The organism is Rhizobium quercicola (assembly GCF_021168455.1).
GTDB lineage: Bacteria > Pseudomonadota > Alphaproteobacteria > Rhizobiales > Rhizobiaceae > Ferranicluibacter > Ferranicluibacter quercicola.
On the sequence record NZ_JAJOZR010000003.1, the window covers coordinates 170,005 to 356,647 of the forward strand.

The 186,643-nt window shown below is 64.9% G+C and carries 178 protein-coding genes, 2 tRNA genes and 1 pseudogene (1 of these 181 cut by a window edge); 68 read left to right on the forward strand and 113 right to left on the reverse strand.

Annotation, left to right across the window (positions count from 1 at the left end; genetic code table 11):
- Positions 1-1,186 carry the 3' portion of an O-succinylhomoserine sulfhydrylase gene (locus LRX75_RS05960; RefSeq protein ID WP_231812720.1) on the forward strand. It extends 8 nt beyond the left edge of the window, so only the last 1,186 of its 1,194 coding nucleotides appear in the window; its start codon lies off the left edge, out of view; its stop codon occupies positions 1,184-1,186.
- A gap of 154 nt (positions 1,187-1,340) precedes the next feature.
- On the forward strand, positions 1,341-1,733 hold the full coding sequence (apaG, locus tag LRX75_RS05965; protein ID WP_113149254.1) for a Co2+/Mg2+ efflux protein ApaG: 393 nt from the start codon (positions 1,341-1,343) through the stop codon (positions 1,731-1,733).
- Between the two features lie 54 nt (positions 1,734-1,787).
- Here the strand turns inward: apaG and LRX75_RS05970 are convergent, their stop codons facing one another.
- From LRX75_RS05970 to LRX75_RS05980, 3 genes are all read right to left on the reverse strand, one after another.
- Complete coding sequence (locus LRX75_RS05970) at positions 1,788-2,774, reverse strand: Hsp33 family molecular chaperone (protein ID WP_113149255.1); 987 nt, start codon at positions 2,772-2,774, stop codon at positions 1,788-1,790.
- A 207-nt stretch (positions 2,775-2,981) separates the two neighbouring features.
- Positions 2,982-3,899, reverse strand: a complete 918-nt coding sequence (gene argF / locus LRX75_RS05975; RefSeq protein ID WP_231812722.1) for an ornithine carbamoyltransferase — start codon at positions 3,897-3,899, stop codon at positions 2,982-2,984.
- Positions 3,900-3,995: 96 nt separating this feature from the next.
- A complete protein-coding gene (locus LRX75_RS05980) occupies positions 3,996-5,195 on the reverse strand; it encodes an aspartate aminotransferase family protein (protein WP_231812724.1) in 1,200 nt (399 codons plus the stop codon).
- A gap of 542 nt (positions 5,196-5,737) precedes the next feature.
- Between LRX75_RS05980 and LRX75_RS05985 the strand changes: the two genes are divergently transcribed.
- Positions 5,738-6,310, forward strand: a complete 573-nt coding sequence (locus LRX75_RS05985; protein ID WP_231812726.1) for a GcrA family cell cycle regulator — start codon at positions 5,738-5,740, stop codon at positions 6,308-6,310.
- A 160-nt stretch (positions 6,311-6,470) separates the two neighbouring features.
- Here the strand turns inward: LRX75_RS05985 and phoB are convergent, their stop codons facing one another.
- From phoB to phoR, 7 genes are all read right to left on the reverse strand, one after another.
- Positions 6,471-7,154, reverse strand: a complete 684-nt coding sequence (phoB, locus tag LRX75_RS05990; protein ID WP_062595195.1) for a phosphate regulon transcriptional regulator PhoB — start codon at positions 7,152-7,154, stop codon at positions 6,471-6,473.
- Positions 7,155-7,347: 193 nt separating this feature from the next.
- On the reverse strand, positions 7,348-8,058 hold the full coding sequence (gene phoU / locus LRX75_RS05995; protein WP_113149259.1) for a phosphate signaling complex protein PhoU: 711 nt from the start codon (positions 8,056-8,058) through the stop codon (positions 7,348-7,350).
- Positions 8,059-8,113: 55 nt separating this feature from the next.
- Positions 8,114-8,929, reverse strand: a complete 816-nt coding sequence (gene pstB, locus LRX75_RS06000) for a phosphate ABC transporter ATP-binding protein PstB (protein ID WP_113149260.1) — start codon at positions 8,927-8,929, stop codon at positions 8,114-8,116.
- A gap of 14 nt (positions 8,930-8,943) precedes the next feature.
- A complete protein-coding gene (gene pstA, locus LRX75_RS06005; RefSeq protein WP_231812728.1) occupies positions 8,944-10,266 on the reverse strand; it encodes a phosphate ABC transporter permease PstA in 1,323 nt (440 codons plus the stop codon).
- Positions 10,263-11,747, reverse strand: coding sequence for a phosphate ABC transporter permease subunit PstC (gene pstC, locus LRX75_RS06010; RefSeq protein WP_113149262.1), 1,485 nt, complete (start codon positions 11,745-11,747; stop codon positions 10,263-10,265). Before pstC ends, pstA begins: the two co-directional genes overlap by 4 nt.
- 140 nt (positions 11,748-11,887) lie before the next feature.
- Positions 11,888-12,922 (reverse strand): substrate-binding domain-containing protein, encoded by a 1,035-nt coding sequence (locus tag LRX75_RS06015; RefSeq protein WP_231812730.1) that lies wholly within the window; start codon positions 12,920-12,922, stop codon positions 11,888-11,890.
- A gap of 196 nt (positions 12,923-13,118) precedes the next feature.
- A complete protein-coding gene (gene phoR, locus LRX75_RS06020) occupies positions 13,119-14,357 on the reverse strand; it encodes a phosphate regulon sensor histidine kinase PhoR (RefSeq protein WP_231812988.1) in 1,239 nt (412 codons plus the stop codon).
- 241 nt (positions 14,358-14,598) lie between these two features.
- On the opposite strand from phoR, the gene ppk2 reads away from it, so the two are divergent.
- Positions 14,599-15,483 (forward strand): polyphosphate kinase 2, encoded by an 885-nt coding sequence (gene ppk2, locus LRX75_RS06025; protein ID WP_231812989.1) that lies wholly within the window; start codon positions 14,599-14,601, stop codon positions 15,481-15,483.
- A gap of 51 nt (positions 15,484-15,534) precedes the next feature.
- On the opposite strand, the gene LRX75_RS06030 is transcribed toward ppk2, so the two are convergent.
- Entirely contained in the window at positions 15,535-16,821 is a 1,287-nt protein-coding gene (locus tag LRX75_RS06030; protein ID WP_231812732.1) for a biotin transporter BioY, read from the reverse strand.
- A gap of 375 nt (positions 16,822-17,196) precedes the next feature.
- Here LRX75_RS06030 and LRX75_RS06035 point away from each other — a divergent pair, with 375 nt between their 5' ends.
- Both LRX75_RS06035 and LRX75_RS06040 read left to right on the forward strand, forming a co-directional pair.
- Complete coding sequence (locus tag LRX75_RS06035; protein WP_231812734.1) at positions 17,197-18,156, forward strand: NAD(P)H-dependent flavin oxidoreductase; 960 nt, start codon at positions 17,197-17,199, stop codon at positions 18,154-18,156.
- Between the two features lie 141 nt (positions 18,157-18,297).
- Positions 18,298-18,373, forward strand: a tRNA-Thr gene (locus LRX75_RS06040).
- 205 nt (positions 18,374-18,578) lie between these two features.
- Here LRX75_RS06040 and LRX75_RS06045 read toward each other — a convergent pair.
- Together LRX75_RS06045 and LRX75_RS06050 are read right to left on the reverse strand one after the other, a co-directional pair.
- Entirely contained in the window at positions 18,579-18,983 is a 405-nt protein-coding gene (locus tag LRX75_RS06045) for a host attachment family protein (RefSeq protein ID WP_231812736.1), read from the reverse strand.
- 276 nt (positions 18,984-19,259) lie between these two features.
- On the reverse strand, positions 19,260-19,496 hold the full coding sequence (locus LRX75_RS06050; protein WP_231812738.1) for a DUF6894 family protein: 237 nt from the start codon (positions 19,494-19,496) through the stop codon (positions 19,260-19,262).
- A 253-nt stretch (positions 19,497-19,749) separates the two neighbouring features.
- Here LRX75_RS06050 and LRX75_RS06055 point away from each other — a divergent pair, with 253 nt between their 5' ends.
- Complete coding sequence (locus LRX75_RS06055) at positions 19,750-20,469, forward strand: Crp/Fnr family transcriptional regulator (protein ID WP_231812740.1); 720 nt, start codon at positions 19,750-19,752, stop codon at positions 20,467-20,469.
- On the opposite strand, the gene LRX75_RS06060 is transcribed toward LRX75_RS06055, so the two are convergent.
- The 4 genes from LRX75_RS06060 to LRX75_RS06075 form a co-directional block, all read right to left on the reverse strand.
- Positions 20,439-20,735 (reverse strand): hypothetical protein, encoded by a 297-nt coding sequence (locus LRX75_RS06060; protein ID WP_231812742.1) that lies wholly within the window; start codon positions 20,733-20,735, stop codon positions 20,439-20,441. The genes LRX75_RS06055 and LRX75_RS06060 overlap by 31 nt on opposite strands.
- 106 nt (positions 20,736-20,841) lie before the next feature.
- Entirely contained in the window at positions 20,842-22,896 is a 2,055-nt protein-coding gene (locus tag LRX75_RS06065) for an NAD(+) synthase (protein ID WP_231812743.1), read from the reverse strand.
- 91 nt (positions 22,897-22,987) lie between these two features.
- The gene (locus LRX75_RS06070; protein WP_113149270.1) at positions 22,988-24,145 is read right to left on the reverse strand and encodes an AI-2E family transporter; all 1,158 of its coding nucleotides are present in this window, start codon (positions 24,143-24,145) and stop codon (positions 22,988-22,990) included.
- A 138-nt stretch (positions 24,146-24,283) separates the two neighbouring features.
- Positions 24,284-25,486 (reverse strand): MFS transporter, encoded by a 1,203-nt coding sequence (locus LRX75_RS06075; protein ID WP_420851157.1) that lies wholly within the window; start codon positions 25,484-25,486, stop codon positions 24,284-24,286.
- A gap of 327 nt (positions 25,487-25,813) precedes the next feature.
- Between LRX75_RS06075 and LRX75_RS06080 the strand changes: the two genes are divergently transcribed.
- From LRX75_RS06080 to LRX75_RS06090, 3 genes are all read left to right on the forward strand, one after another.
- The gene (locus tag LRX75_RS06080) at positions 25,814-27,514 is read left to right on the forward strand and encodes a long-chain-fatty-acid--CoA ligase (RefSeq protein ID WP_269456082.1); all 1,701 of its coding nucleotides are present in this window, start codon (positions 25,814-25,816) and stop codon (positions 27,512-27,514) included.
- A gap of 175 nt (positions 27,515-27,689) precedes the next feature.
- Positions 27,690-29,315 carry a glucose-6-phosphate isomerase gene (gene pgi / locus LRX75_RS06085; protein WP_231812992.1) on the forward strand — a complete coding sequence of 542 codons (1,626 nt, stop codon included), beginning with the start codon at positions 27,690-27,692 and terminating at the stop codon, positions 29,313-29,315.
- A gap of 243 nt (positions 29,316-29,558) precedes the next feature.
- The gene (locus LRX75_RS06090) at positions 29,559-30,269 is read left to right on the forward strand and encodes a L,D-transpeptidase family protein (protein ID WP_231812746.1); all 711 of its coding nucleotides are present in this window, start codon (positions 29,559-29,561) and stop codon (positions 30,267-30,269) included.
- Positions 30,270-30,316: 47 nt separating this feature from the next.
- Here LRX75_RS06090 and LRX75_RS06095 read toward each other — a convergent pair whose 3' ends face one another.
- The 8 genes and pseudogenes from LRX75_RS06095 to LRX75_RS06130 form a co-directional block, all read right to left on the reverse strand.
- Positions 30,317-31,243 carry a carbohydrate kinase family protein gene (locus tag LRX75_RS06095; RefSeq protein ID WP_231812748.1) on the reverse strand — a complete coding sequence of 309 codons (927 nt, stop codon included), beginning with the start codon at positions 31,241-31,243 and terminating at the stop codon, positions 30,317-30,319.
- Between the two features lie 68 nt (positions 31,244-31,311).
- On the reverse strand, positions 31,312-32,007 hold the full coding sequence (locus LRX75_RS06100; RefSeq protein ID WP_231812750.1) for an orotate phosphoribosyltransferase: 696 nt from the start codon (positions 32,005-32,007) through the stop codon (positions 31,312-31,314).
- A gap of 60 nt (positions 32,008-32,067) precedes the next feature.
- Positions 32,068-32,427: pseudogene (locus LRX75_RS06105) on the reverse strand (glyoxalase superfamily protein); the annotation flags it as partial.
- Positions 32,428-32,443: 16 nt separating this feature from the next.
- Positions 32,444-33,508 carry a dihydroorotase gene (gene pyrC, locus LRX75_RS06110; protein ID WP_231812752.1) on the reverse strand — a complete coding sequence of 355 codons (1,065 nt, stop codon included), beginning with the start codon at positions 33,506-33,508 and terminating at the stop codon, positions 32,444-32,446.
- Between the two features lie 160 nt (positions 33,509-33,668).
- Positions 33,669-34,304, reverse strand: coding sequence for a nucleoside triphosphate hydrolase (locus tag LRX75_RS06115; RefSeq protein ID WP_113149277.1), 636 nt, complete (start codon positions 34,302-34,304; stop codon positions 33,669-33,671).
- Entirely contained in the window at positions 34,301-35,098 is a 798-nt protein-coding gene (locus LRX75_RS06120) for an ATP-binding cassette domain-containing protein (protein WP_062692620.1), read from the reverse strand. The genes LRX75_RS06115 and LRX75_RS06120 overlap by 4 nt, the downstream gene beginning before the upstream one ends.
- Complete coding sequence (locus LRX75_RS06125) at positions 35,098-36,180, reverse strand: ABC transporter permease (protein WP_231812754.1); 1,083 nt, start codon at positions 36,178-36,180, stop codon at positions 35,098-35,100. The genes LRX75_RS06120 and LRX75_RS06125 overlap by 1 nt, the downstream gene beginning before the upstream one ends.
- A 154-nt stretch (positions 36,181-36,334) precedes the next feature.
- Positions 36,335-37,357, reverse strand: a complete 1,023-nt coding sequence (locus tag LRX75_RS06130) for a sugar ABC transporter substrate-binding protein (RefSeq protein WP_113149278.1) — start codon at positions 37,355-37,357, stop codon at positions 36,335-36,337.
- 259 nt (positions 37,358-37,616) lie between these two features.
- Here LRX75_RS06130 and LRX75_RS06135 point away from each other — a divergent pair, with 259 nt between their 5' ends.
- Positions 37,617-38,849, forward strand: coding sequence for an ROK family transcriptional regulator (locus LRX75_RS06135; RefSeq protein ID WP_231812756.1), 1,233 nt, complete (start codon positions 37,617-37,619; stop codon positions 38,847-38,849).
- Positions 38,849-39,283 (forward strand): RbsD/FucU family protein, encoded by a 435-nt coding sequence (locus LRX75_RS06140; protein ID WP_231812758.1) that lies wholly within the window; start codon positions 38,849-38,851, stop codon positions 39,281-39,283. The genes LRX75_RS06135 and LRX75_RS06140 overlap by 1 nt, the downstream gene beginning before the upstream one ends.
- A gap of 78 nt (positions 39,284-39,361) precedes the next feature.
- Here LRX75_RS06140 and LRX75_RS06145 read toward each other — a convergent pair whose 3' ends face one another.
- Both LRX75_RS06145 and LRX75_RS06150 read right to left on the reverse strand, forming a co-directional pair.
- Positions 39,362-39,745 (reverse strand): DoxX family protein, encoded by a 384-nt coding sequence (locus tag LRX75_RS06145; RefSeq protein WP_231812760.1) that lies wholly within the window; start codon positions 39,743-39,745, stop codon positions 39,362-39,364.
- Positions 39,746-39,898: 153 nt separating this feature from the next.
- Positions 39,899-40,933 (reverse strand): proline racemase family protein, encoded by a 1,035-nt coding sequence (locus tag LRX75_RS06150; protein WP_231812762.1) that lies wholly within the window; start codon positions 40,931-40,933, stop codon positions 39,899-39,901.
- Positions 40,934-41,104: 171 nt separating this feature from the next.
- Between LRX75_RS06150 and LRX75_RS06155 the strand changes: the two genes are divergently transcribed.
- The 4 genes from LRX75_RS06155 (at position 41,105) to LRX75_RS06170 (ending at position 46,568) form a co-directional block, all read left to right on the forward strand.
- Positions 41,105-41,419, forward strand: coding sequence for a YkgJ family cysteine cluster protein (locus LRX75_RS06155; RefSeq protein WP_231812763.1), 315 nt, complete (start codon positions 41,105-41,107; stop codon positions 41,417-41,419).
- A gap of 182 nt (positions 41,420-41,601) precedes the next feature.
- Complete coding sequence (gene putA, locus LRX75_RS06160; RefSeq protein ID WP_231812765.1) at positions 41,602-45,297, forward strand: trifunctional transcriptional regulator/proline dehydrogenase/L-glutamate gamma-semialdehyde dehydrogenase; 3,696 nt, start codon at positions 41,602-41,604, stop codon at positions 45,295-45,297.
- Between the two features lie 104 nt (positions 45,298-45,401).
- Complete coding sequence (locus LRX75_RS06165; RefSeq protein ID WP_231812767.1) at positions 45,402-46,007, forward strand: IMPACT family protein; 606 nt, start codon at positions 45,402-45,404, stop codon at positions 46,005-46,007.
- A 75-nt stretch (positions 46,008-46,082) separates the two neighbouring features.
- Complete coding sequence (locus tag LRX75_RS06170; RefSeq protein WP_231812769.1) at positions 46,083-46,568, forward strand: DUF1810 domain-containing protein; 486 nt, start codon at positions 46,083-46,085, stop codon at positions 46,566-46,568.
- Positions 46,569-46,665: 97 nt separating this feature from the next.
- Here the strand turns inward: LRX75_RS06170 and LRX75_RS06175 are convergent.
- The 3 genes from LRX75_RS06175 to LRX75_RS06185 form a co-directional block, all read right to left on the reverse strand.
- Positions 46,666-46,742 (reverse strand) — tRNA-Arg (locus LRX75_RS06175).
- Between the two features lie 161 nt (positions 46,743-46,903).
- A complete protein-coding gene (locus LRX75_RS06180; protein WP_113149285.1) occupies positions 46,904-48,385 on the reverse strand; it encodes a sensor histidine kinase in 1,482 nt (493 codons plus the stop codon).
- A 119-nt stretch (positions 48,386-48,504) separates the two neighbouring features.
- Positions 48,505-50,613 (reverse strand): methyl-accepting chemotaxis protein, encoded by a 2,109-nt coding sequence (locus LRX75_RS06185; protein WP_231812770.1) that lies wholly within the window; start codon positions 50,611-50,613, stop codon positions 48,505-48,507.
- A 371-nt stretch (positions 50,614-50,984) separates the two neighbouring features.
- Between LRX75_RS06185 and rpmH the strand changes: the two genes are divergently transcribed.
- The 4 genes from rpmH (at position 50,985) to yihA (ending at position 54,122) form a co-directional block, all read left to right on the forward strand.
- A complete protein-coding gene (gene rpmH, locus LRX75_RS06190) occupies positions 50,985-51,122 on the forward strand; it encodes a 50S ribosomal protein L34 (RefSeq protein WP_037104763.1) in 138 nt (45 codons plus the stop codon).
- A gap of 81 nt (positions 51,123-51,203) precedes the next feature.
- Positions 51,204-51,602: a ribonuclease P protein component gene (gene rnpA / locus LRX75_RS06195; RefSeq protein ID WP_092931868.1), complete on the forward strand. Its 399-nt coding sequence runs from the start codon at positions 51,204-51,206 to the stop codon at positions 51,600-51,602.
- Positions 51,602-53,401, forward strand: coding sequence for a membrane protein insertase YidC (gene yidC / locus LRX75_RS06200; RefSeq protein WP_231812996.1), 1,800 nt, complete (start codon positions 51,602-51,604; stop codon positions 53,399-53,401). Before rnpA ends, yidC begins: the two co-directional genes overlap by 1 nt.
- Before the next feature lie 67 nt (positions 53,402-53,468).
- Positions 53,469-54,122 (forward strand): ribosome biogenesis GTP-binding protein YihA/YsxC, encoded by a 654-nt coding sequence (gene yihA, locus LRX75_RS06205; protein WP_231812771.1) that lies wholly within the window; start codon positions 53,469-53,471, stop codon positions 54,120-54,122.
- Between the two features lie 60 nt (positions 54,123-54,182).
- On the opposite strand, the gene msrB is transcribed toward yihA, so the two are convergent.
- Positions 54,183-54,677, reverse strand: a complete 495-nt coding sequence (msrB, locus tag LRX75_RS06210) for a peptide-methionine (R)-S-oxide reductase MsrB (RefSeq protein WP_231812772.1) — start codon at positions 54,675-54,677, stop codon at positions 54,183-54,185.
- A 117-nt stretch (positions 54,678-54,794) separates the two neighbouring features.
- Positions 54,795-55,535 carry an anti-sigma factor gene (locus LRX75_RS06215; protein ID WP_231812773.1) on the reverse strand — a complete coding sequence of 247 codons (741 nt, stop codon included), beginning with the start codon at positions 55,533-55,535 and terminating at the stop codon, positions 54,795-54,797.
- Positions 55,536-55,772: 237 nt separating this feature from the next.
- On the opposite strand from LRX75_RS06215, the gene argB reads away from it, so the two are divergent.
- Positions 55,773-56,660, forward strand: coding sequence for an acetylglutamate kinase (gene argB, locus LRX75_RS06220; RefSeq protein ID WP_092931858.1), 888 nt, complete (start codon positions 55,773-55,775; stop codon positions 56,658-56,660).
- A gap of 13 nt (positions 56,661-56,673) precedes the next feature.
- Here argB and LRX75_RS06225 read toward each other — a convergent pair whose 3' ends face one another.
- Positions 56,674-57,297 carry a histidine phosphatase family protein gene (locus tag LRX75_RS06225; protein ID WP_231812774.1) on the reverse strand — a complete coding sequence of 208 codons (624 nt, stop codon included), beginning with the start codon at positions 57,295-57,297 and terminating at the stop codon, positions 56,674-56,676.
- Positions 57,298-57,401: 104 nt separating this feature from the next.
- On the opposite strand from LRX75_RS06225, the gene LRX75_RS06230 reads away from it, so the two are divergent.
- Positions 57,402-58,115, forward strand: a complete 714-nt coding sequence (locus tag LRX75_RS06230; protein ID WP_231812775.1) for a pyrimidine 5'-nucleotidase — start codon at positions 57,402-57,404, stop codon at positions 58,113-58,115.
- A gap of 178 nt (positions 58,116-58,293) precedes the next feature.
- The gene (locus tag LRX75_RS06235) at positions 58,294-58,812 is read left to right on the forward strand and encodes an EF-hand domain-containing protein (RefSeq protein WP_231812776.1); all 519 of its coding nucleotides are present in this window, start codon (positions 58,294-58,296) and stop codon (positions 58,810-58,812) included.
- Positions 58,813-58,897: 85 nt separating this feature from the next.
- On the opposite strand, the gene LRX75_RS06240 is transcribed toward LRX75_RS06235, so the two are convergent.
- Both LRX75_RS06240 and LRX75_RS06245 read right to left on the reverse strand, forming a co-directional pair.
- Positions 58,898-59,314, reverse strand: coding sequence for a pyridoxamine 5'-phosphate oxidase family protein (locus tag LRX75_RS06240; protein ID WP_231812778.1), 417 nt, complete (start codon positions 59,312-59,314; stop codon positions 58,898-58,900).
- Between the two features lie 81 nt (positions 59,315-59,395).
- Positions 59,396-60,295, reverse strand: coding sequence for an LOG family protein (locus LRX75_RS06245; RefSeq protein ID WP_231812780.1), 900 nt, complete (start codon positions 60,293-60,295; stop codon positions 59,396-59,398).
- Between the two features lie 167 nt (positions 60,296-60,462).
- On the opposite strand from LRX75_RS06245, the gene dapD reads away from it, so the two are divergent.
- Positions 60,463-61,320 carry a 2,3,4,5-tetrahydropyridine-2,6-dicarboxylate N-succinyltransferase gene (gene dapD / locus LRX75_RS06250; RefSeq protein ID WP_231812782.1) on the forward strand — a complete coding sequence of 286 codons (858 nt, stop codon included), beginning with the start codon at positions 60,463-60,465 and terminating at the stop codon, positions 61,318-61,320.
- A gap of 21 nt (positions 61,321-61,341) precedes the next feature.
- On the opposite strand, the gene LRX75_RS06255 is transcribed toward dapD, so the two are convergent.
- The 4 genes from LRX75_RS06255 to LRX75_RS06270 form a co-directional block, all read right to left on the reverse strand.
- A complete protein-coding gene (locus tag LRX75_RS06255) occupies positions 61,342-62,493 on the reverse strand; it encodes a GAF domain-containing sensor histidine kinase (RefSeq protein ID WP_231812783.1) in 1,152 nt (383 codons plus the stop codon).
- Positions 62,494-62,613: 120 nt separating this feature from the next.
- Positions 62,614-63,654, reverse strand: coding sequence for an aldo/keto reductase (locus tag LRX75_RS06260; protein ID WP_231812785.1), 1,041 nt, complete (start codon positions 63,652-63,654; stop codon positions 62,614-62,616).
- 103 nt (positions 63,655-63,757) lie between these two features.
- Positions 63,758-64,777, reverse strand: a complete 1,020-nt coding sequence (dmeF, locus tag LRX75_RS06265; protein WP_231812787.1) for a CDF family Co(II)/Ni(II) efflux transporter DmeF — start codon at positions 64,775-64,777, stop codon at positions 63,758-63,760.
- On the reverse strand, positions 64,774-65,052 hold the full coding sequence (locus LRX75_RS06270) for a metal/formaldehyde-sensitive transcriptional repressor (RefSeq protein ID WP_113149300.1): 279 nt from the start codon (positions 65,050-65,052) through the stop codon (positions 64,774-64,776). The genes dmeF and LRX75_RS06270 overlap by 4 nt, the downstream gene beginning before the upstream one ends.
- A 116-nt stretch (positions 65,053-65,168) precedes the next feature.
- Here LRX75_RS06270 and dapE point away from each other — a divergent pair, with 116 nt between their 5' ends.
- On the forward strand, positions 65,169-66,419 hold the full coding sequence (gene dapE, locus LRX75_RS06275) for a succinyl-diaminopimelate desuccinylase (protein ID WP_231812789.1): 1,251 nt from the start codon (positions 65,169-65,171) through the stop codon (positions 66,417-66,419).
- Positions 66,406-67,005, forward strand: coding sequence for a hypothetical protein (locus tag LRX75_RS06280; protein ID WP_113149302.1), 600 nt, complete (start codon positions 66,406-66,408; stop codon positions 67,003-67,005). Before dapE ends, LRX75_RS06280 begins: the two co-directional genes overlap by 14 nt.
- 6 nt (positions 67,006-67,011) lie before the next feature.
- Here the strand turns inward: LRX75_RS06280 and truA are convergent, their stop codons facing one another.
- Genes truA through def form a run of 3 tightly spaced genes read right to left on the reverse strand, consistent with a single transcriptional unit; the run spans position 67,012 to position 69,270 of the window.
- Positions 67,012-67,755, reverse strand: a complete 744-nt coding sequence (gene truA / locus LRX75_RS06285) for a tRNA pseudouridine(38-40) synthase TruA (RefSeq protein ID WP_231812791.1) — start codon at positions 67,753-67,755, stop codon at positions 67,012-67,014.
- A complete protein-coding gene (gene fmt, locus LRX75_RS06290) occupies positions 67,756-68,691 on the reverse strand; it encodes a methionyl-tRNA formyltransferase (RefSeq protein WP_231812793.1) in 936 nt (311 codons plus the stop codon).
- A gap of 54 nt (positions 68,692-68,745) precedes the next feature.
- Positions 68,746-69,270, reverse strand: coding sequence for a peptide deformylase (gene def, locus LRX75_RS06295; RefSeq protein WP_231812795.1), 525 nt, complete (start codon positions 69,268-69,270; stop codon positions 68,746-68,748).
- A gap of 143 nt (positions 69,271-69,413) precedes the next feature.
- On the opposite strand from def, the gene LRX75_RS06300 reads away from it, so the two are divergent.
- The 3 genes from LRX75_RS06300 (at position 69,414) to LRX75_RS06310 (ending at position 72,030) form a co-directional block, all read left to right on the forward strand.
- Positions 69,414-70,649 (forward strand): DNA recombination protein RmuC, encoded by a 1,236-nt coding sequence (locus tag LRX75_RS06300; protein ID WP_231812797.1) that lies wholly within the window; start codon positions 69,414-69,416, stop codon positions 70,647-70,649.
- A gap of 62 nt (positions 70,650-70,711) precedes the next feature.
- Positions 70,712-71,611: a ribokinase gene (locus LRX75_RS06305; protein WP_231812799.1), complete on the forward strand. Its 900-nt coding sequence runs from the start codon at positions 70,712-70,714 to the stop codon at positions 71,609-71,611.
- Between the two features lie 98 nt (positions 71,612-71,709).
- Positions 71,710-72,030 (forward strand): hypothetical protein, encoded by a 321-nt coding sequence (locus LRX75_RS06310; RefSeq protein ID WP_113149307.1) that lies wholly within the window; start codon positions 71,710-71,712, stop codon positions 72,028-72,030.
- Between the two features lie 75 nt (positions 72,031-72,105).
- On the opposite strand, the gene LRX75_RS06315 is transcribed toward LRX75_RS06310, so the two are convergent.
- The gene (locus tag LRX75_RS06315; RefSeq protein WP_231812801.1) at positions 72,106-73,050 is read right to left on the reverse strand and encodes a nucleoside hydrolase; all 945 of its coding nucleotides are present in this window, start codon (positions 73,048-73,050) and stop codon (positions 72,106-72,108) included.
- Between the two features lie 205 nt (positions 73,051-73,255).
- Between LRX75_RS06315 and LRX75_RS06320 the strand changes: the two genes are divergently transcribed.
- From LRX75_RS06320 to LRX75_RS06330, 3 genes are all read left to right on the forward strand, one after another.
- Positions 73,256-73,684 (forward strand): Hsp20 family protein, encoded by a 429-nt coding sequence (locus LRX75_RS06320; RefSeq protein ID WP_231812803.1) that lies wholly within the window; start codon positions 73,256-73,258, stop codon positions 73,682-73,684.
- A 140-nt stretch (positions 73,685-73,824) separates the two neighbouring features.
- Entirely contained in the window at positions 73,825-74,082 is a 258-nt protein-coding gene (locus LRX75_RS06325) for a BQ00720 family protein (protein ID WP_062595250.1), read from the forward strand.
- A gap of 113 nt (positions 74,083-74,195) precedes the next feature.
- Positions 74,196-75,089, forward strand: coding sequence for a DMT family transporter (locus tag LRX75_RS06330; RefSeq protein WP_231812998.1), 894 nt, complete (start codon positions 74,196-74,198; stop codon positions 75,087-75,089).
- A 12-nt stretch (positions 75,090-75,101) separates the two neighbouring features.
- On the opposite strand, the gene trmB is transcribed toward LRX75_RS06330, so the two are convergent.
- From trmB to mutS, 18 genes are all read right to left on the reverse strand, one after another.
- Positions 75,102-75,818 (reverse strand): tRNA (guanine(46)-N(7))-methyltransferase TrmB, encoded by a 717-nt coding sequence (trmB, locus tag LRX75_RS06335; RefSeq protein WP_231812805.1) that lies wholly within the window; start codon positions 75,816-75,818, stop codon positions 75,102-75,104.
- 82 nt (positions 75,819-75,900) lie between these two features.
- Entirely contained in the window at positions 75,901-77,142 is a 1,242-nt protein-coding gene (gene metK / locus LRX75_RS06340; RefSeq protein WP_113149311.1) for a methionine adenosyltransferase, read from the reverse strand.
- A gap of 220 nt (positions 77,143-77,362) precedes the next feature.
- Complete coding sequence (locus tag LRX75_RS06345; RefSeq protein ID WP_113149312.1) at positions 77,363-77,788, reverse strand: helix-turn-helix domain-containing protein; 426 nt, start codon at positions 77,786-77,788, stop codon at positions 77,363-77,365.
- 151 nt (positions 77,789-77,939) lie between these two features.
- Complete coding sequence (gene lnt, locus LRX75_RS06350; RefSeq protein WP_231812807.1) at positions 77,940-79,535, reverse strand: apolipoprotein N-acyltransferase; 1,596 nt, start codon at positions 79,533-79,535, stop codon at positions 77,940-77,942.
- Between the two features lie 164 nt (positions 79,536-79,699).
- Positions 79,700-80,923, reverse strand: a complete 1,224-nt coding sequence (locus LRX75_RS06355) for a hemolysin family protein (protein WP_231812809.1) — start codon at positions 80,921-80,923, stop codon at positions 79,700-79,702.
- Positions 80,924-80,935: 12 nt separating this feature from the next.
- Positions 80,936-81,451 carry an rRNA maturation RNase YbeY gene (ybeY, locus tag LRX75_RS06360; RefSeq protein ID WP_231812811.1) on the reverse strand — a complete coding sequence of 172 codons (516 nt, stop codon included), beginning with the start codon at positions 81,449-81,451 and terminating at the stop codon, positions 80,936-80,938.
- A 3-nt stretch (positions 81,452-81,454) separates the two neighbouring features.
- Entirely contained in the window at positions 81,455-82,501 is a 1,047-nt protein-coding gene (locus LRX75_RS06365; protein WP_231812813.1) for a PhoH family protein, read from the reverse strand.
- A 40-nt stretch (positions 82,502-82,541) separates the two neighbouring features.
- Positions 82,542-83,933 carry a tRNA (N6-isopentenyl adenosine(37)-C2)-methylthiotransferase MiaB gene (gene miaB, locus LRX75_RS06370; RefSeq protein WP_231812815.1) on the reverse strand — a complete coding sequence of 464 codons (1,392 nt, stop codon included), beginning with the start codon at positions 83,931-83,933 and terminating at the stop codon, positions 82,542-82,544.
- An 86-nt stretch (positions 83,934-84,019) separates the two neighbouring features.
- Positions 84,020-84,808: a lyso-ornithine lipid O-acyltransferase gene (olsA, locus tag LRX75_RS06375; protein ID WP_231812817.1), complete on the reverse strand. Its 789-nt coding sequence runs from the start codon at positions 84,806-84,808 to the stop codon at positions 84,020-84,022.
- Between the two features lie 8 nt (positions 84,809-84,816).
- Positions 84,817-85,317 carry a GNAT family N-acetyltransferase gene (locus LRX75_RS06380; RefSeq protein ID WP_231812819.1) on the reverse strand — a complete coding sequence of 167 codons (501 nt, stop codon included), beginning with the start codon at positions 85,315-85,317 and terminating at the stop codon, positions 84,817-84,819.
- A gap of 1 nt (position 85,318) precedes the next feature.
- Entirely contained in the window at positions 85,319-85,990 is a 672-nt protein-coding gene (gene tsaB / locus LRX75_RS06385) for a tRNA (adenosine(37)-N6)-threonylcarbamoyltransferase complex dimerization subunit type 1 TsaB (RefSeq protein WP_231812821.1), read from the reverse strand.
- A 112-nt stretch (positions 85,991-86,102) separates the two neighbouring features.
- Positions 86,103-86,669 carry a NifU family protein gene (locus tag LRX75_RS06390; protein ID WP_231812823.1) on the reverse strand — a complete coding sequence of 189 codons (567 nt, stop codon included), beginning with the start codon at positions 86,667-86,669 and terminating at the stop codon, positions 86,103-86,105.
- A gap of 175 nt (positions 86,670-86,844) precedes the next feature.
- Complete coding sequence (locus LRX75_RS06395) at positions 86,845-87,336, reverse strand: universal stress protein (RefSeq protein ID WP_231812825.1); 492 nt, start codon at positions 87,334-87,336, stop codon at positions 86,845-86,847.
- 75 nt (positions 87,337-87,411) lie between these two features.
- Entirely contained in the window at positions 87,412-88,476 is a 1,065-nt protein-coding gene (trpS, locus tag LRX75_RS06400; protein WP_231812827.1) for a tryptophan--tRNA ligase, read from the reverse strand.
- 118 nt (positions 88,477-88,594) lie between these two features.
- A complete protein-coding gene (locus tag LRX75_RS06405) occupies positions 88,595-88,987 on the reverse strand; it encodes a VOC family protein (protein ID WP_231812829.1) in 393 nt (130 codons plus the stop codon).
- Positions 88,988-89,002: 15 nt separating this feature from the next.
- Positions 89,003-90,622: a murein biosynthesis integral membrane protein MurJ gene (gene murJ / locus LRX75_RS06410; protein WP_231812831.1), complete on the reverse strand. Its 1,620-nt coding sequence runs from the start codon at positions 90,620-90,622 to the stop codon at positions 89,003-89,005.
- Positions 90,619-93,576, reverse strand: a complete 2,958-nt coding sequence (locus LRX75_RS06415; protein ID WP_231812833.1) for a [protein-PII] uridylyltransferase — start codon at positions 93,574-93,576, stop codon at positions 90,619-90,621. Before LRX75_RS06415 ends, murJ begins: the two co-directional genes overlap by 4 nt.
- Before the next feature lie 267 nt (positions 93,577-93,843).
- Entirely contained in the window at positions 93,844-96,552 is a 2,709-nt protein-coding gene (gene mutS, locus LRX75_RS06420; RefSeq protein ID WP_231812835.1) for a DNA mismatch repair protein MutS, read from the reverse strand.
- Between the two features lie 165 nt (positions 96,553-96,717).
- Here mutS and LRX75_RS06425 point away from each other — a divergent pair, with 165 nt between their 5' ends.
- Positions 96,718-99,000, forward strand: coding sequence for an NADP-dependent malic enzyme (locus LRX75_RS06425; protein WP_231812837.1), 2,283 nt, complete (start codon positions 96,718-96,720; stop codon positions 98,998-99,000).
- A 151-nt stretch (positions 99,001-99,151) separates the two neighbouring features.
- Here the strand turns inward: LRX75_RS06425 and olsB are convergent, their stop codons facing one another.
- The 5 genes from olsB to LRX75_RS06450 form a co-directional block, all read right to left on the reverse strand.
- The gene (gene olsB / locus LRX75_RS06430) at positions 99,152-100,060 is read right to left on the reverse strand and encodes a l-ornithine N(alpha)-acyltransferase (RefSeq protein WP_231812839.1); all 909 of its coding nucleotides are present in this window, start codon (positions 100,058-100,060) and stop codon (positions 99,152-99,154) included.
- 181 nt (positions 100,061-100,241) lie between these two features.
- Positions 100,242-102,536 carry a hybrid sensor histidine kinase/response regulator gene (locus LRX75_RS06435; RefSeq protein WP_231812841.1) on the reverse strand — a complete coding sequence of 765 codons (2,295 nt, stop codon included), beginning with the start codon at positions 102,534-102,536 and terminating at the stop codon, positions 100,242-100,244.
- A 54-nt stretch (positions 102,537-102,590) separates the two neighbouring features.
- Complete coding sequence (gene lspA / locus LRX75_RS06440) at positions 102,591-103,118, reverse strand: signal peptidase II (RefSeq protein WP_231812843.1); 528 nt, start codon at positions 103,116-103,118, stop codon at positions 102,591-102,593.
- Positions 103,115-103,999, reverse strand: a complete 885-nt coding sequence (locus LRX75_RS06445) for a TrmH family RNA methyltransferase (protein WP_132445935.1) — start codon at positions 103,997-103,999, stop codon at positions 103,115-103,117. Before LRX75_RS06445 ends, lspA begins: the two co-directional genes overlap by 4 nt.
- Complete coding sequence (locus tag LRX75_RS06450) at positions 103,996-105,177, reverse strand: class I SAM-dependent methyltransferase (protein WP_231812845.1); 1,182 nt, start codon at positions 105,175-105,177, stop codon at positions 103,996-103,998. Before LRX75_RS06450 ends, LRX75_RS06445 begins: the two co-directional genes overlap by 4 nt.
- Positions 105,178-105,327: 150 nt before the next feature.
- Here LRX75_RS06450 and LRX75_RS06455 point away from each other — a divergent pair, with 150 nt between their 5' ends.
- Positions 105,328-105,783: an SRPBCC family protein gene (locus tag LRX75_RS06455; protein WP_231812847.1), complete on the forward strand. Its 456-nt coding sequence runs from the start codon at positions 105,328-105,330 to the stop codon at positions 105,781-105,783.
- A gap of 3 nt (positions 105,784-105,786) precedes the next feature.
- On the opposite strand, the gene LRX75_RS06460 is transcribed toward LRX75_RS06455, so the two are convergent.
- The 4 genes from LRX75_RS06460 to LRX75_RS06475 form a co-directional block, all read right to left on the reverse strand.
- Complete coding sequence (locus LRX75_RS06460) at positions 105,787-106,182, reverse strand: DUF1049 domain-containing protein (protein ID WP_231812848.1); 396 nt, start codon at positions 106,180-106,182, stop codon at positions 105,787-105,789.
- 101 nt (positions 106,183-106,283) lie between these two features.
- The gene (locus tag LRX75_RS06465; protein WP_092931772.1) at positions 106,284-106,598 is read right to left on the reverse strand and encodes an integration host factor subunit beta; all 315 of its coding nucleotides are present in this window, start codon (positions 106,596-106,598) and stop codon (positions 106,284-106,286) included.
- A 118-nt stretch (positions 106,599-106,716) separates the two neighbouring features.
- Positions 106,717-107,667 carry a signal peptide peptidase SppA gene (sppA, locus tag LRX75_RS06470; RefSeq protein ID WP_231812850.1) on the reverse strand — a complete coding sequence of 317 codons (951 nt, stop codon included), beginning with the start codon at positions 107,665-107,667 and terminating at the stop codon, positions 106,717-106,719.
- 63 nt (positions 107,668-107,730) lie between these two features.
- The gene (locus LRX75_RS06475) at positions 107,731-107,889 is read right to left on the reverse strand and encodes a hypothetical protein (RefSeq protein WP_231812852.1); all 159 of its coding nucleotides are present in this window, start codon (positions 107,887-107,889) and stop codon (positions 107,731-107,733) included.
- A 79-nt stretch (positions 107,890-107,968) separates the two neighbouring features.
- Between LRX75_RS06475 and lptC the strand changes: the two genes are divergently transcribed.
- The 8 genes from lptC (at position 107,969) to LRX75_RS06515 (ending at position 115,816) form a co-directional block, all read left to right on the forward strand.
- A complete protein-coding gene (gene lptC, locus LRX75_RS06480; RefSeq protein WP_231812854.1) occupies positions 107,969-108,637 on the forward strand; it encodes an LPS export ABC transporter periplasmic protein LptC in 669 nt (222 codons plus the stop codon).
- Between the two features lie 15 nt (positions 108,638-108,652).
- On the forward strand, positions 108,653-109,222 hold the full coding sequence (locus LRX75_RS06485; protein ID WP_420851158.1) for an LptA/OstA family protein: 570 nt from the start codon (positions 108,653-108,655) through the stop codon (positions 109,220-109,222).
- Positions 109,223-109,281: 59 nt separating this feature from the next.
- Positions 109,282-110,073: an LPS export ABC transporter ATP-binding protein gene (gene lptB, locus LRX75_RS06490; RefSeq protein WP_231813000.1), complete on the forward strand. Its 792-nt coding sequence runs from the start codon at positions 109,282-109,284 to the stop codon at positions 110,071-110,073.
- A 500-nt stretch (positions 110,074-110,573) separates the two neighbouring features.
- Positions 110,574-112,115, forward strand: a complete 1,542-nt coding sequence (gene rpoN, locus LRX75_RS06495) for an RNA polymerase factor sigma-54 (RefSeq protein ID WP_231812856.1) — start codon at positions 110,574-110,576, stop codon at positions 112,113-112,115.
- A 241-nt stretch (positions 112,116-112,356) separates the two neighbouring features.
- The gene (gene hpf, locus LRX75_RS06500; RefSeq protein WP_113149337.1) at positions 112,357-112,929 is read left to right on the forward strand and encodes a ribosome hibernation-promoting factor, HPF/YfiA family; all 573 of its coding nucleotides are present in this window, start codon (positions 112,357-112,359) and stop codon (positions 112,927-112,929) included.
- A gap of 262 nt (positions 112,930-113,191) precedes the next feature.
- On the forward strand, positions 113,192-113,656 hold the full coding sequence (gene ptsN, locus LRX75_RS06505) for a PTS IIA-like nitrogen regulatory protein PtsN (RefSeq protein WP_062595280.1): 465 nt from the start codon (positions 113,192-113,194) through the stop codon (positions 113,654-113,656).
- 108 nt (positions 113,657-113,764) lie between these two features.
- Positions 113,765-114,544 (forward strand): SDR family NAD(P)-dependent oxidoreductase, encoded by a 780-nt coding sequence (locus LRX75_RS06510; protein WP_231812858.1) that lies wholly within the window; start codon positions 113,765-113,767, stop codon positions 114,542-114,544.
- Between the two features lie 36 nt (positions 114,545-114,580).
- Entirely contained in the window at positions 114,581-115,816 is a 1,236-nt protein-coding gene (locus tag LRX75_RS06515; RefSeq protein ID WP_231812860.1) for a D-arabinono-1,4-lactone oxidase, read from the forward strand.
- Between the two features lie 69 nt (positions 115,817-115,885).
- Here LRX75_RS06515 and grpE read toward each other — a convergent pair whose 3' ends face one another.
- The gene (gene grpE, locus LRX75_RS06520; protein ID WP_420851159.1) at positions 115,886-116,626 is read right to left on the reverse strand and encodes a nucleotide exchange factor GrpE; all 741 of its coding nucleotides are present in this window, start codon (positions 116,624-116,626) and stop codon (positions 115,886-115,888) included.
- Positions 116,627-116,638: 12 nt separating this feature from the next.
- Positions 116,639-117,721 carry a heat-inducible transcriptional repressor HrcA gene (gene hrcA / locus LRX75_RS06525; protein WP_231812864.1) on the reverse strand — a complete coding sequence of 361 codons (1,083 nt, stop codon included), beginning with the start codon at positions 117,719-117,721 and terminating at the stop codon, positions 116,639-116,641.
- 183 nt (positions 117,722-117,904) lie between these two features.
- Here hrcA and rph point away from each other — a divergent pair, with 183 nt between their 5' ends.
- From rph to hemW, 4 genes are all read left to right on the forward strand, one after another.
- Complete coding sequence (gene rph, locus LRX75_RS06530) at positions 117,905-118,621, forward strand: ribonuclease PH (protein ID WP_231812866.1); 717 nt, start codon at positions 117,905-117,907, stop codon at positions 118,619-118,621.
- A 16-nt stretch (positions 118,622-118,637) separates the two neighbouring features.
- Positions 118,638-119,063 (forward strand): VOC family protein, encoded by a 426-nt coding sequence (locus LRX75_RS06535; protein WP_231812868.1) that lies wholly within the window; start codon positions 118,638-118,640, stop codon positions 119,061-119,063.
- A gap of 120 nt (positions 119,064-119,183) precedes the next feature.
- The gene (gene rdgB / locus LRX75_RS06540; protein WP_231812870.1) at positions 119,184-119,831 is read left to right on the forward strand and encodes an RdgB/HAM1 family non-canonical purine NTP pyrophosphatase; all 648 of its coding nucleotides are present in this window, start codon (positions 119,184-119,186) and stop codon (positions 119,829-119,831) included.
- A gap of 5 nt (positions 119,832-119,836) precedes the next feature.
- Positions 119,837-121,012 (forward strand): radical SAM family heme chaperone HemW, encoded by a 1,176-nt coding sequence (gene hemW / locus LRX75_RS06545; RefSeq protein WP_231812872.1) that lies wholly within the window; start codon positions 119,837-119,839, stop codon positions 121,010-121,012.
- Positions 121,013-121,106: 94 nt separating this feature from the next.
- On the opposite strand, the gene LRX75_RS06550 is transcribed toward hemW, so the two are convergent.
- The 6 genes from LRX75_RS06550 to LRX75_RS06575 all read right to left on the reverse strand — a co-directional run bounded on the left by LRX75_RS06550 (position 121,107) and on the right by LRX75_RS06575 (position 128,193).
- Positions 121,107-122,360, reverse strand: coding sequence for an aminopeptidase (locus LRX75_RS06550; protein WP_231812874.1), 1,254 nt, complete (start codon positions 122,358-122,360; stop codon positions 121,107-121,109).
- A gap of 77 nt (positions 122,361-122,437) precedes the next feature.
- Positions 122,438-123,232: an ABC transporter permease gene (locus LRX75_RS06555; RefSeq protein WP_231812876.1), complete on the reverse strand. Its 795-nt coding sequence runs from the start codon at positions 123,230-123,232 to the stop codon at positions 122,438-122,440.
- 24 nt (positions 123,233-123,256) lie between these two features.
- The gene (locus tag LRX75_RS06560; RefSeq protein WP_231812878.1) at positions 123,257-124,564 is read right to left on the reverse strand and encodes a KpsE/RkpR family capsule polysaccharide export protein; all 1,308 of its coding nucleotides are present in this window, start codon (positions 124,562-124,564) and stop codon (positions 123,257-123,259) included.
- Positions 124,565-124,727: 163 nt separating this feature from the next.
- Positions 124,728-125,882, reverse strand: a complete 1,155-nt coding sequence (locus LRX75_RS06565; RefSeq protein ID WP_113149346.1) for a polysaccharide biosynthesis/export family protein — start codon at positions 125,880-125,882, stop codon at positions 124,728-124,730.
- 159 nt (positions 125,883-126,041) lie between these two features.
- Positions 126,042-127,022: a polysaccharide pyruvyl transferase family protein gene (locus LRX75_RS06570; protein WP_231812880.1), complete on the reverse strand. Its 981-nt coding sequence runs from the start codon at positions 127,020-127,022 to the stop codon at positions 126,042-126,044.
- A 76-nt stretch (positions 127,023-127,098) separates the two neighbouring features.
- Entirely contained in the window at positions 127,099-128,193 is a 1,095-nt protein-coding gene (locus LRX75_RS06575) for a polysaccharide pyruvyl transferase family protein (RefSeq protein ID WP_231812882.1), read from the reverse strand.
- A gap of 197 nt (positions 128,194-128,390) precedes the next feature.
- On the opposite strand from LRX75_RS06575, the gene LRX75_RS06580 reads away from it, so the two are divergent.
- From LRX75_RS06580 to LRX75_RS06600, 5 genes are all read left to right on the forward strand, one after another.
- Positions 128,391-129,572, forward strand: a complete 1,182-nt coding sequence (locus tag LRX75_RS06580) for a glycosyltransferase family 4 protein (protein ID WP_231812883.1) — start codon at positions 128,391-128,393, stop codon at positions 129,570-129,572.
- Complete coding sequence (locus LRX75_RS06585) at positions 129,569-130,294, forward strand: P-loop NTPase family protein (RefSeq protein ID WP_231812885.1); 726 nt, start codon at positions 129,569-129,571, stop codon at positions 130,292-130,294. Before LRX75_RS06580 ends, LRX75_RS06585 begins: the two co-directional genes overlap by 4 nt.
- The gene (locus tag LRX75_RS06590; protein WP_231812887.1) at positions 130,291-131,637 is read left to right on the forward strand and encodes a capsular polysaccharide export protein, LipB/KpsS family; all 1,347 of its coding nucleotides are present in this window, start codon (positions 130,291-130,293) and stop codon (positions 131,635-131,637) included. Before LRX75_RS06585 ends, LRX75_RS06590 begins: the two co-directional genes overlap by 4 nt.
- A 120-nt stretch (positions 131,638-131,757) precedes the next feature.
- Positions 131,758-133,077 (forward strand): glycosyltransferase family 4 protein, encoded by a 1,320-nt coding sequence (locus LRX75_RS06595; protein WP_231812889.1) that lies wholly within the window; start codon positions 131,758-131,760, stop codon positions 133,075-133,077.
- A gap of 32 nt (positions 133,078-133,109) precedes the next feature.
- Complete coding sequence (locus LRX75_RS06600; RefSeq protein WP_231812891.1) at positions 133,110-133,784, forward strand: hypothetical protein; 675 nt, start codon at positions 133,110-133,112, stop codon at positions 133,782-133,784.
- Between the two features lie 37 nt (positions 133,785-133,821).
- On the opposite strand, the gene LRX75_RS06605 is transcribed toward LRX75_RS06600, so the two are convergent.
- From LRX75_RS06605 to LRX75_RS06615, 3 genes are all read right to left on the reverse strand, one after another.
- Positions 133,822-134,883, reverse strand: a complete 1,062-nt coding sequence (locus LRX75_RS06605) for a polysaccharide pyruvyl transferase family protein (protein WP_231812893.1) — start codon at positions 134,881-134,883, stop codon at positions 133,822-133,824.
- A 130-nt stretch (positions 134,884-135,013) separates the two neighbouring features.
- Complete coding sequence (locus LRX75_RS06610; protein ID WP_231812895.1) at positions 135,014-136,234, reverse strand: adenylate/guanylate cyclase domain-containing protein; 1,221 nt, start codon at positions 136,232-136,234, stop codon at positions 135,014-135,016.
- Positions 136,235-136,379: 145 nt separating this feature from the next.
- On the reverse strand, positions 136,380-137,105 hold the full coding sequence (locus tag LRX75_RS06615) for a transcriptional regulator NanR (protein ID WP_231812897.1): 726 nt from the start codon (positions 137,103-137,105) through the stop codon (positions 136,380-136,382).
- 211 nt (positions 137,106-137,316) lie between these two features.
- Between LRX75_RS06615 and oiaX the strand changes: the two genes are divergently transcribed.
- The 5 genes from oiaX (at position 137,317) to ggt (ending at position 144,799) form a co-directional block, all read left to right on the forward strand.
- Complete coding sequence (oiaX, locus tag LRX75_RS06620) at positions 137,317-138,573, forward strand: 3-oxo-isoapionate-4-phosphate decarboxylase OiaX (protein WP_231813002.1); 1,257 nt, start codon at positions 137,317-137,319, stop codon at positions 138,571-138,573.
- 1 nt (position 138,574) lies between these two features.
- Positions 138,575-139,915 (forward strand): four-carbon acid sugar kinase family protein, encoded by a 1,341-nt coding sequence (locus LRX75_RS06625; RefSeq protein ID WP_231812899.1) that lies wholly within the window; start codon positions 138,575-138,577, stop codon positions 139,913-139,915.
- 83 nt (positions 139,916-139,998) lie between these two features.
- Complete coding sequence (locus tag LRX75_RS06630; protein WP_231812901.1) at positions 139,999-141,033, forward strand: Gfo/Idh/MocA family protein; 1,035 nt, start codon at positions 139,999-140,001, stop codon at positions 141,031-141,033.
- Complete coding sequence (gene apnL / locus LRX75_RS06635; RefSeq protein WP_231812903.1) at positions 141,030-142,973, forward strand: D-apionate lactonase; 1,944 nt, start codon at positions 141,030-141,032, stop codon at positions 142,971-142,973. The genes LRX75_RS06630 and apnL overlap by 4 nt, the downstream gene beginning before the upstream one ends.
- A gap of 86 nt (positions 142,974-143,059) precedes the next feature.
- On the forward strand, positions 143,060-144,799 hold the full coding sequence (gene ggt / locus LRX75_RS06640; protein WP_231812905.1) for a gamma-glutamyltransferase: 1,740 nt from the start codon (positions 143,060-143,062) through the stop codon (positions 144,797-144,799).
- A 4-nt stretch (positions 144,800-144,803) separates the two neighbouring features.
- On the opposite strand, the gene LRX75_RS06645 is transcribed toward ggt, so the two are convergent.
- The 3 genes from LRX75_RS06645 to treZ all read right to left on the reverse strand — a co-directional run bounded on the left by LRX75_RS06645 (position 144,804) and on the right by treZ (position 148,407).
- Positions 144,804-145,406 carry an alpha/beta hydrolase gene (locus LRX75_RS06645; RefSeq protein WP_231812907.1) on the reverse strand — a complete coding sequence of 201 codons (603 nt, stop codon included), beginning with the start codon at positions 145,404-145,406 and terminating at the stop codon, positions 144,804-144,806.
- Positions 145,407-145,488: 82 nt separating this feature from the next.
- A complete protein-coding gene (locus tag LRX75_RS06650) occupies positions 145,489-146,418 on the reverse strand; it encodes a VOC family protein (RefSeq protein ID WP_231812909.1) in 930 nt (309 codons plus the stop codon).
- 198 nt (positions 146,419-146,616) lie between these two features.
- Positions 146,617-148,407 (reverse strand): malto-oligosyltrehalose trehalohydrolase, encoded by a 1,791-nt coding sequence (treZ, locus tag LRX75_RS06655; protein ID WP_231812911.1) that lies wholly within the window; start codon positions 148,405-148,407, stop codon positions 146,617-146,619.
- Positions 148,408-148,789: 382 nt separating this feature from the next.
- On the opposite strand from treZ, the gene glgX reads away from it, so the two are divergent.
- Positions 148,790-150,880, forward strand: a complete 2,091-nt coding sequence (gene glgX / locus LRX75_RS06660) for a glycogen debranching protein GlgX (protein WP_231812913.1) — start codon at positions 148,790-148,792, stop codon at positions 150,878-150,880.
- Between the two features lie 112 nt (positions 150,881-150,992).
- On the opposite strand, the gene glgA is transcribed toward glgX, so the two are convergent.
- Entirely contained in the window at positions 150,993-152,450 is a 1,458-nt protein-coding gene (gene glgA, locus LRX75_RS06665) for a glycogen synthase GlgA (protein ID WP_231812915.1), read from the reverse strand.
- Between the two features lie 243 nt (positions 152,451-152,693).
- Positions 152,694-152,966 (reverse strand): DUF2934 domain-containing protein, encoded by a 273-nt coding sequence (locus LRX75_RS06670; RefSeq protein WP_231812917.1) that lies wholly within the window; start codon positions 152,964-152,966, stop codon positions 152,694-152,696.
- 287 nt (positions 152,967-153,253) lie between these two features.
- Here LRX75_RS06670 and LRX75_RS06675 point away from each other — a divergent pair, with 287 nt between their 5' ends.
- The gene (locus tag LRX75_RS06675) at positions 153,254-153,640 is read left to right on the forward strand and encodes a hypothetical protein (protein WP_231812919.1); all 387 of its coding nucleotides are present in this window, start codon (positions 153,254-153,256) and stop codon (positions 153,638-153,640) included.
- A 71-nt stretch (positions 153,641-153,711) separates the two neighbouring features.
- On the opposite strand, the gene LRX75_RS06680 is transcribed toward LRX75_RS06675, so the two are convergent.
- Positions 153,712-154,371, reverse strand: coding sequence for a TetR/AcrR family transcriptional regulator (locus LRX75_RS06680; protein WP_420851160.1), 660 nt, complete (start codon positions 154,369-154,371; stop codon positions 153,712-153,714).
- 121 nt (positions 154,372-154,492) lie between these two features.
- On the opposite strand from LRX75_RS06680, the gene LRX75_RS06685 reads away from it, so the two are divergent.
- On the forward strand, positions 154,493-154,759 hold the full coding sequence (locus LRX75_RS06685; protein WP_132439966.1) for a hypothetical protein: 267 nt from the start codon (positions 154,493-154,495) through the stop codon (positions 154,757-154,759).
- Between the two features lie 136 nt (positions 154,760-154,895).
- Here the strand turns inward: LRX75_RS06685 and pncB are convergent, their stop codons facing one another.
- Positions 154,896-156,200 (reverse strand): nicotinate phosphoribosyltransferase, encoded by a 1,305-nt coding sequence (gene pncB / locus LRX75_RS06690; protein ID WP_231812923.1) that lies wholly within the window; start codon positions 156,198-156,200, stop codon positions 154,896-154,898.
- A gap of 238 nt (positions 156,201-156,438) precedes the next feature.
- Between pncB and LRX75_RS06695 the strand changes: the two genes are divergently transcribed.
- Genes LRX75_RS06695 through derI form a run of 3 tightly spaced genes read left to right on the forward strand, consistent with a single transcriptional unit; the run spans position 156,439 to position 158,469 of the window.
- Positions 156,439-157,197, forward strand: a complete 759-nt coding sequence (locus LRX75_RS06695) for a DeoR/GlpR family DNA-binding transcription regulator (RefSeq protein ID WP_231813004.1) — start codon at positions 156,439-156,441, stop codon at positions 157,195-157,197.
- 30 nt (positions 157,198-157,227) lie between these two features.
- Positions 157,228-157,995 carry a triose-phosphate isomerase gene (locus LRX75_RS06700; protein ID WP_231812925.1) on the forward strand — a complete coding sequence of 256 codons (768 nt, stop codon included), beginning with the start codon at positions 157,228-157,230 and terminating at the stop codon, positions 157,993-157,995.
- A 36-nt stretch (positions 157,996-158,031) separates the two neighbouring features.
- On the forward strand, positions 158,032-158,469 hold the full coding sequence (gene derI / locus LRX75_RS06705; protein WP_231812927.1) for a D-erythrulose-4-phosphate isomerase: 438 nt from the start codon (positions 158,032-158,034) through the stop codon (positions 158,467-158,469).
- A gap of 93 nt (positions 158,470-158,562) precedes the next feature.
- On the opposite strand, the gene LRX75_RS06710 is transcribed toward derI, so the two are convergent.
- Positions 158,563-160,815 carry a heavy metal translocating P-type ATPase gene (locus LRX75_RS06710; RefSeq protein WP_231812928.1) on the reverse strand — a complete coding sequence of 751 codons (2,253 nt, stop codon included), beginning with the start codon at positions 160,813-160,815 and terminating at the stop codon, positions 158,563-158,565.
- A 141-nt stretch (positions 160,816-160,956) separates the two neighbouring features.
- On the opposite strand from LRX75_RS06710, the gene LRX75_RS06715 reads away from it, so the two are divergent.
- The gene (locus LRX75_RS06715) at positions 160,957-161,511 is read left to right on the forward strand and encodes a 2'-5' RNA ligase family protein (protein WP_231812930.1); all 555 of its coding nucleotides are present in this window, start codon (positions 160,957-160,959) and stop codon (positions 161,509-161,511) included.
- A gap of 5 nt (positions 161,512-161,516) precedes the next feature.
- Here the strand turns inward: LRX75_RS06715 and LRX75_RS06720 are convergent, their stop codons facing one another.
- The 17 genes from LRX75_RS06720 to LRX75_RS06800 form a co-directional block, all read right to left on the reverse strand.
- Positions 161,517-161,834, reverse strand: a complete 318-nt coding sequence (locus LRX75_RS06720; RefSeq protein WP_231813005.1) for a DUF6074 family protein — start codon at positions 161,832-161,834, stop codon at positions 161,517-161,519.
- Between the two features lie 83 nt (positions 161,835-161,917).
- A complete protein-coding gene (gene ybaK, locus LRX75_RS06725; RefSeq protein WP_231812932.1) occupies positions 161,918-162,391 on the reverse strand; it encodes a Cys-tRNA(Pro) deacylase in 474 nt (157 codons plus the stop codon).
- A 3-nt stretch (positions 162,392-162,394) separates the two neighbouring features.
- The gene (locus LRX75_RS06730) at positions 162,395-162,745 is read right to left on the reverse strand and encodes an ArsC family reductase (protein WP_231812934.1); all 351 of its coding nucleotides are present in this window, start codon (positions 162,743-162,745) and stop codon (positions 162,395-162,397) included.
- A gap of 3 nt (positions 162,746-162,748) precedes the next feature.
- Complete coding sequence (locus LRX75_RS06735; RefSeq protein ID WP_231812936.1) at positions 162,749-163,810, reverse strand: succinylglutamate desuccinylase/aspartoacylase domain-containing protein; 1,062 nt, start codon at positions 163,808-163,810, stop codon at positions 162,749-162,751.
- Between the two features lie 215 nt (positions 163,811-164,025).
- Positions 164,026-165,603 carry a glutamine-hydrolyzing GMP synthase gene (gene guaA, locus LRX75_RS06740; RefSeq protein WP_231812938.1) on the reverse strand — a complete coding sequence of 526 codons (1,578 nt, stop codon included), beginning with the start codon at positions 165,601-165,603 and terminating at the stop codon, positions 164,026-164,028.
- A gap of 85 nt (positions 165,604-165,688) precedes the next feature.
- Positions 165,689-166,330 carry a 5'-methylthioadenosine/S-adenosylhomocysteine nucleosidase gene (locus LRX75_RS06745; protein WP_231813007.1) on the reverse strand — a complete coding sequence of 214 codons (642 nt, stop codon included), beginning with the start codon at positions 166,328-166,330 and terminating at the stop codon, positions 165,689-165,691.
- 17 nt (positions 166,331-166,347) lie between these two features.
- Entirely contained in the window at positions 166,348-166,800 is a 453-nt protein-coding gene (locus tag LRX75_RS06750) for a PaaI family thioesterase (RefSeq protein WP_231812940.1), read from the reverse strand.
- 123 nt (positions 166,801-166,923) lie between these two features.
- Positions 166,924-167,376 carry a TspO/MBR family protein gene (locus LRX75_RS06755; RefSeq protein ID WP_231812942.1) on the reverse strand — a complete coding sequence of 151 codons (453 nt, stop codon included), beginning with the start codon at positions 167,374-167,376 and terminating at the stop codon, positions 166,924-166,926.
- 156 nt (positions 167,377-167,532) lie between these two features.
- Positions 167,533-168,642 (reverse strand): DUF1513 domain-containing protein, encoded by a 1,110-nt coding sequence (locus LRX75_RS06760; RefSeq protein ID WP_231812944.1) that lies wholly within the window; start codon positions 168,640-168,642, stop codon positions 167,533-167,535.
- A gap of 12 nt (positions 168,643-168,654) precedes the next feature.
- A complete protein-coding gene (locus LRX75_RS06765) occupies positions 168,655-169,788 on the reverse strand; it encodes an imelysin family protein (RefSeq protein ID WP_231812946.1) in 1,134 nt (377 codons plus the stop codon).
- The gene (locus tag LRX75_RS06770) at positions 169,788-171,374 is read right to left on the reverse strand and encodes a di-heme oxidoreductase family protein (RefSeq protein ID WP_231812948.1); all 1,587 of its coding nucleotides are present in this window, start codon (positions 171,372-171,374) and stop codon (positions 169,788-169,790) included. Before LRX75_RS06770 ends, LRX75_RS06765 begins: the two co-directional genes overlap by 1 nt.
- A gap of 35 nt (positions 171,375-171,409) precedes the next feature.
- Positions 171,410-172,690: an imelysin family protein gene (locus tag LRX75_RS06775; RefSeq protein WP_231812950.1), complete on the reverse strand. Its 1,281-nt coding sequence runs from the start codon at positions 172,688-172,690 to the stop codon at positions 171,410-171,412.
- Positions 172,691-172,851: 161 nt separating this feature from the next.
- Positions 172,852-174,144: an RsmB/NOP family class I SAM-dependent RNA methyltransferase gene (locus LRX75_RS06780; RefSeq protein ID WP_231812952.1), complete on the reverse strand. Its 1,293-nt coding sequence runs from the start codon at positions 174,142-174,144 to the stop codon at positions 172,852-172,854.
- A 186-nt stretch (positions 174,145-174,330) separates the two neighbouring features.
- The gene (locus LRX75_RS06785; protein WP_231812954.1) at positions 174,331-174,693 is read right to left on the reverse strand and encodes a septal ring lytic transglycosylase RlpA family protein; all 363 of its coding nucleotides are present in this window, start codon (positions 174,691-174,693) and stop codon (positions 174,331-174,333) included.
- Between the two features lie 358 nt (positions 174,694-175,051).
- Positions 175,052-175,924: an SDR family oxidoreductase gene (locus LRX75_RS06790; RefSeq protein ID WP_231813009.1), complete on the reverse strand. Its 873-nt coding sequence runs from the start codon at positions 175,922-175,924 to the stop codon at positions 175,052-175,054.
- The gene (gene queG, locus LRX75_RS06795; protein WP_231812956.1) at positions 175,924-177,099 is read right to left on the reverse strand and encodes a tRNA epoxyqueuosine(34) reductase QueG; all 1,176 of its coding nucleotides are present in this window, start codon (positions 177,097-177,099) and stop codon (positions 175,924-175,926) included. The genes LRX75_RS06790 and queG overlap by 1 nt, the downstream gene beginning before the upstream one ends.
- A complete protein-coding gene (locus tag LRX75_RS06800) occupies positions 177,080-177,772 on the reverse strand; it encodes a glutathione S-transferase family protein (RefSeq protein ID WP_113149383.1) in 693 nt (230 codons plus the stop codon). The genes queG and LRX75_RS06800 overlap by 20 nt, the downstream gene beginning before the upstream one ends.
- A gap of 195 nt (positions 177,773-177,967) precedes the next feature.
- On the opposite strand from LRX75_RS06800, the gene LRX75_RS06805 reads away from it, so the two are divergent.
- Positions 177,968-178,774: an undecaprenyl-diphosphate phosphatase gene (locus LRX75_RS06805; protein WP_231812958.1), complete on the forward strand. Its 807-nt coding sequence runs from the start codon at positions 177,968-177,970 to the stop codon at positions 178,772-178,774.
- A 123-nt stretch (positions 178,775-178,897) separates the two neighbouring features.
- Here the strand turns inward: LRX75_RS06805 and LRX75_RS06810 are convergent, their stop codons facing one another.
- The 6 genes from LRX75_RS06810 to pmtA form a co-directional block, all read right to left on the reverse strand.
- A complete protein-coding gene (locus tag LRX75_RS06810; protein WP_092931659.1) occupies positions 178,898-179,062 on the reverse strand; it encodes a hypothetical protein in 165 nt (54 codons plus the stop codon).
- 233 nt (positions 179,063-179,295) lie between these two features.
- The gene (locus LRX75_RS06815; protein WP_231812960.1) at positions 179,296-180,276 is read right to left on the reverse strand and encodes a complex I NDUFA9 subunit family protein; all 981 of its coding nucleotides are present in this window, start codon (positions 180,274-180,276) and stop codon (positions 179,296-179,298) included.
- A gap of 111 nt (positions 180,277-180,387) precedes the next feature.
- Positions 180,388-180,675: a DUF1330 domain-containing protein gene (locus LRX75_RS06820; RefSeq protein WP_231812962.1), complete on the reverse strand. Its 288-nt coding sequence runs from the start codon at positions 180,673-180,675 to the stop codon at positions 180,388-180,390.
- A 37-nt stretch (positions 180,676-180,712) separates the two neighbouring features.
- Entirely contained in the window at positions 180,713-181,426 is a 714-nt protein-coding gene (gene pyrF, locus LRX75_RS06825; RefSeq protein ID WP_231812964.1) for an orotidine-5'-phosphate decarboxylase, read from the reverse strand.
- Positions 181,419-182,012 carry a histidine phosphatase family protein gene (locus LRX75_RS06830; RefSeq protein ID WP_231812966.1) on the reverse strand — a complete coding sequence of 198 codons (594 nt, stop codon included), beginning with the start codon at positions 182,010-182,012 and terminating at the stop codon, positions 181,419-181,421. Before LRX75_RS06830 ends, pyrF begins: the two co-directional genes overlap by 8 nt.
- 6 nt (positions 182,013-182,018) lie before the next feature.
- Positions 182,019-182,615 carry a phospholipid N-methyltransferase PmtA gene (pmtA, locus tag LRX75_RS06835; RefSeq protein ID WP_231812968.1) on the reverse strand — a complete coding sequence of 199 codons (597 nt, stop codon included), beginning with the start codon at positions 182,613-182,615 and terminating at the stop codon, positions 182,019-182,021.
- Between the two features lie 201 nt (positions 182,616-182,816).
- Between pmtA and LRX75_RS06840 the strand changes: the two genes are divergently transcribed.
- Positions 182,817-183,728 carry an arginase family protein gene (locus LRX75_RS06840; protein ID WP_231812970.1) on the forward strand — a complete coding sequence of 304 codons (912 nt, stop codon included), beginning with the start codon at positions 182,817-182,819 and terminating at the stop codon, positions 183,726-183,728.
- 45 nt (positions 183,729-183,773) lie between these two features.
- Here LRX75_RS06840 and dnaN read toward each other — a convergent pair whose 3' ends face one another.
- A complete protein-coding gene (gene dnaN / locus LRX75_RS06845) occupies positions 183,774-184,892 on the reverse strand; it encodes a DNA polymerase III subunit beta (protein ID WP_113149392.1) in 1,119 nt (372 codons plus the stop codon).
- A 231-nt stretch (positions 184,893-185,123) separates the two neighbouring features.
- Between dnaN and rsmI the strand changes: the two genes are divergently transcribed.
- The 3 genes from rsmI to LRX75_RS23390 all read left to right on the forward strand — a co-directional run.
- A complete protein-coding gene (gene rsmI, locus LRX75_RS06850; protein ID WP_231812972.1) occupies positions 185,124-186,056 on the forward strand; it encodes a 16S rRNA (cytidine(1402)-2'-O)-methyltransferase in 933 nt (310 codons plus the stop codon).
- A complete protein-coding gene (locus tag LRX75_RS06855) occupies positions 186,053-186,418 on the forward strand; it encodes a YraN family protein (protein ID WP_231812973.1) in 366 nt (121 codons plus the stop codon). Before rsmI ends, LRX75_RS06855 begins: the two co-directional genes overlap by 4 nt.
- 86 nt (positions 186,419-186,504) lie before the next feature.
- A partial coding sequence (locus LRX75_RS23390; protein ID WP_420851161.1) for a helix-turn-helix domain-containing protein occupies positions 186,505-186,643 on the forward strand: 139 nt, incomplete at its 3' end.

Genomic DNA, 186,643 nt, shown 5'->3' on the forward strand with positions numbered 1-186,643 from the left:
GGCAAACAACACCTGGCGCCCGGCGACACAGCTCGTTCACGGCGGCACCACCCGCTCCAACCATGGCGAGACGTCCGAGGCGATCTTCCTCACGCAGGGCTTCCTCTACGACACCTCGGAGGCCGCGGAAGCGCGCTTCAAGGGCGAGACGGACGGCTTCATCTATGCCCGCTACGGCAGCCCGACCAACGACATGTTCGAAAAGCGCATGTGCCTGCTGGAAGGCGCCGAGGATGCGCGCGCCACGGCCTCGGGCATGGCAGCCGTGTCCGCAGCCATTCTCTGCCAGCTGAAGGCCGGCGATCATATCGTTGCCGCCCGTGCGCTCTTCGGCTCGTGCCGCTGGGTCGTGGAAACGCTGGCGCCGACCTACGGCATCGAATGCACGCTGGTCGATGGCCGCTTCATCGAGAACTGGGAAAAGGCGATCCGCCCGAACACCAAGGTCTTCTTCCTCGAAAGCCCGACCAACCCGACGCTGGAAGTGGTCGATATCGCCGCCGTGGCCAAGCTTGCCGATGCGGCGGGTGCCAAGCTTGTGGTGGACAACGTCTTTGCGACGCCGCTGCTGCAGAAGCCGCTCGACCTCGGCGCGCATGTCGTCGTCTATTCCGCCACCAAGCATATCGACGGCCAGGGCCGGTGCCTCGGCGGCGTCATCCTGTCGTCGAAGGACTGGATCGACGAGCATCTGCACGACTACTTCCGCCACACGGGCCCGGCCCTGTCGCCGTTCAATGCCTGGACGCTGCTGAAGGGCATCGAAACCCTGCCGCTGCGCGTGCGCCAGCAGAGCGAGAATGCGGCGAAGGTTGCCGATTTCCTGGCCGAGCAGAACCAGATCGCCCGCGTCATCTATCCCGGCCGGAAGGATCACCCGCAGGCCGACATCATCGCGCGGCAGATGAAGGGTGGCTCCACGCTGGTCTGCTTCGAGATGAAGGGCGGCAAGGAGGCGGCGTTCGCGCTGCAGAACGCTCTGGAGATCGTCAAGATCTCCAACAATCTCGGCGATGCCAAGAGCCTGATCACGCATCCCGCGACCACGACGCACAAGAACCTCGCCGAAGACGCCCGCGCCGAACTCGGCATTTCTGACGGTACCGTGCGCCTCTCCGCCGGGATCGAGGACAGTGACGACCTGATCGAGGATTTCGCCCGGGCGCTCAAGGCCGTCTCGGCCTGAGCCAACCCGTCCGCGATCGCCGTAAACCCTGAAATCGCGCCGCACCGGCGCGATTTTTCTTTGTCCCGCGCTGCAACACACTTTTCGCGCGCGTTATTCTTCGGGAAACCATCTGGCCGTAGACTGAGTTCAGCGACTGGAAAGGTTTTGCATCATGTATCGCGCGCTGACACGGGACATCGAAGTCACCGTAGAGCCCTACTATCTCGAGGATCAGTCCGATCCCGAAGATGGGCGCTACGTCTGGGGCTACCGGATCCTGATCTCCAACCGCTCCGTCAAGACGGTGCGGCTGATGACGCGCTACTGGCATATCACCGACGAGAACGGACAGGTGGACGAGGTGAACGGCCCCGGCGTGATCGGCGAGCAGCCCATCCTGAACCCGGGCGATACGTTCGAATATTCCTCCGGCTGTCCGCTCGACACGCCCTCCGGCGTCATGTTCGGCCATTACGCGATGGAGACGCCGGACGGCGAGACCTTCACGGTGGACATTCCCGCCTTCTCGCTGGACCTGCCGGGTCTGAGCCGCACGCTGAACTGACTCCCGGCGGGAAGAGCCGGGAACCTGTCTCTGGGCGAGCGTTTGGCGAGCCGATTACTGCGGACGGACTTCCGTCGCCTCGAAGGTGTAGGTGGTCGAGCAGAACTCGCAGGTCACCGAGATGACGCCATCCTCCACCGTGCTGTCGATTTCCTCCTGGCTGAAGCTGGCGAGGACGTCGCGCAGCTTCTCACGCGAGCAGGCGCACTGGTCGTAGACGGCCTGCGGCGGATAGACCCGCACGCCGCGCTCATGGAACAGGCGAAAGAGCAGCCGTTCCGTGCCGACCATGGGGTCCGTCAGTTCGTCCGCGTCGATCGTTTCCACCATCACGCGGGCCTCGTCCCAGAGGTCGTCCACGCTGCCGTCGAAGCTCTCGGCACCGTCGCCGCCATGCAGGTCCGGCTGGCGCATCCGGTCGGGTGCTTCCGGCAGGAACTGCGCGACCATGCCGCCGGCCCGCCAGCGATGACGCGGCTTGCCGTTCTCGTCGCGATCCAGAAGCTCGGCAACGCCGAGGCGCACCTTGGTCGGGATCTGCTCCGACTGGCGGAAGTAGACGCCAGCGATCTCTTCCAGCGAGGCGCCGTCGAGCGGCACGATGCCCTGATAGCGCTGGGTGAACTCGCCCTGGTCGATGGTGAAGGCGAGGACACCTTCGCCAAGCAGAGCCTGCGGATCGGTTTCACCCTTCTCGATGGCGCTGGCCAAGGCCTCCTCGTCGTAGCGGGCATAGGCGCGCACACGGTCCGGGGTCGAGAAATCGGCAACGACGAGATCCACCGGACCATCGCTCTTCGTCTGGATGATCAGCTTGCCGTCGAACTTCAGCGAGGTGCCAAGCAGCACTGTGAGCACCACCGTTTCGGCCACGAGACGCGCGACCGGCAGCGGGTAATTGTGACGTTCGAGAATCGCATCCAGCATCGGCCCGAGCTGGACGGCGCGACCGCGCACGTCGAGGCCTTCCACCTGGAAAGGCACGACACGATCGTCGCCCGCATAGCCGAATTCGCCGAGATCTGGTCCCTTGTCCACCATGTCCAACCTCCTGATGCAAGACCCGCCGCGGCGAGCCCGAACGCAGATGACAGCGCCCCGGACAGGTCCGGGAATCGCACGCCGCAACTCCATTCTATTGGATTGATATGAAATGCCAGCAGAAAACCGTGGCATCCGCTTGCCCCTAAATCGGGAGCCGGATGCCGCTTTTCAAGGTTTCAGCCATGCAAGGCTCGGGGCGTGTGCTCAGAGAGCGCCCAGGCACCAGGCGAGGATCGACTTCTGGGCATGCAGGCGGTTCTCTGCCTCGTCGAACACGACGGACTGGCGACCGTCGATCACGTCGTCGGTGACTTCCTCACCACGATGCGCGGGCAGGCAGTGCATGAACAGCGCGTTCTCGTCCGCCCGCGCCATCAGGGCGGCATTGACCTGATACGGCTGGAAGACATTGTGACCGCGCGCGCGGTGCTCCTGGTTCATCGAGACCCAGGTATCGGTCACCACGCAGTCGGCACCGGCCACCGTCTTTTCCGGATCGTGCGACAGCACGACATTGCCGCCATTGTTGCGCGCCCAGTTGAGAATCTTGTCGTCGGGCTCGGAGCCGAGCGGTACGGCCATCTTCATCGTGTAGCCGAACCGCGCCGAGCCCTCGATGAAGGAGTGCAGCACATTGTTGCCGTCGCCGGTCCAGGCGATGGTTTTGCCCTTCACGGGGCCGTTATGCTCCTCGAAGGTCATGATGTCGGCCATGATCTGGCAGGGATGCGTCGTATCCGTCAGCGCGTTGATGACGGGCACGGTGGCATGGTCTGCCAGCTCCAGAAGGCGGCTGTGATCCGTGGTGCGGATCATGATCGCATCGACATAGCGCGAGAGGACCTTGGCAGTATCGCCGATGGTTTCGGCGCGCCCGAGCTGCATTTCCGTGCCCGACAGGAACAGCGTCTCGCCACCCAGCTGCCGCATGCCGACATCGAAGGACACACGGGTGCGGGTGGAAGGCTTTTCGAAGATCATGGCGAGCATCTTGCCGGCCAGCGGCTTCTCGGCGGTTCCGGCCTTGGTCGCTGCCTTTCGCACCCGCGCATCATCGATGATGGAGCGTAGGTTCTCCGCCGACATGGCGGAGAGATCGAGGAAGTGCCGGGTATCAGCCATGGAAATGCGGTGTCCTGTCCTTGTCCCATCGGGGCTTCAGCCTCCGTGTGCGGGCATGGGTGTCGGTAATCCTGGGTTTCGGTATCCGTCTCGGCCTCAAGCCGTGGCGCGCTGCTTGACCGCCGTCAGGGTCTCGCTGGCGCGCTCGATGCGGGCAAGGCCCTCGCGGGCTTCCTCTGCGGTCGTGATCAGCGGCGGCAGCAGGCGGATGACGTTTTCGCCGGCGGGAACGGCCAGCATCTTTTCCGCCCGGATCGCCTTCAGCAACTCCGCCGAGGGAACCGCCGCCTTGATACCGAGCATGAGGCCTTCGCCGCGGATCTCCTCGATCACATCGGGAAAGCGATCGGCAAGCGAGGCCAATCCCTGACGGAAGACGAGCGCGACGTCGCGGACATGCTCCAAGAAGCCCTCGCCCAGAACCACGTCGAGCACGGCGTTGCCGACGGCCATGGCCAGCGGGTTGCCGCCATAGGTGGAGCCATGCGTGCCGGCGACCATGCCGGAGGCGGCCTCTTCCGTCGCGAGGCAAGCGCCGAGCGGAAAGCCGCCGCCGATTCCCTTTGCAGCTGCTAGGATGTCCGGCGAAATGCCCGACCATTCATAGGCGAAGAGCTTGCCGGTCCGGCCGACGCCGCACTGGACTTCATCGAAGATCAGCATCAGGCCGTGTTCGTCGCAGAGATCGCGCAGGGCCTGCAGGAAGGCCTTGGGTGCCGGGCGGATGCCGCCCTCGCCCTGGATCGGCTCGATCAGGATTGCGGCCGTCTCCTCGGTGATCGCCGCCTTGACGGCATCGAGGTCGCCGAAGGGAACCTGGACGAAGCCCGGCGCCTTCGGGCCGAAGCCCTCAAGATATTTCGCCTGCCCGCCGGCTGCGATGGTCGCAAGCGTGCGGCCGTGGAAAGCACCTTCGAAGGTGATGACGTGAAAGCGCTCCGGCCGGCCCTTGGCGAACTGGTAGCGGCGGGCGGTCTTGATGGCGCACTCCAGCGCTTCCGCGCCGGAATTGGTGAAGAAGACCTTGTCGGCGAAGGTGTTGTCCGTCAGGCGCGTGGCGAGCTTTTCCTGGCCGGGGATCTCGTAGAGATTCGACAGGTGCCAGACCTTGTCGGCCTGGTCCTTCAGCGCCGCCACCAGATGGGGATGGGCGTGACCGAGCGAATTGACGGCCACGCCGGCGGCAAAATCGAGATAGCGCGTGCCATCTTCCGCCACCAGCCAGACACCTTCGCCGCGCTCGAAGCGCAGCGGCGCGCGCATGTAGGTTTCGTAAAGCGGGGTTGCCTCGGCCATCGTGCCAATCTCCTCGTCCTGTCCGCGCGGGCTGCGGGGAAGGTTCGACCTGTTCTGCAGAGACCGGCAGCGCCGGCCCGACACTAGAGCGCCGCGCGTCGTCCATGACGCGTCAAGGTCGCTCTAACACGTTAGAGTTGCTGCGAAATCCTGCCCGGAAACCGATCCCGACGTCAGGAATTCTGCAGTAAAAATACCGCCCAGAGGGCGGCGAGCGCACTATCGGTACTTCACGTGCCGCTGTCAACAAAAGTCCCGGAACGACAGGCTTTTTGCGCGTTTTTCAGCCGCGATGCTTTCCGGCGAAAAGACCTTGCAAATATATCACGCGGTGACAGCAAGTTGGGGAAAACCCAAAAATCGATTCGGGTCGATTCATGGGACTCTTGTCACGGAGTCACCCCGTCTCTAGGTTAGTAAATAATTGCTAGACGCATGCGGCGGACCTAGTCACCAAAAGAGTCAAGGCGTTGCAGTCTCGGAGCCATCCGGGACGCGGTGAGGGATTCGTCCTTTGTGAACGGCCTGGAACGGAGACGACAATGAACTGGACTGACGAGCGGGTGGAGAGACTGAAGAAGCTCTGGGCCGAGGGGTTGAGCGCGAGCCAGATCGCGGCACAGCTCGGCGGCGTCAGCCGCAATGCCGTCATCGGCAAGGTTCACCGTCTGTCGCTTCCCGGTCGCGCCAAGGCCGGTGGTGCCGCGCCGAGCGCAACCCGCCCGAAGCGTCCCGTCGCCGTCGCACGTCCGGCCGCTCCCGAAGCGGTCGTCGCCAACGCGGCGCCGCGCTCCGCACCGTTGCGTCCGACGGCACGCCCGGTCAGCACGATGAACGTCATCGAGGACTCCGAAAGCGCCTTCGCACCGGAGACCGCACTGACGGTGACCGGCAGCGGAGCGAGCGGCGCCACCGGCAGCAATGTCGTCGTGCCGATGTCGCGCAAGCTCGTTCTGACGCAGCTCACCGACCGCACCTGCAAGTGGCCGATCGGCGACCCGATGAAGGACGAGTTTCACTTCTGCGGCAACGATTCGCCCGACAGCTCGCCCTATTGCACCTTCCACGCCAAGCTGGCCTACCAGCCCTCGGCCGAGCGTCGCCGCGCGCGATAGGCGCTCCAGAGACCCACGACGTGAAAGGCCTTTTTCGGAGCACGAAGAAGGCCTTTTTTTCGTTCTGGATAATGGAGGGGTTGCGCCTGTCCCGAAGATGCGCCCGATCGACCGGCCTGACGCCCCTGGAAACGTTGCGCTTCTGGTGGTCGGCGCGGGCTCAGCTTTCCAGCGAGTAACCCGCCCCGCGGACCGTGCGGATGACATCCTGCATGTTGGAGAAGTTCAGGGCCTTGCGCAGGCGGCCGACATGGACGTCGACGGTGCGCTCGTCCACGTAGATATCGTGCCCCCAGACGCCGTCGAGAAGCTGCGAGCGCGAGAAGACGCGGCCGGGCGAGGCCATGAAGAATTCGAGCAGGCGGAACTCCGTCGGCCCGAGGCGGACTTCGCGGGTCTTGCGGTGGACGCGGTGGGTTTCGCGATCGAGCTCGATATCGCCGCATTTCAGAAGCGAGGAAAGAACCTCCGGGCGCGCGCGGCGCAGCATGGCTTTCACCCGCGCGATCAGCTCGGGCGTCGAGAAGGGCTTGACCACATAATCGTCGGCGCCGGTGGCAAGGCCGCGGACCCGCTCGCTCTCCTCGCCGCGCGCCGTCAGCATGATGATCGGCAGGCGCTCCGTTTCGCTGCGCTGGCGCAGACGGCGGCAGAGCTCGATGCCGGAAACGCCGGGCAGCATCCAGTCGAGGATCAGAAGATCGGGCAGCCGTTCCTGCAGCCGCACCTCCGCCTCGTCGCCCCGGTTGATGGTGTCGACATCGAAGCCCTCGGCCTCGAGATTGTAACGCAGGAGAACGCTCAGGGCTTCTTCATCTTCCACGACGGCAATTTTCGGCTGCATTTCTGGACTCCGTAGTGTCCTTGTCACGCGACAAGGCTTTCGCCAGAACCCGAGGGCGGCGATCATCGTTGACAGTTTTCATGCGTGGCGGCGAGAGACCGCCGGATGGCTGCATACCTCCAGCCGAACGTCTGCCGGCTCCAAGACCGGCGGCGATGGCGCGGGAGCGGACCGGCTCCCGCGCGCCCCGCGCTTAGGTGGCGAGTGCGCCGACCGTGTTCGACGAGTCGTCTTTCGGACGTTCGCCGAGCGGCTGCGCGCCGGTCGTCATGTAGTAGATCGTCTCGGCGATATTGGTCGCGTGGTCGCCGATGCGTTCAATATTCTTGGCGCAGAAGAGAAGATGCGTGCAGGGCGTGATGTTGCGCGGATCTTCCATCATGTAGGTCAGGAGTTCGCGGAACAGCGAGGTGTAGATCGCGTCGATCTCACCGTCGCGCTCGCGAATGGCCTTTGCCTTTTCGGCCGAGCGGGAAGCGTAGACGTCCAGCACTTCCTTCAACTGCATCAGCGTCAGTTCGGCCAGATGCTCGATGCCGCGGGCCAGCTGCCGCGGCAGGCTGGCGCTGGAGACGGCAATGACGCGCTTGGCCGTGTTCTTGCCGAGGTCGCCCACACGCTCGAGATCGGCCGCGATGCGGATCGATCCCATGATCTCGCGCAGATCGGCCGCCATCGGCTGGCGCTTGGCAATCGTCACGATCGCCTTCTCGCCGATCTGGCGCTCGGCATCGTCGAGCACGACGTCGTCGGAGATGACCTTCTGGGCGAGGCCCAGATCGGCATTGACGAGGGCGCGAACGGATTCGGCCACCATCTGCTCGGCAAGGCCACCCATTTCGGAGATGCGGCGGCTGAGATATTTCAGGTCTTCGTCATAGACGGATGCGATATGGGTTGCCATGGATCCTGTCCTTGGAGTTCGGTCACGGGCGCAAGGCTGTCGGTCGGTCGACCGATCAGCCGAAGCGGCCCATGATGTAATCCTGGGTGCGCTGGTCATCCGGATTGGTGAACATCTTGTCGGTGTCGTTCTCCTCGACGAGATTGCCGAGGTGGAACATGGCGGTGCGCTGCGAGACGCGGGCGGCCTGCTGCATGGAGTGCGTGACGATCACGATCGTATAGTTGGCGCGCAGCTCGTGGATCAGTTCCTCGACCTTGGCGGTGGCGATCGGGTCGAGCGCCGAACAGGGCTCGTCCATGAGGATGACCTCGGGGCTGACGGCAACGGCGCGCGCGATGCAGAGACGCTGCTGCTGGCCACCGGAAAGGCCGGTGCCGGACTCGTGCAGGCGATCCTTCACCTCGTTCCAGAGACCGGCCTTCTGCAGGCTCTGCTCGACGATGGCGTCGAGCTCGGCCTTGCTGCGGGCGAGACCGTGGATCTTCGGGCCGTAGGTCACGTTTTCGTAGATGGACTTCGGAAACGGGTTCGGCTTCTGGAAGACCATGCCGACACGGGCCCGCAATTCGACGACGTCGATCGAGGGATCGTAGATATCGCCGCCGTCGAGCGTGATCTTGCCCGTGACCTTGCAGTGGTCGATCGTGTCGTTCATGCGGTTGAGCGTCCGCAGGAAGGTGGACTTGCCGCAGCCCGAGGGGCCGATCAGCGCCGTGACCGTGTTTTCCCGGATGTTGAGGTTCACGTCGAAGAGCGCGCGCTTTTCGCCGTAGTAGACCGACACATCCTTGCCGATCATCTTGTGAGGGACAGCATTCATCTTCTGATCGACCGCCTTTTCGAGAGTCGCTTCTGACATCATGTTCATTGTTTTCTACCTCACTACCAGCGTCGTTCAAAGCGGCGCCGCAACAGGATTGCGCCAAGGTTCATGACCACCAGGAAGATCAGGAGCACGATGATCGCGCCGGAGGTCCGTTCGACAAATGCACGTTCGGCTTCGTTGGCCCACATGTAGATCTGGACCGGGAGTGCCGTGGACGGTTCGAGCGGCGAGCCCGGAAAGTCGACCACGAAGGCCACCATGCCGATGAGAAGCAGCGGCGCGGTTTCACCCAGCGCATGGGCCAGGCCGATGATGGTGCCCGTGAGGATACCCGGCATGGCAAGCGGCAGGACGTGGTGGAAGATGGTCTGCATCTTCGAGGCGCCGAGGCCGAGGGCCGCAGCCCGGATGGACGGCGGCACGGCCTTCAGGGCCGCACGCGTGGCGATGATGATGGTGGGAAGCGTCATCAGCGTGAGGACGAGACCACCGACGAGGGCTGCCGAGCGCGGCATGCCCGCGAAGTTGATGAAGATCGACAGGCCGAGCAGACCGTAGACGATGGAGGGAACGGCCGCGAGATTGTTGATGTTGACCTCGATGAGGTCGGTCAGCTTGTTCTTCGGCGCGAACTCTTCGAGGTAGATCGAGGCGGAGACCCCAATCGGGAGCGACAGCACCAGCACGATCAGCATCATGTAGAGAGAGCCGAGCGCGGCGACGCCAATGCCGGCGGCTTCGGGACGCGAGGAGGCGCCAGAGGTGAAGAGCCCCGTGTTGAACGACTTCGTCATCGCGCCGTCCTGCGACAGCGTCTGCATCCAGCCGAGCTGCTTGTCCTTCACCTTGCGGTTGGCCTCGTCCACCGTCACGTCGATCTGGCCCTTGTTGGCCGAGTCGATGTTGCCCTCGGCCAGCAAGGCCACCGGCACCGTCTGGCCGATGATGGCCGGGTTGGCGACGACGACGTCGCGAAGCTGCGTGCGGGCGCTCGCCGAAACCATGTCGGTCGCCAGCTTGACGTCCGCCCGGTTGGCCGGGTCCAGGCCCAGCTTCTGCACCAGTGCATCGCGCACCAGCAGCGGATAGTTCGCCGTCATCAGCTTGGCAGGATTGGTCGCCCGTTCGTTCTTCGGGTCGATGACCTGTTCGCTGAAGGTGATCGGCAGGACGATCTCGGTCTGCAGGAAGGCCGTGTAGCCCTTGGACACGACGGTCCAGAGCAGGAGACCGAGGAAGAAGATGCCGATGGAGATCGCGCCGATGCCATAGGCCCGGAAGCGGCGTTCTGCGGCGTAGCGGCGCTTGATGCCGATATCGCGACGGGTGGATGCGGGACGCTGCGACGCACCGGCGAGCGATGAAGTCATGTCGGTCATTCGTACTGTTCCCGGTATTTGCGCACGATGTAGAGCGCGTAAATGTTGAGGCAGAGCGTGATGGCAAAGAGCGTGATGCCGAGTGCGAAGGCGACGAGGGTCTGGGGAGAGGTGAACTCCAGGTCGCCCGTCAGCTGGTTGACGATCTTCACCGTGACGGTCGTCATCGGCTCGAAGGGGTTGATCTGCATGCGCGCGGCGACACCGGCCGCGAGCACCACGATCATGGTTTCGCCGACGGCACGGGAGGCCGTGAGCAGAAGGGCGCCGACGATACCGGGAAGCGCTGCCGGCAGAACGACACGCTTGATGGTTTCCGATCGCGTTGCGCCGAGGCCGAGCGAACCGTCGCGCAGCGAGCCGGGGACCTGCGTGATGATGTCGTCGGACAGCGAGGACACGAAGGGGATCAGCATAATACCCATAACGATGCCGGCCGTGAGAACGCTCTGCGCCTGGATGAAGCTGGCATAGTTGCCGGTGACGAGGCCGTTCAGCTGGCCCGAGATATCGCGCAGGAACGGGCCGACCGTGACGAGGGCGAAGAAGCCGTAGACGATGGTCGGGATGCCGGCGAGGATCTCGAGCAGCGGCTTGGCGATCGAGCGCACCGTGTTGCTGGCATATTCCGCCATGTAGATGGCGGCGAAGAGGCCGATCGGCACGGCGAAGAGCATGGCGACGAAGGCGATGTAGAGCGTGCCGGCGAGAAGCGGCAGGAGGCCGAACTGTCCGGCCTGCCCGGCCTGGCCGGCGGCGGCGAAGCGCGGATCCCAGACCGTGCCGAAGAAGAACTCCATCGGCGACACGGAGGCGAAGAAGCGCAGGGCCTCCGACAGCATGGAGCCGATGATGCCGACGGTGGTGAGGATGGCGATGGAGGAAGCGAGGATCAGGCCGCCGAGAATGACCTGCTCCACACGGTTGCGGGCCCGGAAGCGCTGCGAGATGCCGCGGAGCGCCAGGAGCGTTCCGCCGATGGCCAGCAGCAGCACGACCCCGGCCATGGCGAGATGGCTGTTTGCCGTCATCCTGTTGAAGGTCGTGGCGGACTCGATCATCCAGGGCTCGCCGGCGCCAGCCAGCGGAATGCCCTTGGCCCCCATGGCGTCGCGAAGATTGATGGAGCCGCTGTCGAGCGCACTGCGCTCGGCGTCCGAGAGAAGGGCGAGACCGCGGGCAACCGACTTGACCTGGCCGAGCGCAAGCTGGGCAGGAGCGTTGCCCTGGTTCAGGACCTCTGTCGGAAGATGGAAGAGCACGCTGCGATCGATCATCGGCGGTGCGGCGACGAGCCAGACGGCGAGCACGACGAGCGACGGAAGCAGAGCCCAGATGGCGGCGTAGCTGCCGTGGTAGCCGGGCAGAGAATGCAGCGAGGATAGCTTGCCGCCGGCCGTGGCCATGGCCCGCGAACGCCCCATGACGAAGGCGGATGCGCCGACGAGCAGGACGAGGAGAAAGAGGAGAGAAGCGCTCATGGTCTGGGTCCCCCGGTCGTTTCACGACATCGCATGCTGCAAGATCGGACGCCGGCCATTCGAACGTTGGGGCTCCCGCACGGCGCTCAGGCGCCGTGCGGGGTGATCCTTAAGAGACCGGGTCTCCGGATCGGCTCCTATTACAGCAGCGTGCCGTCGGTAAAGGCCTTGCGGTCGGCTTCGCGCTCTGCGTCCGGTGCGGACACGAGACCATAGGCCGACAGCGGGCTTTCCGGGCCGACCATCTGGTCGTCGAGGAAGAATTCGACGAATTCCTTCAGGCCGGGGATAACGCCGAGATGCGCCTTCTTGACGTAGAAGAACAGCGGGCGCGAGACCGGGTATTCGCCCGAAGCGATCGTTTCCGTGGAGGGAACGACGCCGTTGACGGTCGCAACCTTCAGCTTGTCGGCATTGTTTTCATAGAAAGCGAGACCGAAGACGCCGATGCCGTTCTTGTTGGCAGCGATGCGGGCCAGGGTTTCCGTGTAGTCGCCATCGATGTCGACAGCCTTGCCATCCTTGCGAACGGCGACGCAGGTGCGGGCCTGTTCCTTGGCATCGGCAACGGCCGCCTTGATGACGTCTTCGGCGCCGGAAGCCTTGCAGCCTGCATGAAGGATCTTCTCTTCGAAGACTTCGCGCGTGCCGTGCTTTTCGCCCGGGATGTAGGCGGCAATGTCGGCGTCCGGCAGGTTCTTGTTGACCTCGGACCACTTCGTGTAGGGGTTCGCAACGAGCTTGCCGTCGACGACGACCTGGGCTGCGAGGCCGAGATAGAGGTCCTTCGGCTCGAGCTTCAGGTCGGCATTGCCGCTGTCGGTGGCGAACACGATGCCGTCATAGCCGATCTTGACTTCCTGCACTTCGATCACGCCGGCCGACTTGCATTCCGCTAGTTCGCTGTCCTTGATCTTGCGCGAAGCATTGGCGATGTCGATGGTGTCGGGGCCGACGCCCTTGCAGAATTCCTTGAGGCCGGCGCCCGTGCCGCCGGATTCGACGACCGGCGTCTTGAAGTCGGGGAAGGTCTCGCCGAAGGTTTCGGCAACGATCTTGGCATAGGGAAGAACGGTGGACGAACCAGCGATCTGGATCTGGTCGCGGGCAGCAGCAGCGCCAGCAAAGGCGACGGAAGCCACCAAGGCTGCAGCAGTCAGTTTCAGGGCGTTCATGGAATTCTCCCGGATGGGCTTGTGTGGGTGCGCTAGAGTGTCAGCGCTCGCTTTCGCCGTTTATTCGCATCGGCCGTCCTTCATTAGCGGCCGATGCCACCAGCTTTTATGTCAAGTTGACGAAAGATTTATGACAGACCATCTTATTGAATATTCTTGATTTTTCTTCCACGAGCCGGATTCGTGCGATATTCCGTCAGAAACGGACGGTGAAAACGGTTCCCTCGCCCAGAACCGAGCGGACGATCAGCCGCGCGCGATGCCGGGTGAGGATGTGTTTGACGATCGCAAGCCCCAGACCGGTGCCTTTCTTCGAGCGGCTGGCCTCCACATTCACCCGGTAGAAACGTTCGGTGATGCGCGGGACATGCTCGGCAGGAATGCCCGGCCCGTGATCGCGCACCGAGACCTCGACCGGGTCTCCCCCGCCGCCCGACACGGTCACCTCGACGGTCTTGCCCTCCTGCCCGTACTTGCAGGCATTTTCCACCAGGTTTTCGAACACCTCGATCAGCTCGTCGCGATCCCCCTGAACCACGACGGGCGATGACGGAACATCGAGCGAGATGGTGATGCCCAAGTCCTGAGCGAGCGGACCCAGCGTGTCGCAGACATGGCTGAGCAGCGGTCCGATCGCCACCTCCTGCTCGGGCGCGATGTGGGATTTCAGCTCAAGGCGGGAGAGCGACAGCAGGTCGTCGACCAGGCGGCTCATCCGCGTCGCCTGCTCCAGCATGATGCCGAGAAACCGCTCATGCGCCTTCACATCGTTGCGCGCCGGCCCCTGCAGCGTCTCGATGAAGCCGCGCAGGGAGGCGAGCGGCGTGCGCAGTTCGTGACTGGCATTGGCGACGAAGTCGGAGCGCATGCGATCGATGCGGCGCGCCTGCGAGATATCGCGATAGGAGACGACATAGACGGTATCGCGGTTTTCCGGCGTGGATGCCGGCCCGGGCTGGACAGCCGACAGCGCGGTCGGCGCGACGCGCACGATATAGACGGCTTCGGACGGCAGGCGCTCGGAATGCTCGATCTGGTTGATACGGCCCGTGGCGATGGTTTCGCGCACCATATCGAGGATGCCCGGCGAGCGAACCCGGCCGGACAAGTCGGAATTGGCAGGAATGACGCCGAAGGCCTTCTCGGCGGCCTGGTTCTGGAAGAGCACGCGCTCATCCGGTCCGATGACGAGCACCGGCATATCTAGGGCGTCGAAGCCGGCTTCGAGCGTCGCCAGTTCGGCCTCGCCGGTCGAGGGCAGCGGCTCGATGGATGCGGGCGGTGCGGGGGCTGCCGGTTGCCTCAGGAGTGCGGCGACGAGGATGATCCAGAAGGCGCCGGCAAGCACGGCGTGGCCGCTGGTCGCGCTCAGCCCGGCGCAGCCGGCAAGCGTCAGGCCGATCAGCCATTTCTCCGCCCAGATGCGGGTGGCCATCGTCCGCCAATATGTCGTTTCCTGCACGCGTCCTCCCGACTGTCGCTGCCTGCCGGAACGGGCCGGAGCCGACAGGCCCGTCCCATCACACCTGTTGGCCGGTGCGGCGACATGCAGCATGTAACCCGGCTTCATGACATGATTTTCACGGTGCGCTTGAAATCGCAATGGACTTATGGCCTGCTCCCCAGCCACGGCGGCGACCGGCCTTTCCGGCTTGGCCCCGCCCGCCACACGGGAGATGAGCAGCATGGACGACATCAAGCCGGTCGAGATCGTCATCAACGGGAAGACGCGCCTGTTCGACGTCGACACGCCGGAGCTGCCGGACTGGATCACGAAATCCGCCATGGCCTCCGGCGGCTACCCCTATGACAAGAAGCTGAACAAGGACGTCTTCAAGGCCGAGCTGGAAAAGCTGCAGATCGAGCTGGTGAAGGTGCAGACCTGGCAGCAGGGGAGCGGCAAGCGCGTGATCGTGCTGTTCGAGGGCCGCGATGCGGCCGGCAAGGGGGGCGCGATCCACGAGACCCGCGCCTATATGAACCCGCGCACCGCACGGATCGTCGCGCTGACCAAGCCGACCGAGACGGAAAGCGGGCAATGGTATTTCCAGCGCTACATCTCGCATTTTCCGACCAAGGGCGAGTTCGTGCTGTTCGACCGGTCCTGGTACAATCGTGCCGGCGTCGAGCCGGTCATGGGCTTCTGCACGCCGGCGGAGTACGAGCATTTTCTCAAGCAGGTCCCGCCCTTCGAGAAGCTGATCGTCGACGAGGGCATCGTGCTCTTCAAGATCTGGCTGGAAATCGGGCAGGAAATGCAGCTGATGCAGTTCCACCAGCGCCGCCACGATCCGCTGAAGGTGTGGAAGCTCTCACCCATGGACATCGAGGCCCTGTCCCGCTGGGACGACTATACCGAGAAGCGCGACCGGATGCTGACGGAAACCCACAAGGGCAAGGCGCCCTGGACCGTGATCCTCGGCAACGACCGCCGTCGCGCCCGCCTGAACCTCATCCGCCATATCCTGACCCAACTCGACTATACCGGGAAAGACGAGAAGGCGATCGGCGAGATCGACGGCAAGATCCTCAAATCGGAACACCATTTTCTCAAGTCGTGATGTGCCGACGTCATCGCAAGGCGGCGCCGGGATCCGGGGCCGCCGCTCCCGTCACTGTCCGGGCAAGAGCCGGATGGCGTAGAGATCGAGGCTGCCGCCATTGGCGGTGACGTCGCTGTTGATCAGGATCCGGCCGGGGGCGTTTGGCGACATCGTCCGGTCGAAGCTGATCTTGAACAGCATGTCGCTCTTCTCGTCGTTGACCGTAAACCGATGGCGGCCGCAATCGCCGAGGGTCGCGAAGTCGCACTCCACGGAAAACTGGGTCGGCTTGCCGTTTGCCGACTGCACGCTGAGGGCAAGGGTCGAGGTCTGTCCCGACATGCGCTGCAGCGCCGACGCCGGCACGTCGATGGCGACGTTGCCGCTGACGTCGCCGGCACCCGATGTGATGCGCAACCGGGCTCCGCCCTCGTCGCGCACGATCTCCGTCCGGACGCGCGCCCCCGGCGCTACGCCGCTCGTGGCGGTCGGCAGGTAGAGATCGATCCAGTCCGCCGTGAAACCCGCCTGGGCGCCGAGCGTTCGCAGGCCCGCGCCGCCATCGAAATCTTCCGCGGCCACGGTCGGCGGCAGCGCCGGCTGCCCCTGCGGCCGCTCGAGCAGACCCGTGCTCATCACCCACCAGGTTGCACTGCCGACGGCTGCCACGAGCACGGCCACGACCATGAGAATGGAGGCGATCCGCCCGCCGCGGCCGCGGCGTCTGCGCGGCACCAGCGGCTCCGCCCCGGATAGGCCGAGATCGTTGACGGCATCGCGCGCCTGCGCGCCCGGCCGCTTGGCATCGCGCACCGGCGCCACCATCGGCGTCGGCGCTTCCGTGAAGGGGCCGTCCGCGCGATCGCGGTGCTGCTCTTCGCGTTGGGACCGGACATCTGCACGCGGCCCATCGACAGACGGGGCATCGAACGAAGGACCATCGCCGCGAGACGACGGACGCTCGGGGATTACGTCCGCAAATCCGGGCTCCTGGCGCTCCGCCTCGCGCCCGCGCATCTCGGCACGGGCAACGCCGACATTCGTCGCGGCGGGCTCGGCGGCAAAGGCGGGATCTTGCGAAGCCGCCGCGGCGGGAGAGATCGGGGCCGGAGAAACGGAAGAGGGAACGACCGAGAGATCGCGAAGCGCCGCCCGCTCCTGCTGTTCGATGGCGTGGATGGTGACTTCCAGCCGGTGACGCTGCTGGGCGACGACAGTTTCGTCATGGACGTTCTGCTTGCGCAAGCCGGCTTCGAGGGCATTCCGCGCCGACTGGTAGATCCGCGCGCGGGTCTCCGCACTTGCCCGATCGGAGCGCTCCAGCGCCTGCTTGATGGCCGTTTCCAGTCCGCTCACGGTAACCCCTTGCCACCTTGGGCCTGCGTATCGGACATCCGTGAGAAGGTCGGGCGCCGGAAGCAGGAAAGCACGTTCACTTTTCGGTAACGATTGCCGTCCCGTTACGCAAGTCCGTGAAAGGCACATAGGCGGGTATGAGCGCCTTTCCAGCCTTTTCCGCCACGATACGCCGGGCAAAGCCGGCTTCAACCATCTGAAATGCAACGCATCTAGGGGATCGTGGCTCAGCCGTTGCCGGATGTCGCGCGCGCGGAAAGAGGATGCCGGCAACGCCCGGGCCTTGACACCTGCGGCCATGAACATCCCCCTTGTCAGACCTGCCATCCCGCGGCTATCTTCCGTTTACGCAAACGTCAATCAAGAGAGAGCACCATGGCCCTGCCGCCGATCCTGTCCCGCCTTCGCATTCCCGTCGTGTCGGCGCCGTTGTTCATCGTCTCGCATCCGGCGCTGACGATCGCCCAGTGCAAGGCCGGCGTCGTCGGCTCCTTCCCGGCGCTGAATGCCCGACCGGAAGCGCAGCTCGACGAGTGGCTGGCCATGATCACGGAGGAACTCGCCGCGCATGACAAGGCGAATCCGGACCGCCCCTCCGCCCCCTTCGCCGTCAACCAGATCGTCCACCGCTCCAACCGCCGGCTGGAACACGACCTGATGCTCTGTGCGAAGTACAAGGTGCCGATCGTCATTTCCTCGCTCGGCGCCGTGCCGGAGGTGAACGCGGCCGTTCACGGCTATGGCGGGATCGTCCTGCACGACGTGATCCACGATCGCCATGCGCGCTCCGCCATCAACAAGGGTGCGGACGGGCTGATCGCCGTTGCCGCCGGCGCCGGCGGCCACACCGGGGCGCTGTCGCCCTTCGCGCTCATCCAGGAAATCCGCAGCTGGTTTTCCGGCCCGCTTCTGCTGTCCGGCGCGATCGCCAATGGCGGCGCGGTGCTGGCGGCGCAGGCCATGGGCGCGGACCTCGCCTATATCGGCTCGGCCTTCATCGCCACCGAAGAAGCGCGGGCAAGCGACGGCTACAAGCAGATGATCGTCGACAGCCACGCGAAAGACATCGTGGAAACGCCGCACTTCACCGGCGTCAACGGCAACTATCTCCGCCCCTCCATCGCCGCCGCCGGACTGGACGCCGACAACCTGCCCGTGGCGGACGCTGCCACCATGGACCTCGAGGCCGCCGTCGGCACCGGAGCGAAAGCCTGGCGCGATATCTGGGGCTCAGGCCAAGGCATCGGCGCCATCACCGCCGTCACACCGGTCGCCAAACTCGTGGAGCGTCTGGAAACGGAGTACAACGCCGCCCGCGCCCGCCTCTCGCTGTAACGGCTCCCCCCTCTTCACGCGGGCAGCCACCCTGCCCGCGTCAGTTTTTCCCCCGACAGACGAAGAGACCGCTTGAATTCCCCGAACTTTGCAGGTATCAGCCCTCACAACACAGGCTGAACCCTCTGGTTCGCCCGGTGAGCCGCTTTAGCTCAGGTGGTAGAGCACATCATTCGTAATGATGGGGTCGCAGGTTCGAGTCCTGCAAGCGGCACCATTTTTCTTCATCACATTTCAACAGCAACTTGGCATCTTCGGCTGCGTCTCATCGTGCTGTCGCAGCACGTCCCGGCCGATCTGCCTATTGGCCTTTGCAAGCGACCGTCTGCCTGAAACAGGCGGGCCTCCCCGTTCCAAAAACAAAGGCAGAGCCGCGCGGGTGCGGCTCTGCCTTTGTGGGCGGTTCTGTCGCTCGGGTGCCGTCAGGCAGCGGCGATGGCTTTTTCGATGTCCTGGATCGAATGCCCGGTGAGATCCTTATCCAGTTCTCCCACAAGCGCGTCGGAGAGAGCCTTGTGGTAGCCCTTTCTCAGTTCACCGAGCGTGCGGGGTGCCGCGATGATCACGATCTTCTTGATCTTGCCGTCGAGGACCCGCTTGTTCAGGAGATCGACCACGCCGGCCGTGAAACCATCCTCGTCCTGCTGACCATCGCTCGGGTTGGCCGCACTGCTGGAATGGCGGCCGCCCGAAGGGATCTTCGAGTCATCGACTTCGGCGTCGGGCAAAGCTTTGAGCTGGATGTCGGAGGCCTGGCCCTCGTTCTTGAAAAGAGCGAGCTTCTTGCCATCGGCAACGGCGACGACGGCGTTCTGGGGAAGGTCCATGATAAACTCCATTGGCATGGCGCAGAGGCATGGCGGGTTTGCCGTGTGCTGCGCGTACCCGATAGAAGCACCCCACCCTGCTTTTCGTTCCGCTGCGCGTCGAACGAAACGATGGCTCGTCTTCCATCTGCGCCTTTTCCGTACTTGCCAGAGCAGGCCGGTAGGCGCTGCTGAAAGAAGGACACTTGGTCGTGCAAGGATCCCCCTGGCTTCGCTCATCGGGCAGCCGGCAGCGCAAGGCGCCAGCGTAAAAACCGGATCGCCTTCGCGCCGTGTTTACTCGACCCACTCGTTGCTGAAGGTCAAGCGCGCGACGGTGATGGTTCGACCCGTTTCGTCGCGCACGGTCAGTGCGATGGTGCCATTGCGGGTTTCCGGCATCTCGTCGCGGGCGATATCGCCGAGAATACGGGCGACCTCCATGGCGACGGATTCGCGGGTGGCCATTTCCTGGCCGTCTTCGTCCAGCACCGGGCCATCTCCATTGTGAAGATCGAAGAAGTAGCGGCTCATCACATCTCTCGACGTTCTCTCTGCATTTGCGCCACGCTAAGCCCGGGATGACCCTTTTGTTCCGGCGCGATCGGACGGCCGGCGGTAAAACATGCGTCAGGCGGTGCTGTCCTGCTTTTTGCGCTTGCCGTCCTTCCAGCGCCGCTGTTTAAAATGCGCCGCGGCCCCGGCCTGAAACTTTATCCTGTTTCATCTGTTGCTTTTTCCGGGTCGCGCGGCTTGTCTCTGCGGGTTCATTCTTGAAGGCCTTATCGTGATCGACATTCTCATTCAGAACCTCGCCAACCACGACATCGTGTCGGAGGATGAACGGAGCCTTCTGAGATCCCTTGCCGCGCGCGAGCGGTCGTACGAGATCGATGAGGACCTGGTGTCGGAGAATACGCGGCCCTCCTACAGCACGCTGCTGACCGCGGGCTTTGCGGCACGCTACAAGCTGACGCCGGATGGCACGCGGCAGATCACGGCGCTGCACGTCCCCGGCGATTTCGTCGATCTGCACGCTTTCCTCCTGAAGACGATGGACCACGGGATCATCGCGCTTTCGCCCTGCCGCGTCATGCAGATCGATCATGACGAACTGGAGACCGTGACGCAGAAGGCACCGCACCTGACGCGCCTGCTCTGGCTGAAGACGATCATCGACGGGGCCATTCACCGCGAGTGGATCGTCGCCATGGGGCGCCGGTCGAAGCGCGCGCATCTGGCCCATCTTCTCTGCGAGCTGCACATGCGGCTGCAGGCGATGGGGCTGACGCAGGATCTAAGCTTCCACTTCCCCCTCTCGCAAGGGGAGATGGCGGACGTGCTCGGACTGTCGCTCGTCCACATGAACCGCACGATCCAGAACTTGCGCAAGGACGGGCTGATCAGCTGGATCAACCATACGGTGACAATCCTCGAATGGGACGTCCTTCGGGAGATCGCGGATTTCGATCCGACCTATCTCAGCCTGACCGTGGAGCCGCGCTGAGCCGGATCAACCGGCCAGTAGACATCCGAGCGATAATCGTCGGGGATGCTGTCGAGGCTCGACAACGCCAGCGCGATCGCCATGATCTGCAGATGCTGGATATGGACCTCGCGCGGCATCTCGATACCGGTTGCGAGAGACCGCGCGCGATGACGCTCGTAGCCGAGCAGGGACAGGCGCCGGCGCGCCTCCGCCTCGACATCGCGGACACCGACCGGTGCCGCACCGCGGTCGGCATCATTCCTTCCGACAAGTCTCAGTCCCATTCTCTGCCCCAGGAAACGAACCCGTTCCCATGATGGCGGAAACGGTGCCGTTCTCAAGTCGCAGAAATGAGGAGCGAAACCTTGGATCGGGATGAGGTCCCGGCGCTCAGGCTTGCTCGTTTTCCGGAACGTTGCGCCGCAGTTCATCCAGCCACAGGCGCGCATTGCCGTCGGAGGGCGCGCGCCAGTCGCCGCGCGGCGAAAGCGATCCGCCGGAGGTGACCTTCGGGCCATTCGGCGAGGCGGAGCGCTTGAACTGGCTGGTCGTGAAGAAACGGAACAGGAAAGCGTCCAGCCATTTGCGAATGGTGGCGAGATCGTAGGCGCTGCGGCTTTCCTCGGGGAAGCCCGTGGGCCAGGCGCCGGCCCTTGCGTCATGCCAGGCATGCCAGGCGAGAAACGCAACCTTGGAGGGCTTCAGGCCGAAACGGGTGATGTAGTAGAGCGCGAAATCGTGCAGCGCATAAGGCCCGATCTTGTCCTCCGTGCTCTGGATCGCGCCCGTCTCGTCGGCCGGCACGAGCTCGGGCGAGATGACAGTGTCGAGAACGTCGGCGAGCGTCGCGTTCGTGTCGGGATCGAAGAGATCCTTGGCGATGATCCAGCGAATCAGGTGCTGGATCAGCGTCTTCGGCACGGAGGCGTTGACGTTGTAATGGCTCATGTGATCGCCCACGCCATAGGTGGACCAGCCGAGCGCGATCTCCGAGAGATCGCCGGTGCCGAGCACCAGCGCGTCGTAGCGGTTGGCCGCGCGAAACAGGAAATCCGTGCGCAGGCCTGCCTGCACGTTTTCGAAGGTGATGTCGTAGACCGGCTTTCCCTCGGCGTAAGGATGCTTCAGGTCCTTCAGCAGCTGTTCCGCCAGCGGCTTGATGTCGATCTCGTCGGCGGTGATGCCGAGCGACCGCATCAGCTTCCAGGCGTTCGTCTTCGTCACGTCGCCGGTGGCGAAGCCCGGCATGGTGAAGCCGAGAATGCCGGAGCGCGGGAGGCCCAGCTGGTCGAAGGCGCGTGCGGCGACCACGAGGGCATGCGTGCTGTCGAGGCCGCCCGAGACGCCGATGCAGATCTTCTTGATGCCGGTCGCCTGCAGCCGCTTCATGAGGCCCTGAACCTGGATATTGTAGGTCTCGTAGCAATCCTGATCGAGCCGGGCGGGATCGGTCGGCACGAAGGGATAGCGCGAGATGGCGCGCTCGAGCCCGATATCGCCCCGATCCGGTTCGAATGAGAAATCGACCGTGCGGAAGGTCCGATCCGCGCGGTGCTGGTGGTTGGCGGCGTCGTTGAAAGTGCCGGTGCGCAGGCGTTCGAGCAGCAGGCGATCGACGTCTATGTCGGCGACGCACATTTGCGGGCCGCTCGGGAAGCGCTCGGTCTCGGCCAGAAAATTGCCGAGTTCGTAGATGCAGGCCTGGCCGTCCCAGGCGAGATCGGTGGTGGATTCGCCCGGACCGGCCGCGGCATAGACATAGGCGGCAAAGCAGCGGCTGGACTGGGAGCCCGCAAGCTGGCGGCGCGTCTCGGCCTTGCCGACGGTGATGTTGCTGGCCGAGAGATTGGTGAGGATCAGAGCGCCGGCCAGCGCCCCGAAATCGCTGGGCGACGCGGCGATCCAGACATCCTCGCAGATTTCGATGTGGAACACGAAGCCGCGCACGTCGGCGGCCGAAAACAGGAGATCCACGCCGAACGGGGCCACCTGCCCGGCCACCGCGATGGTCTCGCCGCGAATGTCGCGGCCGGCCGCGCACCAGCGCTTCTCGTAGAACTCGCGATAGTTCGGCAGATAGCTCTTCGGCACGACGCCGAGGATGCGGCCGCGATGGATGGCAAGGGCGCAATTGTAAAGCCGCCCGTTCTTCGGGATCGGCGCGCCGACGAGGAGGACGGGCGAGAGCGTACGGCTTTCCTCGACCACACGGGCGAGCGCCATGTCCACCGCCTCGTGCAGCGCCGCCTGCCCCAGCAGGTCATCGAGCGTGTAGCTGGAAATGCAGAGCTCGGGGAACACCATCAGCCCCACGGAGCGGGCATGGCCGTCCCTTGCCAGTGCGATCACCTGCTCGGCGTTGAACGCGGGGTCCGCGACCTCGCAATGCGGGGTGCAGGCCGCCACGCGAACAAAACCCTGATCATAGGCTGAAAAGAAATTCACCGGCACGCATCCCGTCTTCATCGCTGTCGCCGCCAACCTTACGGCAGCCGGCGGCCCGGGAAAAGGCTCTGCGCCCTGCTTTGCAGACCTATCAGACCTGCTTGATCAGCTTGGCGGTCTGCTCGGGTGCGGGCGTCGTCACCTCGTGCAGCCATTCGCGCCAGATGGCGACGATCAGGGCCATCAGTACGGGACCGACGAAGAGACCGAGGAAACCCATCGTCTTCACGCCACCGACGAGACCGAAGAAGGTCGGCAGAAACGGAAGCTTGATCGGCCCGCCCACAAGGCGCGGACGGAGCGTCTTGTCGACGATGAAGAGCTCGATCGTGCCCCAGGCAAAGAGCGCGAAACCGGCAACCGGCGCACCGCTGGCCAGGAGATAGACGGAGACGAGCGTGAAGCAGAGCGGCGCGCCGCCGGGGATGAGCGCCATGAAGCCGGTGATGATGCCGAGGGTGACCGGCGACGGCACGCCGGCGATCCAGTAGGCGACACCGAGCACGAGGCCCTCGCCGATGGCGATGAGGCCCATGCCGGTGACGGTGGAGGAGATGGTGAGCGGCACGATGCGCGACACGCGCTCCCAGCGCATGGGGAGAATGCGCTCACCGAGCTTGTCGAGCTGCGCCACGAATTTCTCGCCGTCGCGATAGACGAAGAAGAGGGTGATGAGCATGAACAGCAGCGTGAGCAGCGAGCGGGCTGCCCCCGCCCCGACCACGAGCGCACCGCGATAGATGCTGCCGATGTTGGAGCCGCTGACCAGCTGCACGAGCTCACCGAGCGCGCCGGGATGCCCGACATATTTGGCCCATTGCACACCGAGCCAGGCACCGCCGAACGGCAGCTGCAGCACCCAGGCGGGCACGTCCGCACCGACGGAATTGGCCTCGACGGCCCACCCGACCCAACCGCGGAACTCATCGACCGCATAGATGGCGGCGAAGGTCACGGGCGTCACGATGAAGGCGACGACGAGGATGATGGCGATCGTGGCGCCGACGGTGCGATTGCCGTTCACCGCCACCAGCAGGCGGCGATAGAGCGGCCAGCTGGCAAAGCCGATGACGACGGCCGCCAGAACGGGCACGAGAAAACCGTGAAAGAAATAGGCGCCGGCAAGAAGAATGAAGACGAGCAGCCAGCGTGCCGCCGATGCGGGACCGACCAGGGCCGAACGATCATAGGCTGGACGCCCGAACAGCCGTGGCTCTGCAGGCTGGTTTTCCAATTCGCGATGGCGCACCCGGTACCTCCGTCAGGCTTTCGCCTGCAATTGCCTCGTCCACTCTCTATAACAGCCGAATGGCAAGCGCGGGATGACAATTCCACAAACAGAGCCAAAATATGGCGACACCGGGAATGGGCGTCCGCGCGACATGGCTCAGATGCGGCGCGATCCACGCTCGACGGCGACGGAAACCGCGAAGATCCCGATGCCGAACACGGCCATGACGGCACCGACGAGGCCGGTGGAGGTCCAGCCGTAACCAGCTGCAATCGCCACGCCGCCGAGCCAGGCACCGAGCGCGTTGGCGAGATTGAAGGCCGAATGCATCAGGGCTGCGGCGAGCGTCTGCGCGTCGCCGGCCACATCCATTAGGCGGGTCTGCATGGCCGGAACCATCAGGAAGCCGAAGCCGATGGAGAGGATGTTGAACATCGCCATCGCGGGCGACTGCATCGTGGCGTAGAACAGCAGCAGCGCCGCGAGATTGAAGACGAGGCCGATGCCGATCGCCTTGAGGAGCGACCAGTCGGCGAGCCGCGCGCCGATGATGTTGCCGAGGATCATGCCGGCACCGAAGACGGACAGCATCAGCGGCACGCTGGACAGCGACAGGCCCGCCACCTCCGTCAGGGCCGGCGTGATGTAGCTGAAGGTCGCGAACATGCCGCCGCAGCCGATCGCGCAGATGCCGAGCGTCAGCCAGACCTGCAGCTTCTTCAGCGCGCCGAGCTCGCGCAGCGGCGAGGATGCGGCATTGCCCCGGTCTTTGGGCACGAAGCCCATGACGAGCCCGATGGTCAGCAGGCTGATGCCGCCGACGATGGCGAACGCCGCGCGCCAGCCGAGCGCCTGGCCGAACCATGCGGCGAGCGGGGTGCCGAGCAGCGTGGCGATGGTGAGGCCCATCATCACGCGGCCGATGGCGCGAGCCCGCTGGTGCGGCGCCACCATGCCGGCGGCCACGAGGGCGGCAACGCCGAAATAGGCGCCGTGCGGCAGGCCGGCCAGGAACCGGGCCGTGACCAGCAGGCCGAAGGACGGCACGAGCGCGCTGGCGATATTGCCGAGTGCGAACAGCGCCATGAGCGTCAGGAGCACGGTGTGGCGGGCGTATCGCGCCGCGACGACGGCGATGAGCGGAGCACCGACGACGACGCCGAGCGCATAGGCGCTGATGACGATGCCGGCCCGCGGCACGGATACGCCGAGATCTTGGGCGACCTGGGGCAGCAGCCCCATGATGGCGAACTCGCCCGTGCCGATGCCGAAACCGCCGACCGCCAGGGCGACCTCCGCCATGGAGACGCCGCCGAAGCGGGCGACGGGGTGAGACGGAAGCGCGGTGGTATCGGACATGGCGTTGACCTTGCGTCGAGACCCGCAGCGGGTCCCAGGGAAGAGGGCGGCAGCCGGCGCGGGGACGCAGCCGGTCATATGCCGTCGTGACTGGCGTAAACCTTATCCGCCGCCGCCGCAAAGACTTGGTGCTTAGCCATGCGCTTACCGAAAGGGACCTATGCTTTTCCGACATGACTTATTGACGCTTACGTGTAGGTCATATAATCCTGAAGACACTTGAAGACGCTGCTGAAGAGCATAGACTTCGAAAACCGGCCCACTCGGGAGACGTGGGCATCTGGAGGATTGCCGCGCGACACGAACGCCGGCGCAGGGAGGACGAACATGCCCGATACGGCCAGCCGGACACAATCGATGTTGCCTGACAGGCCCTGGCTTGCGTCCTATCCCGTCGGCATGCCGACGGAGATCGCGGCCAGCCCCTACACATCCCTGGGTCATATGTTCGAGACGTCGTGTGCCAAATACGCGGATCGTCCGGCCTATACCTGTATGGGCACGACGATCACGTTCGGCGCCCTTTCAAAAACCGTCGACGCGTTTGCCGCCTATCTGCAATCGACGGGACTGAAACAGGGCGACCGCGTCGCGGTGATGATGCCGAACGTGTTGCAGAACCCGGTGACGATCTTCGCGATCCTGCGGGCAGGCCTCGTGGTCGTCAACGTCAACCCGCTCTACACGCCCCGCGAACTGGAGCACCAGCTGAAGGACAGCGGCGCGAAGGCGATCGTCGTGCTCGAAAACTTCGCCCACACCGTGGAACAGGTCGCCTCCCGGACCGCACTCCAGCACATCGTCGTCGCGTCGATGGGCGACCTGCTCGGCGCCAAGGGACTTCTCGTCAACCTCATCGTCCGCCGGGTGAAGAAGCTGGTGCCGGCCTGGTCGCTGCGCGGCCATGTGAGGTTCAACACGGCCATCGCCAAGGGCAAGCGGCTGACGCTCGCCAAACCCGCGGTCAAGGCCGGCGACATCGCGTTCCTGCAATATACCGGCGGCACGACGGGCGTTTCCAAGGGCGCGGTGCTGACCCATGCCAACCTTCTGGCGAATGCGGCGCAGATGAGCCTCTGGATCGAGACGGCCTTCGCCAACAAGCCGAAGCCCGAAACCCTCGTCTTTCTCTGTGCGCTGCCGCTCTATCACATCTTCGCGCTGACGGTGAACGGGCTGATGGGGCTGGTGCTGGGCGGTCACAATATCCTCATTCCCAATCCGCGCGACATCCCGTCGCTGGTCAAGGAATTCGGCAGCCACAAGATCACGATCTTCCCCGGCCTCAACACGCTGTTCAACGCGCTGCTGAACAATGGTCCGTTCCGCGCCCTCGACTTCTCGTCGCTGGTGCTCACCTTCGGCGGCGGCATGGCCGTCCAGCGGCCGGTGGCGGAGCGATGGGAAAAGGTGACGGGCTGCCCGATCAAGGAAGGCTACGGTCTGTCGGAGACCTCGCCGGTCGCCACCGCCAACCGTCTCGACCTGCCGGACTTTACCGGAACGATCGGCCTGCCTTTGCCCTCGACCGAGATCGAGATCCGCAACGAGGCCGACGAGAACGTGCCGATCGGTGAGGTGGGCGAGATCTGCATCCGCGGACCGCAGGTCATGCCGGGCTACTGGAACAAGCCGGAGGAGACCGCGCAGGCGATTTCCCGCGACGACTTCTTCCGCACCGGCGATATCGGCCGCATGAGCGCCGACGGGCTTATCAAGATCGTGGACCGCAAGAAGGACATGATCCTCGTCTCCGGCTTCAACGTCTTCCCGAACGAGATCGAGGAAGTGGTGATGTCCTATCCCGGCGTGCTGGAATGTGCGGCGATCGGCATTCCCGATGCGCATTCCGGCGAGGCCGTGAAGCTGTTCGTCGTCCGCCGCAATCCCGACGTGACCGAGGCCGAGATCCGCGCGCATTGCAACGACAGCCTGACCAACTACAAACGCCCGCGCATCATCGAATTCCGCGACGACCTGCCGAAATCCAATGTCGGCAAGATCCTGCGCAAGGAATTGCGCAGCTGAAAAAGATATGCGGGCATGGCACTCTCGACGAATATCCGGCGCCCGCGAAAATCGGGCGCCGAGGCTTGATTTGCGGTGACCAAACGCACTAGCTATCGCGGCTGATAAAAACCATTGAAAGCATGTCCGGACAAACGGCCCGAGGGCTCTGCCGGAACTGCCCGAGGAGCCGATGATGAAAGCGCTGGTCGAAGAGCTGAAGAGCACCGCCACCGAAACAGACGCAACCGATATCCGTGCAGCGTTTGCTGCCGATCCGCAGCGCTTCCAGCGCTTCTCCGTCACGCTCGACGACATCCTGTTCGATTATTCGAAATGCGCCGTGAACGATCGGGTGCTCGATGGCCTCGAGGCCATCGCCAAGGCCGCACGCGTGGCTGAAAAGCGCGACGAGATGTTTGCCGGCAAACCGATCAACTTCACGGAAGGTCGCGCCGTTCTGCATACCGCGCTGCGCAACCGGTCCAACACGCCGGTCATGGTCGATGGCCGCGACGTGATGCCGGACGTCAATGCCGTGCTCGACGCGATGGGCGCGTTCTCCGACAAGGTCCGCAGCGGCGAACTGACGGGGGCGACCGGCAAGAAGATCACCGACATCGTCAATATCGGCATCGGCGGCTCGGATCTCGGCCCCGTCATGGCGACGCTGGCGCTGGCGCCGGAACATGACGGCCCGCGCACCCATTTCGTCTCCAATATCGACGGCGCCCATATTGCCGACACGCTGAAGCTGCTCGATCCGGAAACATCCCTGTTCATCGTCGCATCGAAGACCTTCACGACGATCGAGACGATGACCAACGCCCAGACGGCGCGCGCCTTCATCGCCAAGGCGCTCGGCGAAGACGCCGTCGGCCACCATTTCTGCGCCGTCTCCACCGCGCTCGACAAGGTCGCCGCCTTCGGCATTTCCAGCGACCGTATCTTCGGCTTCTGGGACTGGGTCGGCGGACGCTACTCCATCTGGTCGGCGATCGGCCTGCCGCTGATGATCGCCATCGGCAAGGAGAAGTTCGGGGAGTTCCTCGCCGGCGCCCATGCGATCGACGAGCATTTCAGAACCGCGCCGCTGCGTCAGAACCTGCCCATGCTGCTCGGGCTCATCGGCTACTACCACCGCAACGTGCTCGGCTATCCCTCGCGCGCCATCCTGCCCTACGACCAGCGCCTGTCGCGCTTCCCCGCCTATCTGCAGCAGCTCGACATGGAATCGAACGGCAAGGGCGTGACGCTTGACGGCACGCCGGTCGAGGGCAATTCCGGGCCGGTCGTCTGGGGCGAGCCGGGCACCAACGGGCAGCACGCGTTCTACCAGCTGATCCACCAGGGCACGACGGTCATTCCGGCCGAGTTCATGATCGCGGCCAATGCGCACGAGCCGACGCTGCGCCACCAGCACGACCTGCTGATCGCCAATTGCCTCGCCCAATCGGAAGCCCTGATGAAGGGCCGCGCGCTGGAGGAGGCAAAGGCCCAGCTGACGGACAAGGGCATGGACGACGCCAAGGCCGACCATATCGCGCCGCACCGCGTCTTCACCGGCAATCGCCCGTCGCTGACCATCGTCTACGACAAGCTGACGCCGTTTGCGCTCGGCCGGCTGATCGCGCTCTACGAGCATCGCGTCTTCGTCGAAGGTGCCCTGTTCAACATCAACTCCTTCGACCAGTGGGGCGTGGAGCTGGGCAAGGAGCTGGCGACGGGGTTGCTTCCCGTGGTGGAGGGCAAGGAAAGCGCCGAAGGCCATGACTCGTCGACCGTCGGCCTGGTGAAGGCGCTGCTCGCAGCGAAGAACTAGGCCCCCGCCTTCGCATTCGGCCCATCCGACAACGATCTTCCCCTGCGGGGGAGGATCTCTTTGCTGAACGCTTGCCCGCAAACCCTCTTCTTCGGCGCCACCGACAAGGGCAAAACTGTTGCCGCTCGGCGACACCGGCGGGGTTTCCGCTGACTTACCATTGTTTCCGGGAAACGTGATCGGATCATGCCTTGTGCCTGTGCGAACGGGGGATAGAGATCAGGTCTCACCGGGGCACTGCTTATGACACCGACCGATATCGCCGATCCATTCTCGCGCCGCACCTTCCTGCTCGGCGCGCTGTCCGCGGCCGCCACGGTTGCGGGTTGCACGACCTCGACGGGCGTGCGCAGCCCGCCGGTCCCGCCCGTGATCAGCCGCCCGATCCTGCCGCCGACGGAGGCAGAGCTCGCCGTGATGTATGGCCCGGTGGAGGATGACGGCATTCTCATCCCGGCCATCCCCTATCGCGAGATCGATCCGCGCTTCTACCGCCAGCGTGTCGCCAACACGACCGGCGAGCCGGACAACACCGTGGTCGTGGATACGCCCGGCCGGTTCCTCTACATCACCGAGCCCGGCGGCACGGCCATGCGCTATGGTGTCGGCATCGGGCGCGAGGGTTTCGCGTGGCAGGGCGAAGGTATCATCCACTGGCGCCAGCACTGGCCGCGCTGGAAGCCACCAAACGAGATGGTCGCCCGCCAGCCGGAGCTGGCCCGCTTCTCGATCGAAAACGGCGGCATGGAGCCGGGCCTGAAGAACCCGCTCGGCGCACGCGCCCTCTATATCTTCCAGAATGGACAGGACACGCTTTACCGGCTGCATGGCAGCCCGGAATGGCGCTCGATCGGCAAGGCCGTGTCCTCCGGCTGCGTGCGCCTGATGAACCAGGACATCATCGATCTCTACACGCGCGTTCCCTATCACGCGCGCATCGTCGTCCATCAGTAGGATTGTCGGCCGCGCGCCGGAGAACCGGCGCGCCGCACCTCTAAACCTTAAAGGCCGATTTCGTAGGCCCAGGGCGGATTGGCACCGGCACGCGACACCGTGACGGACGCCGTCTTCGCGCCGAGCGCCAAGGCTGCCTGAATGGCCTCGTCGCTGAGGGTCGCGATGGCGTTCTTCGTGAGCAGGTTGTTCATCTTCAGCGAGGCGAGGATGCCGGCATCGAACGTGTCGCCGGCGCCCACCGTATCGACCACCGTCACCTTTTCGCCGGGTACGGACACCTTGCCGCGCACCGTGTAGGCATCGGCGCCGTCGGCGCCCTTGGTGATGACGACGAGCTTGGGGCCGCGGGCGAGCCAATGCCCGACCAGCGTTTCGTGATCCCCCTCCTCGCCGAACCAGTCGAGATCCTCGTCCGAAAACTTGACGATGTCCGACATGGCGGCCATGCGCAGCATGCGCGCCTTATGAGCCTCGGCATCCTTGATGAAGCCGGGGCGGATGTTCGGGTCGAAGGAGATGACACGTTTGGTGTGCTCGCGCGTCATCAGCGCCTCGTAGGTCGAGCCGCAGGGCTCCGGGATGAGGCTGATGGCGCCGAAATGCAGAGCCTCGCAGAAATCGCCAAGCGCCGGCAGATCGGCCTCCGTGATCATGCGGCCGGCGCTGTTCTCGTCGAAGAAGGCGTAGCTGGCCGAGCCGTTGACGAGCTTGACCACGGCGAGCGTCGTGTGCAGATCGGACGTCGCCGACGGAGCGAAATCCACATTGCTGTTCTTCAGCGTGTCGCGGAGAATATCGCCGAACATATCGCTCGACAGGCCCGTGAAAAAGCCTGTGGGAATGCCGAGGCGCCCGAGCGCGATCGCCGTATTGAAGATCGCGCCGCCGGCATAGGGCGCAAAAGCGGGTTCGCCGAGCGTGGATTCGCGCGGCAACATATCGATCAGGGCTTCGCCGCAGCAGATGATCATGGGTTTTCCTTTGGGGCATTAAGCGTTGCGGTCAATGGACGTGTCGGGCGACCGGCCTTGCGGCGGATTCAGCCCGCCAGAGCGGAGATACCGCCGTGACGGCCCGACCATTCGAGCGGCGCATCGAGGAAAGCCTCGACGCTTGCCAGCGTTTCCGGATCGAAGAGCTTGTCGTCACGGGCGACGGCCAGCACGTTGCGCCATGTGGCGATGTTGTGGAGCGTAATGCCCTTCCTGGCCATGTTGGCGCGGCCTTCGGGAAAGATATCGTAGTAAAACAGCGCCATGCCGTGATCGACCACGCCGCCGGCCGCACGGATGGCGTCGATGAAGGTGAACATGGAGACGCCGGCCGTCGTCAGATCCTCGATGACGAGGACGCGGGCGCCTTCGGGCATGTGACCCTCGATCTGGTTCGTGCGGCCATGGCCCTTCGGCGCCTTGCGCACATAGATCATCGGCAGCGCCAGGCGCTCGGCCAGCATTGCCGCGAAGGGAATGCCCGCCGTCTCGCCGCCGGCGATCACGTCGAATGTCTCGAAGCCCGCCTCGCGCATGACGGTGGCGGCCGCGAAATCCATGACGGCGGAGCGGATGCGCGGATAGGAGATCAGCTTGCGGCAGTCGATATAGACCGGGCTCGCCATGCCGGAAGCCAGCTTGTAGGGCTGGTCGGCCCGGAAGTGCACCGCCTTGATCTCCCACAGCATTTTCGCCAGCAGCTCGGCCATTACGGCCTTGTCGGGGAAGGAAGTGGGGATCATGGTGCGGTTCCTCTCGATCGAAGGCTCAAAGCGTGGCGGCAGGCGGCGGCGGTTCCCGCGTCAGGACCTCTGCTCGCAGAAGGTGATGCGGTTGGCGAAGGGATCGGTGACGGTGACTTCCAGCCCCCAAGGCACTGTGTCGAGACCCGGCTTCATATAGGCATAGTTGCGGCCGGAAAGCTCGGTCTGCAGCGCCGTCGCATCCGCAACGGGCACGAAGATGCGGGTGCCCGGCGTCGTGTCGCCGGCATGTTCGCTCAGATGCAGCCTCAGCGCATCCCGCGAGATCTGCGCATAGAGCGGCATGTTCTCAGCAAAACGATGCTCCCAATCCAGCGTGAAGCCGAGAAAGCCGATATAGAACTCCATCGCCTTCTCCACCGAGAAGATGCGGAAGATCGGGATGGCCGGCTTGATCCCGGCCTCGGCGCGCGCGTCAGTCATGCGCTTGCTCCACGGCCCAGTGCAGCGGGAACATCGGGTCGAATACGGTCACGGGGCCGGCGCCCGTCTCGATCTTTGCCGGATATTCCACCGGCACGCTGCGGCGGGTGAGCGTGATCGTCTCTTCGTTGACCGGTAGACCGTACCAGGCAGGGCCGTTGCGGGAGGCGAAGGCTTCGAGCGCAGGCAGCGCGGCTTCCTGCTCGAACACATGGGCAAGGCAGCTCATCGTGTTGATCGAGGTATAGATGCCCGCACAGCCGCAGGCGCATTCCTTCAGCGGATCGACATGCGGGGCGCTGTCGGTACCGAGGAAGAACCGCGCGTCCCCGGAGGTCGCGGCCTTGCGCAGCGCCTGCCGGTGGACCTCGCGCTTGGCGACGGGCAGGCAGTAATAATGCGGGCGGATGCCGCCGACGAGGAGCGCGTTGCGATTGATGATCAGATGGTGCGTGGTGATCGAGCCGGCGAGGTTCTTTGCGGCGCCCTTGATGTAATCGACACCGTCCTGCGTCGTCACGTGCTCCATCGTCACCTTCAGCTCCGGCAGGCGGCGGCGGAGCGGATCGAGCACGGTCTCGATGAAGACGGCCTCGCGGTCGAAGATATCGACCTCGGGCGTGGTCACCTCGCCATGAACGCAGAGCGGCAGGCCGATTTCGGCCATGGTCTCAAGCACAGGCATGACCTTTTCGAGATCGCGAACGCCGCCATGCGAGTTGGTCGTGGCACCTGCGGGGTAGAGCTTGACCGCATGGATGAGCCCGCTGGCCTTTCCCTTGGCGACATCCGCAGCCTCCGTGTGCTCCGTGAGATAGAGCGTCATCAGGGGCGCGAAACGGTCGCCGGCCGGCAGTGCGGCGAGAATGCGCGCACGATAGGCCTCGGCATCTGCGGTGGTCACCACGGGCGGCACCAGATTGGGCATGATGATGGCGCGGGCGAAATCGCGGCTGGTGTCGGGCAGCACGCCCTTCATCATGTCGCCGTCGCGCAGGTGCAGGTGCCAATCGTCGGGCCGGCGGATGGTGAGGGTGGTCGTCTCGTGGTCGCTCATCGTCTGCCTTTCCTCCTGCGGACATCCCCGGACCCGGAGAGGTCCGAGCGCATCCGCATCGATCGCCTGCCAGGTCGCGCGCCCTGCTCCAGGGCCCGGGCCGTCCGTTCCCGTTTGCCTCATCGGGCCCCGGATGACAATGGCCTGATGGCGTTCGCGATCACGGCTGCTCGAAAACCTCCAGCGTGACATCGGCCGGCCGGGAGCCGTTGCAGATGCGCTCGCCGTTGGGCAAGTCGTTGCCATAGAGTTTCCAGCGGATGGCCTCTTCGTCCAGCCCGTAATGGATCCAGCGCTGGCGCAGGCGTTCCTCGAGCACGGCATAGGCCGGTCCGACGAAGATCGTGAGGTCGAAGAGCGGCGCGAGCCGGGTCCACGGGGCCTCGTCGAGCAGCAGGTAATTGCCCTCGGCGAGAATGAAGCGCGTCTCCGGCGCAATGGGACGGGCGGAGGCGATGGCGATCTCGCGGGAGCGGTCGAAGACCGGCACCAGCACCTCCTCGTCGCCGCGGCGCACTGCCGTGACGATATCGAGGAAACCGCGCACATCGAAGGTTTCCGGCGCGCCCTTGCGCTTCAGAAGACCGCGTTCCTCCAGAATGCCGTTGTCCATATGGAAGCCGTCCATGGGCAGCACCCCGGACGTCTCGCCACGGGCGGAAAGCTCGGCATGCAGCGCATCGGCCAGCGTCGACTTGCCGGCGCCCGGCGGACCGGCGATGGCGACGATGAAACGGGCGGCACCGGCCGCCCGGTCGAGAACGAGATCGGCGATCTCGCCAATGGTCCGCGTCATGCCGCCAGTGCCTCGCGCGGGGGCTCCTTGGCACCGGTCATGAAGGCCACGGCATCCGACATCGTGTAGTCCTTCGGATTGATGACGCAAAGGCGTTTGCCGAGGCGGTGGATGTGGATGCGGTCGGCCACTTCGAAGACATGCGGCATGTTGTGCGAGATGAGCACGATCGGCATGCCGCGCGAGCGCACGTCGAGGATCAGCTCCAGCACGCGCCGGCTTTCCTTGACGCCGAGAGCCGCAGTCGGCTCATCGAGAATAACGAGCTTGGAGCCGAAGGCCGCGGCGCGAGCCACGGCCACGCCCTGACGCTGGCCGCCGGAAAGCGTTTCCACCGCCTGGTTGATGTTCTGGATGGTCATCAGGCCGAGCTCGGAGAGCTTGTCGCGGGCAAACTTTTCCATGGCGCTCTTGTCGAGCATGCGGAACACGGAGCCGAGGACACCGGGTTTGCGGATCTCGCGGCCGAGGAACATGTTGTCGGCGATCGACAGCGCCGGAGACACCGCGAGGTTCTGGTAGACGGTCTCGATGCCGGCCTTCTGCGCCTCGATCGGCGATTTGAAGCTGATCAGCTGACCGTCGAGGCGGATCTCGCCTTCATCGGGCCTGATCGCGCCGGAGATCGCCTTGATCAGCGAGGACTTGCCGGCACCGTTGTCGCCGATGACGGCGAGGATCTCACCCTTGTGCAGATCGAAATCCGCGTGATCGAGGGCGGTGACGCGGCCATAGCGCTTGACGAGGCCGCGGCCGGTGAGGATGGGAGCTTCGGAATAGGAGGGCGCGTTCATCAGCCGGCTACCTTTCTGATCCACTGGTCGATTGCGACGGCGGCGATGATGAGAACGCCGATCATGAGATAGGTCCACTGCGGATCGGTGCCGACAAGGCGCAGGCCGAGCTGGAAGACGCCGACGATGAGGGCGCCGAACAGCATGCCCATGATGGAGCCGCGTCCGCCGAAGAGCGAGATGCCGCCGATCACGACCGCGGTGATGGATTCGATGTTGGCGAACTGGCCGGCCGTGGGCGAGACGGAGCCGATGCGGCCGATGAGCGCCCAGCCGCCGAGCGCACAGATGACGCCGGAGATCGTGTAGACCGAAAGCAGCATGCGCTTGACGTTGACGCCCGCGAGTTCGGCGGCCACCGGATCGTCGCCGACGGCGTAGAGATGCCGGCCCCAGGCGGTCTTGTTCAGCACGTACCAGAGCAGGATGACGAGCAGGATCATGGCGAAGACGCCATAGGTAAAAACGGCGCCGCCGAGACGAACGGGTTCGGCGAAGAACTTTAGGAGCGGAGCGGTCGCCTCGATGTCCTGGCTGCGGATGGTCTCGTTGGCCGAATAGAGGAAGTTGGAGGCCAGAATGATCTGCCACATGCCGAGCGTGACGATGAAGGGCGGCAGCTTCATGCGGGCGACCAGCCAGCCGTTGATCGCGCCGCAGGCGGCACCGACGGCAAAACCGCAGAGAATGGCGAGTTCCGCCGGAAGACCGTAGCGGAACACGAACTGCCCCATGACGACGGATGACAGAACCATGATGGCGCCGACCGAGAGGTCGATGCCGGCCGTCATGATGATCAGCGTCTGGGCCGCACCGATGATGCCGGTGATGGCGACCTGCTGCAGGATCAGCGTCAGGGAGAAGGCGGAAAAGAACTTGGATCCGAGGATCGAGCCGAAGACCACCAGCGACAGCACCAGCACGATCAAGGGCACGGCCGAGGGCCGTGAGTGCAGGAAATGCTGGAAGTGCTGGACGGGTGTCTTACGGTCGGTGTCGAACGACGCGACCGTCTTGGAACTGCCGGACAGGACGGACTCGAAGTCCTGCGAGGGCCGCGCAGCGGCTGTTGGCTCGCTCATCAATATATCCTCCGCTTGGCGGCCTGTGCAGATGACCTCGAAGGTGAGGTCACGCCGGGCCGGGCGCTTCGTCGGGATGACGGGTCAAGATGGACTTATTTTGAAAAAAGGGCGGCCGAAGCCGCCCCTCGCATGTCGCAGCGAAATGCGCGGCTCAGCCCCAGCACTTGTCCGTGCCGGCCTTGACGTCGATCGATTCGACGCCGGCGGCAGGCTTGCCGGTGACGAGCGAGACGCCCGTGTCGAAGAAGGCCTTGCCGGGGGTCGGCTGCGGCTTTTCGCCGGTGTCGGCGAACTTCTTGATGGCCTCGACGCCCAGCGCCGCCATCTGCAGCGGATACTGCTGCGAGGTCGCGCCGATGACGCCGTCCGCGACGTTCTTGATACCCGGGCAACCGCCGTCGACGGACACGATCAGCACGTCCTTCTCGCGGCCGACGGCCTTGAGCGCTTCGTAGGCGCCGGCTGCTGCCGGCTCGTTGATCGTGTGGACGACGTTGATGGTCGGATCCTTCTGGAGAAGGTTTTCCATGGCGGTACGGCCGCCTTCCTCGTTGCCGTTGGTGATGTCGTGGCCGACGATGCGGGCGTCGTCCTCGTCACCGATCTTGTTCGGGTCCTTCGGGTCGATGCCGAAGCCCATCATGAAGCCCTGGTCGCGCATGACGTCAACGGAAGGCTGCGAGGGGGTGAGATCGAGGAAGGCGACCTTGGCATCCTTGGCGGCATCGCCGAGGGTAGCCGCGGCCCACTGGCCGATCAGCTTGCCGGCGAGAAGGTTGTCGGTCGCAAACGTCGCATCGGCGCTGTCGGCCGGTTCCAGCGGGGTGTCGAGCGCGATGACGAGAAGGCCGGCGTCGCGGGCCTGCTTGACCGTTGGCACGATGCCCTTGGTGTCGGATGCGGCGATCAGGATACCCTTGGCACCATCGGCGATGCAGGTTTCGATGGCGGCAACCTGGCTTTCGCTATCGCCGTCGATCTTGCCGGCATAGGCCTTGAGCGTCACGCCCAGTTCCTTGGCCTTGGCTTCGGCGCCTTCCTTCATCTTGACGAAGAAGGGGTTCGTATCCGTCTTGGTGATGAGGCAAGCGGTCACGTCGGCAGCCTGTGCCGAGCCCGCGAAAACGACGCCAAGCGCCAGCGCGCCGAGACCGGCGGTTACGAGATTCTTCATGGATATCCTCCCAAGGATCAAAATGGTGAGCCGGGTTCCCGGCCCGTCAGGCATCGCGATCGTTACGTCCTCCGCAATGAAACCGCGCTTCCGTTAGCGAGGAAACACTAAACGTTTTTGCCTGTCAATAACTAAATCAAATTGATTTATTAAAAACCTGTGGCATTCTCTGCCTGTCGATTGTGCAGCCGCATGCCTAACATGCAGAGAAAAAGCGCAGGGACGGTTCCGGCATCGCGCCGGAACGGGAGGACTTGGAATGACGGACTTTACCGACCCGGAGACGCTGCCTGTCATGCCCGACGTCGTGGATCCAGCGGGCGGGGCAAACCAGACGCGCGTGCGCGCGCACAACGAGCGCCTCGTCATGTCGCTCGTGCGCCGCCACGACGGCCTGTCGAAGGCGGATATCGCGCGCCGGTCTGGTCTTTCGGCGCAGACCGTGTCGGTGATCATGCGCGCGCTGGAGAAGGACGGGCTTCTCGTTCGCGGCGCGCCGACGCGCGGGCGCGTCGGCCAGCCATCGGTGCCGATGCATCTCAATCCGTCGGCGGTCTACTCCTTCGGCGTCAAGATCGGTCGCCGCAGCGCCGACCTCATCCTGATGGACTTCGTCGGCACGATCCGCCTCAATCTGCACCAGCCCTACCCCTACCCCATGCCCGACGACATTCTCGCCTTCATCACCGAGGGGGTGGCGAAGCTGGAGCGGATGCTGAGCGCCGACGAACGCTCGCGCATTGCCGGCATCGGCATCGCCACGCCGTTCGAGCTGTGGAACTGGGCGCCCGAGGTCGGCGCGCCGAGCGAGGCCATGGAACACTGGCGGCATTTCGACCTGCAGGCCGCGGTCTCGGCGCGCACGTCCTACCCGGTCTATCTGCAGAACGACGCGACGAGCGCCTGCGGCGCGGAGCTCGTGTTCGGCGTAGGAGCGAATTATCCGGATTTCATCTATTTCTACATCGGCTCCTTCATCGGCGGCGGCATCGTGCTGAATTCCGCGCTGTTTTCCGGCCGCACGGGCACAGCGGGGGCGCTCGGCCCCCTGCAGGTGCCGGGACCGGACGGGCGCACGCAGCCGCTTCTCAAGGTGGCGTCGATCTTCGTGCTGGAAAACATGCTGCGGGACCGCGGCATCGATGCGCGGCCGCTCTGGTACACCGCCGAGGAGTGGATCGATTTCGGCGAAGCCCTGGAGGACTGGATCGTGCAGACGGCCGAGGCACTTGCCCGCGCCATCATCTCCGCCGCCTCGATCATCGATTTTGCCGCGGCCGTCATCGATGGCGGCTTTCCCGGCTGGGTGCGCGCGCGCATCGTCGCCGCCACGCGCACGGCCGTCCAGGACCTCGACCTGCAGGGCGTCATCGTGCCCGATATCATCGAGGGTGCCGTCGGCTCGGAGGCGCGCGCCATCGGCGGGGCGAGCCTGCCGCTCTTCTCGCGCTATCTTCTCGACACCAATGTCCTCTTCAAGGAACCTGCCTGATGCTGAAAGGTCTTTCGCCCCTCCTGAGCCCCGACCTGCTCGCAACGCTCCGTGCCATGGGCCATGGCGACGAGATTGCCATCGTCGATGGCAATTACCCGGCGCTCGAACATGCGCGCCGCCTGATCCGTCTCGATGGCCATGGCGTGGTGCCGGTGGTCGATGCCATCCTCAGCGTCATGCCGATCGACGATTTCGTGGAGGAGGCGATCTTTCGCGCGACGGTGAAGCAGAACCGGGATCTTCTTGATCCCGTCCACGCGGAACTGATCGCCTGCTGCGCGCGGCACGAGCCGGACAGAGCCGTGGTGCCGCTGCTCGGGCCCGATTTCTATCCGCGGGTGAAGGCGGCGCATACGGTGGTGCAGACCAGCGAGCCACGCCTCTATGGCAACATGATCCTGCGCAAGGGCGTCATCTACCCCGCAGCGTGATGCGCCATCCAGAAACGCAAAACCCGCCGGACGTCGATCCGGCGGGTTTTTTTTGAAGCGAGAGAGAGAGAGAGCCGATTAGGCGCGGCGTGCGTCCACCGAAAGGGCGCCGGGGCCGAAGGCTGCGAGCACGAGGAAGCCGCCCGCCATCGCGAAGTTCTTCTGGAAATTGATCATCTGGTTCATGTCGGCAAAGTTGAAATGCGCGATGAACGCCGTGGCAATGCAGAAGGCGGCGAGAACATAGGCCGTCGGGCGCGTGAAGAAGCCGACGAGAATGAAGATGCCGCCGACGAGCTCGACCAGCGATACGACGACCGCGGTGACCATCGGCACCGGCAGGCCCGTGCCGGCGAAGTAGCCGGCGGTGCCGGAGAGGTTGGTGATCTTGCCGTAACCGGCGAGGATGAAGATGATGGAGAGAAGAATGCGTCCGACGAGGACGATGGCACTGGTGGACATAGGGCAGGCTCCGTTGAGGGCGACGATGGTACAGCTTTAGCAGCCCTGCATGACGAATATAGCCCGTTGCACGACGACACATCGTTCACAACAGTTGAACGATCCCGGCGGATCGTCAACGCCGCTACCGGCCCGCCCCAGAGATCGATCGGCCTACCGGATCTCGCCCGCCTGCGGACCCCAGGTATCGGTCAGCGCGAACCCATCGGCCAGCGGGTCGAACGGATCGAGGGCGACCTGATGGAGGCCGAACGTCCAGCCCCGGCCGGAGATGGTGGGAATGATGGCCGGGCGACCGGCGACCTCGGTGACGCTTTCGAGCCCGACCTCGAACTCCGAACCGATGATCGAGCGGGACTTGAACACATCACCGGGTTTGGCGAGACCGCGGGCATGCAGCGTGGCCAGGTTGGCGGAGCTGCCGGTGCCGCAGGGAGACCGATCGACCCGGCCGGGCCACATCGTCGTGCAGGTGCGCACCGTGCCGTCGGCCTCCGTGCTGCGGAACATGACATAGGCGACACCGGAAATTTCCGGGATTTCGGGATGGACGGTCGGGATGGTGCGGTTGACGATATCCTTGATGATCATGCCGGCCTCTACGATCGCGCGGGCATTGGCCTTCTCGATCGTCGTGCCGATCTGGTGCACGTCCACCAGCGCATAGAAGATGCCGCCATAGCAGAGATCGACCTTGATCGTGCCCCATTGCGGCGTTTCCACCTCCACATCCAGCGCCTGGACGAAGGACGGGGTCATCGTCAGCTTGACGCGCTCGCAACGGCCGTCGCGGCAGGTCGCCGTCGCCTTGACGAGGCCGGCGGCGGTATCGAGCACGACGACCGTTTCCGGCTCCTTCATCTCGACGATGCCGGATTCGAGCAGGGCCGTGGTGACGCAGATGGAATTGGAGCCGGACATGGCATGCGCCTGATCGGCTTGGAGGATGATGAAGCCGGCATCGGCTTCCGGGCGCTTGGCCGGCACCAGCAGATTGACCGAGCCGATGGAGGCCGCGCGCGGCTCCAGGCAGAGGAACCGGCGAAGGCTGTCATCCACCGTATTGATGTGGTGAAGCTGCTCGGCAATCGTGTTGCCCGGAATTTTCGGCACGCCGCCGATGGCGACCTTGCCAATTTCGCCCTCGCAATGAACATCCAGCAGCTGGATCGTGCGCTTCCATCTCATCGGTCGAACTCCTCTTATGCCGTTGCGCCGCACCGGCTGGCGACAAAATGTGTACAATGGCATTTACGCCTGTTCGCAGCGTTTGCCTAGGGACCTCGTTCGATCCTCCCGGTGTTTGCGACACCTGCGACCGGCATGGCGCGACATGGCTTTGCGTGATAGGTTTCGCCCATGATACCTGCCGTCCCCACAGATGATTTCGACTGCCAGAGCTGTGGCGCCTGCTGCGCCTATTCCGCCGACTGGCCGCGCTTTTCGATGGAGAGCGAGGAGGATCTGGCACGGATCCCCGAAGCGATGGTGTCCGCCGATCTGGGTGGCATGCGATGCGAGAACGACCGGTGCGTGGCATTGTCCGGCGTGCTGGGGCAGCATGTCGGCTGCGGCATCTACGCTGTCAGGCCGATCGTCTGTCGCACCTGCATGCCGGGCGACGACGAATGCCTGACGGCCCGGCAGGCCTTGTCGGTACACGTCCTGCTCTAGCCGATCCGACGGGGCATCGTTGGATGCACCGCATGAAACGCGGCATCGAGCGTGTCCAGGCGTGAATCGTAAGGCGTTTCGTTGATTTTTCCGGATGGAGATGCGGCGCGCTTGGCCGTATCCTGCGCATCGTGTCCGACACGAAGCATCCCCCCTCTTTGCGCACCTGAAAAGGCCTCCCGATGAGCCAGACGTCGCTGAAGTCCACTCCCGACACGATGCCGCTGCCCTTCGAGGCCTTTGCCCCGCCGCTCGCCGCCCCGACACCGCTTCGGACTGCGGTCACGCGCGCTTATCGCCAGCCGGAGGCAGCCTGCGTCGCCGCTCTTCTCGAACAGGCGACGCTGCCGGAGGACGTCCGGACACAGGCCGCAACGACGGCGCGCGGGCTCATCACCGCGCTGCGCGCTAAGCACAAGGGCTCGGGCGTCGAGGGTCTGGTGCATGAGTACTCGCTGTCGAGCCAGGAGGGCGTGGCGCTGATGTGCCTTGCCGAGGCCCTGCTGCGCATTCCCGATACCGCGACGCGCGACGCGCTGATCCGCGACAAGATCGCCACCGGCGACTGGCGCTCGCATGTCGGCGGCGGACGCTCGCTCTTCGTCAACGCCGCGACCTGGGGCCTCGTCGTCACCGGCAAGTTGACCGCGACCGTCAATGACCGCGGGCTTTCGGCAGCGCTCACACGCCTGATCGCGCGGGCCGGCGAGCCGGTCATCCGCCGCGGCGTCGATATGGCCATGCGGATGATGGGCGAGCAGTTCGTCACCGGCGAAACCATCGAGGAAGCGCTGAAGCGTGCCCGCCCGCTGGAAGCCCGCGGGTTTCGCTATTCCTACGATATGCTCGGCGAGGCCGCCACGACGGCCGCCGATGCCACGCGCTATTACGCCGACTACGAAAACGCCATCCATGCCATCGGCAAGGCCGCGGCCGGCCGGGGGATCTATGAGGGTCCCGGCATTTCCATCAAGCTCTCGGCGCTGCATCCCCGTTATGTCAGGGCGCAGGCGGCGCGCGTCATGCGCGAGCTTCTGCCGCGCGTGAAGGCGCTGGCGCTGATCGCCAAGAGCTACGATATCGGGCTCAACATCGACGCCGAGGAGGCCGACCGGCTGGAACTGTCGCTCGATCTCCTCGAGGCCCTGCGGCTCGATCCGGATCTGGCCGGCTGGCACGGCGTCGGCTTCGTCGTTCAGGCCTATGGCAAGCGCTGCCCCATGGTGCTCGATGTCGTCATCGATCTTGCCCGCCGCTCCGGCCACCGCATGATGGTGCGCCTCGTCAAGGGCGCCTACTGGGATGCCGAGATCAAGCGGGCGCAGGTGGACGGGCTCGAAGACTTCCCGGTCTTCACGCGCAAGATCCACACCGACGTGTCCTACATCGCTTGCGCCCGCAAGCTGCTGGCGGCCAAGGATGTCATCTTCCCGCAGTTCGCCACGCACAATGCGCAAAGCCTCGCCACCATCCACGCGATGGCCGGCCCGGATTTCACCGTCGGCGACTACGAATTCCAGTGCCTGCACGGCATGGGCGAGCCGCTATACGACGAGGTCGTCGGTGCAGACAAACTGAACCGGCCCTGCCGCATCTATGCGCCCGTGGGCACGCATGAGACGCTGCTCGCCTATCTCGTGCGCCGTCTGCTGGAGAATGGCGCCAACTCGTCCTTCGTCAACCGCATCGCCGATCCCACTGTCTCCGTGGACGACCTGATCGCCGACCCGGTGGCGAGCGTGCGCGGCATGCCCTCCCCCGGCGCCCCCCACGACAAGATCCGCCTGCCCGCAGCGCTCTATCCCGGCCGCAGCAATTCGGCGGGCCTCGACCTCTCCTCGGAAACGACGCTCTCGATGCTGTCGGAAAGCTTTTCCAAGGGGGCGACCGCCGACTGGACCGCTGCCCCCATGCTCGCGGGCGACCTGCCGGCCGGGCCCTCGCGGCCTGTCGAGAATCCCGGCGACCGGCGCGACCGCGTCGGCACCGTGCGCGAGGCGTCGGACGCCGATGGCGTGCGGGCCGTGGCGCTCGCCGCCGAGGCCAGCGCCCGGTGGAGCGCGACGGCGCCGGCCGAGCGTGCCGCCTGCCTGTCGCGAGCCGCCGACCTGATGCAGGCGCGCATGCCGGACCTGCTCGGGCTCATCATCCGCGAGGCCGGCAAATCGGTGGCCAACGCGATTGCCGAGGTGCGCGAGGCGATCGACTTCCTGCGCTATTATGCGGAGCAGGCCGGCCGGACGCTCGGGCCCGCGCATGGCGCCCTCGGGCCGATCGTCTGCATCAGCCCGTGGAACTTCCCGCTCGCCATCTTCACCGGGCAGATCGCCGCCGCGCTTGTCGCGGCAAATCCGGTGCTCGCCAAGCCGGCCGAGGAAACGCCGCTGATCGCCGCCGAAGGCGTGCGCCTGCTGCATGAGGCCGGCATCCCCCGGGACGTGCTGCAATTCCTGCCCGGCGACGGGCGCGTGGGTGCGGCTCTCGTCGGGGCGCATGGCGTTGCCGGCGTGATGTTCACCGGTTCGACCGACGTGGCACGGCTCATCCAAGCCCAGCTGGCCGGGCGGCTCTCGCCCGAGGGCAAGCCGATCCCGCTGATTGCCGAAACGGGCGGACAGAACGCCATGATCGTCGACAGCTCGGCGCTCGCCGAACAGGTGGTGGCCGACGTCATCGCTTCCGCCTTCGACAGCGCCGGACAGCGCTGCTCGGCGCTGCGCGTCCTCTGCCTGCAGACGGATGTGGCCGACCGCGTGCTGACCATGCTGAAAGGCGCCCTGCACGAACTCGACATCGGCCGCACCGACCGGCTGTCCGTCGATGTCGGGCCGGTGATTTCGGCCGAGGCGAAGGACACAATCGACCGCCACATCGCCGCCATGCGCGGCATCGGCGCGCGCGTCGAGCAGATCGCCATGCCGGAGGCCACGGCGCACGGCACGTTCGTCGCGCCCACCATCATCGAGATCACCAAGCTTTCGGACCTTGCCCGCGAGGTGTTCGGCCCCGTGCTGCATGTGCTGCGCTACGAGCGGGACGATCTCGACCGGCTCATCGACGACATCAACGCCACCGGCTACGGCCTGACCTTCGGCCTGCACACGCGCCTCGACGAGACCATCGCGCATGTCACCAGCCGGGTGAAGGCCGGCAATCTCTACGTCAACCGCAACATCATCGGTGCGGTCGTCGGCGTGCAGCCCTTTGGCGGACGCGGGCTTTCGGGCACGGGGCCGAAAGCCGGCGGTCCGCTCTATCTCGGCCGCCTCGTCCGTGTCGCCCCGGTTCCGCCGCAGGTCAGCTCCGTCCACACCGATCCGGCGCTGCACGATTTCGCCAAATGGCTCGATGGCCGCGGCCTGAAGACGCAGGCATCTGCGACCCGCGACACCGGCAGCCAGTCGCCGCTCGGCCTCGTCAGCGAGATGCCGGGGCCCGTCGGCGAGCGCAATCTCTACGCGCTGCATCCGCGCGGCCAGATCCTTCTGGTGCCGCAGACGATGGAGGGCCTGATCCGGCAGATGTCCGCCGTGCTCGCGACCGGCAACACGGCCGTTATCGATTCCGCCTCAGGGCTCGAGAGTGAGCTCGCCGCGCTGCCGACCAGCGTTGCGGCGCGTCTGTCCTTTGCCAGCGACTGGGCGTCCAGCGGTCCGTTCTCCGGCGCTTTGATCGAAGGCGATACAGACCGGGTGAAGGCGGCCAGCCAGACCATCGCCGGCCTGCCGGGCCCGCTCGTCCTCGTGCAGGCGGCAACGACCGAAGACCTTGCGACCAACCCGGACGCCTACGGCCTCAACTGGCTGCTGGAAGAGGTTTCGACCAGCGTCAACACGGCTGCAGCCGGCGGCAATGCGAGCCTGATGTCGATCGGCTGACGCGTGGCGTCTTCGTGAGCCGGGACGACTTCGCGTCGTTCCGGCTCTTGAAACGCGCCTCGATGCGGGATTTCAACGATCCGGAATTTGCCGTATGAGACGGCATGCTCACGCTTGCCCGCCCGCACAGTTTTCCCCAGGAGATCCGGAAGAGCCGGTTTCTGGCGCATTGCGCGCCGGTGACCGACGAGGCGGAGGCGCGCGCCTTTCTCGCCGCCCACGCGGATCCGACGGCCACGCACAATTGCTGGGCTTGGCGGGTCGGGCAGACCTATCGCTTCAGCGACGACGGCGAGCCGGGCGGCACGGCCGGCAAACCTATCCTGCAGGCGATCGACGGGCAAGGGCTCGATCATGTCGGCGTCCTCGTCATCCGCTGGTTCGGCGGCATCCTGCTCGGCAGCGGCGGGCTGATGCGGGCCTATGGCGGCACGGCGGCCATGGCACTGCACGGCGCGGAGCGCATCGAGCATATCGCGATGGCGCGCGGCACCGTGCGTGTCGCATTCGCCGATCTGGCACTGCTGCGAGCGCGCCTCGCGGGCCTTGGTGCCCTCGTCGTCGAGGAGGCCTTCATCGACACGGGCGCCGATCTCACGATCGATGTGCCGGAAGGCTTGCGCGATCCGGCGCGGCTGCTGGCCAGCGATGTGACCAGCGGACGCTCCATGCTGCGGTTCGAGGGCGACCTTCCGGCTTCATTTCCATAGAGCCTGCGCAGCTGGAACGCGCCGAACAAACAGGGCGCGAGTTGGTTTGGCCTACCTGACATTCAGGAGACGGCCATGAAAGACACCTTCCACCTCACCCGGTTTATCGACGCGCAGTCGCGTGTCTATTCGCAGGCGCTGGGCGAGCTGACGGCCGGGGAAAAGCGGACGCACTGGATGTGGTTCGTCTTTCCGCAGATCGAGGGCCTGGGGTCATCGCCCACCGCCCGACACTTCGCGATCTCCGGACTGACGGAAGCGCAGGCCTATCTCCGGCACCCGCTTCTCGGAAAAAGGCTGCTCGCGTGCACGACGACGGTGAACGGACTGGACGATGCACTGACGGCCCGCGCAATCTTCTCCAGCCCCGACGACCTGAAGTTCCGCTCGTCCATGACGCTCTTCGCGCATGCAGCCACCCACTCGGGAAGCGACGCCATACCGTTCCAGACGGCCTTGAAGCGCTATTTCGGCGGCAAGCCGGATCTTCGCACCCTCGACCTGCTCAAGCCTGCCCTTGCCCGTCCCGCAGCCCTGCAGGCCGCGACAGGCGGGCGATGAAGACGCAGGAGGAAGAGACCGGACGACAGCGTCGGACATCTCTGCGGCAAGGGACAGAAAAGCTTCTGTATCGTCATGTTTTACAAGGGAAGAGAAATGGCGCACCCGGAACGATTCGAACGTCCGACCCTCAGATTCGTAGTCTGATGCTCTATCCAGCTGAGCTACGGGTGCGTGCAACAGCGTCTGCTGTGTGCGTGGCGATCCTCTAAAGCCTGGGAGAAATGAATGCAAGCCAAATTCGGGAAATTTCCTGATTTTTGCGACTTGGATTTTCTATCTCTCTGAATCGATTGTTATTTTCCATGACGAAGAGATGACGTCGATTTTTGGGTTCAGGTTCGTCCCTGCGTCCGGAACGCGTCGAGCGGGACCGGACGGTCGGGCAGTTCGATGCGGAAGAGCGTGCCGGGCGTCGCCTTCTCCACCAGCGCGATGGTGCCGCCATGGGCGAGCACCAGTTCGCGGGCGATCGCCAGGCCGAGGCCGGTGCCGCCCGAGCGGGCGGAGCCGCGGAAGGCGGCAAACAGGTTCTCCCGCGCCTTGCGCGGCATGCCGGGGCCGGTATCGTCGACGGTGATGCTGACGACGCTGCCGGTGCGCATGGCGGAGACCGTCACGTTGCGCGCGGGGTTGCCGGGATCGTTCTCGTTCATCAGCGCCTGTACGGCGTTACGGCAGATGTTGTGCACCACGCGGAACAGCTGCTCGCCATCCGCATCGACCTCCAGATCGTCGGGCACCGCAATGACGAAGCCGATGCCGGACTTCGGATCGATCGCCAGCACGTCGCCCACATCCTCCACCACCGGTCGCAGGGCGATGAAGCGGCGGCGCGGCTCCGGCTCGGTCGTGCGGCCATATTCCAGCACCTCGCTGGTATAGCCGACCGCACGGTCGATGGTGCGCAGCAAAGTCGGCGCGAATCGCTTGACCACGGGGTCGTCCACATCGGCCAGGCGGTCGGAGAGCAGCTGCGCGGACGACAGGATGTTGCGCATATCGTGGTTGATCTTGGACACGGCGAGACCGAGATCGGCAAGGTTCTTTTGCTGCTTCAGGGTCTTTTGCAGCTGGGTCTGCATGGCAGCAAGGTGCCGGCCGGCCATGGCGAGCTCGTCGTGACCCGGCAGAGGATCCATCACGCGGCGGGGATCGGCCGGGTCGGCGGCAAAATCCCGCATGCTCGCCGTCATGCGGCGGATGGGGGCGATCATCACGCGGTTGATGACGAGAAAGATCAGGGTGGCGGTGAACAGCGAAATGCCGATGGAGACGAGGAAGACCGAGCGGGCGTAGACGAGCATCGCCTTGCGGAGGCTGCGTTCGTCCATCACCAGCTCGATCAGCGTATCGCTCTCGCCGATCGGCCCGTAGAAGCGGATGGTGCGATCGCCGCCGAAGAGCAGCGTGTCGAAGGCATCGCGAATGGCACCGGCCGCGCCCGTATTGGCAACGTCGAACTTGGCATCCACTTCGGGCGGCATCTCGGTGGCGGCGATCAGGCGTGATTCCTCGGCGCGGCGAAGGGCGATCGCCTTCGTTCCCGTCGCCATCAGCGTATCCTCCCGCACCGGGCCGGAGAGCTGCATGTTCTGGAGGCCATCCACCACGACGGCGGCGGCGGCGGCGGTATTCAGCCTGTCCTGCATCCAGCGCAGCCGCATATTGGCGACCGACGGCACGAAGATCAGGATTTCGGCGATCATGACGAATAGGATCGTCAGCAGCAGGAGCTTGCCGGAAAGGCCGCGCAGGAACCCCGAGCGCAGCTGCGGCTCGTCCAGAGCCGTCTCGTTCATGGCGTCCATCGACATTCAGCGTTCCCATGGCGCCGACCTGCCGGACACAACCGGCCGTTCACCGGCGCATGCCGCCAATTATAGGTCACACCTGCCGAATGTCCAAGCCGGGGCCCGGAGGCTCCAGGGTCGCCTCAGAACTCCTCCCAATTGTCCTGCGAGGCGGCGGGCGCCGGTGTCGCGTGGGTGGCCGGACCGGCGGAGAAGGCGCGGGCGACGGAGCCCATCATCTTGCGGGCCGGCGAGGCGACGGGACGGGCCGCGGCCGAGACGGGTCTGGGTGCGCCTGCACGCGGCGCCGGCGCTTTCGCAGACGTCGGGCGGACCGGGAGGACGGTGGCGCCGGGGCGCGTGTTCGACGTGGCATAGGTCGCGGCGGGCTTGGCCTGATCCAGCCGGAAATGGCCGATCATCTGGGCCAGGTTTTCCGCTTCCGTGGAAAGCCGGTGGGTGGCGGCATTCGCCTCTTCCACCATGGCGGCGTTCTGCTGCGTCACCTTGTCCATCTGGTTGACGGCCGTGGACACCTCGCCGAGACCGGTGGCCTGCTCGCGCGCCGCCGTGGCGATCGAGTGGATGTGATCGGTGATCGAGAGGACCCGGCTTTCGATTTCGCCGAGCACCTGCCCGGTTTCCTGCACGAGCTGCACGCCGGTGGAGACTTCGGCGCCGGACTTGGCGATAAGCACCTTGATGTCCTTGGCGGCGCGCGCCGCGCGCTGGGCGAGTTCGCGCACTTCCTGGGCAACGACCGCAAAGCCTTTGCCCGCCTCGCCCGCACGTGCGGCCTCGACGCCGGCGTTCAGAGCGAGAAGGTTGGTCTGGAAAGCGATCTCGTCGATGACGTTGGTGATCTTGCCGATTTCGCTCGAGGCCTGCTCGATGCGGCCCATGGCATCGACCGCGCTGCGCACGACGGTGCCGGACTGGGCGGCCGCTTCCTTGGCCTGCGTCACGATGACGGTGGCCTCCTGGGCACGCTCCGTCGATGTCTGGACGGCAACCGTGATCTGGCCGAGCGAGGCGGAGGTCTGCTCGAGAGACGCGGCCTGCTGTTCCGTGCGCTTGGCGAGATCATCCGTGGCGGAGCGCAGTTCGCTGGAATTGCCCGTGATCTCGAGCGTCGTCGAGCGGACCTCGCCGAGCGTCTTCTGAAGGACCGAAAGCGTCTCGTTCACATTGCGCTGAAGGTCGGCGAAGGCCCCCTGGAACGTGCCCGTCATCGGCTGCGTCAGGTCGCCCTGGGCAAGGCTCGCAATGACGCGGCCGGTCTCCCCGATGCCGCGATCGACGCCGGCGACGAGTTCGTTGACGTTTCCGGCGAAGCGATCGAGGCTCGGTTCGCCATAGGTCCGGGTGATGCGGCGGGAGAAATCGCCGGCGGCGGCCGCTTCCACGACATGTGCCATGCTGACCTGCAGGTCGTCGGTCTTTTCGCGCAGAACGCCGTCCTCGCTGCTCGTCCGACGGGCCGTCAGGCCATTGCTTCTGAAGATCTCGACGGCGCGCGCCATCTCGCCGATCTCGTCGGAGCGCTTGGCCTGGGGAAGTTCGACGTCGAGATCGCCACCGGCCAGCGCCGTCATCGAGCGGGTCAGATCGGAGATCGGACGGCTGAGTTCGCGGCGGGCGATGGACACGGCCACCAGCAGGCCCGCGGCAAGGCCGACGAGCGCGGTCGCGGCGATCATGATGGTCATCTGCGATCCGATGCCGTCGATTTCCGTCTGGATCGCCGCGAGATCGGCCTTGTCCTTGGTGACGACAGCGTCGATCTCGGCCTGGAAGGCCTTGCGGTTGGCGCGGTTCTGGTCGGTATTGCCCTGCTCATTGGCCGCCTGCACCGAGACGGAGCGGGCCAGGCGGGCGGTTTCCGTGCGGAAGGTGCGGAACTCGGCGGCACGGGCGACGACAGCGTCGAACGCCGGCAGATCCGCCTGCGGCACCAGCGGGCGCCATTCGGCGGTGAGCGCATCGATCTTGTCGAGGGTCTTGAGCAGCCCGTCGGCGAAGGGCTCGGCCTTTTCCGGCGTGGGCGCGGCGTAGATGCCGCGGGCATCCATGACGACGGCGGTCACGAGGCGGTTGAGCTTCTCCCCGTTATAGGCACGCTCGGACGCGCCCTCGTAGGCGGCGAGCCGGCTGTCGTAGCGGGCGACGACGGCGAACGCCATCCCGGCCACGACGAGCGTGACCACGCTCATGACGATGACGATCAACGAAATCTTACCGCGTATGCGCATGGCCCGCGTTCCCTCCAACGGCTTTCCCCCGCAGGAGATTTTCCCCGCCTCCCGCGTCTGTCCCGGCAAATTATCGGTAACTGGTTAATAACGTTCTAGCGCGGGCCGGGAAATTCGCGGGGGTCGTGGGTCTGCGCCCTGTCGCGGCGATGGCGGACGTGGGCTCGGGAAAGCGCCGTCATCGCGTGAAAAACGCCCTGAAACGGGGCTGGCGATTGACTTTGGCACTTTTATTCTTATAAGCCGCCGCACGTCTGGGAACCGAATGGCGGGTGAGCTCCGTGCTTGCCGGCTCTGCCGTGCCTTGACAGAAACGCTGCTTGCTTAAGGAAGCAACCCAAGAAGGGCCGCACACCGCGGTATTAAAATAAATGACAAAGCGTACCTACCAACCCTCTAAGCTTGTTCGCAAGCGTCGCCACGGTTTCCGTGCACGTATTGCTACCAAGGGCGGCCGCAAGGTCATCGTTGCCCGTCGCGCCCGCGGCCGCAAGCGTCTTTCGGCCTAATGGCACACGGCGCCCGCGCCGTCGCCATAGCCGGCCCTCCTGCCCTGCAGGAGGCTGCCGGTGACAAGAGATCCCAGACGCATGACGTCAGGTAATCCCAAACCAACTGTCGGGCGGCTGAAAAGCCGGCCGCAGTTTCTTGCCGTGCGCGCAGGCGAGAAGCGGAAGGGCTCCGTTTTCCTGCTCGAAGTGCTCGACAGACAGGCGGCGGACGAGCCCGCCCGCGTCGGTTTCACGGTGACGAAGAAGCATGGCAATGCGGTGGAACGGAACCGCATGCGCCGCCGCTTGCGCGAGGCCGTCAGGCTCCAGGCCGCGTTTGCAATGAAACCCGGCCACGATTATGTGATTGTCGCCCGCCGCGAGGTGCTTGGCGTCCCCTTCGACAGGCTGGCAAAAATGCTCGGTGCCCGAATCGAAGGCCCTCTCGAAGGCAGGCAGAAACAGGCTCGGCCGCCGGCCGGCTCCAGGAAAGAATGATGGACAAGAACCGCAACTATTTCATCGCGATCGGCCTGTCGGTGCTGATCCTCATCGCCTGGCAGTTTCTCTATATCAATCCGAAGATGGAGCGCGAGCGCATCGCGCAGGAGGCCGTTCAGGCCCAGCAGGCCCAGACGCCGGCCGATGCGACCGGCGCCGCCATCCCCGGCGCCGTTCCCGGTGCTGCGACGACCGCCGTTCCCGGCGCCGTGCCGCAGGGCGCCTCGCGCGACGAGGCCATTGCCCGCTCCGCCCGCGTCGTCATCGACACGCAGGCCCTCTCCGGCTCGATCAACCTCACCGGCGCCCGTCTCGACGACCTGAAGCTGCGCGAGTATCACGAGACCGTCGACGACAAGAGCCCGATCATCACGCTTTTCAGCCCGGCCGAAACGCCGGAAGGCTACTTCACGGAAATCGGCTATGTGGGCGATGCCTCTACCGGTGCGGTTCCCGGCCCGTCCACCGTCTGGACGGCGCCCGAAGGCGCGAAGCTGACGACGGCGACACCCGTCACCCTGACCTTCACCAACGAGAAGGGCGTGGTCTTCACGCGCGTCATCTCGATCGACGAGCATTTCATGTTCAAGATCGACGACACGATCCAGAACACGACCGGCGAACCGATCGCCCTGTCCACCTATGGCCGCGTGACCCGCTTCAACAAGCCGGCGACGCCCAGCGTCTACGTTCTGCATGAAGGCTTCATCGGCGTCATCGGCGAGCACGGCCTCGAAGAGGTCAGCTACAGCAAGGTCGAGGACAATGCGCCGGCGCAGCCCGGCAAGACGACCGGCGGCTGGCTCGGCATCACCGACAAGTACTGGGCGGCGACCATCGTTCCGCCGCAGGCGACGCCCTACGAGACGCGCTTTGCGCATTTCACGGACGGCCGCCCGCGCTACCAGGCCGACTACAAGCAGGATGCCATCACCGTGGCCCCCGGCCAGACGACGACGCTCAACAACCTCGTCTTTGCCGGCGCCAAGCAGGTTCCGCTCGTCGATGGTTACGAGGCGAGCTACAATATTCCGAAGTTCGACCTTCTGATCGACTGGGGCTGGTTCTATTTCATCACCAAGCCGATGTTCAAGCTGATGGACTTCTTCTTCCGCTTCTTCGGCAATTTCGGCGTCGCCATTCTTCTGACCACCATCGTCGTCAAGGCGCTCTTCTTCCCGCTTGCCAGCAAGCAGTACGCTTCCATGGCGAACATGAAGAAGATCCAGCCGAAGATGGAGGAGATGAAGAAGAAGTTCGGCGACGACCGGATGGGCATGCAGCAGGCCATGATGGCGCTGTACAAGGAAGAGAAGATCAACCCGATCGCGGGTTGCTGGCCGATCCTCCTGCAGATCCCGGTATTCTTCGCGCTTTACAAGGTCATCTACGTCACGATCGAAATGCGGCATGCGCCGTTCTTCGGCTGGATCCAGGATCTGTCCGCACCGGACCCGACCTCGCTGTTCAACCTGTTCGGCCTCCTGCCCTACAGCGTTCCGCATGCGCTGATGATCGGCGTCTGGCCGCTGATCATGGGCGTCACCATGTTCCTGCAGATGCGCATGAACCCGACGCCGCCCGATCCGACGCAGGCCATGCTCTTCACCTGGATGCCGGTGGTCTTCACCTTCATGCTGTCGAGCTTCCCGGCCGGTCTGGTGATCTACTGGGCCTGGAACAACACGCTTTCGGTCATCCAGCAGGCCTTCATCATGAAGCGCCACGGCGTCAAGATCGAGCTGTTCGACAACATCAAGAGTCTGTTCTCGCGAAAACCGAAGCCCGCGGAATAGCGACCGACCTTCCCGCCCCGGGCCGCAAGCCCGGGGCTTTCTTTTTCAGCCCTCAAGGGATCTGCCGATGACCGACACCGCCCTGAACGACGAAAAGCCGATGTTCGGCAATCCGTGGATCTTCATTCGCGGCGTCCCCTCCATGGAGTTCCTGCCGCCCGAGGGACCGACGGAAATCGCCTTTGCCGGACGCTCGAACGTCGGCAAGTCGTCGCTGATCAATGCGCTCGTCGGGCAGAAGGGGCTGGCGCGCACGTCCAATACGCCGGGGCGCACGCAGGAGCTCAACTACTTCGTACCGGACGGATATACGGGTGCGGCCGGCGACCTGCCGCCGATGGCGCTGATCGACATGCCCGGCTACGGCTATGCGCAGGCACCGAAGGCGCATGTGGATGCCTGGACGAAGCTGGTGTTCGACTATCTGCGCGGCCGCGCCACGCTGAAGCGGGTCTACGTGCTGATCGACAGCCGCCACGGTATCAAAAAGAACGACGACGACGTGCTGTCGCTCCTCGACAAGGCCGCCGTATCCTATCAGGTGGTGTTGACGAAGACGGACAAGATCAAGGCGGGCGCGGTGCCGCATTTGATGGCGGAGACGCTGGAAAAGATCCGCAAGCGTCCCGCCGCCTTCCCGGAAATCGTGGCGACATCGTCCGAAAAGGGCGAAGGCATCGAGGAACTGCGTTCAGCGATCCTCACCGCGATCCGGAACTGAGATCTCTCCGGAGACACCCGGCGCGGCCGCTGGCCGCGCCCCGGGTCGTGCCGCGTGGGATCAGGCGGGGGCCGCACCCGGCACGAAGGTCATCGACAGGCCGTTGATGCAGTGACGCTTGCCGGTCGGCTTCGGGCCGTCGTCGAAGATGTGCCCGAGATGCCCGCCGCAGCGGCTGCAATGACATTCGGTCCGCACCATCAGGAACGAGGTGTCGGTGCGCGTTCCCACGGCATCGGGCAGCGCCTGCCAGAAGCTCGGCCAGCCGGTGCCGCTGTCGAATTTCGTGTCCGAGGAATAGACCGGGAGCGCGCAGCCGGCGCACTGGAAGGTGCCCTTGCGCTTCTCCTCGTTGAGCGCGCTCGTGAAGGGGCGCTCCGTGTCTTCGTGCCGCAGGATGCGATACGCCTCGTCACCGAGCATCGCCTTCCATTCGGCATCCGTCTTCGTCACCGCGAATGTTTCGGCAGCGGCGAAGGGGGCGATCTGGTTCTTCAAAGCAAAAGCGGCAAGACCGGCCGTGCCGGTCAGGAGAAAGAAGCGGCGGCTGAGCATGGGACCTCCTTGCGGGCGATAGCAAGCCCGCGCCGGTGTTCTACGCCTGTCCGGCCCGTTCAGAAAGCAGCCTGCCGATCAATCCCGCGTGAGCACCGACGGCCGCGGAAAGCCCGCTCAGCGACCGGCGATGCCGCTGCTGAGGATCTTGCCTGTCGGGGCTCCCGTCGGCGAGCCGCCTGCAGGCTCGAGGCTGACCGTGATCGGCGCGCCGTCGCGCAGGCGGGTTCGCACCGCCTTGGGCACGACGATCTCGCCATGGCTGTTCGCGTTGACGACGCCGAGCGACACGGGGGCGGCACCTTCCGGCGTCAGCCAGACTTCGAGCGACTTCGCATCCGACACGCCCGGGGCGCTGGCCGCCGCCGCGACGGGGGCGAGCCGGAGACGGCCGCTCTCGCTCTCGTAGCGGGCCGTCAGCGCCAGATCGGAGCCGGCGAGGTCGAGGCTCGTCGTCAGGCCACGCGTCGGGGCGGTAGCGAAGAGGCCGGACTGGGAGAGGCCGGTTGCGAGGAGGCCGATGGTCGCGACGCAGGCGACGCCGCGCCAGAAGGCGGCGGAGTTCCAGATGGCGACGTTGAAGACCGGCACGCGTTCGCGCTGGGGACGTGCCCGCGCCGCCATCGGCTCGGCAAAGGGCGAGGCACGGCGCGGCGCGCGGCGGGTCGGCCGCGGCGTCTGATCGACGGTCAGCATGTTGCTGCGCCAGTGATCGACCATGGCTGCGAAGTTCCGGTCGAGCGTCATGCGCGCCTCGACCTTCTGCCGGTCTTCCGGGGAGAGAACGCCGAGGACGTACTCTCCGGCAATGACCTGATCGAGGCGGGAATCGCCACTCTTCGCGTTTTCTGTCGTCATGATGTCAATGTGCTCGCCTATAACCGCGGACATGCCAAGCGGATGATGGACGGGATCATACGCATGGTTTCGCACATTTTCCACGGCTTTTACGCCAAAGATCTTATGTTCGACCCGAGGCGGCGCGGCGCGCTGCCATTTGCGGCTGTCATCATGCCGTTATATTCCCTTCCGATCATTCCCCCGAGAAAAAACTTGCGCTAAACAGCATCCGCATCGATCCCGAAGGTTTCCGACATGTCCCCATCCGAAAGCGAAATTCAGGCCCGTCTTCTCGCACAGGCCCTGCCCTACATGCAGCGTTACGAGAACAAGACGATCGTCGTGAAATATGGCGGGCATGCCATGGGCGACCCAGAACTCGGCAAGGCGTTCGCCGCCGATATCGCGCTTCTCAAGCAGTCCGGCGTCAACCCGATCGTGGTCCACGGCGGCGGCCCGCAGATCGGCGCCATGCTGACCAAGATGGGCATCGAATCGAAGTTCGAGGGCGGCCTGCGCGTCACGGATGCCAAGACCGTCGAGATCGTCGAAATGGTTCTGGCCGGCTCGATCAACAAGGAGATCGTCGCGCTCATCAACCAGACCGGCGAATGGGCGATCGGCCTTTGCGGCAAGGACGGCAACATGGTCTTCGCGGAAAAGGCCCGCAAGACCGTTATCGATCCCGACAGCAATATCGAGCGCGTGCTCGATCTCGGCTTCGTCGGCGAGGTAATCGAGGTGGATCGTACACTTCTCGATCTTCTGGCGAAGTCGGAAATGATCCCCGTCATCGCCCCGGTCGCCCCCGGCCGCGACGGCGCGACCTACAACATCAATGCCGATACGTTCGCAGGCGCCATCGCCGGCGCCCTCAATGCCACGCGTCTCCTGTTCCTCACCGACGTTCCCGGCGTGCTCGACAAGAACAAGGAACTCATCAAGGAGCTGTCCGTGGCGGAAGCCCTGGCGCTGATCGCCGACGGCACGATTTCCGGCGGCATGATCCCCAAGGTCGAAACCTGCATCGAGGCCATCAAGGCCGGCGTTCAGGGCGTCGTCATCCTCAACGGCAAGACGGCCCATTCGGTACTGCTCGAGATCTTCACCGAGCACGGTGCGGGAACGCTGATCGTTCCGTAAGCGGTCAGTCCGCTCAGACCTCGAGGTGGGTGGTATCGCCGAGCGACACCACCGCCCGGCTCTGCCACAGGTCGTCCTGCTCGAGATGGGTGATGCTGCCCGACGCCGCCCTGAAGGCGACCCAGCCGGCAGCAGGGATCGGCATCCCGATCCACTTCGCCACGACGAAGGTCAGGGCGAAGCCATGGGTCACGACGATCTGGCAGTCGCAGGGGCGGGCCATGATCGCATCCATCGCCCCGTAGATCCGCGTCGCCAGTTCCCGCCGTGTCTCGCCGCCGGTCAGGCTGTTGCGATAGTCGAGGCGGTCGTCGTCGGGAATCGATTCGTGCCGCAGGTCCAGCCATTCCTGCGGCCGCCCTTCGGCGGCACCGTAGCTCATTTCCCGCAGATCGCGATTGACGGTGATCCCCGTTCGGAACAGATCGGCGATCGTATCGGCCGTTTCGGAGGCGCGCAGCAGATCGGAGCTGACGATCTCGACCGGCCGGCTGCCGATCCGCGCAAAGAGCGCCTGCGCGATGGCGCCTGCCTGCGCCTGGCCCCGTTTCGTCAAGCCGGTATCGAACCACCCGCCGACGCGCTTCTCGACATGGTGGGCGGATTCCGGGTGCGTGACGACGAAAATCGTTCTCATGGCTGTTTCCTTATCGCAGCACACTTATAGTTTGTCAGCTGGGTATCATTCTTCTCCGCCGCTCTTCTCCGTCGCCCGACTTCGCATTCCTGGAACAGGCCCTCATGACCTTGATCGACCGACTGCCGACCCACGACGATTTCGCCCATGTCACCGAATGGGTGTTCGACATGGACAACACGCTCTATCCGCATCGCGTCAACCTGTTCTCGCAGATCGACCGCAACATGACGGCCTTCGTGGCCGACCTGCTGCAGATGGAGCCGGCGGACGCCAAGCTGCTGCAGAAGCAGTATTACCGCGATCACGGCACGACGCTGAAGGGCCTGATGGTCCATCACGGGATCGACCCCAACGACTTCCTGCAGAAGGCGCATGCGATCGACTACAACGTCATTCCGCCGGATCCCGCGCTGGGCGATGCAATCAAGGCGTTGCCGGGGCGCAAGTTCATCTTCACCAACGGCACGGTGGTGCATGCGCAGATGGCGGCGCGCGCGCTCGGCATTCTCGATCATTTCGACGACATCTTCGATATCGTCGCGGCCGACTATGTGCCGAAGCCGGCGGGCGCGACCTATGACAAGTTCGCAAGCCTCAACCGCATCGACACCCGCCATGCCGCCATGTTCGAGGACCTGCCGCGCAACCTGACGGTGCCAAAGGCGCTCGGCATGAAGACGGTTCTGCTGGTGCCGCAGAATTTCGAATACGAGTTCGCGGAGGCCTGGGAGCAGAGCGAGGACGGAAACGCGGATATCGACTTCGTGACGGAAGACCTTGCCGCCTTCCTGCGGCGGCTCGTGCCGTCGGCCTGAGCCGCGCCTTCATTACCGAAGTTTAACTGGTGCCCGGCGGCGTCTTCTCTATCCTTGTTCTCAGGGACGAACATGCTGCGGTCAGCCCTGCAAAAAAGCGGCACCGCATCCCCAAGCCAGCATGCAGCACCTCGTGTCTTTCGGGACGAAGGCGCATGCTTCTCGACAAGGACGACTCATGACCAAGAAAACCCTCATCCTCGGCCTTTCCGCCGTCGCCATCGCTGCCTCGGCCCTGGCAACACCATCCTTTGCCGCCAAGCACGACGGCCCGACGCGCGAGCAGCGCGCCGCGTGGACGATCAAACAGCTGGATACGGACAAGGACGGCAAGGTTTCCCGTAGCGAGGCCGAGGCCGCGGCATCGCGCGCCTTCGCGGCATTCGATGCCGACAAGAACGGGCAGGTGACACGCGACGAGGTGAAGGCCAAGCGTGAGGCCTTCAAGGCGGCCCGTGCGGACATGCGCAAGGCGGACAAGGGTCCGGCGCGTCAGGAAGCCCGTGCCAAACTGCAGGAGCTGCGCCCGGCCATGATCCCCGCCATGGGCCCCCGCATGTTCAAGCAGGCCGATACCGACAAGAACGGCTCGCTGTCGCTGGCCGAGGTGACGGCGGCCGCCGGCGAACGCTTCCAGAAGCGGGACACGAACGGCGACGGCTTCATCGACGCGGCCGACCTGACCCGGAAGATCTGACCCCGGAAACGAAGCCTGCACATCACATGCAAATGCCCCGGGAACGGGGCATTTTTCGTTTCGACAGGGCTCTGCTTTCAGAGCGTCACATGGTGACTTCGCCTTCGTCCTCGCCGTCCCAGTAATGCGCGCGCTCGGCAACGACCTTGATCATCACGAGACCTTCGGTGTCGATGCCATCGGCAAACCACTTGTCGATATCGGGGGACCAGTGTTCCCTGAAGGCTTGCCTGTCACGGATAAGGTCGGCTTTGCCTTCCACGGCCACCAGAAAGGCCTTCGCCCCCTGAAAGGCGAGAGCGACCTTGGGATCGGCCTTGATGTCGTCCACCATACGGGTGTCGTCGAGCGTGAAATAGTAGGAACTGCCGTCGTAATCGACGTTGCGGTTGTTGCTCATCGGCCGGCCGGCAATCGCGCCGCCATCGGTGTGCGTCGAGAGCATGCAGATGTCGATCTCGCGCATCTTCTCGGCGAGATCGGCAAGGCTCTTGTTGGTCATCGTCTCGGTCTCCTCTTCGTGACCGAGGAGAACGCAGGCCGGACCAACTTGTTGCCTGAAGCTTTCGGGCGAGCGGAGGTTCTAGCGCTCGCCCGACGCGAGCGGCAGGGATGCGGGATCGACGTTGCCGTAGAAGCGGGCGATGATGTCCCAGGCCTCGTCGGCGGTGTCCACGAACTGGATCAGATCGACATCGCTGGGCGCGATCGTGCCGAAGGCGGCGAGCGCGTCGAAATCGACGATGGAGCGCCAGAATGCTTCGCCGAACAGGATGAGCGGCACCAGCGCCATGCGCCCCGTCTGCATCAGCGTGATCGTCTCGAACAGCTCGTCCAGCGTGCCGAAGCCACCGGGAAAGACCGTCACGGCCTTGGCACGCACGAGGAAATGCATCTTGCGGATGGCGAAATAATGGAAGTTGAAGCTGAGGTCCGGCGTGACGTAAGGATTTGGCGCCTGCTCGTGCGGCAGCACGATGTTGAGCCCGATCGACGGCGCGCCGACATCGGCCGCGCCGCGATTGCCCGCCTCCATGACGCCCGGCCCGCCACCGGTGACGACGACGAACTCCTTGTAGCCGGATTGCGCCGAATGCTCCGCGCAGAGCCGTGCGAACTTGCGGGCCTCGTCGTAGTAGACCGACGCCGCCGTCAGGTTCTCGCGCTGGGTTTCGTTCTTCGCCGCCCAGGCGTCCTTGCCGGGCTCGGGAATGCGGGCGCCGCCGAACATGACGACGGTGGAGGTGATGCCGCGTTCGGCCAGCGCCATTTCGGTCTTCAGCAGTTCGAGCTGCAGGCGGATCGGCCGCAGCTCCTCGCGGCAGAGGAAATCCTCGTCGGCATAAGCCAGGCGATAGGACGGCGAGAGAGACTGCGGCGTCTTTTCGACACTGGCGGCACGCGTCCGCGCCTGCGCACTGTCGGCGAGGGGATCCCAGACCCCGTCCTTGCGCCGCAAATTCCGCTTCTTCATCCGTGTCATGGGGTCTCGTCTCCAACGCCTGCCGCGGCAACGGCGGGCGAATCTCATCACTTACGCTCTCGTGACATAGACCGCGCCTCCCGGTGCGCTGCAACCGAAAAACGCTTCAAATCTCGGGCATCATGCTCTACAGCGTTGGAAATCAGCCCGGACTTTTAGGATTTGCGATGACCTCCCACGATCTTGCCTTTCTCGCTTCCACGATCGAGACCGCCTTCGACAACCGCGATGCGGTGACGACGGGCACGAAAGGCGAGGTGCGCGATGCCGTGGAAACGGCGCTGAATCTTCTGGACAGCGGCAAGGTCCGCGTGGCCGAACGCGCGTCCGATGGCAACTGGATGGTCAACCAGTGGCTCAAGAAGGCCGTTCTCCTTTCCTTCCGCCTGAACCCGATGGAGATCATCAAGGGCGGCCCGGGCGGCTCGACCTGGTGGGACAAGGTGCCCTCCAAGTTCGACGGCTGGGGCGCGAACGAATTCGAGAATGCCGGCTTCCGCGCCGTACCGAACTGCGTCGTGCGCCGCTCGGCCTATATCGCGCCGAACGCCATCCTGATGCCGTCCTTCGTCAATCTCGGCGCCTATGTCGGCGAGGGCACGATGGTGGATACCTGGGCCACCGTCGGCTCCTGCGCCCAGATCGGCGCGCATGTGCACCTGTCGGGCGGCGTCGGCATCGGCGGCGTGCTGGAGCCCATGCAGGCCGGCCCGACCATCATCGAGGACAATTGCTTCATCGGCGCGCGGTCGGAAGTGGTGGAAGGCTGCATTATCCGAGAAGGCTCCGTGCTCGGCATGGGCGTCTTCATCGGAAAATCCACCCGCATCGTGGACCGCGCCACCGGCGAGATCACCTATGGCGAAGTCCCCCCCTACTCCGTCGTCGTCGCCGGTTCGCTGGCATCCGACAAGGTGATGGGCAACGGCCAGCCGGCGCCGGCCCTCTACTGCGCCGTGATCGTCAAGCGCGTGGACGAAAAGACCCGGTCGAAGACCGGCATCAACGAGCTGCTGCGCGACTGAGGTCACAGCCGACGACACGCTTCAGCGGAGCGGAATCCGGCAGGTAAAGCAGGTTTCCGCTTCGTTCGAGGTGACGTCGATCGTGCCGCCATGCGCCTTGACGATCTCCGAGGCGATGTAGAGCCCGAGGCCCAATCCTTCGCGGCCATGCTCGACCGTGGCGCGTACGAAGGGCTTGAACAGGTCGCGCTGCACGGCCTGGGGGATCGGCTTACCCGAATTGGTGACGCTGACGATGAACTCGCGTCCGACCTCCGCCGTCCGCACCCGGATGGGGCTGTCGTCGTTGCCATGCGTCAGGGCATTGGCGACGAGGTTGGAGACGAGCTGGCCCATGCGGCCTTCGTCGCACCGCACGAGGCAATCGCTGAAATCCGTCTCGATCGGCCGGCCGGGATTGGCGATGCTGAGTTCGGCGACCACATGCTCGAGAACCGGGCGCAGCGGCACGCGCTCGGCCTGCTCCACCGCCAGCCCGCCGCCGAGCCTGCCGCGCGCGAAATCCAGCACATTGTCGATGAGGCCCGACATGCGAACGACACTGGCGCGCATGAGCTCCACCACGGTCTTCGACTTGTCGCTGAGGTCGGTGCGCGCCAGCATGCGCGTGCCCGCGTCGATCGAGGCCAGGGGATTGCGCAGATCATGGCCGAGAACCGCGATGAACTGTTCGCGCAGTTCGTTCGCATGGCGGTCCTGCTCCATCTGGCGACGGGCATCGACGTGAAAACCGATCAGCTCGGCGAACAGTCGGAACATCTCGACGATGGCGGGCGTGTCGATCTTGTTGGGCGCGGGATCGATGGCGCAGAGCGTGCCGAAGAAGGAGCCGTCCGAGAGAAGGATCGGCGCCGAGATATAGCTCTGGAAGCCATATTGCAAAGGCGTGTGATGGGCGCGGAATTTCGGGTCTTCGGCCACGTTTTCGACGATGACGAGCTCGCGATGATCACGGATTTCGTTGCAGATGGTCGTCTCGATGGCCAGTTCTCCGCCCGGAACGAGGCCGAAGTTGATCTTGTCGAGAACGCCGCAGGCGATCCACCGGCTTTCCGTGACGCGGGCCACGGCTGCAAAGCCCATACCGGTGACCCGGCAGACGACATCGAGCACTTTCGGTACGGCATCGATTCTGGAGACGATATCGACGGATTCGGCGGCCAGATCGGGCAACGGTACACTCTCGGAACAGGACATTGGATGCGTCGGAGAGGGTAACCTTTCGCACACCCACAAGCAATGGGCGCAACGGAGCATCATGCCCGGATGACGCTCCGTTTCTCTTCGCAGCGTCTAGGGTTTGAACGACTCCGGACGGCGGTTGGCGCCCTGCCGCTCCAGCATCCAGCCGGGATACTCCGGAGCAAGCGCGCTGACGCTGTCGAGCCTGTCGAGATCCGCGGCATCCAGCCGCACCTCGGTGGCCTTCAGGTTCTGTTCCAGCTGTTCCAGCCGCTTGGCGCCGATGATGACGGTGCTGACGAAGGGCTTGGCGAGGATATAGGCGAGCGCGATCTCGGCGACGCTCACGCTGTGCTTTTCAGCCACGTCGCGCATGGCGGCGACGCAGGCCCAGGCCCGGTCCTTGTCGACGGGCGGAAAGTCGAAGGTGGCACGGCGGCCTTCGCCGTTTCCGGGGGCGCCGGGTCCATACTTGCCCGACAGGAGCCCGCCGGCCAGCGGCGACCAGACCATGAGACCGAGCTTTTCTTCCAGAAGAAGGGGCGCAAGCTCGCGCTCCAGATCGCGCCCGGCGATCGAGTAGTAGGCCTGCAGACTGTCGAAGCGGGCGTACCCCCTGCGCTCGGAGATGCCGAGGGCCTTGGCAATCCGCCAGGCCTGCCAGTTCGAGACGCCGATATAGCGCACGAGCCCGCGGGAGACGAGATCGTCCAGTGCGCGCAGCGTCTCGTCGATCGGCGTGACGGGATCGGTCGCATGGATCTGGTAGAGATCGATATGGTCGGTCTGCAGACGCTCGAGGCTCGCCTCGACCGAGTCCATGATATGGCCGCGGGAGGCGCCCCGGTCGTTGGGCTTGCCGCTCATCACGCCATAGACCTTGGTGGCGATAATCACATCCTTGCGGGGGACCGCATTGTTCTTCAAAGCCTGTCCCAGAAGCCGCTCCGACTGACCGAAGGAGTAGACGTCGGCCGTATCGATGAAATTGATGCCGGCCGCAAGCGAGCGCTCGACGATGCGGTCGGCGGCGTCCTGATCGACATCGGCGATGGGGCCCCAGCGCGGATCGTCCGACGGGCCGAAGGTCATCGTTCCCAAGCAGAGTTCGGAGACGAAGAGGCCGGTATTGCCGAGCTGGTTGTAGCGCATGATCTGTTCCCATCCCTGTCGATATGATCGTCTTGGGTCCGTAATACCCCACTAGCTAGCGTCGGGCACGCGCAGGTCCAGCGCACCGTCCCTCCGCTCAGGCTCAGGCCGCCGCGGTTTCCGCCGCCTCGACCTCGATCGTGACATGCGACAGCTCGGCGATATGCGCGAGCTGCGCGCGGTAGAAGGCCGGCGGCTTCGGGCTTGCCGCCGTCAGCGCGACGATGGCGCCGTGATGGCCGGGACCCAGCTGCCAGACGTGCAGATCGGTGATCCTGACATCGCCATCCTCGACGGCGTGGCGGATTTCGTCCGGCAGGTCCTCGCCTGCCGGAACATAATCCAGCAGGACGCCGCCGCTGTCGCGCAGGAGGCCGAAGGACCAGCGGGCGATGACCAGCGCCCCGACGATGCCGATGGCGGGGTCGAGCCAGAGCCAGCCGTACAGGCTGCCGAGAACCAGCGCGGCGATGGCCAGCACCGAGGTCAGCGCATCGGCGAGCACATGCAGGTAGGCACCCCGCAGGTTGTTGTCGGTCTGACGCGCCGCCTGAGGCGGATGGTCGTGGTGGGCGTGATCGTCACCGTGATCATGCGTGTGGTCATGATGGTGCGCATCATGGCCATGGCTATGATGGCCGTGGCCATGCCCGCCATGTCCGTGATGATGATCGCCGCCCAGCAGCCAGGCGCAGACGAGATTGACCGCAAGGCCAAGCGCCGCGACGGCGATCGCCTGATGAAAATCGATCGACACCGGCGACCACAGCCGGAGCGCGCTTTCCCAGGCGATGAACAGCGCGACCAGCGCCAGAACGATGGCGCTGGCAAAGCCCGCGAGATCGCCGAGCTTGCCCGTGCCGAAGGTGAAGCGCGGGTTGTGGGCGTTGCGTCGCGCATAGACATAGGCCAGCGCCGTGATCAGCATGGCGGCGGCATGGGTGGACATATGCCAGCCATCCGCCACCAGCGCCATGGAGCCGAAGGCGGTGCCGGCCACGATTTCCGCCACCATCATGGCGGTGGTCAGCGCGATGACGATCCATGTGCGGCGCTCGTTGCGCGCGTGGTCGCGGCCGAGGAAGACGTGGTCGTGCGGGCTCGAAAGGCGGCTTTCGGTCATTTCAGATAGGTCCTCATCACCTCGATCAGATCTGCAGCACCCCTCGCCCGCTCGGGATCGGCATCCGTATCCGGATCGGCCACATGGTTGCGGATGTGATCCTCGATCAGCTCGGCCGTCAGCCCGGTGACCGCGCCCCGCACGGAGGCGACCTGGTTGAGAATGGCGCCACAGGGCTCATCCGCTTCCAGCGCGCGTTCGATCGCCTCCAGCTGCCCCCTGAGGCGGCGGACGCGGGCGATCAGCTTGGTCTTGGTTTTCGACAGATGCGACATAGGATAGGGGGATACCCTATATTGCCCGCTTGGGCAATCCGTTGCTGCAGACGCGAACTGCCGTGACAGCTGGGAAGCGATCGGCTACATCTTTGCGGACTCAACAGGCTGCCTTCATGTCCCTTGCCGATCCCGCCTCCTCCGCCCATCCCTCCTCTGCGCCCTTGTGCAGCGACCCGGTGGCCAATCTTGCCGCCCTCATCCGCTGCCCGTCCGTGACGCCTGCCGAAGGCGGTGCGCTCGGGGTGCTCCATGCCATGCTGGCGCCGCTCGGCTTTGCGGTGGACCGCGTGCTCGCGCAGGAAGAGGGGACACCGGATATCGAGAACCTCTATGCCCGGCTTAGCAGTTCCGGCGATGCCCCCGGCCCGCATCTGCTGTTTGCCGGCCACACCGACGTCGTGCCGGTCGGCGACGCGGCGGCGTGGACGCACCCGCCCTTTTCCGCTGCCGTCGAGAACGGCATGATGTACGGTCGCGGCGCGGTCGACATGAAGGGCGGCATCGCCTGCTTCATTGCCGCGGTCGCCCGGTACATCGAACGGCATGGTTCGCCCAAGGGGGCGATCTCGCTGCTGATCACCGGCGACGAGGAAGGCCCCGCCATCAACGGCACCACCAAGCTGCTCGACTGGGCCAAGGCCCGCGGCGAGTGCTGGGATGCCTGCATCGTCGGCGAGCCGACCAATCCCGACCGGCTCGGCGACATGATCAAGATCGGCCGCCGCGGTTCGCTCTCCGGCACCGTGATGGTCCATGGCGTGCAGGGCCATGCCGCCTATCCGCATCTGGCCGACAGCCCCGTGCGCGGTGCGCTGCAGCTTGCAACCGCGCTCATGGATCCGCCTTTCGACGCGGGCACCGAGAATTTCCAGCCGTCGAACCTCGAAGTCACCAGCCTCGATGTCGGCAATCCCGCCGTTAACGTCATCCCGGCGCGCGCGATCTTCCGCTTCAACATCCGCTTCAACGATACGTGGGAGGCCGACGGCCTCAAGGCGGAGATCATCGCGCGGCTCGACCGCGCAGCCGCCGACGGCCCGCTTCGGCCGGGTCGCGATCCCGTTCGTTACGATCTCGTGTGGAACGAGCGGCCGAGCCATGTCTTTCTCACGCGCAGCAACCAGCTCATCTCCTCGCTCTCGTCCGCCGTCGAGGCCGTGACCGGCCGCCAGCCGGCGCTTTCCACCACGGGCGGCACCTCGGATGCGCGCTTCATCAAGGATCATTGCCCGGTGGTGGAATTCGGCCTCGTCGGCCAGACGATGCATATGGTCGACGAGCGTGTGTCCGTTGCCGATCTGGAGACGCTGACCGGCATCTATCTCGCCTTTCTCGAACGCTGGTTCGACGATGCCGCAGCTTGACGAGATCGGCATCTATCTCCGGGGCGTCTGGATGCTGGTGCTCGGCAAGCCGGAGGGCTTCGACTGGCTGGATCTGAGCGCTTCCGGCGTCTGGCGCTCCTTTGCCGCCATTCTCTGGTGCCTGCCGGCCATGGCTGTCAGCTGGTCGGCCTGGCGCATGTTCTACCTTGCCAACATGCCCGACGGCTCGACGGCGGGTCTCGCCTTCATCGCCAAGCTCTTCATCGTGGATGTCGCGACCTGGATCCTGCCGATCCTGCTGATCGTCCTGCTTGCACGGCCGCTCGGCTACGGGCAGGCGCTGGGCGCCATCATCGTCGTCACCAACTGGCTGTCGATCCCGACCTTCTACGGCATGGCGTTTCCGGCAGCCATCCGGCTGGTCGTTCCTGGCAGCGAGGGGCTGACCGGCATGCTCTCACTGATCGCCCTCGTTGCCATCATCATCGCGATCTTCCGGGTGCTGAAGGTCATCACGGGCGGCGATCAGACGCTGCTGGCCGCAACCCTTTCCGCCCTGTTCATCCTGCCCTCGCTGATGATCGGCGAGATGCTGCAGCGCAGTTTCGGTCTGCTGCCGGCATAAGCGCGATCAGTAATCGACCTGCATGAAATAGAGCCCCTCCGGCGGGGCGACGGGACCGCAGGCCTTGCGGTCTCGGGCGTCAAGCGCGGCGCGCACCCGCTCGACCGGCCACTTTCCCTCGCCCACCATCTTCAGCGTGCCCGCCAGCGAGCGGATCTGATTGTGGAGGAAACTCTGGGCCGTCGCCCGGATCTCGATCACGTCGCCATCCTGCGCCACATCCAGACGATCGAGCGTGCGCACCGGACTGTTGGCTTGGCAGTGCACCGAGCGGAAGGTGGTGAAATCGTGCCGGCCGACCAGCGTTTGCGCAGCCGCGTGCATCAGCGCCGCATCGAGCGGCTTCACAACCCACCAGGCCCGTTTGGCCTCCAGTGCCAGGGGCGAGCGGCGGCAGATGATGCGATAGAGGTAATGCCGGCGAAGGGCCGAGAAGCGCGCGTCGAACGTCTCCGGCACGCTTTCGGCGTCGAGGATCGCGACGCGCTCGCCATGCTGGCCGAGATGGGCGTTCAGTGCATTGCGCAGCGTTTCCGTCGGCCAGTCGCGCGTGAGATCCGTGTGGGCCACCTGCCCGCGCGCATGCACGCCGGAATCCGTGCGGCCGGCGCCGCGAACCGATACGGTCTCGCCCGTCAGCCGCAGAATGGCGCCTTCGATGGCGCCCTGTACGGAGCGGCCGTTGTCCTGGCGCTGCCAGCCGACATAGGACGTTCCGTCATATTCCACCAGAAGCCGGAAGCGCGGCATTCAGAACAGCCTCGTGCCGGCGGGAACGGGCGTGCCGCGCCGGAATTCCTCGGCCGCCAGCACCTTGCAGCCGGCCTTCTGCAGCCGCGTCAGGCGGATCGAGCCGTCACCGCAGGCAATCGTCAGGTCGTCGAAGAGGGCCGTGCCCGTCTCGCCGCCGGCCGCCTCGACCGTGGAGGCGAGAACCTTGACCCGCTCCCGCTTGCCGGCGATGTCGAGCTCGAACCAGGCACCCGGAAAGGGAGACAGGCCGCGAATGTGATCGTGGACTTCCTGCGCCGGACGGGCGAAGTCGATATGGGTTTCGCCCTTGGCGATCTTGGCGGCGTAGAGAACGCCCTCCTCGCGCTGCGGGGTCAGCGGCAGATCGTCCGCCTCCAGCTTTTCCATGGCCTCGCGCATCAGAGCCGCGCCCCGCACCATGAGCCTGTCGTGGAGCACGCCCGCCGTCATGTCGGGCGCGATGGTGACGAGGCTGGTGAGAGCCACGGGCCCGGTGTCGAGCCCCTTCTCCATCTTCATGACCATCATGCCGGTTTCCCGGTCGCCCGCCATGATCGCCCGCTGGATGGGGGCGGCTCCGCGCCAGCGCGGCAGCAGGGACGCATGACCATTGTAGCAGCCGAGCCGCGTCCCCGACAGGATCGCTTCCGGCAGGAGCAGGCCGTAGGCCACGACCACGGCCACATCGGCATCGAGCGCGCGAAAGGCCTCGCGGTCGTCGTCGGCCTTGAAATTCGCTGGCGTGCGGACCTCGATGCCGAGCAGTTCGGCCGCCTGATGCACGGGAGACTTCTGCAGGTCGAGCCCGCGCCGGCCGCCGGGGCGCGGCGGCTGGGTGTAGACGGCGACGATCGTGTGGCCGGCCTGCGCCAGCGCGGCGAGCGTCGGCACGGAGAACTCCGGCGTTCCCATGAAAATGATGCGCAGCGGCATGATGGCCTCCCTCGATAGTGCGGTCGCGCCGGCAGCCTGCGGCGGCCGCCCCGATCAGATCGCCTTCGAACCGCGGGTCTTGGCGGCCTTGGTGAATTTGCGCACGACCATTTCGCGCTTCAGCTTGGAGATATGGTCGATGAACAGCACACCGTTCAAGTGGTCGATCTCGTGCTGCAGACAGGTCGCGAGCAGGCCATCGGCGGCGATTTCCTGCTGACGGCCCTCGCGATCGAGGTAGCGCAGGGTGATGCCGGCGGGGCGCTCGACCTCGGCATAATAGTCGGGGATCGACAGGCAACCTTCCTCATAGACCGAACGTTCGTCCGTCGAGGTGAGAATCTCGGGATTGATGAAGACCTGCGGCGCCGCGTCCTCACCCTCCTTCGCAAGGTCGATCACCAGCAAACGGCGAGGCAGGCCGATCTGGATCGCCGCCAGCCCGATGCCCGGCGCGTCGTACATGGTTTCCAGCATGTCGTCGGCGATCCGGCGCACGTCGTCATCGACACGCTCGACGGGCGCGGAGATCTGGCGAAGCAGGGGATCGGGGAGGATGATGAGAGGCTTGATCGTCATGGCGTCGTGATAGCCGATCTTTTCTGGCGATGGAATTCGGGCATGGAGAATTTGCGCCGATTTTCACGCGGAAATTGCCGAGGATCAAGGGTATGTTCACGATTTGATCTGGCCTTGGCGATAAATTTCGATACAGTCCGGCCATGAACGCTCCCTGCCCCACCGATATCGTGCTTGCCGTCGCCAACGCGACCGGCCTTTCCGTGTCCGGTCTCGCCTGGCTTTTTGCGGGCGCCGCGGGTCTCGTCGCCCTTGCGATCCTTGTCGCCTTTCGTCGCCGGAGCGGCGCCAAAGCCGATACGGCACAGGAGCAGATGGCCGCGCTGATCCAGTCGCAGACGGAGATGCAGGGCCGGATCGCGGCCATCGCCGACATCTTCGGCACGCGACAATACGAACTCAACCAGTCGATCAACCAACGCATCGACGGCATGACCCAGCGCATCGGCGCCTCGATCACCGAACAGACGCGGCAGACGCACGAAAACCTGCGCACGCTGCAGGAACGTCTGGCCGTCATCGACACGGCGCAGACGAACATCCAGTCGCTTGCCAGGGACATGGCCGGGCTGCAGCAGATCCTCGCCAACAAGCAGACCCGCGGCGCCTTCGGCCAGGGCCGCATGGAAACGATCATCGCCGACGGCCTGCCACAGGGCGCCTATGTCTTCCAGGCGACGCTGTCCAACGCCTCGCGGCCGGACTGCATCATCCGCATGCCGAACGGCCAGCCGGGACTGGCGATCGATGCGAAGTTTCCGCTGGAGGCGTGGAACGCCATGCGCGCGGCACAGACGCCGGAGCTGAAACGGCAGGCATCGCTTCTCTTCCGGCGCGACATCGAGGTGCATATCAAGGATATCGCGGGGAAATATCTGATCCCTGGCGAGACGCAGGATACGGCCTTCCTGTTCGTGCCCTCCGAGTCCATCTTCGCCGATATCCACGAGCATTTCGAAAGCATCGTCCAGAAGGCGCACCGGTCGCGCGTCGTCATCGTCTCGCCCTCGCTGCTGCTCCTGTCCATTCAGGTCATCCAGGCGATCCTGCGCGACCATCGCATGCGCGAGCAGGCGCATCTGATCCAGGACGAGGTGGTGCGGCTGATGGAGGACCTTTCGCGGCTGGACGAACGGGTGCGCAAGCTGCACGGGCACTTCACCACCACGCAGAAGGATGTCGACGATATCCTGATCTCCTCCGACAAGCTGAAACGCCGCGGGGCGAAGATCGAGGCTCTCGACCTGCAGCAGGAGGGCGAAGGCGGCGCGTCTGCGAATCCTGCGGCACCCGTGCAGGGCGGTTCGCAGCCCGGTCAGACGCCCGCGCCCGGCAGCCGCATCGGCGCGCTGAAGCTGAGAGTGGTTGACGAGGACTGAAGGCGTCGGGCAGTGTCCGGCTTACACATGCCGCTCGATGCGGCGCATTCGGGAGGCATTGCATGATCACCGTTTTCGGCTCCATCAATATGGACCTTATCGCCACCACGGCGCGCCTGCCGAAACCGGGCGAAACGGTGACGGGCAACAGCTTCACCACGGCGGCGGGCGGCAAGGGCGCAAACCAGGCCCTGGCGGCGACCCGCGCCGGCGCTTCCGTGCGCATGGCGGGGGCCGTCGGCTGGGATGCCTTCGCCGAATCCGCCTTGGGCCTCATGAAGGAGGCGGGCACCGACCTGTCGCTGGTCAAGACCGCGAGCGAGCCGACGGGCACGGCGCATATCCTGGTCGGCGGCGATGGCGAAAACGTGATCGTGGTCGTTGCCAGCGCCAATGGCACCGTCAACGAGGCGGATGCGCTGGCCGCCATCGAAACGATGACGCCGCAGGATACGCTGGTGCTGCAGCTCGAGGTGCCGCCCGAAGCCGTCGAGGGTGCGCTGATCGCCGCCCGCGAGCGGGGCGTCCGCTCGATCATCAACATCGCGCCTTTGACCGGGCATGCCGCAGCGCTCGGCCGCATGGCCGATATCGTGGTGGCGAACGAAACCGAATTCGAGCGCCTGGCCGGGCGTGACCGGCTGTCGCCGGACGAGCGGCGGTCGGCGATCCGCGCGCTCAGCGCCGAAACGGGCCAGACGGTCATCGTCACGCTGGGTGCGGACGGCGTCATCGCCATGCACGAGGGTGAGATGTATACGGCGGCCGGTCTCGTGATCGAGCCTGTCGACACGGTCGGCGCCGGCGATACGTTCTGCGGCTATCTCGCAGCCGGGCTCGATGCCGGACTGCCGTTCGAGACCGCGCTGCGGCGCGCGGCCGTCGCAGGCTCGCTCGCCTGCCTGAAACCCGGCGCCCAGCCCGCCATCCCGCTCGCAAGCGCGGTGGATGCTGCCTTCTGAGGGACGTCGCGTGATCCTGAGCTCCGGCCGCGCCGGCCTGACCGGAACCAATCCTTGACCGGGGGCGTTTAGCGCTCGGTAGACAAGGAGAACCCGAAATGTCTTTCAATTCCTCCAGTGAAGATGTCAGCGCGCTTCGCGACGAAGTGGCCCGCCTGACCAAGATCGTGTCGTCGCAGAGTGCCCGCGCCTACAGCGATACGCGCGACAAGGCCGCCGAAGCCTATGATGCGGCAGCGCCCTACGCCAAGAAGGCCGTGGCACAGGTGAAGGCCGAGAGCCGCGCCGTGGCCGATGTCGCCCGCGAACACCCGACCGGCATCGCCGGCGTCGTAGTTCTCGCGACGGCGATCGGCGTGGCCGTGGGCTATATCCTCGGTTCATCGAGCGAGCCCGAGCCCCGGTCCTGGTGGCGTTAAGCGTCCGCTCGAAACCGGACATTCAGAGCCGCGCGTCCGAACAGGGCGCGCGGCTTTTCGTTGACCGCTTTCCGCTCAGAGGCGCGCCAGCCGCTCGGTCAGGAGATCGAAGAAGCCGTCCGCATCGACGTCCTTCATGACCCTGGCGTTGTGCGGGCGACCCGTCACCTGCCACCAGTCCACGACCGTCATGCCCACCGTCAGCTCCGACGTCGTCTCGATCTCGACGTTGCAGTCGCGCCCGGCAAACAGCGCGGGGCGAAGGAGATAGGCGATCACGGTCGGGTCGTGCAGCGGGCCGCCATCGCTGCCGTATTTCTCGATGTCGAAGCGCTCGAAGAAATCGAGCATTTCCGCCATGGCGACGGCGGCGGGTCGGCCGATTGCGCGGACGCGATCGACGCGCGCTTTGAGCGTCAGCACCTTGTGCGTCACGTCGAGCGGCATCATCACGATCGGCATGCCGGACTTGAAGACGATGTCGGCGGCGTCCGGATCGACGTAGATGTTGAACTCCGCGGCCGGCGTGATGTTGCCGCCCTCGAAGAAACCGCCGCCCATCATCACGAGTTCCTTCACCCGTCCCGCGATCTCCGGCGCTTTCTGCAGGGCCAGAGCGATATTGGTCAGAGCCCCCAGCGTGCAGAGGGTGACGGTGCCCGCAGGCTCGGCGCGCAGCGTCTCGACGATGAAGTCCACGGCGTGCTTGTCCTGCAGCGGCATGGTCGGCTCGGCGAGCACCGTCCCGTCGAGCCCGGTCGAACCATGCACATGCTCGGCGGTCACGAGGGTGCGCAGCAGGGGCTTTTCGGCGCCGGCATAGACCTTGACGTCCGGACGCCCCGAAAGCTCGCAGATGATACGGGCATTGCGGGCGGTGAGGCTGAGCGGCACATTTCCGGCGACCGTCGTGATGCCGACGACGTCGAGCGCTTCCGGGCTTGCGAGCGCCAGCATGATAGCGGCGGCGTCGTCCTGTCCGGGGTCCGTGTCGATGATGATCTTGGCGGGTGCGGCCACGGCAATATCCTTATCCTGCTGTCGATATGTCTCTCAATAGAACGATTCCCGCCACGCCGTAAGGCGTCCGATCCCGGCCGCGATGATTCGCGCGAAGAGAGGTGCGCGGCGGCTTGCGCGTCGTTGCGGTCCACCCCATATATCGAGCGCGGACGCCGCCTCGCGGGTTCGCGTATCGGTCGCTTGAGGTTTGCAAGGACGAGATATGAGCCGCCTGACGCCCTTTACGAGCCCGCTGATGCTGGGCTTCGACGCCATGGAGAAGACGCTCGAACGCGTCGCCAAGGGCAATGACGGCTATCCGCCCTACAATATCGAGCGTGTGCGCGGCGGGACGGCGGAAGAGCCGGAGCGCCTGCGAATCACGCTCGCCGTCGCCGGCTTTGCCGAGGACGATCTCGACGTGACGATCGAGGAAAACCAGCTCGTCATTCGCGGCCGCCAGAGCGACACGGAAGCGCGCGACTATCTCCATCGCGGCATCGCGGCGCGTCAGTTCCAGCGCATGTTCGTGCTGGCCGAAGGCATGGAGGTGCTGAAGGCGGAATTGCGCAACGGACTCCTTTCCGTCGATCTCATTCGTCCGGAACCTGTTCGTATGGTAAAGAAAATTAACATTTTGGTCTCAGAGTGATCTCACCGGCAAGGGTGACCTCGTCGGCTGCAAGGCTGGCGACCCTGGTTGCGAATTTCGCCAACCCTCGCATGAAAACATAATCTTATGTCGCGTGACCTTTCCACGGAAAGGCTCGTGCGGCAACGAGGAGAGAGTTCATGGGATTGAAGCACGTCAGCAGCCATCTGTCGAAAACCGACCTGGCACATCTTGGTGCAGGTGAAGTCGGTTACATCCGGAAAATGCGGTCTGATGAAGTCTCACGCTGCTTTCCCGAGGCTCCGAGCATGGAGCCGGGTCTCGACCTCTGGGCCCTCTTCGGCGCCGACGGCACGCCGATCCTCCTCACCGACAACCGCTCCAGCACCTTCTTCAAGGCTGCCGAAGACGACCTGAAGACGGTCACGCTTCACTGATCGGTCCGGCTCCGCGAGGACGCCGCGCCGCAGATGACGCCGTAAAACCGGCGTCCATACGCTTCCCCGCAAAAGTCTTTGCCGTCCTCGCCGCCTTGGGATAACCGATGCGCATGAAAAAGCAGGACATTGCCGCCTATCTGTTTCTCGCCTTCGCCTGGGGTCTCTCGTTCCTCGTGCTCCTGCACGTGGTCGATGCCTTCGGCTGGGTCGGTGCGGTCACGTTGCGCAGTCTTGTCGCCGGCGGCACGCTGCTTGCCTTTGCGGGCCTCAGCCGCCGCGCGCTTCATTTCGGCCCGCGGCGATGGCCCTTCGTCATCGTCGGTGCGACGACGGTGGCGGGACAGCTGATCGGCCTTTCCTATGCAACGCCGCGGATCGGGACAGCGATGGCCGCCATTCTGGTCGCCGCGATCCCGCTCTTCTCCATGGTCATCGCGCATCTCTGGAAGCTGGAGCGCATGCGCGCACAAGGACTGCTGGGGCTCGTGACCGGTACGATCGGCATCGTCCTGCTGGTCGGCTTTCCCGCCGTGCCCATCACGCCCGACTTCCTGCTCGGCTGTGCCGCGTCGCTCTTCAGCGCCTTCTGCGCCGCCTTCGGCAGCAATTATGCGAGCCATCGCCTGCGCGGCACCGGCTCGCTGGAGGTCACGATCGGCGCATTCCTCTCCGGCGGCATCATGACGCTGCCGCTTCTGCTGGCCGTCCCGGTTCCCGGCCTGCCCTCCTGGACGGATGTGGGTGCGCTGCTCGTGCTTGCCTGCATCATGAGCGCGCTGACCTACGTCACCTATTTCCGCCTCGTCGCCTCCATTGGCGCCACGCGCACCATCAGCGTCGAATTCGCCGTGACGGTCGTTGCCGTCCTCGTCGGCGCTGTCGTGCTCGACGAGCCGATCGCGTTCGTACAGATCGCCGGTGCCGCCGTCATCATCGCCGGCTGCGCGCTGGTGCTCGGCCTCGTGCCCTTCGGGCGCAAGCCGAAACTCACGCCCGTTCCGTGACGACCGACCGCCTCAGGCATCCTTGCGCCGGAAGGTGAGATAGGCGGAACTGCGTCCCTCGCGCTTCGCCTTCGCTTCGTAGCGCGTGCTCGGCCAGGTGTCGTACGGCGTCAGCCAGTCGCTGGCATTGCGGGCGGGCCAGTTGAAGGCTGCGTGATCGCGGCAATGCAGCAGCGTCCAGTTCACATAGGTGTCGATGTCGGAGGCGAAGCAAAACAGGCCGCCAGGCTTCAGCACGCGGGCAAAGCGATCGAGATTGACGGGGGAGACGAACCGGCGCTTCCAGTGCTTCCGCTTCGGCCAGGGATCGGGATAGAGCAGATCGATCTGGTCGATGCTGGCCGCCGGCAGCCAGTCGAGAACCTGCGTCGCATCGTCGTCATGGAGGCGGATATTGCGTGCGCCGACCTCTTCGATGCGCCCGACGAGCTTTGCCATGGAGTTGACGAAAGGCTCGACGCCGATGAAGCCGGTTGCGGGCTGCTCGACGGCCCGGTGGATCAGATGCTCGCCGCCGCCAAAGCCGATTTCCAGCCGCACGCGCTCTACGGCATCCGAAAAGAGGCTCTTCAGATCGCCCGGCGCGGGCGCATCGAGGTCGAGGCGGAACGTCGGCAGGCCGTGTTCCAGCTGCGCTGCCTGGCTGGCGCGCAGCGGCTTTCCCTTGCGGCGGCCGAAAAAGGCCTCTGTGGCCCGGGCGGGGGACCCGGAGGGGCGCTTGTCTGTCATGCGCTGACGTCTCCAAAAACAAAAACGGATGCCGGCGAGGGCATCCGTTCTCTTGTCACACATTCGCGAAAACCGAAACGGCTCAGGCGGCTTTCAGCGCATCCTTGAGCGGCTTGACGAGATCGAGACGCTCCCAGGAGAACGAACCGTCGCGACCGGCCTTGCGACCGAAATGGCCATAGGCAGACGTCTTGGCGTAGATCGGCTTGTTCAGGTCGAGATGCCGGCGGATGCCGGAGGGCGACAGGTCGATCGTCTTGCGGATCGCGGCTTCGACCTCATCTTCGCTGATCTTGCCGGTGCCGTGCAGATCGACATAGATCGACAGCGGCTGGGCGACGCCGATGGCGTAGGAGAGCTGGATTGTGCAGCGGTCCGCGAGACCGGCCGCCACGACATTCTTGGCCAGGTAGCGGGCGACATAGGCAGCGGAACGATCGACCTTGGTCGTATCCTTGCCCGAGAAGGCACCGCCACCATGCGGCGCGGCACCACCATAGGTGTCCACGATGATCTTGCGGCCCGTGAGGCCTGCATCGCCATCCGGTCCGCCGATGACGAACTTGCCGGTGGGGTTGATGTACCAGTTGCAGTCCGCCGCGATCTCGATGTCGTGCAGGGCTTCGCGGATATAGGGCTCGACGACGGCACGCACCTTGGCGGAGTCCCAGCTTTCGTCCAGATGCTGGGTCGAGAGGACGATGGAGGCGACCTCCTTCGGCTGACCATCGACATAGCGGACCGTGACCTGGCTCTTGGCGTCCGGCCCCAGCTTGCCGGCATCGCCTTCGCCCTTCTTGCGGGCGGCGGCGAGCAGGTGGAGGATGCGGTGGGAATAGTAGATCGGGGCAGGCATGAGGTCGGCGGTTTCGCGGCAGGCGTAACCGAACATGATGCCCTGGTCGCCGGCACCTTCGTCACCCTGCTTGTCGGAGGCGTTATCGACGCCCTGCGCGATATCGGCCGACTGCGAGTGCAGCAGCACGTCGATCTTCGCGGTCTTCCAGTGGAAGCCGTCCTGCTCGTAGCCGATCTCGCGGATCGCCTTACGGGCAGCCGTCTTGAACTTGGCCGGGTTGATGACGTCCTTGCCGTTCTTGTCCTTCTTCATCAGGCTCGGCGGCAGGCGCACTTCACCGGCGATCACCACGCGGTTCGTGGTCGCCAGCGTTTCGCAGGCGATGCGCACGCCCCAGGGATCGACACCCGTCTTTGCAGCTTCGCGGTAGACCAGATCGACGATCTCGTCCGAAATCCGGTCGCAAACCTTGTCGGGGTGACCCTCGGCCACGGACTCGGAAGTAAACAGGTAGTTAGCACGCATGCGGGACGTCCCCTCAGTGAAAACAGGCTTCGACGGTGTAGTAAGTATGCCCGTAAAAGACAAGCGCACAAGGACATAAATATATCTTTATATGGGCAAATGGGGTTGTTTATTGCCTGTTCAGGGCTTGCTGAGGTGCGAACCCGAGTGCCGGCTGCGTCCTTGACGGCATAAAAAAAGCGGCTCCGTAAGCCGCTTTTTTCATAGGAAACCTGTTGCGCTACTCGGATTCGACATCTGCCGCGAGCGCCTTGACCAGATCGACGATCTTGCGGCGCACCTTGGGGTCGCTGATCTTGACGAAGGCGCGGTTCAGCTGGAGGCCTTCGGAAGACGACAGGAAGTCGACGACATAGTTCGAACTCGAGGCTTCGGCCATGCCGGACGCACCGCTGCCGGACCCGGAGTCGCCGGGCGCATCCTCGAAAAAGAAGGACACCGGGACATTGAGAATGGCGGAGATGTTCTGAAGACGGCTTGCACCGACACGGTTGGTACCTTTTTCGTACTTCTGAATTTGCTGGAAGGTGATGCCGAGCGCTTCGCCCAGCTTTTCCTGACTCATTCCGAGCATTGTCCGACGGAGCCTGATCCGACTTCCGACATGGATGTCGATCGGATTCGGCTTCTTTTTGTTCTCAATCATAGCGGGTTCCTATTATTCGAAGTACCTTCAGCCCGTACTTCGGCCGTTGCAAAGAGCAGACCACATGCCATGCCACGTAGTCCGGGTCATTCCCCTCCGAGCATAGGTGCGTTTGACGGCAGCGACACTATGCAACTTCACACGTTTTGGGTCAATTCTGCCGAAAAACAAAACCAAAACGAGAAACTATTGCGGACACCAACAGAAAAAGCACCAGAACGAGAGCGTGCCTCCGCTGCTGCTCGGGCGCGGCGACCAAAGCTGCACGACCGGGCAGAATTGTGTCGAAAAAGCCACGTTCGCCAAGAGAAAGCCCGGAGACGACATTTCCCCGCGCATCGATGACCGCGGAAATGCCGGAATTCGCCGCGCGGATCATCGGAACGCCATTCTCGACCGCGCGCAGGCGCGCCTGCTGGAAGTGCTGGTAAGGCCCCGGCGTATCGCCGAACCAGGCATCGTTGGTGATGTTGAGCAGCGCGGCGGTGGACAACGCGTCGCTGCCGATCTCGTTCGGGAAGATCGCCTCGTAGCAGATCAGCGGATAGAGCGTGCGCCCGCCCGGCAGCGTCAGGATGGTGCGCGTTGCCGCGGAGGAGAAGCCGCCCGGCATGGCGGCGGCGATCGCGTTCAGGCCCATGCGCGACAGGAGATCCTCGAACGGGAGATACTCGCCGAAGGGCACGAGGTGGACCTTGTCGGCCGCGCCGACGATCTGGCCTCGATCGTCGATGACATAGACGGAATTGTAATAGCGCGGCGGCAGGCCGGCGCCCGCATCTTCGGTGCGGACGGCGCCGGTGACGAGGAGCTGCCCGTCCTGCAGCACGTCGGCGATCCGCGTCAGGGCATCCGGATTGTCCGTGAGGATGAAGGGAACAGCGGTTTCCGGCCAGACGATGATATCCGGGCGCTTGCCGCCCGCCTCGGGCGGCGTCGCGCTCAGTGCCAGATGGGCTTCGAAAACGGAGGCGCGCTCGCCGTCATCGAGTTTGCGGGCCTGATCGATGACCGGCTGGACGATCCGCACCGTCGCCTGCGGCTCGGCGGCGGGCGGCTCGGGCGTGTGCAGCCGGTAGGCGCCATAGCCGACATGGGCCGCGACCAGAACGGCCGCGAGGGTCAGCCCCACGCCCATGCCCTTGCGCGTGCCGATGAGGGCGGGTGCCGCATAGACGAAGACGGCCAAGAGGTTCATGCCGACCATGCCGACCAGCGAGACCGACTGCATGAGGAGCGGCACCGGCATGGCGGCCATTCCCACGGCGTTCCACGGAAAGCCCGTGAACAGCACGCCGCGCAGCCATTCGGCGCCTGCGAAAGCGACGGCGAGCGCCGCGATGCGCCCTGCTCCGTCGGACCAGAGCAGGCGGGCGACGAAGGCCGCCAGCCCGTAATAGATCGCCAGCACGGCAGGCAGGCCGACGACGGCGAGCGGCAGCGCCCAGGCGAAGGTATCGGCCTCCACCAGCAGCGCATTGCCAAGCCACCAGAGACTGCCGAGGAGATAGCCGAAGCCGAAACACCAGCCGAGCGAGAAGGCAGGCAGCGCCCGGCGAAGCGGGCCGTGCTCCGGCTGGCCGGAGGTGCCGTCCAGCAGCCAGACGAGAACGGGGAAGGTCAGAAACGGAACGGCGAAAATATTGAAGGGCGGCAGGGCGAGCACTGTGACCAGCCCGGCCAGAAAGCCGAGGGACGCCCGCCGAAAACCCGACGACAGCATGATCCTGCCGGCCAAACGTTCCATTCGCATTCCTATCCGCCTGCTACGATCCGGGCATCCGGCGTCACGCGCGCCGAAGATGCCGGAGCGCCGGTCGATGTCCCGCTCTCTTCATGATGCATCAGGCATGCCCAGAGCATGTGTCCTGTCACCGATCGAAGCTCCGGACGCTGAGCGGCGCGGCGCCGTCAGCCGACCGGAGGGCCGGACGGCCCCTCGGTGGTGCTGGTTTCGGCTCGTACGGGCTCTGCACCGACGTCGTCCTCGCCTTTGACCGCCGCGCGACGGCGGGCCGGCGGGCGCTTGCGGACGATGCGGACCTTCTTCACGCGCCGGGGGTCGGCATCCAGAACCTGGAATTCGAAGCCCGGCAGGGCCTGCACGACCTCGCCGCGGGCGGGAATGCGGCCGAGCGATGCGAACACCAGACCGCCCAGCGTATCCACCTCTTCCAGCTGCTCGCGCACGTCGAAGTCGGGGCCGATCGCAGCCGCGATCACCTCGAGCTCGACGCGGGCATCGGCCACGAAGATGTCGTCCGACGTGCGGGAGAACATGACCTCGCTGTCGTCATGCTCGTCCTCGATATCGCCGACGACCATTTCGACGATGTCCTCCAGCGACGCCAGCCCGTCCGTGCCGCCATATTCATCGATGACGAGCGCCATCTGGATGCGCGCGGCCTGCATGCGCTGCATGAGGTCGGAGGCATGCATGGATGGCGGCACGAAGAGAACCTGGCGAATGATGCCGGCCTCTTCCACCGTCTTGTCGAGATCGATACGGGCCAGGTCGATGCCGGCGCGCGGCTGGCGCTGCACCTTTTGCGGACGATCTGCCGCCAGGGCCGCAACGGCCGGCGATGCGGCCACGCGCGGCGGGCCGCGACGGCGCGCGCGCGCCTGCTTCGTCACATAGGACAGGAGGTCGCGGATGTGGACCATCCCGCGGGGATCGTCGAGGCTTTCGCTGTAGACCGGCATGCGCGAGCGCCCGGACTCCTCGAAGATGATCATGAGTTCGCCGATCGTGATGCTCTGATCGACCGCCTCGATATCGGCGCGGGGCACCATGACATCCTCCACACGCACCTCGCGGAAGCGCAGGATGTTGTTGAGCATGGCGCGCTCGGCCGGCGAGAAGACCTCGTCGGCGCCCGGATCCGCCATCAGCGCGTCGGCGAGATCCTCGCGGATCGTGGCACCATTCGGGCTGCGGAACAGGCGGGCCGCCCGGGCCCAGAAAGAGGTGTGATGCCGGTGACCTTCCGGCTTGTGGACCTCGGGCTTGACGGCCTCGGCGGCTTCGGCCTCATAGACCTGAACCGCGCTACTACTGCCCGGTTCGTCCTGACTGGAGGCGTCCGCATCGTCTTTGCCAGCCGCGGCGGGCTGTGATCTGAAGTCGCTCATCGTTCCAAACTGTCAAACGGGATCGCTGTCCCCATAGGGATCAGATACCCCAAGACCCGAGAGAATGCGAGTCTCCAGCTGTTCCATTCGCTCCGCTTCCTCCGTTTCCAGGTGGTCGTAGCCGAAAAGATGGAGGAATCCATGCACCAGAAGATGTGTCAGATGGTCGTCGAAGGGCTTTCCAAGGTCGTCTGATTCGCGCACCAGCGTCTCGTATGCCAGCACGATATCGCCCAGCATGGGGCCCGGCATGCCGCCCGGCACGACGGGAAAGGCCGGGAAGGACAAAACGTTGGTCGGCTTGTCCTGGCTGCGCCATTCCGCGTTGATGCTGCGGATTTCCGCGTCGCTGGTGAAGACGAGCGACAGTTCCGGCGTCATTTTCGGGAACGGCTGTTTTTCCTCGCGGGCGAGAAAGGCGGCGGCATGTTCGAGAATGCGCGTGCTCGATGCTTCGAGCACGGCTTCATCCGGCCAGCCGCCTTCCTCGACGCTGACCTGAAGGTCCAGAAAGGATTTGCCCGACATGCCCTACAGGCTTTCGTCCGGCACGGCCGTCTGCGCCTCGTAGGCCCGCACGATGCGCGCCACCATCGGATGGCGTACGACATCCACATCCTTGAAGCGAACGACCGACACGCCCTCGACATCCTTGAGGATCTGCAGCGCTTCCACGAGGCCGGACTTGGTGCCGCGCGGCAGATCGACCTGGCTCGGGTCTCCGGTGACGATCATGCGGCCGTTCTCGCCGAGACGCGTCAGGAACATCTTCATCTGCATGGTCGTCGTGTTCTGCGCCTCATCGAGAATGACGACGGCATTGCCGAGCGTGCGGCCGCGCATGAAGGCGAGCGGCGCGATTTCGATGACGCCGGCGGTGATCGCGCGTTCGACCTTGTCGCCGGGCATCATGTCGTAAAGCGCGTCATAGAGCGGACGGAGATAGGGATCGACCTTTTCCTTCATGTCGCCGGGCAGGAAGCCAAGGCGCTCGCCGGCTTCCACCGCCGGGCGCGAGAGGATGATGCGATCGACCGCACCGCGTTCCAGCAGCTGGGCGGCATAGGCGACGGCGAGATAGGTCTTGCCGGTACCGGCCGGGCCGACGCCGAAGACGAGCTCGGAGCGTTCCAGCGCGCGGATATAGGCATCCTGCGTCGGCGTGCGGGCGGCGATGGTCTTCTTGCGGGTCGAGATCTGCGCGAGGTTCAACTTGGCCTTCTTCTCCATGGTGGGAAGCTGCAACTGGTCGTCGGCCGCAACCGCCATGCGGATCGCGCCTTCCACGTCGGAAGTCTCGACCGAGCTGCCCTTCTGCAGGCGACCGTAGAGATAATCCAGTGCCCGGCGCGCCTGATTGGTCGCCGTCACCTCGCCCGAGATCGCCACGGAATTGCCGCGCGGGCGGGCATCCACATGCAGGCGCTGCTCGATGAGCTTGAGGTTCTGATCGTATTGTCCGAACAGCTCGCTCGCAAAGCGGTTGTTCTCGAATGTGAGCACGAAGTGATTGGCGTCTGTCGTAGGCGTTGTCTTCGACTGGCGCGGCGGGGTTGAAACCAATTCGTGTCCGTTCAAGCGGCAGGGCTCCCGAGGATGTCGTCAGGCCCTGATGGTATCAGTCGTCGACCACGTCGGCAAACAAACTGTTAGGACCCGCGGCGGTGATTCGTACCCTGATAATGTCACCGATTTCCACGCCCTTTGCATCAACATTCACCGACTGCAGCCAGGGCGAACGGCCGATAAGCTGGCCGGGCATGCGGCCGGGCTTTTCCAGAAGCAGATCGATCGTGCGGCCGATGCAGCTCTCGTTGAAGGCGCGCTGCTGCTCGAGCAACAAAGCCTGCAGCGTTTCCAAGCGCTTGGCCTTGACGTCCTCGGGCACCTGATCCTTCAGGTCGGCGCCGGGCGTGCCGGGACGTGTCGAATATTTGAACGAAAATGCCTGTGCATAACCGATGCTGCGCACGAGGCTCAGCGTATCCTCGAAATCCGCATCCGTCTCGCCGGGGAAGCCGACGATGAAATCGCCCGACAGCGCGAGGTCCGGCTGGGCGCGGCGGATCCGCTCGACCAGCGCCACATATTCGGCCGCCGTGTGACGCCGGTTCATGGCCTTGAGGATACGGTCCGAACCGGACTGCACCGGCAGGTGCAGGTAGGGCATCAGCGCCGGCAAGGTGCGGTGCGCCTCGATCAGGCTGTCGTCCATGTCGCGCGGATGGCTGGTGGTGTAGCGCAGGCGCGCAAGGCCTTCGATCTGCGACAGCCGCTGCAGCAGGGCGCCCAAGCCCTCGCCGCCCGTGGTGACGGTGCCGTGCCAGGCATTGACGTTCTGCCCGAGCAGCGTGATTTCGCGAACGCCGGCGGAGACGAGCTTCTCGGCTTCCGCGACGATCTGCGCCATGGGACGCGAGACTTCCGAGCCGCGCGTATACGGCACGACGCAGAAGGTGCAGAACTTGTCGCAGCCCTCCTGCACGGTCAGGAAAGCCGTGACACCCCGCGCGCGGGTCTTTGCCTTGTCGGGCGCCGGCAGGTGCTCGAACTTGTCCTCGATCGCGTAGTCGGTTTCCAGCACGCGCTCGCCGCGGCCGACGCGCTTCAGTGCCTCCGGCAGGCGATGGTAGGTCTGCGGCCCGATGACGAGATCGACGGCGGGTGCCCGGCGCAGGATCTCATCGCCCTCGGCCTGCGCCACGCAGCCGGCCACGCCGATCATCATCTCGCGTCCTTCGCCCGCCTTGCGCTTCTTCAGGTCGCGCAGCCGCCCGAGCGCGGAATAGACCTTCTCGGCCGCCTTTTCCCGGATGTGACAGGTGTTCAGGAGAACGAGATCCGCATCCTCGGCATTGTCGGTCGCGACATAGCCGTCCTTGGCCAGCGCGTCCGTCATCCTGTCGGAATCATAGACGTTCATCTGGCAGCCATAGGTCTTGACGAAGACCTTCTTCGTGGGCGCCGGAGCGAGGGCGGATGCGGGGGCGAGGAGCGTTTGGTCGGTCATGCGAGGTGCATAGCGCAAATCGGGCTGGAAATGAAGCGATGTGGGGCCGGGAAGGTGGAAGGACGGGAGACGGGCGGAAAGCCCCCTTACCGCCCCCGAAGTCGCGCCAGCAGCATGGTCTTCAGCTGCGTCTCCACATCGCGGCTCACCTTCTTGCGGTTGCTGTCGGCGCGATACGCGATGGTGCTGCCGAAAACGAGATCGACATCGACGGCGCCTTCGCGCAACACACCCATGAGGTGCGGCACGAGCTCGATATCGCCCGGCCAGGCGGCGATGGGCCGGTGGTAGCGGCCCATCGGCATGCCGTGAACCCGCGTATAGGCGATGGCGACCGGCTGGACGTGGACGGTTCCCTCCGGCGCCAGCGGCACGGCGGCGGCGGCGGCCCCGAAGAGCGAGGTCTTGATCTCCAGCAGCCGGTTGCCGTCGGAGGTCGTGCCTTCGGGAAAGAGCACGACGATTTCGCCTGCGGCAAGGCGTGCGCCGATCTCGTTGACCTGGTTGCCGGTCGTGCGCTTCTGCTCGCGCGCGACGAAGATGGTTGCCTGCAGGCGGGCGAGCAGACCGAAGACCGGCCATGCCTTCACCTCCGCTTTCGCGATGAAGACGACATCGGCGACCGAACCGAGGGCGAGGATGTCCTTCCAACTGACATGGTTCGCAACGAGCAGGAGCGGCCGCCTCGTGTCCGGCGCACCATGGACATGCACCCGAAGCCCGATCATGCGGCAGGCGATGCGGTGCCAGAGGCGCGGCAGGGTTCGCCTTGCCGGTCCGTCGCGCCAGAGGAGGACGAGCTGCACCGGCGCGAGCAGAAGCGTCGCCAGGACCAGGAGCGATACGCAGACGACGATCCGGAGCCAGACGATCATCGGGCCGCTCAGAGATCGAGACGAAGGACGTCGGCACCGCCGGCGGCGGCATCCGGGCCGGACGGCTTGTAATAGGCCTTGCGCTCGCCGACCTTGCGGAAGCCGAGACGGCGGTAGAGCGCCTGTGCCGCGACATTCGCCTGATCAACCTCGAGGAACATGGCCTCCGCGCCATCCTGCCGGGCGCGGCCGAGCGCCGCCTGCATGAGGCGCCAGCCAAGGCTGACCCTGACATAACGGGGATCGACGCCGATGGTGAGAATTTCTGCTTCGCCGCCGGCCGACCGTGTCAGCACGAAGCCGCCCATCGCCGATCCGCTGGCCGCATTGTTCTGCCGGGCGACGAAGCCGAAGACGCTCTCCTGCAGAAGCAGCGCGTGAAATTCGCTGGCGCTCCAAGCCGGTTTGAAGAGGGCGGCGTGAATCCGCGCCACGCCTGCGAGATGATCGACAGTCATGTCGAAAATGTCGAACTCCGGGCGGCGGATGAAATAGTCGATCAGAGCCATGTCAGGCACGTGCCACGGCAAAGCCCGCCTGCGAGCGGACGTCGGGGCCCCGCAGGTAAAGCGGCTTCGGCAGGGCGATGGCGGGATCCACGGTCGCGCCCAGCTTTGCCACGACCGCGATATCGGCGGTATCGGACGGCCGCTCGATCGCCTCGTCGGCCGCATCGTCGCGCAACAGGGACGCGCCGGAGCCGCTGATCGTGCCGGCGAAGGTGGCGAAGTTGGCTCTGGCGGCGCCGACGTCGCGCGCCTCGGCCTCCGCCGTCGGCTGTCCCTCACCATCGAAGGGCTGGAGGTAGACCTCCTCGCGCTTCGCATCGGTGACGACGAGCACGGGACGGCCTGGTGCGAGGGCGAGAGCGGATAAGGCCAGCGCCTGTAGGACGGAAATGCCGACGACGGGGCGACCCAGAGCAAGACCGAGCCCGCGGGCTGTCGCCACGCCGACGCGGATGCCGGTGAAGGAGCCGGGACCGATGGTGACGGCGATGCGATCGACCTTGTCCATCGCGACGCCGGCGCTCGCCAGCGCGTCGTCGATGAAGCCCATCAGCCGCTCGGCATGGCCACGGCCGATATCGGCGCCGGCCGTGCTCAACGTCACGTCGCGCGCGGCGTCGTAAAGCGCGACGTTGCAGGCCGTGCCGGCGGTATCGATGGCAAGAACGATCATACGGAAGGCTGGCCCCGTCTCAGGATGCCCGTCACCGGGCGGTCGTCGAACCCTCGGGAAAACGCCGCCCCCGGCGTCTCCTGAAGGGCAGTCTCGTCACGTCGGTGGCGGATCAGACCGCCTCGACGGCCTGGACCTCGGGCACGAAGTGGTGCAGGAGGTTCTGCACGCCGTGCTTCAGCGTCGCGGTCGAGGACGGGCAGCCCGAACAGGCACCCTTCATGTTGAGAAAGACCGTGCCGTCGCGAAACCCCTTGAAGGTGATGTCGCCGCCATCCTGTGCGACGGCCGGACGGACGCGGGTTTCCAGCAGTTCCTTGATGGTCGCGACGATGGTCTCGTCGCCCTTCTCGAAGAATTCGCCTTCCTGGTCGGCCTCTTCCGCACGGCCCTGCCCCGCCATGATCGGCTGGCCGGACATGAAATGCTCCATGATGGAGCCGAGGATGGCGGGCTTCAGGTGCTGCCACTCGGCATCCGCCTTGGTGACGGTGATGAAGTCGTAGCCGAAATAGACGCCGGTGACGCCGGGAATGTCGAAGATGCGGGCGGCAAGCGAGGAACTCGCGCGGGCCTCGGTCTCGTCGCGAAACTCGGCAGTGCCGGTTTCCAGCACGACCTTGCCCGGCAGGAATTTCAGCGTTGCGGGGTTCGGGGTCGATTCGGTCTGAATAAACATGGTGTGCTCCCTGTCGGGTAAAGGCCGACGGTCAAAGAATTGCTTAATGAGCATAGGCGCCTCGCGCCTTGCCATCAAGCCTGCGCTGCCGCCAGCAAGATGGTGATCGTGGAGGCTGCATACCAGAGGCCCGTCCGGTTTGACAGAAAGATCCGGCGCCGGCGGCTGCGTCCGATCAGCTCAGCGCGTCGATCTCGTCGTCCGTCAGCATGTCGGGAATGACGGTGACGGGGATCGGGAAGACCGCCGTCTTGCCGGCAATGGAAGCGACCAGCGGACCGGGGCCGTCCTTGTAGGAGCCGGCGGCGAGAACGAGAATGGCGATGTCCCGGTCTTCCTCGATGAGGCCGTAGATCTGCTCGGTCGGAAGTCCCTCGCGGATGATCATTTCCGGCTCGATGCCGATCTTCTCGCGCACGTCATGGGCGACCTTGGCGAGAGTCGCCTCGGCTTCGGCGCGGGCCTCGGCCCGCATGATGCCTTCGACGCCCAGCCATTGCTGAAAGTCGCCATCGGGGATGACGTAGAGCAGAGCCAGGGCGCCGGCCGAATGCTTGGCGCGCATGCCGGCATAGTGGACGGCGCGGCCGCATTCCGGGGTGTCGTCGATCACCGCGAGAAACTTGCGGCGGTGACCTTCCATGCGGGAGAGACGTGTCGAGACCATTTGCGGACACTCGCATTCGCGCCCGCCCTTCGCAAGGCCGTTTTCGTCTCGTCCCCGACCTCGGACGGCCGCGACCTACTGGAGGAAGCCGATGATCTCGCGAACCTCGCGCATCGTGGTTTCCGCCCGCGCCCGCGCCCGCTCGCCGCCATCGCGCAGGATGGCATCGATGTGGCTGGTGTCGCCCATCAGCCGCGACATTTCACCGGTGATGGGGGCGAGCACATTGACCGCAAGCTCGACCAGCGCCGGCTTGAAGACGGAGAACTGCTGGCCGCCGAATTCGGCAAGGATCTCGGCCTTGGTGCGGTCGGCAAGGGCCGCATAGATGCCGACGAGGTTGTCGGCCTCCGGGCGGCCGGCAAGGCCTTCGACCTCGGAGGGCAAACCGTCCGGATCGGTCTTCGCCTTGCGGATCTTCCTGGAGATCGTCTCGGCGTCGTCGACGAGGTTGATGCGCGAGAGATCGGACGGATCGGATTTCGACATCTTCTTCGTCCCGTCGCGCAGGCTCATGACGCGCGGCGCGGGGCCGTCGATCATCGGCTCGACCATCGGGAAATAGGCATGCACCGGCTCTTCGCCGACCGTGATGTCGATGCCCTTGCCGCCCTTTCGGATGTGGGCCTGATAGTCGAGATTGAACTTCATGGCGATATCGCGCGTCAGTTCCAGATGCTGCTTCTGGTCGTCGCCGACCGGCACATGCGTCGCGCGGTAGACGAGGATGTCGGCGGCCATCAGGCTCGGATAGGCGAGCAGGCCGAGCGAGGCGTTCTCGCGGTCCTTGCCGGCCTTGTCCTTGAACTGCGTCATGCGGTTCATCCAGCCGATGCGCGCGACACAATTGAAGATCCAGGCGAGTTCGGCATGCTGCGGCACGGCCGACTGGTTGAAGATGATATGGGCCTTGGGGTCGATGCCGGAGGCGATGAAGGCGGCGGCAATCGAGCGGATCTGCCCCGGCAGGTCCTCATGCACCAGCTGCGCGGTGATCGAATGCAGGTCCACCACGCAATACATGCAGTCGTTGTTGTCCTGCAGCGCCACGAACTTGCGGATCGCGCCGAGATAGTTGCCGAGGTGGAGATTGCCTGTCGGCTGGACACCGGAGAAGACGAGCGGCGGAAAATTTGACATGGAGACCTCGATCGGGCGCGGGAAATCATGCGGTCTGCCGCGGAAACGGCCGGCGGAATTTTCCGGGCTTATGCACGGGCGCTGCCCGACAATCAAGGTGGTTCTCTGTCTGCCGATCTCAGCCGGCTGGCTGCAGGAGATCCCAGAGATTGCCGAAGGGATCGGCAAAGACCGCAACGGTGCCGTAAGGCTCATGCCGCGGCTCCTCGCGGAAGGCGACGCCCCTGGCGCGCATGGCCGCGTGATCGCGCGCGAAATCGTCGGTGTGCAGGAAGAACGCGACGCGCCCGCCGGTCTGGTTGCCGATCGCGGCCGTTTGCGCCGCACCGTCCGCCTTGGCGATGAGCAGCGCGGTCTCGCGCGCACCGCGGGGCCGCAGCACCACCCAGCGCTTGCCGTCCCCCATGTCGAGGTCTTCCACAAGCTCGAAGCCGAGGCTGTCGCGGTAGAAGGCGATGGCGTCGTCGTAATCGGGCACCACGAGCGTGATGCGGGCGAGGGTCTGTTGCATCGGCTACCTTTCCGATCAGATCTGCGGCGGAGGCAGAACGCTGGTGTCGGCCTCCTCTTGCGCCGTCGCGGGGCGCGGCTTGCGCTTCAGGTTGCGGCGGAGCATCGAGGCGTCGGCGCCGCCGATGGCGAAGGCGAGGGCGAAATAGACGATCATCGCCATGCCGATCAGCAACATCAGCGCCGTCAGTTGCGTGAGGAGACGCGCCTGCGGAGTCAGCCAGTCGGCGAGGTAGCCGGAGGCGTAATGCAGCGCCACGGCCATGACGACCGTTGCCGCGATCAGACGCAGGACGCGCGAGAACAAGGCGGGTTCCCATTCCCAGTGGCCGCGGCGGACGAGCGTCACGAAGAGCAGCACCGTCGTCAACCAGCCGGAGGCGGCTTCGGCGGTGGCGATGCCGCGTTCGCCGTAGAGCGGGAACAGCGACACCGCGAGCAGGCAGTTGAAGGCGACCGAGATGCCGGTAAACCGCATCGGCGTCTTGGTGTCCTCGCGCGCGAAGAAGCCGGGATTGAGCGCCTTGATCATGACGAAGGCGGGAAGGCCAAGGCCGTAGATCGCCAGCGTCGAGGCGACCGTGGCCGTGGTGGCCGGGGAGAAGGCGCCGCGCTCGTAGAGCACGCGGACGATTTCGTCGGAGATGACCCAGATGGCACCGGCGGCCGGCAGCGTCAGGAACAGCACAAATTCGAGCGAGCGGTTCTGCAGGTTCGCCGCTTCCTTCAGCGCACCGCCGCGAAGGGCGCGCGACAGCTCGGGCAGGAGCACCACGCCGACAGCGATGCCGACGACGCCGAGCGGCAGCTGATAGACCCGGTCGGCATATTGCAGCACCGCGATGGCGCCGTCCTTGGTGGAGGCGATCATCTGGCCGATCAGCTGGTTGATCTGCGTGATGCCGCCGGTGATCGCGGCGGGAAAAGCGAGCACCAGAAGGCGCTTGACGTTGGGCGTGTAGCGCGGGCGGCGCAGGCCGAACCGCATGCCGGCATGGCGCACGCCGGCATACAGCACCGCCATCTGCAGGATGCCGGCAACGAGCACGCCCCAAGAGAGATACCAGGCCGTCATCAGCGGGTCGGCGCCGGTCCAAAGACCATAGGCGAGTGCTGCGATCAGGGTCAGGTTCAAAAAGACGGGGGCGATGGCGGCGGCGAAATAATGGTGCAGCGAGTTCAGCATGCCCGACAGCATCGCGGTCAGCGACATGCACATCAGATAGGGAAACATCACGATGGCCAGCTTGACCGTGACATCGAACTTCTCGGGGTCGCCCACGAAACCCGGCGCGATGATCGTCGAGACGATCAGCGGCATGGCCAGTTCCATGGCGATGGTGATGACGAGCAGCACCGTGAAGAGGACGCCGAGCACCTCCTCGGAGAAGCGCTTCGCGCCGTCGATGCCGTTCGCCTCGATCTCCTTGGCAAACAGCGGCACGAAGGCCACGTTGAACGCGCCTTCCGCAAAGAGGCGGCGGAAGAGATTGGGAAAGCGGAAGGCGGCGTAGAAGGCATCGGCCATGGGGCCCGTGCCGAGCGCCGCGGCCATCAGCGTCTCGCGGCCGAAGCCGAGCAGCCGGCTGCCGAGCGTGGCTCCGCCGACGGTTGCAAACTTGCGGGCAAGGCTCATCCGTCAGCTTTCATCTTGCGGGATCCTGCGGACCGTGTGTTCGACGGGGCCGTAGCGTGCGACGTGGCACCGCCGTCTGGCGAATGGCCGAGGGGCGCAATGCCCTGCGCGATGATGCCGGCCGGCATGCGGTCGCGCACCTCGTCGGCCTGTTCGGCCATCACGGCTTTCAGGCGCGCCGTGATATGGCCGTGCCGCGTCTCGTTTGTGATCTTCGCGCCCACGAGGTCGGTCACGTAGAACGTGTCGATGACCTTCTCGCCGAACGTGGTGATGTGGGCGGAATGGATGTCGAGCGACAGATCCGCCAGGACCGCCGTGATCTCCGACAGAAGGCCCGTCCGGTCGAGGCATTCGACCTCGACGACCGTGAACTTGTTCGACAGCGAATTGCTGATCGTGACGGCAGGCGGCACGGTGAAGGTCTTGTTGCGCTTGCGGCCCTTGGTGCGGCTGGCGATGACGCCCGGCAGATCCTTCTTGCCGGACAGCACGTCCTCGATCATCCGGCCGATGCTGGCCGCACGCCGCGTCTCGTCGTCATCGACGGTAAATTCGCGGTTGATCAGGATGGTGTCGAGCGCGCGTCCGTCCGATGTCGTGAAGATCTGCGCATCGACGATGTTGGCGCCGGCGGCGGCACAGGCACCGGCGATGATGGCGAGCAGGCGCGGATGGTCCGGCGCGAGAACCGTGATCTCGGTGATGGCGTGAAACTGGTGCGTGCGCACCATGGTCGCCAGCGTCCGTTTGGTCTTGTCGGTCTCGCGGATGAAGCGGGCGTGTCGAACCTGATCGTCGAGCGACACCGACAGCAGATAGGGCTGGTAGTGCAGCCGCGAATAGGTCTTGCGATCCTTGCCGCTGAAATCCTCGAGCGCATCGAAGAGCAGCGAGGCCGCATGCGCGGCGCGCTCCTTGCGCGGCACGTCCGAGAAGCCGCCGGACAGCAGAAGCTCGGTCTCGTAGTAGAGCGTGCGCAGCAATTGCCCCTTCCAGCCGTTCCACACGCCCGGGCCGACGGCGCGGATGTCGCAGACCGTGAGGATCATCAGCATCTTCAGCCGATCCAGCGACTGGACGCGTTCGGCGAAGTCGAGGATCGTCTTGCGGTCGTTGAGGTCGCGGGTCTGCGCGACCATCGACATGGTCAGATGTTCCTCGATCAGCCAGGCGACCGTTTCGGTCTGCTTGTGCGTCAGGCGGAAGCGGGGCGCGAGGCGACGGGCGAGCCGGGCGCCGGCCTGGGAATGGTCCTCCGGGCGCCCCTTGGCGACATCGTGCAGGAGCACGGCGACATAGAGCGCGGTGCGCTCCTCGACCTGCGGCATCAGCTTGGCAGCCAGCGGATGGATATCCTGATCGAGCCCGCGATCGATGCGCGACAGCATGTCCACGGCCCGCAGCAGGTGCTCGTCCACCGTGTAGTGGTGATACATGTTGAACTGCATCAGCGAGACGATGCGGCCGAATTCGGGGATGAAACGGCCGAGCACGCCGGCCTCGTTCATGCGGCGCAGCACCAGCTCCGGGTCGCGGCGCGAGGTGAGGATGGAGATGAAGAGGCGGTTGGCCTCCTCGTTTTCACGCAGGGCCGGCGTGATGAGGCCGAGCGACCGCGTCAGCTGCTTCAGCGCTGCGGGGTGGAACTCCAGTCCGTTGACGTCGGCGATGTGGAAGAAGCGGATGAGGTTGACCGGATCGCGCCGGAAGATGTCGGGGCTCGCCAGCGCGATGCGCCCGCCATCGTCGACGAATTCCAGCGAGCCGGGGATCTTTCGCACGCGACGGCGGAAACGATTGATGACGGCGGAAAGGCCGGGCAGCTCCTTGGCCTGCTGGTCCTCCAGCGCCGCGCAGAAGATGCGCGTGAGGTCGCCGACATTCTTGGCGACGAGGAAGTAGTGCTTCATGAAGCGCTCGACCGAGGTCATCCCGGGATGATCCTGATAGCCGAGGCTCTCGGCGATCTCGCGCTGGATATCGAAGGACAGGCGCTCCTCGGCCTTGCCGGTCAGGAAGTGCATGTGGCAGCGCACGGCCCAGAGGAAATCGTCGGACTTGCGGAACAGATGGTATTCGGAGCGCGAGAGCACGCCGAGCTTGACGAGATCGGAAGATTCGCGGACGCGGTAGTAATACTTGGCGATCCAGAAAAGCGTGTGCAGGTCGCGCAGGCCGCCCTTGCCCTCCTTGACGTTGGGCTCGACCAAGTAGCGCGTGTCGCCAGCCTTGCGGTGGCGTTCGTTGCGCTCGGCAAGCTTGGCGGCGATAAACTGCGGACCCGTGTTGCGGACGATCTCGTCGTCGAAGCGCGCTTCCAGATCGTCCACCAGTCCGGCGCAGCCGCAGATCAGGCGCGCCTCGAGAATGGCCGTGCGGATCGTCATGTCCTCCTCGGACAGGCGGATGCACTCTTCCACCGTGCGGGTGGCATGGCCGACCTTGAAGCCCATGTCCCAGAGGAGATAGAGCATGTACTCGATCGCCGGTTCGCAGAAGGGCAGCTTCTTGGCCGGCAGCAGGAACAGAAGATCGATGTCGGAACCGGGGGCGAGCGTGCCGCGGCCGTAACCGCCGACCGCCGCCACCGCGATCTGCATCGACGGCGGCATGCCGGCCGCGTTGAAGACGTGGTTGAGCACGAAGTCGTGCAGGATGGCGATCAGCCGGTCCTGCAGCCAGGAAATGCGGGCCGCACAGGCGAGCCCGCCGCCGTCCTCCTTCAGGAGTTCGTAGGCTTTGGCGCGGCCACGGGCATTGGCGTCCTTCAGCGCGGCCAGCAGGGCCTGACGCATCGGGTCGCGCTGTTCGGCATGCGCCGACGCGATGAAATCCACCTTGGCCTTGAGGGCTGCGATGTCCAGGATGTCGCTGAAGTCGATGTCCTGTCTCCTTGGCGCCGGCCGGATGTACTCCGGGCGCGCGATAGTTGCGAGCCGCTGTTTTGGCATCACATTCGAACCTTCCGCCCTTCCGGCGTCAACGGGCCACCGGTCGCAGCGCGATCGTCATGTCTACCCCGAACCCCGTTTCCCGCCAGGGCCTGAAGGGTATAGGGCAAAACGATTGCCAAGACGTTTCCGACCCGGCCGATGCATCGTTTCCAACGGGCAATTGCGCCCTTTCGAGGGCGTCCTTAGGCTCGTCGCCTGACCCAGAGCTGGATATGGTGGAGACGAGGCAGAAAGGTCAAGTCCCGCCGCATGTGCGCGGACGGGTCAAGAGAGCTGCTTCTTCAGGGCGTAGAGCGCATCCATCGCCTCGCGCGGCGTCATGTCGTCCGGATTGAGGCGCTTTAGCGCATCCTCGACCGCCGACGGCTTGGCGCGGGCGACCTCCTCGCGGCGGATGGCCACCTGGAACAGGGGGAGATCGTCGATCAGCTGACTGGCCGGGTTCTTCCGGTCGGCGTCCTCGAGTTTCGCCAGAACGTCCTTAGCACGGGCGACGACGGCTGCGGGGAGGCCCGCGAGACGGGCGACCTGGATGCCGTAGGAGCGATCGGCCGAACCGGGGCCCACCTCGTGCAGGAAGATCACGTCGCCGTCCCATTCCTTGACGCGCATGGTGACGTTGGACAGGCGCTTGAGCTTTTCCGAGAGAACGGTCAGCTCGTGGAAATGCGTGGCGAACAGGCCGCGGCAGCGATTGGCCTCGTGCAGGTGCTCGACGGCCGCCCAGGCGATCGACAGGCCGTCGAAGGTCGCGGTTCCCCGGCCGATCTCGTCGAGGATGACGAGCGAGCGGTCCGTCGCCTGATTGAGGATCGCCGCGGTCTCGACCATCTCCACCATGAAGGTGGACCGGCCGCGCGCGAGGTCGTCGGAGGCGCCGACGCGGGAGAACAGGCGATCGACCACACCGATATGGGCGCTGGCGGCAGGCACGTAGGAGCCCATCTGGGCCATGATGGCGATCAGCGCATTCTGGCGCAGAAACGTCGATTTACCGCCCATATTGGGGCCCGTCAGCAGCCACAGGGCGCCATCGCCCTCCGGCGAAAGGGGCGAGAGATCGCAGGTATTGGCGACGAAGGCGGCGGATGCCTGGCGGCGCAGCGCCTGCTCGACAACCGGGTGCCGGCCGCCCTCGATCGCGAACATCTTCGAGGTATCGACCGTCGGGCGCCGATAATCCTGCTCCTCGGCGAGCACGGCAAGGCCGGCGGACACGTCGAGGACGGCGAGTGCGAGCGCTGCCGCCTTGATCTCGTCCGCCGCAGCAATGACGGCCTCGACCATGCCGTCGAAGGCGGCAAGCTCGATACCCAGCGCCCGGTCGGCGGCATTGGCGATCTTGGTTTCGAGATCGGCCAGTTCCGTGGTGGTGAACCGCATGGCGTTCGCCATGGTCTGGCGGTGGATGAAGCGAGCCTTGGCCCCCTCCCCGTCCGTCATCGGACCGGCATTGCCCGCGGTCACCTCGATGAAATAGCCGAGCACGTTGTTGTACTTGATCTTCAGCGAGCGGATGCCGGTTTCCTCGGCATAGCGCAGCTGCAGCGCGGCGATGACCCGGCGGGACTGGTCGCGAAGAGCGCGCATCTCGTCGAGTTCGGCATGACAGCCATTCCGCAGGAAGCCGCCATCGCGCTTGAGAAGCGGCAGATCGTCGGCCAGCATGCCGGCGAGCCTTTCGGACAGCTCGGGCGGCAGCGCGGCAAGCGCGGTGCGCGCCGTCTCCAGCTCCGTCGGCAGATCGGGCTGATCGACCAGCCGGGCGATATCAGCACCGGTGCGAATGCCGATGAGCACCGCACCGAGATCGCGCGGGCCGCCGCGGCCGAGGGAGAGGCGTGACAGCGCGCGCGGCATGTCCGGCACGTGCTTCAGCGCCGCACGCAGATCGGCAGAGAGCGACGGCTGCGCGAGGATGGTGGCGATGGAATCGAGACGCGTGCGAATGCGCTCCGGATCGGTGAGGGGCGACATCAGCCGCTCGGCAAGAAGCCGCCCGCCGCCACCGGTCACGGTGCGATCGAGGGCCCGCAGCAGCGATCCGTCCCGGCTGCCGGAGAGCGTCTTGACCAGCTCCAGATTTGCCCGGGTTGCCGGGTCGATGAAGAGCGACGAGGCGGCGCTTTCGCGCTCGGGCCTGTCGAGCGGCGGGCGCTCCGCCAGCTGGGTCTTTTCCACATAGCCAACGGCCGCCGAGGCGGCGGCGAGTTCCGCGCGCGAGAACTGGCCGAAACCGTCGAGCGTCTGCACGCCATAATAGCGGGCCAGGCGGTTTTCGGCGGTGGCGCTATCGAAGAGGATGGCCGGCTGCGGCACGGCGACGCGACCGATGACGTCGAGCACGGGGCGCATGTCGGGATCGTGGAACAGCGTGTCGGCGAGAATGAGCTCGCGCGGCTCGATGCGCAGGATATCGGCGAGAAGCCGCGTTTCCGTCGTTTCGGACAGCCGGAAGATGCCGGTGGAAATATCGATCCAGGCGAGCGCGAAAGCCGGCTCGGCACTGCCGCGCAGGCGGGCCATCGCCATGAGGTAGTTGCTCTCGGAAGCGACGAGCAGCTTTTCCTCGGTGATCGTGCCCGGCGTGACGAGGCGCACGACGTCCCGCTTGACGACCGACTTCGAGCCCCGCTTGCGGGCCTCCGCCGGATCCTCGGTCTGCTCGCACACCGCAACGCGGAAGCCGAGGCCGATCAGCTTCTGGAGATAATCATCGGCCGCGTGGATGGGCACGCCGCACATGGGAATGTCCTGCCCGAGATGCTGGCCACGTTTCGTCAGAACGATTCCGAGCGCACGCGAGGCTTCCAGAGCATCATCGAAGAACAGCTCGTAGAAATCGCCCATCCGGTAGAACAGGAGCGAGCCGGGGTTGTTCGCCTTGATCTCGATATACTGTTCCATCATCGGCGTCGCCTGCACGCGCACCTCGGGAGGCGCGGGGGATGGCGCAGCCGTTGCTTCGGCCATGGAGGAAAAGTGCGTCGTCAAGATATACCAGTTTTCGCTAAAAAAAGCCGCCGGCCGGCCAAAAAGACAGTGTCACCCTAGCGAACGGCGTCTATAGAAGACAACAAGAAAGCGCGGCCAGGGGTGGCCGCCCACAGAAGCTTGGGGATCCGAGGGAACATCATCATGGCAAACGAACGCAAGGCCCGCGCAGGCGGAACGGCCGTCACGGATCAGGAAGCGCTGGATTTCCATTCGCAGGGACGACCCGGCAAGCTGGAGATCACGCCGACGAAGCCGATGGCGACGCAGCGCGACCTGTCGCTGGCCTATTCGCCCGGCGTTGCCGTTCCCGTGAAGGCCATCGCGGCCGATCCGGCGACGGCCTATGACTATACGACGCGCGGCAACATGGTCGCCGTCATTTCCAACGGCACGGCCATTCTCGGCCTCGGCAATCTGGGCGCGCTGGCCTCCAAGCCCGTGATGGAAGGCAAGTCCGTGCTCTTCAAGCGGTTCGCCGACGTCGATTCGATCGACCTCGAGGTCGATACGGAAGACGCCGATACCTTCATCAACTGCGTGCGCTATCTCGGCCCCTCGTTCGGCGGCATCAATCTCGAGGACATCAAGGCGCCGGAATGCTTCATCATCGAGCAGAAGCTGCGCGAGATCATGGACATTCCGGTGTTCCATGACGACCAGCACGGCACCGCGATCATCGCGACGGCCGGCCTGATCAACGCGCTGGAACTGACCGGCCGCGACCTGAAGACCACGCGCCTCGTCTGCAACGGCGCGGGCGCTGCGGCCATCGCCTGCGTCGAGCTGATCAAGTCGCTCGGTTTTGCGCCCGAAAACATCATCATGTGCGACACCAAGGGCGTGATCTACCAGGGCCGCACCGAGGGCATGAACCAGTGGAAGTCGGCCCATGCCGTCAAGACCGACCGGCGGACGCTGGAAGAGGCGATGGACGGCGCGGACGTCGTGCTCGGCCTGTCGCAGAAGGGCGCCTTTTCGGAAGGCATGATCCGCTCGATGGCGCCCCGGCCGATCATCTTCGCCATGGCCAATCCCGACCCGGAAATCACGCCGGAGGAAGTCGCCTCCATCCGTGACGACGCGATCATGGCGACCGGGCGCTCGGACTATCCGAACCAGGTCAACAACGTCCTCTGTTTCCCGTATATGTTCCGCGGTGCGCTGGACGTGCGGGCCACCACGATCAACGAGGACATGAAGATCGCCGCGGCCAAGGCGCTCGCAAGCCTTGCCAAGGAAGACGTGCCGGATGACGTCGCGGCCGCCTATCAGGGCAACCGTCCGCGCTTCGGGGCACAGTACATCATCCCCGTTCCCTTCGATCCGCGCCTGATCTCGTCCATCCCGGTCGCCGTCGCCAAGGCGGCGATGGAGAGCGGCGTGGCACAGAAGCCGATCGCCGACCTTGCCGCCTATGGCGACCAGCTCTCGATGCGCCGCGACCCGATCGCCTCGACGCTGGCACGGATCTACGAGCGCGTGCGGCTCGCGCCGAAGCGGATCGTCTTCACCGAGGGCGAGGAAGTGCCGATGATGCGCTCGGCGCTGGCCTATGCCAACCAGAAGCTCGGCACCGCGCTGCTGCTCGGCCGCGAGGACCGCATGCGCGAGACGGCAGCGCGCGAGGGCATCGACCTCGACCGCCCCGGCATCAAGCTCGTCAATGCGCGCATTTCCGATCGCACGGGCGCCTATACCGACTATCTCTATGCGCGCCTGCAGCGGCAGGGCTACCTCTTCCGCGACGCGCAGCGTCTGATCAACAACGACCGCAACCATTTTGCCGCCTGCATGGTCGCGCTGGGCGACGCCGACGGCATGGTGACGGGCATCACCCGCAACTATTCGACCGCGCTCGACGATGTCAGGCGCTGCATCGACGCCAAGCCGGGGCACCGGGTCATCGGCGTCTCGATCGCGCTTTGCCGCGGCCGCACGGTTCTGGTGGCGGATACGGCCGTTCACGACATGCCGTCGTCCGAAGAGCTTGCCGACATCGCCGTGGAGGCCGCGGGCCTCGCGCGCCGTCTCGGCTATGTGCCGCGCGTGGCGATGCTGGCCTACTCCACCTTCGGACATCCGCAGGGGGAACGTTCGGAGCGGGTCCGCGAGGCGGTGAAGATCCTCGACCGGCGTCGCGTCGATTTCGAATATGACGGGGAAATGGCGGCCGATGTGGCGCTGAACATGAAGGTGATGGAGCAATATCCGTTCTGCCGCCTGTCCGGCCCCGCCACCGTGCTGGTCATGCCGGCGTTCCACTCCGCCTCGATCTCCACCAAGATGCTGCAGGAACTCGGCGGCGCCACGATCATCGGCCCGCTGCTGGTCGGCCTCGACAAGTCCGTGCAGATCGTCTCGCTGACCGCCAAGGACTCCGAGATCGTCAACATGGCGGCGCTGGCGGCTTACAACGCCGGGTAACGCCCGATCGGAATCCTGAAGAGGCCCCTCCCAAGCCGGGAAGGGCCTCTTCGTTCGTCGGCGCCATGCGCCCTTCATACACGATAAGACGGCTTTTCCGCCTGACGACACCGGACGCCGCGCGCGCAGGCGACGTGCCCTTGCAATGGCGTCAGAGGGCGAAGCGGGTGGCGTCGGCGCCGTAATAGTTGAGGTAACGGCCGGCGATGTTGGTGATGGGCAGGACGACGAGAATGTCGGTCGTACGGAAAGCCTCGTCCACCACCGCGCCATCGCCGACCATGGCGCCGATGCGCAGGTAGCCCTTGATGAGGGGCGGCATGGCGGAGAGCGCGGCGCGCGCCTGGATCGCCTCGACCGGCATCAGGTCCATGACGCGGTAGAGTTCCGGCCGCGCCTTCACCTGCCATTCGCCGCTGGCAGGCACGGTGTGGTGCAGGAAGGACAGAGCCAGCGCGTGATGTTCGGGAACGGTGCCGGGGAACGAGGCGCAGCCGAACATGGCGTCGATGCCGTGCTTCAGCGCGTAGGCCCAGTTGCCCTGCCAGAGAAGCTCCACCGTGCGCTTGGTGCGATAGGAGGGCAGGACGCAGGAGCGGCCGAGTTCCATGAAGCGCTTGCCGGGGTGGCGGGCGATCAGCGGGTCGACGAGAAATTCGGAGGCGGAATAGAAGCCGTCGGCAGCGGCCGCCACGTCCTGGCGCAGCAGCCTGTAGGTTCCCACGATCTGCGCTTCCGACGGACCGAGCAGCGATGTGTCGAGCACCAGGAGATGGTCGCAGACGGCATCCCAGCCGTCGATGTCGCGGCCGAGCAAGGCGGCGCCGGCTGGCACGCGGGCCCCCATTTCCTCGACGAACACTTTGTAGCGCAGCGCCTGTGCGGCGTCGATTTCGGAGGCCGTGCGGGCAATCCGGGTTTCGAGCGGCCCGATGCGGCCGAGCACGTCGCTGGCCGGTGCCGCTTCGCGCGGCGGACGCGCGCGGACGATGGCCGGGCTCGGTACGGGCACGGACATGGTGCGGAGAGCCGAAACGGATTCCAGAATTTCGATCGTCATCGCAGATTACCCCTAATCGCGAGCATGCGGCTACACGTTGGCCGCGAACGCCTTGGGGAAAACGACGGGCATTTTCCCGACATTTTCCGAATCGCGCTCGGGCCGCGGTGGCAGTCCGCTTCCTGCAGGCCTTTAAGCATGTCACTGCAACAAGACCGTGACAAGGCTTGCGAGCCGATCTTTAGCCGGCGATCAATCGGCCGACGAGCGCGATCAGGGATTTGGGATCCGCGGGCTTTGCAAGGACGGCATCCGCACCCGCCTCCAGGAGATCGCGGTGCGTTTCCGGGCGGCGATCCGACGTCTGAACAATGACGGGAAGGTGCGGCGCGCCGTCCGTCAACCGTTCGGAGAGGCGCAGGCGGCGCAGCATAGTCAGCCCGTCGCCATGGGGCATGTGAAGGTCGGTGATCAGGATCTTCGGCGCCTGCCCGCTGCCGAGGGTCTCCGACAGTCCCTGATCGAGAATGTCCTCCATGGCGGCGAAATCCACGACATGGCGCACGGCATGGCCGCCGCGCTCCAGCGTGCTGCGCAGGATCGCGGCATTGACCGGATCGTCCTCGCCCAGAAGCACAGTCGACACGGCGAGCGGCGCAGGCGCGCACGCGGCGTCCGCCGCATCCCTGAGAACGGGACGATTGTCGTTGATCGCGTCGCGAACCTCGATGCCCTTCAGCTGCCCTTTGAGCACCGCCACCAGCGAACGCTCCCGCAGCGGACGGATCAGCCAGGCGTGGAAGCCGTCGGTCTGGTGCAGCGGCTGCTGGATACGCTCTTCCGGATTGACCAGATAGGTTCTGCGCAACGGCAGGGCTTCGAGGTCCGGCCAGTCATCGCAGATCCGCCGGAAGAGAGCCGCGCAGCGATGATCGACGATGATGTCGGTCAGGCGCTCCTCGCTGCCCGCATCCATCGCGATCGAGAGAAAATGACCGGCCTGCTCGATGGTCGAGACGATGCGGCAGCGGCCGCCGAGGGTCTCGATCGTTGCGGCCAGCGCTTCGGAGGCCGGGCCCTTCGGCGCAACGAGAAGGACGCGCGAGGTGGCGAGCGTGCGGGTGCGGGCGGTGGCAAGCGATGCGGCGGAGGCCTTCAGCGGAAAGCGGATCTCGAAGAGGCTGCCCATGCCGAGGCGGCTGGAGACGGTGATATCGCCGCCCAGGGCCCTGACAATGCGACGCGATATGGCCAGGCCAAGACCGGTTCCCCCGGCTTTCGAAGCGGTATCGCCGGCTTGTTCGAACGCATCGAAGATGCGGGACTGGTCGTCCGGCGTCATGCCCGGCCCCGTATCGGTCACGCGCAGCACGAGCGCGCCCTGCTGCTCGGCGCAGCTGACGAGGACGCCGCCGGTGGCTGTGAACTTGACGGCGTTGCCCACCACGTTGAACAGGACCTGCTTCAGCCGGGGACCGTCGATCTGCAGCGTATCGGGCACGTCGGCGGCGATCGTCGAGGCGATCTCGATGCCTTTCGCATGGGCGCGATGCGACAGCATCTCCACCACGCTTTCGACCAGTGGACGCAGGGTCTGGCGTGTCGGGCGCAGCGAAAACCGACCGGCTTCCATGGAGGCGCAATCGAGGAGGTCATCGACGAGCTGAACGAGATCATGACCGGACTGGCGCATGCCGGCGAGATAGTTCGCCTGCTGCGCGCTCAGCCGCGTCTGGTCGAGAAGGTCGCTCATGCCGAGAATGCCGGAAAGCGGCGTGCGGATCTCGTGGCTGACGGTTGCCAGCAGATGGGATTTCGCCTGGCTTTCGGCCTCGACCCGGCGGAGTGCCGCTTCGCTGCTGCGCGCCGCGCTGACATTGTCGGTGATATCCCGCCCGACGCTGACGATACGCAGCGTGCCCGTATCCGCCTCGCGGATCAGCACGTCGTGCCAGTCGAACGAGCGCAGGCCATCTTCGGTTTCGACCTCGACCGTATAGCGGCCGGATGTGCCGGCCGGCCGGAGTTCGAGCCCGAGTGCCGCGCAGCGCTGCCCCTCGGGCGCGGGCGCTTTGGTCAGAGTGCGGAACGTCTCGTTGGCCTCGAGAATGACGCCCCTCGCGTCGCGCAGGATCGCCATGTCGCCCAGCGCATCGTGGATCGCGAACCGCGACATGCTGGCTTCGCGGGCTTCCCACGCCCGGTCGCCGGATCGTTCGGATGGTGCGCCGCCGTCATGCCGGCTGCGGCGTCCGTCGCCGAGGAGTAGCGCCGTGCCGGCCAGGCCGGCCATGGCGAGCCCGACGGGGAGGAGAAGAAGATTTTCCTCCAGACCCGCGGCGATGATACCAGCGGAGGCGAGAAGGCCGGCTGCGGCAAGGGCGGGGCGAAAAGCCGCGATGCGGCTGGTCGCGGGGTTCGTCTCCGTGGCCGCGTGCTCGGGAAAAGGCGTGCGTGGCGCAAGCACCTCCGGCGCTGCGGGATGCCGCGACAGGTTCTCGACGATCTCGCGCTGCAGTTTCGACGGCTCGTTCATGCACGTCGTGTATCACGCAGCCGTTGGAAATGATTTCAGGCGATCGCTCGCATTCTAACGATCGCGTTTTTTTGCCTGCAGGATTTCGTCCAGCACGATCGCGCCGGCCCCCACGGTGATGAAGGCGTCGGCCAGGTTGAAGACCGCGAAGGACCACGTCTCGGTGTAGAACAGGATATAGTCGATGACATAGCCGTAGAGAAACCGGTCGACCAGATTGCCGAGCGCGCCGGCGATGATCATCGCGTAGCCGAGATGGGCGAAGAACCGGTCCTTCGGCGTCCTGCGCCAGAGCCAGAGCACGAAGCCGACCACCACGAGGCGCATGCCGACGATGAACCAGCCCTCCATGCCCGACAGCATGGAGAAGGCGACGCCGTAATTATAGACCCGATAAAGCGCCAGCATGGGGATGACGTGAACGGCCTCCTCCATCGGCAGGTAGGCTTCCACCGCCTGCTTGATCGCCTGGTCGAGCAGAAGGGCGACGATGATGAAGATCGCGATCGGCCAGGGCCGGGAGAACAGGGTCGGGCGCCGGTCAGGCGCGGCGGGCGAGAGAGGCGTCTGGCTTTCGGTCATCCGCGGTCGTCCAGTGTCAGCAGGTGTCGGCGGGCCTCGAAGAGCATGACGCCGGTGGCGATGGCAAGATTGAGCGAATCCGCGCGTCCCGCCTGCGGGATGCGGGCCAGCTTGTCGGCCTTGGCGGCAAGTTCGTCCGGCAGGCCGGCCTGCTCGTTGCCCATGAGGACGACCACCGGGCGGGGGCGGTAATCGATCGTGCGGTAATCGACCGCGCCGGCCAGATGCGTTCCCACAACCATGACGCCCGCCTGCTTCTGCCAGGCAAGGAACTCGGCCACGCTGGCGCGGAACACCGGCACGGCAAAGACCGAGCCCATGGTCGCGCGCACGGTTTCGAGCGAGAAGGGATCCGTCGTCTCGCCGATGAGGATGACGCCGGAGACACCGGCCGCATCCGCCGTGCGGATGATGGTGCCGAGATTGCCGGGATCGCGCACCCTGTCGAGCGCCACATAGGTCTCGTTCGCGCGCGGTTTGATGTCCCTCAAGGTTCCATAGCGCTGCTCGAACACGCCGACGACCATCTGCGGATTGTCGCGGCGGGTGACGGTGGCGATGACCTTTTCGCTGACCTCCAACACGAGGCCGCCCCGGGCCACGGTGCGTGCGGCGATATCATCAACGGGCTTCTTGCCCTTGGCGGCTTTGGCATAGACCAACGTGCGGATGGTCCAGCCGAGTTCGACCGCATCGATCACGAGCTTCAGGCCTTCGGCGATGAAGGTGCCGCTCTCGTCGCGGGCCTTCTTCTGCGTCAGCGCGCGGATGTCCTTGATGATCGGATTGGCGAGGCTCGTGACCTCCTTCACCTGGCCGACCCGGCCTTCGCCACGCCCGACCTGTCCGCGCGGATTGCCGTCGCTATAATCGCTGCTCATTTCGGCACCCATCGGCTGAAGAGAGAGGTGGACAGCGCCCGGCCGGACCCGGCCTCGCCATCCTGTTTCGAACCCGCGGTTTCGCGCAGGATCAGTTCGCCGGACTCGACGACACCACCGCGACCGCGCATGACCTCGCGCATCAGCTCGTGGATCGAATAGAAGCTTGCCCGGATGGAATAGGCCGTGAGAACGAGGCCGCGCGCATCGTCGGACAGGAGTTCCCGGCAGATATCGAGCATGCCGGCGAGATGGTCGAATAGGTGCCAGACCTCGCCGTTCGGACCACGGCCGAACTTCGGCGGATCCGTGAGGATGATGTCGTAACGGCTGCCGCGGCGCTCCTCGCGCTGGATGAATTTCATGGCGTCGTCGCAGATCCAGCGGATCGGCAGGCTCTCGCCCCGGCCGAGCGCCTGATTCTCGCGGCCCCAGCCGATCGCCTTCTTGGAGGCATCGACATGCGTCACCTCCGCCCCGGCCTTTGCCGCAATAAGCGAGGCCACGCCGGTATAGCCGAAGAGGTTCAGCACCTTCAGCGGCCGACCGGCCTCCTCAACCTGCGCCTTCATCCAGCGCCAGTGCGCCAGCTGCTCGGGGAACACGCCGACATGGCGGAAGGAGGTGAAGCGACCGAAGAATTCGGCATCGAGCAGGCGCATCGGCCAGGTCTCGTCGAGCATTTCGCGGGGGAACCGCCAGCGGCCCATCCCGTCTTCATCGGTATCGCCGGTGAAGATCGCGTCCGCCCTGTCCCAGAGCGGAGCCTGCGACTTCGGCCACAAGGCCTGCGCCTCGGGGCGCACGATCGTATAGGGGCCATACTGCTCGAGCTTCAGCGCGTCGCCGCTGTCGATCAGGCGATAATCCGCCTCGCCTGCGGTTTCCAGAATGACGGGCACGCGCTCGGCGGGCTTGTCGCCGGTTCGCGGGCGCATGGTCACGGGCGCGGACGCCTCCTGCCGGGGCTCGGAGGCGGATGGACGCGGCGAGGAGGGCTGCGGCCGGCTCGACGAGCGTTGTCCGTGCGGCTCCTGCGCTGCCGGCTTCGCCCCCGCCTTGAACGGCGGCAAGGCGGCGGCATCCGACCGGGCGGGCCCGGTGTTCGGACCGCTCTTGCGGGAGGGGCCGGATTTCGCCGGTGCCTTGCCGGGCGATCGTCTCTGCTTGTCCTTCAAGGGGCGTCGTTTCCCGTTTCTTCAGCGTGTCGCGTGCAAATAGCACCGCAGCTGCTCTTGGCAAAGCGGTTTCCACCCGTAGATTCCAAGCCGAACGGCGGGAAGGATCGCCGTCCGCCGTGGCACGGCACGAGATCGAGGAGGTTATCCATGAACATGACCGGTGAAGAGCGGATCGCCGCGCCGCGCGACGCCGTCTGGGCAGCGCTCAACGATCCCGCGGTGCTCAAAGGCTGCATTCCCGGCTGCACGCGCCTCGAATGGACCTCGCCGACGACGCTCGATGCGGTGGTCACGGTCAAGTTCGGCTTCATGTCGATGGCGTTTTCGGGCGTCATCACGCTGTCGAACATGAACCCGCCGGAGAGCTATACGATTTCGGGCGAAGGCAAAGGAGGTCTTGCCGGATACGCGAAAGGCGGCGCGGATGTGCGGCTGGTCGAGGATGGCGAGGAGACTATCCTGCATTACGCCATCGTCGCGGATGTGTCCGGGAAGATCGCCTCCCTCGGGTCCAAGCTCGTGCAATCCGGCGCGAACCGGATCGCAAGCCGCTTCTTTTCCGACTTCACCGCAGCCGCCAATGCCAAGGCTGCGGCGGCCTGAGCCTTACTTCTGCTGGGCGGCGATCATCGTCGGCGTCGAGCCCTGGAAGGACGGGCGATCTGTCACGGCGTTCGCTGCCTGGGCGGATACGATCGCCTCCTGCTGCAGGCGGCGCTTCTCGGCCTCCGTGTGCCACTTCAGCGCTTCCTGCGCCTCGACGCGCGAGCGCTTGCGATACTTGCCCTGACCGAACCAGACGGCAGCGGCACCGATGACAAGGCCGAGAATGACGGCGAGAAACAGGAAGACGAAGAAGGGGCCGGAGATCGCGAGAACCGTGTCGGACGGATCGAACGGATTGAAGCCGAGCGTGACCGTCTGCCGGTTGGCGACACACAGCACGACGAGCACGATCCCGAGCGGAACGAGGACGACGATGTTGAGAATTTTACGAAGCATGCGAGCCGGTCTCCGCGTCTATCAGGGCTTGACGACAACATGGGCGGCAAACGTGCCGGGTCAAGATCGGACCGCCATGCACACGGACGGCGACCGCGACATCAATCTTCGTCTTCCTCGTCCACATCCGCGTCGGAGCCCGGGTTCAGCCGCTCGCGCAGCTCCTTGCCGGTCTTGAAGAACGGCACCCATTTTTCCTCGACGAAGACGCTGTCGCCCGTGCGGGGATTGCGGCCCGAGCGCGACGGACGATTCTTGACGGAAAAGGCGCCGAAACCGCGCAGCTCGACGCGGTTGCCCGCCGCCAGCGCGTCCGTAATCTCGTCGAGAACGGCATTGACGATGTTCTCGACATCGCGGTGGTAGAGGTGCGGATTTCGCGCCGCCACGATCTGCACCAGTTCCGACTTGATCACCCTGTGCCCCCTCTTGACGACGCTCTTCGCGATACGCCCGTCATCCGCGGGCAAACGATCGAGATCCATTCGCGAACCGGACACGCCTCAGGGCGGGTTGCCCCGCGCCCGGCGTCTCTCAATCGCGGCCAACCTGCCAAACGGAAACGAGACCGTCAAGAAACAACTTGTCCTGCGCCAGATTTCCCGAAAACGGAAAACCGTCAAATCCCAACGATTTGGCGAAGATTGCGGCCAGCGAGCCCAGCCCGAAGGGCAGCGTCGTCTGCGGCTTTTCCCAATCGACGATCGGCAGGGTATCGGCCACGTCCCGGCTCTTCAAATAGTCCCTTATCTCGCGCTCGCCGCCGAGTTCGTCGATCAGGTTCAGGTCGATGGCCTGCCGCCCGGTGAAAATGCGGCCGTCGCCCAGGCGAAGCGCTTCCTCGCGCGGGATCTCGCGGCGCTCGGCGACGAGATCGACGAACCAGGCATAGCTGTCGTCGATCATCGACTGGATCACGGCCTTCGCCGCGTCGCTCGGCGGATGGAACGGCGACGGCTCGGCCTTCAACGGGGCCGACTTGATCTCCTCGAGCGACACGCCGAGCTTGTCGAGCAGCGTCTTGACCTGCGGATACTGGAAGAGGACGCCGATAGAGCCGGTGATCGAGGTGTCGCCTGCGATGATCCGGTCTCCGGCCAGCGCCACCATGTAGCCCGCGGACGCGGCCAGCGTGCGGACGTCGGACACGACCGGCTTCTTCTCCGCGACCTTGCGGATCGCATCGTAGAGCGTCTCGCCGCCGAAGGTCGAGCCGCCCGGCGAATTGATGCTGACGATCAGACCCTTGACCTGATCGGCCTTCGCGATGCGGTCGAGCCGTTCGATCAGCTCGCGATCGTCGAGGATGACGCCGGAGATGGTGACGCGCGCGACCTGGCTTGCGCCGAGCACGCCCGAGCGCGACTGCGCGATGCCGACATAGGCACCGACGGCGACGAGCACGATGAGGCCGATCGCCACGAGGCGCCAGAAGCCGAGCTTGCGACGAAGCTGCCGCCGATCGACGAATGCAAGAGGATCCATTCCACACTTCCCTGTTCGGCACACGGCAGGATACGCCGGCGCCGTCTGTTCCGACCACGACTCCTACTGCATAAACATGCGATCCGGTATCGGCGCGCATGCAAAAATTCGACCGGTGTCCATCGGCAATGCCAGGCTTTCAGACAGGCCCGGCCGACGCTCGTCCGCTTCCACGACAAAGAATTTCAAGCCTCCATTGTACGGCGACATAAAAATCTCCATATTCGCGCTTCTTGACACCATCGGCGGACGCAGCACGGACCTCGGCTTCGTCATCGCCCCTGGACATACGGAACCGCTCATGGCGAACGATGTGCATTTTCCCGGCGCCCTGCCGCATACGGGGCCGACGGTCAACGACGCCTATGAACGGGCCGCGCGGCATTCACGCCGGGTCAAGCGGCTGAAGATCGTTCTGCCGATCATCGCCGTCGTCATCGCCGTGATCTTCGCTGCCGTCTCCATCGTGCGCACCATGCTGCCGGAGGAACTGCACATCGAGAACGCGACCATCGAGAACGGCAAGATCGTCATGCAGAATCCCGCGATATCGGGACGCAACAAGCAGGACATCAGCTATTCGATGAAGGCCGAGCGGGCGCTGCAGGACATCGCCAATCCGGACCTCATCACGCTCGAGAAGATCCACGCGGAGATGCCGGTCAACGACAAGACGATCGCGACCGTGAATGCGACGAGCGGCCTTTACGACCGCGGCGGCAATACGCTCGACATGAACGCGCCCTTTACCATCTCCATGAACAATGGCGTCATCGCCGATTTCCAGTCCGCCTATCTGGATATCAATGCCGGCGAGATGCAGAGCAGGAAGCCGATTGCCATCCGGATGTCGGGTGGCTCGATTGTTGCGCAAGAGATGAGAATGACGGATAAAGGGCGGGTTATCTCCTTTGAAGGCATGGTGAAGGTCGTCGTCGAGCCGAGCACCATACGCAAGAACGCAAATTAGGACCCGGTGCCATCCATGTCGACCCTCCATGCCTCCTTCCCTCGTCGCAGCCCCTCCCTCGTCGGCATTCTCGCGGCATCGCTCGCCTGTCTCTGCCTGACCATCGCCCCGGCTTCTGCCCAGCAGAAAAGCCGGATGAGCGGCATGAAGCTGTCCAACGACCAGCCGATCCAGATCGAGAGCGACAAGCTGGAGATCAAGGACCCCGAGAGCAAGGCGATCTTCACCGGCAACGTGAAGGTCGTGCAGGGCGCAACGACGCTGCAGGCGGGCAGCATGGTCGTCTATTACAAGTCCGGCGGCGGCTCGATTTCGGGCGGCAATGCCGAGATCGACCGGATCGAGGTCGACAACAAGGTCTTCCTGCAGTCGGGCACGCAGCAGGCGACGGCCGATAGCGGCCAGTTCAATATGGCGGCGCAGACGCTGGTGCTCAAGGGCAAGCAGGTCGTGCTGTCGGAGGGCAAGAACGTCTTCAGCGGTTGCCAGCTCAATGTGCAGATGGAAACCGGAGAGGCCCAGCTGGATTCCTGCGGCGGCCGCGTCCAGATCCAGCTCGATCCGAAATCCCAGAAGACCAACTGACGCAGCCCCAGATCGTGAACATTTCCTTCAAGCGCAAGCGCGGCGGCGAGCCGGCCGACATCTCCCATGCCAAGGATCCCGGCACCGCCGTCTTCGATGACCGGTCGGCGGAGGACAAGGCGCGCTACGACGGCACGCTGATCGCACGCGGCCTGACCAAGAGCTATCGCGACCGCAGGGTGGTGAACGGCGTTTCCCTGGTCGTGCGGCGCGGTGAGGCCGTCGGCCTGCTGGGGCCGAACGGCGCCGGCAAGACCACCTGTTTCTACATGATCACCGGGCTCGTCCCGGTCGACGAAGGCAGCATCGAAATCAACGGCAACGACGTCACGTCGATGCCGATGTATCGTCGGGCCCGCCTCGGCGTTGGCTACCTGCCGCAGGAAGCCTCGATCTTTCGCGGGCTGTCGGTCGAGGACAATATCCGCGCCGTTCTGGAACTGCATGAACCGAAGCGTGCGACACAGGATGCCAAGCTGAACGCGCTGCTCGACGAATTCAACATCACGCATCTGCGCAAGGCGGCGGCGATCTCGCTTTCGGGCGGCGAGCGGCGGCGGCTGGAAATCGCCCGTGCGCTGGCGACGGACCCGACCTTCATGTTGCTCGACGAGCCGTTTGCCGGCGTCGACCCGATTTCGGTTGCCGACATTCAGGCGCTGGTCCGCCACCTCACCTCGCGCGGCATCGGCGTGCTGATCACGGACCACAATGTCCGCGAGACGCTCGGTCTCATCGACCGCGCCTACATCATCCATGCGGGCGAGGTGCTGACCCACGGGCGTGCCAACGACATCGTCAACAATCCGGATGTGCGCCGGCTCTATCTCGGCGATAATTTCAGCCTTTAGAGCTCCGAGCGTCGCGAACGCGGGAGTGTTTGATGGGCGCGCTCGACAAGCTGCGCACCTCGCCCCTTGACGTCGCCAGGGGATTGCGCGACGTTCGACCATCGATGCCGCGGGGGGCCGCGCCATCGGAACGACGCATTTTCCGACGCTTGCCGCTGCCCCGACAGCCTTACCGGTGTGTTAACGGCATCGCCGATCCTGATGCAGGGCAGGGCACGCGACCGTCTGCTCTGCCGCTTCTTCCGGCAGGATGCATTTCGCAACGGCAATTCTATCAAATTTACGACAGCCGCTTGACCAAACCTTTTTAATAAGCAATTTTCGGGCCAGTTGATGAAACGGGCCAAGATTTCGCGTCAGAGCGAGCAACATGCCGGCCGTCCGGAACGTTGCGCGTCGTCCTCGACGACACCGATATGGCTCCATCGCTTTGAGCTGATGCAGAGGTCGCGAGGCCGTTTCCGGTCTTGAGATGTCTGCGGTAGGGGAGTTTTGCGTTCATGGCACTTTCGGCCAGCCTGTATCTGCGCCAGTCCCAGACCCTGGCCATGACGCCACAGCTGATGCAATCGATCCAGCTGTTGCAGATGACGCATTTCGAGCTGACGCAGTTCATCGAGCAGGAAGTCGAGAAGAATCCTCTCCTGGAATTCGTCTCCGAGGCCGACCAGCCGGGCGACAGCGTGCGCGAGGACATGCCGTCCGACAGCCGGGAGACGGACGACTTCTCCGGCATGACCGACGTCTATGACGGCACAACGCGCGACGACTCCCTGCGCATGAGCGAGACGCTCGACGCCAATTTCGAAAACGTCTTCCCGGACGACACGACCCCGCAGCGCGCCGACGCGCCGGAACTGCTCAGCCAGTGGAAGTCCATGTCCGGCGGGGGCGACGGGGAGAGCAGTGAGGGCTACGACCTCGAAGACTTCGTTGCCAACCGGCTCACCCTGCGCGACGTCCTGAACGAGCAGCTGATCCTCAGCATTCACGGCGCCCGCGACCGGCTGATCGCGCAGACGCTGATCGACCAGCTGGATGATGCGGGCTACCTGCACGCCGACACAACCGAGACGGCGGAACAGCTCGGCTGCACGGTAGGCGATGTCGAGGCCGTGCTCGCCACCTTGCAGCGCTTCGATCCGCCCGGCGTGTTCGCCCGGAGCCTGAGCGAGTGTCTGGCGATCCAGCTGCGCCAGAAGAACCGGCTCGACCCGGCGATGTCGGCACTGATCGGCAATCTGGAATTGCTCGCACGGCGGGATTTCGCCACGCTGAAGAAGCTTTGTGGCGTCGATGAGGAAGATCTGATCGACATGCTGGGCGAGATCCGCAAGCTCGACCCGAAGCCCGGCACCAGCTTCGAGATGTCGCCCTGCGAGGCGATCGTGCCGGATATCGTGGTGCGCGCCGCGCCGGACGGCACCTGGGCCGTGGAGCTCAATCCGGAGACGCTGCCCCGCGTGCTCGTCAATCAGGTCTATTACACCACGGTGTCGCGTCATGCGCCGAAGAACAGCGGCGACCATGCCTTCCTGTCGGAGTGCCTGCAGACCGCCAACTGGCTGACCCGCAGCCTCGACCAGCGCGCCAAGACCATCATGAAGGTGGCGACCGAGATCGTGCGCCAGCAGGATGCCTTTCTCGTCAACGGCGTCGATCACCTGCGGCCGCTCAACCTCAAGACCATCGCCGATGCGATCAAGATGCACGAGTCGACCGTCAGCCGCGTGACCTCCAACAAATACATGCTGACGCCGCGCGGTCTGTTCGAGCTGAAATATTTCTTCACCGTCTCGATCGGCTCGGCCGAGGGCGGAGACGGGCATTCGGCGGAATCGGTGCGCCACCGCATCCGCAACATGATCGTACTGGAAAGCCCCGAGGCCGTGCTGTCGGACGACGACATCGTGGAGATCCTGAAGAAGGGCGGTGTCGATCTCGCGCGCCGGACGGTCGCAAAATATCGTGAAGCCATGAACATCCCCTCATCCGTGCAGCGCCGGCGCGAAAAGCGCGCCATGGCAAAGGTTTCCGCCTGAAAGGTGGGCCGGGGCGGGTGCACTGCAGCACCGGCAACACGCAAAGGATGTTAAGCTTTCATTGACATTTATCGGCAGCCCGCTTATAGGGCGCGCCGACAGTCACGAAAGATGGGCTCCTTTTTCCCCTCCCCTGACGCTGCCGATCACGCGCAAAGTGAAAACGGCTGCGTGAAACGCTTGGAGGTAGGAGGCGCTTGGAATAAACTGGACACGCAAATCATGAAAGAGAGGAAACTCCATGAGTGTGCGTGTATCCGGTAAACATATGGAAATCGGCGAGAGCTTTCGTCTTCGAATCGAGGACCAGATCGCTCAGGCGGTCACCAAGTATTTTGACGGAGGGTATTCGAGCCAGGTCACCGTGGTGAAGTCGGGACCGCGTTTCAGCGCGGACTGCATGATCCACCTCGACACGGGCGCTACGTTGCATGCGAACGGCGAGGCTTCCGAGCCGCAGGCCGCTTTCGACGCAGCATCGGAACGGATCTCAAAGCGCATTCGGCGGTACAAGCGCAGGCTGAAGGATCACCACAACGGCAATGGTCATGCGGGCCTCGAAGTCGCCTACACCGTGATGGACTCGGTGCCGGACGAAGAGGACGAGCTGCCGGAGGATTACGCACCGACCATCGTTGCGGAGAGCTCCAAGCAGATCCGGACCATGTCGGTCGCGAATGCCGTCATGGCACTCGACATGACGGACAATCCGGTGCTGATGTTCCGCAATCCCGGCAATGACGAACTCAATATCGTCTATCGCCGGACGGACGGGAATATCGGCTGGATCGACGCCGCCAGCATGAAGAGCTGACGCAAGGGACGGAGCGCCGCTTCGCGATCGCCTGCAGAGGCGGCCGGATGGCGCATGAAACAGAGACCGAACCTGCCCGGAACGCTTGCGTCCCGAGGCAGACGGTCAGGACAAGCGAGGCGGTGCGCGAGAAGCGGCCGCCTCGTTGATCGACGGTGAACGGCTGGCACGGGGATGAAGCCTGTCGGGCATCGAGGGAAATGGGCCGCAGGGCCGGCACGTCGTGCCGCCCGACGCGACCCTGTCAACAAGGTAAGACACAATGGCATTGGCAGGTCTGCTGCAGCAAGATGCGATATTTCCGACCCTTCGGGTCCAGTCCAAGAAGCAGCTGCTTCAGGAGCTGGCCATCAAGGCTTCCAAGCTGACCGGCCTGCCCGAGCGCGAGATCTTCGACGTCATCCTGCAGCGCGAGCGGCTGGGTTCGACGGGCGTCGGCAACGGTATCGCCATTCCGCACGGCAAGCTGCCCGGCGTCACCGCGATCGTCGGCATTTTCGCACGGCTGGAAACGCCGGTGGATTTCGAGGCTCTGGACGACCAGCCGGTCGATCTCGTCTTCCTGCTGCTCGCCCCGGAAGGGGCTGGCGCCGACCACCTGAAGGCGCTGTCGCGGATCGCCCGCGTGCTGCGCGACCCGGACATGGTCGCCCGCCTGCGCGGCACCGAGTCCGCCTCGGCCATCTATACCTTCCTCAGCGACGACCAGACCTCCAACGCCGCCTGATCGCGACCCCGTGTCAGCGGATCTTTTCCGGCAATCCCTGCAGGTTGATATCGACAGCGCCCGGCTGCGGGTGAATACTCCCGTTCGACACACGGGAGACGATCGCGCATGGGCGGAACAGGTTCGGGACGATTGGCGGGCAAGATTGCCCTGATCAGTGGCGGCGCCGGCGGCTGCGGCCTTGCAGCATCCGAGCTTTTCGCTCGGGAAGGCGCGAAGGTCGGCATCGTCGACCTGCCATCGAGCCGCGGCGAAGAGGTTGCCGCGGGCATCCGGGCCGCGGGTGGCGAGGCGATTTTCGCCCCGGCCGACGTGTCCGTGTCCCGCGATGTCACCGAAGCCGTCAAGGCCGTGGAAGCCGCTTTCGGGGCCATCACCGTCCTCTTCAACCATGCCGGCATCCTGGCCGTCGGGCCGTTTCTCGAAACCGAAGACGACGAGTGGGACCGGCTGATGGCCGTCAATGTCCGCTCCATGTTCCTGATGACCAAGGCGGTGCTGCCGGGCATGATCGCGGCCGGCGGCGGCAGCATCGTGTCCACCTCCTCCATCTCGGCCGTCGCCGCAACGCCGATGGAAGTGCTTTACGACACGACCAAGGGCGCCTGCCACATGTTTGCGCGCGCCATCGCCGTGGAGTTCCGCGACCGCAATATCCGCTCCAACGCCGTCTGCCCCGGCTTCATCGCCACCGACCACGGCAAGCGCGAACTGGTGGGCCTTGCCAAGTACGGCATCGATGTCTCGGATGCGGCCATTGCCGCCCAGCAGGGGCGCCTCTGCGAGCCGATCGAGGTGGCACGCGCCGCCTTGTTTCTTGCCAGCGACGAGGCGAGCTTCATCAACGGCACCCATCTTTTCGTGGACAATTGTTTTACGGCGGTCTGATCCGCGCTTTCTCATCGGTCACAGGAGGCAGGCAGCATGATGGAAGCGGGCGGACACTGGCGCAACTGGGTGGGAAACCAGTCCTGTATCGTGCGGCACCGGGGTGCACCCACCAGCGAGGATGCGCTGTCCGCCATGGTGCGCGAGGCGACCTCGAACGGGCTGGCCGTGCGGTGCGCCGGGTCCGGCCACTCGTTCACGCCGGTGGCGCTGACCAGCGGCCTGCATCTGACCCTCTCCTCGCTGCAGGGTATCACCCATATCGATCACGACCGCAAACGCGTGTCGGCCCATGCCGGCACCACCATCAACCAGCTTGGCAAGGCGCTGAAGCAGGTGGGCCTGTCGACCAGCAATCAGGGCGATATCGACAGCCAGGCGCTGGCGGGCGCGCTGACGACCGGCACGCACGGCACAGGCCTTTCGCTCGGCAATCTCGCCTCGCAGATCGTCGGCCTGCGGCTGGTGCAGCCCGACGGCAGCATCCTTGCCATCGACGACACGCAGCCCGACATGCTTAATGCCGCCCGCGTCTCCATCGGCATGCTGGGCGTGATCTCGGAGATCACGCTGCAGGTGATGGACAGCTACAATCTGCATGAAAAGCTCTGGCGCTGCACCTTCGAGGAATGCATGGAGCGCCATGACGAGCTGGCGGCCGGCCACCGGCATTTCGGCTTCTTCTGGTGCCCGGTGCCGGAAAGCCGGCACTGCTACTGCCTGCCGGACACCGCGTCTGTCTCGACCACCGACAGCCTGTCGGATGTCTGCGAGATGAAGACCATCGACATCACCGACCGGCCGCCGATGGAAAGCGCGTTCGAGAAGATCGCCTATTCCTCGGAAATCTACCCGATCGAATATGTGCCGAACTTTCACGAGCTCGAATATGCGGTGCCGCTGCGCTACGGCAAGCAGGCCTGCCGCGAGGTGCGCAAGCTGATGCTGGAAAAGCACCCGACCTGCATCTATCCGATCGAGTACCGCTTCACCGCCGGCGATGGCGGCTGGATCAGCCCGTTCTACGAACAGGACTCCATCACGCTCTCGGTTTCGGGCCAGCCGGGGACGGATTACTGGAATTACCTGAAGGACGTCGACGATATCCTGCGCCAGTTCGGCTCGCGCCCGCACTGGGGCAAGCTGCATTTTCTGGGCAGCGAGGATGTGACGGCGCTTTATCCCCGCGCCGGGGACTTCCGCGCCTTGCGGGAAAAGCTCGATCCCGGTGGCGTGTTTCTGAACGACCACCTGCGACAGTTGTTCGGGTAGGCCAGAGAGCGTCTGCGTGGCAGACAGGATGCCGGAGAGGCTTTCCCCCTCCCCGGCATTCCTCGATGATCAGCTGGCCGAGGCTTCGCCTGCGGCTGCAGCGACCTTCGGGCCGCCCTTGGCGACGCCGACCATGGCAGGACGCAGGACGCGCTCGCCGATCGTGAAGCCGGCCTGGACGACCTGGACGACCGTGTTGTGCGGCACGTCGGGGTTCGGGATTTCGAACATGGCCTGGTGGAAGTTCGGGTCGAACTTCTGGCCTTCCGGCTCCAGCTTGCGAACGCCGTGGCGCTCGAGAGCCGAGAGCATGGACCGCTCGGTCAGCTCGACACCTTCGATCAGCGTGCTGAGACCCGCATTGGCACCGGCCCGCACGTCGGCGGGAATGGCATCCAGGGCGCGACGGAGATTGTCGGACACGGCCAGCATGTCGCGGGCAAAGCCTGCGACGGAGTAGGACTTGGCGTCCTTGACCTCGCGCTCCGTGCGACGGCGCAGATTGTCCATGTCGGCGGCCAGCCGCATGTAACGGTCACGGAAATCGGCCGCTTCCGCCCGTGCAGCCTCCAGCGCCTCGGATTCGGCCTGCGCCGCCTCATCGGCATCTTCAAACATGTCTTGCACATCTGCCTCGGCCGGCGTGACGATGTCTTCCGCCGGCTTGCTGGCTTCGGCACCGTGTTTGTTCGTTTCGTCGGTCATGACGTCTCCGCATTCAGGATCGTTTCGGGAATTTGATGCCGATATCGAGGTTCGGGCGCCAAAAATCAAGGGTCGTCGCGCCCGATCGCCCGCCGCCCCGGGCATCGACGGGGCAGCCTATCGTGAAAGGCGCGACATGAGCTGCGCCGTATAGTCCACCATCGGCACGATCCGCGCGTAATTCAGCCGCGTCGGGCCGATGACGCCGACCGCACCGATGATCCGGTCGTCGCCATCCTTGTAAGGCGCGACGATCAGCGACGAGCCGGACAGCGAGAACAGCTTGTTCTCCGAGCCGATGAAAATCCGCACGCCCGGCCCCGTCTCCGCGAGACTGAGAAGCTCGATCATGCTGTCCTTTTTCTCGAGGTCGTCGAACAGCATGCGCAGCCGATCGATGTCCTCCGCACCGGCAAGGCCTTCGAGCAAATTGGCACGCCCGCGGACGATCAGCTGCGTGGGGTTCTTGTCGTCGGCATCGCCGCCGGACCAGCTGGCAAGGCCGCGCTCGACCAGATCCTGCGACAGCACGTCGAGTTCGGTGCGGACCGTCTCCTTGACCTTCTGCAGCTGCCCGCGCACCTCGGCGAGCGTCTGGCCGGCCAGATGCGCATTCAGAAAATTCGCCGCTTCCGTCAGCTGCGAACTCGTGACGCCGGCGGGAAGCTCGATGATGCGGTTTTCGACCTGATCGTGCTCGCCGACCAGCACCGCCAAAGCCTTGGTGGGGGCAAGGCGCATAAATTCGACATGCTTGAGCACCGGATCGTTCTTCGCCGTGATGACGAGGCCGGCGCCCCGCGACATGCCGGACAGGACCTGGCTGGCGACGTTGAACAGCTGTTCCACCGGCTGGTCCCGGTCGCTGCGCCGCACCTGCCGGTCGATCGAGGCGCGGTCTTCGGCCGAGAGATTGCCGACCTGCATGAAGGCGTCCACGAAGAAGCGCAACCCGATCTGCGTCGGCAGGCGCCCGGCGCTGACATGCGGCGAATAGATGAGGCCCAGTTCCTCGAGGTCGCTCATGACGTTGCGCACCGAGGCCGGCGAAAGCGACATCGGCAGGAGCCGCGACAGGCTGCGGGAGCCCAGCGGCTCGCCACTGTCCAGATAGCTTTCGACGATGCGGCGGAAAACCTCGCCGGAGCGCTCGTCGAGGGCCGAGAGCCTCTCGCGCATTGCCGATGTCAGCGCCGCCATTTCGGCGGATCGTTCCTTTTGTGCCATGGCTGAAATATAGTGAGAGGGCGTCGGATCGACAAAGGGAAAATTGGCGTTCGAGGCCCGGCACGCGACTTTGACCGCGGTATTTCGCTGCTCGCATTTCCTTTGCGCGGCAACATAGGCTAGAAGGCACGCAAGCTTAAGACCAAGGAGTCCACGATGCGGCCGTCCGGCAGAAAAACAGATCAGATGCGCAAGGTTACCTTCGAGCGCAATGTCTCCAAGCATGCCGAAGGCTCCTGCCTGGTCAAGTTTGGCGATACGCATGTGCTCTGCACGGCGAGCCTCGAGGAAAAAACGCCGCCATGGCTGCGCAACAGCGGCAAGGGCTGGGTGACCGCGGAGTATGGCATGTTGCCCCGCGCGACCGGCGACCGCATGAAGCGCGAGGCCGCAACCGGCAAGCAGAGCGGCCGCACGCAGGAAATCCAGCGTCTCATCGGCCGCTCGCTGCGCTCGGTCGTCGATCTGCAGGCGCTGGGCGAACGCCAGATCTCGCTGGACTGCGACGTGATCCAGGCCGATGGCGGCACCCGCACGGCGTCGATCACCGGCGCATGGATCGCGCTGCACGACTGCCTGAAGTGGATGGAAGCGCGCAACATGACGAAGGTCGATCGCGTTTTGAAGGATCATGTCGCGGCGATTTCCTGCGGTATCTTCGCCGATCAGGCCGTGATCGATCTCGATTATCTCGAAGACAGCGCCGCCGAAACGGATGCGAACTTCGTTATGACCGGGTCCGGCGGCATCGTGGAAATTCAGGGTACGGCCGAAGGCAAGCCCTTCTCCGAAGCCGAATTCGCGAGCCTCATGGGGCTGGCGAAGAACGGCATCTCGGAACTGGTCGCCCTGCAGAAGCAGACGATCGCGTAACGACGGAGGCCAAGCGGTGGCGGGACGGACGCAGGCTCTCGAAGGCATTCTGGAAACGGCGCTCTATGCCGCGGATCTGGATGCCGCCGACCGCTTTTATGGCGACGTGCTCGGTCTGGAGCGCATCGCCCGGGTCGATGGCCGCCATGTGTTTTTTCGTTGCGGACAGAGCGTGCTTCTGATCTTTAACCCGGCCGAGACCCTGAAGCCGGCCGGAGGCGATGCCCTGCCTGTCCCGACGCACGGGACGACCGGCCCCGGGCATGCCTGCTTCCGCGTGTCGCGCGACCAGCTGAACGCCCTGCGGGAGAGACTTGCGGCGGACGGCGTGATCATCGAAAGTGACATCACCTGGCCGACGGGTGCGCGATCCTTCTATTTTCGCGATCCGGCCGGCAACAGCCTGGAATGCGCCGAACCGGGCCTCTGGTCCATCGCCTGAACCGTCTTCTGCCTGCCGTGCGTCGCCCGATCGCCTTCACCCGGATCGGACGACCCATTTTCACCGACCCCTGTTTCCGCGGCGTTTCGACGTCCTCCGGTTCACCCTTCGAGACCCACCATGACACGCACGCTTGACGACAAGACCCTGATCGTCGCCAGCCACAATGCCGGCAAGATCCGCGAAATCCGCGACCTGATCGGCCCGCTCGGCTTCTCCGCCAAATCCGCCGCCGACCTCGACTTCATCGAACCCGACGAGACCGGCACGACATTTGAGGAGAACGCGACCATCAAGGCGCTCGCCTCCGCACAGGCCTCCGGCCTGCCGGCCCTCTCCGACGACTCCGGTCTGGTCGTGGATGCCCTGAACGGCGATCCGGGCGTCTACACCGCGAACTGGGCGGAGACCGCCGACGGGACGCGCGACTTCGCCATGGCCATGCACAAGGTCGAAGTGGCCCTGCAGGCGGCGGGCGCGACGACACCGGCGTCACGCTCCGCCCGCTTCGTCTCCGTGCTCTGCCTTGCCTGGCCGGACGGGCATGTGGAGCTTTTTCGCGGCGAGGTGGAGGGCACCGTGGTGTGGCCGCCGCGCGGCAGCCAGGGTTTTGGCTATGATCCGGTCTTCCAGCCGAAGGGCCACGAGCGCACTTTCGGCGAGATGAGCGCGGAGGAGAAGCATGGCTGGAAGCCGGGCGACGCCAACGCCCTTTCCCATCGCGCCCGCGCCTTCAAGGTGTTTGCCGAGAGCTGCCTCGGCGCCTGACGGATATGGCTGACTTTTCCTTCATCGGCGACAAGACGGACCCCGGTTTCGGGGTCTATGTCCATTGGCCGTTCTGTGCGGCCAAGTGCCCCTACTGCGATTTCAACAGCCATGTGCGCCACCAGGGCGTGGATCAGGCTCGCTATGTCTCCGCCTTCCTGAAGGAGATGGAGGAGGCGCGACGGCTGTCGGGGCCACGCACCGTGACGAGCATCTTCCTCGGCGGCGGCACACCTTCGCTGATGGACCCCGCGACGGTGGAGGCCATCATGAACGGCATCGCCCGCTTCTGGCACGTGCCGGACGGCATCGAGATCACGCTGGAGGCCAACCCGTCGAGCGTGGAGGCGACGCGGTTTCGCGGCTATCGCGCCGCCGGAGTCAACCGCGTGTCCCTCGGCGTGCAGGCGCTGAACGATCGCGATCTCAAGTTCCTGGGGCGGCTTCACAATGTGGAGGATGCGCTGAAGGCGATCGGGCTTGCGCGCGAGATCTTCCCGCGCATGTCCTTCGACCTGATCTATGCCCGTCCGAAGCAGACGGTGGAGGAGTGGGAGGCGGAGCTGAAGCAGGCGGTATCCTATGCCGTCGATCATCTGTCGCTCTACCAGCTGACCATCGAGGAGGGCACGCCGTTCTATGGTCTCCACAAGGCGGGCAAGCTCGTCGTGCCGGATGGCGACCAGTCGGCGCTTCTCTACGAGGCGACCCAGGATATTACCGCCTCGATCGGCATGCCGGCCTACGAGGTTTCCAACCACGCGGTGCCCGGGGCGGAGAGCCGGCATAACCTGACCTATTGGCGCTATGGCGACTATGCCGGCATCGGCCCCGGCGCCCATGGCCGTCTGACGATCGGCCGGGAGAAGCTGGCGACGGCGACCGAGCGCAAGCCGGAGACCTGGCTCGACCTCGTCGAGGCCAATGGTCACGGGATGATCGATCAGGAAGTGCTCGGCTATGACGAGCAATCCGACGAACTGCTGCTGATGGGCCTGCGCCTCAAGGAAGGCATCGACCTCGTGCGCTGGGAAGCGCTCTCCGGTCGCGCGCCCGATCCGGAAAAGGAACGTTTCCTGATCGAACACGGCTTCATCGAGCGGATCGGCAATTCCCGCCTGCGCTGTACCCCGTCCGGCATGCTGATCCTCGACGCCGTCGTTGCGGATCTCGCCTGCTGAAGACATCACGGGAAACGTGACTGGCCTCAACGTCCGTCAGGGATAACTGGACCCCCTTATCCCTGACACAATCCGGGGCCGGTCACGAGGCAGATCAGGCCCACTCGCCGCCGCGCATCACGGGCACCGCCGTGCCATCCTCCCGGACGCCGTCGATATCGACCTTGTCGGAACCGATCATCCAGTCGATGTGGATCAGGCTGGAATTGCCGCCCTGCGCGGCGATCTGCGCCTGGCTGAGGGCGGCGCCGTCGATGAAGCACTTCGAGTAGCACTGGCCGAGCGCGATGTGGCACGAGGCGTTTTCGTCAAAGAGCGTGTTATAGAACAGGATGCCGCTCGCCGAAATCGGCGAGGAATGCGGCACGAGGGCCACCTCACCCAGACGACGGGCACCGTCGTCCGTGTCCAGCACCTTATTCAGAACCGATTCGCCCTTCGACGCCTTCGCCTCGACGATCCGCCCGCCTTCGAAACGCACCTGGATCTCGTCGATCAGCGTCCCCTGATGCGACAGCGGCTTGGTGCTGGAGACATGGCCGTCCACGCGCAGGGCATGCGGTGTGGTGAAAACCTCTTCCGTCGGAATATTGGGATTGCAGGTGATGCCGTTCTTGGCGGTGGACGCGCCGCCATGCCACTCGTGGCCGTCCGCGAGGCCGACGGTCAGATCGGTTCCGGGGCCTGTGAAACGGAGCGCCGAGAAACGCTCGCCGTTCAGCCAGGTCGAGCGCTTGCGCAGGTTGGCGTTGTGCGCCTTCCAGGCTGCGACCGGATCCGCGACATCGACGCGGGATGCCGCGAAGATGGCGTTGGCCAGCTTTTCGACGGCCACGGATTCGGGATCTTCGGGAAACATCTGCCGCGCCCAGGCGGGATTGGGGTAGGAGACGATGTTCCAGTTGATATCGAAGTTCGAGATCTTTTCCAGCGCCGGCTTGTAGGCGATGGACATGGCCTTGTTCGCCCGCGCGACCTTCGACGGATCCTGCGCTGCCAGCATCATGGGATTGTCGCCGGAGATCGCCAGACGGGCCGCATTGCCCGAATAGGCCTTGGCCATGCCCTCATAGAGCCAATCGCTGGCGCGGTCGAAACTCTCGTCCGGCGCATGCTCGTAGCGCGCCAGCGTGCTTTCCTCATCGGCATAGAAGGTCGTGACGAGGCCGGCTCCTGCAAGATAGGCATGTTTGGTGATCAACCGGACCAGCGGCAAGGCGGCGATGGGTGCCGTGATCACCAGATCCTGGCCTCGTTCCAGACCGAGGCCGATCTTGACGGCCACTTCGGCCAGTTTCTCGAGTTTCGTCGGATCGATCGGCTGGGTGTCTGTCGCGGGTGCTGGCATGTCGAACATCTTTCACTGGGAAACGAGGTTCGACGTTAGGACATGAGAGCCGCCATTTGAAGAGGGATATGGCGGGATCAGTGACCGGCGCGGTGGTTGCGAAGGACCCGCTCCAGAGCCAGACCAAGGATCAGCACGGCTGCCGTCCAGCAACCGATATAGGTCACGGACAGGAGATGGGTCGGGTAGGTCGGATAGAAGCCGGTGCGAAACAGCGACACGAAGTGCATCATCGGATTATAGGCGACGATATTGCGCAACTCGGGCGGCATGTATTCGGGAATGAAGAACACGGCGCTCAGGAAAATCTGAACACGCGAAAAGAAGCCCCAAAACAGCTTCCAGGGATGAAACAGGAAGGTGATGAAGGAATTTATCAGGCCGATCCCAAAGGAGAAAACCGTCAGCATCAAGATCGAGACGATGATGGGTGTGAAGTCGTAGGGAATTGCGAAGCGGGAGAGCCCGAGCGCGTAAATCATCACGAAACCCAGTCCGAACATCATCGTGAAGGACAGAAATTCCACGAAACTGCGGGCAAGCGAATAATCGAGTGCCTCGATGTAGGGAATACTGGTGACCGACTTGGCAGCCTCCAGCGCCGTCGCCGTCTTCACGCTGATCGTCCGGAAAAACAGGACGGGCAGAATGCCGGTGCTGATGAAGAGGAGGAGGCTGTCTCCGATCAGGAGATGCCGGTGCATGAACGTGAAGATCGCCCAATGGATGATGATGAAAACGATCGCTTCCAGCAGATCGAAGAGCTGGCCGAACGCATGTTTGCTGTTGCGCAGGCGAACTTCCCGGATCGTCAGTGCGCTCACGATCCGCAGCTGCCGCGAGATCCCGACAGGAATGACACCCATGCTCATTGGCAACTCTCCGGTCGCGCCAGACTACGCGTGGTCTCTGATGCTGTAGTAGACGAGCGTCAGAACGATCCAGAGACCAAGACCCGACAGGAAGACCAGGAACGTATCGAAAACGACCTTAGGATAAGCGGCGATCTGCGCGATACCGGGCTGAACATAGGTTGCCAGGTAGATCTGGTTGTTGCTGGCGAGCATGCGCGCATTTTCGTAATTCGTCAGCGACGAGGTGTAGAGCTTGGTGGCGATATCGAGATCGCTCTGGATCTTGTCATACTGCGTCATCAACTGCGCATCGGCCAGCATAGCGGGGTTCGAACCGCCCGAACTGCCGTCGCCCGACGAGCGAACCTGAGACTGGAGACGATCCAGTTCCTGCTGCGTGGCGTTGATCTGGGACTTGAGGACCGTCAGCCGCGGCGACTTGGCATCCATGTAGCTTCCGAGCGCCGTGTACTGCGCCTGCAGGTCCGCGAGGCTGCCATGCAGCTTGGTGATCAGCTGGATCTTGCCGTCGGCTTCCTTGCGCGCGTCGATGCTCTTCTGGCCGGTGCGAAGCTCCGTTTCCTGGCTGCGGACATTGGTCAGCCGGGCTTCGGAACGATCGAGCTCAGCCTTGGCGAAGGCGAGCTGGCTCTGGCGGGCTTTTTCGGACAGGTCGTTGACCAGCTTTTCGCAAAGATCCTTCAGCGCCGTTGAGATACGGAAGGCGTCCTGCGGCGAGAAGGCCGCCACTTCGATCGTGTTGATCCCCGTGGTCAGATCATAGCTCGTCGAAAGCCGCTTGTTCCAGTAACTGACAAGCCCTTCGAGGGACACATCCGAGCTGAGGCGCGACAGAAAATCGACATCGGGGCGCGAATAGATCTCCCGCAACCCGACGTCCTTCTCCAGCGACTCGACCGCATCGCGGCTCATGGCGTAGTCGGAAACGATATAGCTGTTCGACATCGTCAGTGCGAGTTCGGCAGCGCTCGAGCCGCTTCCGCCTTCGCCCGGACGTACCGAGAAGCGAAACTCCGAGACATACCGCGGCGACGCGACGGCAGCGTAGTAAAGGCCGCCAATGATGGTGGGGATGACGACAACCAGCAGAAAAGCGAGCTTGGCGCCGGAAAAGCCGCCCTTCGCCTTGGTGACGAAGCCGGTCATCTTTTCGGATTTATAGGTAACCGTGGTCTTGCGGACCGGCTTTGCCGGAAGATCGGGCATGCGCTTGGGCGCAGCCGCCATCTGGCGGTTCGGTCGAACCTCATCCAGCCTTAGAACAAGTGCGCCATCTTCCTGCCGTGATTTCAGCTTGTCGGCTCTCGCGGTCTTGGACGCGTCGCTCATTGGCACTCCTGAAGGGGTCTTCGGCCTGTCTGTCAGCATGTATACCATGCCTTACGGCCATTCGGAAGATCGCCGCGACAAAGCGTGGCGATCCTGTCCAGAGTCAGCTTCTGCCCGGAGATGAAGGCATTATTGCGGCGCAGCAATGCCTTCGTGGTCCGGCTTACTTGAAGGTGTTCAGCGTGCTGCCGACGGAGGCGGCCTGTGCGACGGGCGCTGCCGTCGAGCTGACCAGGGTCGCGAACTTACGCACCTCGGCCAGCGAGGAGTTGGCGATGTAAATCAGGTCGCGGTTGCGCAGGCTGAAGCCCTTGAGAAGGAAGAAGCCGTTCGGGTCCTTCAGGTCGATCTGGTAGATGACGTTCGTCGTTGCGCCCGACGATGCGACCTTGCCCGGCACCATGCGCTGCACCAGCGACGTCGGCTCGGTACGGTAGATGAAGACGCCGCGCGCATTGGCCCGCTCGTCATTCAAACCGCCCACCTTGGCAAGCGCCTGGTTGAGGAAGAGCTGCGATTCATCGAACTGGATGGATGCATTGGCCGTCGCCGCGCCGAACACGGTGAAGCTTCGCGGCTGGCGGATGAGCGCAATGACGTCGTCCGACTGGACGTAGATGTTCTCGCTCGGGTCCGAGATCAGCCGCTCCATGGGAACGGTTTCCGTGCGTCGTCCGCGCGTGATCTGGACGGAGAGCTGATGCGATTCGATGCGCGGTCCGCCGGCCATGGCGATGACGTCGAGCAGCTTTTCGCCCCGGGGGGAAAGAGCGATGCGGCCGCTGCTGGCGACTTCGCCGGTGACGGTCACCGTGTTGGAAACGTTCTTGACGACGCTGACGAGAACCTGCGGCTGGATGGCAATGCGCGCGAGGGCATTCTCGATGGCGGTCTTGACCTGCTGCGGCGTGCGGTTGGCAGCCTGCACGGTGCCGGCATAGGGCACGGAGATCGTGCCGGATTCGGAGACCGGCTGCTCGGGTATCTGCGTCCCGCCCTTCGACGAACCGCCGGAGAAGAGACCGTCAGGCGACGCTTCCCAAATGGAGACGACGACCGTGTCGCCGACGCCGATGATGGACGAGCTTCGCTTGCGCGCATTGCCGAGCGTTTCGGCGAGCTGCGTGTCGAGGCTGCTGGAGAGAAGCGAGACGATGCCCGGCGTGACCGGAATGACCGTGTACGGAGAATAGCTATCCTTGGCTTCCTGAAGAATCTGCCCGGAGCTCGGCCCGGAACTCGGCATGACCGTGCAGGACGTGGTGCTCAGGCAGATAGCGGCCAGCGACAAACTGGTGAATTTGGTCAAGAACGGCATGGGCACCCTCAAGCGCAGATCCTTCAGACGAAGACGATCTGCTCCCCCGAAATAGCGGTGTCGTTTTGGTTATCTCAACACCAACTGGTAAACAATGACTTCAAGGTCGCACCAAACAAAAACAAGCAGGCCTCTGCAAAAAGAGCACAGTGCCTGAGGTCAGTATCGGTTGGACTCCAGGATTTCCGGCGGACAGGTCCACACGGAGTCCTTGAATTTTACGGCCTTGCGCAGCGGAAATGCCTTGAACAGCGCTTCTCCGGTATAGGTCAGTCCCTTCCAGTTTCGATCGATGAAGCCTATGGCGTCGGCCCAATCGGTTGGTTCCATCAATGGCTGAAGATAGCTCAGCACGGTCTCGCGATCGGCGCCGCCATAAAAGTCGATCATGCGATGATCGATCGGCTGCGGGCCGTCGAAAGGCAAGGCGGCAGCCTCACCGCGCCCGGTCGAAAACCAGGCGCAAGGGATGTTGTAGGTTTCAGCTATGACCAAACCGTGAAGACTGGTCGAGAGAATCCGGCGGCAGGCGGCGATCTCGCGCACCTTGCGCTCGAAACCCTCCATGGTCGCATCCGTGTAGGTGTTGATGATCGTAATATCGTCAGCCAGCTCTGACGGAATGGCATAGCGGGTCAGCTGCGCCTTGACGCTTGCCACCGCCGTCGCCTCGTCGAGCTCCGAGATATGCACGATCACGCCCAGCTCGTGGCGCTTCTTAAGGTCCGGAAACGGAAAGATGCGCGGCAGGAACCAGACGGGATCGCCGAAGACATCGGGCACATCGAGACCCAGAGCCCGCAGACCGGTGGCCGTCTGCCGTCCACGCACCGCGTGCACGACGAGCTCCGTCTCCGGTGGAACGGCATAGGGCGAGAGGGCGCCCGAGGGACCGCGGTTGAGGTCGAACCCCGTACCCCACAGATGCACCCGCGCGCCCTGCTGAGCATGCCCGATGGTGCCGACGGCCGCCAGTCTTTCCCGTGGCTGATCGAACGCCGCCGGCTCGATCCGCAGGCCGGACATGACGGAGACGACCACGGCACTCAAGGCATCGCCCAGATTGGCATCGGGGTGCCGGTCCGTCGTCCAGACCCAGGAGAGGCGCACGGCTTCGGCCGCACCCCGGTCGCCTGTCACCAGAGCGCCGGACGCTGCCGATCTGTCGGGAGAGACGGAACGACGAAAAAGTCTTCTTGCTGCTTTTAAAGGCACGTCAAACTCCGCTCAGGCCACGGGCGTGCGCCGCCAGTTTCGAAAGCCAGCCGCGCGATGGCGGCACGCCTTCGGTCGGCGGCCGGTGACGCTCCATGGGAAGCGAAGCAATGAGGGGATGGTCGAAGGCGCTGCCGGTCGGGCCCTTGTCGAGCATGGTTCCGGGCAAGGGGAAGGCTTCGATCAGATCCTCTCCGGTGAACGTCTTCTGGTACCAGATGTCGTCGATCGCCCGGATCAGCGTGCCCCAGTCCGTCGCTGCGCGACGGGGCTGGTACCAGACATCGAGACTGTCCTGACCGATGCCCTGATAGAGATCGACGAAACGCAGGTCGAGGCCCTCCTCCCCCATCAGGTCGATCTTGCCCGGACCGGCCACTGCCGCCCGCGGCGAAAAGTAAAGACAGGGGATACCGTAGGATTCGGCAAAGACCATGCCGTGAAGGCTGGTCGAGACGATCCGCTTGCTGGAGAGGATCTCGTCGAGCCGGTCTCGCAGCGATCCGACGGAAATCGGGGTCACCGTATTGATCAGACGGACGCTCGCCTTGTCAGCCTCCGATACATGGTGGCGCACGGATTCGGGCTTGGGATGCGCTTCATAAGCACGATCTTCCAGCTCCGACAAATGCAGGATAACGCCGAGTTCGCAGGTCTTTTCCACCGGCGCGGTGTGAAACCGCGGCAGCAGCCAGAGCGGATCGCCGAAGACGCCGGCGCCTTGTGCGTCGGGGGCCAGAAGGCGGCGGCTGAAAGGCCCGCGCGTCGCATAGGTGGTGATCCGGGTGTCCGCCGGCGTGCGATAGGCGATCTTCGGCTTGTCGCCCTGATGCGGATTGAGATTGGGCGAGGTTCCCGTTCCCCAGAAGGAGACATCGCCGCCCGCAAACATATGTCCGATCGTGCCGACAGCGGCCAGCCGTGTCGCCTGGGATTTGGCAGCCATGTGGTGCACCGGCAGGCCGGACATCATCGAAACGATGACGGCAGACAGGGCATCGCCGAGGTTGAGATAGGATTCCTTACCCGTCGTGGTCACCCAGGAGAGCGGAATGCTGCCCTCCGCTCCAACAATATCAATAAGTTCTTGAGACAAATTCCACCATTGCGGCATTATTGAAATGGGCTTACCGGCCGCCCGGTATCGCCTAGGCCCTTCGGCCGAGCGTATACCATAGGCGATTAGTGTGCGAAAGTGGCGCGAGTAAGCCCATCCTTGCGGGGTGATCCCGCGCTTTTCGACCGGCTTTGCGCGACCCGCACGCGCGCAGCCGCAACGCCTGACGAGAGTCCATGTATCGCCTTTCCATGACGCCGCTGACGATCGAGACGCCGAGCGTGCTCTTCGATCTTTCGCGACTGGTGCGCAGTCGCCACAAGCCGTTCGGCACCGGCGTCGATCGCATCGACCTCGCCATCGGCCTCGATCTCGTCGCCCGCTTCGGCACCGACTGCCATTTTCTGCACGCCGGCATCCACGGTATCTGCCGGCTCGATCAGGCATTGGGTCGCGCCGTGCTGCGCCATCTCGATGCGGCCTGGAACGGCAGTCCCGGCGAACGCTTGGGAAAGACCGCCGACTGGCGGCTCTCGGTCCTGCCCTTCCTCGATCGCAGAGCGCATGGCGTCCCCCGCTCGATCGTCAACCCGCAGACCACCTATGTCGTCGCGTCCCATTCCGGCCTCGGCAAGGTGAAGGGCGGGATGAAGCGGCTCGATCCCCGAGCCGAGATGAAGCGCGTCGTCTATATCCACGATCTCATCCCGGTCGATTTCCCGGAATATCAGCGGCCACAGACCTACAAGCAGTTCACTGCCTATCTCGATGAGCTTTTCGATGCGCCGGTTCAGGTCGTCGCGAATTCGAAGGATACGGCGTTGCGCATGCAGGCCTATGCCGCAGCGCAGGGCATGCGGCTGTCCGGCACGCAGGTGATCATCCCTACGCTCACATTCGGTGCCGCCGCCTCGGCCACGGTCGCCCCCTCCGTTCGCGCCGTGATCGAGGATCGGCGTCCCTATTTCGTGACGCTCGGCACCATCGAACCCAGAAAAAACCATCTTCTGCTGCTGGAGATCTGGCGCATGATGGCGGATCGACAGGAGATCCCGCGCCTGTGCATCATCGGCAAGCGCGGATGGGAAAACGAGAACGTCATCGACATGCTGGAGCGGTCGCCGGCGATTCGCGCGCATGTGCTGGAATTCGGCGCTCTTGGCGATCACGAGGTTCAGTCGCTGCTCAGGGGCGCGCGAGCCCTGCTCTTCCCCTCCTTTGCGGAAGGGCTCGGCATTCCTCTTCTGGAAGCGGGCGCGCTCGGCGTTCCCGCCATCGTGTCGGACATTCCCGTGTTTCACGAGATTGCGCCTTCGGATACTGTCTTTCTCAACCCGATCGACGGTTTGGGATGGATGCGCGAGATCCTTGCCCGGAGCGGGGAAGGCGGAACAAACGAGACGGAAGACCAGGCGTGAGCATCACCTTTACCAATGTGCATAAGACGCTTCGTCAGAAGAACGAGAAGACGAAGGTGCTGGAGGATGCGAGCGCCCTGTTCCCGGGCGACAGGATCACGGGCATCCTCTCGCCGCCCGGCGGCGGAAAGTCGACCACCGTGCAACTGACGACGGGCAAGCTTCGCCCGGACCTCGGCAGCGTGCGCCGGGAATCGCTCGTTTCCTTCCCCGTGGCCGGCGGCGGTGTTTTCAACAACGCGCTCACGGGGCGGGAGAACCTGGCCTTTCTGTGCCGCGTCTTCGGCTTCGATCCCCTGCCGATCATCCGCTTCGTGATCGACTTTGCCGAGGTGGGCAAAGCGATAGACAAGCCGATGAAGCTGCTCAATCGCGACGAACGCACGCGCCTGCTGTTCACCTCATGCTATGCGATACCATTCGAAACCTATATCGTCGACGAGACGCTTCTGGGTGGCCGTGGTGCGTTTCGCGAGCGATGCGTGGAACTGGTCGAGGAGCGGATGCAGACCTCGGGCTTCCTGATCTTCACCTCGTCGCCCGTGCTGCTGCGCCGCTACTGCAACGCATTCTTCACCATAGACCGCATGAAAATCACACCGATGCACAGCACCGACGATGCCGTGGCCGCCATCGGCGAGGATCGCCTGAAGTTCGGCGCCGGCGATATCGAAGGCATCGACGAGAGCAGCGACGATACCTCCGTGATCAATCCGGGATGATGCCGGCCAACGATCCACAGGGGCAAAAGGGAGCCGCCCCGGAGAACCGTCCGGTCCTCACCTATGCCTTTCATATGCAGGCCTGGAAACGGGAGGTGCTGCGCCGCTATTTTCCGATGCGGACCTTCGTCTTCGTTCCCTTCTTCCTCAGCGAGACCCGGCTTCGCACGGAATGGCTGGACCGGATCGATCTCGCTGCTTTGCCCGAGTTTTTCGTTTGGAGTCTCAACCTGCCGGAGACGGTTCGGGCCTTTGCGGACCGCAACGCCATTCCGGTCCATGTCGTGGAGGATGGCTTCATCCGCTCGGCCGTGCCGCATGCCGGCCGCACGCCGCCCCTGTCGCTGATCGTGGACAGGCAGACGGCCTATTTCGACAGCCGGACCGCCTCCGATCTCGAAGACATCCTCCAGCATTACGACTTCGACGCAGACCCTCTCCTGATGGACCGGGCGCGCAACGGGATGGCGCTGCTTCTGTCGACAGGGATCAGCAAATACAACGCCCCCTTGCGTGAGATCGCCTTGCCCTACGGACCCAAGCGCAAGCGACGGGTGCTCGCACTGGGCCAGGTGGATGGCGATGCGTCGATCCGATTCGGCTGCCCGCGGCCCGTGACCAACGAGGACATGGTGCGGCAGGCCGTTGCCGAGAACCCCGATGCCGAGGTGATCTACAAGCCGCATCCCGACGTGCTGAACGGCGTTCGAAGCTCGTCGGCCGACCTTTCCGAACTTTCGCGAATCTGTACGATCCTGACCGACCGCATTCCCCTGGCCCGCGCGTTCGAGACGATCGACCATGTCTATGCCATCACGTCGCTTGCCGGGTTCGAGGCGCTGCTGCGGCGGCTGCCCGTGACCGTTCTCGGCCTGCCCTTCTATGCCGGATGGGGCCTGACGGAAGACCGGCAGACGACGCCACGCCGGCAGCGGCGCTTGACCATCGAGCAGATGTTCGCCGCGACCTATCTGCTATATCCCCGTTATTTCGCGCCGCAGACGGGTGAGGCGACGACGTTCGAGGCCGTCATCGGCGATCTCCGCCATCCCGTCGCACCCGCTTTTGCGTATCGGAACCCGCCTTCCTGGCAGGCCTCAGGTGCATACGGGCTTCTGGGCTGGCGCCACGCGCTGGCGCCGGTCGTTGCCGCTGCCGTCAGGCGTGTCGCAACGGCCGAAGATGCGGATTACTACCGGCACTACCCGATCGACTTCTTCCGCGAGCGGCCCGAACGCGCCTTCCGCGCCATCGGACGCCTGCTTTATCCGCTCGACGAGGGACCGGACCGACAGAGCGATGCACCCTTCCGGTTGCTTCCGGAAGGTCAATCGCCTAGATAGCCAACGCAGTTTCGCTTCAGGACGCGGTCTTCCCATCCTTACAGACACATCTCCCCTCGAGATGTGGGCTTGCCGCCCGCACCGCATCCGAAGGGACGAAGACAGGACGATAAGCATTCGATGACCAAGCCCCGCGTGATGATCGACGGTTACAATCTGGCTCTGGAGAAGGGGACGGGCATTGCCACCTATGCCCGCAACCTCAGCGGCCATCTGTCCGAACTCGGCTACCCCATCGACCTTCTCTACGGCGTTCGCGCGTCGGTCGGGAAAAATGCCCTCCTGTCGGAAGTCGGGTTTTTCGACCCTTCGACGCGCGCCCTGAAGCCGACCGAGGTCATCAAGCGGCTGGCGACGTCGCCGCTCGGCACCACGGCGCGCCAGGTGCCGATCACCGGCAAGGTCATCGCGCGGCATGTGCCGGGCGGATTGCCCAAGCACGAGCGCATCTTCAACTTCCGCAATCTCTTCACGATTTCGCGCTGGCACTTCCGGACCTACGGCCAGTTCATGCAGACGAGCTACGACCAGTCCGCCGATATCGCCCACTGGACATATCCGCTGCCGATCAAGCTCAAGAATGCGGCGAACATCTACACGATCCACGATCTTGTGCCGCTGCGTCTGCCCTATGCGACGCTCGACAACAAGCGCGAGTTCCTGAAGACCGTCCGCAAGATCGCCGACAAGGCCGATCACATCGTCACGGTCTCGGAGGTCTCCAAGCGCGATATCGTCGAACTCCTCGGCGTTGACGAACGCCGGGTGACCAACACATATCAGGCGGTCAATCTGCCGAGCCACATCCTCAACCGCGACGAGGACGAGGTGCGCAACGAGGTCGCGTCGATCTTCGGACTGGAGCACAAGAAATTCTTCCTGTTCTTCGGCGCGATCGAGCCGAAGAAGAACATCGGCCGGATCATCGAGGCCTATCTGGCGAGCCAGGTCAGCTATCCCCTCGTCATCGTCGGCCAGCTGGTGTGGAAGAACGCCAACGACCTGCGGCTTCTGGGCGTGCCCGGCGGCGGCAAGAAGACGGACGTCTACGACCCGACGGTGGGTCATGTGACGCGGTCCGCCTCGATCGTGCGTCTTGAATATCTGCCGCTGAGTCTGCTGACGTCGCTGATCCGCTGTGCCCGATCCGTCGTTTTCCCATCCCTCTACGAAGGGTTCGGCCTGCCGATTCTCGAAGCCATGCAGCTGGGAACGGCTGTGATCACCGGCAGCGAAGGCGCCAATCCGGAAATCGCCGGCGACAGCGCCATCGTCGTGGATCCCTATGACGTCAATGCGATCGCGCAGGCGATCCGCGATGTCGCCAACGACGATGCCCTGATGCGGTATTACGAGGCCGAGGGTCTGGAGCGGGCGAAATTGTTTTCGCCGGAGCGCTATGCAGAGCGGCTCGATTCGCTCTACACCACTTTGAAGTGACATTTTGATGCAGTCGATACGGAAGAGCAGCGATGAGTGACGAAAAGGCTCGGCTGGACGGTCTCGTGGCGCGTGCGCGCGAGACGGCAATTTCCGGCGCCAGCCCGGAGATCTCGGCCGTTCTCCTCGACATGGCGGCAGCACTCGATGCGGCGCACGGTGCCGAGGAAACCGTTCGTCGCGAGGCTTTCCGCGAGGGCATCCGCGGTGCCGCCAAGGTGATCCGCAACCGACAGGCAACCCCCGGCTCTCCCCTCGGCGACCTTCTTTCCTCGGCCAATGCCGATCCCGAAGCCTTTGCAAACGAGGTGATGAAGGTCGCAGGCGGAGAACCGGTGACGGTGGCCGACCTGCGGCGCCTGCGCCAGAAGGTGAATACGGCAACCGAGGGATCCGACGATATCGACGAGGAACTGAAGCGGATCTATTATTCCGTGATGAACGAGCGCAATCCGACGGCCGCCGATATCCTGCCGCCGGGCTCGCCGTCCCGCTCGCTCGATGTGACCACCTTCATCCTCGAGCGCATCCTGCGGGAAGGCTGGTGGACCCTCGGAAACAGCGGTATCAACGCCAACGATCAGCCCGTGGGCAAGGTCGGCCTGTCGCCGGCGCAAAGCTCCAAGCCGCAGACGGCGCCCACCCCGCCGCTCGCACTGCTGTCCGCCCTCGTTCTCACACTGATCGAGACCAGCAAGGGGCGCTGACCCCGGTCACGCCGCGCCGAGCGCCTGTGCGGCGCCCTCAGGCCTTGTTGCGAAGCCTGTCGGCGAGGTTGAGCTCCTTCACGTCGTGCTGCAGCACGAGCCCCTGAAGCACCGGATGCTCCCAGATGGTTTCGCCCGGACGGGCTTCCAGCGGTGCGACATCGAGCGGAAAGGCCGCGATCAGCGCTTCCGCATCGAAGGCCTTCGGCGTCCAGGCGCGGTCGATGGCGGAGATGAGATCCTCCCAGTCGGTCGGCTCCGTGCGGGGCAAGGCATAGACGGGCAAGTCCGAGAGGCCGAGACCGCGATACAGATCGATGACGCGGGGATCGAGATCGCAGGTCTCGTCGAGTCGTCGCGTGTGCAGCCCCTTCACCGGACCATGCGTCGCGAAATGCAGGCAGGGAATGTTGTAGCTCTCGGCAAAGACCATGCCGTGCAGGCTGGTTGAGACGATGCGTTCGCAGGCCAGGATCTCGTCGATCCGGGTTTTCATGGCATCCATGCCGATGGACGTGACCGTATTGATCAGGCGGACATGCGGGGCGAAGGCTTCGGGGATCCCGTACCGCAGCAGTGTTTCCTTCATATGCGCTTCCGGATCGCGATCGGCCAGTTCCGACAGGTGCACGATGACGCCGAGCTTCCAGGTCTTCTCGACGCGCGGCGCATAGAACCGCGGCAGCAGCCAGACCGGGTCGCCATAGACGCCGACCGTGCCTTCCGCCGCGCCGGTGATCAGCGCCTCCGACAGGGGGCCGCGCGTCGCCGTCACGTGGAACGTCGAATCTGCGGACGGCGCGAAGGCGACCAGCTCTTCCTTCGCCGCCGACGGATTGGTCCAGCGCGAGGAGCCCGTGCCCCAGAACCAGACCTCGCCGCCGGACATGCCATGCGCGATGGTACCGACACAAGCCATGCGCATCGTCTTCGAGCGGGAGGGCACCCGATGGACCGGCTTTCCGCTGAGGAGCGCCACCATGACCGGACTGAGGGCATCGCCGATATTGATGTAATCCATCGCCATCGTCGACCCCGCCCAGGAGAGCGGCACGGAGCCTGTCTTGCGGACCTGCTCGGCGAGCCTGTTCATCTTCATCTGTCGACCTTCCCTGTTCCGAGCCCGAGCGGCCCGGCGGATCATACGTAAGTCATAAGGCGGAAATCGGAAGGCTATCTGCGGCGGTTTCCGGTGTCGGCACCTGCCGTCCTCGCCTTCCGTTTCTCGTTCATGCGTCCGTTTCCGGCACCGGCATGAGGGTGAAAAGCTCCTGTGCCAGCTTCACGCCGCGCAGGGCATAACGGCCGATGGAGACCACCTCCCTGTCGCCGGGCGGCGGTGCCGCGGCCACGAAGGGCGAGGACATGACGACCGTGCGATCGACGAAGCGACAGAGCGAGGCGATGCGGCTGACCTCGTTGACGGCCGGTCCGATGACGGTGAAGTCGAGGCGATCGGCGCTGCCGATATTGCCGTAGAAGACGTCCCCGATATGCAGGCCGAGATAGACCTCCGTCGTCGGGCGCCCTTCCATGGCGCGGCGCGCATTGAGATCGGCCAGCTTGCCGCGCAGGCGCCGTTCGGCGTCCAGCGCCCGACGACAGGCATCCTCCCGCTCCTCGGCCTTGAAGATCGCGAGCGTCCCGTCGCCGATCAGCTTCAGCACGTTGCCGCCGGCCTCGTGAATGGAGGTGATGACCGCATCGGCGTAATCGTTCAGAAACGGAATGATCTCGTCCGGGGCGAGGCTTTCGGTGATGCGGGTGTAATTCTGCAGGTCGGAAAACCAGAGCACCGCCGAAATCCGCTCGGCCTTGCCCCGGGTGATGCGGCCTTCCAGCACGTGGCTTGCAGCATCTTCGCCGAGATAGACTTCCGCGATCGTGCGCGTGACGCGGTTGAGCGACCCGGCCTTGATGGCAAGGGCGAGGACGGGCACCAGCGAGCGCAGGGCATCGATCCCCCGATCGGTGAAACCGCCCTCGTCGGCCGTCGTCCAGTGGGAGTAGAAACAGTCCATGTCGCCGATATGCGCGTCCGGCGAAAAACGGTGGATCATGGCGATATAGTCGCGATGCCCGGCTGCCAGCAGCGTGTCCAGCGCGTAGAAATCGGTGGGATCGCCGAAGCCGATGCGGCGGCGCAGCTCGTTGCCGTTGGTCTCGCGCAGATGGTAGAATGGCGAGCGCTTCCAGTTTTCCTCCGAAACGCCCTCGTTCGTCGGGCCGTATTCGAACATGCCCTTGCCTGGCTCCCGGCTGTCCCACTGGAAGGCGCGCCCTTCATAGACCGGATGCAGCGTATCGATGAGCGCGAGCCCCCTGTCGAGCGGCAGCCCGGCTTCGCGCAGATGCTCGCAGAAGCCACGCATTATCTCCATCTCGTCGGAGCCCTTGAGACCCTGCGTCGTCAACCATGCGGAGATGCGTGCGATTTCGCCTGCGTCCATGTCCGCCACTCCCTGTACCCGTCGTCATGATGCTGCGGTTCCCGGCCCCTCGGATTCGATCTGGAACGGCAGAAAACTGATCGAGGGCGCCGGGTTCTACCCCATATTCCGGCAAACCGGAATCGTTTTCGACCCGCCCGAACTCTTAAGCCGTCTCTGACGTATCCTTCGACGTGTAGAGCGCGCGGGAGCGTTCGAGATGGCGCAGCATGGCCTGCTCCGTGGCATCGGCGTCGCGGGCGACGATGCAGTCGATGATGGATCGGTGCTCGGAGAGCGTCACGGCTTCCTTACCGGTCCAGATCAGCATGTGGGTGTGGTAGCCGCGCAACCAGGCCAGCATGGCCTCGCTGACGGCGACATAGATGGGATTGCCGGAGATGCGCGCGATTCGGGCGTGAAACTCCATGTCGGCAGCGATGAAGGCGGCGGCATCGTCCAGAGCCGCCGCCTGCCGACCGAGGATCGCCTCGAGATCCGCGATATCGGCTTCGGTCGCCTTCGCCGCGGCTTCCCGCGCCATGCCCCGCTCGAAGAAGATGCGGGCGCTCTTGAGGTGCTCCAGCGTGTCGGAGGATTTCGCGAGCATCATCTGGGCGGTCGTATCCACCTGACGCAGGATCGATCGGGCCGTCAGCTCCAGCACACGGGCACGCTCTCCATGCGATATGACGACGAGGCCCATATTGGCCAGCGCCTGCATGGCCTCGCGGATCGCGGGCCGCCCCACGCCGAAGCGCTCCATCAGTTCCCGCTCCGAGGGCATTTCGTCGCCGGGGTTCAGCTCGCCGGAGGTGATCATCGCCCGCAGGCGGGAAAAGACCTCGTCGGACAGTTTTCGGCGCGTGATGGTTTCGGTCGGCTGGCGCATGAGGTTCCGGGCGTTCGTTCGATCCTGCATCTTCGCATGCCGCCGCGTGCTTGGAAAAGGGAAACGCGTGCGCGCCTCGCTTTCTCCCCTGTCGCAGGGGCTGCGCCTTCTCGTGCATTTTCCGCACAGCGAGACTTGCGTCATTGTTATACTCATTATACCAGTTCATCAACGACGATCTGCCGTAGCCGGTCGAGACGGGGAGGAGACGCTGATGATCACCGTGACCTATCGCATCGAGACGGCGGGAAGCGTCGAGGCCATGGGCGCCAAGATCGCCAGCGATCAATCGACGGGCACGTTCGTGCCGGTTCCGGGTGAAACGGAAGCGCTGAAGGCCCGCGTGGCCGCACGGGTGATCGCCATCCGCCCGCTTGAGCCCGCGACGACACCGAGCTGGCCGGAAGCGCCATCGGATCACGGCCCGATCCACAGGGCCGATGTGGACATCGCCTTCCCGATCGATGCCGTGGGCACGGATCTCTCGGCGCTGATGACCATCGCCATCGGCGGCATCTTTTCCATCAAGGGCATGACCGGGCTTCGCGTCGTGGATCTCAAGCTGCCACCGGAATATGGTGCCGCCTATCCCGGACCCCAGTTCGGGATGCCGGGCAGCCGGCGGCTGACCGGCGTCGAAGGCCGGCCGATCATCGGCACGATCGTCAAGCCGGCCCTTGGGCTTCGGCCGATGGAAACGGCCGAACTGGTCGGCGAACTGATCGGCTCGGGCGTCGATTTCATCAAGGACGACGAGAAGCTGATGAGCCCGGCCTATTCGCCGCTGAAGGAGCGCGTCGCCGCCATCATGCCGCTGATCCTCGATCACGAGCAGAAGACCGGCAAGAAGGTCATGTACGCTTTCGGCATCTCGCATACCGACCCCGACGAGATGATGCGCAACCACGACACGGTGCTGGCGGCCGGCGGCAATTGCGCCGTCGTCAACATCAACTCGATCGGCATGGGCGGCATGGCGTTTCTCCGCAAGCGCTCCGGCCTCGTTCTGCATGCGCACCGCAATGGCTGGGATGTCCTGACCCGGCATCCGGGCATCGGCTTCGACTTCAAGGTCTGGCAGCAGTTCTGGCGACTGCTCGGTGTCGACCAGTTCCAGATCAACGGCATCGGCGTGAAATACTGGGAGCCGGACGAGAGCTTCGTGGAATCCTTCAAGGCCGTGTCCACCCCGCTCTTTTCACCGGCGGATTGCCCGCTTCCCGTGGCCGGGTCCGGACAGTGGGGCGGACAGGCGCCGGAGACCTATCGGCGCACGGGGCGCACCACCGATCTCCTCTACCTCTGCGGCGGCGGCATCGTCAGCCATCCCGGCGGACCGGCCGCCGGCGTGCATGCCGTGCAGCAGGCCTGGGAGGCCGCGGTTGCCGACATCCCGCTCGAAACCTACGCGCTCGACCACCCGGAACTCGCGGCATCCTTGAAGACGTTCGGTGGAAAGGATGCCTGACATGGCGCCCCTGCTTCTCAGCTATTACGGCGACGATTTCACCGGCTCGACCGACGTCATGGAGGCGCTGGCCTCCCATGGCGTGGAGACCGTGCTCTTTCTGCGCATACCCGACGACGCGCTGCTGCAGCGCTTTGCCCATTGCCGCGCCATCGGCCTTGCCGGCACCAGCCGCAGCGAGACACCGGACTGGATGGATGAACAGCTGACGCCGGTCTTTCGATGGCTGAAGGCGCGGCAGGCCGCCATCTGCCATTACAAGGTCTGCTCGACCTTCGATTCCGCCCCTGCGGTGGGCAATATCGGCCGCGCGATCGAGATCGGGCTCGACGTCTTCGGGCAGGATATCGCGCCCCTGGTCGTCGGGGCGCCGCAGCTCAGGCGCTACACGGCTTTCGGTCACTTGTTCGCCGGCTATCAAGACGAGGTCTACCGCATCGACCGCCACCCCGTCATGAGCCGGCATCCGGTGACGCCCATGACCGAAGCGGATCTTGCGCAGCATCTCGGGCACCAGACGGAACTGCCGGTAACGCTGGCCGACCTCACCATGCTCACGGATGCGCAGGTCGATGCACGCGCTGCGACCCTTGCCGACAAGGGCATACTGATGCTGGACGTGGACGGACCGGAGACGCAGAAGGCGGCAGGCGCACAGCTTCTGCGGCTTGCCGAGCGCGGTTCACGATTCATGGCGGGATCTTCGGGCGTCGAGTATGCGCTCCTTCAGGCATGGCGCGCCGCAGGGCTGGTCGACGGCGCACGACACTTTCCGTCTCCCGGCACGGCCGACCGGATCGCGGTCGTCTCCGGCAGCGTCTCGCCGACCACGGAGCGGCAGATCCGGCAGGCGACGGGCTCCGACGGCTTCGACGGCGTGGCGCTCGATCCGCTAGCGCTTCTCGGAGAGAATGGTGAACGCGTCATCGACCGTGCGATCCGGGAGGCGCAGACGAGCCTTGCCGCCGGCCGCAGCGTCATCCTGCACACGGCCCTCGGTCCGCAGGCCGATCGTGGCGGCGAGATCGACCGGGTGGCCGGCAGCCGGCATCGGCTGGGTCAGATGCTTGGCCGGATTCTCCTGCAGCTCATCGAAACGCAAGGCCTCGGCCGGGCCGTCATCGCAGGCGGCGATACGTCGAGCCATGCGCTGGGGGGCTTGAAGGTCGATGCCCTGACGACCCTTCTGCCACTGCCGGAAACGCCGGGTTCGCCGCTCTGCACCGCTCACGGCCTGCATGCGCCGACCAACGGATTGCAGATTGCGTTGAAGGGCGGACAGGTGGGGCGTGACGGCTATTTCGCCCAGATCCGCGACGGGCGCGCGACATCGACTGGTTGACTCATCATACCAGTAAATCTTACAATGCCTGACCTGATCGGCCGGGCCGGACCCTGAACGACCGTTTTGCAAGGACTGAGACCATGCCGAGTTTTCAAGGAGCGCTGATCGGTTGCGGCTTCTTTGCCGTCAACCAGATGCATGCCTGGCAGGATGTGGACGGCGCCGAGATCGTCGCCATCTGCGACCGCGACCCGGAACGGCTGCGGATCGTCGGCGACCAGTTCGGGATCGCGCGGCGCTATAGCGACGCCGCGCAGATGATGGCAGATGGTGGCTTCGACTTTGTGGATATCGCCACCACCGTCAACAGCCACCGCGCGCTGGTGGAGATGGCGGCCTCCCATCGCCTGCCCGTCATCTGCCAGAAGCCTTTCGCGCCGACGCTTGCCGATGCCAAAGCCATGGTCGCGGCCTGCGCTGCGGCCGGCGTTCCCCTGATGATCCACGAGAATTTCCGCTGGCAGACGCCGATCCAGGCGGTGCGCAAGGCGCTGGATGCGGCGCAGATCGGCACGCCGTTCTGGGGCCGCTTCTCGTTCCGCTCCGGCTATGACGTGTTCTCGGGCCAGCCCTATCTCGCCGAAGGCGCGCGTTTCATCATCGAGGATCTGGGCATCCACACGCTCGACATCGCCCGCTATATCCTCGGAGACGTCACCGCGCTCACCGCCCGCACGAAGCGCGTCAACCCTGCCATCAAAGGCGAGGACGTCGCGACGATCCTGCTCGATCACGAGACCGGCGCGACCTCTGTCGTCGATGTCAGCTATGCCACCAAGGCTTCCGTCGAGCCTTTTCCCGAGACGCTGATCGAGCTGGACGGGACCGAAGGCTCGCTGCGGCTGATGCAGGGGTACCGGCTGGAGATCACCAATGCCGCCGGCACGGAGATCCACGACGTCCAGCCGACCCTCCTCCCCTGGGCATCGCGTCCCTGGCACAATATCCAGGAGAGCGTCCTTGCCATCCAGCAACACTGGACGGAGAGGCTGGCAAGCGGCGCGGAGACCTCGACCTCGGGCGCCGACAACCTGAAGACCTTCGCACTGGTGGAAGCCGCCTATGAAAGTGCCGCGACCCTGCAGCCCGTCACCATCGGGCCGCTGATCGCATGACGGACGACACGCTCGCCTTCCGCCTGACCGGCACCGTTCGCATGGAGCCGGGGTCCCGACTGCTCGCGGCCGGGCGCCTTTCGGCCGAGCTTTCCGGCGGCGCGCTGCGCAATATCCGCTATGACGGCACGGAGGTGCTTCGCGCCGTTTCCTTCCTCGTGCGCGATCGTGACTGGGGCACCTATGATCCCCAGATCGAGGATCTCGTGGTGGACCAGCGCGCGGACGGCTTCACCGTCACCTACCGCGCGACATGCCATGGGCCGGAGGGGACGAAGCTCGTCCTTCGAGCCCATATCGACGGCGACGAGCATGGTCGGCTCGCCTTTTCCGGCACGGCTCGGTCCGACACGGGCTTCGAGACCAATCGCTGCGGCTTCTGCGTGCTCCATCCCATCGTCGGCGTCGCGGGAACGCCGGTCCGGGTCGAGCATGTCGATGGGACCTTCGAGGCGACGGTTCTGCCGGACCTCATCGCGCCCTGGCAGCCTTTCATGGCGATGCGCGCCATGACCAATCAGGCCCTGCCCGGCGTCAGCGTGGAATGCCGTATGGAGGGTGACACGTTCGAGATGGAGGATCAGCGCAACTGGTCGGATGCCTCCTACAAGACCTATGTCCGCCCGCTCGCCCTGCCCTGGCCCTACCGGATCGAGGCGGGCGTCGATGTCGCACAGCGGATCACGCTGCAGATCGTGGACGAGCGGCAGCGCCGCGCTGGCGCCGGCTTACCGCCGACGTCCGGACCAGTGCGGTTAACGCTGACCCAAAACCCCGCGCAGCCCCTCCCGCCCATCGGGATCGTCGTCACGCCCGAGGAGGCCGCGGAAACGCGCGCGATGCTGGAGGCCGAGCGAAATCCGCAGGTGCAGGCGCTGCTCTTCCATGTCGATCCGCTCGCGGGCCATGATGACGCCGTCTTCGATGCCTTTGCCGCCCTTGCCGCGCGGCATCGGGGCTCGACCACGCTGGAAATCGCGCTGCCCTGCCAAGCGCCCTTTGCCGACGAGCTGCACGCGATGGCCGCGGCCATGGACAAAGCAGGCTTCACGCCGGATGCCGTCATGGTGTCTCCGGCCGTCGATCGGCAATCAACGCCGCCGGGCAGCGTCTGGCCGGATTGTCCGCCGCTCGACGACATCTATGCCGCAGCGCGCGCGGCGTTCCCGCACCACGCGCTCGGTGGCGGCATGCTCAGCTACTTCACAGAGTTGAACCGCAAGCGGGTGCCGGCCACCGATCTGGATTTCATCAGCCACTGCACAAACCCGATCGTGCATGCCGCAGACGATCGCAGCGTTCTGCAGACGCTGGAGGCGCTGCCCTTCATTACCCGCTCGGTGCGCGCGATCTATGGCGACCGGCGCTACCGCATCGGCCCGTCCACTCTCCCCATGCGCCAGAATCCTTATGGCAGCCGGACGATGGACAACCCGGACGGCAGCCGGATTCCGATGGCGCACCGCGACCCGCGCCAGAACGGTCTCTTCGCCGCCGCCTACGCCATCGGCTATGCCATCGCGGTGGCACCGGCCGGGCTCGACCAGTTGACGCTTTCGGCCCTGACGGGCCCGTTCGGCCTCTTCGCCGGCGCAGGCGAACCCGTTTCGCAAGGCGGGCGGCGACCGCTGTTTCATGCCGTCGCCATGCTCGCCGAGCTTGCCGGGGCGAAGGCCACCATGATTGCCGCCGACCGGCCGGAGGCCGTTCTCGCGATGTGCGCGCAGCGAGAGGCTGGACGGACGATTCTTGCCGTCAACCTGACGCCGCTTCCGCAGACGCTCGATGTGTCCGCGCTCGGCATCGCGCCGGAAGCCGTCGCATATCGGCTCGATGCGGACACGATGATCGATGCGGCGGCCGGCACGCTGAAAGCCGAACGGCTCGGTACCGGCGACGTTCGGCTCGGGGCCTATGGCGTGCTGCGGATCGACGGCTGAGCGCGCATTTTTCCGAGGCGGTGGCGTAGCGTTTCGGCTATCCTTCCGGCTTGCGACTGTGTCGCCGACCCGGAGGAGCCCTACTCATGACCCTCATCCGCACCTCTCTCGTGCATCTCACCCTCGCGATCGGCCTTGCCGTATCGCCGGCGCAGGCGGCCTCGCCGCAGCCGGTTGCCGGAGAGAACGGCATGGTCGTCACCGCCCAGCATCTGGCGTCCGATGTCGGCGTGGAGATCCTCAAGCAGGGCGGCAATGCCGTGGATGCCGCGGTTGCCGTCGGCTATGCGCTGGCCGTCGTCTATCCCACGGCCGGCAATATCGGTGGCGGCGGCTTCATGACCGTGCGCCTTGCCGATGGCCGTACCAGCTTTCTCGACTTTCGCGAGCGGGCGCCGCTTGCCGCGACGAAGACGATGTATCTCGACGACACGGGCGAGATCGCCAAGGGCCGCAGCACGGATGGCTATCTCGCCGTCGGCGTGCCCGGATCGGTCGCCGGATTCGAAGCCGCGCGCACCCGCTTCGGCACGCTGTCGCGCGAAGCGCTTCTGGCTCCGGCGATCAAGCTCGCGGAGCAGGGTTTCACCCTCGATGGCGGGGATGTCGCCTCGCTTGGCAACAGTCTGAAAAAGCTCGGCCGCGACCCGGCCGCTGCCGCGATCTTCCTCACCCCAGATGGCAAGGCCCCGAAGATCGGCGCGACGCTGGTGCAGCCGGATCTCGCGCGCAGCCTGGCCGCCATCTCGAAAACGGGGCCGGACGCGTTCTACAAAGGCGCGATCGCCGACGATATCGTCAAGGCGAGCACCGACAAGGGCGGCATTCTCACAAAGCAGGATTTCGCGCGCTACGCGGTGCGCGAACTGAAGCCGGTCACCTGCACCTATCGCGGCTACGAGATCATCTCCTCGCCGCCGCCTAGCTCGGGCGGCGTCATCCTCTGCGAGATCCTGAACATTCTCGAGGGCTATCCGCTCGGCGCGCTCGGCGCCGGCTCGGCGGCAACGGCGCATGTGATGATCGAGGCCATGCGCTACGCCTATGTCGACCGCAATTCGGCACTCGGCGATCCGGACTTCGTCAAGAATCCGGTCGAGACGCTGCTCGACAAGGCCTATGCGCAGGAGATCCGCGGGAAGATCGATCTTCAGAAGGCCGGTGTCTCGGCGCAGCTTGCGCCCAAGGGTCTCGGGGAGAGCCACGAGACCACGCATTATTCGATCATGGACAGCGCCGGCAACGCGGTCTCGGTGACCTATACGCTCAACGGCTCTTTCGGCGCCGGCGTGGTCGCGCCCGGCACCGGCATTCTCCTCAACAACGAGATGGACGACTTCACCTCGAAACCGGGCGCGCCGAACCTTTACGGCCTCGTGCAGGGCGAAGCCAATGCGATCGCGCCGGGCAAGACGCCGCTGTCTTCCATGAGCCCGACCATCGTGACGAAAGACGGCAAGCCGTTCATGGTCATCGGCAGCCCCGGCGGCGCGCGCATCATCACCATCACGCTCGAAGCCATCCTCAACGTCATCGACCATGGGATGACGCTGCAGGAGGCGATCGATGCGCCGCGCCTGCATCACCAGTGGATGCCGGATACCGTGGCGATCGAGCCCTTTGCCCTCTCCGCCGACACGCTGAACGTGCTGCAGGGCATGGGGCACGATGTCGGCCCGGACAAGAACTGGCCGGTCTGGGGTCAGGCCGCCGGTATCCTCGTGGGCGGACGGACGGCCGCGGAGGCGGCGGACGGCGCGCCAGGTGCCCGCTATTACGGCGCCATGGACAGCCGCGCCGCATCGGGCGCGGCGCAGGGGTATTGAGCGCTCACGCAAACAGCGTGCGCATCGCCTCGATCTCGTTTTCGCGGATATCGTGGCCGCCATTGTGCCAGACGAGCTGCGTCTTGGCGCCCTGCCCGGTAAAGTAGTCGGCGAGCGCGATGGTGAGCGGCGTCGGACAGATGGGGTCGCGCTCGCCCGCTGTCACGAGAACGCGGCGACCGGCCAGTGCCGGCGACGGCTTCGGCTGAAACGGGATCAGCGGATGCAGGAGCGCGGCCCGGTCGAAGAGATCAGGAACCTCCACCAGCACGTTCGCCAGAATGTTGGCGCCGTTGGAGAAGCCGAGGCCGAAGATCTCCGACGCCCCGACCGTTTGGGCCGTCTTCCGCACGAAATCGGCAAGCTTCCGCGTGCCGCGGGCAAGATCCGCCATATCGTAGACGCCTTCGCCGGTGCGGCGGAAGAAGCGGGCCGCCCCGTGCTCCGACACATCGCCGCGCGGCGACAGAATGGTGGCGTCGGGGCGCAGCTGGCTTGCGAAGGTGAAGAACTGGTTCTCGTCGCCGCCCGTGCCGTGCAGCGTCACGAGGAGCGGCGCGCCAGGCGCGCCCTTTTTGATCAGGTGCTTGTAGTCCATATCGGTCATGACAAACCTCCGCCGGTCCTGCCGCCGCATCTCCTGCGGCGGCGCCGGTTTTCTGTGTTTTCTGGGTGCTGGATCGAAGCGCTCAGTCCAGCTTTTCCAGCTGCTGCTCCAGAATGGGGCGCAGGTGCTTGTGCTGCTGCGGAAGCTTCAGCGCTTCGCCCAGATGCGCCCGTTCCTCGTCGCGCTCGAAGCCCGGCTCGTTGGTGGCCACTTCGAACAGAACGCCGCCCGGCGTGCGGAAGTAGATCGCCCAGAAGTAATCGCGGTCGATGACCGGGGTGACCTGATAGCCCGTATCCATCAGCGCCTTGCGCACCTCCAGCTGGGCCGCGCGATTGTCGACGGCGAAGGCGACATGGTGGACGGACCCCGCCCCCTGCCGGCTGCCGGGCGCATCCGGCAGTGTCTCGATGTCGATGACGCCGGCAGCCGACGCACCGGGCACGAGAAGGCGTGTCACGCCGTCGCGCGTCTCCAGTGTGTCGTATCCCATGAAGCCGAGAAGCTCCGAGGTCGCGCCGGCATCCCGCAGCCGCATGGCGACCGAGTGGAAGCCGCGAATGGCGTGATCCGCGCTGATGCCGCCTTCCGTCCACGGCGTGCGCGGATCATCGACCGTCTCCACCAGCGCGAAGCCATCGCCATCCGGCCCGTTGAAGGACAGGCGCTTCTCGCCGAAGGTCTCGCTCGGCGTCACGCCGGTCACGCCCTTCTTCGTCAGGCGGTCTGCCCAATAGGGCAACGAGCCCTGCGGGACCGCGAAGACGGTCGTGCCGACTTCGCCGGTGCCCGGCCGCCCCCGCGCGATGTGCGGGAACGGGAAATAGGTCATCACGGTGCCGGGCGTGCCGATCTCGTCGCCGTAATAGAGGTGGTACACATCGGGCGCGTCGAAGTTGACGGTCTTCTTGATGCGGCGGAGGCCAAGCACATCGGTGAAGAATGCGTTGTTGACGCGGGCGTTTGCGGCCATCGACGTGACGTGATGGAGGCCCTTGATTTGGTCGATCATGATCTCATCCTTTCCGGCCCGGAGGTTTACCGCTTCAGCGGTGACCGGGCGTTCGATGAGGTCAAGATGGTGCAGGTCGGCCGCCCGCGATAGAGGATCGATGCAGGACGGATTGTTCTCAAATCGAGAACGATCACGTTGCGTTGTTCACTTCCGGACACGGGCGGCAAACCTTTCCGCCGCCCATGATGGATAAGATCAGGCGCGATCGAGGGCGAACAGGACCGAACAAGGCGCCATGCCCTGCGTGCTGTGCGTTCCGTAGAGCGTTTCGCCGGTTGCGGGCGGCAGATCAGCAGTGACCTCGCCGAAGTTGGCACGCAGCTGAAGGCGCCGATCGCCGAGCTGCCAGTCAATGGCGAGCAGCCGGCCCTCTGCGGTCAGGACGGTGCCCGCCGAGAGGGTGTTCGGAGCGGCGACCAGCAGGGGAACGATAGCGCGCTTGCGGATGGCGATCAGGTCGCGATAGAGCGCGCGCCACGCCTGGCCGTCCTCCGTCTCCGCCTTGGCCCAGTCGAGGCGCGTGTTCTCCATCGTTTCGATGGCATTGGGGTCGGCCACGTCCTCGACGGATTTGCCGTCCGGCAGGCCACCGAAATTGTCCATATCGGTGCGCCGGCCTTCGCGCACGGCCTTGCCCAGGTCACCATCGTAATCGGTGAAGAAGAGGAAGGGACGCGTCTCGCCATATTCCTCGCCCATGAACAGCATGGGAATATGCGGGGCGAGCATGGTCACGACGGTGAGGGCCTGAAGCATCTCCTTCGACGTCAGGGTGATCAGCCGATCGCCGAAGGCCCGGTTGCCGATCTGGTCGTGGTTCTGCAGAAAGCCGACGAAGGCTTCCATCGGCACCGGTTCGCTCATCTCGACCGGCTTCTGACCGGGATAGATATAGCCTTCCGTGAGAGCGCGGGCGAAGTTCTCGACCGGCCTGTCGATGAACTTGCCGTAGTAGCCGTTCTTCTCGCCCGTTGCGACCACATGGGCGGCGTGGTGATAGTCGTCGTTCCAATCGGCGTCATAGAGCAGCGCTTCGTTGTCGTCGCTGCGGCGCAGTTCGATATGGTTTTCCGGATCCTCGGTGACGAGGTGAATGTGGCGGCCATCGAACTCCGAGCGGGCGCGTCGGGCGATTTCGATCAGGACATGCGTTTCCGCATCGTCGAAGATCATGTCGATCGCGTCGAAGCGCAGGCCGTCGAGCCGGAACTCGCGCAGCCAGTAGAGCGCATTCTCGACGAAGAAATCGCGCACCGGCTGCTTGTTGTAGGCGATGGCGGCACCCCAGGGCGTCTTCTTGCCTTCGCGGAAGAAGTCCGGCGCATAGGCGCTCAGATAGTTTCCGTCGGGTCCGAAGTGGTTGTACACGACATCCATATAGACCATGAGGCCGAGTCCGTGCGCAGCATCGATGAAGGCCTTGAGATCGTCCGGCGAACCATAGGCATTGTGCGGCGCGTAGGGATAGACGCCGTCATAACCCCAGCCACGCGTGCCGCCGAAATGCGAGACCGGCATGATCTCGACGGCGGTGATGCCGGTGTCCGCGATATCGGCCAGCTTTTCGATCGCCGCTCGGAAGGTGCCTTCCGGCGTGAAGGTGCCGACATGGAACTCGTAGAGGATCGTTTCGGCCCAGGGCATGCCGGTCCAGCCGGCATGCTTCCACTGGTAGGCATCGGGATCGACCAGAACGGCGGGACCATGGACGTCCTGCGCCAGCGCGCGGGCGGCGGGGTCGGGCACGACCTTCCCGTCCGGCAGGACGAAAGCATAGGTCGCGCCGGGCTTCGCCTCGGAAACGACGGCCTCGAACCAGCCCTCGCCGGCCTGGGCCATGTCGTGGTCCTTGCCGTCCAGCCGCAGCGTCAGCGTGTCTTCGCCCGGCGCCCAGAGGCGGAACCGGGCGCCACCCTCGGCCAGGATTTCCGGCCCCCAGGCTGTCGTCTGCCGGTTTGCGGAAGGTCGTACGCTCTCGGTGGTCATCAGGGAGTCCATCCTGTCCTCGTATCGGTTCGGGGTTCGCTGCGGCCTGCGCAGGCCGGGCGGGGCTGCGATCCGCCTTTCAACAACCGGATCCGGCCAAAGGTTCCGGGTGCATCCGCGGGTTCGCTGCATTGCGAAAGACATGCGGCTCGCCGCCTGAAAATCCAGCCCGCGCACCGGCGGACGTGCAATGTTTCGCGCGAAATGAACTTGTTCATCCTCCGACCGTTAGCGTGGCACATACGCAACCCCGCACCCTCCGGCTCTTCAAGCTGAAGTGAAGCTGAATCGACGTCGGCCGAACGACAAGATTTACCGGTTGGGAGGGAACAAAATGATGCGACGCACAATTTCTGATCCGATCAACACAGGGGACGCTTTCATGGACGCCAAGGTCAATCAATACGCGGTCGAATCGGGATCGTGGCATACGCTCGGGGCGACACCCGACAAGGATGGCGTCAACTTCGCGATCTTCTCCGCCCATGCCGAGCGCGTCGAGCTCTGCCTGTTCGATGACAGCGGCGCCATCGAGGTCGCCCGTATCGAGCTGCCGGAATACACCAACGAAATCTGGCATGGCTACATCCCCGGCCTGAAGCCCGGCGCGCTTTATGGCTACCGTGTCCACGGCCCCTATGATCCCGAGCGGGGTCATCGCTTCAATCCCAACAAGCTGCTGGTGGACCCCTACGCCCGCGAGCTTGTCGGCGACGTGGAATGGTCGAAGGCGCATTTCGCCTATGATATGGACGCGGAGAACGACAAGGATCTGACCTTCAACACGCTCGACAGCGCCTCGGTCACGCCGAAGGGTCGCGTCATCGATCCAAAGACCTATGACTGGAAGGGTGATCGCGGTCCGATCATCCCCTGGTCGAAGACCATCTTTTACGAAACGCACGTCAAGGGCTTTACCAAGCTGCATCCGGCCATTCCGGAAAACATGCGCGGCACGTTCGACGGCATGGGCCACAAGGCGGCCGTCGACTATCTGAAGAGCCTCGGCATCACCTCGGTCGAGCTGCTGCCGACGCATTTCTTCCCCGACGACAGCATGCTGGTGGACAAGGGGCTCCACAATTACTGGGGCTACAACACGCTCGGCTTTTTCGCACCCGCCACGCGCTATTACGGTCCACGTGCGCTGGACGGCTTCCGCGAAATGGTTCGCGCGCTGCATGATGGCGGGCTCGAGGTCATCCTCGACGTGGTCTACAACCACACGGCGGAAGGCAACGAGCTCGGGCCGACGCTCTCATTCAAGGGCATCGACAATTTCTCCTACTATCGCACCCTGCCCGACAATCACCGCTACTACATCAACGACACCGGCACCGGTAACACTGTCAACACGTCGCATCCCCGCGTACTGCAGATGGTGACGGATTCGCTGCGCTACTGGGTCGAGGAGATGCATGTCGACGGCTTCCGCTTCGACCTCGGTACCATTCTGGGCCGTGAGCCGGAAGGCTTCGACGAGCGCGGCGGCTTTTTCGATGCGGTCTCGCAGGATCCGGTTCTCTCCAAGGTCAAGCTCGTCGGCGAACCCTGGGATATCGGTCCGGGCGGCTATCAGGTCGGCGGCTTCCCGCCCGGCTGGGCCGAGTGGAACGACAAGTATCGCGACACGGTCCGCGACTACTGGATGGACACGGACGGCACGGCGCCCGACTTCGCGGCGCGCCTGTTCGGTTCCGGCGATATCTACGACCTTCGTGGCCGCCGTCCCTGGGCCAGCGTCAACTTCGTCGCCGCGCATGACGGCTTCACCATCAACGATCTCGTGTCCTACAACGAGAAGCACAACGACGCGAACGGCGAGGATAACAAGGACGGCCACGGCGACAATCGCAGCTACAACTATGGCGCCGAGGGCCCGACCGAAGACGAGACCATCAACGCCACCCGCGAACGCCAGAAGCGGAACTTCCTCGCCACGCTGCTGCTGTCGCACGGGACACCGATGATTCTCGGTGGCGACGAGTTCGGCCGCAGCCAGATGGGCAACAATAACGGCTATTGCCAGGACAGCGACATCAGCTGGATCCACTGGGAGAACCTGCCGCCCAGCGCCGACGTGCTGCGCGACTTCGTGCGCCGGCTGACGACGCTGCGCGCAACGCAGCCTCTGCTGCACCGCGAGAACTGGCGTGACGGCATGGGCATCACCTGGCTGAACGCCGGTGGCGGCGAGCAGACAGACGAGCAGTGGCAGGATGGCGGCGGCACGACCATTGGCGCCCTGATCTCGCGCGACGATCTTGTCGGCAAGGACGGCGTCTGGTCGCATATTCTGATGATCTTCAACCCGCATGACGGCGTCGTTCCTTTCGCCCTTCCCGAGTCGCCCAGCGGTGGCTGGGTGCTGGAACTGACGACGGACGATCCGGCGGTCGAAGCGCAGACGGTGGATGCGGCCGACGCCTTCGACATGCAGGCCCGCAGCCTCGCGGTGTTCCGCCCGGCCTGATCCTTCGAGAACCGACCCGCCTGTCGCGGGTCGGGTCATTCCCGCCCCGAACACGAAAAAGCCGGTCTGACGCAAGGTCAGGCCGGCTTTTTTCGGTCTTCGGGAGACGGGATCAGGCCGTTGCCTTCTGCGCCTTGGCGATCACCTTGCCATACAGTTCCGCATATTGCTCGGCACTGCGCTCCCAGGAGAAATTGGCCTTCATGCCCTGGTTCTGCAGGCGGGCCCATTTCTTCGGGTCGCGGTATGCGTGGAAGGCCCGGTGAATGGCAAGGCGGAGGTTGTCGCTGGTGGCGGGATGGAACTGGAAGCCGGTGGCCACGCGCGCGGACATGGCCGCATCATTGGCGTCGATGATCGTTTCCGACAGGCCGCCCGTGCGGGAGACCACGGGGACTGCCCCATAGCGCAGGGCATAGAGCTGCGTGAGGCCGCAGGGCTCGAAGCGGGAGGGCTGGATGATGATATCCGTGCCGCCATGCACGAGATGCGCCGTCTCCTCGTCATAGCCGATGCGGACGCCGATCTTGCCGGGATGGCGACCCGCAGCGAGCAGCAGCTGGGTCTCGATATCCTTGGAGCCTTTGCCGAGCACGATCAGCTTGCCGCCGAGCGCGGCGATCTCTTCGGCGACCTCGGCCAGCATATCGCCGCCCTTCTGCCAGGTGAGGCGGGTGACGGCGGCGAAGACCGGTCCGGCCGTCGCGTCGAGCCGAAACGTCTCGAGCAGCCGGGCCCGGTTGACGCTCCGGTTGCGGATGTGACGGACGTCGTATCGTGCCGGCAGATAGGGGTCGGTAGCTGGGTCCCAGATCTCGCTGTCGATGCCGTTGACGATGCCGGTGAAGGTATCGAGACGCGACAGCAGCGCGCCCTCCATGCCCATGCCCAGCTCCGGCGACACGATCTCGCGGGCATAGGTCGGGCTGACGGTGGTGATCGCGCTCGCGGTGCGGATACCGCCCTTGAGATAGCTCATATCGCCGTAATATTCGAGGCAATCGATCGACAGCGCCTCCGGCGGCAGGCCGATATCCTTCAGATGTCCGGCGGAATACTGGCCCTGGAATGCGAGATTGTGAATGGTGAGCACGGACGGGATCGCCCGGGCATTGGTGGAATAGCGCATGTAGACGGACGTCAGCGCCGTCTGCCAGTCATGGGTGTGCACAAGGTCGGGCGTCCAGTCCGGCAGGAGCCCGCCCGCCACGGCCGACGCCACGTAGGACAGCACGGCAAAACGCTTCCAGTTGTCGGGGTGATCGACGCCATCCTCGCCGACATAGGGGCCGCCAGGACGATCGTAGAGCGCCGGCGCGTTCAGCACGAGAAGATCGAGCCCCTGGCATTCGGCTTCCAGAAGCCAGGCCGGATTTCCGAAGAGGTCGGGAAAGAAATGCACCGGCCGCGCATCGCTCACCTCCGCGAGAACGGAGGTATAGCCCGGGATCAGGCTGCGGGTGCGATACCCGCGCGCGGCGAGGACTTTCGGCAGGGCCCCTGTCACGTCGGCAAGGCCGCCGGTCTTGATCAGGGGAAAGATTTCCGACGTCACAGACAGTACGTTCACGCAGGTCACGTTCCTCTTTGCAATCCGGTGGGATTGCCGGCTGAAATGGAGGTCGGGAGAAAAGCGAAACACCTCGTGCTCCAATGATGAAGGAAACCGAACCCCGTGTCCGCACAAATATTGCGGAGCAGGCGAGAAACTTGTGCAGTGCGATGAAGGTGCAGGCGGCGTGCGCGGAACGCCGGGCGAGAGCCACAGGCGCCGGGAAAATCAGGCACCGGGCAAGCCGGCGCCTGTGCGGTCTCAGACCGTCTTTCGCTTGCGCTTGGCGCCGGGCGTACCGGCTGCGCCACCATCGACGACAGAGAGCGGAGGCTTTCCCTTGTCGGCTTTTGCGGGCTCTTCCACAGATGCGGCATCGTCCTCTGGCGCGCCGAGCACAGAGGTGTTTTCGGTATTGGCGAACTCCTGATACGCCTTGCTCCAATGCTCGTCGTGCCGACCTTCCGGCCGACCTTCGGATTCCCACAAGGCATAGGCCCGCTTCTTGATCAGGTCTTCGTCTTTCTCGGTCATGGCCTTCTCCCTTTGATAATCGGACTACCGCCACTCCCAAATTAGGGAGGATCGATTTGGTTCCAGATCAGACAGACATTTTCCGTATTCCGGCGCCCTTTCAGAGGATGAGCGACGGAGGTCCTTCAAGACAGGGAGCCGCGTGGCCCTGCCATTGCCACGACGGCTGGATGACGGTCGAAACCGCCCTATCTAGCGCTCACGGATCGTCTCGACCCAGGCCTTGTCAGCCGACGCGAAGAATCCGCCAAGTCACTGCCGCACCATGCGGCTTTCCGGAGTGTGTCATGAGAAAACGGATTGTTCTAGCCATTGCTGCCGCATCGGCTTTTGCCGGCCTGTCGCCGGCCGCCGCGCAAACGCCCAAGATCGAGGATGTCTGCGTCCAGGTCGCAAAGCACCTGCTTCTTGCCGAGACGTTCCAGACCGGCGTCGTCCAGTCCTTTCCCGAACTGAAGCCACCGGGCGCGCGCCTCACCTTCTCCACCCGCGAGGGCGTCGAGAAGAAAGACATGGTCGATACGATCGAGTGCGAATTCCAGAACACCGCCGCGCCGTTCAACCTGCAGCGCTTCTGCGTGTCCAGCACCTGCTACGGCCCGAACGAGCGCAACGACGCCAACAAGCGCCGTTTCGAAGAGGTTCGCGCGCTTCTGAAGCGCGACGGTCTCTAGTCCGACGCCAGGCGCCATCACGGACCTGCCGCGATGGCGCCTTCCGCGAGACGAAAGCTGAGGATGCAGCGTCAGGGCGCGCCGACACCGAAGGCGGTCAGCGTGTTGCGGCAGGCGCGCTGGAAACACTGGGCGGGGCCTTCGAGGCCCGAGGCCTGACGGCTGACGCGGGCGCCTTCCAGCAGAAGGAGCAGGGTGTCGGCCAGAGTTTCGGGCTCTTGGATTCCCGTCCGTCGGCAGAGATCCGTCAGTTTTTCGCGCTGGAGGATCTTGAAGGTCTCGATGACGGCATGGGCGGGATGGCCGGCTTCCTTGAGTTCCACCGCGGCATTGGCAATGTCGCAACCGGAAGGCTCGCGCTGGAGACAGTCCGAAAGGGCCGTTACCCAGGCGCCGAGCTGGGCCTTCGCATCATCCGGAAAGCGGGTCTCGATGTCCGCCCACATCGCGCCGCTCTTTTCGGAGGTCACGCGCAGCGTCTCGCAGACGAGGTCGTCCTTCGAGCCGAAATGCCGGTAGAGCGTCATCTTGTTGGTCGAGGCCGCCTCGGCAATCGCATCGACGCCGATGCCGCGAATGCCGTGCTGGCGAAACAGTTCGCAGGCCGTGGTGACGATCCGGTCGCGCGGAGCGACCTTTGCGGAGGACAGGCCGGGGGGCGAGGTCGATTCCTGGTCCGGCTTCACAGTAGAGCCACGTTTGGCGTTTTTATTCACGACAGCGATTGACATAGGTGTGACCGTTCGGTAACAAATGACGTGTTACTTACCGGTAACACGCTAAAGCTTTTCGGTCAAGGACAGGCCCAACCCCAGCCTGTCCTTCACTGTGGACGACACGAAGGAGATGGCCATGAACATGGCACATGACGATCTGACCCTGAACGAGGTGCTGACCGATCCGATGATCCGCGCCGTGATGCGGGCGGATGGCGTGACCTCCTCGCAGTTCAAGACGCTGCTCTATTCGGCAGCGAACGCGCTGGAGCATGCCAAGCCCGAGCCGGGCGGCGCCCGCACCCATGCGGCCAAGCTTCTGGCCGCGCCGAAACGCCGCCTGCTCGCCATGGTGCATCCGCTGGCGGTACGCTCGGGCTCCGCCTGCGCCGCTTGCTATTAAGCGCCGCGGTCCCGTCTCGCGGGTATGGCGTCGATCACGCCGGCCCGTGAGGCACGCCCTGTTCCCGGGCGTATGACACCCGACCGGAAGGACCTCCTCCGGTCGGGTTTTTCGTGTCTGCTGCCGGGTGACCGCGTCAGACGCGGACGGCGAGTTCCTCGAAGTCCTGCGTTCCGAAGAATTTCAGGTAGCGCTCCACCTCGGCCGGATCGCCCGTCGCCTTGCGGGGATTGTCGGACAGTTTGACGGCCGGGTGACCATTGGCGTCGATGACCTTGCAGACGATGGAAATGGGGTTGAGCCCGCTGACCTCCGTCGGCGCGCAATCGGCGAAATCATTGGTGAGATTGGTGCCCCAGCCGAAGCTCATGCGCACCCGCCCCTCGAAATGCCGGTAGGTCTTGATGATCATGTCGACATCGAGCCCGTCGGAGAAGATCAGAAGCTTTTCCCTGGGATCACGGCCATGGGCACGCCACCAGTCGAGGATGCGCTCGCCGCCCTCGATCGGCGGGGCGCTGTCGGGGCGGAAGCCGGTCCAGTCGGCGACCCAGTCGGGCGCATTTTTCAGAAACGCCGCCGTGCCGAAGGCATCCGGCAGGACGATCAGCAGATTGCCCCCATAGAGGCGGTTCCAGTCCTGCAGGACCTTGTAGGGCGCGTCCGCCAGTTCCGCATCGGTCTTGGCAAGGGCTGCCGCCACCATCGGCAGTTCATGGGCATTGGTGCCGAGCGCCTCGAGATCGGTATCCATGGCGAGGAGCACATTGCTTGTGCCGGAGAAGGATTCGCCGATGCCTTCCTTCAGCGCCTCCACGCACCAGCGCTGCCACAGGAACGAATGGCGGCGACGGGTGCCGAAGTCGGAGATGCGCAGGTCGGGTACCGCCCGAAGCTGCTCCACCTTCGACCACATCTTGGCCTTGGCGCGGGCATAGAGCACATCGAGCGCGAAAGGGCCCATGCCCTTCATGGCGGTGCGCGAGCGCAGCTCGTTGACGATGGCGAGTGCGGGAATCTCCCACATGCTCGTATGCGTCCACTTGCCCGGGAAGGTCAGCTCGTACTGGCCGTGGCGGCGCGAGAGCTCATAATCCGGCAGCTGGAAATCGGCGAGCCACGCCAGAAAGTCCGGCGAGAAGATCTGCTTGCGGCCGTAGAAGGTGTTACCGGCCAGCCAGATCATCTCCTTCTTGGTGAAGCGCACCGTGCGAACGTGATCCAGCTGCTCGCGCAGTTCCTGCTCGTCGATCTCTTCCGTCAGAAGCACCGTCTTGGTGCGGTTGATCAGCGAGAAGGTCGCATCGACATCCGGGTAAAGACGCCAGATCATCTGCAACATCAAGAGCTTGTAAAAGTCCGTGTCCAGCAGGCTGCGCACCACCGGGTCCAGCTTCCAGGCATTGTCGTAGACGCGCCGCGCAATATCCGTCTTCGTCATGCCGTATCCCCGCGTCCGCCTGAACGGTCGAACCGCAGCGGATATTCCTCCCGCGTCGCGCTCGATCGGCGCGACATGCCGCTTCTTCATGCCATGCCCGACAGCGACCTGCAACACGGCAAGCCGCGCAAAATCCCGGCTGGATCATAACACTCCATCATCACAAAATCTCACCGGATATGTTGTCTTTTTATCGGATGCTGTTTAGATATGGGCGAGGATGGAGATCGCAGTGGCTTTGAAACCGGACGATCGGCGGCAGGAGATCATGGATATTCTGATGGAGGCAGGCTCTGCTTCCGTCGAAGATCTGGCTCTGCGCTTCTCCGTCAGCAAGATGACCGTTCACCGCGATCTCGACGATCTCGAGCAGGCCGGGCTCCTGCGCAAGGTCCATGGCGGGGCGTCCATCCAGTCGAGTGCACAGTTCGAAAGTGATTTTCGCTACCGCGAGAAGATGGCGGCGGAGGAAAAGCGGCAGCTCGCGTCGCATGCCGCCACGCTGGTGGAGCCCGGGCAGATCATCATCATCGACGATGGCTCGACGGCCGGCGGGCTTGCCGATCACCTCGCGACCATCCGGCCGCTGACGGTGATCACCAACAACCTCTCCGTCATCGTCAAGCTCACCGCCGTGCCCGGCATCGAGGTCATCTCGCTCGGCGGTCAGTACAGCCGGAAATTCAACGGCTTCTTCGGCATCGTCACGGAGGAGACGCTGTCGTCGCTGCGGGCCGACATCGCCTTTCTCTCATCATCCGCCATTCAGGGGGCAGCCGCCTATCACCAGGATCAGGAGGTGGTGAAGACCAAGCGGCAGATGATGCGCTCGGCAAGCCACAGCTACCTCATGGTGGACCATGCGAAATTCGGCAAGCCGGCCCTGCATTTCCTGACGGGGCTGGACGGTTTTCGCGCCGTCATCACCAGCGACCGCATCGACGCCGGCCACGAGGCCGCGCTGAGCGATGTCGGCATCACCATCATCAAGGTCTGACGACCGGGACTTCACGACGAGGAGCATGCAGTGGACACGAACGGCATCTGGGTGGGAACGAGCTGGAAGATGAACAAGACCCTCGACGAGGCCATGGCGTTTGCCGAGGGTCTTCGGACGAGCGACGCCGCGCGCGATCCGCGCATCCAGCGCTTCGTCATCCCGCCCTTTACCGCCGTGCGGGAGGTCAAGCAGCGGCTGTCCGGCACCAGCGTCAAGGTCGGCGCCCAGAACATGCACTGGGACGATGCCGGTGCCTGGACCGGGGAGATCTCCGCGCCGATGCTGACGGATTGCGGGCTCGATCTCGTGGAGCTCGGCCATAGCGAGCGGCGCGAGCACTTCGGCGAGACCGACCGGACCGTCGGCCTGAAGACGGCCGCCGCCGTGCGCCACGGCCTGACACCGCTGATCTGCATCGGCGAGACGTTGGCCGAGCGCGAGGCCGGCGAGGCGGATGCCGTGCTGAAACGGCAGGTCGAAGGCGCCTTGTCCGGGCTCACCGGCGCCGACCGGGAAAAGCCGGTGCTTCTCGCCTACGAGCCCGTCTGGGCGATCGGTGTCAACGGCATTCCGGCCTCGGCCGACTATGCCGACGACCGCCATGCCCGCATCGCCGCGGTCGCGAAGGCCTGTCTCGGCGTCTCCGTGCCCGTTCTCTATGGCGGCAGCGTCAATCCGGGCAATTGCGCGGAGCTGATCGCCAAACCTCACATCGACGGCCTCTTCATCGGCCGTTCGGCCTGGGACGTCGGCGGTTATCTCGACATCCTCACCCGTGTTTCATCCGCTCTCTGACAGTACCATCAACAAAAAGCCTGAAAGGAAACAGCCATGAAAATCGCCATCGGAGCCGACAGCGCCGGCAAGCCGCTTCTCGACGTCATCGCCAAGCATCTCGCCACGCGTAGTGATGTCGAGGTCACGGATCTCAGCCAGCAGGGCTTCTATGCGGACCTGTCGCAGAAGCTCGCCCAGACCATCGTCGACGGCGAGAACGAGCGCGGCATCCTCTTCTGCGGCACCGGTATCGGCGTCAGCATCTCGGCCAACAAGGTGCCCGGCATCCGGGCGGCGCTGACGCATGACACCTACTCGGCGGAACGCGCCGCGAAGTCGAACAATGCCCAGATCATCACCATGGGCGCGCGCGTCATCGGCCCGGAACTCGCCAAGGCGATCGTCGATACCTGGCTTGCCTCGGAGTTCGATCCGAACGGCTCGTCCGCCGACAACGTCAAGGCGATCGATCGTCTGGACACCGCGAAGTAAAATTACCTTCCGCCGGTCGCGCAGATCCTCCCGCGCGATCCCGGAGACGAACGCCCGGTAGCGATGCCGGGCGTTTTTCTGGGTCCTTGGAGCTCAGGCGCGGATGCGCAGCAGGCGCAGCGCATTGATGGTGACGAGCACCGTCGCCCCGGTATCCGCCAAAATCGCGGGCCAGAGGCCGGTGATGCCGACCACGGTCGTCACGAGGAAAACGGCCTTCAGACCGAGCGCGACGGCGATGTTCTGGCGGATATTCGCCATGCAGCGCTTCGACAGATCGATCAGCGCCGCGACATCGGCGATGCGACCATGGAGGATGGCGGCATCCGCGGTTTCGAGCGCCACATCCGTACCGCCGCCGATGGCGATGCCGATATCGGCCGCCGCCAGGGCCGGCGCATCGTTGATGCCGTCTCCGACCTTCGCAACCGTCGCGCCCTGCGCCTTCAGCTCGCGCACGATGGTCTGCTTGTCCGCCGGCATGAGTTCGGCGCGCACCGCGATGCCGAGGTCGCGCCCGACGGCCTCTGCGACGCGGCGGTTGTCGCCGGTGAGCATGACGGTGCGGATGCCGGCCGCCTTCAGCGCCGCAAGCGCCGGGCGTGCATCCTTGCGCGGCTCGTCGCGCATGGCGATGGCGCCGGCCACCTGAGCATCGATGACGAACACCGACACAGTCTTGCCGTCGTCGTTGAGCGCCTGGATGGCGCTGGCCTGCCCCGCGGAAAGCGGCGCGATCGCGCCCGCGGCACGCGGCGAGCCGAGGAACAGCCTTCGCCCATCGACCGTGCCGGTAACACCCTTGCCGCCCAATGCCGAGGCGCCTTCGGCCGTGGGAGGAGCGATGCCGTCCGACGCCGCCCGGGCAAGGATGGCCAGCGCCAGGGGATGGCTCGATCCGGCATCGAGCGCGGCCGAGAGCCGCAGGATGTCGCTTTCCTCACCCGTGAAGGCGAGGATATCGGTGACGACGGGACGACCTTCGGTCAGCGTTCCCGTCTTGTCGAAGGCGACGGTATCGATGGTGCCCAGCTTTTCGAGGACGGCGCCGCCCTTGACCAGCAATCCCCGTCGCGCGCCCGCCGACAAGGACGCGGCGATGGCGGCCGGCGTAGAGATGACCAGCGCGCAGGGGCAGCCGATGAGCAGGATGGCAAGGCCCTTGTAGACCCATTCCGACCACGACCCGCCGGCCAGAAGCGGCGGCAGGATGGCGACCAGCGCGGCGACCACGACCACGCCCGGCGTGTAATAGCGCGAGAAACGGTCGATGAAGCGCTCGGTCGGCGCCTTTGCCTCCTGCGCTTCCTCGACGAGGCGCACGACGCGGGCAATGGTGTTGTCGGCCGCCGCCGCCGTGACGGTGACCTGCAGCACGCCTTCGCCATTGACGGTGCCGGCAAAGACGGCATCGTTCACGGCCTTGCGCACGGGCACGCTTTCGCCCGTCACCGGCGCTTCGTCGATCGCGCTTTCGCCGGAGACGATATCGCCATCGGCCGGAATGCGGTCGCCGGGGCGGATGCGGATGATGTTTCCAGGCACGAGCGTTTCTGCCGGCACCTCGCGCGTGGCGCCGCCCGCCTCGATGAAGGCGGTCTTCGGCACGAGATCCGACAGGGCCTGGATGCTGCGCCGCGCCCGGCTCGCCGCCACGCCTTCCAGCAGTTCGCCGACGAGAAACAGGAAAACGACGGCGGCCGCCTCCTCGCCCGCGTCGATGATCACGGCGCCGATGGCCGCGATGGTCATCAACATTTCGATCGAGAAGGGCGTTCCCGCCAGCGCCGCCATGATGGCGCGCCGGCCGATGGGGACGAGGCCGACGAGAAGCGCGATGAGGAAAGCGTTCGCGGCGAGCGGCGGGAAGAGATGTCCGACGACATAGGCGACCACGAGCGCGCCACCGCACAGAAGCGTCAGCCGGCCCTTGTCGGACGCCCACCAGGGCCCGGATGTGGGTCGGTGGTCGTGGCCGTGCAGACCCGCGGACGAGGCTGCCGACGGGTTTGCCGGATTCGCATCGTGGTCGTGATCGTGATGCGCGTGGTCACCATGATCATGGTCGGAATGGGCGTGACCGCCGCAACGGGCTGGAGCCGAGGCGACCGGCACCGGCGTCGTCCGGTTTGCGGGCGCGGTCCTGTAGCCGAGACCCGAGACCTTGCGGGCCAGGGCGGAGAGGTCCGTCGTCTCGTCGTGGTGGACGGTCATGGCTTGGGTGGTCACCGAGACCGCGACATCGGAAACGCCCGGCAGACGCCGGACGGCCGTGTCGATCTTGGTTGCGCAGGAGGCGCAATCCATACCCGAAACGTCAAATCGCGTCTGTCGCATCTCGCCCATGATCATCTCCCGTCACGTGATGCTCCTTTGTAATGTCTCTAGCGACTAGAGCTACAAGAGGCAAAAATGGCGGGACCTGCATTTCCCGCATCCGCGCCGGGTGCGCTGGCGTAAGAGCGTCGGAAGAGGAGTGCGAGAGCCATGGCCGAGCAGACAGACCAGCAGCGCGACGCGGTTTTCTCCGTGGATGGAGACCGTCGGCCCCTCATCCTCACGGCCGGGATGGAGGATGCGGCGCAGGCGCACTTCGACCACCTCCGAAAGCTGCATTTTCCGCCGGAGCGAAACTGGCTCTCCGCGCATATCACGCTGTTTCACGCCCTGCCGGGCGAGGAACGGGAGATTGTCGCGCAGCACCTCGCGCAGGCCGTCGCCGGGGGCTCGCCGATCACGGTGATGGTCGAGAGCGTGCGCTTTCTGGGAAACGGCGTCGCATTCGCGCTGTCGAGCGTGGGCTTGCAGGATCTGCGGGCCAGGCTCGCGGACCGTTTCCGTCCCTGGCTGACGCGGCAGGACCAGCAGGGGTTCCGACCGCATGTGACCGTGCAGAACAAGGTTTCGGCGGAGACGGCGCGGACGCTTCAGGCCACGCTGGCGGACGAGTTCACGCCGTGGGATTTCACCGTCACGGGCCTTTGCCTCTGGCACTATGATGGCGGCCCGTGGGAGCCGGCGGCACGCTTTCCGCTCGTCTGACGGCGTCAGGTGCGGGCGCGGTGACCGGTTTCCGGGTCGGCATCGGCGCCGGCCTCGAGGCGCTCGGTGTAGCGGCGCATCATTTCGAGCTGAACTTCGGTCTGGAAATCCATCACCTGGTGATGAATGTCGTCCTCGTTGCAGCCGAGGGCGTCGAGATCGCCGGCAAGCGCGCGGCAGGCCGTGCGCCAGTAGGTCACGGCGGCGTCGCCGTGGATGGCCTCGAGTTCGGCTGCGCACCGGCGGATCAGGTTTGTCCGTCCGGACAGCGGAAAGGCGATGATCCCGCCATGCGTTTCCCGGGCGTCGCGTCCTGCCTTCATGTTCACACCGATTCTCCTTCTGTCACCCCGATGTAAGGAGATTTTGGTTAACGCTTCGTTTCCAACGTCTTGTTGCTGTTCTCTTATGTGACCAGCGGGACGGCGATGGCACCGAGAACCTGAAGCGCATCTGCGGGCGAGAGACGGACCTGCAGGCCGCGCTGCCCGCCATTGATATAGACCAGCGGTTCGGCGAGCGCCGTCTCCTCGATGAAGGTCGGCACCGCCTTCTTCTGTCCGAACGGGCTGATGCCGCCGACATGGTAACCGGTGAGCCGTTCGGCGGCGGCCGGTTTCATCATCGCGGCGGATTTGCCGGCGGCAGCCGCGGCAAGCCTCTTCATGCTCACCTCGCGATCGGACGGCACGACCACGCAGACCGGTTTGCCATCGACCTCCGCCATCAGCGTCTTCAGCACGCGCTGTGGCGCCTCCCCCATGGCCTCGGCGGCCGCCATGCCGATCCGCTCCACCGAGGGATCGTAATCATAGCTATGGGTGGTGAACGCCGTTCCCGCCTTGGTCAGCATTTGCGTGGCACGCGTCGTCTTCGACATTAGTCAGCTTCCGAAAAGCGTGTCGTAGACCTCCGGCCGGAAGCCTGCCGTCAGGGCGCCGTCGCGATCGAGGATCGGTCGCTTGATCATGGACGGGTTGGCCAGCATCAGGGCGATGGCCTTTTCCGCGTCGAGATCCTGCCTGTCCGCGTCCGGCAGCTTGCGAAAGGTCGTCCCCGCCCTGTTCAGCACTGTTTCCCAGCCGAGCACAGAGCACCAGCCCGACAGATGCGCGCGGTCGATGCCGTCGCTCTTGTAGTCGTGAAACCGGTAGTCGACAGCGTGGCCATCAAGCCACGTGCGGGCCTTCTTCATCGTGTCGCAGTTGCGGATGCCGTAAAGGGTCGTGGTCACGGGTCAGTCCTCCAGCGTGCCGGCCCTGCGGCCTGCTCGGGTGATCTCGGCGCAGCCGATCTTCATCAGGTCGTCCCTGCGGCGAGCAAAGCGTGCCGACGACCGCGTGACGACGAGCCCGGCCTGCGGTGCGCGCACCTCCACATCGCCCTCGGGAAAGCCGGGGCGCGGGACGAGCACGGCCAGAAGATCGCCGGCCTCGACACGATCTCCGATGTCGCGATGAAAGAGGATCGTGCCCGGCACCGGTGCCTTGACCATTTCGATGGTATCGAGCGCGAAGGCGGGGCCGTCATACGGCTGAAGTGCCGGCGATCCGCCGTCCACTACGCCGCGGGCTACCAGAAACGCCCAGAGGCCGTCGGCGTCGCGCGCTGCCACATCAGGACCGACATCGCGGCGTCCGCGCAGCTCCACCGTGACGGAGAGACGGCCGGGCAGCGAGACGCCCTTGCCGCCCTCCTCCTGCTTCCAGGCGTAGGAGACGGCCTCCTCGAAGGCCGAGCTTTCGCCGTCGGAGAGAAACACGGCGTCCATTTTCAAGGCGGATGCGAGATCGGAGGCCTCCGGCCAGAAGGCGCTGTCGATATAGGCATAGGGCAGCGATTCGTCGTCGCAGTGGAGGTCCAGCACGAGATCGGCACCGAGCGCGCGATGAAGCAGTTCCCGCTTCAGCCGCTCCGGTGCGGTGCGGCGATCGAGATCGACCAGCAGGTCGTTTCGGGCCGAGGCCGCAATCAAAGGGAAATCGCGATTGTAATTGCCGCGCGAGCCCAAGTCGAAGCGGCCCTGCATCTCGCCGAAATGCGACTGTGCCGCGCCGATCGGGTTCGCCTGCGGCACGATGGTGATGTCACCCCGGATCGCCCCTGCCGCGTCCGCCGCGCGAAGGCGCGCGCAGAGCCGGTGAAGCGTGGCGACGCCCGGACATTCGTTGGCGTGCAAGGCCGCCTGAAGATAGACCTTCGGCGCGGAGCCGGCCTGCGTACCGGCGAACTCCAGCACCGGAATCCGCCAGCTCACCTCCGGCGTATCTCCGGGAATGACGATCGCATTCTGCTTCACCCTGACCTCCATCCTGTTGCGCAACTATAGCCGAACCGCCGCCACACTCAAGAACGAAAAGGGAACAAATTTCCCAAGCGACAGGGCTCTGTGGTGGAATGGCGGAAACGGCAGGGATGTTCAAGCGACGTCGGCAGACGACGTCCATCGCGGTGGAGGCAAACGCAAGGCGGCAGGCGCGCCACACCCTTTCGGGTTGCGCCTGCCGGCTTTGCCTATTCCCACTCGATCGTGCCCGGCGGCTTCGAGGTCACGTCGTAGACGACGCGGTTGATGCCGCGGACTTCGTTGATGATGCGGGTCGCCGTGCGGCCGAGGAAGTTCATGTCATAGGGGTAGAAATCGGCTGTCATACCGTCGACCGAGGTTACTGCACGCAGGGCGCAGACGAAATCGTAGGTGCGATAATCGCCCATGACGCCGACGGTCTGCACGGGCAACAGCACGGCGAAAGCCTGCCAGATGACGTCGTAGAGGCCGGCTTTGCGGATTTCGTCGAGATAGACGGCATCGGCCTTGCGCAGGATGTCGAGCTTTTCGCGCGTCACGCCGCCGGGGCAGCGGATGGCAAGGCCCGGGCCCGGGAACGGATGGCGGCCGACAAAGCGCTCGGGCAGGCCGAGTTCGCGGCCGAGCGCGCGGACTTCGTCCTTGAAGAGTTCGCGCAGCGGCTCGACGAGCTTCATGTTCATGCGGGCCGGCAGGCCGCCGACATTGTGGTGGCTCTTGATCGTGACGGACGGGCCGCCCGAGAAAGACACGCTTTCGATGACGTCGGGATAGAGCGTGCCCTGCGCGAGGAAGGCCGGAGCGCCCTTGCCATCCGAGGCGATCTTGGCGGCTTCCGCCTCGAATACCTCGATGAACAGGCGGCCGATGGTCTTGCGCTTGACCTCGGGATCGACCTCGCCGGCAAGCTCGGTCAGGAAGAGGTCCGACGCATCCACATGCACGAGCGGGATATTGTAGTGATCGCGGAACATCTTGATCACTTCGTCCGCCTCGTTGAGGCGCATCATGCCGTGATCGACGAAGACGCAGGTCAGCTGGTCGCCGATCGCCTCGTGGATCAGCACGGCGGCAACCGAACTGTCGACGCCGCCGGAAAGGCCGCAGATCACGCGGCCGTCGCCCACGTCGTCGCGGATCTTGCGGATCATTTCGGCACGATAGGCGGCCATGGTCCAGTCCGACTTCAGGCCGACGATCTTGTGCACGAAGTTGGACAGCAGCTTTGCGCCATCCGGAGTGTGCACCACTTCCGGGTGGAACATGGTGGTGTAGTAGCGGCGGCTCTCGTCGGCCGCGATCGCGAACGGCGCGTTTTCGGAGGTGGCGATGACCTCGAAGCCGTGCGGCAGCTGGGTCACGCGGTCGCCATGGCTCATCCACACGGGATACCGGCCGCCGACCTCCCAGAGACCTTCGAAGAGCGGGCTCGCCGCCTTGATCTCGACATCGGCACGGCCGAACTCGGCGGCGTGGCCACCCTCGACGGTGCCGCCCAGCTGGGTGCACATCGTCTGCTGTCCGTAGCAAATGCCGAGCAGCGGAATGCCGCTGTCGAACACCGCCTGCGGCGCGCGCGGGCTGCCCTCCGCCGTCACCGAGGCCGGGCCGCCGGAGAAGATGACGCCTTTCGGGCCCATGCGGGCGAAGGCATCTTCGGCATTGTTGAACGGATGGATCTCGCAATAGACCCCGGCTTCGCGAACCCGGCGCGCGATGAGCTGCGTCACCTGGCTGCCGAAATCGATGATGAGGATGCTGTCGGGATGGGCTATCTCGGTCATGCCTGGCCTTTTCACGCGCGGGATCATTCCGAGCCTTTAAATAAACAGGCCGGCAAGTGCAACGTCTAACCCGCTTTTGCCCAGGTCAAAGGCCGAGAGCACCCTGTGCCATCGCCGTTTCCAGCCGGTCCACCACGCCTGCGAGCGCCTGGTCGATGACATGGAGATAGGCCGTCCAGTCGGAGACATGGCGAAGCTCGGCCTTGCCGTCGGAAATGCCGCGCAGCGCGAGCAGAGGCACGCCGAAGGCCTGGCAGGCGCGCAGCACGGCGAAGGTTTCCATATCCACCATGTCGGCGGCGATGTCCGCATAGGCAGCGCCCGAGACGATATTGCCGCCGGTGGAGAGGCTGGCCTCGGCAAGACCCGGGATGCGCAGGGGCAAGGGAACCGTGACGGCCAGATCCAGAAAGGGCGTCGCGCCCTTCTCGAAACCGAGCGGTGAGGCATCCATGTCGCGATAGGCGACCGAGATGGCCTGATAGATTTCCGCCTGCTCCAGCCTGGCGGAGCCGGCCGAGCCGAGCGAGACGACGAGCGCCGGGAGGCGGTCTGCCGCCGAAAGCCGCGACAGCGCGCGCGTGACGGAGACGGCCGCCTCCACCGGACCGACGCCGGTCATCAGTGGCGTCATCCGGGTCTTGAGGTGCGGGCCGTATTCGGCCTCCGCCGCCATGACATAGAGAATGGATTGCTCGCCCACGGGTTTCAGCAGGCTCTCGGGCATCACGTCCGGCTTGGCGTTCACTCTGCAAATCCTTCGCGGCCGCGCACGACCATTTTGGTGGCCGTCATTGAGGCGATCAATTTCGGCGGGGCATCCTGCGACATGGCATAGGCGCGCCCGTCGGAGACGATGATGGTGGTGCCGGGCTTGGTGACTTCGCCGCGAAACAGGAAGCGCTCGCCCCGGCCGGGCGAGAGAAGATTGACCTTGAACTCGATGGTCAGCAGCCCCGCATCCGGCTCCAGCACCGAATAACCGGCATAGGTGCTCGCCGTTTCAAGCGCCGACGAGATGATGCCGGCATGGAGAATGCCGTGCTGCTGCGTCATCATCTCGTCGAAGGGCAGCTCGATCTCCACCATGCCCTGCTCGACGCGCGTCAGTTCCGCACCGATCGTGCGCATGAAGGCCTGCCGGTCGAAACTCCGGCGGACGCGGGCGCGAAAGTCCGGTTCAGTCGTCTCAGCCATGTCTACACCCCCTCTGCCAAACCCGGCTGGCCCGCGGCGAACCGCTGTGGCGGCGCTTGTTCGGAACGGGCGGAGACTGGCATGCCGTTCCCCTTCCCCGCAAGGGCTTCGCTCCGGGCATCCTCAGTTCAGGAGCAGAATGGAGCCGTTGAGAAGCGTGGCGAACGAGACCCAGGCGGCATAGGGAACGAAGAGCCATGCCGACAAGCGGTCCTGCCGCCAGGAGACGGCGATGAAGGCGTAGACCGAGATCAGCAGCGCGAGGATGACGATCAGCGCCAGAGCGATCTCGTGAAAGCCGAAGAACAGTGGCGACCAGGCGAAGTTGAACAGCATCTGGGCGCCCCAGAAGCGCATGGCGCGCGAGTGCCGATGGTGCAGAAAGGTGCAGGCGCCGACATATCCGATGATCACGTAGAGCGTCGTCCAGACCGGCGCGAAGATCCAGTTCGGCGGGTTGAACGGCGGCTTCTGCAGCGACTGGTACCATTCTCCGGGGATGTTGTTGATCCCGATGAGAAGGCCGCACGCGACGACGGCGACGATGAAGAGAGCATAAGTCAGGCTTGGGCGCATGAGGGTCCGATCGAGGGAATGTCCAGCCGGAGCGTAAAGGCTTCGGGACCGACCGGACAGCTGCGAAACTCGGCTTGGGATTCCGGCAAGCGAGGTAGGCGAGAAATTAGGGCAGAGCCCGGCGGTTTACAGGGAGATGCCGCGGCATAGAGTTTGTCAGCTCGGGCGGGTGCGGACGATATGCTGGTCCCAGGCGATCGGGCTGGTCCTTCCCGCAAAGCTGCCGCCATAGGAGGAGACCGCAAAACCCGGACCCTGCGCCGGCGCAATGCCGGCGGCATCGGCAAGCCGGTCCAGCCGCACGAAGGCGCCGGTGCGCGCGTCCACGGTGACGACCGCCCCGCCTTTCGGGGAGGCGAGCCCGACCAGGCCCTGCCCGCGATGGACCGCGATGGCACCGACATAATTGGCGAGCGCCGCGGAGGCTTCGTCGGGCAGGTCGAGAAAGCGAATGTCCTCGCCGGGCGCAAAGACGCCGGCGACCGGCGGGCGGGCATTGCGCGGCCCCTCATACTGACAGGCAAACCAGATCCGGCCGGTCGCATCGATATCCACGTGCCGGGTCGAGAGCTGCCGGAGATGCGGCGGCATGACGTGACGTTCGACCAGACGGCCGGTCGCGGTTTCGATGAGCGCGAGCGACGGCTCCATGCGATCGAGGTTCAGCTTGGTCCGACCGAAATCCGGATGCGTCTCGATGCCGCCATTGGCGACCACCAGCAGGCGCCCGTCGGGCGACAGTGTCATGTCGTGCGGGCCGATGCCGTGCGTCGGGAATTCGGCGAAGCGGCGGAAGCCGTCTGTGCGGTCATAGACGCCGATCATGCCGCGATTGGCGGCGAAGTCGTTCTCCGTCGCATACAGCAGCCGACCATCCGCCGAGAAGCAGCCATGCCCGAAGAAATGTCGTCCCTCGCTGGCGGTGATGACGACCGGCTCATTGCGTGCGGCCGCGTCGAGGATCATCGCGAAGGTCCCCGGGCGACGGGCAAAGGCGACGGTGCAGCCCGACACCGGCGAATGCGCCAGGCCGTGGGCGCGATCCGGCAGGGCATGACGGTCGATGACCTCGCCTTCCTCGGAGACGGTGGCGATGCCGTAGGACCCGTCGCCGGCCCGGAAGACAGAGGCGAAGACCGCGTCCGTCCGGGAGAGGGCGGCGGCGGAGGCAGGCGAGAGAGATGCCGCCCAGGCGGCGCCGGCCATCAAGAGAAAGGCTCGCCTGTCGAGGAGATCCGCGCGCGCGCGTCTGCCGGAAAGGGTCATGGCTCGTCCCCGTCAATCGCCATCGGCAAAGGAGAAACCGGCGCCGAGCCCGATCGCGGCACCGAAATCCATGTTCAGCCGTTGCAGCAGATCGTTGGCGTTGCGCAGGACGAGAAGCAGTTTCGCGCGTTCGGCCGGGTCCATCAGCGCCGCGTCGATGGGCTGTCTGACGGCATCGGCCGAGGCGATGAGATCGTTGAAGACGAAGTCGATCGAGTCGGCGATCGGCTGCCTGTCGGCCGGAAGGAGCGCACGCATGCCGGCGGTGTCGAACAGGGCCTTGAGGCCGCGCGCATTGTCGGCGACGGACTCCATCGTTTGGCCGGAGCGCCAATAGACGGCAAGCTTCGGGTGGCCGGGCGACGGCACAGGGGTGATGGCGCCGGCAAAGACCGGGCGCAGGCGCTGGTCGCGCAGGCTCTCCACCCCATGAACGAGGATACCGAGAAGTTCGGTCGCAGCCTCGCCCTGCGTCCGGTAGAGCGGATTGTCCGGCCCCGGCGCCTTCCAGGCGGCCTGTACGCCCTGCGGGTTTTCCCAGGCGGCGCTCAGCTCCGCAGCGACGCTTGTCAGGTTCTCGGCGATGGCGCGGGCGTAGCGGCAACGAAAGCCGTCGGGCGCATCGAGCAGCGCGTCGGCATCGGTGCCGTACAGCACGTATTCCAGCGCGCCGAGCCCCTGCACCGCGACGCTCTTGCCGCGCAGCGCGGTGGCGATCGTGGCGGTCTCGTCGCTCTCGGCGAGGATTCGCTGAACCTGCTTCAGGCCGGTGCTCTTGCGGTCGGGAAAGAACAGGACGCGCTCGAAGCGGTTGTCCTCGAGAACGGGCCCGACACGGACGATCTCGATGCGCGACCAGGCGGCGGCGACCTCGGAGAACGCGCGCTTGACACGGGCAAGCGACTGCGGCGACGGACGGTGGCAGAGCGGGCGAAGGTGATCGGCCAGCGCGCCCGTGCGCTCCACCAGATCGCGATAGCCGGGGCGGATGAAGCCATCGACGGCGCGGGCCATCGCGTTCGGCACGGCCTCGGCCACCAGGCCGCTCGACGGCGCCGCGCCGACATCGTCGTCCGCTTCCTGAGCGGAGGCCGGCGTGGCGGACACGAGCGCCGCGGTGAGCAGGAAGGCTGTCCATAGACGCATCAGAGCGACTCCAGAAAGGCGAGCAACGCCCGGCGATTCGCGGCGTCGAGGGAAACGAAACGATCGCGCGCGGCCTGCGCCTCGCCGCCGTGCCACAGGATGGCCTCGGTCAGCGTCCGCGCGCGGCCGTCATGCAGGAAGCCCGCCCGCGCATCGACGGTTTGTGCAAGACCGATACCCCAAAGCGGCGGCGTACGCCATTCCCCCGGCCGCGGCTTCGCCGCGTCCGCGCTTGCCGGATCGGACGGCGAGACGGCATCGGACAGGCCTTCGCCCATGTCGTGCAGGAGCAGGTCGGAATAGGGCCAGATGAGCTGAAACGCCGTGGATGGCGACGTTGGATCGCGGCGGGTGACGAATTTCGGAACATGGCAGGAGGCGCAGCCCGTATCGGAGAAGAGCTGCTTCCCCGCGAGCACAGCGGGTGCCGCGACGTTCCGCCGCGCCGGGACGGCGAGGTGGCGGGCATAGAAGGCGACGAGTTCGAGCACCGGATCGGGCGCTTCGCTCGATCCCAGCCGGGCCTGTACGCCGTCCTCCAGGGCAAGGCATCGCGACTGCCGGGCCGTGCAATCGCCATGGCTTCTCGGGTCGTCGGGCGTGGAGATCCCGATATCGGTCGCAAAGGCGTCCGCTGCCTGAGCGCGCACGGTCGCCGCCTGCGCCTTCCAGCCGAACCGGCCGAGCACGGGCGCACCATCGGCGCTCGCCGTCTGCCAGGACGCTCGGCCGCTGATGCCGTCGCCGTCGCGATCGTCCGGGTCCGCATGGGCGAGGATATCGGCAGGGTCGATCGCCTCCAGCAGGCCGAGGCCGGTCATCGGCGGCGCGAGGCGCGGCGACAGGCGGGTGGCGCTGTCGAGCGGCCCATAGGCGAGGCCCTTAGTACCGTAGACCGGGTGGCGCAGGCTGACGCGTTCGCCACCGGCCAGCGTGACCGGCCGCTCCTCGTAGCGGAGCGCCAGATGCCCCTCGGCCGGCAGGCCGGGAACGCCGCTGTCCTGCAGCTGCCGGCCATAGACCGGGTCGCCTGCTGTCTGCACAACGGATTCCACCGTCTCGGGAAACAGGAATTTCAGAACCAGCGACGGGCTCCCCGCAGTGCCGACGGGCGGGCGTCCCCGCCCGTCCCTGATATGGCAGGTTTCGCAGGAGCGGGCATTGTAAAGCGGGCCGAGACCATCCGAAGCCTGCGTCGAGGAGGGCGAGGAAACCCAGAGCTTTTCGAACAGGGCACTGCCGAGGCGGAAGCGTTCCTCGCCAGCGGCATCGAGATTGCCGGCGGGATGGGTGAGCCCGGCCCGGTCGGGCTTCGCGGTCGAGGTTCCCGCACCGCCCGCCATGGTCTCGAAGGGCTCGGGGCGGGTAAAATCGCGCGTCGGCCGGGTCACATCCGCAACGCGGCGCCTGTCCGTGTCCGACAGATCGGTTCGCTGCGCCGGTGTCTCGCCGTGCGCGACGGCCGGCACAGGTACGGCCTTGTCCGCCGCGAAGGGACGCCAGCCGACCCATGCCACGACGAACGCCGCCGCGAGGGTCGCGGCGGCAAGGGGCGTAAGGAAACGCGGGGCGGTCCGGGCGGTCATCGCGGATCAGGCTTTGCGGCGTCCGGACGCGGCTCTCATTTGAAGACGGCGTTCGGGTTGTCGAGGCTGTCGGATCCTTCGAGCTCGATCTTGCCGAGATCGAGGGCGGTCAGCACGCGCTCCACGGTCTTCGACTGGGCGATCAGGCCGTCGATCGCCTTCTGGACGACGGCGTTGCCTTCGGTATTGCCTTCCGCGATCATCTGGTCGTAGGCCTCGACCGTCTGGCCGCGCTTGGCCATGGCCTGCATGGCCGAAACCGTTGCGGCGAGCTTCTCCTTCATCTCCGCATCGACGGCCGGGTCCTTGGCCGCCACGAGTTCGGAGAGCGAGGGGCCGGTGAGCGTCGTGCCGTCGGTGCGGGTATAGGTGCCGAGATAGGCCTGCTCGATGCCGATCGCGTCGTGAAGGTGGGAGTTGTAGGTGTTGTCCGAGAAGCAGTCATGCTCTTCTTCCGGATCGTGCAGAAGCAGGCCCAGCTTCATGCGCTCGCCGGCAAGCTCGCCATAGGACAGCGAGCCCATGCCGGTCAGGATGGCGGTGAGGCCGGCCTTCGGATCGGCCTCGACATGCTTGGTCGCGGCGCCGTCCGGCGTCCAGTTGGCGGTCATCTCCTTCAGATCCGACACGAGAAGATCGGTCGCGGCCTTGAGATAGGCGGCGCGGCGATCGCAATTGCCGTTGGTGCAGGCCTTGGTGTCGTAATCGGTATAGGGGCGATTGCCCGCACCCGGACCGGTACCGTTCAGGTCCTGGCCCCAGAGCAGGAATTCGATGGCGTGGTAGCCGGTCGCCACGTTCGCCTCGATGCCGTCGGCTTCCTGCAGCGTGCCCGACAGGAACTCCGGCGTGATCTTCGAGGCGTCGATCTCCTTGCCGTCGATCGAAATCGTCTTGTTGGCGATGACGTTGGCGGTGAAGAGCGCGTTCTCGTCGCTCTCGCTGCCATAGCTCGCATCGACATAGTCGATCAGGCCTTCGTCGAGCGGCCAGGCATTGACCTTGCCCTCCCACTCATCGACGATCGGGTTGCCGAAGCGGTAGACTTCGGTTTCCTGATAGGGGTTGCGGGCGACGAGCCAGGCTTCGCGGGCGGCCTTGAGCGTCGCTTCGCTCGGCGTCGCGATCAGCGCGTCCACGGCCTTGTCAAGCGCCTGCGCGGTCGTCAGGGCATCCTCGAACTTGGCATGGGCCACCTCGGAATAGTGCTTGAGCACGGCTGCGGCATCGGTCGCGGCGGCGGCCGGCTGGATCGCCAGGGCGGAGGTGGCGGTCGCCAGCGCCAGAGCGGCGGTACGAAGGAATGATACGGTCATGACCTCTCCTCGGCGGAGCCCGGCCGGGTTCCGGACTGGGGTACCGCACGCGTGAAACGGATCCGGGATCCGGGCGCGCTCACGCACGGCCCCGTCCCGTTCGATCCTCATGAACCAAAAGTAAACTTGTGTCAAAGCGTATAGTTTAGAACGCTTTGAACCTATTGCGCCTGCCGCTGCAGCATGGCGAAGAAGAAGCCGTCGGTGGCGGTGGAGGCCGGCGACAGCGTCAGCGTACGGCCATCGCGCGTGACCGGGCGGCGACCGGTCGGGCCGAACAGGGCGTTCCAGCTGTCGAGCGCCGACACGGCCGTGAAGGCCGGGTTCCCGCCCAGAAAGCGCTCGACCTGCCGGTCGTTTTCTTCCGGCAGGACGGAACAGGTGACATAGACGAGCCGCCCGCCGGGACGAACGTAGCGGGCCGCTTCCGCCAGCGCCTCACGCTGCTGTCCCTGGCGCTCCTCGATATTGCGCTCGTTCAGGCGCCATTTCGTATCCGGACGCCGGCGCCATGTTCCGGTGCCCGTGCAGGGCGCATCCACCAGCACGGCATCGCAACGGTCCGCCAGAGCGGCGAGCGCCTGTGGCCGGTCGTGAACCTGCACGTTGCGGGTGCCTGCGCGCTTCAGCCGCTCGATGATCGGCGCTAAGCGCTTGCGGTCGGTGTCGAAGGCATGGACCTGACCCTTGTTGTCCATGGTCGCGGACAGAGCCAGCGTCTTGCCGCCGCCGCCGGCGCAGTAATCGAGAATCTGCTCGCCGCCGGTCGCGCCGACGAGATCGGCGACGATCTGCGAGCCTTCGTCCTGCACCTCGAACCAGCCCTTCTGGAAAGACAGTTCGGCCGTGACATTCGGAAGCCTTGAGGGGCCTTCGCCCGGCGCGACCCGCAGGCCCTGGCGCGCGGTCTCCGTCGGCTGCACACCGGCCTCGTCAAGGGCTTTGAGAACTTTCGCACGATCGGCCTTCAGCGTGTTGACCCGCAAGTCGAGCGCCGGGCGCTCGGCCAATGCTGCGGCTTCCTCCAGCCAGCGATCGCCGAAGACCGCCTGAAAGGACGGCACCACCCATTCGGGAATGTCGCCCTGGACATGCGCGGGCGCCTGCCCGAGATCGCGGCTGCGAAAGGCGGCCAGCGCGGCGTCCGGCAGCGGGGGCGGCGCAAAGCGGTCGCCCTCCAGGCTTTCGGCCAGCGTTTCCGGCGTCTGGCCCCACTGGCGCAGCATGACGGCGTAACCGAGCGCAGTCGCGCTGTCGTCGTCCATCAGGTAGGCGTGGGAGAGTTTCTGGCGGAGCGCGTCATAGACGATATTGCCGATCGCGGCACGGTCGCCGGATCCGGCGAACCGATGGGCAAGGCCCCAGTCCTTCAGCGCATCCGCGACCGGGCGCTTTCGCGTCTCGATGTCGGAGAGAACATCGATCGCACCGGCAAGTCGTCCACCCAGTCGCATCGGTCACACTCCATCGGCCCGCAGCAAAATCCATCGTCTGTCTCGGCGCGTGTACCGGCGATGGCGGCGAAGAGCAAGCGGGAAGGCCTTTTGCGATCCGTGTCCGTCCCCCCACATCCCGGTGCCGTAGAGGAGGTCCGTTCGTCCGGTCCCGACATTTTCCGGAACCATTTTCAGCGTCGGGCTTTAACCGACGACGCGATAACAGATGCTGGCGTGACCGGAACTCACCATGCCGACCTGAGACGCGGCGGCCTTGGAGAGATCCAGAACGCGGCCGCGAATGAAGGGGCCTCGATCGTTGATGCGGACGACGACGCTCTTGCCGTTGCGTTTGTTGGTGACTTCGACGCGGGTTCCGAACTTCAGGCTGCGATGCGCGGCGGTAAGGTAGGAAGCGTTCATTCTCTCGCCGGATGCCGTCCGGGATGAGAGGGCGTACCAGGAAGCCCCGCCGCAACCGGCACCGGCTGCCTGTGATGGTGTGATGGTCGTCAATGTTGCCCCCAAAGCAACGCATGCCGCCAATGCGACATTGGCAAGTTTCATACTCGTCAACAAGCTACCCCTTCGTCGTATCGTCTTGCTTTTCAGCGAACGAGACGGCTTGTCCGGGGCAAAAATGGCGGAAACGTGCTTCAACCGTTAAGCAACGGTTAGGATTTACTGCTTCCGGCCTCTGTTGAATTTTCTTAAATTTTTGAAAAATTACCGATGGCTCGAAAAAAGCCCATGGAATCAAACCGATTCATAAAATACGGCTTTTTTTGGAATGATTTTTCCACAGGCTGGATAAAATGAGATTAAAAGTTTGAAATTGCGAAAAACAGGTCGCTTTGTAGTGTTCCCGGACTCGCATTCTCTCGACATGGTTGCATTGCCGGCAAAAGGAAATTCAGCCCTTACATCAGGATTGCCAGCAATCCTCGTTCCACATCTGACGAAGAGACTGACGGTAATCGGGATGCAGGAAGGTATATCCGGCAGCTCGTAGCTTTGCGTTCGAAACGCGCTTGTTCTCGCCATAGAAGGTGCGCGCCATCGGCGAGAGGTCGGCTGTCTCGAAGGCGGTTTCCGGCGGAGGCGTGACTCCCATCAGGCGCGCGGCCTCCAGCACGACATCCTGCGGCGGGGCAGGCTCGTCATCGGTCACGTTGAAGATGCCGCCCAGACTCTTTTCGCTGAGGAACGCCACGCAGCCGGCAATATCCTCGACACGGATCCGGTTGAAGACCTGTCCGGGCTTCACCAGACGCCGTGCCGTGCCATTCGCCAGATTGCAGAAGCCGTTGCGGCCGGGCCCGTAAATGCCCGACAGCCTGAGAACGGCGACGGGGATGCCTGTGGCCTGCCCGAAACCCGCCCAGGCCGCCTCCGCGGCCACGCGCTCCCGGGACCGCTCCGATACGGGTTCCAGCGGCGCTTCCTCGGTCACCCAGGCGCCCTTGTGATCGCCATAGACGCCGACCGTCGAGAGATAGGCGGCCCAGCGCAGCCTCGGCATGAGGCGCGCAATATCCGGCATGCCCGGCCGCATCAGCGGATCGCCGGCCTTGCCGGGCGCGATGGACTGCACGAGATGGGTCGTCCGCTCCATCGCGGCGCGAAGTTCGGGAGAGATCGTCTCGCCGTCATAGACGAGCGCATCGAGGCCCATGTCGGCAAGCGCCTGCCGCCGCTCGGGCGAGCGGGTGGTCCCGGCCACCGAGCGTGCCTCCGGCAGAAGACGGCGCGCGATGGCTGCGCCGGAAAAACCGGCCCCCAGAATGAGAACGTCCATCATGCGGCTCCTGCTCGTATCCATTCGTCCAAGACCTCGCTGTCATCTTCCAGAGATCGCTCCCGGGCAAGGTCCCTGAAAGCATCGGGCGACAGCAGCCGGGACAGCGCCCAGACGGCCATGCCGCGCACCACCGGTGCGGCATCCGCGAGGCGCGCGCGGCACGGGGCGACCAGCGCGGCATCGCCGGAATTGCCGGCGGCGATCAGGCAGTTGCGCACGAAACGGTCGCGCCCGATGCGCTTGACCGGGGAACCGGAGAACAGCGCGCGGAAACCGGCATCGTCCAGTGCGAGGAGAAGGGCAAGCGAGGGCGCCGCCAGATCGGCGCGGGCCTTCAGCTTCATCTCGCTCGCGACGGCCGCGAACTTGTTCCAGGGACAGGCCGAGAGACAGTCGTCGCAGCCATAGATGCGATTGCCGATGGCCGGGCGCAGCGCGGGATCGATCGGCCCCTTGTGCTCGATCGTGAGGTAGGAGATGCAGCGGCGCGCGTCGATCTTGTAGGGTGCTGGAAAGGCATCCGTCGGGCAGGCATCCAAGCACGCGCGACAGGAGCCACAGTGATCGCGCTCGGGCGCGTCGATCTCCAGTTCCTCCGTCGTGAACAGGCTGCCGAGAAACAGCCAGGAGCCGAAGCTTCGGCTGACGAGATTGGTGTGCTTGCCCTGCCAGCCGATGCCCGCCTGCTCGGCCAGCGGCTTTTCCATGACCGGCGCGGTATCCACGAACACCTTGACGTCGGCGCCGGCCCGCGCGGCAAAACGCGTCGCGACTTCCTTCAGGCGCCCCTTGATGACATCGTGATAATCGCGGTTCTGGGCATAGACGGAGATCGCGCCGCGATCCTTCCGGTCGAGCACGGCGCGCGGGTCGTGGTCCGGGCCGTAATTCATGCCGAACATGACGACCGAGCGGACCTCGCTCCAGAGCGTACGCGGGTCGCCGCGCCGCTCGGCGGTCTCGGCCATCCAGTCCATGGTGCCGTGATAGTCGTGATCCAGAAAATCCGCGAGGCGGGCCGGCGCATCCGGGATCGTGTCGGGCGTCGTGACGCGACAGAGGTCGAAGCCCTTGTCGCGCGCTTCGGCCTTGAGAAAGGCCGTGAGGCTCGCGCGGCGGCGCAGGGTCGCGCCGTCCGCGCGGCCTTGCGGATCAGAAGTCGAGGTCCGCATAATGCGATACCGGGGTCAGGCCGCGCACGCGCTCGGCCAGCAGCGGGCGGAAGGAGGGGCGCGACTTCAGGCGCTGGTACCAGTCCTTGGCGGCCGGCGCCTCCGTCCAGTCGATCTCACCCATATAGTCGAGCACGGAAAGGGCCGCCGCCGCCGCGAGATCGGCATAGGACAGCCGGTCGCCCGCCAGATAGGTGCGCGACCCCGCAAGCCAGGACAGATACTTCATGTGCTGGCGGATATTGGCGCGCGACAGGCGCAGCATCTTCGAATCCGGCGCGCCGCCGCCCTGCTCCGCGGTCATCTGCAGCTTGAAGATCCGCTCGCGCACCAGCGGACGCGTCACGTCCGCCTCCATCTTCACGAGGAACCACTCGGTCAGGCGGCGGATTTCCGCGCGCTGGAACGGATCTTCCGCCAGAAGCCGGCGCTCGCGCTTCAGCACGCCGTTGGTTTCGTCGAGATACTCGGAAATGACCGAGGCGCCGCTGAGGGCGCGCATGCTGTCATCCACATAGACCGGCAGCGTGCCCGCGGGATTGAGCGCCAGAAAATCGCGCCGCTTCTCCCAGGGCTGCTCTTCCGTCAAATCCGTCTGGTAGCCGTATTCCGACAGGATGAGCCGGACGAAACGGGACGCTGTGGACATGGGGTGATGATAGAGTGTGGGCATCGATGCGTCTGTCTCGGAACAGGTTTTCTAGGTTGGATCGCGGGGCGCGGTTTCATCTGGCAATGGCAGAGAGAAGGCAGCTATAAGACAGCGCTCGTCGCAGCTATAGAAGCAAGCTTTCCCGAACTCAAGCGAATCGGCCCTCCCCCGGTTCGTAAACCCTTAAACTCCTTTGCTTAAAGGAAACTTTACCTCATGCCCGAACATTCGATCTTCAGTGCGCTCATTCTGGGCCTTATCGAAGGCCTGACAGAGTTCATTCCCGTGTCCTCCACGGCGCATATCCTGCTGGCCGGCCATTTCCTGGGCTTCGAATCGAAGGGAAAGACCTTCGAGATCATCATCCAGCTCGGCGCGATCCTTGCCATCCTCACCGTCTATTTCCAGCGGCTGTGGTCGATCCTCATCGCACTGCCCAGCGATCCCCGGGCACGGCGCTTCGTGCTCCTCATCCTGCTCGCCTTCCTGCCGGCAGCGATCATCGGGTTCCTTGCCCATGACTTCATCAAGAACGTGCTGTTCGAGACGCCGAAGCTGATCTGCGTCATGCTGATCGTCGGCGGCATCATTCTCTACGCGATCGATCGCATGCCGATGAAGCCGCGCTACCGCGACATGATGGACTATACGCCCGCGCTGGCGCTGAAGATCGGCCTGTTCCAGTGCCTCGCCATGATTCCCGGCACGTCCCGCTCCGGCGCGACCATCGCCGGTTCGCTGCTGATGGGCACCGACAAGCGCTCGGCGGCGGAATTCTCCTTCTTCCTCGCCATCCCCACCATGCTGGGCGCGACGGTTCTCGATCTCTACAAGAATCGCGACGTGCTCGACTTCAACGATGCCTCGCTGATCGCGGTCGGCTTCATCGCCGCCTTCGTCTCGGCGCTGCTCGTGGTACGCTCGCTGCTCGCCTTCGTGTCCAGCCGCGGCTTCGCCCCGTTCGCCATCTGGCGCATCATCGTCGGCACGGCCGGCCTGATCGGCCTTACCGTTTTCGGCTGACGCTCGACACGAAAAAACCGCATGCAGCCGGATCACGGTCTGCATGCGGTTTCCTGGCCCCCGCCATAGCTTTACGAAATTCGTGTCGGCAGCCGATCGAACATCACGGCTGCGACGACGACATCAGCGACCGGAAACGAGACCGATCGACGAGGTCGTGCAAGGATCGACGCCATAAGCCGGCGCACAGTTATCGTGGCTGCCTGCCACGGTCTTCGGCGCGGCGAACGAGCCTGCGACGATGACCAATGCCGCGCACGCAAAGAAGATTGCGATCGACTTACCCATTTACTCTCTAGCCTTTCGAGATGTCGGAATGGCGTGCTCTGACCCTGACAAAGGCACGCGGCTGCTGTCTATGCTCCAGCACCGGCACAAGCAATAACGCAACATGTTGAATCGCCGGTAAAGGCCAACGGCAAATGTGCAGTGCGGCAGAACTGCAACGCCGCCGCGTCCGGACAAACAAAAGCCGCCGGTGGCAAGCCGGCGGCGGGTTCGTTCGGTCGCTCATCGTGGGCTCAGGCCGCCTTGCCGGAGCGCGTGTACTGGCCCTGCGGCCGGTAGCGGACGAGGTAGCTCGGTATGATCGCCTCGACCAGCGTCGGCTCGATGCCGAAGGCCTTGAAGGTGCGTCCCTCGGCTTCGGCTGCCGGCGAGACGACGTTGTCGCTCTTGAGCAGCGTCACCTGATCCGATGTCAGTGGCGGCGCGACGAGCGGCACCAGGGAGGCGATGCTGCCGATCAGCGACGCGGCACCGAAGGGCAGCGTGACGAGCACGCGCTTGCGGTCGATCGCCTTCAGCATGATTTCGAGACACTGGCGGAAGGTCAGCACTTCCGGGCCACCGAGTTCGTAGATCCGGCCCTTCTCGACCTTGCCTTCGACCGCCTTGGCGACGGCTTCCGCGAGATCTGCGACATAGACCGGCTGGAACGCGGTCTTGCCGCCGCCGACCAGCGGCAGGGCCGGCGAGAAGCGCGACATCTGGGCGAACTTGTTGAAGAAGCCATCCTCGGGACCGAAGACGATCGAGGGACGCAGGATGACGGCATCCGGCTTGATGTCCATCACCGCCTTTTCGGCCTTCGCCTTCGACTGGGCGTAGACGGAATCGCTGCCGGCATCCGCACCGATCGCGGAAATGTGGGTGAGCGACGCGCCGACGCTGCGGGCGGCCTCGGCCACGGCGCGCGCGCCAAAATCCTGCACGGCATCGAACGTGTTGCGACCGGCCTCGAACAGGATGCCGACGCAATTGACCACGTGGTCGCTGCCCTGCACGGCGGCGTCGACCGACTGGCGGTAGCGCAGGTTCGCCTGGACGAAGGAGATCTGGCCGACATTGCCGAGCGGCTGCAGGAAACCCGCCAGATCCGGGCGGCGCACGGCGACCCGGATGCGGAAACCGCGCCGAGCGAGCGCGCGCACCACGTGCCTCCCGACGAATCCCGATCCGCCGAAGACGGTGACGAGCGGGGGAAGATTGGACAGGGTCATGGAACGGCGCTCCGGTGTTTTTCAGGCAGGATCAGACATCCGATATAGCTTACCCTGCCTCCTACGGGAAGGTATCATGCGGCGCAACAGGCCGCAGACGGGAAGCTCGGTTCAGACGCCTTCGACCACCAGCATGTCGGCATCGGCGACCTCCTGGCGGATGGCTGCCGCGATCTGGTATTCCGGCGAATTGTAGCAGGCGACGGCGGCCTCCATCGACGGGAATTCGATGATAACGTTGCGCGCGCGGATATCGCCTTCGAGCTTTTCCACCGCTCCGCCGCGTGCGAGGAAGACGGCGCCATACGCTTCGAAGGCGGGCTTGGCCGCCGAAACGTAGTCCTTGTAGTGTTCGGCATCGCGGACATCCACGCGGGCGATCCAGTATCCCTTGGCCATCGCACCCTCCTTCTTCACGCGTTCTGTGTTGAAACGCTCAGTCGTTGCTGGGCCAGCTTGCCCGGCGCATATCGTCGAGAATGGCGCGCGTTGCAGCCCGCGGGTCGTCCGCCTTGACGATCGGCCGCCCGACGACGAGGTGGCTCGCACCGGCCGAGATCGCATCGAACGGGGTCATCACCCGCTTCTGGTCGCCCTTGTCGGCCCCGGCCGGGCGGATGCCGGGCGTGACCACGGCGAGATCCGGACCGACGACCTCGCGGACGATCGCGGCCTCCTCGGCCGAACAGACGATGCCGCCCATTCCGGCGTCGCGAGCCTGGGCGGCCCGGCGCAGCACAAGCGCGCGAGGATCGTCGGCATAACCGGCGGCCGCAAGATCGTCTGCGTCCATCGAGGTCAGCACGGTCACGCCAAGCAGGCAGAGGCCGGAACCCTTCGCAGCCTCGACGGCCGCCGCCATGGCTTTGGGATAGGCGTGCAGCGTCAGCATGGTCATGCCCATGCGCGCGATGTTTTCCACGCCTTTGGCGACGGTATTGTCGATATCGAGAAGCTTCATGTCGAGGAAGATCTTCTTGCCCGACGCGGCGAGGTCTCGCGCAAAGTCGAGACCGCCGGCGAAGACCAGCTGGTAGCCGATCTTGTAGAACTGGCCGTCGTCACCGATCGCATCGACGATGCCTTGCGCCTCGGCGATCGTGGGAACGTCGAGGCCGATGATCAACCTGTCGCGCGCTGCCTCAGCCATCCGTCCACCCCTGCCAGTCCTCGATGCGGGTCCACTTGCACACCGGGCGCCTGCGGGCAAGGGGAAAAGCGAAGAGGTTGCCGCCGCCCGGACCCTGGTCGTGCGCCCGCGACACGGGAATGCCGGAGAGATGACAATACAGCAAGGTGCCGACGCCGCCATGGCCGATGATGGCGATCGGGATCGACGGATCATGCGCATCGAGCAGGGCCATGACCACGCGAACGATGCGGGCCTGCGCATCGTGCGCCGTCTCCCAGCCGCGGAAGCTCACGGCCGGGTCGGTGAAGAAACGGTCCGCTGCCGCCTCGAACTCTGCCGGCGGCAGGAAGCCTGTCGCCGAACGGTCGTTCTCGCCGCTGTCCTTCAGGACATCGACGGATGATCCCGACGCCTCGGCGAGAAGGCCCGCGGTCTCCAGCGCCTTCGTCTCGTCCGAGGAGACGAGGCGACCGAGGCCGCGCGCCCAGCCGGACGCTGCGGCCATCCGGGCGCGCTCACGGCCTTTCTCGGAAAGCCCCCAGCGCGGGATCGGCACGTCCGGATCGATCGCGACCTCGGGGTGGCTGATATAGAGACCGAACACGATGCCTCAGTGCGTCTTGCGGTAGATCCAGAGGCGCGCCGGCGGAATGTTGCGCATGATGAAGTCGAGCTGTTCCGTGCGGAACCGGTCCGGCATGTTGGCGACCGGCGAGCGCGGGCCGTAGGAAATCTGCACCACCGGACGGCCGACGGGCACCCGCGTCAGCAGATCCTCGATCAGCGCGACGCGTTGCTGCATCGGGATGGTGAGGAGCGGCACGGCGCAGATGACGCAATCGAACTGTTCGTTGGCGCGGCGGCCGAGGGTCGTTCCCAGATTGAAGGCATCGCCGTTGATGAACTCCACCGTGGGAAAGCGCTTCAGAAGCTGATTGTAGAAATCGGTCGAATATTCGACCGAAACCAGCTGCTCGGGTGCCACGCCGTGATCGAGGATCGCCTTGGTGATGACGCCGGTTCCGGGCCCGAGTTCGAGGACCGGAAGACCGGAACCCGTATCGATGACGCTCGCCATCCGCCGTGCCGCAATCGACGAGGTCGGCGTGATCGCACCGACGGCTTTCATATTGCTACGCCAGCCCTTGAAGAACCGGATTTCCTCATCGAATTTCTTGCCGAAACGCTCTTTCAAACGCAAATTCATACTCGTCTCCACTGCGACTCGCTGCTTGAGCGTTTGCTGTCATACCGCATTCAAAAAACCAACGCGACAGAAACCATTCTCTTTGCGTCATTTCGTTGTGAATGTCCCAATCCGGTCGCCACGCCCTACGCCATCCGAACACCGGCTGTCAGAGGGACATCGGGCGTGTAGACTGCCGGTCGAAACACGACGGAGCTCAGAATGAACGGTTCAGTGTCCTTCCTTGGCTTTCCGGGTCGCCTTGCCCCGGAGATCCGCCCCGTCGCCGCCGTCTTCGGTGCCGGCCACGGAAGCACCTATCCAGGCAAAGACAGCAGCGGCTACGCGCTGGCCGCGGACGCCATTCGGGCCGCGAGCCAGGAGGACGCCGGACTGATCGATCATTGGGACTTCGATCTCGGCGGGCCGCTGTTCGATGCCGGCACGCCATGCTGCCTCGATCTCGGAAACGTGCCGACCCGGATGGAGGACAATGCGGGCAATCGGGCACGGATCGAGGCGACGACACGGGAGGTGCTCGCAACGGGTGTCGCACCCGTTCTTCTGGGCGGCGACGATTCCGTCGTGATCCCGTTTCTCGCGGGCTTCGGCGACGTGGGACCGATCTGGATCGTCCAGATCGACGCGCATATCGACTGGCGAGACACGCTGCACGGCGAGCGATACGGCTATTCGAGCCCCATGCGGCGGGCGAACGAGATGCGCCATGTCGCCGGCATCGTGCAGGTGGGCATGCGCGGTATCGGCAGTGCGCGCCGTGCCGAGGTCGAGGATGCCGCGCGCTTCGGCAGTCATCTCGTTACCGCGCGGCAGGTTCATGCCGAGGGCGTTGCGGCCGCCCTTCGACATATTCCGGAGGGCACAAAGGTCGTCATGACGGTGGATTGCGACGGGCTCGACCCTGGCATCATGCCGGGCGTGGCCGCGCCATCGCCGGGCGGGCTCACCTATACGCAGGTGATCGACATGATCGAAGGTGTCGGCAGACGCAGCCGGCTTGTCGGTTTCGACCTGGTCGAACTCTTTCCGCCAGCCGACATTGCGGGCCTCTCCGCCTTGACGGCGTCCCGTCTGGTGGCCAACGCCATCGGCGCGATCGTCCGCCAGAGATAAGCCGTCCTCCGGTGGGCGACGCCCGCCTGCCGCAGCCCGCGTGGACTACACCCGCATCGGCATCAGCACATACAGCGCATCTTCACCGGCAAGGTCGCGCACGAGGGTGGGCGAGCCGGCATCGGCCAGCATGAAGACGGCTTCCGTGCCCGAAAGCTGGGCCGTGATGTCGAGGAGATATTTTGCGTTGAAGCCGATCTCGAGCGGGTCGTTGTCGTAGCCGACCGGCAGCTCTTCCGTCGCACTGCCGCTGTCGGGATTGTTCACGGTCAGCGTCAGCTGTCCGTCGGCCAGCGCCAGCTTGACGGCGCGGCCGCGCTCGGAGGAAATCGTGGAGACGCGATCCACCGCCTGCGCGAAGGACTGGCAGTCGATCCGCAGCTCCTTCTCGTTGTTGGCCGGGATGACGCGCTGGTAATCCGGGAAGGTGCCGTCGATCAGCTTCGACGTCATGACGATCGAGCCGATGCTCATGCGGATCTTGGCGTCGGAGATTTCCAGCGTCACCATCGCGTCCGGCTGGTCCACCAGCTTCTGCAGCTCGCCCACCGTCTTGCGGGGAATGATGATGCCCGGCATGCCTTCCGAGCCGGACGGCGCTTCCAGGTCGGCGCGCGCGAGGCGGTGGCCGTCGGTCGCCACGGCGCGCAGCTTCAGGTCGCCCTTGCTCTCGATCGTGTGGATATAGATGCCGTTCAGATAGTAGCGCGTCTCCTCCGTCGAGATCGCGAACTGGGTGCGATCGATCAACATCTTCAGATCGGTCGCCTTCATGGTGAACTTGTGCGTGAAGGTGCCGGCGTTCAGATCCGGGAAATCCGACTGCGGCAGGCACTGGAGCGAGAATTTCGAGCGGCCGGAGGCAACGGTCATGGCCGTGCCCTCGGCATTGGTCGAAAGCCGCACTTCCGAACCGTCCGACAGCTTGCGCACGATATCGTAGAGAAGATGGGCCGGCACGGTGGTGGCACCCGGCTGCTCGACCTGGGCGGGCGTCGCCTCGGTGATCTCGAGATCGAGGTCCGTCGCCTTCATGTCGAGGCTTTCGCCATCGGCCCGCAGCAGCACGTTCGACAGGATCGGAATGGTGTTCCGGCGCTCGACGACCCGGTGGACATGGTTCAGCGATTTGAGAAGATTGGACCGCTCGATCGTAATGCGCATGTGATGCTGTCGCTTTCCATCAGGACCGGAAGACGCCTCCCGGCTTGAACTCTTGAACGCCTCGGCCACCGGGCCGCGGGCGGCCGAAGGGCGGCGTGGATATGGACGCGCAAAATGGCACTACACTGTGGCGAAGTGCAAGGCCCAAGCCTGCCCTGAAGCCGAACTACCCACCATTATCGTTCGGCGCACCGGCTTGCAGGCAGGAGCCGGCTCGCCCATAAAGACGGCATGAAGGACAAGACAACAGAACGGGATGCCGCGCCGGACGCCGGCGCACGGCCGCGCAGCTACCGCGTGCACGACACGATCGTGGAGGCACGGCCAATCGAGCCGGCGCTCTATCTGGTGGCGACGCCCATCGGCAATCTCGGCGACATCACCCTGCGGGCGCTGGAAACGCTCGCCGGCGCCGACGTGCTGGCCTGCGAGGACACCCGCGTGACCCGCGTCCTGCTGGATCGCTACGGCATCGCCAACCGGCCCTATGCCTATCACGAGCACAATGCCAACGAGGCAGGCCCCCGGCTGATCGCCGTGCTCGACGCCGGCCGTTCGGTCGCGCTCGTCTCGGATGCCGGCACGCCGCTCGTCTCGGATCCCGGCTACCGCCTCGCGCAGACGGCCATCGCGGCCGGGCATCGGGTCGTGCCGCTTCCCGGCCCTTCCGCGCCGCTTGCCGCCCTCGTCGGCTCCGGGCTCTCCAACGACGCCTTCCTGTTTGCCGGCTTCCTGCCCTCCAAGGACAAGGCGCGCCGCGACAGGCTGGCGGAACTCGCCCGCGTGCCGGCGACGCTCATCTTCTTCGAATCCCCCCACCGGATCGGCGCGACACTGGTGGGCGCGGCGGACACGCTCGGTCGGGAGCGCCCCGCCGTCGTCTGTCGCGAACTGACCAAGACCTACGAGGAATTCCGGCGCGGAACGCTGGGGTCGCTGGCCGATCATTATGGTGGCGGTATCGTGGTGAAAGGCGAGATCGTGCTGGTCATCGGCCCGCCGCCGGAAGAGGCGGCACCGGACGCGCGCGATGTGGATGCGCTGCTGACGCGACTGTCGGCCGAGATGCCGGCCGGCAAGGCGGCGACCGAGGCCGCCAAGGTAACGGGTCTCAACCGGCGCACGCTCTACGATCGGCTTCTGACGCTGAAGGATCTGCCGTGACCGGAGCAGCCAACCCGCTGCGACTGAAGGCCGTGCGCCGGGGCGCCCTTGCGGAATATCTCGCCGCCGTGGCGCTCATGCTACGCGGCTACCGGATCGTTGCCTTTCGCCATCGCACGAAACTCGGGGAAATCGACATCATCGCCCGGCGCGACGACCTTGTCGCCTGCGTCGAGGTGAAGGCGCGCGCTACGGTCGATGCCGCCGTCTTTGCGGTCAGCGACCATTCGAAGGCGCGCATTCGCCGGGCAAGCGATCTCTGGCGTCAGAAGCAGGGCGATGCGGACCGTCTCTCCATCCGCTACGACATCATGGCCGTGCGGCCCTGGCGCTGGCCGGTTCACATCGAGGATGCGTTCTAGAGTCTGTCTGCGGGTAACGGAATCGGGGGCTGGCATTTTGTGTTGTTTTCTGATTCCGTATGGATTTTAGCGGGAGGCTTTCAGCAATGCCGAAGTCACTTTCGTTGGATTTGCGCAGCCGGATTGCGGCGGCTGTCGTGCAGGGTGAATCGGTTCGATCTGTTGCGCGACGGTTCGATGTGTCGGCTGCGAGTGCGGTGCGGCTTGGGCAGAAGTTGCGGGCGG

Bases quoted from the DNA above. Each gene is read 5' to 3' on its own strand.
- apaG (WP_113149254.1), top strand. From the start codon at position 1,341: ATGTATCGCGCGCTGACACGGGACATCGAAGTCACCGTAGAGCCCTAC.
- LRX75_RS05970 (WP_113149255.1), bottom strand. From the start codon at position 2,774: ATGGTGGACAAGGGACCAGATCTCGGCGAATTCGGCTATGCGGGCGAC.
- argF (WP_231812722.1), bottom strand. From the start codon at position 3,899: ATGGCTGATACCCGGCACTTCCTCGATCTCTCCGCCATGTCGGCGGAG.
- LRX75_RS05980 (WP_231812724.1), bottom strand. From the start codon at position 5,195: ATGGCCGAGGCAACCCCGCTTTACGAAACCTACATGCGCGCGCCGCTG.
- LRX75_RS05985 (WP_231812726.1), top strand. From the start codon at position 5,738: ATGAACTGGACTGACGAGCGGGTGGAGAGACTGAAGAAGCTCTGGGCC.
- phoB (WP_062595195.1), bottom strand. From the start codon at position 7,154: ATGCAGCCGAAAATTGCCGTCGTGGAAGATGAAGAAGCCCTGAGCGTT.
- phoU (WP_113149259.1), bottom strand. From the start codon at position 8,058: ATGGCAACCCATATCGCATCCGTCTATGACGAAGACCTGAAATATCTC.
- pstB (WP_113149260.1), bottom strand. From the start codon at position 8,929: ATGAACATGATGTCAGAAGCGACTCTCGAAAAGGCGGTCGATCAGAAG.
- pstA (WP_231812728.1), bottom strand. From the start codon at position 10,266: ATGACCGACATGACTTCATCGCTCGCCGGTGCGTCGCAGCGTCCCGCA.
- pstC (WP_113149262.1), bottom strand. From the start codon at position 11,747: ATGAGCGCTTCTCTCCTCTTTCTCCTCGTCCTGCTCGTCGGCGCATCC.
- LRX75_RS06015 (WP_231812730.1), bottom strand. From the start codon at position 12,922: ATGAACGCCCTGAAACTGACTGCTGCAGCCTTGGTGGCTTCCGTCGCC.
- phoR (WP_231812988.1), bottom strand. From the start codon at position 14,357: ATGGCCACCCGCATCTGGGCGGAGAAATGGCTGATCGGCCTGACGCTT.
- ppk2 (WP_231812989.1), top strand. From the start codon at position 14,599: ATGAGCAGCATGGACGACATCAAGCCGGTCGAGATCGTCATCAACGGG.
- LRX75_RS06035 (WP_231812734.1), top strand. From the start codon at position 17,197: ATGGCCCTGCCGCCGATCCTGTCCCGCCTTCGCATTCCCGTCGTGTCG.
- LRX75_RS06045 (WP_231812736.1), bottom strand. From the start codon at position 18,983: ATGGACCTTCCCCAGAACGCCGTCGTCGCCGTTGCCGATGGCAAGAAG.
- LRX75_RS06050 (WP_231812738.1), bottom strand. From the start codon at position 19,496: ATGAGCCGCTACTTCTTCGATCTTCACAATGGAGATGGCCCGGTGCTG.
- LRX75_RS06060 (WP_231812742.1), bottom strand. From the start codon at position 20,735: ATGGGACTGAGACTTGTCGGAAGGAATGATGCCGACCGCGGTGCGGCA.
- LRX75_RS06075 (WP_420851157.1), bottom strand. From the start codon at position 25,486: ATGTCCGATACCACCGCGCTTCCGTCTCACCCCGTCGCCCGCTTCGGC.
- LRX75_RS06080 (WP_269456082.1), top strand. From the start codon at position 25,814: ATGCCCGATACGGCCAGCCGGACACAATCGATGTTGCCTGACAGGCCC.
- pgi (WP_231812992.1), top strand. From the start codon at position 27,690: ATGAAAGCGCTGGTCGAAGAGCTGAAGAGCACCGCCACCGAAACAGAC.
- LRX75_RS06090 (WP_231812746.1), top strand. From the start codon at position 29,559: ATGACACCGACCGATATCGCCGATCCATTCTCGCGCCGCACCTTCCTG.
- LRX75_RS06095 (WP_231812748.1), bottom strand. From the start codon at position 31,243: ATGATCATCTGCTGCGGCGAAGCCCTGATCGATATGTTGCCGCGCGAA.
- LRX75_RS06100 (WP_231812750.1), bottom strand. From the start codon at position 32,007: ATGATCCCCACTTCCTTCCCCGACAAGGCCGTAATGGCCGAGCTGCTG.
- pyrC (WP_231812752.1), bottom strand. From the start codon at position 33,508: ATGAGCGACCACGAGACGACCACCCTCACCATCCGCCGGCCCGACGAT.
- LRX75_RS06115 (WP_113149277.1), bottom strand. From the start codon at position 34,304: ATGACGCGGACCATTGGCGAGATCGCCGATCTCGTTCTCGACCGGGCG.
- LRX75_RS06120 (WP_062692620.1), bottom strand. From the start codon at position 35,098: ATGAACGCGCCCTCCTATTCCGAAGCTCCCATCCTCACCGGCCGCGGC.
- LRX75_RS06125 (WP_231812754.1), bottom strand. From the start codon at position 36,180: ATGAGCGAGCCAACAGCCGCTGCGCGGCCCTCGCAGGACTTCGAGTCC.
- LRX75_RS06130 (WP_113149278.1), bottom strand. From the start codon at position 37,357: ATGAAGAATCTCGTAACCGCCGGTCTCGGCGCGCTGGCGCTTGGCGTC.
- LRX75_RS06135 (WP_231812756.1), top strand. From the start codon at position 37,617: ATGACGGACTTTACCGACCCGGAGACGCTGCCTGTCATGCCCGACGTC.
- LRX75_RS06140 (WP_231812758.1), top strand. From the start codon at position 38,849: ATGCTGAAAGGTCTTTCGCCCCTCCTGAGCCCCGACCTGCTCGCAACG.
- LRX75_RS06145 (WP_231812760.1), bottom strand. From the start codon at position 39,745: ATGTCCACCAGTGCCATCGTCCTCGTCGGACGCATTCTTCTCTCCATC.
- LRX75_RS06150 (WP_231812762.1), bottom strand. From the start codon at position 40,933: ATGAGATGGAAGCGCACGATCCAGCTGCTGGATGTTCATTGCGAGGGC.
- LRX75_RS06155 (WP_231812763.1), top strand. From the start codon at position 41,105: ATGATACCTGCCGTCCCCACAGATGATTTCGACTGCCAGAGCTGTGGC.
- putA (WP_231812765.1), top strand. From the start codon at position 41,602: ATGAGCCAGACGTCGCTGAAGTCCACTCCCGACACGATGCCGCTGCCC.
- LRX75_RS06165 (WP_231812767.1), top strand. From the start codon at position 45,402: ATGCTCACGCTTGCCCGCCCGCACAGTTTTCCCCAGGAGATCCGGAAG.
- LRX75_RS06170 (WP_231812769.1), top strand. From the start codon at position 46,083: ATGAAAGACACCTTCCACCTCACCCGGTTTATCGACGCGCAGTCGCGT.
- LRX75_RS06180 (WP_113149285.1), bottom strand. From the start codon at position 48,385: ATGTCGATGGACGCCATGAACGAGACGGCTCTGGACGAGCCGCAGCTG.
- LRX75_RS06185 (WP_231812770.1), bottom strand. From the start codon at position 50,613: ATGCGCATACGCGGTAAGATTTCGTTGATCGTCATCGTCATGAGCGTG.
- rpmH (WP_037104763.1), top strand. From the start codon at position 50,985: ATGACAAAGCGTACCTACCAACCCTCTAAGCTTGTTCGCAAGCGTCGC.
- rnpA (WP_092931868.1), top strand. From the start codon at position 51,204: ATGACGTCAGGTAATCCCAAACCAACTGTCGGGCGGCTGAAAAGCCGG.
- yidC (WP_231812996.1), top strand. From the start codon at position 51,602: ATGGACAAGAACCGCAACTATTTCATCGCGATCGGCCTGTCGGTGCTG.
- yihA (WP_231812771.1), top strand. From the start codon at position 53,469: ATGACCGACACCGCCCTGAACGACGAAAAGCCGATGTTCGGCAATCCG.
- msrB (WP_231812772.1), bottom strand. From the start codon at position 54,677: ATGCTCAGCCGCCGCTTCTTTCTCCTGACCGGCACGGCCGGTCTTGCC.
- LRX75_RS06215 (WP_231812773.1), bottom strand. From the start codon at position 55,535: ATGACGACAGAAAACGCGAAGAGTGGCGATTCCCGCCTCGATCAGGTC.
- argB (WP_092931858.1), top strand. From the start codon at position 55,773: ATGTCCCCATCCGAAAGCGAAATTCAGGCCCGTCTTCTCGCACAGGCC.
- LRX75_RS06225 (WP_231812774.1), bottom strand. From the start codon at position 57,297: ATGAGAACGATTTTCGTCGTCACGCACCCGGAATCCGCCCACCATGTC.
- LRX75_RS06230 (WP_231812775.1), top strand. From the start codon at position 57,402: ATGACCTTGATCGACCGACTGCCGACCCACGACGATTTCGCCCATGTC.
- LRX75_RS06235 (WP_231812776.1), top strand. From the start codon at position 58,294: ATGACCAAGAAAACCCTCATCCTCGGCCTTTCCGCCGTCGCCATCGCT.
- LRX75_RS06240 (WP_231812778.1), bottom strand. From the start codon at position 59,314: ATGACCAACAAGAGCCTTGCCGATCTCGCCGAGAAGATGCGCGAGATC.
- LRX75_RS06245 (WP_231812780.1), bottom strand. From the start codon at position 60,295: ATGACACGGATGAAGAAGCGGAATTTGCGGCGCAAGGACGGGGTCTGG.
- dapD (WP_231812782.1), top strand. From the start codon at position 60,463: ATGACCTCCCACGATCTTGCCTTTCTCGCTTCCACGATCGAGACCGCC.
- LRX75_RS06260 (WP_231812785.1), bottom strand. From the start codon at position 63,654: ATGCGCTACAACCAGCTCGGCAATACCGGCCTCTTCGTCTCCGAACTC.
- dmeF (WP_231812787.1), bottom strand. From the start codon at position 64,777: ATGACCGAAAGCCGCCTTTCGAGCCCGCACGACCACGTCTTCCTCGGC.
- LRX75_RS06270 (WP_113149300.1), bottom strand. From the start codon at position 65,052: ATGTCGCATCTGTCGAAAACCAAGACCAAGCTGATCGCCCGCGTCCGC.
- dapE (WP_231812789.1), top strand. From the start codon at position 65,169: ATGTCCCTTGCCGATCCCGCCTCCTCCGCCCATCCCTCCTCTGCGCCC.
- LRX75_RS06280 (WP_113149302.1), top strand. From the start codon at position 66,406: ATGCCGCAGCTTGACGAGATCGGCATCTATCTCCGGGGCGTCTGGATG.
- truA (WP_231812791.1), bottom strand. From the start codon at position 67,755: ATGCCGCGCTTCCGGCTTCTGGTGGAATATGACGGAACGTCCTATGTC.
- fmt (WP_231812793.1), bottom strand. From the start codon at position 68,691: ATGCCGCTGCGCATCATTTTCATGGGAACGCCGGAGTTCTCCGTGCCG.
- def (WP_231812795.1), bottom strand. From the start codon at position 69,270: ATGACGATCAAGCCTCTCATCATCCTCCCCGATCCCCTGCTTCGCCAG.
- LRX75_RS06300 (WP_231812797.1), top strand. From the start codon at position 69,414: ATGAACGCTCCCTGCCCCACCGATATCGTGCTTGCCGTCGCCAACGCG.
- LRX75_RS06305 (WP_231812799.1), top strand. From the start codon at position 70,712: ATGATCACCGTTTTCGGCTCCATCAATATGGACCTTATCGCCACCACG.
- LRX75_RS06310 (WP_113149307.1), top strand. From the start codon at position 71,710: ATGTCTTTCAATTCCTCCAGTGAAGATGTCAGCGCGCTTCGCGACGAA.
- LRX75_RS06320 (WP_231812803.1), top strand. From the start codon at position 73,256: ATGAGCCGCCTGACGCCCTTTACGAGCCCGCTGATGCTGGGCTTCGAC.
- LRX75_RS06325 (WP_062595250.1), top strand. From the start codon at position 73,825: ATGGGATTGAAGCACGTCAGCAGCCATCTGTCGAAAACCGACCTGGCA.
- LRX75_RS06330 (WP_231812998.1), top strand. From the start codon at position 74,196: ATGAAAAAGCAGGACATTGCCGCCTATCTGTTTCTCGCCTTCGCCTGG.
- trmB (WP_231812805.1), bottom strand. From the start codon at position 75,818: ATGACAGACAAGCGCCCCTCCGGGTCCCCCGCCCGGGCCACAGAGGCC.
- metK (WP_113149311.1), bottom strand. From the start codon at position 77,142: ATGCGTGCTAACTACCTGTTTACTTCCGAGTCCGTGGCCGAGGGTCAC.
- LRX75_RS06345 (WP_113149312.1), bottom strand. From the start codon at position 77,788: ATGATTGAGAACAAAAAGAAGCCGAATCCGATCGACATCCATGTCGGA.
- lnt (WP_231812807.1), bottom strand. From the start codon at position 79,535: ATGGAACGTTTGGCCGGCAGGATCATGCTGTCGTCGGGTTTTCGGCGG.
- LRX75_RS06355 (WP_231812809.1), bottom strand. From the start codon at position 80,923: ATGAGCGACTTCAGATCACAGCCCGCCGCGGCTGGCAAAGACGATGCG.
- ybeY (WP_231812811.1), bottom strand. From the start codon at position 81,451: ATGTCGGGCAAATCCTTTCTGGACCTTCAGGTCAGCGTCGAGGAAGGC.
- miaB (WP_231812815.1), bottom strand. From the start codon at position 83,933: ATGACCGACCAAACGCTCCTCGCCCCCGCATCCGCCCTCGCTCCGGCG.
- olsA (WP_231812817.1), bottom strand. From the start codon at position 84,808: ATGATCGTCTGGCTCCGGATCGTCGTCTGCGTATCGCTCCTGGTCCTG.
- LRX75_RS06380 (WP_231812819.1), bottom strand. From the start codon at position 85,317: ATGGCTCTGATCGACTATTTCATCCGCCGCCCGGAGTTCGACATTTTC.
- tsaB (WP_231812821.1), bottom strand. From the start codon at position 85,990: ATGATCGTTCTTGCCATCGATACCGCCGGCACGGCCTGCAACGTCGCG.
- LRX75_RS06390 (WP_231812823.1), bottom strand. From the start codon at position 86,669: ATGTTTATTCAGACCGAATCGACCCCGAACCCCGCAACGCTGAAATTC.
- LRX75_RS06395 (WP_231812825.1), bottom strand. From the start codon at position 87,336: ATGGTCTCGACACGTCTCTCCCGCATGGAAGGTCACCGCCGCAAGTTT.
- trpS (WP_231812827.1), bottom strand. From the start codon at position 88,476: ATGTCAAATTTTCCGCCGCTCGTCTTCTCCGGTGTCCAGCCGACAGGC.
- LRX75_RS06405 (WP_231812829.1), bottom strand. From the start codon at position 88,987: ATGCAACAGACCCTCGCCCGCATCACGCTCGTGGTGCCCGATTACGAC.
- murJ (WP_231812831.1), bottom strand. From the start codon at position 90,622: ATGAGCCTTGCCCGCAAGTTTGCAACCGTCGGCGGAGCCACGCTCGGC.
- LRX75_RS06415 (WP_231812833.1), bottom strand. From the start codon at position 93,576: ATGCCAAAACAGCGGCTCGCAACTATCGCGCGCCCGGAGTACATCCGG.
- mutS (WP_231812835.1), bottom strand. From the start codon at position 96,552: ATGGCCGAAGCAACGGCTGCGCCATCCCCCGCGCCTCCCGAGGTGCGC.
- LRX75_RS06425 (WP_231812837.1), top strand. From the start codon at position 96,718: ATGGCAAACGAACGCAAGGCCCGCGCAGGCGGAACGGCCGTCACGGAT.
- olsB (WP_231812839.1), bottom strand. From the start codon at position 100,060: ATGACGATCGAAATTCTGGAATCCGTTTCGGCTCTCCGCACCATGTCC.
- LRX75_RS06435 (WP_231812841.1), bottom strand. From the start codon at position 102,536: ATGAACGAGCCGTCGAAACTGCAGCGCGAGATCGTCGAGAACCTGTCG.
- lspA (WP_231812843.1), bottom strand. From the start codon at position 103,118: ATGACCGAAAGCCAGACGCCTCTCTCGCCCGCCGCGCCTGACCGGCGC.
- LRX75_RS06445 (WP_132445935.1), bottom strand. From the start codon at position 103,999: ATGAGCAGCGATTATAGCGACGGCAATCCGCGCGGACAGGTCGGGCGT.
- LRX75_RS06455 (WP_231812847.1), top strand. From the start codon at position 105,328: ATGAACATGACCGGTGAAGAGCGGATCGCCGCGCCGCGCGACGCCGTC.
- LRX75_RS06460 (WP_231812848.1), bottom strand. From the start codon at position 106,182: ATGCTTCGTAAAATTCTCAACATCGTCGTCCTCGTTCCGCTCGGGATC.
- sppA (WP_231812850.1), bottom strand. From the start codon at position 107,667: ATGGATCCTCTTGCATTCGTCGATCGGCGGCAGCTTCGTCGCAAGCTC.
- LRX75_RS06475 (WP_231812852.1), bottom strand. From the start codon at position 107,889: ATGGAGATTTTTATGTCGCCGTACAATGGAGGCTTGAAATTCTTTGTC.
- lptC (WP_231812854.1), top strand. From the start codon at position 107,969: ATGGCGAACGATGTGCATTTTCCCGGCGCCCTGCCGCATACGGGGCCG.
- LRX75_RS06485 (WP_420851158.1), top strand. From the start codon at position 108,653: ATGTCGACCCTCCATGCCTCCTTCCCTCGTCGCAGCCCCTCCCTCGTC.
- rpoN (WP_231812856.1), top strand. From the start codon at position 110,574: ATGGCACTTTCGGCCAGCCTGTATCTGCGCCAGTCCCAGACCCTGGCC.
- hpf (WP_113149337.1), top strand. From the start codon at position 112,357: ATGAGTGTGCGTGTATCCGGTAAACATATGGAAATCGGCGAGAGCTTT.
- ptsN (WP_062595280.1), top strand. From the start codon at position 113,192: ATGGCATTGGCAGGTCTGCTGCAGCAAGATGCGATATTTCCGACCCTT.
- LRX75_RS06510 (WP_231812858.1), top strand. From the start codon at position 113,765: ATGGGCGGAACAGGTTCGGGACGATTGGCGGGCAAGATTGCCCTGATC.
- LRX75_RS06515 (WP_231812860.1), top strand. From the start codon at position 114,581: ATGATGGAAGCGGGCGGACACTGGCGCAACTGGGTGGGAAACCAGTCC.
- grpE (WP_420851159.1), bottom strand. From the start codon at position 116,626: ATGCCCGGGGCGGCGGGCGATCGGGCGCGACGACCCTTGATTTTTGGC.
- hrcA (WP_231812864.1), bottom strand. From the start codon at position 117,721: ATGGCGGCGCTGACATCGGCAATGCGCGAGAGGCTCTCGGCCCTCGAC.
- rph (WP_231812866.1), top strand. From the start codon at position 117,905: ATGCGGCCGTCCGGCAGAAAAACAGATCAGATGCGCAAGGTTACCTTC.
- rdgB (WP_231812870.1), top strand. From the start codon at position 119,184: ATGACACGCACGCTTGACGACAAGACCCTGATCGTCGCCAGCCACAAT.
- hemW (WP_231812872.1), top strand. From the start codon at position 119,837: ATGGCTGACTTTTCCTTCATCGGCGACAAGACGGACCCCGGTTTCGGG.
- LRX75_RS06550 (WP_231812874.1), bottom strand. From the start codon at position 122,360: ATGCCAGCACCCGCGACAGACACCCAGCCGATCGATCCGACGAAACTC.
- LRX75_RS06555 (WP_231812876.1), bottom strand. From the start codon at position 123,232: ATGAGCATGGGTGTCATTCCTGTCGGGATCTCGCGGCAGCTGCGGATC.
- LRX75_RS06560 (WP_231812878.1), bottom strand. From the start codon at position 124,564: ATGAGCGACGCGTCCAAGACCGCGAGAGCCGACAAGCTGAAATCACGG.
- LRX75_RS06565 (WP_113149346.1), bottom strand. From the start codon at position 125,882: ATGCCGTTCTTGACCAAATTCACCAGTTTGTCGCTGGCCGCTATCTGC.
- LRX75_RS06580 (WP_231812883.1), top strand. From the start codon at position 128,391: ATGTATCGCCTTTCCATGACGCCGCTGACGATCGAGACGCCGAGCGTG.
- LRX75_RS06590 (WP_231812887.1), top strand. From the start codon at position 130,291: ATGATGCCGGCCAACGATCCACAGGGGCAAAAGGGAGCCGCCCCGGAG.
- LRX75_RS06595 (WP_231812889.1), top strand. From the start codon at position 131,758: ATGACCAAGCCCCGCGTGATGATCGACGGTTACAATCTGGCTCTGGAG.
- LRX75_RS06600 (WP_231812891.1), top strand. From the start codon at position 133,110: ATGAGTGACGAAAAGGCTCGGCTGGACGGTCTCGTGGCGCGTGCGCGC.
- LRX75_RS06605 (WP_231812893.1), bottom strand. From the start codon at position 134,883: ATGAAGATGAACAGGCTCGCCGAGCAGGTCCGCAAGACAGGCTCCGTG.
- LRX75_RS06610 (WP_231812895.1), bottom strand. From the start codon at position 136,234: ATGGACGCAGGCGAAATCGCACGCATCTCCGCATGGTTGACGACGCAG.
- LRX75_RS06615 (WP_231812897.1), bottom strand. From the start codon at position 137,105: ATGCGCCAGCCGACCGAAACCATCACGCGCCGAAAACTGTCCGACGAG.
- LRX75_RS06625 (WP_231812899.1), top strand. From the start codon at position 138,575: ATGGCGCCCCTGCTTCTCAGCTATTACGGCGACGATTTCACCGGCTCG.
- LRX75_RS06630 (WP_231812901.1), top strand. From the start codon at position 139,999: ATGCCGAGTTTTCAAGGAGCGCTGATCGGTTGCGGCTTCTTTGCCGTC.
- apnL (WP_231812903.1), top strand. From the start codon at position 141,030: ATGACGGACGACACGCTCGCCTTCCGCCTGACCGGCACCGTTCGCATG.
- ggt (WP_231812905.1), top strand. From the start codon at position 143,060: ATGACCCTCATCCGCACCTCTCTCGTGCATCTCACCCTCGCGATCGGC.
- LRX75_RS06645 (WP_231812907.1), bottom strand. From the start codon at position 145,406: ATGACCGATATGGACTACAAGCACCTGATCAAAAAGGGCGCGCCTGGC.
- LRX75_RS06650 (WP_231812909.1), bottom strand. From the start codon at position 146,418: ATGATCGACCAAATCAAGGGCCTCCATCACGTCACGTCGATGGCCGCA.
- treZ (WP_231812911.1), bottom strand. From the start codon at position 148,407: ATGACCACCGAGAGCGTACGACCTTCCGCAAACCGGCAGACGACAGCC.
- glgX (WP_231812913.1), top strand. From the start codon at position 148,790: ATGGACGCCAAGGTCAATCAATACGCGGTCGAATCGGGATCGTGGCAT.
- LRX75_RS06670 (WP_231812917.1), bottom strand. From the start codon at position 152,966: ATGACCGAGAAAGACGAAGACCTGATCAAGAAGCGGGCCTATGCCTTG.
- LRX75_RS06675 (WP_231812919.1), top strand. From the start codon at position 153,254: ATGAGAAAACGGATTGTTCTAGCCATTGCTGCCGCATCGGCTTTTGCC.
- LRX75_RS06680 (WP_420851160.1), bottom strand. From the start codon at position 154,371: ATGTCAATCGCTGTCGTGAATAAAAACGCCAAACGTGGCTCTACTGTG.
- LRX75_RS06685 (WP_132439966.1), top strand. From the start codon at position 154,493: ATGAACATGGCACATGACGATCTGACCCTGAACGAGGTGCTGACCGAT.
- pncB (WP_231812923.1), bottom strand. From the start codon at position 156,200: ATGACGAAGACGGATATTGCGCGGCGCGTCTACGACAATGCCTGGAAG.
- derI (WP_231812927.1), top strand. From the start codon at position 158,032: ATGAAAATCGCCATCGGAGCCGACAGCGCCGGCAAGCCGCTTCTCGAC.
- LRX75_RS06710 (WP_231812928.1), bottom strand. From the start codon at position 160,815: ATGGGCGAGATGCGACAGACGCGATTTGACGTTTCGGGTATGGATTGC.
- LRX75_RS06715 (WP_231812930.1), top strand. From the start codon at position 160,957: ATGGCCGAGCAGACAGACCAGCAGCGCGACGCGGTTTTCTCCGTGGAT.
- LRX75_RS06720 (WP_231813005.1), bottom strand. From the start codon at position 161,834: ATGAAGGCAGGACGCGACGCCCGGGAAACGCATGGCGGGATCATCGCC.
- ybaK (WP_231812932.1), bottom strand. From the start codon at position 162,391: ATGTCGAAGACGACGCGTGCCACGCAAATGCTGACCAAGGCGGGAACG.
- guaA (WP_231812938.1), bottom strand. From the start codon at position 165,603: ATGACCGAGATAGCCCATCCCGACAGCATCCTCATCATCGATTTCGGC.
- LRX75_RS06745 (WP_231813007.1), bottom strand. From the start codon at position 166,330: ATGCCCGAGAGCCTGCTGAAACCCGTGGGCGAGCAATCCATTCTCTAT.
- LRX75_RS06750 (WP_231812940.1), bottom strand. From the start codon at position 166,800: ATGGCTGAGACGACTGAACCGGACTTTCGCGCCCGCGTCCGCCGGAGT.
- LRX75_RS06755 (WP_231812942.1), bottom strand. From the start codon at position 167,376: ATGCGCCCAAGCCTGACTTATGCTCTCTTCATCGTCGCCGTCGTCGCG.
- LRX75_RS06760 (WP_231812944.1), bottom strand. From the start codon at position 168,642: ATGACCCTTTCCGGCAGACGCGCGCGCGCGGATCTCCTCGACAGGCGA.
- LRX75_RS06765 (WP_231812946.1), bottom strand. From the start codon at position 169,788: ATGCGTCTATGGACAGCCTTCCTGCTCACCGCGGCGCTCGTGTCCGCC.
- LRX75_RS06770 (WP_231812948.1), bottom strand. From the start codon at position 171,374: ATGACCGCCCGGACCGCCCCGCGTTTCCTTACGCCCCTTGCCGCCGCG.
- LRX75_RS06775 (WP_231812950.1), bottom strand. From the start codon at position 172,690: ATGACCGTATCATTCCTTCGTACCGCCGCTCTGGCGCTGGCGACCGCC.
- LRX75_RS06780 (WP_231812952.1), bottom strand. From the start codon at position 174,144: ATGCGACTGGGTGGACGACTTGCCGGTGCGATCGATGTTCTCTCCGAC.
- LRX75_RS06785 (WP_231812954.1), bottom strand. From the start codon at position 174,693: ATGAAACTTGCCAATGTCGCATTGGCGGCATGCGTTGCTTTGGGGGCA.
- LRX75_RS06790 (WP_231813009.1), bottom strand. From the start codon at position 175,924: ATGGACGTTCTCATTCTGGGGGCCGGTTTTTCCGGCGCAGCCATCGCG.
- queG (WP_231812956.1), bottom strand. From the start codon at position 177,099: ATGCGGACCTCGACTTCTGATCCGCAAGGCCGCGCGGACGGCGCGACC.
- LRX75_RS06800 (WP_113149383.1), bottom strand. From the start codon at position 177,772: ATGCCCACACTCTATCATCACCCCATGTCCACAGCGTCCCGTTTCGTC.
- LRX75_RS06805 (WP_231812958.1), top strand. From the start codon at position 177,968: ATGCCCGAACATTCGATCTTCAGTGCGCTCATTCTGGGCCTTATCGAA.
- LRX75_RS06810 (WP_092931659.1), bottom strand. From the start codon at position 179,062: ATGGGTAAGTCGATCGCAATCTTCTTTGCGTGCGCGGCATTGGTCATC.
- LRX75_RS06815 (WP_231812960.1), bottom strand. From the start codon at position 180,276: ATGACCCTGTCCAATCTTCCCCCGCTCGTCACCGTCTTCGGCGGATCG.
- LRX75_RS06820 (WP_231812962.1), bottom strand. From the start codon at position 180,675: ATGGCCAAGGGATACTGGATCGCCCGCGTGGATGTCCGCGATGCCGAA.
- pyrF (WP_231812964.1), bottom strand. From the start codon at position 181,426: ATGGCTGAGGCAGCGCGCGACAGGTTGATCATCGGCCTCGACGTTCCC.
- pmtA (WP_231812968.1), bottom strand. From the start codon at position 182,615: ATGAATTTGCGTTTGAAAGAGCGTTTCGGCAAGAAATTCGATGAGGAA.
- LRX75_RS06840 (WP_231812970.1), top strand. From the start codon at position 182,817: ATGAACGGTTCAGTGTCCTTCCTTGGCTTTCCGGGTCGCCTTGCCCCG.
- dnaN (WP_113149392.1), bottom strand. From the start codon at position 184,892: ATGCGCATTACGATCGAGCGGTCCAATCTTCTCAAATCGCTGAACCAT.
- rsmI (WP_231812972.1), top strand. From the start codon at position 185,124: ATGAAGGACAAGACAACAGAACGGGATGCCGCGCCGGACGCCGGCGCA.